Annotated in this window: 178 protein-coding genes and 1 pseudogene (2 of these 179 only partly in view); 127 read left to right on the top strand and 52 right to left on the bottom strand. The window is 56.8% G+C overall.

All coding sequences use genetic code 11. The features are described 5' to 3' along the window. Positions 1 to 46, top strand: partial view of an LLM class flavin-dependent oxidoreductase gene (locus KB449_RS08800; protein WP_282908017.1) — the 3' end only. It extends 1,289 nt beyond the left edge of the window; 46 of the gene's 1,335 nt are visible here — the last part of the coding sequence; its start codon lies off the left edge, out of view; the stop codon is at positions 44 to 46. An 80-nt stretch (positions 47 to 126) separates the two neighbouring features. Further along, positions 127 to 1,359, top strand: a complete 1,233-nt coding sequence (locus KB449_RS08805; RefSeq protein ID WP_282908018.1) for an MFS transporter — start codon at positions 127 to 129, stop codon at positions 1,357 to 1,359. 64 nt (positions 1,360 to 1,423) lie between these two features. On the opposite strand, the gene KB449_RS08810 is transcribed toward KB449_RS08805, so the two are convergent. From KB449_RS08810 to KB449_RS08835, 6 genes are all read right to left on the bottom strand, one after another. Beyond that, complete coding sequence (locus KB449_RS08810) at positions 1,424 to 2,251, bottom strand: carbohydrate ABC transporter permease (RefSeq protein ID WP_282908019.1); 828 nt, start codon at positions 2,249 to 2,251, stop codon at positions 1,424 to 1,426. A gap of 17 nt (positions 2,252 to 2,268) precedes the next feature. Then, a complete protein-coding gene (locus tag KB449_RS08815) occupies positions 2,269 to 3,150 on the bottom strand; it encodes a carbohydrate ABC transporter permease (RefSeq protein ID WP_282908020.1) in 882 nt (293 codons plus the stop codon). Between the two features lie 90 nt (positions 3,151 to 3,240). After that, positions 3,241 to 4,767, bottom strand: coding sequence for an ABC transporter substrate-binding protein (locus tag KB449_RS08820; RefSeq protein ID WP_282908021.1), 1,527 nt, complete (start codon positions 4,765 to 4,767; stop codon positions 3,241 to 3,243). Between the two features lie 158 nt (positions 4,768 to 4,925). Continuing rightward, positions 4,926 to 6,536, bottom strand: a complete 1,611-nt coding sequence (locus tag KB449_RS08825; protein ID WP_282908022.1) for a response regulator — start codon at positions 6,534 to 6,536, stop codon at positions 4,926 to 4,928. After that, entirely contained in the window at positions 6,511 to 8,334 is a 1,824-nt protein-coding gene (locus KB449_RS08830) for a cache domain-containing sensor histidine kinase (RefSeq protein WP_282908023.1), read from the bottom strand. Before KB449_RS08830 ends, KB449_RS08825 begins: the two co-directional genes overlap by 26 nt. A 64-nt stretch (positions 8,335 to 8,398) precedes the next feature. Beyond that, on the bottom strand, positions 8,399 to 11,746 hold the full coding sequence (locus KB449_RS08835; protein WP_282908024.1) for a glycosyl hydrolase: 3,348 nt from the start codon (positions 11,744 to 11,746) through the stop codon (positions 8,399 to 8,401). A gap of 140 nt (positions 11,747 to 11,886) precedes the next feature. On the opposite strand from KB449_RS08835, the gene KB449_RS08840 reads away from it, so the two are divergent. From KB449_RS08840 to KB449_RS08870, 7 genes are all read left to right on the top strand, one after another. Then, positions 11,887 to 12,879, top strand: a complete 993-nt coding sequence (locus KB449_RS08840) for a helix-turn-helix transcriptional regulator (RefSeq protein WP_282908025.1) — start codon at positions 11,887 to 11,889, stop codon at positions 12,877 to 12,879. 603 nt (positions 12,880 to 13,482) lie between these two features. Then, positions 13,483 to 14,526, top strand: coding sequence for an SPFH domain-containing protein (locus tag KB449_RS08845; RefSeq protein ID WP_282908026.1), 1,044 nt, complete (start codon positions 13,483 to 13,485; stop codon positions 14,524 to 14,526). Between the two features lie 3 nt (positions 14,527 to 14,529). Next, on the top strand, positions 14,530 to 15,480 hold the full coding sequence (locus KB449_RS08850) for a diacylglycerol kinase catalytic domain-containing protein (protein ID WP_282908027.1): 951 nt from the start codon (positions 14,530 to 14,532) through the stop codon (positions 15,478 to 15,480). A 76-nt stretch (positions 15,481 to 15,556) separates the two neighbouring features. Beyond that, positions 15,557 to 16,471 (top strand): Crp/Fnr family transcriptional regulator, encoded by a 915-nt coding sequence (locus KB449_RS08855; protein WP_282908028.1) that lies wholly within the window; start codon positions 15,557 to 15,559, stop codon positions 16,469 to 16,471. A gap of 166 nt (positions 16,472 to 16,637) precedes the next feature. Continuing rightward, complete coding sequence (locus KB449_RS08860) at positions 16,638 to 17,684, top strand: D-alanyl-D-alanine carboxypeptidase family protein (protein WP_282908029.1); 1,047 nt, start codon at positions 16,638 to 16,640, stop codon at positions 17,682 to 17,684. 40 nt (positions 17,685 to 17,724) lie between these two features. After that, entirely contained in the window at positions 17,725 to 18,423 is a 699-nt protein-coding gene (locus KB449_RS08865) for a response regulator transcription factor (protein WP_282908030.1), read from the top strand. Continuing rightward, on the top strand, positions 18,416 to 19,504 hold the full coding sequence (locus tag KB449_RS08870; protein ID WP_286672202.1) for a HAMP domain-containing sensor histidine kinase: 1,089 nt from the start codon (positions 18,416 to 18,418) through the stop codon (positions 19,502 to 19,504). The genes KB449_RS08865 and KB449_RS08870 overlap by 8 nt, the downstream gene beginning before the upstream one ends. A 77-nt stretch (positions 19,505 to 19,581) precedes the next feature. On the opposite strand, the gene KB449_RS08875 is transcribed toward KB449_RS08870, so the two are convergent. After that, positions 19,582 to 20,487 (bottom strand): TIGR03943 family putative permease subunit, encoded by a 906-nt coding sequence (locus KB449_RS08875; protein WP_282908031.1) that lies wholly within the window; start codon positions 20,485 to 20,487, stop codon positions 19,582 to 19,584. 21 nt (positions 20,488 to 20,508) lie between these two features. Next, the gene (locus KB449_RS08880; protein ID WP_282908032.1) at positions 20,509 to 21,552 is read right to left on the bottom strand and encodes a permease; all 1,044 of its coding nucleotides are present in this window, start codon (positions 21,550 to 21,552) and stop codon (positions 20,509 to 20,511) included. 257 nt (positions 21,553 to 21,809) lie between these two features. Between KB449_RS08880 and KB449_RS08885 the strand changes: the two genes are divergently transcribed. From KB449_RS08885 to KB449_RS08960, 16 genes are all read left to right on the top strand, one after another. Further along, positions 21,810 to 22,769, top strand: coding sequence for a metal ABC transporter substrate-binding protein (locus tag KB449_RS08885; protein WP_282908033.1), 960 nt, complete (start codon positions 21,810 to 21,812; stop codon positions 22,767 to 22,769). A gap of 469 nt (positions 22,770 to 23,238) precedes the next feature. Continuing rightward, positions 23,239 to 24,198, top strand: coding sequence for a metal ABC transporter solute-binding protein, Zn/Mn family (locus tag KB449_RS08890; RefSeq protein ID WP_282908034.1), 960 nt, complete (start codon positions 23,239 to 23,241; stop codon positions 24,196 to 24,198). A 1-nt stretch (position 24,199) separates the two neighbouring features. Continuing rightward, positions 24,200 to 24,937: a metal ABC transporter ATP-binding protein gene (locus KB449_RS08895; protein WP_282908035.1), complete on the top strand. Its 738-nt coding sequence runs from the start codon at positions 24,200 to 24,202 to the stop codon at positions 24,935 to 24,937. Further along, complete coding sequence (locus tag KB449_RS08900; RefSeq protein WP_282908036.1) at positions 24,934 to 25,857, top strand: metal ABC transporter permease; 924 nt, start codon at positions 24,934 to 24,936, stop codon at positions 25,855 to 25,857. The genes KB449_RS08895 and KB449_RS08900 overlap by 4 nt, the downstream gene beginning before the upstream one ends. Next, a complete protein-coding gene (locus KB449_RS08905) occupies positions 25,854 to 26,756 on the top strand; it encodes a metal ABC transporter permease (protein WP_282908037.1) in 903 nt (300 codons plus the stop codon). Before KB449_RS08900 ends, KB449_RS08905 begins: the two co-directional genes overlap by 4 nt. A 177-nt stretch (positions 26,757 to 26,933) precedes the next feature. Continuing rightward, a complete protein-coding gene (locus tag KB449_RS08910; protein ID WP_282908038.1) occupies positions 26,934 to 28,421 on the top strand; it encodes an FTR1 family iron permease in 1,488 nt (495 codons plus the stop codon). A 52-nt stretch (positions 28,422 to 28,473) separates the two neighbouring features. Then, entirely contained in the window at positions 28,474 to 29,673 is a 1,200-nt protein-coding gene (gene efeO, locus KB449_RS08915) for an iron uptake system protein EfeO (RefSeq protein WP_282908039.1), read from the top strand. 25 nt (positions 29,674 to 29,698) lie between these two features. Continuing rightward, positions 29,699 to 30,934 (top strand): iron uptake transporter deferrochelatase/peroxidase subunit, encoded by a 1,236-nt coding sequence (gene efeB, locus KB449_RS08920; protein ID WP_282908040.1) that lies wholly within the window; start codon positions 29,699 to 29,701, stop codon positions 30,932 to 30,934. Positions 30,935 to 31,368: 434 nt separating this feature from the next. Next, positions 31,369 to 32,274, top strand: a complete 906-nt coding sequence (locus KB449_RS08925) for a LysR family transcriptional regulator (protein WP_282908041.1) — start codon at positions 31,369 to 31,371, stop codon at positions 32,272 to 32,274. A gap of 190 nt (positions 32,275 to 32,464) precedes the next feature. After that, the gene (gene metE / locus KB449_RS08930) at positions 32,465 to 34,756 is read left to right on the top strand and encodes a 5-methyltetrahydropteroyltriglutamate--homocysteine S-methyltransferase (RefSeq protein WP_282908042.1); all 2,292 of its coding nucleotides are present in this window, start codon (positions 32,465 to 32,467) and stop codon (positions 34,754 to 34,756) included. A gap of 171 nt (positions 34,757 to 34,927) precedes the next feature. Next, positions 34,928 to 35,335 carry a fluoride efflux transporter CrcB gene (gene crcB, locus KB449_RS08935; RefSeq protein WP_434082492.1) on the top strand — a complete coding sequence of 136 codons (408 nt, stop codon included), beginning with the start codon at positions 34,928 to 34,930 and terminating at the stop codon, positions 35,333 to 35,335. Further along, positions 35,332 to 35,694: a fluoride efflux transporter FluC gene (locus KB449_RS08940; RefSeq protein WP_282908044.1), complete on the top strand. Its 363-nt coding sequence runs from the start codon at positions 35,332 to 35,334 to the stop codon at positions 35,692 to 35,694. Before crcB ends, KB449_RS08940 begins: the two co-directional genes overlap by 4 nt. Before the next feature lie 143 nt (positions 35,695 to 35,837). Then, a complete protein-coding gene (locus KB449_RS08945; protein ID WP_282908045.1) occupies positions 35,838 to 38,150 on the top strand; it encodes a hypothetical protein in 2,313 nt (770 codons plus the stop codon). Between the two features lie 269 nt (positions 38,151 to 38,419). Further along, a complete protein-coding gene (locus tag KB449_RS08950) occupies positions 38,420 to 40,771 on the top strand; it encodes a helix-turn-helix domain-containing protein (RefSeq protein ID WP_282908046.1) in 2,352 nt (783 codons plus the stop codon). Between the two features lie 304 nt (positions 40,772 to 41,075). Then, complete coding sequence (locus tag KB449_RS08955) at positions 41,076 to 42,434, top strand: IS4 family transposase (RefSeq protein WP_282906693.1); 1,359 nt, start codon at positions 41,076 to 41,078, stop codon at positions 42,432 to 42,434. Positions 42,435 to 42,537: 103 nt separating this feature from the next. Then, entirely contained in the window at positions 42,538 to 43,221 is a 684-nt protein-coding gene (locus KB449_RS08960) for a DNA-binding response regulator (protein ID WP_282908047.1), read from the top strand. Here the strand turns inward: KB449_RS08960 and KB449_RS08965 are convergent. The 5 genes from KB449_RS08965 to KB449_RS08985 all read right to left on the bottom strand — a co-directional run bounded on the left by KB449_RS08965 (position 43,185) and on the right by KB449_RS08985 (position 50,223). Then, the gene (locus KB449_RS08965) at positions 43,185 to 43,892 is read right to left on the bottom strand and encodes a hypothetical protein (protein ID WP_282908048.1); all 708 of its coding nucleotides are present in this window, start codon (positions 43,890 to 43,892) and stop codon (positions 43,185 to 43,187) included. The two genes, KB449_RS08960 and KB449_RS08965, sit on opposite strands and share 37 nt — an antisense overlap. 132 nt (positions 43,893 to 44,024) lie before the next feature. Beyond that, the gene (locus KB449_RS08970) at positions 44,025 to 45,602 is read right to left on the bottom strand and encodes an ABC transporter substrate-binding protein (protein ID WP_282908049.1); all 1,578 of its coding nucleotides are present in this window, start codon (positions 45,600 to 45,602) and stop codon (positions 44,025 to 44,027) included. A 130-nt stretch (positions 45,603 to 45,732) separates the two neighbouring features. Further along, a complete protein-coding gene (locus tag KB449_RS08975) occupies positions 45,733 to 46,611 on the bottom strand; it encodes a carbohydrate ABC transporter permease (RefSeq protein ID WP_282908050.1) in 879 nt (292 codons plus the stop codon). A gap of 18 nt (positions 46,612 to 46,629) precedes the next feature. Further along, a complete protein-coding gene (locus KB449_RS08980) occupies positions 46,630 to 47,622 on the bottom strand; it encodes an ABC transporter permease (protein WP_282908051.1) in 993 nt (330 codons plus the stop codon). A 270-nt stretch (positions 47,623 to 47,892) separates the two neighbouring features. Continuing rightward, positions 47,893 to 50,223, bottom strand: coding sequence for a helix-turn-helix domain-containing protein (locus KB449_RS08985; protein WP_282908052.1), 2,331 nt, complete (start codon positions 50,221 to 50,223; stop codon positions 47,893 to 47,895). Positions 50,224 to 50,536: 313 nt separating this feature from the next. Between KB449_RS08985 and KB449_RS08990 the strand changes: the two genes are divergently transcribed. The 4 genes from KB449_RS08990 (at position 50,537) to KB449_RS09005 (ending at position 59,370) form a co-directional block, all read left to right on the top strand. Further along, complete coding sequence (locus KB449_RS08990; protein WP_282908053.1) at positions 50,537 to 54,010, top strand: fibronectin type III domain-containing protein; 3,474 nt, start codon at positions 50,537 to 50,539, stop codon at positions 54,008 to 54,010. A 117-nt stretch (positions 54,011 to 54,127) separates the two neighbouring features. Further along, entirely contained in the window at positions 54,128 to 56,329 is a 2,202-nt protein-coding gene (locus tag KB449_RS08995) for a right-handed parallel beta-helix repeat-containing protein (protein ID WP_282908054.1), read from the top strand. Positions 56,330 to 56,574: 245 nt separating this feature from the next. After that, positions 56,575 to 59,022, top strand: a complete 2,448-nt coding sequence (gene nirB, locus KB449_RS09000; protein WP_282908055.1) for a nitrite reductase large subunit NirB — start codon at positions 56,575 to 56,577, stop codon at positions 59,020 to 59,022. 12 nt (positions 59,023 to 59,034) lie between these two features. Further along, complete coding sequence (locus KB449_RS09005; RefSeq protein WP_282908056.1) at positions 59,035 to 59,370, top strand: nitrite reductase (NAD(P)H) small subunit; 336 nt, start codon at positions 59,035 to 59,037, stop codon at positions 59,368 to 59,370. On the opposite strand, the gene KB449_RS09010 is transcribed toward KB449_RS09005, so the two are convergent. Then, the gene (locus KB449_RS09010) at positions 59,367 to 60,539 is read right to left on the bottom strand and encodes an oxalate decarboxylase family bicupin (protein ID WP_282908057.1); all 1,173 of its coding nucleotides are present in this window, start codon (positions 60,537 to 60,539) and stop codon (positions 59,367 to 59,369) included. The genes KB449_RS09005 and KB449_RS09010 overlap by 4 nt on opposite strands. Before the next feature lie 227 nt (positions 60,540 to 60,766). Here KB449_RS09010 and KB449_RS09015 point away from each other — a divergent pair, with 227 nt between their 5' ends. From KB449_RS09015 to KB449_RS09030, 4 genes are all read left to right on the top strand, one after another. Then, positions 60,767 to 64,120 (top strand): galactose-binding domain-containing protein, encoded by a 3,354-nt coding sequence (locus tag KB449_RS09015; protein WP_282908058.1) that lies wholly within the window; start codon positions 60,767 to 60,769, stop codon positions 64,118 to 64,120. A 140-nt stretch (positions 64,121 to 64,260) separates the two neighbouring features. Then, positions 64,261 to 65,277: a class II fructose-bisphosphatase gene (gene glpX / locus KB449_RS09020; protein WP_282908059.1), complete on the top strand. Its 1,017-nt coding sequence runs from the start codon at positions 64,261 to 64,263 to the stop codon at positions 65,275 to 65,277. 121 nt (positions 65,278 to 65,398) lie between these two features. Then, positions 65,399 to 66,046, top strand: coding sequence for a helix-turn-helix transcriptional regulator (locus KB449_RS09025; RefSeq protein ID WP_282912769.1), 648 nt, complete (start codon positions 65,399 to 65,401; stop codon positions 66,044 to 66,046). Positions 66,047 to 66,069: 23 nt separating this feature from the next. Beyond that, positions 66,070 to 66,876 carry a pyruvate, water dikinase regulatory protein gene (locus KB449_RS09030; protein WP_282908060.1) on the top strand — a complete coding sequence of 269 codons (807 nt, stop codon included), beginning with the start codon at positions 66,070 to 66,072 and terminating at the stop codon, positions 66,874 to 66,876. Between the two features lie 112 nt (positions 66,877 to 66,988). Here the strand turns inward: KB449_RS09030 and KB449_RS09035 are convergent, their stop codons facing one another. Next, positions 66,989 to 67,141, bottom strand: a complete 153-nt coding sequence (locus KB449_RS09035) for a DUF1540 domain-containing protein (RefSeq protein ID WP_282908061.1) — start codon at positions 67,139 to 67,141, stop codon at positions 66,989 to 66,991. 266 nt (positions 67,142 to 67,407) lie between these two features. Here KB449_RS09035 and KB449_RS09040 point away from each other — a divergent pair, with 266 nt between their 5' ends. The 4 genes from KB449_RS09040 (at position 67,408) to KB449_RS09055 (ending at position 69,954) form a co-directional block, all read left to right on the top strand. Continuing rightward, positions 67,408 to 67,854 (top strand): MarR family winged helix-turn-helix transcriptional regulator, encoded by a 447-nt coding sequence (locus KB449_RS09040; RefSeq protein WP_282908062.1) that lies wholly within the window; start codon positions 67,408 to 67,410, stop codon positions 67,852 to 67,854. 73 nt (positions 67,855 to 67,927) lie between these two features. Beyond that, positions 67,928 to 68,893 (top strand): ring-cleaving dioxygenase, encoded by a 966-nt coding sequence (locus KB449_RS09045; protein ID WP_282908063.1) that lies wholly within the window; start codon positions 67,928 to 67,930, stop codon positions 68,891 to 68,893. Positions 68,894 to 68,959: 66 nt separating this feature from the next. Next, a complete protein-coding gene (locus KB449_RS09050; protein ID WP_282912770.1) occupies positions 68,960 to 69,562 on the top strand; it encodes an alpha/beta hydrolase in 603 nt (200 codons plus the stop codon). Between the two features lie 41 nt (positions 69,563 to 69,603). Continuing rightward, on the top strand, positions 69,604 to 69,954 hold the full coding sequence (locus KB449_RS09055) for a VOC family protein (RefSeq protein ID WP_282908064.1): 351 nt from the start codon (positions 69,604 to 69,606) through the stop codon (positions 69,952 to 69,954). 600 nt (positions 69,955 to 70,554) lie between these two features. On the opposite strand, the gene KB449_RS09060 is transcribed toward KB449_RS09055, so the two are convergent. Then, positions 70,555 to 70,797: a hypothetical protein gene (locus KB449_RS09060; protein ID WP_090115718.1), complete on the bottom strand. Its 243-nt coding sequence runs from the start codon at positions 70,795 to 70,797 to the stop codon at positions 70,555 to 70,557. Between the two features lie 81 nt (positions 70,798 to 70,878). Then, entirely contained in the window at positions 70,879 to 71,451 is a 573-nt protein-coding gene (locus KB449_RS09065) for a xanthine phosphoribosyltransferase (protein WP_282912771.1), read from the bottom strand. Between the two features lie 148 nt (positions 71,452 to 71,599). Here KB449_RS09065 and KB449_RS09070 point away from each other — a divergent pair, with 148 nt between their 5' ends. Then, complete coding sequence (locus tag KB449_RS09070) at positions 71,600 to 72,526, top strand: divergent polysaccharide deacetylase family protein (RefSeq protein ID WP_434082493.1); 927 nt, start codon at positions 71,600 to 71,602, stop codon at positions 72,524 to 72,526. Here KB449_RS09070 and KB449_RS09075 read toward each other — a convergent pair. Both KB449_RS09075 and KB449_RS09080 read right to left on the bottom strand, forming a co-directional pair. Next, positions 72,433 to 73,239 carry an N-acetylmuramoyl-L-alanine amidase family protein gene (locus KB449_RS09075; protein ID WP_282908065.1) on the bottom strand — a complete coding sequence of 269 codons (807 nt, stop codon included), beginning with the start codon at positions 73,237 to 73,239 and terminating at the stop codon, positions 72,433 to 72,435. The two genes, KB449_RS09070 and KB449_RS09075, sit on opposite strands and share 94 nt — an antisense overlap. A 102-nt stretch (positions 73,240 to 73,341) precedes the next feature. Then, positions 73,342 to 74,571, bottom strand: coding sequence for a nitrate/nitrite transporter (locus KB449_RS09080; protein WP_282908066.1), 1,230 nt, complete (start codon positions 74,569 to 74,571; stop codon positions 73,342 to 73,344). Between the two features lie 444 nt (positions 74,572 to 75,015). On the opposite strand from KB449_RS09080, the gene KB449_RS09085 reads away from it, so the two are divergent. The 3 genes from KB449_RS09085 to KB449_RS09095 are packed head-to-tail and all read left to right on the top strand — an operon-like array spanning position 75,016 to position 79,550. Then, positions 75,016 to 77,109 carry an FAD-dependent oxidoreductase gene (locus KB449_RS09085; RefSeq protein ID WP_282908067.1) on the top strand — a complete coding sequence of 698 codons (2,094 nt, stop codon included), beginning with the start codon at positions 75,016 to 75,018 and terminating at the stop codon, positions 77,107 to 77,109. 53 nt (positions 77,110 to 77,162) lie between these two features. Further along, on the top strand, positions 77,163 to 79,289 hold the full coding sequence (nasC, locus tag KB449_RS09090; protein WP_434082494.1) for an assimilatory nitrate reductase catalytic subunit NasC: 2,127 nt from the start codon (positions 77,163 to 77,165) through the stop codon (positions 79,287 to 79,289). Between the two features lie 57 nt (positions 79,290 to 79,346). After that, on the top strand, positions 79,347 to 79,550 hold the full coding sequence (locus KB449_RS09095) for a YqzE family protein (protein WP_282908068.1): 204 nt from the start codon (positions 79,347 to 79,349) through the stop codon (positions 79,548 to 79,550). A gap of 36 nt (positions 79,551 to 79,586) precedes the next feature. On the opposite strand, the gene KB449_RS09100 is transcribed toward KB449_RS09095, so the two are convergent. From KB449_RS09100 to KB449_RS09110, 3 genes are all read right to left on the bottom strand, one after another. Beyond that, positions 79,587 to 80,492 (bottom strand): hypothetical protein, encoded by a 906-nt coding sequence (locus KB449_RS09100; RefSeq protein ID WP_282908069.1) that lies wholly within the window; start codon positions 80,490 to 80,492, stop codon positions 79,587 to 79,589. Between the two features lie 126 nt (positions 80,493 to 80,618). Further along, a complete protein-coding gene (locus KB449_RS09105) occupies positions 80,619 to 81,548 on the bottom strand; it encodes a YqhG family protein (protein ID WP_282908070.1) in 930 nt (309 codons plus the stop codon). A gap of 3 nt (positions 81,549 to 81,551) precedes the next feature. After that, positions 81,552 to 83,210, bottom strand: a complete 1,659-nt coding sequence (locus KB449_RS09110) for a DEAD/DEAH box helicase (protein WP_434082495.1) — start codon at positions 83,208 to 83,210, stop codon at positions 81,552 to 81,554. 436 nt (positions 83,211 to 83,646) lie between these two features. Between KB449_RS09110 and KB449_RS09115 the strand changes: the two genes are divergently transcribed. Together KB449_RS09115 and KB449_RS09120 are read left to right on the top strand one after the other, a co-directional pair. Then, positions 83,647 to 86,319: an adenosylcobalamin-dependent ribonucleoside-diphosphate reductase gene (locus KB449_RS09115; protein WP_282908071.1), complete on the top strand. Its 2,673-nt coding sequence runs from the start codon at positions 83,647 to 83,649 to the stop codon at positions 86,317 to 86,319. 741 nt (positions 86,320 to 87,060) lie between these two features. Next, complete coding sequence (locus KB449_RS09120) at positions 87,061 to 87,639, top strand: carbohydrate ABC transporter permease (RefSeq protein WP_282908072.1); 579 nt, start codon at positions 87,061 to 87,063, stop codon at positions 87,637 to 87,639. Between the two features lie 238 nt (positions 87,640 to 87,877). Here the strand turns inward: KB449_RS09120 and KB449_RS09125 are convergent, their stop codons facing one another. Continuing rightward, entirely contained in the window at positions 87,878 to 88,288 is a 411-nt protein-coding gene (locus KB449_RS09125; RefSeq protein WP_282912774.1) for a MerR family transcriptional regulator, read from the bottom strand. A gap of 192 nt (positions 88,289 to 88,480) precedes the next feature. Between KB449_RS09125 and KB449_RS09130 the strand changes: the two genes are divergently transcribed. The 3 genes from KB449_RS09130 to KB449_RS09140 all read left to right on the top strand — a co-directional run bounded on the left by KB449_RS09130 (position 88,481) and on the right by KB449_RS09140 (position 91,843). Further along, positions 88,481 to 89,602: an NADH-dependent flavin oxidoreductase gene (locus KB449_RS09130; RefSeq protein ID WP_282908073.1), complete on the top strand. Its 1,122-nt coding sequence runs from the start codon at positions 88,481 to 88,483 to the stop codon at positions 89,600 to 89,602. A 619-nt stretch (positions 89,603 to 90,221) separates the two neighbouring features. Beyond that, on the top strand, positions 90,222 to 91,187 hold the full coding sequence (locus KB449_RS09135; RefSeq protein ID WP_282908074.1) for a glycoside hydrolase family 3 protein: 966 nt from the start codon (positions 90,222 to 90,224) through the stop codon (positions 91,185 to 91,187). Next, positions 91,178 to 91,843 (top strand): glycoside hydrolase family 3 protein, encoded by a 666-nt coding sequence (locus KB449_RS09140; protein WP_282908075.1) that lies wholly within the window; start codon positions 91,178 to 91,180, stop codon positions 91,841 to 91,843. The genes KB449_RS09135 and KB449_RS09140 overlap by 10 nt, the downstream gene beginning before the upstream one ends. 179 nt (positions 91,844 to 92,022) lie before the next feature. Here KB449_RS09140 and KB449_RS09145 read toward each other — a convergent pair whose 3' ends face one another. After that, positions 92,023 to 92,613, bottom strand: coding sequence for a sugar phosphate isomerase/epimerase family protein (locus KB449_RS09145; RefSeq protein ID WP_282908076.1), 591 nt, complete (start codon positions 92,611 to 92,613; stop codon positions 92,023 to 92,025). Positions 92,614 to 93,262: 649 nt separating this feature from the next. On the opposite strand from KB449_RS09145, the gene KB449_RS09150 reads away from it, so the two are divergent. The 4 genes from KB449_RS09150 to KB449_RS09165 all read left to right on the top strand — a co-directional run bounded on the left by KB449_RS09150 (position 93,263) and on the right by KB449_RS09165 (position 97,539). Next, the gene (locus KB449_RS09150) at positions 93,263 to 94,642 is read left to right on the top strand and encodes an FAD-dependent oxidoreductase (protein ID WP_282908077.1); all 1,380 of its coding nucleotides are present in this window, start codon (positions 93,263 to 93,265) and stop codon (positions 94,640 to 94,642) included. Between the two features lie 351 nt (positions 94,643 to 94,993). Continuing rightward, a complete protein-coding gene (locus KB449_RS09155; RefSeq protein WP_282908078.1) occupies positions 94,994 to 96,244 on the top strand; it encodes an FAD-dependent oxidoreductase in 1,251 nt (416 codons plus the stop codon). 34 nt (positions 96,245 to 96,278) lie between these two features. Next, the gene (locus tag KB449_RS09160) at positions 96,279 to 96,521 is read left to right on the top strand and encodes a histidine phosphatase family protein (RefSeq protein WP_282908079.1); all 243 of its coding nucleotides are present in this window, start codon (positions 96,279 to 96,281) and stop codon (positions 96,519 to 96,521) included. 400 nt (positions 96,522 to 96,921) lie between these two features. Then, positions 96,922 to 97,539: an alpha/beta hydrolase family protein gene (locus KB449_RS09165; protein ID WP_282908080.1), complete on the top strand. Its 618-nt coding sequence runs from the start codon at positions 96,922 to 96,924 to the stop codon at positions 97,537 to 97,539. Between the two features lie 102 nt (positions 97,540 to 97,641). Here the strand turns inward: KB449_RS09165 and KB449_RS09170 are convergent, their stop codons facing one another. Genes KB449_RS09170 through KB449_RS09180 form a run of 3 tightly spaced genes read right to left on the bottom strand, consistent with a single transcriptional unit; the run spans position 97,642 to position 100,609 of the window. Further along, the gene (locus KB449_RS09170) at positions 97,642 to 98,448 is read right to left on the bottom strand and encodes a sugar phosphate isomerase/epimerase family protein (RefSeq protein WP_282908081.1); all 807 of its coding nucleotides are present in this window, start codon (positions 98,446 to 98,448) and stop codon (positions 97,642 to 97,644) included. After that, on the bottom strand, positions 98,445 to 99,569 hold the full coding sequence (locus KB449_RS09175) for a Gfo/Idh/MocA family protein (RefSeq protein ID WP_282908082.1): 1,125 nt from the start codon (positions 99,567 to 99,569) through the stop codon (positions 98,445 to 98,447). The genes KB449_RS09170 and KB449_RS09175 overlap by 4 nt, the downstream gene beginning before the upstream one ends. Then, positions 99,566 to 100,609: a DMT family transporter gene (locus KB449_RS09180; protein WP_282908083.1), complete on the bottom strand. Its 1,044-nt coding sequence runs from the start codon at positions 100,607 to 100,609 to the stop codon at positions 99,566 to 99,568. Before KB449_RS09180 ends, KB449_RS09175 begins: the two co-directional genes overlap by 4 nt. Before the next feature lie 186 nt (positions 100,610 to 100,795). On the opposite strand from KB449_RS09180, the gene KB449_RS09185 reads away from it, so the two are divergent. From KB449_RS09185 to KB449_RS09210, 6 genes are all read left to right on the top strand, one after another. Continuing rightward, positions 100,796 to 102,718 (top strand): heparinase II/III domain-containing protein, encoded by a 1,923-nt coding sequence (locus tag KB449_RS09185; RefSeq protein ID WP_282908084.1) that lies wholly within the window; start codon positions 100,796 to 100,798, stop codon positions 102,716 to 102,718. Between the two features lie 113 nt (positions 102,719 to 102,831). Continuing rightward, positions 102,832 to 103,743: an ABC transporter permease gene (locus tag KB449_RS09190; RefSeq protein WP_282908085.1), complete on the top strand. Its 912-nt coding sequence runs from the start codon at positions 102,832 to 102,834 to the stop codon at positions 103,741 to 103,743. A gap of 18 nt (positions 103,744 to 103,761) precedes the next feature. Then, a complete protein-coding gene (locus KB449_RS09195) occupies positions 103,762 to 104,640 on the top strand; it encodes a carbohydrate ABC transporter permease (protein ID WP_282908086.1) in 879 nt (292 codons plus the stop codon). A gap of 55 nt (positions 104,641 to 104,695) precedes the next feature. Further along, positions 104,696 to 106,348, top strand: coding sequence for a type 2 periplasmic-binding domain-containing protein (locus KB449_RS09200; protein WP_282908087.1), 1,653 nt, complete (start codon positions 104,696 to 104,698; stop codon positions 106,346 to 106,348). An 80-nt stretch (positions 106,349 to 106,428) separates the two neighbouring features. Beyond that, on the top strand, positions 106,429 to 108,654 hold the full coding sequence (locus tag KB449_RS09205; protein WP_282908088.1) for an AraC family transcriptional regulator: 2,226 nt from the start codon (positions 106,429 to 106,431) through the stop codon (positions 108,652 to 108,654). A 38-nt stretch (positions 108,655 to 108,692) separates the two neighbouring features. After that, on the top strand, positions 108,693 to 110,732 hold the full coding sequence (locus KB449_RS09210) for a M81 family metallopeptidase (RefSeq protein ID WP_282908089.1): 2,040 nt from the start codon (positions 108,693 to 108,695) through the stop codon (positions 110,730 to 110,732). A 30-nt stretch (positions 110,733 to 110,762) separates the two neighbouring features. Here the strand turns inward: KB449_RS09210 and KB449_RS09215 are convergent, their stop codons facing one another. Beyond that, positions 110,763 to 111,644, bottom strand: coding sequence for an AraC family transcriptional regulator (locus tag KB449_RS09215; protein ID WP_282908090.1), 882 nt, complete (start codon positions 111,642 to 111,644; stop codon positions 110,763 to 110,765). Between KB449_RS09215 and KB449_RS09220 the strand changes: the two genes are divergently transcribed. Beyond that, on the top strand, positions 111,601 to 113,511 hold the full coding sequence (locus KB449_RS09220) for a class I mannose-6-phosphate isomerase (protein ID WP_282908091.1): 1,911 nt from the start codon (positions 111,601 to 111,603) through the stop codon (positions 113,509 to 113,511). The two genes, KB449_RS09215 and KB449_RS09220, sit on opposite strands and share 44 nt — an antisense overlap. Continuing rightward, on the top strand, positions 113,504 to 114,424 hold the full coding sequence (locus KB449_RS09225) for an ROK family protein (RefSeq protein WP_282908092.1): 921 nt from the start codon (positions 113,504 to 113,506) through the stop codon (positions 114,422 to 114,424). The genes KB449_RS09220 and KB449_RS09225 overlap by 8 nt, the downstream gene beginning before the upstream one ends. 85 nt (positions 114,425 to 114,509) lie before the next feature. On the opposite strand, the gene KB449_RS09230 is transcribed toward KB449_RS09225, so the two are convergent. Next, positions 114,510 to 115,151 carry a GntR family transcriptional regulator gene (locus tag KB449_RS09230; protein ID WP_282908093.1) on the bottom strand — a complete coding sequence of 214 codons (642 nt, stop codon included), beginning with the start codon at positions 115,149 to 115,151 and terminating at the stop codon, positions 114,510 to 114,512. 1 nt (position 115,152) lies between these two features. Further along, entirely contained in the window at positions 115,153 to 115,968 is an 816-nt protein-coding gene (locus KB449_RS09235) for a sugar phosphate isomerase/epimerase family protein (protein ID WP_282908094.1), read from the bottom strand. A 143-nt stretch (positions 115,969 to 116,111) separates the two neighbouring features. On the opposite strand from KB449_RS09235, the gene KB449_RS09240 reads away from it, so the two are divergent. From KB449_RS09240 to KB449_RS09310, 15 genes are all read left to right on the top strand, one after another. Then, positions 116,112 to 116,996, top strand: a complete 885-nt coding sequence (locus tag KB449_RS09240) for a phosphogluconate dehydrogenase C-terminal domain-containing protein (RefSeq protein WP_282908095.1) — start codon at positions 116,112 to 116,114, stop codon at positions 116,994 to 116,996. Positions 116,997 to 117,000: 4 nt separating this feature from the next. Next, a complete protein-coding gene (locus tag KB449_RS09245) occupies positions 117,001 to 118,065 on the top strand; it encodes a Gfo/Idh/MocA family protein (protein WP_282908096.1) in 1,065 nt (354 codons plus the stop codon). Then, positions 118,055 to 118,270, top strand: coding sequence for a hypothetical protein (locus tag KB449_RS09250; RefSeq protein WP_282908097.1), 216 nt, complete (start codon positions 118,055 to 118,057; stop codon positions 118,268 to 118,270). The genes KB449_RS09245 and KB449_RS09250 overlap by 11 nt, the downstream gene beginning before the upstream one ends. A 19-nt stretch (positions 118,271 to 118,289) precedes the next feature. After that, the gene (locus KB449_RS09255; RefSeq protein WP_282908098.1) at positions 118,290 to 118,766 is read left to right on the top strand and encodes an amidohydrolase family protein; all 477 of its coding nucleotides are present in this window, start codon (positions 118,290 to 118,292) and stop codon (positions 118,764 to 118,766) included. 575 nt (positions 118,767 to 119,341) lie between these two features. Next, complete coding sequence (locus KB449_RS09260) at positions 119,342 to 121,528, top strand: ADP-ribosylglycohydrolase family protein (protein ID WP_282908099.1); 2,187 nt, start codon at positions 119,342 to 119,344, stop codon at positions 121,526 to 121,528. A gap of 173 nt (positions 121,529 to 121,701) precedes the next feature. After that, the gene (locus tag KB449_RS09265) at positions 121,702 to 124,044 is read left to right on the top strand and encodes an AraC family transcriptional regulator (protein ID WP_282908100.1); all 2,343 of its coding nucleotides are present in this window, start codon (positions 121,702 to 121,704) and stop codon (positions 124,042 to 124,044) included. Between the two features lie 259 nt (positions 124,045 to 124,303). Beyond that, positions 124,304 to 125,161 carry an ABC transporter permease gene (locus KB449_RS09270; protein WP_434082548.1) on the top strand — a complete coding sequence of 286 codons (858 nt, stop codon included), beginning with the start codon at positions 124,304 to 124,306 and terminating at the stop codon, positions 125,159 to 125,161. Positions 125,162 to 125,176: 15 nt separating this feature from the next. Then, positions 125,177 to 126,052 carry a carbohydrate ABC transporter permease gene (locus KB449_RS09275; protein WP_282908102.1) on the top strand — a complete coding sequence of 292 codons (876 nt, stop codon included), beginning with the start codon at positions 125,177 to 125,179 and terminating at the stop codon, positions 126,050 to 126,052. Between the two features lie 29 nt (positions 126,053 to 126,081). Further along, entirely contained in the window at positions 126,082 to 127,632 is a 1,551-nt protein-coding gene (locus KB449_RS09280; protein WP_282908103.1) for an extracellular solute-binding protein, read from the top strand. Between the two features lie 84 nt (positions 127,633 to 127,716). Then, on the top strand, positions 127,717 to 129,042 hold the full coding sequence (locus tag KB449_RS09285; protein ID WP_282908104.1) for a DUF1593 domain-containing protein: 1,326 nt from the start codon (positions 127,717 to 127,719) through the stop codon (positions 129,040 to 129,042). A gap of 179 nt (positions 129,043 to 129,221) precedes the next feature. After that, the gene (locus KB449_RS09290; RefSeq protein WP_282908105.1) at positions 129,222 to 131,591 is read left to right on the top strand and encodes a LamG-like jellyroll fold domain-containing protein; all 2,370 of its coding nucleotides are present in this window, start codon (positions 129,222 to 129,224) and stop codon (positions 131,589 to 131,591) included. A gap of 88 nt (positions 131,592 to 131,679) precedes the next feature. After that, positions 131,680 to 132,645, top strand: a complete 966-nt coding sequence (locus tag KB449_RS09295) for an acetylxylan esterase (RefSeq protein WP_282908106.1) — start codon at positions 131,680 to 131,682, stop codon at positions 132,643 to 132,645. Positions 132,646 to 132,759: 114 nt separating this feature from the next. Next, positions 132,760 to 133,737 (top strand): ABC transporter permease, encoded by a 978-nt coding sequence (locus KB449_RS09300; protein WP_282908107.1) that lies wholly within the window; start codon positions 132,760 to 132,762, stop codon positions 133,735 to 133,737. Between the two features lie 19 nt (positions 133,738 to 133,756). Then, positions 133,757 to 134,647 (top strand): carbohydrate ABC transporter permease, encoded by an 891-nt coding sequence (locus KB449_RS09305; RefSeq protein ID WP_282908108.1) that lies wholly within the window; start codon positions 133,757 to 133,759, stop codon positions 134,645 to 134,647. 68 nt (positions 134,648 to 134,715) lie between these two features. Then, positions 134,716 to 136,329 carry an extracellular solute-binding protein gene (locus tag KB449_RS09310; protein ID WP_282908109.1) on the top strand — a complete coding sequence of 538 codons (1,614 nt, stop codon included), beginning with the start codon at positions 134,716 to 134,718 and terminating at the stop codon, positions 136,327 to 136,329. Positions 136,330 to 136,391: 62 nt separating this feature from the next. On the opposite strand, the gene KB449_RS09315 is transcribed toward KB449_RS09310, so the two are convergent. Both KB449_RS09315 and KB449_RS09320 read right to left on the bottom strand, forming a co-directional pair. Next, positions 136,392 to 138,029 carry a response regulator transcription factor gene (locus tag KB449_RS09315; protein WP_282908110.1) on the bottom strand — a complete coding sequence of 546 codons (1,638 nt, stop codon included), beginning with the start codon at positions 138,027 to 138,029 and terminating at the stop codon, positions 136,392 to 136,394. After that, positions 138,007 to 139,752, bottom strand: a complete 1,746-nt coding sequence (locus tag KB449_RS09320; RefSeq protein ID WP_282908111.1) for a sensor histidine kinase — start codon at positions 139,750 to 139,752, stop codon at positions 138,007 to 138,009. Before KB449_RS09320 ends, KB449_RS09315 begins: the two co-directional genes overlap by 23 nt. 200 nt (positions 139,753 to 139,952) lie before the next feature. Between KB449_RS09320 and KB449_RS09325 the strand changes: the two genes are divergently transcribed. The 15 genes from KB449_RS09325 to KB449_RS09395 all read left to right on the top strand — a co-directional run bounded on the left by KB449_RS09325 (position 139,953) and on the right by KB449_RS09395 (position 160,298). Next, positions 139,953 to 141,293, top strand: a complete 1,341-nt coding sequence (locus KB449_RS09325; protein ID WP_282908112.1) for an ABC transporter substrate-binding protein — start codon at positions 139,953 to 139,955, stop codon at positions 141,291 to 141,293. Positions 141,294 to 142,567: 1,274 nt separating this feature from the next. Next, entirely contained in the window at positions 142,568 to 144,073 is a 1,506-nt protein-coding gene (locus KB449_RS36460) for an ABC transporter substrate-binding protein (protein WP_282908113.1), read from the top strand. Positions 144,074 to 144,150: 77 nt separating this feature from the next. Next, positions 144,151 to 145,059: an ABC transporter permease gene (locus KB449_RS09335; RefSeq protein ID WP_282908114.1), complete on the top strand. Its 909-nt coding sequence runs from the start codon at positions 144,151 to 144,153 to the stop codon at positions 145,057 to 145,059. Positions 145,060 to 145,076: 17 nt separating this feature from the next. Beyond that, complete coding sequence (locus KB449_RS09340) at positions 145,077 to 145,949, top strand: carbohydrate ABC transporter permease (RefSeq protein WP_282908115.1); 873 nt, start codon at positions 145,077 to 145,079, stop codon at positions 145,947 to 145,949. Positions 145,950 to 146,001: 52 nt separating this feature from the next. Beyond that, positions 146,002 to 146,940: an alpha/beta hydrolase gene (locus KB449_RS09345; RefSeq protein ID WP_434082496.1), complete on the top strand. Its 939-nt coding sequence runs from the start codon at positions 146,002 to 146,004 to the stop codon at positions 146,938 to 146,940. A gap of 43 nt (positions 146,941 to 146,983) precedes the next feature. Next, positions 146,984 to 148,456, top strand: a complete 1,473-nt coding sequence (locus tag KB449_RS09350; RefSeq protein ID WP_282908116.1) for a CE1 family esterase — start codon at positions 146,984 to 146,986, stop codon at positions 148,454 to 148,456. A 19-nt stretch (positions 148,457 to 148,475) separates the two neighbouring features. Next, entirely contained in the window at positions 148,476 to 149,711 is a 1,236-nt protein-coding gene (locus tag KB449_RS09355; RefSeq protein ID WP_282908117.1) for an MFS transporter, read from the top strand. Positions 149,712 to 149,727: 16 nt separating this feature from the next. After that, positions 149,728 to 150,561: an alpha/beta hydrolase gene (locus KB449_RS09360; RefSeq protein ID WP_282908118.1), complete on the top strand. Its 834-nt coding sequence runs from the start codon at positions 149,728 to 149,730 to the stop codon at positions 150,559 to 150,561. Positions 150,562 to 150,586: 25 nt separating this feature from the next. Next, on the top strand, positions 150,587 to 152,068 hold the full coding sequence (locus tag KB449_RS09365) for a CE1 family esterase (RefSeq protein ID WP_282908119.1): 1,482 nt from the start codon (positions 150,587 to 150,589) through the stop codon (positions 152,066 to 152,068). Positions 152,069 to 152,081: 13 nt separating this feature from the next. Then, positions 152,082 to 152,933, top strand: a complete 852-nt coding sequence (locus KB449_RS09370) for an alpha/beta hydrolase (protein WP_282908120.1) — start codon at positions 152,082 to 152,084, stop codon at positions 152,931 to 152,933. A 21-nt stretch (positions 152,934 to 152,954) separates the two neighbouring features. Next, positions 152,955 to 154,415, top strand: coding sequence for a sucrose phosphorylase (gtfA, locus tag KB449_RS09375; protein ID WP_282908121.1), 1,461 nt, complete (start codon positions 152,955 to 152,957; stop codon positions 154,413 to 154,415). Between the two features lie 13 nt (positions 154,416 to 154,428). After that, positions 154,429 to 155,274, top strand: a complete 846-nt coding sequence (locus KB449_RS09380; protein WP_282908122.1) for an alpha/beta hydrolase — start codon at positions 154,429 to 154,431, stop codon at positions 155,272 to 155,274. Positions 155,275 to 155,392: 118 nt separating this feature from the next. Continuing rightward, the gene (locus KB449_RS09385) at positions 155,393 to 156,919 is read left to right on the top strand and encodes an ABC transporter substrate-binding protein (protein ID WP_282908123.1); all 1,527 of its coding nucleotides are present in this window, start codon (positions 155,393 to 155,395) and stop codon (positions 156,917 to 156,919) included. 56 nt (positions 156,920 to 156,975) lie between these two features. Continuing rightward, positions 156,976 to 158,709: a sensor histidine kinase gene (locus KB449_RS09390; protein ID WP_282908124.1), complete on the top strand. Its 1,734-nt coding sequence runs from the start codon at positions 156,976 to 156,978 to the stop codon at positions 158,707 to 158,709. Between the two features lie 32 nt (positions 158,710 to 158,741). Then, positions 158,742 to 160,298, top strand: a complete 1,557-nt coding sequence (locus KB449_RS09395) for a response regulator (protein ID WP_282908125.1) — start codon at positions 158,742 to 158,744, stop codon at positions 160,296 to 160,298. A 2-nt stretch (positions 160,299 to 160,300) separates the two neighbouring features. On the opposite strand, the gene KB449_RS09400 is transcribed toward KB449_RS09395, so the two are convergent. The 10 genes from KB449_RS09400 to KB449_RS09445 all read right to left on the bottom strand — a co-directional run bounded on the left by KB449_RS09400 (position 160,301) and on the right by KB449_RS09445 (position 172,374). Continuing rightward, a complete protein-coding gene (locus tag KB449_RS09400) occupies positions 160,301 to 161,392 on the bottom strand; it encodes a GerAB/ArcD/ProY family transporter (protein WP_282908126.1) in 1,092 nt (363 codons plus the stop codon). 55 nt (positions 161,393 to 161,447) lie between these two features. After that, positions 161,448 to 161,681 (bottom strand): hypothetical protein, encoded by a 234-nt coding sequence (locus KB449_RS09405; protein ID WP_282908127.1) that lies wholly within the window; start codon positions 161,679 to 161,681, stop codon positions 161,448 to 161,450. Between the two features lie 5 nt (positions 161,682 to 161,686). Further along, positions 161,687 to 162,868 carry a Ger(x)C family spore germination protein gene (locus KB449_RS09410; RefSeq protein ID WP_282908128.1) on the bottom strand — a complete coding sequence of 394 codons (1,182 nt, stop codon included), beginning with the start codon at positions 162,866 to 162,868 and terminating at the stop codon, positions 161,687 to 161,689. Next, positions 162,865 to 164,385, bottom strand: coding sequence for a spore germination protein (locus tag KB449_RS09415; protein ID WP_282908129.1), 1,521 nt, complete (start codon positions 164,383 to 164,385; stop codon positions 162,865 to 162,867). Before KB449_RS09415 ends, KB449_RS09410 begins: the two co-directional genes overlap by 4 nt. Positions 164,386 to 165,015: 630 nt before the next feature. Beyond that, entirely contained in the window at positions 165,016 to 166,452 is a 1,437-nt protein-coding gene (locus KB449_RS09420) for an L-fucose/L-arabinose isomerase family protein (RefSeq protein ID WP_282908130.1), read from the bottom strand. 46 nt (positions 166,453 to 166,498) lie between these two features. Beyond that, positions 166,499 to 167,716, bottom strand: coding sequence for a carbohydrate kinase family protein (locus tag KB449_RS09425; protein WP_282908131.1), 1,218 nt, complete (start codon positions 167,714 to 167,716; stop codon positions 166,499 to 166,501). 27 nt (positions 167,717 to 167,743) lie between these two features. After that, positions 167,744 to 168,646, bottom strand: a complete 903-nt coding sequence (locus KB449_RS09430) for a sugar phosphate isomerase/epimerase family protein (RefSeq protein WP_282908132.1) — start codon at positions 168,644 to 168,646, stop codon at positions 167,744 to 167,746. Positions 168,647 to 168,798: 152 nt separating this feature from the next. Next, positions 168,799 to 169,836 (bottom strand): LacI family DNA-binding transcriptional regulator, encoded by a 1,038-nt coding sequence (locus KB449_RS09435; protein WP_282908133.1) that lies wholly within the window; start codon positions 169,834 to 169,836, stop codon positions 168,799 to 168,801. Positions 169,837 to 169,891: 55 nt separating this feature from the next. After that, on the bottom strand, positions 169,892 to 171,094 hold the full coding sequence (locus KB449_RS09440; protein WP_282908134.1) for an ATP-binding protein: 1,203 nt from the start codon (positions 171,092 to 171,094) through the stop codon (positions 169,892 to 169,894). Between the two features lie 215 nt (positions 171,095 to 171,309). Continuing rightward, the gene (locus tag KB449_RS09445; RefSeq protein ID WP_282908135.1) at positions 171,310 to 172,374 is read right to left on the bottom strand and encodes an LLM class flavin-dependent oxidoreductase; all 1,065 of its coding nucleotides are present in this window, start codon (positions 172,372 to 172,374) and stop codon (positions 171,310 to 171,312) included. A gap of 146 nt (positions 172,375 to 172,520) precedes the next feature. Here KB449_RS09445 and KB449_RS09450 point away from each other — a divergent pair, with 146 nt between their 5' ends. The 9 genes from KB449_RS09450 to KB449_RS09490 all read left to right on the top strand — a co-directional run bounded on the left by KB449_RS09450 (position 172,521) and on the right by KB449_RS09490 (position 183,074). After that, entirely contained in the window at positions 172,521 to 174,224 is a 1,704-nt protein-coding gene (locus KB449_RS09450; RefSeq protein ID WP_282908136.1) for a sensor histidine kinase, read from the top strand. After that, positions 174,221 to 175,894 carry a response regulator gene (locus KB449_RS09455; protein ID WP_282908137.1) on the top strand — a complete coding sequence of 558 codons (1,674 nt, stop codon included), beginning with the start codon at positions 174,221 to 174,223 and terminating at the stop codon, positions 175,892 to 175,894. Before KB449_RS09450 ends, KB449_RS09455 begins: the two co-directional genes overlap by 4 nt. 253 nt (positions 175,895 to 176,147) lie before the next feature. Continuing rightward, positions 176,148 to 177,506 carry an ABC transporter substrate-binding protein gene (locus tag KB449_RS09460; protein ID WP_282908138.1) on the top strand — a complete coding sequence of 453 codons (1,359 nt, stop codon included), beginning with the start codon at positions 176,148 to 176,150 and terminating at the stop codon, positions 177,504 to 177,506. A gap of 81 nt (positions 177,507 to 177,587) precedes the next feature. Beyond that, positions 177,588 to 178,460 (top strand): carbohydrate ABC transporter permease, encoded by an 873-nt coding sequence (locus KB449_RS09465; RefSeq protein WP_282908139.1) that lies wholly within the window; start codon positions 177,588 to 177,590, stop codon positions 178,458 to 178,460. 9 nt (positions 178,461 to 178,469) lie between these two features. Then, on the top strand, positions 178,470 to 179,297 hold the full coding sequence (locus KB449_RS09470) for a carbohydrate ABC transporter permease (protein WP_282908140.1): 828 nt from the start codon (positions 178,470 to 178,472) through the stop codon (positions 179,295 to 179,297). Beyond that, on the top strand, positions 179,297 to 180,256 hold the full coding sequence (locus tag KB449_RS09475; RefSeq protein ID WP_282908141.1) for a phosphoglycerate dehydrogenase: 960 nt from the start codon (positions 179,297 to 179,299) through the stop codon (positions 180,254 to 180,256). Before KB449_RS09470 ends, KB449_RS09475 begins: the two co-directional genes overlap by 1 nt. 41 nt (positions 180,257 to 180,297) lie before the next feature. Then, positions 180,298 to 181,191 carry a dihydrodipicolinate synthase family protein gene (locus tag KB449_RS09480; protein WP_282908142.1) on the top strand — a complete coding sequence of 298 codons (894 nt, stop codon included), beginning with the start codon at positions 180,298 to 180,300 and terminating at the stop codon, positions 181,189 to 181,191. 20 nt (positions 181,192 to 181,211) lie between these two features. Continuing rightward, on the top strand, positions 181,212 to 182,225 hold the full coding sequence (allD, locus tag KB449_RS09485; RefSeq protein ID WP_282908143.1) for an ureidoglycolate dehydrogenase: 1,014 nt from the start codon (positions 181,212 to 181,214) through the stop codon (positions 182,223 to 182,225). A gap of 459 nt (positions 182,226 to 182,684) precedes the next feature. Then, on the top strand, positions 182,685 to 183,074 hold the full coding sequence (locus tag KB449_RS09490) for a hypothetical protein (RefSeq protein ID WP_282908144.1): 390 nt from the start codon (positions 182,685 to 182,687) through the stop codon (positions 183,072 to 183,074). Positions 183,075 to 183,163: 89 nt separating this feature from the next. Here the strand turns inward: KB449_RS09490 and KB449_RS09495 are convergent, their stop codons facing one another. Beyond that, positions 183,164 to 184,579: an MFS transporter gene (locus KB449_RS09495; protein ID WP_282908145.1), complete on the bottom strand. Its 1,416-nt coding sequence runs from the start codon at positions 184,577 to 184,579 to the stop codon at positions 183,164 to 183,166. A gap of 144 nt (positions 184,580 to 184,723) precedes the next feature. On the opposite strand from KB449_RS09495, the gene KB449_RS09500 reads away from it, so the two are divergent. Further along, a complete protein-coding gene (locus KB449_RS09500) occupies positions 184,724 to 185,698 on the top strand; it encodes an AraC family transcriptional regulator (protein ID WP_282908146.1) in 975 nt (324 codons plus the stop codon). A 37-nt stretch (positions 185,699 to 185,735) separates the two neighbouring features. Here the strand turns inward: KB449_RS09500 and KB449_RS09505 are convergent, their stop codons facing one another. Next, positions 185,736 to 186,800, bottom strand: coding sequence for a LacI family DNA-binding transcriptional regulator (locus KB449_RS09505; RefSeq protein WP_434082549.1), 1,065 nt, complete (start codon positions 186,798 to 186,800; stop codon positions 185,736 to 185,738). Between the two features lie 256 nt (positions 186,801 to 187,056). Between KB449_RS09505 and KB449_RS09510 the strand changes: the two genes are divergently transcribed. The 13 genes from KB449_RS09510 (at position 187,057) to KB449_RS09570 (ending at position 208,152) form a co-directional block, all read left to right on the top strand. After that, complete coding sequence (locus KB449_RS09510) at positions 187,057 to 189,693, top strand: glycoside hydrolase family 78 protein (protein WP_282908148.1); 2,637 nt, start codon at positions 187,057 to 187,059, stop codon at positions 189,691 to 189,693. A gap of 110 nt (positions 189,694 to 189,803) precedes the next feature. Continuing rightward, positions 189,804 to 191,663, top strand: coding sequence for a cache domain-containing sensor histidine kinase (locus tag KB449_RS09515; protein WP_282908149.1), 1,860 nt, complete (start codon positions 189,804 to 189,806; stop codon positions 191,661 to 191,663). A gap of 84 nt (positions 191,664 to 191,747) precedes the next feature. Further along, a complete protein-coding gene (locus tag KB449_RS09520) occupies positions 191,748 to 193,118 on the top strand; it encodes an ABC transporter substrate-binding protein (RefSeq protein ID WP_282908150.1) in 1,371 nt (456 codons plus the stop codon). A 118-nt stretch (positions 193,119 to 193,236) separates the two neighbouring features. After that, positions 193,237 to 194,106, top strand: a complete 870-nt coding sequence (locus KB449_RS09525) for a carbohydrate ABC transporter permease (RefSeq protein WP_217594439.1) — start codon at positions 193,237 to 193,239, stop codon at positions 194,104 to 194,106. Then, complete coding sequence (locus tag KB449_RS09530) at positions 194,106 to 194,924, top strand: carbohydrate ABC transporter permease (protein WP_282908151.1); 819 nt, start codon at positions 194,106 to 194,108, stop codon at positions 194,922 to 194,924. The genes KB449_RS09525 and KB449_RS09530 overlap by 1 nt, the downstream gene beginning before the upstream one ends. A 91-nt stretch (positions 194,925 to 195,015) precedes the next feature. Next, positions 195,016 to 196,620: a response regulator transcription factor gene (locus tag KB449_RS09535; RefSeq protein ID WP_282908152.1), complete on the top strand. Its 1,605-nt coding sequence runs from the start codon at positions 195,016 to 195,018 to the stop codon at positions 196,618 to 196,620. 16 nt (positions 196,621 to 196,636) lie between these two features. Continuing rightward, a complete protein-coding gene (locus tag KB449_RS09540; RefSeq protein ID WP_282908153.1) occupies positions 196,637 to 198,364 on the top strand; it encodes a glycoside hydrolase family protein in 1,728 nt (575 codons plus the stop codon). Between the two features lie 16 nt (positions 198,365 to 198,380). Then, positions 198,381 to 199,064, top strand: a complete 684-nt coding sequence (locus KB449_RS09545) for an aspartate/glutamate racemase family protein (protein ID WP_282908154.1) — start codon at positions 198,381 to 198,383, stop codon at positions 199,062 to 199,064. Further along, entirely contained in the window at positions 199,061 to 200,383 is a 1,323-nt protein-coding gene (locus KB449_RS09550) for a ribulose-bisphosphate carboxylase large subunit family protein (RefSeq protein ID WP_282908155.1), read from the top strand. Before KB449_RS09545 ends, KB449_RS09550 begins: the two co-directional genes overlap by 4 nt. A gap of 6 nt (positions 200,384 to 200,389) precedes the next feature. Further along, entirely contained in the window at positions 200,390 to 201,889 is a 1,500-nt protein-coding gene (locus tag KB449_RS09555) for a four-carbon acid sugar kinase family protein (RefSeq protein WP_282908156.1), read from the top strand. 4 nt (positions 201,890 to 201,893) lie between these two features. Then, on the top strand, positions 201,894 to 205,142 hold the full coding sequence (locus KB449_RS09560; protein WP_282908157.1) for a glycoside hydrolase family 2 TIM barrel-domain containing protein: 3,249 nt from the start codon (positions 201,894 to 201,896) through the stop codon (positions 205,140 to 205,142). A gap of 249 nt (positions 205,143 to 205,391) precedes the next feature. After that, positions 205,392 to 206,408, top strand: coding sequence for an ABC transporter substrate-binding protein (locus KB449_RS09565; RefSeq protein WP_282908158.1), 1,017 nt, complete (start codon positions 205,392 to 205,394; stop codon positions 206,406 to 206,408). A 121-nt stretch (positions 206,409 to 206,529) separates the two neighbouring features. Further along, entirely contained in the window at positions 206,530 to 208,152 is a 1,623-nt protein-coding gene (locus tag KB449_RS09570; protein WP_282908159.1) for an AraC family transcriptional regulator, read from the top strand. Positions 208,153 to 208,168: 16 nt separating this feature from the next. Here the strand turns inward: KB449_RS09570 and KB449_RS09575 are convergent, their stop codons facing one another. Next, positions 208,169 to 209,041, bottom strand: coding sequence for a helix-turn-helix domain-containing protein (locus KB449_RS09575; protein WP_282908160.1), 873 nt, complete (start codon positions 209,039 to 209,041; stop codon positions 208,169 to 208,171). 144 nt (positions 209,042 to 209,185) lie between these two features. Here KB449_RS09575 and KB449_RS09580 point away from each other — a divergent pair, with 144 nt between their 5' ends. Genes KB449_RS09580 through KB449_RS09590 form a run of 3 tightly spaced genes read left to right on the top strand, consistent with a single transcriptional unit; the run spans position 209,186 to position 212,005 of the window. Further along, positions 209,186 to 210,016 carry an amidohydrolase family protein gene (locus tag KB449_RS09580; RefSeq protein ID WP_282908161.1) on the top strand — a complete coding sequence of 277 codons (831 nt, stop codon included), beginning with the start codon at positions 209,186 to 209,188 and terminating at the stop codon, positions 210,014 to 210,016. Positions 210,017 to 210,038: 22 nt separating this feature from the next. Next, positions 210,039 to 210,992 carry an aldo/keto reductase gene (locus KB449_RS09585; protein WP_282908162.1) on the top strand — a complete coding sequence of 318 codons (954 nt, stop codon included), beginning with the start codon at positions 210,039 to 210,041 and terminating at the stop codon, positions 210,990 to 210,992. Further along, entirely contained in the window at positions 210,989 to 212,005 is a 1,017-nt protein-coding gene (locus KB449_RS09590) for a zinc-binding alcohol dehydrogenase family protein (protein WP_282908163.1), read from the top strand. The genes KB449_RS09585 and KB449_RS09590 overlap by 4 nt, the downstream gene beginning before the upstream one ends. A gap of 89 nt (positions 212,006 to 212,094) precedes the next feature. Here KB449_RS09590 and KB449_RS09595 read toward each other — a convergent pair whose 3' ends face one another. Continuing rightward, positions 212,095 to 212,400, bottom strand: a complete 306-nt coding sequence (locus tag KB449_RS09595; protein ID WP_282908164.1) for a type II toxin-antitoxin system RelE/ParE family toxin — start codon at positions 212,398 to 212,400, stop codon at positions 212,095 to 212,097. Further along, positions 212,378 to 212,662 carry a type II toxin-antitoxin system Phd/YefM family antitoxin gene (locus KB449_RS09600; protein WP_282908165.1) on the bottom strand — a complete coding sequence of 95 codons (285 nt, stop codon included), beginning with the start codon at positions 212,660 to 212,662 and terminating at the stop codon, positions 212,378 to 212,380. The genes KB449_RS09595 and KB449_RS09600 overlap by 23 nt, the downstream gene beginning before the upstream one ends. An 87-nt stretch (positions 212,663 to 212,749) precedes the next feature. On the opposite strand from KB449_RS09600, the gene KB449_RS09605 reads away from it, so the two are divergent. Continuing rightward, positions 212,750 to 213,427, top strand: a complete 678-nt coding sequence (locus tag KB449_RS09605) for an HAD family hydrolase (protein ID WP_282908166.1) — start codon at positions 212,750 to 212,752, stop codon at positions 213,425 to 213,427. Next, on the top strand, positions 213,420 to 213,716 hold the full coding sequence (locus tag KB449_RS09610) for a DUF6881 domain-containing protein (RefSeq protein ID WP_282908167.1): 297 nt from the start codon (positions 213,420 to 213,422) through the stop codon (positions 213,714 to 213,716). The genes KB449_RS09605 and KB449_RS09610 overlap by 8 nt, the downstream gene beginning before the upstream one ends. Before the next feature lie 652 nt (positions 213,717 to 214,368). Here the strand turns inward: KB449_RS09610 and KB449_RS09615 are convergent. Beyond that, entirely contained in the window at positions 214,369 to 215,166 is a 798-nt protein-coding gene (locus KB449_RS09615; protein WP_282908168.1) for an AraC family transcriptional regulator, read from the bottom strand. Between the two features lie 126 nt (positions 215,167 to 215,292). On the opposite strand from KB449_RS09615, the gene KB449_RS09620 reads away from it, so the two are divergent. Beyond that, a complete protein-coding gene (locus tag KB449_RS09620; RefSeq protein WP_282908169.1) occupies positions 215,293 to 217,542 on the top strand; it encodes an FAD-dependent oxidoreductase in 2,250 nt (749 codons plus the stop codon). 161 nt (positions 217,543 to 217,703) lie between these two features. On the opposite strand, the gene KB449_RS09625 is transcribed toward KB449_RS09620, so the two are convergent. From KB449_RS09625 to KB449_RS09635, 3 genes are read right to left on the bottom strand one after another with little or no spacing between them, the layout of a single operon-like run. Further along, entirely contained in the window at positions 217,704 to 218,069 is a 366-nt protein-coding gene (locus KB449_RS09625; RefSeq protein WP_282908170.1) for a GntR family transcriptional regulator, read from the bottom strand. Beyond that, positions 218,069 to 218,722: an ABC-2 transporter permease gene (locus KB449_RS09630; protein WP_282908171.1), complete on the bottom strand. Its 654-nt coding sequence runs from the start codon at positions 218,720 to 218,722 to the stop codon at positions 218,069 to 218,071. Before KB449_RS09630 ends, KB449_RS09625 begins: the two co-directional genes overlap by 1 nt. Continuing rightward, entirely contained in the window at positions 218,715 to 219,569 is an 855-nt protein-coding gene (locus tag KB449_RS09635) for an ABC transporter ATP-binding protein (protein ID WP_282908172.1), read from the bottom strand. The genes KB449_RS09630 and KB449_RS09635 overlap by 8 nt, the downstream gene beginning before the upstream one ends. Positions 219,570 to 219,731: 162 nt before the next feature. On the opposite strand from KB449_RS09635, the pseudogene KB449_RS36700 reads away from it, so the two are divergent. Further along, positions 219,732 to 219,905: pseudogene (locus tag KB449_RS36700) on the top strand (beta-L-arabinofuranosidase domain-containing protein); the annotation flags it as partial. 93 nt (positions 219,906 to 219,998) lie between these two features. Further along, positions 219,999 to 221,642, top strand: coding sequence for a glycosyl hydrolase family 18 protein (locus tag KB449_RS09645; protein ID WP_282908174.1), 1,644 nt, complete (start codon positions 219,999 to 220,001; stop codon positions 221,640 to 221,642). Between the two features lie 111 nt (positions 221,643 to 221,753). Here the strand turns inward: KB449_RS09645 and KB449_RS09650 are convergent, their stop codons facing one another. Next, positions 221,754 to 222,683 carry a TRM11 family SAM-dependent methyltransferase gene (locus KB449_RS09650; RefSeq protein ID WP_282908175.1) on the bottom strand — a complete coding sequence of 310 codons (930 nt, stop codon included), beginning with the start codon at positions 222,681 to 222,683 and terminating at the stop codon, positions 221,754 to 221,756. A gap of 168 nt (positions 222,684 to 222,851) precedes the next feature. Between KB449_RS09650 and KB449_RS09655 the strand changes: the two genes are divergently transcribed. From KB449_RS09655 to KB449_RS09690, 8 genes are all read left to right on the top strand, one after another. Then, complete coding sequence (locus KB449_RS09655) at positions 222,852 to 223,148, top strand: hypothetical protein (protein WP_282908176.1); 297 nt, start codon at positions 222,852 to 222,854, stop codon at positions 223,146 to 223,148. Next, positions 223,149 to 223,658 carry a GNAT family N-acetyltransferase gene (locus tag KB449_RS09660; RefSeq protein WP_282908177.1) on the top strand — a complete coding sequence of 170 codons (510 nt, stop codon included), beginning with the start codon at positions 223,149 to 223,151 and terminating at the stop codon, positions 223,656 to 223,658. A gap of 170 nt (positions 223,659 to 223,828) precedes the next feature. After that, positions 223,829 to 224,422, top strand: coding sequence for a DUF5071 domain-containing protein (locus tag KB449_RS09665; RefSeq protein WP_282908178.1), 594 nt, complete (start codon positions 223,829 to 223,831; stop codon positions 224,420 to 224,422). Positions 224,423 to 224,583: 161 nt separating this feature from the next. Further along, positions 224,584 to 225,549 carry an alginate lyase family protein gene (locus KB449_RS09670; RefSeq protein ID WP_282908179.1) on the top strand — a complete coding sequence of 322 codons (966 nt, stop codon included), beginning with the start codon at positions 224,584 to 224,586 and terminating at the stop codon, positions 225,547 to 225,549. A gap of 481 nt (positions 225,550 to 226,030) precedes the next feature. Continuing rightward, positions 226,031 to 227,551 (top strand): malate:quinone oxidoreductase, encoded by a 1,521-nt coding sequence (locus tag KB449_RS09675; protein ID WP_282908180.1) that lies wholly within the window; start codon positions 226,031 to 226,033, stop codon positions 227,549 to 227,551. Positions 227,552 to 227,708: 157 nt separating this feature from the next. Further along, positions 227,709 to 229,610: a PAS domain S-box protein gene (locus KB449_RS09680; protein ID WP_282908181.1), complete on the top strand. Its 1,902-nt coding sequence runs from the start codon at positions 227,709 to 227,711 to the stop codon at positions 229,608 to 229,610. A 100-nt stretch (positions 229,611 to 229,710) separates the two neighbouring features. Further along, complete coding sequence (locus KB449_RS09685) at positions 229,711 to 230,490, top strand: YheC/YheD family protein (RefSeq protein ID WP_282908182.1); 780 nt, start codon at positions 229,711 to 229,713, stop codon at positions 230,488 to 230,490. Positions 230,491 to 230,663: 173 nt separating this feature from the next. Beyond that, positions 230,664 to 230,686 carry the 5' portion of an FAD-binding protein gene (locus KB449_RS09690; RefSeq protein WP_282908183.1) on the top strand. The gene runs 1,282 nt beyond the window's last position, so 23 of the gene's 1,305 nt are visible here — the first part of the coding sequence; its start codon is at positions 230,664 to 230,666; its stop codon lies beyond the right edge, outside the window.

Below are 230,686 nucleotides of genomic sequence, written 5' to 3' on the forward strand. Positions count from 1 at the left end.
CCGGGAAAACCGGTATGTGAAGGAGCGCGCCGGTATCGGAAGCTGACAAACGAAGGATAAGGCGCTGCGACACCGGCTCTCCAGCGGCGGCGTAAGGGAGAGCGATAACGAACAGGAGGCGTCGCATTGCCCGATTGGAAACGCAACATGTATCTGCTTTGGTGCGGCCTGTTTATCAACGGCATGGCGGCCACGCTATCCACGCCCTTTTACCCTTTGTTTCTGCGACAGGACCTTGGCGTAGCTCAACATGTCGAGACGTGGGCCGGCGCCGCGATCTCGATCAGCTTCCTGGTGAGCGGCTTATGCGCGCCGTTCTGGGGCTCGCTCTCGGATCGCTTCGGCAGCAAGCCGATGCTGATCCGTTCGGGAATCGGGCTTGGTCTCGCTTATTTCGCCAACATCTTCGTCTTAGATTTGATCTCGTTCCTGGCCGTTCGCGTCTTCCAAGGCGTGATGGCAGGCTTCTATCCGGCATCCATGACGCTGGTCGGGACCAATACGCCGGAGAAACATGTCGGCTACGCGCTTGGCGTCATGTCGACGTCCACAGCCGCAGGGAGCATCATCGGCCCGCTGGCAGGCGGCTTGATCAGTACATGGATCGGGTTGCGGGGATGCTTCATTCTCTCGGGCGTTCTCATGGTTCTGTCAGCCTTGATCGTCATCGGCGTTCGGGAGGCCAACCGACGGCGCGATACGGTCCGAACGACCATTCGGCAAGACTTGCGGCAGGCGGCGATGACGCCGATGCTGCTTCGTATTTACGGCATCATCGTTGTCGTCACGGTGTCAACCTACATGCTGGAGCCGCTGCTGTCACTCTATGTCGTCGAACTCGGCGCGGACGCAAGCGATGCCATGCTCAGCTCGGGGATCGCATTCTCCGCTGTAGGGCTGGCTACCGTATTGACCGGCGCTTTCTGGGGACGAATGGGCGGGCGCTGGGGTCTGGGGAAAACGCTAATCGTCGGCCTCGTAGGCGGCGGGATCGGCAGTCTGCTGCAACTGCTTGTTCCCGGCGTCGCGGCCTTCACCGGCTTGCGCTTTGGCTACGGTCTTTTTTATGCGGCCGTCTTCCCGTCGCTGAACGCGCTGATCGTGCGATTCGCCGACAGCGACTTCCGGGGTAGAGCCGTGAGCCTGAGCCAATCGGCGAACATGCTCGGCTTCGTGCTCGGCCCGCTGCTTGGCGGCATCGTGGGCAGCGCCTTTGGCATTTCGCTCGTCTTCGCGTTGACCGGGGGCGTCCTGCTTGGCGCGGCCTGGTTCATCCAGATTAGCCGATTCGATCGGGCCGTGGTTGCGCGAACGGGCAGGGCCGCAGGGAAGTCTGCGAATGCTGCCAATTCCACATAGCTTCTCAAAGAACGAGGCCGTCCCGAAAGTCATGAAAATGACAGGGGGCGGCCTCGGGCGCGTCTTACATCTTAATCGACCCGCTGGAGATGCCTTCGACGAAGTTGCGCATCAATAGCGAGAACAGCAGCAGCAGCGGGACGGCCGCGATCAGGTAGGCGGCCATCATGCCGCCGTAGTCGCTCAGGCCGTAGTTGCCGGCGGCGGCTTCGAACGCGACGAGCGCCATCGTGATCGTCTGGTGAGCGCGGTTTAGCAGCAGCGAAGGCAGCAGGTAGTCGTTCCACAGGCTGGTAATATTGATGATGGCGACCGTCGTGCAGATCGGGACGGACAGCGGCAGCACGATCGTCGAGAAGATGCGGATGTTGCCCGCGCCGTCGATGCGGGCCGCCTCGAAGATCTCGTCCGGCAGCTGCTCGAAAAACGTCTTGAGGACAAAAATGCTGAACGCCTGTCCACCGGCGATATACGGCAGGATAAGCGCCAGATAGCTGTCGCTTAGGCCCAGCTTTTTGATCTGCAAATAAAGCGGAATGAGCGTCAGAAAGCCCGGAATCAGCAGAAGCCCGAATACGAGCAGAAACAGCGTGTTTTTGAGCGGGAAGCGAAGCTTGGAAAACGAGTAGGCGCTCATGGCGGAAAAGGCGACGATGGCCACGACGCTGGCCGCGATGATGATGGACGTATGGTACAGTGACGGGCCGACTTTGTCCCAGGCCGCGCCGTAATTGCTCCATTGCAGCGCCTTCGGGAAGGACAGCGTGCTGGACGCGAATTCGAGCGGCGATTTGACGGAGTTTTCGAGAATGAAGTAAATGGGCAGCAGATTGAACACAAGCAGCAGCAACAGCAAAAGTTGCCCCGCTCCCGGGAGGCGGTGTACGCGCATCGGTGGACCTCCTGTCCTCAGGATTCGGATTTGACCAGCTTCATGTTGACCAGCGTCAACAGCAGGATGACGACAAACATGACCAGCGCGATCGACATGCCGTACCCGAACTCGCCGTTGACGGTAGAGACGTTGTACATATGCAAAATCGGCACGTAAGTGGAGTAGCCAGGCCCCCCGTTCGTCATGATGAGCGGAGGAACGATGTTTTGGAGGCTGCCGATCAGTGTCAGGATGATGATCAGCCGCAGCTGCGGGAAGGAGGAGGGGATGTCGATCCGCCATACGCGCTTCCAGCCCGTCGCGCCTTCCAGCTTGGCGGCCTCCAGCACTTCGGTGGAGATGTTCTGCAGGCCGGAGTAGAAGATAAGAAGATTAAACGCACTAATCCACGGGAAGCCCATCAGAATGATTGAATAAAGCGCGATATTGGGATCGCCGAGCCACAGCTGCTGCAGCGAGCCGAGACCGATCAGCTCCAGCAGTTGGTTGATGGCGCCCTCTCCCTGATACAAAAACCGCCATAGCAAAATGGTGACGATGCCGGGAATGACGATCGGCAAGACGAACAGCGTCCGATAAATGTACTGCGCGCGCTCGCGCTTCAACTGGAAGATCAGCTCCGCGACAAGAAAGGGCGGTACGACGGCCAGTACGATCGACAGGACGACCCAGATCAAAGCGTTGATCGTAGATTGCCGCAGCACCTCGTCGCTCATCAGGCGAACGAAGTTGTCCAGACCGATATAGCGCGGCGCATTGAAGCCGTCCCAATCGGTGAAGGCGCCGATCAGCGCCTGATAGACCGGATAATAGGTGAACCAGATCAAGAAAACAAACGTCGGCAGTATAAAGGCGTATCCGGTCAGCGCGGTTTTCAGCTTGGCTTTTCCGGTCATGCGGCATTCGTCCTTCCATGGCTTCGGGGGATTAAAAAAGGGAGCGCTGCGAAGCGGCGGCCCCCTTTTCCTGTAAAATCTCTCGACGCCTTAGTATTTTCCGAGATCGACGCTGTTTTTGGATTGATATTCCTTGATCGCCCCGTCCAGCTCTTTTTTCACGTCCGAGGTCGCTTTGGCGATGTCGATATTGCCGCTCAGGTAGAGGCCGAAAATTCGCTGCATGTTTTTGTTCAGGTTCGGCGATGAGCCGCCGACGCCGAGCGCCTTCAATTCATTGGACGCCTGATTGGCGAGCTCGGCCATGCTCTCAGCAGGCTTCGTATCCGGCCAGGTCGGTACGAAGGTGCCGTGTTCGTTGACGATGCGCTCGACGTTTTTCGGCGTGCCGACGAATTGCAGCAAGTCGATGACGGCGGCTTGCTTGCCGGCCTCCTTCATCGAGGCGTTGGCTTGCTTGGTCGCGACGGCGAATTGGAAGGCTGCGTTGGGACCGCCGACCGCGCCGGAGACGTCGGTGCCCGTCGTATACGGCGTGTCCGCCTGCGTCAGCACCGGGAAGTTGAAGGAGCCAAGCTCGAAGCTGACTTTGGCGTCTTTCGCGTTTTCCGGGAGCCAGCTGCCGTCGTAGAAAATCGCAGTTTTGCCGGCGAGGAAGTCGTTGCGGGCGTTGCTGCCGACGACGCCGGGTTCGGACGACAGATAGTCGGGCTTCCAGTTGTCGGTCAACGATTTGAACATCGGCCACCAGCCCATGAACCGCGGGTCGGACGTGTTCAGCATGCCCTTGGCGACGGCTACGCTCTGATCGAGCGAGGAGACGCCGGGACTTTGATCGAAGCCGGCGATCTGCTCGAATTCCTTGGCGTAGAAGTCCGACAGGAAGTGCCGCTGGAACCAGTCGTAGTCAGGCGCTTGCGACATTGCCGTAATGCCGGCGTCCTTCAGCTTCTTGGTTGTCTCGATCAGCTCCGACCAGCTGGCAGGCGGCTGGGAGATGCCCGCTTTCGCGAACAGGTCCTTGTTATAGAAAAACGCGGTCGCGACATAGTCGCCGTTGATGTTGTAGCTCTTGCCGTCCGGCGACTTCGTCTCGCTCACGACGGTGGCGTTCATCGCCTCGCCCCAGGTGGCTTTGCCGGGAATATACGGGTTCGGCTGGCTGAAGTAGGGGGTCAGGTCCTCCGCGATCCCCTTGGGGAACGTATTGTTCAATTCCGCCCATTGGCCCCAGAAGACGTCGAACATCTCGCCGGCGGCCGCTTTGACCCGCACGGTCTGCGTGTAGTCCTTGAATTCTTCGTCGACGAATTCGATCTTGATGCCGGGATGCGCGGCCTCGTATTCGCTGGCGACTTCCTGCAATGCCTTCTGCTGCTTCAAACCGGCGATATTTTTGGAGTTGGGCGTGTACACCTGGGCGTACATCGTGATCGTGCCCTTCCAGCCATTCGCAGCGCCGGACGCGCCACCGGCCGTGCCGCTGGCTGTGCCGCTGGATGCCGGCGCCGACGAAGCGGACTGCCCTTCTTCGGCGTTGTTGCCGCCGCAAGCGCTAAGCACGAGACCGAGCGCGATCAGGGCTGCGGAGCTTTTGGCGAGTTTGTTCGTTATCATGGCCATCCCCCTCGAGATCGTTATTTTGAAAGCGCACTCATTCCTGTATTCATCTTAGTTCAGGCCTTCGCGCGCGGGTAGTGGGGGAGATTTTACTTTCGGATGAATTTTTTTACCTTGGTGCGCTCAGAAGCTAGTTCACTTAGAAGCTAGTGCGCTTAGAAGCCGTGACGCCGCTTGTACTCGGTGGGGGAGTACGAGGTGTATTCCTTGAATACCCGGTAGAAATGCTTGAGGTCGGCGTAGCCGATCAGCTCGCTGATCTCCTGAAGACTGCGCTCGCTCTGCTCGATCAGCGTCTTGGCCCGCTCCATGCGGCACTCCTTGAGGAACACGACGAAATTCCGTCCCGTCTCGTATTTGAAACGGCGGCTGAAGTAACTGGCGTTCATCCCGAAGCGGTCGGCGACCGACTGCAGGCTGACGCCTTCGGCCAGCGATTCCGACACGTATTGCTGGACCCGCTGCAGCAGCGGGGCGTCCTGCCCGCTCTGCTCCTGAGCGATCGTCTGTGCGAGGAGGCGCAGCAGCGTGCCGATCATGCCCATCAGCGAATCGCGCGTCACCGCCGACTCCGCCGCCTGCAGACAGTCCTCCAGCGATCTGCCGCTGATGGCGGATAGATCCAGGTCCATCAGCCGCAACTGCGCGCCGAGCCGCAGCAAATAATGGGTCGTCATCCTGCGCAGCTCGACCGGCAGCATCAGGTCGGCGCCGGCGAGCCGTTCGAAAATCGCCAGCGCTTCTTCGCCGTTGCCGAGCAGCAGCTGCTCCAAGGACAGCTCGATCTGCTCCGCCGGGCCCGAAGACAAATTCATTTTTTTGTCGGCGCGCAGCTCCGGCAGCGACAGCAGCTGTCCGCCGCCGCAGACGAGCCGGTAGGTGACGGCGAGCGAGGCGTCCCGGTAGGCGTCGGAGGCAGCGGCGAAGGGATACAGCCCGCTCATGCCGACGGTCGCGGCGCGGCGGAAGCTCTGCTCGATCGCCTGCTTGAGCGCAGCGGCCCGGCCGCGGGCTTCCGGGGCGAACGCCGAATCGCCGGCCGTCCGGCTCATCAGGACGACGACCTGGCCGATATGATCCTGCAGCACGTAGCAGCGCGGGTCTTGGGCGCACCATTCCTCGACGAACTTGGTCAGCGCATAACGGAACAGCTCCTCGTCGGACGGGCGGAAGCGCTGCGGCTCGATCCAGTCGGGACTGACGGCCAGGACGATCAGATCGTGCCCGTCGCGGTCGTGCAGGGGCGGGTAACCGGCTTCGACGAGCAGCTGGGCAAGCTCCTGATCGTCCTGTCCGAAGAGGAAATGCCGGTAATACAGTTTTTCCGCCAGCGGCGCGGCTTTTTGGAGCGACTGCTGCAGCGCGTCCAGTCTGGCCCGCTCGCCGCGCTCGTGCTCGATCGCTTGCGCGACCTTGTCCAGCGTCCGCAGCAGCTCGCCGCGGTCGAGCGGCTTGGTGATGAACGCAGCGACGCCATGGTCGATCGCCTGCTTGGCGAGCTGGAACTCCTGATAGGCGGTCAGCAAGATCCGGTGGATCTGCGGCGACTCCGCCGCGATCCGTTCGCAGCATTCGATGCCGGTCAGCCCGGGCATCCGATAGTCGAGGATAACGAGATCGGGCTGGAGCCGGACGATCTCCCGCATGGCGGCCTCGCCATCCTCGGCTTCGGCGACAAGCTCCCACTGCGGCGCGAAGCGCTGCAAAATTTTGCGGATACCTTGACGAATCGCGGTTTCGTCATCCGCGATGATAATGCGATACATAACGTTCGACCTCGCTTTCATTTGCAATGAGGGGCAGCAGCAGCGTGACCTCCGTCCCTTGACCGGGCCGGCTGTCGATGTTCATGGCATAGGGAGGACCGAAATACAGCTGGATGCGGGCCGCTACGTTGACCAGTCCGATGCTGCCGCCGCCCTGCTGCGGCCTCAGCGTCTCCATGCCGATCAGCCGCCGCAGCTCCAGCAGCCTGTCGAGCGGCATGCCGAGCCCGTCGTCCGCGACGAGCACCTTGAGGGCGCCCGGCTCGGCTGTGATCGCGACGGTCAGCCTGCCCTTGCCCTGGTTCATCTCCAGTCCGTGGTAGAACGCGTTCTCGATCAGCGGCTGCACGAGCAACCGCGGTATATAATGCGACAGCAGCGCCTTCTCGAAGCGAACCGAGATGTCGAAGCGTCTGCCGTAGCGGTTTTCCTGGATCAAAAGGTAGTTCATCAAGTAATCCTTCTCTTCCTGCAGCGTGATGAAGTCGCTACCGGACTGGAGCGACGAGCGGACGAGCTTGCCGAGCGCGGTGATCATGTCGACGGTGTCGTCGGCTTCGTCGAGCTCCGCCCGCATCTTGATCGTCTCCAGCGTGTTGAACAAAAAATGCGGATTGATCTGCGACCTAAGCGCCTGCAGCTCGCTTTCCTTGCGGACGATCTCGGCCTGATACAGGTGGCGGATCGTCTCGTCCAGCCGCCGGCTCATGCGGATGAAGCTGCGGATCAGCTGTCCGAGCTCGTTGCGCGGGGGATTGTCGTATTCGATCTGGAAGTCTTCGCGCTCGACCCGCTTGATGAGCGAGATGAGCCGGTAGATGGGCTTGGTCATGCTATAGGAAATGCCTGTGGACACCGCCAAGGCGATCGCGATGCATACGATGCCGATCAGCAGCATGGAGTTGCGGACCGAGGCGATGCCGGATACGATGCGGGAGACGGGAACGTAGCCGACGACGGTCCAGCCCATCTTTCCTACGGGATGCTGCACGACGATCGTTTTTCGTTTGTCCAGATCGATGATCCGCGGACCGTCGCCGCCCGCTTGAAGACCTGCGACGGACGCCAGCAGTTCGGGATTCACCGGATCGTCGGCATATACGACCTGGCTGTCCGCGTCGAGTACGAAAAAAGATCCGTTTTTCTCGCTGTTGACCCGGCTCATGATGCGCTCGATATCCTCGATTGTAAAGTCGACCTGAAAATACCCTGCGGTGTTCAGTATGGTTGAGGTGTAATAGATTCTGCGAATGAGGGAGAAAACCTGGAGTGGCTCGCCGTTTTGAACGAGCTGGCTGGCTTCGGGCCGATGCAGGCTTAAGGTGGCCAATAGCGCATCGGAATTGTCGAAGGTTTTGTACCAGGGCATTTGCTCAATGGAAAGGCCGGGCAGCAGGTAGCTGAGACTGTAGATGCGTCTCGCGCCTTCGCCCGGCTTGCTGAAGTACGTAATATTTTCGATGCTGCCTCGCTGCGACTGCCAGAAGCTGAAGTTTTTTTCCAGCGTGAGCTTGATATCCGTGTCCGGCGCTTCCCCGGTTGCCGTCCCGGTTGTCAGCATGTCCTGCAGCTCGCGATTGTAATAGGGCATAAGCGTGAACTGCTCCAGCTCGCGGATGTACATCTCGATGTTGGACGAGGTGCTCACAGCGACCTGCTGCACGAAATCGCTTACCTTTTTTTCCATGGCCTCGCTGTACAGACGGTAGGCGCCCAGACCGAGCACGGACATGGGAAGCACGATAAAAATGACATACGTCAGCACCAACTTCTGCTTGAACGTCCATATTTTTTTCAAAGCGTTCCCGTCCTTCCGCGCGTCGGCCACCAAGGCGCCACGACTGCCTGGCGATAGTCGTATGTTAACGGGGGATCGTCCAAATTTCAATAGGCGCGAGCAATCCGTAAGACAACAGGTCATAGTCTTCCGCCGGCGGCGGCCCTTCGAGCGGCGAGCGCTTCCAGGCGCCCGGCCACGCTATATTGCGGGGCTTGGCGGCGTCGAAATGCGGTCCGAGCAGGTTGCGGAAGGTGCCGCTCAGCCGGCAGTCGAGTGTGTGGACGGTGCCCGGACGCACGAAGGAGGTAAGCTCCAGCTCGTCGCCGCGCTCGAGACCGAGCAGCCCGGCCTGCTCGCCGTCCACCGTTACGGAGATCACCGAGCCGTGCCAGGAGGGAACGGACAAAAAGACGCGTTCTGCCTCGTCCGGCAGGGTGAACGAATGGCGATAGCGCACGGCGTCCGAATAGAACGGGTAGCCCTGATCCCGCCAGTCGCCCAGACCTAGCGGTCTGTCGGTCGCCAGACGCCAGCCTCCGTCCGGATTCGGTGCGACCGTAAACTGTCCGAACAGATAAAGGGGTTCGAGCTCCATCCAGATCGAGAACGGGCGGCCCTCCAGCCGTATCGTGTTGCGCCCCGGCCGCAGCGTCCGCGTAATATCGGCGGCGCCCATGTGACGGTCCAGCCTTGAGGTGCCGGGGACGGCTTCGACCGGGATACCGTTGACGGCGATTCGGTAACAAGAAGGCCGCTCGAGTTCGAGCCTCACCGGTCCGATGTCGTCCGGGCTGTCCACGTGGAAATGATAGTCGGCCGTAATTCCGCTGCGCGCGTCGAAGGCGGCTTCGCGGTCCAGCAGCCGCCGCTTGAACTGGACGGCGTTGTCCCACGGATTGTTCTCGAAGCCGTGATGCTCGAAGGCGAAGCGGGCGGCGTGCACTGTGTGCAAGCCGACATATTGCTTGGTGCCGGCGTACAGGTCGCAGTGCAGGATCGGGAGCACATTGTCCCGCTCCGGCACGATCTCCGGCGCGGAGAGCGCGACTGGCCTTCGCTTCGATGCGGCCGTCCGGCGCGGGAGCGGCTGCGGGACGCCGGGCACTGCTTCGGGCGCTGTGTCGGCGACATCGAACCCTGCGCCGGCGGCAGCTTCCTCGTAGACGCGCAGCAGCAGCGAGCCCGACGCGTTCAGCGACAGCTCGAGCGTCAGGCAGCCGTCGTCGTCCGGCGACTGGCCCAGCGCCGTCGCCGAGCCGTCCAAAGGATTCCACAGCTCGGCGCGCCGTCCGCGCAGCGTCGCCGTGCCTTCGAAACGGGTGCTGCGGGAGTTGGCGATGAAGTACAAGGCCGAGCCGTCCCCCAGCTCGCGGCGCAGATGCGCGATTCCGCTCGGCGCGGCCGTCCCTTCTACCGCAAGACGAAGACGCGGCGCGGCGAAGGTCGACAGCAGCGCGAGCTGGCCGGCCGCATCCGCGGCCGGATGCCAGCCGGGAAGGTGCGCCAGCGCCGCCGCTTCCTCGCTGCGCGCGCCGTCCACCCGATCCGGCGCCCGATTCGCCGCGATCACGATGCCGCCGCCCTCCAGAAAGCGGCGCAGCAGCGCGACGGTCGAAGCCTTCATGTGCGTCATCGCCGCGGGAACGATGACGATCTCATAGCGACTTTGTCCGACGCGCAGGCTGGAAGCCTCGACGTCGGCATGTCCCTCCATGATGTATTCGTCGCACAGATCGTAATCCCATTGACGGTCGGACAGCGACTGCACGAGAGCCAGCATGTCGACGATGCCCTGCTGGTAGAGCGGATCGCCTTCGACCGCCTCGGCCGTCGCGACGAAGCTGGACGTCGTCGGATTGAACAGGGCGATCCGGTTGACCGTCCGGCCCTGGGAGAGCGCATACGACAGCCGGCCGAAGTAATCGTTCAGCTGCGCATACTCGTCCCACCACGGCTGGCGCCAATCGAACGATTGGGGATGGTCCCGTTTTCTCGCGCCGACGATCGTGCCGTAGGTCAGATGCTGGTTCAGGAAGTTGATGCCGTGCACGTACAGCCAGTCGCCGATCCGCTTGTAATCCTCGAACGACGAGTCCCAGCCGCCGGCGCCGTAGGCTTCGCACAGCACGCGCTCCCTGCCGAACTGATTGGCGGCGCTGTGCGCCTCGCGCACGGTGAGCATCGCCGCGGGATCGTTGTACGCGCCTTGCGCGCGCTGCGCCTCGTTCGGCGGCACGAACGGCAAAAAAGCGGAGCTGGCGCCGGGTTTGGCGGCGTCGGCACGAAGAAGCTTGGTCTCCAGCATGTCGATGGCCGGCCATTGCATGAATTCGTAGAGCGACATGACGGCCGGGGACGTGCGATGAAACGGATGGGGCCATTGATGCTCGATATAGTGGCCCGTGTAGGCGATGCCGTTCGCTTCGCACCACTGCGAGATCGGGCGCACCGAGTTGTTCACCCACAGCTCGCGGATCGTCTCGAAATAATCGAACCGGACCTTCGCCGCATCGACTGCGGGCGCCGTCTCGAAGGCGATCGCGGCGTCGCGGAACAGAAAGGGCAAATAATCGCGAAGGTCGTAGCCGTTGCGGCGCTCGAACTCGCCGGCGAACCAGAAGCTGAACGGCAGCGGGGAGCCGTGCTCGAACAGGTTGCCCGGCGAGATCTCCGGCTCGTCGGTGAACAAAGCGGGAATCTGCGTGCCGAACCGGTCTCCGAACCGCTCGCGGTACGCTTCATGCGTGACGGCGAGGAAACGCGCCGTCACCTCCGGCCGCAGCAGGTCCGCGTACGCGAAGCCGCCGAGCCAGTTGTTGGTCATCGGCGTTCCGAGCTCGAACACCCAGAAGCGGTCCCCGTGCTCCCGCCATTGCGTCATCGGCAGCAGCGTGACGTCGCGGACGATCTCCCAGGCCGGCTTTCGCCCCGGCGCCTCCCGCACCGCGAACGCTTTGATCGGATGACCGGGACGGTTCAGCATCGGCGAAGCGTTCGCCAGCTTGCGCGCGACTTCGTCCGGCCCGTATTCGTTGAACAGCACGGAGTTCGCGAGACAGTCCGGCAGCTCCGACGGGACATGCCCGCCCGCGAAGCCCGAGGGATACGAATTTTCATCGTAAATATACAGCTTCAGTCCGAGCTTGGACGCCTCCTCCAGCGCGTCGCCCCACCGTTCAAACCACGTCTGCGACAAATATTCGGTTATGAGGCCGGGACGGGGGTGGACGAAGGCGCCGCCGAAGCCGTGCGAGGCGAGCTCGCGCAGCTGGAAGCGGATAGAATCAGACTCCATGTCGTCGTTCCACACCCAGAGCGGGGCGGGGCGGTAGATGGCAGCAGGATCGGCGAAGCTTGACAGGTGTTTGTCGGCCGATGTGGCTGGCAAGGCAGAAGCGGCAGATGTGGCAGATGTGTCAGGTGAATGCATGCGGATGCAACCTCCTCGGCGTTGTTTCAGCCAGTTTATCCCCGCGGCGTGCCGGTTGTCTTTGCAGCCGCGCCGGGAATGAGGTGCACTTTTGACAGATGATGCTTTATAATACGCCCATAACAGGAGGTGCGCTGCGGATGCAAGCGACAACAGGAATACAGCCGATCGACCTGGCGGCGATCCGGCCGATCGTTCACTTCGCCGAGCGCGCCGTGCAGGAGCCGGCTTTCGTCTGGGGGCCGCGGGTCATTCCCGACTGCCAGTTGCTCTTCGTGTTGTTCGGCCGCGTAGAGCTGACGCTCGGCCGGCATCGCTATTCGCTGTCTGCAGGCGGCTGCGCCTTCTACGGCGGCGGCAGTCCGCACCGCATCGAGACGGCGGCGAACGAGCCGACGGGCTTTTACAGCATTCATTTCGATTGGGACGGCGGAGCGCCCGTCTCCGTGCATCCGGCGTCCGCGATACGCGTATGCAACGAGGCGGAGCGGGAGGCGCCGCCGGTCCCGTACCGGGTCGATACCGGCGGGGGCCGTCAGCTGCTCGCGCTGGCGCATGTGCTCCACGCGCCCGAGCTCGAGCCGCTGTTCCGGCCGATCGTCGACGAATACAGAGAGCAGCGCCCAGGCTGCGAGGCCGCAATGCGCGGCTATATGACCGCGCTGCTGGTCGCGCTCGTACGGCGGCAGCTGCAGGAGCGCCCCGATCCGTCCGCGCGCCGCATCGCGCCGGCGCTTGCGGCGATCGCCCGCGAGCCGGCGCGCAGCTGGTCGAGCCGGGAGCTGGCGCAGCTGTGCGGCTATCATCCGACGTACTTTGCCGAGATTTTCAGAGAGGCGACGGGACTCAGCCCCAAGGTATATACGATGCGGGAGCGGATCGCGCGCGCCAAACGGCTGCTGCTGACCGGGGAGCGGATCACCGAGATCGCGGAGTCGCTCGGCTACGGCGACGTGCATTATTTCTCGCGCAGCTTCCGCGAGGCGACGGGGATGTCGCCGTCGGCGTTCCGCCTGCGGCCGGAGCCCGAGCCTGAGCCGGAGCAGAACGGGCAGAACGGGCAGAACGGGCAGAACGGGCAGAACGGGCAGAACGGGCAGAACGGGCAGAACGGGCAGAACGGGCAGCCTTAGCCGAAGAAGGGTGAAAGCCCGGCCGTAGATCGAAAGACGGCGATAGAGCACACCCTCTATATGCTTGCGAATCAACCTTCAGGCGGTGATTCCTGAATAGGTTAGCGCGCTATCGGCGTGCCGGCATTGATCGGAAGGTTAGCGGGTCAAAAACCTACATCGGGACATGTTTTTCCCGCCGACTAGCTGCGCATTTGGAAATACCTGCAAAAGTGCAGGCAATTTCCAAGTACAACCCGGAAATCCGGCTGATGGAGGAAAATACCTGCACGCTCGCATCTTTTCTGTCCGATGGAGGCGACATGGGCAATAAAAGATGTATGTTTGCAGGCTTTGCGCACAAATGAACGATGGAGACGACGCTCGTTCCGTCCATCGGAGCGGCGATCGGTTGAATCGTGGACAGGTGTTTTTTGCTGACTGCAAGGAAACAGAAGAAAACGGAAGTAAAGGAAGGCTGGGAGCGGAAAAGCAGAAACCAGACCGCAAAATGGCGAACATTTGGATGTACAAACGGATAAATGGCGGTTGAGATACTTCGGAATTTTATATTATCATTTCGATAATATCAAAATGATAAATAAAGAAACGGAGGCATTCGCCATGTTTGGATTCCGATTCGTCAAGTTCCAGCCCAGCGAGTACGTAATGAAGGTGCGCAGCGGCAAGGTCGTCAAGGAAGGGCTGGGGCTTTCCTTTTACTATTACGCGCCTGCGACGACGGCCGTGGTCATGCCCGCTTCCTCGACCGAAGCGCCGTTTATGTTCGAGGAGATCACCCGCGATTTTCAGAGCGTGACGGTCCAGGGGCAGCTGACGTTCCGGATCGCGGATTTCCGCCAGACCTCGCGCATGCTGGACTATGCGTACAATTTACGCAAAAAGACGTATTTGTCCGACGATCCGGCCAAGCTCGGCCAACGCGTCATCGGCTTGGTCAAGGTGCTGACCAAGCGTCATCTCGAGCGAATGCCGCTGCGGGAAGCGATACAGTCCGGCGACAGGCTGGCCGCCGCGATTCGCGAGGAGCTGCAGGCAAGCCCGGAGCTGGCGAAGCTGGGCATCGAAGCGATGGGCGCGTCGATCCTGGCCGTGCTGCCGAACAAGGAGACGATGCGGGCGCTGGAGGCGCAGGCCAGAGAGGAAATTCTGCGGCGCGCAGACGAAGCGGTGTACGAGCGGCGCAACGCCTCGATCGAGCAGGAGCGGACTGTTCGCGAGAACGAGCTGAGCACGGAGATCGCCGTCGAAGCCAAAAAGAAGCAAATTCGCGAGAGCCAGCTGGCAGCGGAGCGTCTCGTCCAGCAGAAGCGAAACGAGATGCAGCAGGAGCAGCTGCAGTTTGACACGGCTTACGAGGAAGAACGCAAGACGCTGCTCGAACGCTCGGCCGGCAACAGGCAGTCGGAGGCGGATGCGAAGGCCTATGAGCTTACCGCCGTCATGCGGGCGCTTGGCGGCGCGGATAACCAGGTGCTGCAGTCGCTCACCCGCGCGGGCATGAATCCGGGCCAGCTGATCGCGATTGCCTTTCAGGATCTGGCCGGTCAGGCGGAAAAGATCGGGCAGTTAAATATAACGCCTGATCTGCTGCAAGGCTTGCTTCAAGGCGGCGAGGCAAAGACGGCAGGCAGAAAGGAGAGGTAACGGATGGACGACGCGAGAGCGATTCGGCTGGTGCTCGTCAAGCGGCGCACGCGCCTTGAGGAGCTGATCGCCAGGTACAATACGGTCCGTCAGGCGCAGTTCGTCATCGAGTCGATGGGCGAGGACTTTTCCGATTATCTGAACGAAGACGAGGTCTATCGCAGTGCGCTCGCACGGACCCGGCAGTCGCTGAGCGAACTCGGCATCGTTCAGCTGCTGGATCGGACCCACGTTCCCAATTATTTGTTCGGCCCGTCCGATACGGTCGTGGCGCTCGGGCAGGACGGACTGGTGGCGGCAACGCTGAAGTATTTGGACGGCCAGCGGCTCATCGGCGTCAATCCGGATCCGCGGCGCTGGGACGGCATTCTCCTTCCTTTCGCCGTGGACGACGTGCCGAAGATCGTAACGGAGACCGCCGCCGGTCGCCGCCGGGTGCGGGAGGTGACGCTGGCGAAGGCGGTGCTTAGCGACGGACAGACGCTATACGCCGTCAACGATTTTTACGTCGGACGCAGGACGCATGTATCGGCCCGCTACCGGATCGCCGCGGGCGGACAGGAGGAGCAGCAATCGTCGAGCGGCATCATCGTATCGACGGGCGTCGGCGCCACGGGATGGCTGAGGAGCGTGCTGGCAGGCGCGTCGGGCATCGCAATGCGAGCGGGAATGGCCGGCACCGGCCAGGCGCCTGCCGATGCCGATGCCCAGCGACTTGAATGGGAGAGCGACTGGCTTCGCTTCACGGTTCGGGAGCCGTTCCCGAGCCGGACGACCGGGACCGAGCTCGTATATGGCCGCATCGAGAGCAGTCAGACACTGGAAGTGGTGTCGCAGATGCCCGAGGACGGCGTCATCTTCAGCGACGGCGTCGAAGAGGATTATCTGGCGTTCCTGTCGGGACTTCGGGCATCGATCGGCGTGGCGGAGAAGAAGGGGCGGCTGGTCGTATAGGCCTATTTTTGAGCTAAACGTTCGTGCCTTGTTCACCGATAAATAGGCTATATGATGCGATAGAGGTGAGTCGGGCGTGGCGTTGTTTTTGGTCAATCATGTGCAGGCCGGCATGAAGGTCGGCATCGATATATTTTCGGACAGCGGGATCAAGCTGCTGGCGAAGGGCACGGCGATTACGGAGCAGCATATCCAGATGCTAAGGAGCCATAAGATTCGGGAGATCGACATCGACGGAGAGGCGCCCCGGGGCGAGCTCGTCGCGGACAAGGCCCGTCAGCTCGACCCCGCCCAGCAGGCCAAAGAGGAAAAAGCGAAGCTGCGCCAGCTGATGAAGCACATTCCGCTGTTCTCCAGCCTGGCCCCCGAGCATATCGCGCTGCTCGCCGACCGGATGGAGAAGCGGGAGCCGGATGCCCAGACGATCCTGTTCCGGGAGAACGATCCGGGAGATTCGTTTTTTATCGTGCTGTCGGGCACGGTCAAGATTTACAGGACGAGCCCGGAAGGCGACGAGAAAATTTTGGCCGTTTTTAACGCGGGAGACAGCTTCGGCGAGTTGTCGCTGATCGACGGCAAGCCGCGTTCCGCGACGGCGCAGACGCTCGACAACGCGGAGCTGGTCGTCATGTCCAGAGAGCACTTCCTGGATATGCTGAAAAGCCATTTCGATCTGAACCTCGTCATTATGGCCGAGATCGTCCAACGCATGCGCGATACCAACGACCAAGTATCCGACCTGATGTTCTTCGACGTACGGACGAGGGTCATCAAGAGCATGGTCAAGCTGGCCAACCGATTCGGAGAGCGGAGCGATCATACGATCGTCGTCCAGATGCCGCTCGACAGGCACGAGCTGTCCCAGATGGCGGGCGTAAAAATGAAGGAATTGAACGAGGTGCTTTACGATTTAGAGGACCGGCAGCTTGTCAAAATGTACGCGAGCTACTTTGAGCTGAATCTCATCAAGCTGCGCTCGCTGCTGCGTTGAAGATAATTCGGCCAAAAAAATGATCATACATACACGGACCGCGGCCGCGCGCAAAGGCTGCGGTTTTTCTTGCGGAGAGATTTAAGAAATATTTAATATCCGTCCCCCGGTTTGTTTAAAATGTTTGTCCTAAGCTGTAGTTCGGGAATAGAAGGGGGACGGAAAAATGAAATCGCGATTGATACTTCTGCTGCTCATCGCCGGATTCGCAGCCGCGGCCATCGAGCACAAGGCCGATCTCGTTCGCGCGGCGGACGCGATTCTGGGCCATCCGCCCAGGACGCATGCGGAGCCATCCGGCGCCGCGGCTGCCGGCACGATCCCGGATGCCGTCCCCGCCGGCGCTGCGGATTTCGGTGCCGGTCAGCCTGCCGCGGCAACGCCGAGCATGGAAGACACGGCTGCTAGCAAGGACCTGGTTCTCGCCGCCGACCACCTGCACAGCACGCATGCCATTCTCGTCCGCCTGGAAGACGGGCATGTGCTGTTGGACAAAAATATCGGGGAGCGCGTATATCCCGCTTCGCTCACGAAGATCATGACGGCGATTGTTGCCATCGAGCGCATTCCGGATCTGGCGAAGACCGCGAAGCTCGATCCGGACATGTTCGAGACGCTGCGCAAGCAGAACGCCTCGATGGCGGGCTTTCTTCCTGGCGAGCGGGTGAGCGCGATCGACCTGCTGTACGGTGCAATGCTCCCTTCGGGCGCGGACGGCAGCGTCGGGCTCGCGATGCGCGTCGCCGGATCGGAGGCGAAGTTCGCGGCGCTCATGAACGCCAAAGCCAAAGCGCTCGGCATGACTGGTACGCACTTCGTCAACGCGACGGGATTGCACGATCCCAAGCATTATACGACGGTCAAGGATCTTTCCGTATTGCTCGCTTATGCGCTGAAAAACGAGACGTTCCGCCAGGTGTTCACCGCTTCGCGCCACGCGACGGCGCCGACGGACCTGCATCCGGACGGCATCACGCTGCGCAGCTCGATGTTCAAGGAGCTCGGCGAGTCGGGCCTTGACGGCGCGGAGATTGTGGGCGGCAAGACCGGCTATACCGAGAAGGCCGGCTTATGTCTCGCAAGCCTGGGACGCCTGGACGGCAAAGAGTACATTCTTATCACGACCGGCGCCGTCGGAGACCGCAAAACGACGGCCGCATACGACATTGCAGATGCGGTCAGCGTCTATAACGAATTAGGCAACGCGCTTTAAGATCCGCTACAATGTAGGTTGTGAAGGAGCGCGATAATACATGAATCCCACTACCATTTTGATCGCGGATGACGAGAAAGAAATCGCGGATCTCATCTCGCTGCATCTGCAGAAGGAAGGCTACCGGATCCTGCTCGCGCACGACGGCCGAGAAGCGGTCCGGGCCATCGAGTCGCAGGCGATCGATCTCGCTGTCCTGGACATCATGATGCCCGAGCTCGACGGGTTCGAGGTCGTGAGACAGATTCGCGAACGGTATCGGCTGCCCGTTCTTTTCGTGAGCGCCAAGACGTCGGATTTCGACAAAATCTCGGGTCTCGTCATCGGGGCGGACGATTATATGACCAAGCCGTTTAACCCGATGGAGCTGGTCGCGCGCGTGCAGGCGCTGCTGCGGCGTTCTACGCGGCTTAATCAAACGAGAGCGGACGAGCCGCAAGCGATCGAATCGGGCGGACTCGCCATCGTGCCGGATCAGCGCCGCGTCACCATCTACGGCGAGCCGGTCGAGCTTACGCCCAAGGAATTCGATATTTTATGTTTGCTTGCGAGCCACCCGCGGAAGGTATTCGGCGTGGAGCAGATTTTCCAGCAGGTGTGGGGCGAAGCCTACTATGAGGTCGGCAACAATACGGTCATGGTCCACATCCGGACGCTGCGCAAGAAGCTGGGCGAGGACAAAAACAAAGACAAGTGGATCAAGACGATCTGGGGAGTGGGATATACGTTTAATGGTTAGCGGCATCAGCTTTCGGTCGAAAATGATCCTGCTGCTCGGACTCAGCATGCTGACGTCGGGCTTCATCACGTATCTCGCTTATCGGGCCTTGCAGTCTTATTATCGCCAGAATGCTTACTACGGCGATTCTTTGAACGCGTTCCGCAACATCATGCGCAGCATCGGCGACGTCAACGTGTTTTTGATTATTTTTATCCCGCTGTCCGTGCTGTTTTTCTTTTTGTACACCAAGCCCTACGCCACGTACTTCAACCGGATATCGAGCGGCATTCACCGATTGGCCGTCGGCGATTTCGACACGCCGGTCCGCATCTCCTCGCAGGACGAGTTCCAGACGATCGCGGAGGACATCAATATGGCCAGCGACAAGCTTCGCCAGGCGATCGCGCGCGGCGACTTCGCGGAGACGAGCAAGGATCAGCTGGTGCTCAATCTCGCGCACGATCTGCGTACGCCGCTCACTTCCGTGATCGGCTATTTGAACTATATTTTACAGGCGGAGGACCTGAGCGAAGAACAGATCCGGCATTTCACGGCGATCGCTTATACGAAGTCCCAACGGCTGGAAAAGCTCATCGACGAGCTGTTCGAGATCACGCGGATGAATTACGGCATGCTGCCGGTTAAGCGCGAGCCGATCAATCTCGGCGAGCTGCTCGTCCAACTGGGCGAGGAGCTGTTTCCGATCTTCGAGAAAAACGGACTGACGCTCCGCTCGGAAGTGATCACCGACCTGAACATTCAGGGAGACGGCGAGCTGCTCGCGCGCGTATTCGAAAATCTGCTCAGCAACGCCGCCCGCTACGGGGCCGACGGCCGCTACATCGACGTTCGCGGCGAATGGGACGACGGGGAGGCGGTCATTCGAGTCGACAATTACGGCGACCGCATACCCGAGGAGGAGCTGCCGCATCTGTTCGAGATGTTTTTCACCGGCGACCGCGCGCGCGTGCAGCGGGAGGGAGGCACGGGCATCGGGCTCTATATCGTCAAAAACATCGTTGAGCGGCATGGCGGCACGGTCCAGGCGGAGAGCGGGCCGGTGTTGACGCGGTTTACGGTGCGGCTGCCGGTGGCGTGAGCGGGAGGCGGCATCCCATTGGCTATTCGCGTGTTCATCGAAAATGCGTCGGCGTAGACGGTAGACGGTATACCCGTTTAAACGCCAAAATCCATATCCGGATACACGTACGGATCCTTCGCCGGTTCGATCTTGGTCGCCGCGTCCGCCTTGAGCAGCAGCACTTCGGCGCCGTCGATCGTCGTCTTGGCGAACGTGCCCGAGACGGTCATCCAATCGTCGTTCGCGTACTTCGCCGCATCCGTCGATTCGACGACGATGCCGTAAGGGATCGCGTCGGCCGCGCAGCACTGGATCGCGAACCTGCCGAGCACGAACTGTCCTTGTCCGATCGTATCGTCCCGGTAGACGAAGCCAGATACCTCCGCACGGCGCCCTACGAACGAATCGGGAAAAAAGTTAAGGGTCGTAAGCGTTTCGAGATAGCGCCAATCTTTGATCTCGATCTCTGGCTTGGCATAAAGCAGCTTTCCGTAATCCGCATACGGCTTGGTGAGCGAATCGTGCGGGAACAGCCGGTCCAGCTCGTTGGCGTCAGGCGGCGCGGAGGTTGCTGCTGAATCGGTTTTTATCGCGTGCGCCGCGGTCCCGCCGCTCAGATTCATGCCCTTCCGCGCGGCCATTGCGCTGCCGATCGTCGTGTCCGGCGTCAGAAAAAACAAGGCGAGCGGCAGCGCGAACAGGACGACGGCACGAAGCTGGCTCAGCCAGGGGCTTGCCGGCGCCGATGCATGGCCGCAGGCTTCTCCGCAGCCGGCGTCGCGCTGAACGTCCCATTCTTTGAGCGACTGATAGACGAGCGCTGCTGCGATCAGATATAGGGCGGCAGCTGCCAGCTTTGTGTATACGGCCATGCGCGGCGAGATGTAGAGACCCAGGTTGCCGACCGCGGACAGCCTTGCGACATAGAGCCCGATGCCCGCGAGTACGACGGCGCGCGCCAGATGACGGGCGATCATTTTCCGATTCGTTCGTTGAGTCATGAAGACATCCCCTTTTCGGTGTCAGCGTGCAGCGCTTTCCAGCAGCCACCCTGCGAGCAGCGACGCGGCGAGTACGACCGCCGTTACGAGCACGAGGAGACGCAGCACGAAGCGGGCTTTGAACGCGGACAACAGCATCAGCGTGTTTTTGAAGTCGACCATCGGACCGTAGACGAGGAAAGCGAGCAGCGCGCCGGCGGGAAAGACGCCGGAAAAGGAGGCTGCGACAAATGCGTCCGACGTCGAGCAAAGCGAGATTACGTAGGCGAAGCCCATCATGAACAGGTGCGAGCCGAAGGCGCCGCCGCCAAGCTCGATCAGCTCTCCGCGGCTGACGAAAGTTTGGATGACTGCGGTCAGGAACGCGCCGAGCATCAGAAATTTCCCCATTTCAAAAAATTCGTCGGCCGCATGCGAGCAATAGGAGAGTAAACGGGACGAGGGAGCGCGATGTGGCGCGTGATGGTTATGATCCGCGGCAGCGGCATGCAGACTCGGTGCATCCGGTTTTAATGGATTGGAGGACTTGCCGCGTGCGCGAGACAGCAGCAGGCCGACGGCGGCCGCCGCGGCGAAGCCGAGCACGGTCCGATACAGCGCCATCTCGGGCGCGGTCCGAAAGGCGCTATAGGTGGCGAGCACCGTGACCGGATTGACGATGGGCGCCGCCAGGATGTAAGTCATGCCGATATAGGCCGGCATGCCTTTGCGAAGCAGCCTGCGCACGACCGGAATCATCCCGCACTCGCACACGGGCAGCACGACGCCGAGCAGACCGGCGCATAGCACGCCGAGCAGGGGATTCCTCGGGATGAGACGGGCGAGCGCCGTTTCGGGGACGAACAAGTGCAGCACCGTCGAGACCAGGACTCCGAGCAGCACGAAGGGGAGAGCCTCCAGAAAAAGGCTGACGAACACCGTTTTGACCGATTGCCATTGATCCGCGCCGATGCCGGATAAGGAGTCCGGCCATGGCATTTGCCGCTCCGTTGCTATGAAATAGAGCAGCGCTAGCGTCAACGCCGCCGATAGTGTTAACGTCCATTTGTAAGCTGCATTCGCCATGCTTATCACCTCGTCCACCGAAATCGATCATACTTCCTGCTATCAACGTATGCGAATCTCTGTTGAAAAGAACGCATAATCCGCTAGTTTTCTAGACTAATAGATGGCGTCGTCGTTTCGTTTGGAATTTTTACTTGCGTTTGCTAAACGTAATAATTACAATATGGAGACGGCGTGATCCTCATACATAGCAAGTCGCATTTTTTTAATCGTGTTATCGTAATAATTACAAATAGACGAAACGAGGAATGACGAACATGAAAAAGAGCTTGAAAAAAACGCTCGCGATATCGGCGAGCTTGGCGCTGCTGCTGGCGGCTTGCGGTAAAAACGAGGAGAACGAAGCCAGCGGATCGGGTGTCAAGCTGAGCGTCGTGACGACCTTTTACCCGATGTACGAATTCAGCAGACAGGTCGCGGGCGATCTTGCGAACGTCGCCCTGCTGATCCCGGCCGGATCGGAGCCGCATGATTGGGAGCCCAGCGCGCAGGATATGGCAAAGGTGAAGGAAGCGGACGTGTTCGTTTACAACGGGATCGTCGAAGGCTGGGTCGATGCGGCGCTTACGAGCGCGTCGAACGACAAGCGTGTCGTCGTGCGGGCGAGCGAGGGGCTTACGACGCTGGAGGGAACGGCGGAGGAAGAAGAGGAAGAAGCGGGCGAGGAAGCGCACGACCACGCGCATGAGCATGCGGAGGATCCGCACGTCTGGCTGGATCCGGGATTGGCGCAGCGGGAGGTCGCGGCGATCGAAGCGGCGTTCGAGAAGGCGGATCCGGCGAACAAGGATACGTACAAAAAGAACGCCGACACTTACATCGCCCAGTTGAAGGCTCTGGACGAGGACTACAGGGCGGGGCTCAAGGATGTCAGGACAAAGTCGTTCGTGACGCAGCACGCGGCCTTCGGCTACTTGGCCCAAGCCTACGGCCTGCAGCAGGTGCCGATCGCCGGACTGTCGCCCGAGCAAGAGCCGTCACCCGGCAAGATGGCCGAGATCGTGCAATTCGCGAAGGCGCATCAGGTGAAGACGATTTTTTTCGAGACGCTGGTCGATCCCCAGGTCGCGAAGACGGTAGCGGACGAGATCGGCGCGAAGACGGACGTGCTGAACCCGCTGGAAGGCTTGACGGATGAGGAAAAGAAAGACGGGCTCGATTACATCGGCATCATGAAAAAGAACCTCGAGGCTTTGGTGAAGGCGTTAAATGCATAATTAGCGAAAAGCCGGTATACCGGCGGCGGCAAAACGGGACGAAGCAGAAGCGATTTCTGCTCGGTCCCGTTTTTTTGTTTTGGCGAGCCGATAACGGCGGTACCGGTTGCAGTGTTAAGGGCTTGCGTTGTTATCGGGTTCCGCTGTTAGTAGGTTGCGCTCATACGATAAGCTGTGCCGCGGACTCGTATGACTATCGACGGCGCATTTGCCCCCCCTTTTCCAACAGGGCCCTTCTGGACAAACCGCCCAAAAAAAGGATTGACAAATTGCCCATGGGTAATTATTTTGTATATAACAACAAAAGTTTCCCGTGGGAAACAAAATTGTTGTCGTACAAGTGTCTGTCGTACAAAAGTTTGCCGTACAAGTAATTGCTGTACAAGTAATTGCCGCATACGTATTTGACGTACAAGTTTGCGTCACAAGCTTTGCCGCAGGAGGAACGACCATTACGGGGAGGACCGCAATGCTGACCAAGAAGCTGAAGAGAGTTGCACTGATGATTTTGTTTTTAGCGATTTTAGCTGCGTTGAACACCGCTTGCGCGAACGGCGGGGAGCAGGCTGGAGAGGACGAACGGTCTGGCAAAATTCGAATCGTCACGACGATCGCGCAGATCGCGGAGCCGCTTGCCGTTATCGGCGGGGACCGGGTCGAGGTCGACAGTCTGATGGGACCGGGCGTGGATCCGCATCTGTACGCGGCGACTCAGGGCGACATCAAGAAGCTCCAGAGCGGCGATATCGTGTTTTACAGCGGCCTTCATCTCGAAGCGAACATGGTGAAGGTGTTCGAGCAGATTGGCAAAGAGCGGCCGGTGCTGGCGATCGGTGAGACGCTGCCGAAGGAGAGGCTGCTGAAGGATCCGAAGGGCGCAACCGACCCGCACATCTGGTTCGACATCGACCTGTGGAAGCAGGCGCTGGGGGCGGCGACGGAGGAGCTTAAGAAGTATTCGGAGGCGGACGCGACATACTTCGAGACCAATAAGACGGCATACTTCAAGCAACTCGACGAGCTGAAGGCGGAAGCGCTCGAAGAGCTGGGCCGCATTCCCGAGGAGCGGCGGGTGCTCGTCACTGCGCACGATGCATTCGGCTACTTCGGGCGCCTGCTCGGGCTGCAGGTCGTCGGCCTGCAGGGGCTCAGCACGGAAGACGAGATCGGACTGTCCGATATCGAGGACACGATCGACCTGTTGGTCGATCGCGGCGTACCGGCCGTATTCGTGGAGAGCAGCATCAATCCCGCGTCGATCGAAGCGGTCATTGAAGGGGCCAAGAAGCGGGGGCTTAACGTGCAGCTCGGCGGTCAACTGTATTCGGACGCGATGGGCGACGGGGGCACGGCGGAAGGCACCTACCTCGGTATGTACCGACACAACGTAAACACGATCGGCGAGGCGCTTGCCTCGAAGGAGGGTTGATATGACAACAGTGCTCAAGGTATCGGACCTGAACGCTTCGTATCGGAAAAATGCGGTGCTGGAACGCGTGACGTTCGAAATTAAGCCGGGTACGCTGACGGCGATCGTCGGACCGAACGGCGCCGGCAAGTCCACGCTGCTCAAGACGCTGCTGGATCAGCATCCGCGGCTTTCCGGCGACGTTGCTTTTTTCGGCACACCCTTCAGGAAGGTCAAGTCGCGTATCGGCTACGTGCCGCAGCGCGGCTCGGTGGACTGGGACTTCCCGACCGACGCGCTGGACGTGGTGACGATGGGCTTGTACGGCAAGATCGGATGGCTGAAGCGGCCCGGCCGGACGCACAAGGAGCAAGCGATGCGGGCGCTAACCGAGATGGGCATGGCGGATTATGCGGGCCGCCAGATCAGCCAGCTCTCCGGCGGACAGCAGCAGCGGGTGTTCCTGGCGCGGGCGCTCGCGCAGGACGCCGATCTCTATATGCTCGACGAACCGCTCGCGGGCGTCGACGCCGTGACGGAGCGCGTGATTATGGATACGCTGCAGCGGCTCAAGCGGCAGGGCAAGACGGTGATGGTCGTTCATCACGACCTGCAGACGGTGGAGGATTACTTTGACCGGGTGCTGCTGCTGAACCGGACGGTCGTCGCCCACGGCACGACGGCGGAAGCTTTTACCCGGGAGTCGCTCAGCGCGGCCTACGGCGGCATGCTTCGCTGGCTGGAGGGGAAATCCGGATGAACACGCTGCTCTCGCACAACGCGCAGTGGGTGCTCCTCAGCACGCTGATCCTCGGGATGGCGGCGGGCATCATCGGCAGCTTCGCGTATTGGAAACGGCAGAGCCTGATGAGCGACGCTTTGTCGCATGCCGCGCTGCCCGGCGTGATAGTCGGCTTCGTGCTGATCGGCACCAAAAACCTGCCCGTCATGATCGCAGGAGCCGCCGTCAGCGCGCTGCTCGGTGCGCTCCTGATCGATTGGATCCGTTCGTCGACCCGCATCAAGGAAGATGCCGCGATGGGCATCGTATTATCGGTCTTTTTCGGCCTTGGCATCATGCTGCTGACGTTCGTGAACCGAACTGCAGGCGGCAGCCAGAGCGGGCTCGACAGTTTTATCTTCGGTCAGGCCGCTTCCATGGTGTCGGACGACGTCAAGCTGATGGCGGGAACCGCGGCAGTCGTCCTGCTCGTCGCGCTGCTCGGGTACAAGGAGTGGAAGCTGTTCCTGTTCGATCCCGCCTACGCCGCGGGACTCGGATTGTCCGTGCGCTTGATGAACGGGATCTACCTGGCGGTTCTGGTGCTTGTCATCGTCGTCGGCATTCAGGCGGCGGGCGTCGTGTTGATGGCGGCCCTGTTGATCATCCCCGCAGTCAGCGCCCGTTACTGGACACACTCGTTTAAATGGACGGTCGGTCTCTCGGCAACGTTCGGAGGCGGCGCCGGCGCGGCGGGAACCTTGCTCAGCGCCATGGGCGCAGGCTGGCCGACGGGACCGTTTATCGTACTGGCGGCATCAGCGACGTTCGCGGTATCGTTGTTTTTCGGTGCGAGCAAGGGCTTGCTCGTCCTGTACATCGGACAGCGCGCGAGCAGGCGACGGCTGGCTTCCAAGGTCTCAAGTCCGATCGCGGCACGAGAGGGGGCGGGACGATGAGCTATTCCGGTTGGATTCTCCTGACCGCTTCCCTTGTCGGCGTGTCCTGCGGATTGATCGGCGTGCTGCTCATCCTGCGCCGCATGGCGATGATGGCCGACGCGATCAGCCATACCGTCCTCCTTGGCATCGTCGTAGCCTACATGGTCACGCGGCAGCTTAGCGGCGTGCACATGCTGATCGGCGCAGTGTGCGCCGGTTTGCTGACGGCCTTGCTGGTGCAATGGTTCCAGTCTCGCGGCGTACAGCAGGAGGCGTCGATCGGCATCGTGTTCACGACGTTGTTCGCGGTCGGCGTCGTGCTGATCGCCACGCAGGTCGGCAACGCGCATCTCGACGTCAAGCATACGCTGATGGGCGAGATTACCTTTATCCCTTGGGAAACGATGACGCTCCCGCTCGTCGGCGAAGTGCCCGAGGCGGTCGCGCTGCTCTCGCTTGTGCTGGCGGTCGCCCTTTCGGCGATAATTGCCTTTTATAAAGAGTGGAAAATAACGTCGTTCGACCCCGCGCTGGCCGCAAGTCTCGGCATTCCCGCCGTAGTGATGCACTATGCGTTCATGTCGCTCGTGTCGGTGACGACGGTCGCTTCCTTCGATGCGGTCGGCGCGATTATGGTCGTCGCGATGCTCATCACGCCGGCTTCCGCAGCCTACCTGTGGACCGACCGGTTATCCGTTATGCTGGCGCTGGGTGCCGCCTTCGGTGCCTTGTCCGCCTGGATCGGCTACGGAATCGCCACCTGGCTCGATACGTCGATCTCGGGCTCGATGGCGTTCGCGACAGGCCTTCTGTTCGCGGCGAGCTTCCTTGGCTCCCCGCGTTACGGCGCGTTATCCCGGCTACGGAGGGGGAGGGCTTCCAAGCGCGAGCCGATGGCGGCAGAAGGCGCGGATTGACCCCGTATGACAACGAAAAAATACCGCGGCTGCGGCGCGTCTGCAAGATGACGCCACGCAGCCGTTTTCATTCTACTAAAATGCATTGACACTCAAATTGAACGCTCCTATAATGCTTAATATTGAGAATCATTTTCAAATAGCTTGGAACCAGGCTTATGGAGGCGACCACATACATTGAAGCGGCATAGACGGCCTTCCGCATTGATCCTTTTCGCAAGGATCGTATTGCTTGCCATGCTCGGTTGGGCGATCGCGCCGTTCGCCCCCCTGTTCGCCGCGACCGATTCGACGCATGCCGCCGATGCGTCCTTGCAGGCCGAAGCGCTTGTCTCCCACCTGGATGCCGGCGATGCGGCCGCGGCCGCGCAGGATTTGGCTGCGATCAAAAAGTGGTGGGCGAAGGACAAGAACGACGTCAAACAGCGTTCGCTCGATCTCGCGCTGGAGATCGACAGCCAGATCGCAGCCCTGTCGCTCGCGATGCTAAGCGGAAAGATGGACGAGGCGTCGTCGCAGGCCGGCAATCTAAGGTTTTCCGTCATCAATCTGCAGGACGGCGCGTACGCGGACAACAGCGGAAAAAGCCAGATGACATTGTCGACCTACATTCTTAAGCTTCGCGAGGCGGGCAACCTGGCCAAGAAGCAGGAATGGGTGGAAGCGGGGCAGAGGGTCAAACAGCTTCAGCAGCAATGGCTCTCCGTCGAAGGCGACGTCGTGAGCCAATCGCAGCGCGTTTACAACGACACCGAACGCGATCTGGTCATGCTGGACGGCTACTTGAGCAATCCGGATCAAAGGGCGCTTGCCGCCCCCGTGATCGACCGGTTGATCGAAGGGCTGGCGCCGCTCGCCGACGCGAAGTATTCGTGGTGGGACGCGGCGCTTATCCCGATTCGCGAAGGGATGGAGGGGCTGCTCGTCGTCGGCGCGCTGCTTATGTACGCCAAGCGGGCGGGCTCCATGCCGGCGAGACGCTGGGTCGTCGGCGGCTCCGTCACCGGTCTCCTGGCCAGCATCGCCGCGGGGTTCGCGGTCGTGCTGCTGCTGTCCTCGAGCGCATTCGGGCACAACAATCTGCTCATCAACGGTTGGACGGGCGTATGCGCCAGCGTGATGCTGCTTTACGTCAGCTACTGGCTGCATCGCCATTCGGACACCAAGCGCTTTAACCGGCTGCTTGCCGAGCGGAGTACGCGCGCGCTATCCGGCGGGCATATGTTTTCGCTCGCGCTGCTCTCCTTTTTCGCGATCGTGCGGGAGGGACTCGAGACCGTCATTTTTCTGATCGGCATGTCCGGGAAAATGTCCGCAATGGAACTTGTCGCCGGCATCGCTGCCGGGTTTCTCGTTTTGACGGCGGTCGCGTTCGTCATCGTCAAGGCCGGATCGCGCTTGCCGATTCGTCCGTTTTTTCTCGGATCGAGCCTCATCGTGTTTTATCTCTGCTTCAAATTTATGGGGTCGGGCATTCACAGCCTGCAGATGGCCGGCGTGCTGCCGTCTACGGTGAACGAAACGCTGCCCGATTTTTCGACGCTCAGCCTGTATCCCTCTTGGTACAGCACCTTGCCGCAGCTCGTTTTCCTGGCATGCGGCTGCGCCGCGGTCGTTTGGTCCCTGCTGAAGAGCAAGCGCCGTCGCGAAGTTCCCGTTTCCTAAGCTTCAACAACCTAATTTTGCGCATAGCGCCAGATGACTGGAGATCGTTATAATGATGAAGAAAACGTCCATTGGTATTGTTACAATCGCAGGAATGCTGGCTTTATCCGCCTGCAACAGCGGATCGAACAACGACGGCGCATCCGCGTCCGCTTCGGCTCCGGCTTCGACGACGGCCGCATCTCCGGTCTCGGCCTCGGCAAGCGCCGGCGGATCCAGCGCGATTCAGACGGGTACGGCTCAAATGCTCGATCAAACGAAGCAGCTGCAGGACCTTATCGGGAAAAAAGACGCGGACGGCGTTAAAGGCCTCGGCAAGACGATTAACGAAACGTGGCTGTCGTTCGAAAATGCCGTACGTCAAACGTTCCCCCTTGAATATACGGACGTGGAAAAATACGAAATGCCGATCTTTTCCGCTTCGGCTTACGACAAGATCGATTTCGACGCGCTCAAGGCCAATGCCGACGGCCTGGTCGATGCGCTCACGAAGCTTCAGAACGCGAAGCCTTCGACGGCCAGCTCTTCCGAGCTGCTGATCGAAGCCGTTAAAAAGTATCAGCAATACGTCGTCGACCAGACGAACAAGCTGACCGATCAGACGCAAGTATTCGTCAACGCCGTCAAGGCGGGCGATATCGATAAATCCAAGGCCGAATACGTAAAGGCGCGCGTCTATTACGAGAGCATCGAGCCGATTGCCGAGAGCTTCGGCGACCTTGACCCCAAGATCGACGCCAGGTTGGCCGACGTGGACGATCCGAGCGCCTGGACCGGCTTCCACGAGATCGAGCAGGCGCTGTGGGTCGACAACTCGCTGGAAGGTCAGGATAAATTCGCGGACCAGCTGATGACCGACGTGAAGGCGCTGCAGGCCGAAGTTCATAAGCTTCAGCTCGAACCCAAGACGGTCGTCGCCGGCGCCATGGAACTGCTGAACGAGGCGGCTACCTCCAAGATTACCGGCGAGGAAGAACTTTATTCGCACATCGATCTCGTCGACCTCGCTTCTAACGTAGACGGCTCGAAGACGGTCTACCTGTCGATCATCCCGGCGCTCAACGAGAGCAACGTCGAATTGGCCGACAAGCTCGACCAGGCATTTCAGGATATGGAAAAGGCGCTGTCCGGCTTCATCAAGGACGGCCAGTATGTTGCCTATACCGAGTTGACGACGGATCAGATCCGCGATATCAGCGACCGCCTCAGCGCGCTGTCCGAACTGATGTCGCAAACCGCCGCCATCCTCTAAATTACGGAGGGAGCCCAGACTTATTATGGAACCGAACCGGACAGGCATGACGCGCAAAGATTTTCTGAAGCTGTCGGCCACCGTCGGTGCCGGAATCGCGATCGGTGCCTCCGGCATCGGCGCGATTCTCGGCATACCCAAGCCTCAAGCGGAAGGCTCGAAGGCTTCCGCCCATTCGGAAGAAGACATCATTCCGATGTACGCCGACCACCAGCCGGGCATTGTGACGCCGCAGCAGACGTATTTGTATTTGGCGGCGTTCGACATTACGACCGGCAGCAAAAAAGATTTGATCGCGATGCTGAAGGATTGGACCCGTTTTTGCGATCTGAGCGCGAAGGGCGGCACGATGAGCCTGGGCGACAATCCGCTCGTACCGCCGACGGATACGGGCGAGACGCTCGAGCTGCCGCCATCCAGATTAACGGTCACGCTCGGCTTTGGTCCATCGTTTTTCGTAAGAGACGGCGTCAATCGCTTCGGTGCTGCCGGCGCCATGCCGCTGCATCTTAAGGATATTCCGCGCATGGCGCGTGACAATATCGATCCGAGCATTTCCGGCGGGGATATTTGCCTGCAAATCTGTGCGGACGATCAGCAGGTCGCCTTTCACGCGGTGCGCAACCTGATCCGGCTGTCGACAGGCCGCGCCTCGCTCAAGTGGATGCAAGAAGGCTTTGCGAGCGGGACGCCGGGCAAGACGCCGCGCAATCTGTTCGGCTTCAAGGACGGCACGGCCAACCAGCTGCACGACTCCGCGCAAGGCTATGACGATGTCGTATGGGCGGGCAGCGACGAGCCGGCATGGATGCGCGGCGGTTCCTATCTGGCCTACCGCAAGATCCAGATGAAGCTGGAGAGCTGGGATCGCACGTCGCTCTCCGATCAGGAAGCGACGTTCGGCAGAAGCAAAGTATCCGGCGCGGCATTCGGCGCGAAGGGAGAATTCGATGCGGTGGAGGCGTCCAAGCTGCCAGAAAATTCGCATGTGCGATTGGCCAAGGAGACCAGGCAGCAGATTCACCGCCGCGCCTATTCCTACACGGACAAGGTAGATCCCCGGACAGGCAACGTCGATGCCGGACTGCTGTTCATCAGCTACCAGCGCAATCCCGACGTGCAATTTCTGCCGATGCTGCGTTCGATGCAGAACAGCGATGCCTTGAACGCGTATGTTTCCCATGTTGCCAGCGCGATGTTCGCCTGCCCTGCAGGCTTGCAGCCCGGCCTCTATTTCGGCCAGCGGGTTCTTGAGGGTTAAAGCTGTTATTGAGATGAAGCATAAACGGGAACAAACCTAATGGGACAAAGCGGGAGCATTCCTGCTTTGTCTTGTTTGCGTTAGAGGCTGTATTTAAGGGTCCGAAAATGAGACTTCGGCGCGGATCGAGGCGAAGAAGCGCTGTACAGCGTTACTTCGGGTGACTTGGGCCCGCTCAGGGCGAAGAAGCGCTGTACAGCGTCACTTCAGGTGACTTCGGCCCGATTGGGGCGAACTAAAGCTTTACAGCGACACCGAGTTAACGTAACCGAGTTGTGGAGACTCCTGATAGGGGCCGCATTCACGGAAATGCGCCGCTGTCCAGGTGAAGTCACACGGGTGAGCCGATTTTTCGCTGCGAGGACGCCGAAGGCGCGCGGCCTTGTGGTATGATGAAAGGCAAACCGCACCCCAGCAGGAAGGATAACGATGCCATGACGCTGCAACAACTGCGCTATGTCATCGAAGTCGCGAACCGCGGCTCGATGAACGAAGCGGCCAAGCGGCTTTTCATCTCCCAGCCCAGTCTCTCCAACGCCATCAAGGACCTGGAGGAAGAAATCCGTATCACCATTTTCGAACGCACGAACAAAGGGATCACGCTGTCGAAGGCCGGCGCCGAGTTTCTTGGCTATGCCCGTCAAGTCATCGAGCAGGCCGAGCTGCTGGAAAATCGCTATCTGGGCGCGAAGCCCGCGCCGCAGCATTTCTCCGTGTCTACGCAGCACTATGCGTTCGCTGTTAACGCCTTCGTCCAGCTTGTCCGCGAGCACGGTCAGGACGAATACGAGCTGGCGCTTCGGGAGACCAAGACGCACGAGATCATTCAGGACGTCAAAAGCCAGCGCAGCGAGATCGGCATTCTGTACATCAACGAGTTCAACGCCAAGGTCATCACGCGACTGCTGCGCGATGCGAACCTGAAGTTCACGAGCCTGTTTACCGCCAAGGCGCATATTTTCGTCAGCGTGAACAACCCCCTTGCGAGACATCCCGTCGTGACGATCGACCAGCTCGACGACTATCCGTATTTGCACTTCGAGCAGGGCGAGTACAATTCGTTCCATTTTTCCGAAGAAATTCTGAGCACGCTGTCGCACAAAAAAAGCATCAAGGTGAACGACCGGGCAACCTTGTTTAATTTGCTTATCGGGCTCAATGGCTACACGATCTCGACCGGCGTACTGAGCGCGGATTTGAACGGCAACGAGATCATTCCGGTTCCGCTCGCAAGCGAAGAGACGCTGCATGTCGGCTGGATCAGTCATCAAAATGCCGCGTTATCGAAGCTTGCGATGGCTTATGTCGAGGCGCTGCAGCAGGCGATCGCGGTCGAGTGAGCCCGCGTCTGCCGCACAGGGGCAAGACGCGGGCTTTGATATAGCCGGAGGCTATAGCCGGCAATAGTATTTTGAAGTTACGCTATATCCAGACGCCTGTGCTATCTTTCAATTAGCAGCCAAAGCTGGCGCCGAATCAACCGGCGCGGACGCTTTGCTTCATACTTGGAAGGCAGAGGAGAAGGCATATATGAAGAGCGGCAATCTGGGGTATCCCCGCATCGGGCAAGACCGCGAATGGAAAAAAGCGCTGGAAGCATACTGGGCCGGCAAGCTGGACGAGAGCACGCTGCACGCGACGTTGAAGGAAATCCGTCTGAATAACCTGAGGAAGCAGCGAGACCAAGGAATCGACGTCATCCCGGTCGGCGACTTTACGTACTACGACCATATTCTGGACACGTCGGCGATGTTCGGTATCGTGCCCGAGCGGTTCGGCTACGGGGGCGGCGAAGTCGACCTGCCGACCTACTACGCGGTAGCTCGCGGCAATCGCGATTCGGCGGCGAGCGAGATGACCAAGTGGTTCAACACGAACTACCACTACATCGTGCCGGAGCTTGGCGCAGGCGTCAACCCGCAGCTGACGGTCAACCGCCCGCTGGCGGCTTATCGCGAAGCGAAGGCGGAGCTGGGAATCGAAGGCCGTCCGGTCATCGTCGGACCTTACACGTACTTGAAGCTGTCCAAAGGTTATGCCGCGGGGGAGCTGGATGCCTGGATCGATCGTCTGCTGCCGCTGTATGCGCATGTGCTGCGCGAGCTCGAAGCCGAGGGCGTCGCTTGGGTACAGGTGGACGAGCCGATTCTGGCCACGAGCTTGACGGAGGACGACCTGTCCCGCGTAAGGCGCATCTATGAAACGTTAACCAGCGAAGCGCCGGGAATTTCCATCATGCTGCAAACGTACTTTGAGTCGGTTGACGCGTACGGGTTCGTCGTCACGCTGCCGGTCCACGGCATCGGGCTCGACTTTGTGCATGACGGCGGACGCAACCTCGCGGCGGTACGCGAGCAGGGCTTCCCGGCGGACAAGACGCTCGGAGCGGGTCTGATCGACGGCCGCGCCATCTGGAAGGCCGATCTGCGCAGCAAGTGGGAGACACTCGGCACGCTGCGCGGCGCTGTCGCTGCAGAACGGATCGTCGTGCAGCCGTCCTCCAGCCTGCTGCACGTGCCGGTCAGCGCGGCACGAGAGAACGCGCTGCCGGCGGAGCTGCAAGGCGCGCTTGCCTTTGCCGACGAGAAGCTCGCTGAGCTCGTCCTGCTCGCCAAGGCCGGACGCCAAGGCGTCGAAGCGATCGCGGTCGACCTGGAAGCGGCCGAACGCAGCCGTGACGCGCTGCAGCGCTCCGCCGCGCGTACGAACGAGCGCGTCCGCGCGCGCATGGCATCCCTGGCTTCGGAGCCGGCGGCGCGCGCGAGCGTCTTCGAATCCCGCCGCGCGGTACAGGATGCCAAATGGCAGCTGCCGCCGCTGCCGACGACGACGATCGGCAGCTTCCCGCAGACGCCGGAAGTACGCGGCGCGCGGCAGAAGTGGCGCAAGGGCGAGCTGTCGCCTGCGAGCTACGAATCCTTCATTCAAGCGCAGATCCGCGAGTGGATCGACATTCAGAACGAGATCGGGCTTGACGTGCTGGTGCATGGCGAGTTCGAACGTACCGACATGGTGGAGTTTTTCGGCGAGAAGCTTGCCGGGTTCGCCTTCACGGCGAAGGGCTGGGTGCAATCCTACGGTTCCCGCTGCGTGAAGCCGCCGGTTATCTACGGCGACGTAGAGCTGCCGAAGCCGATGACCGTCGCCGAGACCATCTATGCGCAGTCGCTGACGTCGAAGCCCGTGAAGGGCATGCTGACCGGCCCGATCACGATTCTCAACTGGTCGTTCGTGCGTGACGACAAGTCGCGCGAGGAAGTCGCTTACCAGATCGCGCTCGCGCTCCGCGACGAGGTCGAGGCGCTGGAGGCGGCAGGCATCGGCATGATTCAGGTCGACGAGCCGGCGCTCCGCGAAGGGCTGCCGCTGAAGCGCGAGCAATGGGCGCATTACCTGGACTGGGCGGTGCGCGCGTTCCGCTTGTCCACTTCGACGGTGAAGGACGAAACGCAGATTCACACGCATATGTGCTACAGCGAGTTCCACGACATTATCGAATCGATCAGCGCGCTGGACGCGGACGTCATCTCCATCGAGACGTCGCGCAGCCACGGCGAGTTGATCGGCATTTTCGAGGAGCATACCTACGACAAGGGCATCGGGCTCGGCGTCTACGATATTCACAGCCCTCGCGTGCCATCGTCGGACGAGATGACGCAAATGATCGACCGTGCGCTTCGCGTGCTCGATCCTGGCCTGTTCTGGATCAATCCGGACTGCGGACTCAAGACTCGCGGACGCAAGGAGACGGTCGAATCGCTGCGCAACATGGTAGAGGCGACAGAAGCCGCTCGCGAACGGTATGTGGTCAAGCAGGGATAAGGTTTGCACGACCTGTTAACACGAACTTATTTACACGATCTTCTTATTAGAAGAAAGACATTTGAGGGAGCGCTCTGCCGCTCTCTTTTTTTGCGCTGCGGCGGCATGCATTGACGGAACTCCTATCGGATGTCTAAGATGAATCTATTCGGTTTACGACGGAGGTTCGGAATGAAATACGCATGGGCGGTCGGTTTGGCCGGCAGCGTCGGCGCCTTGCTTCGATACGAGGCGGGACTGTGGACGCATTCCTGGTGGCATTTTGCGTTTCCGCTCGCTACGCTCGTTATCAATCTGACGGGATGTCTCGCGCTTGGCTGGTTTACGGCATGGGCGACGACGCGCCCGGGCCTGCCGGAATGGCTGCGGCTCGGGATCGGCACCGGCTTGATCGGCGCGTATACGACGTTTTCCACGTTCAGCGTGGAGACGCTGACGCTGCTCCGAGATGGACGTGCCGGAGCGGCGGCGCTCTACGTCGGCACGAGTCTGGTCGGCGGGCTGTTGTTTGCGTGGGTCGGCTTCAGGCTCGGAGAGAGACGTCCGGCAGCGAAAAACCGCGAGGTGGTGGGACCGTGACGTTCGGTCATGAGGGGCTGGTGGCGATCGGCGGATTTTTCGGCGCCTGCGCGAGATACGGCATCGGTTTATGGGGAAAAAAGAAATTCCAAGCAAGGCTGCCCGTCTCTACGATGCTTATTAATTTAACGGGATCGTTTCTGCTCGGCATCGTTGCGGCAGCCGGCGGCAGCGGGATCTCGCTGCTTGTCGGGACAGGTTTCATGGGTGCCTATACGACGTTTTCCACCTTTAACGCGGAAAATATTCAGCTTTGGCGAAGCAGAGCCTGGCGTACGCTTGCCATTTACGTAGCGGGAAGCTATATATTGGGCGTCGTGCTCGCCTGGGCCGGCTATGCGCTTGGCGGCCGTCTGTAGGCGCATTTGCGGCAGATGCGATATTGGCATTTTGTCGATTTTACAGCTATGCACAGCTATGCGCACTATTCATAGTTCAGTTTTAGCCAGCGCCATGCTTTAATGTTGCCGTTCTGACTTATCGACAGAGGAGCGGATCGTACATGGAGCTGCAAACGGCGCATGATAAAAATCAGCTTCGGCAGGCGGCCGCGGCGCTCGATAGCGCAGGAATTCGGGTTGCTTTCCTTTCCAACCAATTCGACGGTGCCATCCTCCAGGGCTTCAGCAGAGCCGACTGGCGGGGACCGGCCAACGAAATTGCAGGAACTACGCTGGACAGCGGCGTCGGCGGCGAATGGCTGATCCGGACGAGCGGAACCGCCCTGGCCGGCCCGTACGGCGGGTTCACGTTCGGGACGGACTGGCTCCATTGCGGCACGTCGCGGCAAACGGCTGCCGAGGTCCGCTTTGAAATCGCGGCATGGTCGCCGTCGGCGTATGTGCTCGTCCCCGGCGCCGTTTATGGCGGCAACCGCTTCGAGGCGCGCAAGCTGGCGTATGCACCTTGCTGGACGTCGATCGAGGAGCAGGGGCCGAATGCGCCGGCGCTCGTCACGGATATCCCGAGGCTTGCGGCGGACGACGGGCCGTCGTCGCTCCATCTGCTGACAGGCGATGCCGCGACGCCGGCCGTTGCCTATTACGATCCGGAACGCGGGAGAGGCTGTATCCTGCTTACGGAACAGCGCACCGTTTACGGCGAGACGTCCGTGCATATCGAGGAGTCGGCGGACCGCCGCTCGGCGGCGATTTCCTTTCGTGCGCCCGGGGTGCGCGAGGAGACGAAGTACGAGATGTGCACGACTGCGGCCGTATCCGGCGACAGAGGGGCCGATTATGCCAACGGCGACCGTCTCTCTATGAAGTTTCACGTTTTTCTGTTCGCTTGCGGCAGCGTGCGCCGTCTGTTCGCCGCGTTTGCTTCGGTGCGCGATTCGTTGACAGGCCGGCCGGAGCTGGTTGCCTCCCTCCCGTTCTCCGCTGCTTGGGCGATTCAGGAGGCCAAGTTCAACGCGATGAACTGGAACGGCCAGTACGGCTATTATGCAGTCGGTACCGTGGATGAAAAACACCAGGACTGGCAGCTCGGCTGGGTCGGAGGCGGTATGTCAAGCTATGCGCTGCTGCTCGAAGGGAGCGCGGCATCGCGGGAGCGTGCGCTGCGTACGCTCGATTTTATTTTCGGCGGACAGACGGCTGCCGGCTTTTTTCCCGGCGTCTTCTACCGCGGACGTTGGTACGGCGACGAATTCGGGAGCGATCCGAACCGGGAGGCGCCGGAGCGATGGCATATCGTGCGCAAAAGCGCGGACACGCTTTATTTCGCGGCCAAGCACATGCTGGCGCTGGAGGCGATCCCTTACGGCCGTGCGGCGAGCGTGGCGTGGCTGCAGGGGCTGCGGCGTCTGGCCGACGCTTTTGTCCGTTTATGGGATGGATACGGGCAGTTCGGACAGTGGGTGAACCACGACACAGGCGAGCTGCTGGTCGGCGGATCGGCGGGCGGCGCGATGGCCGTCGGCGGCCTTGCATGGTGCGGGAGCGTACTGAACGATGAGCGATATGTTTCCGTTGCGCGGGAAGCGGGCGAATATTATTACAGGGGATTCACGATGGCCGGCGTCACGACCGGCGGTCCGGGCGAGATTCTTCAATGTCCAGACAGCGAATCGGCCTTTGCGCTTCTCGAATCTTATATGGCGCTCTACGAAACGACCGGCGACCGGCTGTGGATCGGTAGAGCGGAGGAAGCGGCCGATCAATGCCTGTCCTGGTGCGTATCGTACGATTTCGTTTTTCCGGCGACGTCGACGTTTGGCAAGCTGGGCATGCGCACTGCCGGGTCGGTCATCGCGAACGCGCAGAACAAGCACAGCTCGCCCGGCATCTGCACGCTGTCGGGAGACGCATTATTCAAGCTGTTCCGCGCAACGGGCCGCCGGCGCTACATGGATCAGTTGACGGAGACAGTGCGCAATATGAACCAATACTTATCCCGCTCGGACCGGCCGGTCATGGGGTGGGACGGCAAGGACATGCCGCCCGGCTATATGAGCGAGCGCGTCAACATGAGCGATTGGGAAGGCGCGAACCTTGTAGGCGAAGCGCTGCCGCTCTCGTGCTGGTGCGAGACGTCGAACATGCTGACGTATGCCGAGGTGCCGGGCATCTACGTTCAGCGCGACAAGGGGCTCGTATGGGCGCCCGATCACGTGACGTGCGGATTAGAGACGACGGCGGACGGCGGCGCCGCGCTGCGCGTGACGAATCCGACGTCCTGGCCGGCTTCGGTGAAGCTTTTGTCGGAAACGTCCATAGAGGCGGCGCTGCCGCTGGGCGTTTGCGCGAGCGCCGTCTGGCCGCGCATTCGGCTTGCGCCGGGCGAGACGCGGGTCTTGCCGCTGACCGATTAGCGCGCGATTACCATCCGCTCGGTCGCAGGCAATCGGAATCCGCATGCTCGAACACCTCCTTCACTAACGCTTCATCTCGCAGCCGGCTTCCCGGCAGCCCCGGTCGCCGTAAGCGATCCGGGGCTATCTTTTTACCCGTCAAATCCGATTTATTACCGACGATTCCGCGCTGGAGCAGCAATTCGAACATTGTACAGTAGAGCGTCCTGCCGCCGTATGAGATGCTGTTATCGCTGACACGCACTCGTTTCCGGTGGGAGGATAACGTCATGAAGATGCTGCAAGCCTACAAATCCAAAAAGTACCTGACGCGTATGCTAATGTCGGTCAGCGTGCTGATGATCGCCGTGCTCGTCTTCGCCTCGCTGGCGCTGCAGTACAATGCCGAGCGGAGCTCGGTCCGCATGCAGCAGGATTCTTCCCGCAAGGTCATGAACCAGATCCAGTACAACGTCTCCTACATGACGGAGGCGCTCAACAATCTGGCCGTATCGCTTTTTATGGATCCGAATATTTCGCCTTTGTTTACATTGCCGAGCTACGACGAGATGACCGTCATCCGTTCGATGAACTCGCTCAAGCAGGCGTATTTGTCTTCGTCTTTTCTTCATTCGATCCTCGTCTACAATGGCTACGACGATCAAGTCTATCCGGTCGGACAGCTTAGCTTGAACAAGCCGGACGCCGCGATGGCGGATGGACTCGTATCCCTGCTGAAGCGCGAAGAAAAGCTGCCTCGCATGAAGCTGCTGCCCATGAATTTTAGCGGCAACGCGGAAAAAATCGATTTTTTCTCGATCGTCCTCTATCAGAATTTCGGCGCCGTTCGCAGCGGACGGGAGAGTGCGCTCGTGGTCAATATCAAGCCGGAATGGCTGTACGACAACCTGCAATCGGTAAACGTGTTCGACGATCCCGCGCGATCGGGCCTTTACATGCTTGACGCGTCAGGCGACGTGATCATGTCGGGCGGAGGCGCGGCGATGGCCGACATGAAGCGGTTGGACGAAGCGTTGGCGCGGCGGGCGTATGCCGGCATGGCGTCCTTCGGCTCCTTCACGGGCAAGCTCGGCGGCTCGACGAAACAGCTCGTCACCTATATGAGCATGAAGGACACGGATTGGAAAATCGTCAGCGTGCAGCCCTACAGCGTCGTTACAGGGAGCATCCGCGAGATGCGCGCGACTTCGGTGGTCGTCATCGCGGTCGTGCTGTTGTTGGGCGTTCTGCTGACCTTCCTCATCGCTCACAAGCTGTACCGGCCGATCGAGCGGATGTTCAGCCAGATCGGAATCAAACCGGGCGAAGCGCAAGGGAGCGATGCCGGCGCTCGGCAGGACGACGAGTTTTCGACGGTAGCGACCGTGTACAGCTCGATGCTGGAGAAGCTGCATTGGGCGTCGAGCGAGCAGGACAAGCAGAAGCGGATCGTGCGCAACTATCATCTTCGCACGCTGGTCGCCAACAGCCCGTCGCTGTCGCGCGAGGAATTTCAGGACAACATCGCCTTGAACGGTCTGGACATCGATCCGGCGGGTCCCTATCGTCTGGTAGTCGTCAAGGTGGACGGCTTCGCCGAATATGAACGGTCGACGACGCCCGGCCAGCGTGCGCTCCATACGTTTGCGGTCGGCAATATCGCCGAGGAGATTATGCGGCCCGGTCCTTATCGCTGCGAGATTGCGGACATGCGCGGCGACCACGTGGCGATGCTCGTAAGCCCCGCCGGCGAAGGCGCGGATACCGAGACGCTGACTCGGCTGCTGCGCCGCGTTCAGGAGGTTGTCGGCAGTTATTACAGACTGTCCTTGTCGCTGACGGTCAGCGGCAGTTGCGACAGCCACGTCGGCATCACCGAGCGTTATGGCGAGGCGATCCGGCTGTCCCGGTACAAGCTGTTGTTCGGCCATCGTGCCATTCTGACACCGGAGGCGGTCGGCGAGCGGACGAGGAAGACGGAGTACGACGCTCCCGCGGAAGCGGAAAAGAAGCTCGTCGAGAGCATCCGCGCCAACCGTCCCGAAGATAGCGCGAATGCTGCGGACGCGATCGTACAAGGGCTCGCATCCTGCCATTTTGACCATATCGTTCATGGCATCCTGCATCTTGTCGACCTGCTGAAATCCGCCGTTCGGGACCTCAACCGCAATCGTCTCGTCTCGCTGCCTATCGATCTGAGTTCGCTCAGCAAGGAGGCGCTTGAGAAGGAAACGATGGAGGAGGTGCGCGAGCTGATCGGCGCCGCCATCCGCGAGATCCACGATAAGCTGTCCCGCACGGACGCTGACAAGAATGCCGCCTTGACCGACGCCATCAAAGAAATGATCGAGATCAACTATAAAGACAGCAATCTGAGCCTTCAGGGCATCGCGGCGATGCTGCACCTGACGCCGGCTTATGTGGGGCGTATTTTTAAGACGAGCGAGTTCGTGTCGGTGGGGGAGTATATGAACGAAGTGCGTCTGCGGCATGCGCAGGCGTATCTGGAGACGAAGGGCTTCAGCATCAAGGAAGTCATGGAATTGGTCGGATACGTGAACGAGAGTACCTTCTTCAAGCTGTTCAAAAAGACGTTCGGCGTGACGCCGAAGGAGTATCGGTTAAAGAAGGTACTGGAGTAGGGGGGGGAGGGGGCAGACGGTTTGGCTTTTGGAGGCTTGCTCCCTGTCAAGCTGCACTAAGCCTGGTGAAGGCGGATCGCCTGCACCAGGAGAGGCGATTGGTGTAACTGGCCGATATTAATTTCTTGTAAAAAAATTTAATTATAAGTATCTCAACTTTCGCAGAGCAAAAATCATCTTAAGTGCAGGTCGTTGTAAGCTCGCGAGGCGATCAGGTATTGGGCTTGTAAATAGAAAAACACCGCTCCGTTTGATAAAGTGAGAGTGTCGAGCAATCACTTCAACCGAAGAGGTGTCTACCCTTATGATAGCCCAACCCTCCAATTTGAATCAACTGCCTAACGAACTAAAACCGACGTTTCAAGAATTGAAAGTCATGCAGCATTTACAGCAAGCTGGATTTCGCAAACGCTTTGGCTTTAGCTGCGCCCAATTGTTTCAACTCGTCTTCGTTCTGTTGTTTCATCAGAAAAACTGGTTTCGTCTGCTGGAGAGCCGCAAAGATGATTCCATGCCCGGCAAAGATGCGGTTTATCGCTTTCTCAATCATACCGGCCTTGCATGGCGCCGGTTTTTGACCTCGCTTAGTGTCGCCACCGTAAAGAAGGTGGACGCGCTGACGTCTGCGGATCGGGATGCCGTCTTCATCGTCGACGATTCGATGTTCGAACGCAATCGCAGCAAAGCCGTTGAGTTGCTCGCCCGGTTCAAAGATCATGCGACAGGTGCGTACTACAAAGGTTTCCGCATGCTAACGATGGGGTGGTCGGACGGCCACACGTTCTTACCCGTGGATTTTGCATTGCTCAGTTCAAGCAAGTCGGCGATCACCGGCATGAATGAGTCCGTCGACAAACGGTCGCACGGCTACAAGCGTCGGCAGGAAGCGCTTCTGTCGGCTCCGCAAGTCGTTGCGTCCATGCTGGACCGCGTCTTGGCGGCCGGAGCAACCGCCTCTTATGTCTTGATGGACAGTTGGTTCACGCATGCGCCGCTCATTCGCGAAATCGTCTCCCGTGGACTTGATGTGATTGGCATGGTCAAGAACGACAACAAACGATTCCTTATGCAAGGCCAGAAGTTGTCGCTTAAAGAGCTTTACTCAGTCGCCACGCCTGTAGCGAGCAAGAAACGCAGCATTCTCCGCTCGATCCGAACGGTGCTGGCTTGCGGCACGCCAGTGCATGTGGTATTCGTTCGCAACCGCTCGAAGAAGAATGATTGGCTCGCCGTTCTAACGACAGACCTAGCGCTCTGTGTAGAGGACGTCATCCGAATTTACGCGATCCGCTGGGACATCGAGGTCTTCTTCAAATGCACCAAGTCACTGCTACGTTTGCAAAAGGAATTCCAAGGCCGCTCTTATGATTTGCTGATCAGCCACACCACAATTGTCTTTTCGCGTTACCTGCTACTGGCTTGGCAGCATCGACAGAGTACAGATGCACGCACGTTCGGCGGTTTGTTTTATGTGCTGTGCGACGAAGTCGGCACGCTGGATTGGACAGTCGCCTTGCAACAACTGCTTGATCTGATCAGCGAAATCGCCACGAAAGCAGGAAAGAAGCTGGGGGCTTTGATTCAGCGTCAACTCCAGCAATGGATTGCCAGTTTGCCCAGTTACATCAGGGCTTGTTTGCCGATTTCATGCTGCGAAAGTTGAGTAAGTATGATTACATTACAAATATCGCTGCCTGAAGCACAGGCCGTTCTATCCGAATCAATTCGGAGGAGCGGCCTTTTCTATTTTCTAAGGAGGTTAATAAATGTCCGATATGTTGTTTCAAAAAGCTTACGATGAATGGATGTCTCGCGTTATTCGCCATAGTCAGGGTGAAAGGAAAAGAAGATTGATGGAGATGGATTCGTACAACGAGCAACTGTTGCTTAAAAATCTTTGGTGGCCGGCGCTTGGCAGCTTCGATCATCTTCATCCGGAGTGGGAAGTTTCAGACTTTAAGGACGGACAACGGTTTGTCGATTTCGCATACATGCCTTTCGGGCTGCATCGGGGTCTGATTTTGGAAGCTGATGCCTACGGGACGCATTTACGCGACGTGAGCCGATTCAGGTTCGGCGATAACCTTGAGAGGCAAAATCATTTGCTTATGGACGGCTGGCACATGCTTCGCTTCTCGAGAGACGATTTGTTGGAAAAGCCGAAGCGCTGTCAACAGACGTTGTTGGCGGCACTATCGGCGTGGGCGTACGGGGCGGGATCGGAAGCGCCACAGCTCACGTTGTATGAGAGAGCTATTCTTCATTGGATTGGAAGACATAACAGTGAAATTAAACCGGTAGAAATAATGGCTGCTTTGAAAATCGGTTTTACGCAAGCTAGCGTGAATCTGCAATCGCTGGAATCCAAAGGTTATTTAAGGTCAACGCGATCCGCGCAAGGGAAAGCGATGAGTTACTTGGTGCTGCCAAAAACGCAGCGGATTAACTGACATTTGCGCTTCGTCTCCTTGTCAGTAGCATGCGAATGGGGAATCAAGCCCGCGAGAAAGCTGATCGCCTTCTCAATAGAAGGCGATTGAGGATTCTGGGCTGCGAGCAAGCCGATCGCCTTCTCAATAGAAGGCGATTGAGAAGTTTGGGCTGCGATCAAGCCGATCGCCTTCTCAATAGAAGGCGATTGAGAAGTTTGGGCTGCGAGCAAGCCGATCGCCTTCTCAATAGAAGGCGACGGAGTATTTAGGGCAGTGAGCAACCTGATCGCCTTCTCAATAGAAGGCGATTGAGAAGTCTGGACTGCGAGCAAGCCGATCGCCTTCTCAATAGAAGGCGATTGAGAAGTCTGGGCTGCGAGCAAGCCGATCGCCTTCTCAATAGAAGGCGATTGAGAAGTCTGGGCTGCGAGCAAGCCGATCGCCTTCTCAATAGAAGGCGATTGAGAAGTTTGGGCTGCGAGCAAGCCGATCGCCTTCTCAATAGAAGGCGATGGAGTATTCTGGGCTACGAGCAAGCCGATCACCTTCTCAATAGAAGGCGATTGAGAAGTCTGGGCTGCGAGCAAGCCGATCGCCTTCTCAATAGAAGGCGATTGAGAAGTCTGGGCTGCGAGCAAGCCGATCGCTTTCTCAATAGAAGGCGATTGAGAAGTCTGGGCTGCGAGCAAGCCGATCGCCTTCTCAATAGAAGGCGATGGTGGACCTTGCTCGAGTCAAGCCGGACGCAAACAAGCGACCGTCCTCCTGGACGGCCGCTCGCGCGCTTCGGTTAGCGTGTTATCGTTCTCTGTCTCTTGTCGTTACCTCAGTCCCTTGTCCTTCAGGAAGGCGTCCCATTGCGCGGCGACTTCGGCTTCGTACTTCTCGAGGCCGGAGGCTTTGAGCTTGTTCTCGAACTCGGGCAGCATCTTGGCCGGATCGACGGCGCCGGTCTCGAGCGCGGTCGAATACTCGTTGCCTACCGCGTTCAGGTTGGCGCCTTCGGCTTTGATCTTTTCTTCGTTGATCGAGAAGCCGTTGCTGGCCGGCACGATGGCGCTGTCGTTCAGCTCGATCGTCTTTTCCCACGTGTCGGGGTCCATGCCTGGTTTCAGGTAGGCGTTGAACTGGTTGCCGAACACCCAGTCGCCGTTCGGCGCATAGCCGGAGCCCTCGATCGGCGCGATGAACTTGTCATCCGTCTTCGTGTAGTGCTTGCCCTCGATGCCGTTGCAGATGAGGTTATACAGATACTTGTCGGTGTTGAGCAGGTTGATCAGCATGAGCGCGCGCTCGGGATTTTTGGAGTTTTTGTTGATGACGTGCATGGCGCTCGCGATACCGGTAAAGTAGCTGTCCGAGATCGGGACGTAGACGACATCGTTGCCGCCGTTGATCGCTTTTTCGCCGATCTCGCCGCCTGGCTTGGACGTGAATTCGAGCGAAACGGCCACATTGCCTTTGCCCTTCAGATCGTTGATGTTCTGAAGCACGGGCGCGTCCTTATTGATATAGCCGGCTTGGTACCAGCTGTGGATCGTCTGATAGAAGTCTTTTTTCGCTTCGAGCGAATCGATCTTGCCGATCATGGCATAGGTCGTGTCGTCCTTCTTGTAGCCGACGGCTGCGCCGTCCGGCGCAACGGCATTCGGATCGACGAACAGGCCGTTGGAATTTTGCGCGAGACCGAGCGGAACGATGCCTTTTTCGTTGTCCTTAAGCGTCTTCAGGAACGGCTCGATATCTTTGTACGAGTGGATCGAGCCGACGTCGAGATTGTACTTGTCGACGAACCGTTTTTGAATGATCAGGCTCTTCTGCTTGGCCGCGATTTGATAGATCGGGAAGCCGTATACCTTGCCGTCGGCGGCTTTCATATCCGGCCAGAACTTATCGGGAATATTGGCACGCGCGTCCGGGGCATACTTGGCGATCATGTCGTCCGGCAGTTCAAGATAAGCCCCCTTTTCGATGTACGGCTGATAGTTCCCCAGCCAGCCCTTGGAGCTCCATGCGATATCGAACGCCTCGCCGGCTGCAAGCATGGCGTTTAACTTCGGCTCGTACTCGTCGAATGTCAGCGGTTTCAGATCGACGGTTGCGTTTATTTTTTCCTTCAGATATTTGTTGATCTCGTCGTTGACCAGCTTCTGGTCGGGACCCGGGTTGGCGGCGACGGGATAGATGAACGTGAGCTTGACCTCAGGAAGCTCCGCCGGGGTCGATTGGGCACTTGCCGACGAGCTTGCGGATGCGCTCGCGCTCGCCGTCGCGGAGCCGCTATCGCTTGCCGATGCGCTCGGGCCGGCCGTATTGGCGTTGTTGTTATTGCTGCAAGCCGCAAGCGCGGCCATCGAGAGAAGCAGCATATATTGCGGAATCCGTTTTCCTTTTTTCATCTCTGAACCCTCCGTTGAATGGACCCTTATTATTTAATACGCCGTGCTCCCGTGTCTGACCTGCTGCCGCCCCAAAAGCCGATCACCTCCCTTAAACGCAGCGGCAGTTCTTTATCGATTCTTGCCGGCTCTAGCCTTTGAGCGAGCCGACCGTAATGCCTTTGACGAAGTACTTCTGGAAAAAGGGAAATACGAGAAGCATTGGACCGCTCGCGACGATCGCCATCGCCATCCGGACGGACAGCGTCGGGAATTGCGCGAACTGCAGCTTGTCGGACACCTGCGCCATCGGCGAATTCGCGAGGAACTCGGCCTGCGATAAAATGCGGACGAGCAGCAGCTGCAGCGGAATATACTTGTCGTTGTCGATGAACAGCAGCGCGTTGTACCACTCGTTCCAATAGCCGAACGCGATAAACAGTCCAAGCGTCGCAAGCGCCGGCGTCGAGAGCGGGAGGATGATACGGAAGAAGATCCGGAATTCGCGCGCGCCGTCGATCTTGGCCGATTCGACGATTTCCGGCGAGATTTTGTCCAGGAAGCCCTTCATGATCATGATGTTGAACGGGCTCATGAGCGCGGGGATGATCAAGGCGGCGAGCGAATTTTTCAAATGCAGGTACTGTGTCATCAGAATGTAGAAAGGGATCAGGCCGCCGTTGAACAGCATCGTGAAGAACACGTAAAACGTAAGCGGTCGATTGTACCTGAAGTCGCGCCGCGAGATCGGGTAAGCCATGAGCGCCGTGAGCATCAGCGACAAAAACGTGCCGATGATCGTGATCATGATCGTGACGCCGTAGCCGCGCAGGATCGTGTCCGGCTTTTCGAAGACGATCCGGTAAGCTTCGCCGCTCCATACTCGGGGGATGAACTGGTACCCGTATTCGAACAGGCTGTCCTCCGAGGAGAGCGAGATCGAGACGACGAGAATGAACGGCGCTACGATCAACAGGCAGACGACGATAAAGAAAGCGTTGATGAACCAATTGTTCGATTTGAGCGTCATAGCGGATTCGCCTCCGGATTAGAAAAGCGCGTTGTCGCGGTCGATGCGGCGGACGATATAATTGGCGGACACGACGGTGACGAGGCCGACGAACGACTGCAGGAACCCAACGGCCGCCGCGGAATTGATGTCGCCGAGCTTCGTGAGCGCGCGGTATACGTAAGTGTCGATAATGTCCGTCGTCGGAAAGTTCGGCCCGACATTGTTCGGGATGAAGTAGTGAAGCCCGAAGTCGCCGCGGAAGATGTTGCCGAGTCCGAGAATGAACAGGATGATGACGAGCGGCTTGAGCAGCGGCAGCGTGATCCGGGCCATCATCTGGATGCGGGTCGCGCCGTCGAGCTTGGCGGCTTCGTAGTACTCCGTGCTGATGCCCGTCATGCCGGCGTAGTAGACGAGCGTCGAGAAGCCGACGCCTTTCCACAGCGCGATGAGCGGCAGGATGTACATCCACGGCGTCGTCTCCAAATACCAGTTGTGCTCGGGAAATCCGAGAAACGCCAGCACCTTGTTCGCGAACCCGTTCTCGAAGTCGAGGAACGCGTTGCCGATATAGCCGACAAGCACCATCGAGAGGAAAAACGGAAGGAACAATACCGTTTGATAGATTTTCATCAGCCGTCCGGAAAGCTCGTTCAGCAGCAGTGCCAGCAGCAGCGCCGCGATCGTCCCCGTAATGATGTAGGCGAAATTGTACAGTAGCGTATTGCGGATAATCCGGTACGCGTCTTCCGCCTTGAACAAAAATTCGAAATTGCGAAATCCTACCCACTCGCTTCCGAAAATGCCGCGGTCATATCTGAAGTTTTTGAACGCCAGAATGAGGCCGATCATCGGCAGGTACGCGATGACGAGCTTGAACAGAATGCCGGGCAGCGCGAGGATGAGAAGCTCCCGGTTTTTGCGCAGCAGCCGGATCTCGTTGCGAATCCAGCCGGTTTGTCTTGCCTTAGGATCGCCCGGGACGGGGGAATCCGCGGCGCTTAGCTTGACGGGTTGGGTCTTGGCCATAGGGATCACCTCCATCGTTGATATGACCCCATCATGCCATGCGCCGAATGCCGAATATACGATTCGATGTTCGAAAAACTGTTCCGGGGATGTGTATAAAATGCGAATTCATATGTTTTTTGGGAAAAGAAGCGGGATTGCGCGGGAGAGGTGGCGGCGAAAAAGCAAAAAAACGAAGCCGGGGAGGCTTCGTTCTACAGTATCGGCCGAATAAGAATGCGCCACATCGTAATTTTGCCGATCCTACTGCCTGCTGGTCGCCATCTTCATTCACGAGCTCAGCGATCGCTTGATTCGGTATTCCTTGGGCGTGCTCCCGAACTTGCCCTTGAACAGGCGGAAAAAATAGCTTTGGTTCGAGTAGCCGCATTGATCCATGATGTCCGCGATCGTATCGTCGGTCTGGAGCAGCAGCCTGCGCGCATGCGCGAGCCGCACCTCGTTCATATACTCTGTGACCGTCGTGCCGCATTGGTCCTTGAACAGCTTGCCTACGTAGGCGGAGGTCAGCTTGACGGTGGAAGCGATCGACTGCTGGCTGAGATTCGGATCCTGAAATTTCTGCTCGATGAGCGTCTTGATCGTACCGACGATCCATTCGTAGCGCTCCGCGCCGGGCGCGCGCTGCGTCTCGCAGATTTGAGCGCATGCGGACAGGAAGGACATGTAGATATCCTCGAGCGAACGATCGCCCTCCATGATCCTCGGGATTTGCTCGGGATCGATGGAGATGGAGACGAGTCTGTTGTTGATCATCTCGGCTGCCGTATTTTTGACGGCCCACGCGAGATCGGATACGGCGCGCAGCATGTCGTCGTACTGGAAATCAGTGAGCAGGGCGAACGCCTTTTCGAGCTCGCCGCCCGCGTTCGTCAACTGTCCCTTTTTCAGCGCTTCGGTCAATCTCCGCTCGATGTCCGGGGGCAGCGTCCGCCGCCCGCCGGAGAGATTGGCGCGCACGTCCTCGGGCAGGACGATCGACTTGTAGCCTTTGGCGAACATATACAAGCAAAGCTGGCAGGATTGGCGGTAAGCGGCGGAAAGCTGACTTAGCCTTGAGACGGGATCGCCGATCCCGCAGGTCAACGACAGTCCGTAATACCGCTCGATCGTATCTTGAATATCCCAAACGATCGGCCGCGCTGCCTCCATGCCGGCACCGACGCCTGGACCAGACAGAATGAGCACCGAGTGCCCGTCGTGCATGTCGACGGTTTCGCAGCGGTAATCGCCGCTTAATTGCTCCTGCGCAATATTGAGGATAGCGAAGGCGTGGAGCCTTCTCGCCGAGGACGTCGTCGCCCGCTCGTAGTCGGCGTGCCGGTCGATGCGAAAAACGCAGACGCAGTAGGGGCCGTCGCTAGCGAGCTGCAGACCGTGGCGTTCGATAAGCTGCGCCATGTCCGCTTCGGGGATACTGCCGCCGTCCGATAGAAACGTCCGCAAATAATGCTTTTCGACGATCTGCTCGGCGCTGATCTCCCGCAGTCTCTCCGACAGCCGAAGTACGTTGTCCCCCATGAGGTCGAGCTCGTTCGAGCCGCCGCCAGTCGCCCCGTCCTTGACGTGCGGCCGTATGCGGCGCAGCATCGCGTCGATCGGACCGTACAGCTTGAACGACAGCCAAAAGGATACGGCCGCCGCGATCAATAGAAAAGCGCCCGTCACAAGCAGCGCCTTTTCGCGCGATTCCCGGACCTCCTTCATGAGCGGCGCATAGGGCTGAATGTACAGGATCGTCCAGTCTCCGATCCCCCGCATGAAGGTGACGATGCTCTTGCCGTCGCCCGCGTTGCCGACGACGAATCCGGATGACGCATCCCGATCGGGATCGGTCCCGGCGACCAGCGCAGTGACGGCTTCAGGCTTGGGCGCGTACACGCCGGACGACTGCCCGTCCGACAGCAGATTGCCGTCCGGCGTACGGATAAAGATCGCGCCCTGCCCGCTGCCGGCCCCGTTCATTCTGCGCAGGCTGTCGAACACCCAATCCGGCTTGATATACAGGATCAGCGCGGATTCTTTGCCTTCGTAAGCACGAAGCGCATCCGTCACGATAAAGGCGAACGCATCGATATCGCCGCCTTCGCGTCCGAGGCTCACGGGAATGAGCCTTGACGTGGGCAGCGGTAAGGGCGAGCGGAGCAGCCAATCCAGCATTTTTCGCTTCGTCTCGCCGCCGTCCACGAGAAATTCGCTCGAGGAGCCGTACAGCTCGCCGCTGCCGGCATTGTAAACCGCCATCGAATGCAGGAAGGAGGAGCTCTCCATCAGCTTTTCCATCTCGTTGTACCCGCGAATATAGTCCATCTGCGGAAGCGGCTCGGAATACATAAGCGGAATCAGAAAGTTGTCGCCGTAAGCAAAGGTCGACAGCCGGACGATGATCTCGTTCATATAAGACAGGTTGTATTGAATCTGCGTCAATACCTTCAGGTTGGAATCCTCCTGCACGCTTCGGACGGATCGCTCTAACACGTAGGAATTGACGGCGGACAGGCCTGTCAGGACGAGCGCCATGGCGATCATGATCGAGAACAAGACGCGTTGAAAATATCGCCTGGACTTATAAAACCCGAATCCGAACCCCAAACCTCTCATCGCTTCGCGCTCCTTCCCGCCGCTGGCCTGATTTCTCTATTTTTAAATGGAAACGCTTTGAATTGCAACCGGCTGCATCAAAGAATTTCGCATGTCGATTGTCCGGGCGGAATGGAGGAATTGATGGAATTCATAGCCGCCTCGGCTTGCTTTTCCAACTTTGTACAGTTTCTCGGCGGATCGCGCCGTGGCACGATGGAGTCACGGAGGAGGTGAGTGCGGCGCCGTCGAATATAAAGCCCGCAGCGCGGGCTAGCGTCACGGAGCGAAGCGGAGCCATGCCATCCTAATTTGAAAAGAGGGATTCGTGAAGATGTCCAAGAGGAAAGGTTTGTCGGCCATATTCAATCGTAAAGCCGCCGGCGTGTTCTGCGCATTAACGATCCTGGCGCCGGTCGTTCCGGCACCTGCCGCATTTGCCGCCACGTTTAATGTAACCGCTTACGGTGCGAACGGAGCAGACACCGCAGACGATCTGACGGCGATTCAAAATGCGATAAACGCCGCGGCGAGCGGCGACACGGTTTACGTCCCATCCGGTACCTACTATTTATCAGGCAGTCTTCAAGGGAAGACGGGGATCAAACTGCTCGGCCAGGGCCGGGACACGACGATCCTCAAGTACAACGGTACCGGCACCGGCGCCATGGTCTCGCTCAACAATACGAGCAACGTAGAGATCGGCGCGCTGACGCTCGACGCCAACAACAGCACGACGCTTGACGCCGGCATCTGGAGCGAGCCGGGGAGCGGGCACAACATACACGACAACCGAATTAAAAATCTGGCCAAGACGAGCGGCTTCGCGCCATTCGGTATCCTGATGTCGGCTTCTCCGAACGTGACGATCAAGAACAACGACTTCGTCAACATGGGGACGGGCTCGATGTGGGGCGCCGCGATGCGGGTCGGCTGGGGCTCCAATGCGCCGCTCATCGAAGGCAATACGATCGCGAACACGGGGCGCGGCGGCATCTTCGTCAACGACGGCGTCGACGGCGCGGTCATCCGCAGCAACGTCATCACCGGTTCGGGCATCTTCAACGAAGGCCTCGGCATCGAGCTGCACACGAACGTCAACCATTCGATCGTGGAAGACAACCAGGTCGACCACTGGCTGTCCGTCGTCCGCTCGGAGTACAACGCGATCCGGCGCAACACCGTGCATACGACCGACAATACGGTCAAGGGCATCGGCCTCGAGATCATGTCCAACCACTCCGTGACGTCCGACAACCTGGTCGACGGCGGTCAGCAGGTCGGCATGCAGCAGTCGCCGGGCACCGGCTACCAGCTGTGGAACTACAACACGATCAAAAACATCGTCATGTGGGGCATGCAGCTGCAGGGCGAGGGCACGGGCGAGACGGAGCAATTCCAATACTTCTATAAAAACACGATCAAGGACGGACCGATCGGCAACCCCGCTGCCGCCTATCCCGGCTACGACGGCAATGCGGTCCGCATCCACGGCAACTCGAAGAACATCACCTTCGACAGCAATACGATCACGAACAACGGCCGCAAGGCGATCGAGATTACGACCGCCGCGGGCACCGACCGAATCAGCTTCGTGAACAACATCATCACGAACAACGGCGGCCCCTCAATCGACCAATATCCGTCGTCCGCGTCGGATCTCGAATGGGGTAACAACACGGTCACCGGCAACGGTACCAACACGCAGCTGACGAGCCGCGGCTACGCAGGCGACGCCAAGCCGACCGCGAACTTCACGGCGCCGACGAGCGTGCAGCTCGGGCAGCCGGTGACGTTCACCAACACGTCGTCCGATAACGGCTCGATCGCCGAGAACCTGTGGGACTTCGGCGAAGGCGTGCCGGTCACGACGGTCAGCCCGACCTATACGTACCAGAAGGCGGGCAACTACCGCGTGTCGCTGGTCGTCTGGGACAACACGGGCCGCGCCAACATCAAGGAGCAGACGATCAACGTCTTTTCGGGACCGCCAGACACAACTGCGCCTAGCGCGCCGTCCGGCCTGACCGCGCCTTCCAAATCCAACGTCACGGTCAACCTGTCCTGGGCCGCTTCTACGGACAATGTCGGCGTCATCGGCTACGACGTCTACCGGAACGGCACGCTGCTGGGCTCCACCACGGGCGCGACGACGTACAACGTAACGGGGCTCACGCCTAGCACGGCGTACACGTTTACGGTCAAGGCAAGAGATGCGGCGGGCAACGTATCCGCCGCCAGCAACGCGCTGTCCGTGACGACGGACGCCGGCGACACGCAGGCCCCGACGGCCCCGACCGGCTTGACGTCGACGGCGAAGACCGATACGAGCATCACGCTGACGTGGAACGCGTCGACGGACAACATGGGCGTCACCGGCTACAACGTCTACAACGGCTCGACCCAGATCGGCTCCACGACCGGCGCGGTGTCGATCACGCTGACGGGCCTCAGCCCGAGTACGACGTATACGCTGACCGTCAAGGCCAAGGACGCCTCCAACAATATCTCGGCGGCGAGCAACGCGATTACGGTCACGACGAATCCGCTCGCGAACTGGGTGAACTGTGCGGGCGAAAATAACCCCTGCAACTTCACCGGCACGAAGGAAGTTCGCTATGGCGCGAACGGCAATTACGTCTATGGCACCTACACGAACACCGTCATGTGCTCAAACAACGGCTTTGGTGTAGACCCTGCGCCGGGCTACTATAAGACGTGCGACGTGAACATGGCCAGCGGCGGCACGACCGATACGCAGGCGCCTACGGCGCCGACCGGACTGACATCGCCGTCGAAGACCGCGAACTCCGTAAATTTGTCGTGGACGGCTTCCACGGACAACGTCGGCGTGACGGGCTACAACATTTACAACGGCAGCACGCTGGCCGGCACGACGACCGGCGCCACGACTTACGCCGTGACAGGACTTTCGGCCAGCACGGCCTACAGCTTCACGGTCAAGGCGAAGGACGCCGCGGGCAATCTGTCGGCTGCCAGCAACACGCTGTCGGTGACGACGAACGCCCCGGCCGGCGACACGCAAGCGCCGACGGCGCCGACGGGACTGACGTCGCCGTCAAAAACGGCAAGCAGCGTAAGTCTCTCGTGGACGGCATCGACGGACAATGTCGGCGTAACGGGCTACGACGTGTATAACGGCAGCACGCTCGCAGGCTCTACGACGGGCGCGACGACCTACACCGTGACGGGGCTGTCGGCCAGCACGACATACAGCTTCACGGTGAAGGCCAAGGACGCGGCGGGCAACCTGTCGGCTGCCAGCAGCGCGCTGTCTGTCACGACCAACGCTTCGGGCGGCACGACGCCGACGGGCACAATCGTCCGCGAGTACTGGACCGGCATCACGGGTCCGACCGTCGCCAGCATCCCGGTGTCGACGACGCCGACGGGCACGGCGGTTCTGACCAGCTTCAAGGGTCCGACGAACTGGGGCGACAACTACGGCGACCGGATTCGCGGCTATATCGTGCCGACCGTGACCGGCACGTACCAATTCGCCATCGCGGGGGACAACAACAGCCAGCTTTATCTAAGTACGGACAGCACCGCAGGCAACAAAGTCATGATCGGCGAAGTCGTCGATTGGACCAATGAAGAAGAATGGGGCCGCAACGCATCCACGCAGCAATCCGGCTCCATCACGCTCACGGCGGGACAACGATACTACGTGGAAGTGCTGCACAAGGAAGAAGGCGGCGGCGACCATCTCGCGGTCGGCTGGAAGACGCCGGGCGCGAGCGCCTTCGTCGTCATCGACGGCGCGTATTTGGCGCCGCTTCAATAATCGAATCGGACTGTCCTGACGGAGGCAGCCGGCAAGCGGAGTATGACGGGCCGCCTGCCGGCTGCCTTAGGACGGCGAAGGGGCATGACGGCATGCGCCGGGGAGGAGACGACCGAGATGGACGATTGGAAAAAGGGAGTCGCGGGCGGCGGGAGCGACAGCTTGATTCGGGAGGTTGAGGAGCTTGACGGGAGCGTCGCGGAGATTTACGTCGACGCCTGCGACGAGGCCGGCTGCGCAGAGGAGTCGGCGGACGGCAGTCCCGCGCGTCCGTACCCGACGATACGCGCCGCGCAAGCGGCGGCACGCGCGCTGGCGGGCACCGGATACGAAGGGCGGATCGACGTCCGAATCCGCGCGGGGACCTATGCGCTGTCCGAGCCGCTGCGGCTTGGCAGCGCAGATACGGGCGGCGGCCGCTGCCAGGTCGCGTACCGCTGCGACGACGAAAGCGACGGCGCCGAACCGCCCATTCTCAGCGGAGGCGTCGCGATTGCGGACTGGGAGCCGTGGCAGAACGGCATCTGGCGCGCAAAGGTGCCCCAGGGCGTTCGCCCGCGCACGCTGTACGCGGACGGCGCGCGCATCGACAAGGCGAGGCTGCCGGCCGTCGGTTACTACGAGACGGAGCCCGCAAGCGAACGCGACGGCATCTGCGTCGGCGTGCTCCCTGCTGGCGACGCGGCCGCTTTCGAACAGGCCGCGACGGTATGCGCAGGCATGCAGGCGTTCGTTTGGCCTGGAGAGGGCGAGTGGAACTGGTTCTCCGAGACGATCCCCGTCCGCAAGGCGGATGCGGAGAAGCGCCGGATCGACTTTGCGCGCCCGGCTACCTGGGGCATAGGCGGCGGGTCTCGCTATTACTTGCAAGGCTCGCTTGCATTCCTGCGCGAGCCGGGACAATTTCATTTCGACGAGGCTTCCCGCGTGCTTTACTACCGTCCCGTTACGGGAACGCCGCTCGAGCAGCGCGTGATCGCACCTGCGCTGCATCGCGTTGTCGAGATCGTCGGGGACGGCGAGCGCCAACCGGTCTCGGGCATCGCCCTACGCGGGCTGGAGCTGGCATTCACCGACTTTTACGACGATTACCGGATCGTCCCGGACGAAGAGGCGGCCAACACAGAGCCCGACGGCCAGCGCAACGGACTTGTGTACATCAGAGACGCCGACAGCGTCGCGATCGACGGCTGTCGGCTTCGCTTTTCCGGCTCGTCGGGCGTACTTCTCGATCGCTGCGCCTTGAATGTCAAGCTCACGCGCAACGTCGTCGAGCACGTGGGCCATCACGGCATCTACGCGGTCGGCTATGCGCCTGGGGAAGGCGCATTCCGCGATTCCGACGCCGCGAATTTGAATAAAGGACATCTGATCGCGGACAACGAGATTCTGCACGGCGGAGAGCTGGTCGGACACGGCGCGGGCATCCAGCTGTATCAATGCGGCGACTGCGACATCGCGCACAACCGGATCGCCCACATGCCGAGGTACGGCATCTCGATGAAGGGCGTCCGGCAGGGGGCGATGCCAAAGACGCTGTGGGGCATTCCGGTGACATGGGACAATCACTGGGATTTCCTTTTCGCGCGAAATAATCGTATCCGGCACAACGATATTTCGGACGTGATGACCGACAGCCAGGACGGCGGCATGATCGAGTCATGGGGCGTCGGTCTCGGCAATTTGATTCGCGGCAACAGGCTGCATCACAGCGGCATCCGTTTTTCGTTCGGCTTCGGCATTTATCTCGACGACGCTTCCGACGGCTTTACGGTCACGCACAACGTGCTTGATCATCTGTACAGCGCGGATACGGGCAAATTGTGGATGGCCATTTTCGCGAAGGGCATCGGCAACGTAATCGCGAACAACCTGATCGTCGACAATCCGGCAGCCGTGAATGCGATCGGCACGCAGGAGATGGTCGGTGAAGCGAATCGGGAGCTCGCGATCGAGCGCAACATCGTATCGAATGCCGGACGGATGTATGGCTTCGTCAATTGGCGCCCGGAGCGTCTTGCGCGCGCAGACCGCAATTTGTATTGGAACGGCGGAGCGCCTCGGCTCATCTCCGGCGAGCTGCCGGAACCGGCGGTGCCGCTGGGCGAAAATCCGGCCTGGGGCTTCGACTACGATTGGGAGACATGGCTCTCGGTCTCCGAAGGCCGCTTCGAGGCGAATTCGGTCGTCGCCGATCCGTTATTCGCCTCGGGCGAGGAGGGCGGCTACCGGCTGCGGCCGGATTCGCCCGCCTACGGCTTGGGCTGGGAAGACATCGACTGGTCGTTGATCGGGCCCAGGCGCCGGCAGCACGATTGAAATGCACGCATGAGAAACAGATCGCCAATGGAACGCTCAAACGCCGCCGGAACCTCTCCGGCGGTTTTTGAGTGCCGGGCTTGTGCGGCGTTATAGAACGGCTCGTCAATGATTTTCGTCACATCGCGATTTTCCGAGGGGGTATAAGATGAGAGCAGGAAAAACGCCAATTGCCCAGCCGATCGGCAGCGAGCGCAGTCGCGATCGTCGCCGTCCAAGCTGACGCAGCGAAAGGAAGTCAGGCCATGCAGCAACATAGCGATCGTCAGCGCCTCATCGTCGTCGGCAACGGAATGGCAGGCATCAATACGGTCGAACAGATCCTTAAACTGGCTCCCGAAGCCTACAGGATTACGGTATTCGGCAGCGAGCCCTATCCGAATTACAACCGCATCCAGCTCTCATACGTGCTCGAGAAAAGCAAGTCGATAGACGAGATTATATTGAACAGCCGGGAGTGGTATGCGGAAAACGATATCGAGCTCCACACCGGAACGACGGTGACGCACATCGATACGGCGGCGAAAACGGTGAAGACGGCGGACGGCGCCGACACGCCGTACGACAAGCTCATTCTCGCGACCGGCTCCAGGCCGTTCATGCTGCCCGTTCCGGGTGCGGACAAGCAAGGAATCGTCGGCTTCCGGGACATCGCGGACTGCGAGACGATGCTCGAGGCGGCGGGCAAGTACCGCAAGGCGGCGGTTATCGGCGGCGGGCTGCTCGGCCTTGAAGCGGCCAAAGGCCTGCTGAAGCTCGGCATGGACGTCACGGTCGTGCACTTGCTCGGCGAGCTGATGGAACGCCAGCTCGATCCTACGGCTTCGCATTTGCTGCAGCAGGAGCTCGAGCTGCAGGGGCTCAAGTTCGCGATGGGCCAAAAAACGGAGGAATTCCTCGGCGGGGAGCGCGTGAGCGGAATCAGGTTCGGTGACGGCTCGACGCTCGAAGCGGAGTTCGTCGTCATGGCGGTCGGCATCCGGCCGAACGTCGAGCTGGCCCGCGCGAGCGGTATAGAGACGAACCGCGGCATCGTCGTGGACGACCTGCTGCGGACGTCCGCCGAAGGCGTCTACGCGGTAGGCGAGTGCAACGAGCACCGCGGCGTCAGCTACGGACTGGTCGCGCCGCTGTTCGAGCAGGGCGCCGTGCTGGCGAAGCACTTGTGCGGCGTCGATACCGCGCCGTATGCCGGATCGGTCGTATCGACCCAGCTGAAAATCTCGGGCGTCGAGGTGTTCTCGGCAGGCGAATTCATGGACGCATCCGACCTTACGGTCGTTCGCATGCACGACGAATGGCGACGGATTTACAAGAAGGTGCTGATCCGCGGAGGCGTCATCGTCGGCGGCGTGCTGGTCGGCGACAGCAGCCAGTCGGCGCGGCTGCAGCAGTGGATCCGCACGGGCGCGGTCATGAACGACGAATACCACGCGATCGTCATGGGGGCGGCCGCGGTGTCGGCCGGCTCAGGCGTCGCGGAGCTCGCCGACGAGGAGATCGTCTGCGGCTGCAACGGCGTCACGAAAAAAATGATCGTCGAGGCAATCCGCGAGCGGGAGCTGACGACGGTAGACGAGATCAAGCTCACCACGGGCGCGACGCGTTCTTGCGGCGGCTGCAAGCCGGTCGTCGAGCAGATTCTGAAGCTGACGCTTGGAGACAAGTACGACTCGGCGGCAGCCAAGCAGGCGGGGATCTGCGACTGTACGCCGCTCAGCCGGGACGAGGTCGTCACTGCGATCAAGGAGAAGGGACTTATCACGTCCAAGGAAGTACGTTATGCCCTTGACTGGCACAACAAGGAGGGCTGCTCCAAGTGCCGCCCGGCGCTGAACTATTACCTGGGCATGATCTGGCCGCAGGAGCACGCGGACGAGAAGGACTCGCGGTTCGTCAACGAACGGATGCACGGCAACATTCAAAAGGACGGTACGTTCGGCGTCGTGCCGCGGATGTACGGCGGCGTCACGACGCCCGAGGATCTGCGGCTGATCGCGGACGTCGCGGTGAAGTACAACGTCAAGCTCGTCAAGGTGACGGGCGGCCAGCGGCTCGACCTGCTCGGCGTGAAGCGCGAGGATCTGCCCGCCATATGGTCGGATCTCGGCATGCCCTCGGGCTACGCGTACGCCAAGGCGCTGCGCACAGTCAAGACCTGCGTCGGCTCGCAGTTCTGCCGATTCGGCACGAAGGATTCGATGGGCATGGGCATCGTCTTGGAGAAAAAGTACGAGCGGCTCGACATGCCGGCCAAGTTCAAAATGGCGGTCAATGGCTGCCCGCGCAACTGCGCCGAATCGTCGACGAAGGATATCGGCATCGTAGGCAACGAAGGCGCCTGGGAGATCTATGTCGGCGGCAACGGCGGCATCAAGGCCCGGCTGGCCGAGCTGCTCTGCAAGGTGAAGACCGACGAAGAGCTGATCGAGATCATATCGGCGTTCATGCAGTATTACAGGGAAACGGGCAAATATCTGGAGCGTACGTCGGATTGGATCGAGCGGGTCGGCCTGGAGAAGGTCAAGGCGGTCATTGTCGAAGACGCAGCTGGACGCAAAGCGCTGGCGGACCGGATGGAAGCGGCGCTCGAACAGGTAAGGGAGCCCTGGCAGGAAATTCTCGACAATCCCAACCTCCGCGAGCGGTTGTTCGGAGAGATTCGCATTCCGGCCGGCGGGCCGAAGGAATAGGAGGGCGCGGGAATGACAAGAGAACAACTGGAGGCGGCTGGATATCGTCTTGTCGGGAACGTCGAGCAGTTTCCGGCGCGTATCGGCAAGCTCGTGCGGCTCGGCGAGTCGGAGATCGCCGTATTCAAGACGACGAATGGCGAACTATTCGCGCTGGAAAATCGGAGCCCCGGTCCTCGCGGCGGCACGATCGTCGACGGCATCGTGTCCGGCGGCGTGCTGTACGATCCGATCTGCGACTGGCGGATCGGCCTGGCGGACGGCGCCGTGCAGGCGCCGGACTGCGGGCAGGTCGCCGTCTACCCCGTCCGTCTCGTAGACGGTGACGTTTATATCGGCCGTCCTTAAGGATATTTGACGACCGGCCACTTCACCTTGCGCAGCGCGTTCAGCAGCTCGGGCGACGCATTCAGGTTCGCCTGAACCAAATCCCTTGGCGTGAGCGCCATCCATTGATTGAGCGAGACGTCGGCGAACCGGTCGCTGCGGAACATCTCGAGGAACCACAGTGTCTCGCTGCCCGTATTTTGCACATAATGGCCGAACGCGAAGGGGACATAGCCCACGTCCCCCGCCCTGACGTCGAACGTCCGGGCGGTGCCGTTGCCGCCGAAGACGGTCATCCGGCCCTGGCCCGAGAGATAGTACTGCCATTCGTCGTCGTTCGGATGCCAGTGCAGCTCCCGCATCGCGCCGGGCTCGATCTCGACGAGCGCGGCCGCAAACGTCTTGGATACCGGGAAGTTGGAGGAATCGACGATGCGCACGCTGCCTCCCGGAGTCCGCAGCGGCTCCTGGGCAAGCAGCTTGTGCTTGAAGGAGAGCGGGACGGCGCCATACGGCGACTCGACGGCTTCCGATGCGAGCGGTCCGGGCACGCGATCCTCGAAAATATACACCTGACTGTCCGGCCGGCCGTCGAACGCGGATTCGGGCACGCCGAAATTCGCCGCCAGCACGTCCTTGGGCGTGTGCGCGAACCAGTCCGAGATCGACAGCGTGTTAAGGTCGGAGAAGCTGCCGTCGTCGAAGACGAGCAGGAATTCGCAGCCTTCCGCGAGCGCCTGGATCGAATGCGGCAGGCCGGCAGGGAAGAACCACAGATCTCCCTTTTCAACGTCGGCAATGAAGTTGCGCCCCTGCGCGTCGACCGACGTGATGCGGGCGCAGCCCCAGATCATGTACGCCCATTCGGATTGCTGATGCCAGTGCAGCTCGCGCACGCCGCCGGGTACGAGGCTCATGTTGACGCCGGCCAGCGTCGTCGCAATCGGCAGATCCCGCACGGTGATCTCCCGGGACCAGCCGCCATGGTTCAACTGCATATGCGTATCCGAAAACGAGAACTTCATGTTGGGCAGCAAACCGGCGTCCGTAGCGGGCGGCACGAGCATATCCGGATTCTCCAGATCTCTCAGCACGTCGCGGGGGCCGAAGTCGGGACCGCCCGCGCCGTCCTTGCGGACAGGCTGGGGCGCTTTAATGGGGCCGGACTGTCGGCGGGGGACGTTTTCCATCGTCGTCAGCTCCTTCATTTTAATGCCGGGATACCGTTCTGCTTCATATGTATGAACGCCGGCTTGGGCCGTATGTGCGGGCCCGAGTGTCCAATCGCGCGATTCAAATATCACAATCGGCGATCGTCGCCGCAGTGGAGGAAAGTGCAGATCTTGCACTTTCCTTTCTTCGTTTTCCTGATATGTTCTGGGTGTAATCCAAATTCGGTTCAAGAGGAGGCAGTATGATGTCTGTTCGATCAAATTGGGTTCGCACGCTCAGCCTGGCCGGTGTGCTTGCGCTAGCGGCAGGGTTCTTACCACCGCCCGGCGCGAATGCTACGCCTACGACGTATTATGTGTCCGCTTCTTCGGGAAGTCTGACAGGTACGGGGAGTTCGGCCAGCAAGTTCAAGACGATCAGCCAGTGCGCGACGGTCATGACGGGGGGCGACACGTGCGTCATCGAGTCGGGCACGTACCGGGAGACGGTCACGCCGACGAATACGGGGACCTCCGGCGCGCCGATCCGGTTCGAGGCGGCTGCCGGCGCGACCGTCGTCGTGAGCGGCACCGAGCCGATCAGCGGCTGGAGCGTGTACAGCGGCAATATCTACTCCGCGAATTTCACCGGGAGTCTGCCGGGCAATGAAAATCAACTGTTCATTAAAAACGGCGCGACCGTCACGCCGCTTTGGGAGGCGCGGTGGCCGAACATTGGCGCCTACAGCTTGCCCGAATTGAAGAACGGCGTAGCCGTTGCCGACGCCGGCGCGCAAAATACGATTACCGACGCTGCGCTGATCTCGACCGGCGTGAACTGGAACGGCGCGAAAGTCTGGGTTCGCGGAGGCAGCGCCTACGTGGGGATGACGAGTCAGCTTACGAGCTACAATGCCAGCACGGGCGCCTTTACTTATTCATCGATAACCGGCGACTTTGACGCGCTTTACCCGAAGACTGGCAGTACTTATTTCCTCAGCGGCAAATTGGAAGCCTTGGACGCGCCCGGCGAATGGTACGTGGACGCGGCTGCCCAGAAGGTGTACTTGTGGGCGCCCGGCGGCGGCGCGCCCGCAAACGTCGAGATCAAGAAGCGCAAGACCGCTTTCAATTTGAACGGAAAAAATTACATCCAACTCGCCGGCATCCAGACATTCGCTGCCAACATTACGATGAACGGCTCGAATAATAACGTCATCGACGGCGTCAAGTCGGAATACGTCTACTTTTCGAACTACTCCCAAAGCACGACGAATGCCGACCAGCTGAACGGCGGCATCTCCATCGTCGGCAACGACAATGTGGTCCAAAACAGCACGATCGCCTATTCTTCCGGCGCGCTCGTCAACATCAACGGCAACAACAACCGGATCGTGAACAACTCGATCCATGACGGCGCCTACATGGCTTCCTACGATCCGCTGCTCAAGCTGTCCAGCGGCACGGGCAATATGATCAGCCGCAACGAAATGAAAAATTCCGGCCGGTACATTATCTACTGGGACGTCGGAGTCGGCGAAATATCCTACAACGACATTTCGAACGGCATGTGGCTGTCCCGGGACGGGGCGCTGATCTATGCCTGGGGCACCGATCTCGGCAACAGCAATATCCACCACAACTTGATTCACGACAGCGTCCACGACACCGTACCGGACGATACGCGGGTCGGTCTCTATTTCGACAACTTTACCGAAAACGTCGTCGCGCATCACAACGTCATCTACAACAACGACGTGGGCATCCAGATGAACACGCCGGGCAACTACAAGCTGATCTACAACAATACGGTCGTTAACAACCCGGTCGGCAGCGTCGCTTACTGGGGCGATTCGACCAACGCTTACAAAGAAGAACTATACGGCACCCGCGTGTTCAACAATATTTTCACCAATAAAGTGTCCCTGCCGGCAGACGTGGTCCGAGGCTTCAACACGATCACGGACGAAGGCATTAACTTCTGGAACCCTTCAAGCGGGAATTTCCGGCTGAATGCCAATTCGACCGCCGTTGATATGGGATCGTTCATCCCGGGCATTACGGACGGCAGCATCGGCGCCGCGCCGGATGCCGGCGCTTACGAGTACGGGGGAACGGACTGGACGGCCGGAACTTCCGGCACGGCGCCGGCATCGTACGTGCCGATCGTGACGCCGTATATGAACCTCGTCTCCAACAGCGGCTTCGAGAAGAATCTGCAAGGCTGGACGCCTTGGACGACATCGCCGTCTACGGCCACCGTAACGGAAGGTAACGTGAACGCTTTTGCCAATTCGGACTTCCGCAAGCGCGGCGTACGGACGCGTCTGAAGCTGGGAGCCGGCGGCGGCGTCGAGCAGCTGGTGACGGGGCTTGCGCCGAATACCAAGTATAAGTTCGTTGCTTGGGTTTATACGGACACGGGCGGCCAGGCCATTAACGTAGGCGTGCTGAACTACGGCGGCGCCGCGATCGACGTCTCTCAAAGCACGGCCAATCAATACGTGCGCAAGGAAGTCGAGTTTACGACCGGCGCGACCGACACCTCCGCCAGAGTGCGCATCTGGAGAGCGGCCGGCGCGGCCGGCACGGCTTATGCGGACGATGCAGGCCTGTTCGCGATGACGGATTACGATCCGGGCGTCTATAAGAACCAAGCGTCCGGCAAGACGGCGATTACGGCGAGCGGCGCCCTAAGCTTCCCCGAACGGCTGACGGACGGTTCCACGACGGCTTACTCCAACATGGATAATACCGGACCGCAATGGGTCAAGATCGACCTGGGCCGAAGCTACGAGCTGGATAAGATCAACTTGCTGCATTATTACACCCCGACGGACGTACGGACCTACCATGACGTCATCGTGCAGCTGTCCAACGATTCGACCTTCGCGACCAAGACGACCGTCTTCAACAACGACGCCAACAACTCGGCAGCCCAAGGAACGGGGACCGACGCCGAGTACGCGGAGACGGCGGCAGGCAAAGACATCGTTTTTGCAAAGACGAACGCCAGGTATATCCGGTTGTGGACGAACGGCAATACGAAGTACGACACGCAGCACTACACGGAAGTTCAGGCATGGGGCGTACCCGCAGTCACGCCGACTTCGCCGCTGCAGGGCCGCAAAAACGTGGCTTCTAACTTAAGCGTCAACCGTATCACCTTCAGCAAAGCTGTAGGAAGACCGGAATGGATCACGGACGGCGACAAAAGCGGCCCTTCCGCGAATCAGGACGGTCCTGTAGGCGGGCCTGCCAGCCCGCAATGGATCCAGCTCGACCTGGGACAGAAATACAGGCTCGATCAGGTAAAGGTATGGCATTTTATACCCTTTGACAGAATTTACTACGACGTCATTATTCAGTTGTCCAACGATCCCGCCTTCCCGGCATCCGCAACGACGACAGTCTTTAACAACGATGCCGACAATACGGCCGGACAAGGCGCGGGTACGGATGCGTTGTACGCGGATAATGCGACCGGAAAAACGGTTAACTTTCCGTTGACTACCGCCAGATACGTCCGTTTGTGGGCGAACGGGAACCAGAATAACCCGTCGCAGCATTACGCGGAAGTCGAGGTTTACGGATCGCCGGATTACGGCATGGGAACTTAAATAACCAATACTATTAAGAAGAAAAGTGCAGGTTTCTGCACTTTTCTTTATTTTTTCTCATTATTTATGTTGCACTATTTCTTAATTAGAGTATATTATATATAAAAAATACACACTATTAGAAGTCGGAGGCTGGATACATGGAGAGAGAGCTGGCGCTTGAGATCGTACGGGTAACGGAGCTGGCCGCGCTGGCGTCCGCGCCGTGGATGGGCAGAGGGGACAAGCATCACGCAGACGGCGCGGCCACGTCCGCCATGCGCGCGATGTTCGATTCGGTATCGGTGAGAGGGACGGTCGTTATAGGCGAAGGGGAGATGGACGAAGCCCCGATGCTCTATATAGGCGAAGCCGTCGGCAGCGCGCAGGGACCCGAAGTGGACGTTGCGGTCGATCCGCTCGAGGGCACCGAGATCGTGGCCCGCGGACTGAACAACGCGATGTCCGTCATTGCGGTTGCCGGCAAGGGCAGTCTGCTGCACGCGCCGGACATGTACATGGAGAAGCTGGCGGTCGGCCCCGAGCTCGCGGGCAAGGTGAGCTTGTCGGATCCGCTGGAGAAGACGCTGTTTACGGCGGCCGAGCATCTTGGCAAGCCCGTCCGGGAGCTTACGGTCATGCTGCTTGACCGCGACCGGCATGCGCATATCGTGCGGACGCTGCGCGAAGTTGGGGTACGCATTAAATTTCTGTCCGACGGGGACGTTGCCGGCGCGCTTGCGCCGTCGTTTCCCGAAGCGGGCATCGATCTGTACGTCGGCTCGGGCGGCGCGCCGGAGGGCGTGCTGGCCGCGGCCGCGCTGCGCTGCCTGGGAGGCGAGATTCAAGGCCGCCTCATGCCGGCGGACAGCCGCGAGTACGACCGCTGTCTCGAGATGGGACTGGCGGACCCGGAGAAGGTGCTGACGATGGACGACATGGTCGGCACCGGCGACGTCATCTTTGCCGCGACCGGCGTCACGCCGGGAGAATTCATGGGCGGCGTGCGGTACTTGCCGGGAGACCGCGCGGAGACGCATTCGATCGTGATGCGGGCCAAGACGCGGACGATCCGGCATATCCGCTCGCTCCATCATCTGCCCAGCAAGCCGCTGCTGCTCGATCTGGCCTCGCGCACCTCGGAAGCGACTCTTTCGCCCAATATTGCGGCCTATTAATCAATCCTGTACACTATTCATAGCTTCACTCCGAAAAAAGGTCCTGACGGAGTCCGGCGGGGGCGAAGTCCCCTCAAGGAGAAGCTCTCGCAATAGTTAGGACAGCCGGGAGGGAGCACCAATCGAACTGACCCCAAGACAGCTAGCCATAATCGAGCGCGTGCGCGGCCATGCCCCGATCACGGGGGATCAGATCGCCGAATCGCTCGGCATCAGCCGTCCGACCATTCGGTCGGACTTATCCGTGCTGGTCATGCTCGGGCTGATCGACGCCAAGCCGAAGGTCGGTTACTTTCCCGGACGCCAGCTGTCGGCGGACGGCAGAGCCCGGGACCGGCTCGTCGCGCTGAAGGTGAAGGACATGATGAGCAGGCCGGTCGTCATACAAGAGACGGCCAGCGTGAACGACGCCGTTATCTCGCTGTTCGTTGAGAATACCGGCATTCTGTCGGTGACGGATGACGAAGGCTATCTCGCCGGGCTGGTCACCATCAAGGATTTGCTCAAGGTGACGCTGGGCAACCCCAATGCGGCTTCGATCCCGGTGAGCATGGTGATGACCCGCTTCCCGAGGATTGTCACGGTGACGCCGGAGGACTCGCTCTGGGACGCCGCGAAGAAGCTGCTGCACCATCAGATCGGCGGGATGCCGGTCGTGCAGCCGGCAGGCGGCGACGCAGGCGGTCGACGGACGCTGCTTGAGGTCGTAGGCCGCGTATCCAAGACGACGATGACGCAGGCGCTGGTCGATCTGACCGAGATTACATAGAAGGCAAGGATGGGGGAGAAAAGATGGCTGACCACGCGGAGCATACGATATTCGTGTGCTCGGATGCACTCGGGGATACGGCCGAAGCGGTCGCGCGGGCGACGCTGCGCCAGTTCGCGACGGATAAGGCGGTCATAAGGCGCTTCGGACATATCAAGACCGAGGACGAGGTAAAGTCCATATTGAAGGAAGCGGTCGGCGGGCGCGTGCTTATCGCCTATACGCTGGTGCAGCCGGAGCTGCGGGACACGATGCGCGAGGAAGCGCTCAGGCTCGGCGTTCGCGCCGTCGACGTCATGGGACCGATGATGCAGGCGTTCATCGACACGTTTAACGACGCGCCCAAGTATCAGCCCGGATTGCTGCACGAGATGGACGAATCTTACTTTCGCAAGATCGAGGCGATCGAGTTCGCCGTCAAATACGACGACGGCAAGGACCCGCGCGGCCTGCTCAAGGCGCAGGTCGTGCTCGTCGGCGTGTCGCGGACGTCCAAGACGCCGCTTAGCATCTACCTGGCGCACAAAGGCATCCGGACGGCCAACTATCCGCTCACGATCGAGGTCAAGCCGCCGGAGGAGCTGTTCATGAGGGGGAAGGACCGTCTCTTGGTCGGATTGACGATGGATCCCGAGAGACTCACGCGCATACGTTCGGAGCGGCTCAAGGCGCTCGGCTTGCCGAGTCAAGCGCACTATGCGTCGCCGGACCGGATTCGACAGGAGATCGAGTTCGCGGGAAGGATCATGGATCGTCTTCAATGCCCGGTCATCGACGTGACGGAGCGTGCGATCGAAGAGACGGCGGGATTGATTCTGGAGATGCTGTGAGCGTTTTTGACAAAAGTTCTAATTAAGCTTGATAATCATTATCAGCCCTGTTATAATTCAAAAAGAAAAGAAGGAACCGGCGAAGTTCCTTCTCATCTAACGTATCATAGACTCATTTCACTTCAAACGTACCGCAGTCCGTCTCTTCGGACTTGGAAGGCTCCTTGCGGCTGTGCATCGTGACGAAGATGCTTTCCGCTCTGCAATGGTTCTCTTCCGCCCAGAAGCGGCAGGAATTGACTTCGCAGCGAACGTCCTTTGCCATGTTGTTCACCTCGCTCTCGCGGGCCGAGCATCGAATATCGAGGATGTCAAGTTGGCGCTTGACGCAGCCTCTGCCTCTTCCCGATCGGGTTGGGGTTATTCGATTTTCAGCGGTATTTATTCTTTTATATACTACCAGATATGCTTGTCTGAATCAATGTATGCCCCATTTAAAGCGAATATGTCGGGTTGACAAGGCTCGATCGGCATGATATCTTTAATTTAAGATAAATGATATTGAGATAATAAGAACTGGAGTGATTGACCGTGTCGGATCCTAACGTATCGGATAACCATATATCGCTGAAGCTGTTCGTCGTACTGTCGAAGGCGTACCGAAGCCTTATGGACCAAGCGATGCGGGATATGCGCGAGCAAGGCCTCAGCCCCTCGGAATTCGGCATCATGGAGGTGCTGTACGCCAAGGGGAGGACGCCGATCCAGCAGATCGCCGGCAAGATGCTGCTGACAAGCGGCACGATGACCTACAATATCGACAAGCTCGAAGACAAGGAGCTGATCCGCCGGGTGCTCAGCCGGGAGGACCGCAGGGTCGTGTTCGCGGAGCTGACCGAAAAAGGGACGGCGATGTTCGACGACATTTTCCCCAAGCATGCGAGCAAAATTCAGAGCATGATGGGTGTTCTGACCGGTGAAGAGCAGCAGGAAGCGATCCGCCTGCTCAAGCTGCTTGGCAAGGGCGGGGCAGACTAGCCTTGCTCGCTCGAACGGAATGACCGAACCGCGCCGTCATTGAATATTAAATTTAACTCGGGGGTTGAAGACGATGGAACTCAAGCTCAAAGGCATTCATCATGTATCGGCGATCACGGGCACGGCTGCGGGCAATGTCGACTTTTATACGAAGACGCTCGGAATGCGGCTGGTCAAAAAGACGGTGAATCAGGACGACACGTCCGTGTATCACCTGTTCTACGGGGACGAACGAGGGAATCCGGGCACGGAGCTGACGTTTTTCGAGTTTCCTACCGCTTGGCGGAGCCGGCCGGGGACGAGCAGCATTTCCGCGACTTCATTGCGCGTCCCGGGCGACGCGGCGCTAACCTATTGGCAGCATCGGTTTACGCAATTCGAGGTCGATCACGATGAGATCGTGGAGCGCGGCGGGCGCCTGACGCTGGCCTTCCGCGATCCTGAAGGCCAGCGGCTCATTCTCGTATCCGACGAAAACGATACCGGCGTGGCCGGGGGCAAGCCGTGGGACAAGAGCGACGTGCCGGCGGAATTCGGCATCGTCGGACTCGGGCCGGTGCAGCTTACGGTGCTCCGCGCGGATCGTACCGAACGGGTATTGACCGAGCTGATGGGCTATAGAAGGAAAGGGCAATATGCTTCTGAAGTTGCGGGCCAGCCGGATATCGTCGTATTCGAGACCGGAGAGGGCGGCAGCGGCTCGGAGATCCATCTCGAGGAGCGCGACGATCTGAAGCAGGAACGTCAAGGCATCGGTGCGGTGCATCATGTGGCCTTTCGCGTAGCGGACGAGGAGGAACTGCGCGCGTGGATCGGGAAGATTACGTCGTCGGGCCTCGTCAACTCGGGTTTTGTCGACCGCTTTTATTTCAAGTCGCTTTACTTCAGAGAGCCGAACGGCATTTTGTTCGAGCTGGCGACCGACGGTCCCGGCTTCGACACGGATGAGCCGCTGGACCGGCTTGGCGAACGGCTCGCCCTGCCGCCGTTCTTGGAACCGAAACGCGAGCGCATTGAGGCTGGATTAAAGCCGATCTAAACGCGCGAACCTGCACAAATAAAAACGCGAACCAGTACGAATAAAAAGGAGGAGAATTCCATGTCCATGATCCATATTTTTGAACCGGGCACAAACCCGAATGCGCCTACGCTGCTGTTGCTTCACGGAACGGGAGGATCCGAGCGCGATCTGGTCGGCGTCGGCCGCATGCTGAACCCCGAGGCCGCGCTGTTGGGCGTCAGAGGCAACGTATCCGAGCGCGGTATGGCCCGCTTTTTCCGGCGCATCGCCGAAGGGGTGTTCGACGAGGAAGATCTGATCGCGCGGACGGCCGAGCTGAACGCCTTCGTCGACGAGAGCGCGGACAAGTACGGCTTCGACAGGCATAACGTCATAGCCGTAGGTTACTCCAACGGCGCCAACATCGCGGCAAGCCTGCTGTATCATCACCAGAATGCGCTGAAGGGGGCCGTGCTGTTCCATCCGATGGTGCCGCGCAGAGGCATCGCGCTGCCCGATCTGTCGGGCGTGCCGGTGTTCATCGGCGCCGGCCGCAACGATCCGCTCTGCACGATGGCTGAGAGCGAGGAGCTTGCAGCGACGCTTGGAACCGCCGGCGCGACGGTCGAGACGCACTGGGAGAACGGCGGACATCAGCTGTCGCGGACCGAGGTCGAGGCGGCTGCAGCATGGCTGCGCGGGATTTAAAGAACACGGACCGAGAGGCCGGTTCGGACAGGAGGCGGAACATGAAGGTCAAGCGAATCGTAGCGAATATTAAGGCGGAAGAAGTGTCGGCCGCCAAGCGGTTTTACGAGCAGGCGCTTGGACTGGATGTCCTGATGGATCACGGCTGGATCGCCACGTACGGCACGGATGCAGAGATGAAGGTCCAGGTCAGCGTCGCGACGGAAGGAGGATCCGGGACGCCCGTCCCGGATCTGTCCGTCGAGGTCGACGACGTGGACGAGGCGCTCGCGCGTATGGAGCGCGCGGGATTCGCCGTCGAATACGGGCCGGCCGACGAGCCTTGGGGCGTGCGGCGCTTTTACGTGCGCGATCCGTTCGGCAGGCTCGTCAATGTGCTGGCGCATATCTGACATAAGCCGCCTGCCGGAGCCGGCATCCGTTCTCTAGTACGCACCGAGCAGTTATCGCGAACGGATTGTAACGCCCCTATTGTCGGCTGGTCGGATCTTGGCGCAAACGTAGCAGGCTGAAGCTCCCTGAAGTTCGTATATGGCTCCCATAAGTAGAGCTGAACCTTCAACCGCTTAGCAAAGAACATGGCTTATTAGCCGGCGTTAGCGCCAATTTGCACTTATCGCCACAGTCTGGCGAGAAGGGGAGTTGGCGTTAATGCCTTTTTGCGCTTATCGGCATAGAGTTGCACGGTTTTTCCGTGTAACTCGCACCCGGAAGGTGGTTCTTGCGAGAGATGCGCGGTTTTTTCGTTTAACTCGCAACCGGTAGGCGGTTCTTGCGAGAGATGCACGATTTTTCCGTGTAACTCCGCACCCGGCCGAAGTTCTGCAGGAGTGGCAGTCCGCGAACCCCTCGCAACGTGGCTTTAACGCGCTAGCAACAGATGCCCGGTCCGCCGGAGGGTGTACTCCGACTTGGTTTACATACAAACCCAAAAAGAGGGACGCAAGCAGATGGCTCTGCTTCGTCCCTCTTGGCATTTCTGGCCGTCCGAATCAGCGGCGGCGCGGCGCGCCGGCGGAACGGGTGGCGCCGCGGAAGCCGCCTTCGAAGTCGTCGGAGTATACGTCCTTCGTCGTACATACGGTGACGTGATGGTAGACGGGGACGCAGTGATGGCGCCGGACGACCTCGACGGTCTGCACGACCTCCACATGTTGCGGATGGTAGTAGTCCTCATATACTGTTTGCGGCGGATCGTATACGGTCTTGCTAACGCATTTTGGGCAATCCGACATATCTGCCAACTCCTTCGCTTGAGATGGTACAGTATACGGGTCGGTCGCCCTGTTGGCCTGTTCATCCGCCTAGCGGGCGATTTATTCCTCGAATTCGATGCCTGCCTCGGATAGGCGAGCGATGCGGGCGAGCGATTCGACGCGGTAGCCGGCGTCAAGCAGCAGCTGACGTCCGGGCTGAAACGCCTTTTCGATAACGATGCCGATGCCGGCCACGGATGCGCCCGCCTTCAGCACGATGCCGGCCATCGCCTGGGCGGCTTGTCCGTTCGCAAGGAAGTCGTCGATGATAAGCACCACGTCGGTCGGCGAGAGGAACTGCCTGGAGACGGAAACCTCGCTCTCTTCCTGCTTCGTGAAGGAAAACGAGCGCTCGGTCCACAGATCGTCCTTTAGCGTCAGCGATTTGCGTTTTTTGGCGAAAATAAGCGGCACACGGAGGTCGAGCGCGGTCATAAGCGCGGGCGCGATGCCGGAGGATTCGAGCGTGAGCACCTTGGTAACGCCGGCGCCCCTGAATAAAGAGGCGAAGGTCTCGCCGATATCGGCCATCAGAACGGGGTCGACCTGATGATTAAGGAAAGTGTCGACCTTGAGTACGTCAGAGCCGAGCACGCGGCCTTCCTGGCGGATTTTTGTTTTTAGCTTTTCGATGACTGGCAGCCCCTTTTGTGCGGATAATTCCCCATTATAACGGATGTCGTCCGACTTTTCTTGTCCTTGTGCGCATAATGGCTGTAATTTCCACGCAAAATGAGACAGCCGAGCGTACGCACGGGATGAAGAAAGGCGGGGGATGCGGATGAAAAAAGGATGGCGATGGAAGAGGCGTCTGCTGAAAAGAGGGGGCATTCGGCTGGCGATCGTAATAGCGGCGATATTGCTGGCCCTTAGCGCGCGGACGGCGCTGACGGCGGCGGAGGCGATAGCGCCGGCTGAGCAAAGCGTACCTGCGGAGCGAGTGGTCGCGGTCGTCATCGACGACTTCGGCAACCGGATGAAAGGAACGGCCGAGATGCTGCGGCTGCCGATTCCGATTACGGCGGCGGTCATGCCGTTTCTGCCGACCTCGCAGGCGGACGCTGAAGCGGCGCATGCCGCGGGACGCGAGGTGATCGTGCATTTGCCGATGGAGCCGGTCAAAGGCAAACCGAGCTGGCTCGGGCCGAGAGCAATATTGACCGCGTTGTCCGACGAGGAGATCCGTCTGCGCACCGAGGCTGCGATTGCCGACGTACCGCACGCGGTCGGCATGAACAATCACATGGGTTCGCGTGCGACGGCCGACGAGCGCGTCATGCGCATCGTGCTGCAGGTATGCAAGGAGCATGGCTTGTTTTTCCTGGACAGCCGCACTTCGTATAAATCCGTCGTGCCGAAGCTGGCGCGCGAGATGGGCGTACCTCTGCTTCAGAACGATCTGTTCCTTGACGACGTATATACGGACAGGCATGTAGCGGGTCAGATGCTGCTGCTCAAGGCGCGCGTGCAAAAGCATGATCGCACCGTCGTGATCGGCCACGTGGGCCCGCCGGGACTTATTACGTCGGGGCAGCTCGCGGCAGCCGTGCCGGGTCTGCGCCAAGCCTCGGTCCGGTTCGTCAAGCTGTCGGAGCTTTTAGCTCCGCCTGCGCCTTATTCGCTGCCCGGAGCGGAACTGCCGGGCTCGATCTCCTTGGAATCCGGGCTTGGCTCGAAAACGCCGGCGGTAAGTCCTACGAGGCGATAAGCTGCGATGCCGTCGGCGATCGCGGTTGCGATCGCCGTCTGGCCTGCGGGCGACGTGAGCATGTTCAAATCGCTTGGGTTGCTTAGAAAGCCGGTCTCGACGATGACGCTCGGGGGACCGGCTTTTTTTAGTACGTAAAATTGATCGCCGGCGAGCGGCGGTACATTCGTTTTCTGCTGCTTGTTCAGCCGATCCTGGATAAGCGAGGCGAGCAGCGCGCTGCCGGCATCGAGCCGGTGAAGCACAACCGGCCCGCGTACTGATTTTCGCTTGGACCAATTCACGTGAACGCTGATAAATACGCCTGCGCCGATATCGCGGGCAAGTCCCTTGCGTTGAGACAGGTCGCGCTGGTGACGGGAGGAACGAAGCCAGCGGTTGTCGTCGCTGAGCGCGTAGTCGCCCGTGCGGTTCAGCACTGCGTGCATGCCCCGGCTCTTCAGGATGAGGTAGAGCTTGCGAGAGATGGCCAGGTTGATGTCCTTCTCCAGGATGTCGCCGACGTGCGTGCCGCCGTCGATGCCGCCGTGTCCGGCATCGATCAGCACGTCCGCTGCCGGGAGGGTGTGCCTGGCCGTCGGACTGCTCGCGAACGGCAGCGCGAGGCCCGCGTCCGCAGTTTCCGCGCTGGCGGAGGGGAGCGGAAGCGGGCCGTGAGCTGCCAGGAGGCATACTAAAGCTGCGCAGAAGCGGCGTTTGTAAATGGTTAGCATTCGATTGTCCGTCTCCTTCCGGCCCGGGGCGAAGATTCTGCCGTTAGCGTGGCTCGGGAAGGGCGTTCTCATTCATAGGCTTGGCGGTGGCGAGGCAGAGATTCAGGCTTCGGCCTCCAGCTTGGCCCTGCCGTCCGGACGCAGCCACGTGCGTCTCCAGACGCCTTGCACGACCGACAGCGCAACGAGTGCGGCGAGCGCGATGCACGCCATCGTAATAAAGCCGGGCGTATAGGAGCCGGTCTTGCCGTACAGGCTGCCGAGCAGCAGCGGCAGCAAGTAGCCGCCGAAGCCGCCGGCAGCCCCGACGATGCCGGTCAGCAGACCGATATCGGCGCCGAAGCGCTGCGGGATCAGCTGGAACACCGCGCCGTTGCCTGTTCCGAGGCTCATCATCGCGAGGAACAGGAGCGGGATGACGACGGCCAGCGGCGGCAGCGAAGAGATGGTGAGGAATAGAAGGCCGGCCGCGGCGTATAAAACGATCAGCATGCGGATGCCGCCGATTTTGTCGGACAAATAACCGCCCACCGGGCGGAAGAAGCTCCCGGCGATGACGCAGATCGTCGTGAAGTCTGCCGCGCGGACGGCCGACAAGCCGTATTGGGCGTTAAAAAATATCGTCAGGTAATTAGTCAGGCCGACGAAGCCGCCGAACGTAACGCCGTACATGAGGCAAAACAGCCAGGTATCGCGTTTTTTAAGCACGCTCGCGTATTGGGACAGCTTTTTCGGCGCTGGTTGCGTCGGACTTTCTTTGGCAAAAACGGTGAAGATAATGAAAACGATGCCGATCGGGATGAGCGCAAGTCCGAATACGGTCTCCCAGCCGCCGAAGTGCGTGGCCAGTCGGTTGGCGAACAGCGTCGAAAATACCGTGCCGCTGTTGCCGGCGCCCGCGATTCCCATCGCCAGGCCTTGATATTGAGGCGGATACCACCTGCTGGCGAGCGGCAGCGCGGCGGCGAACGAAGCGCCTGCGAATCCGAGCAGAAGCGCTACGATATATAGATGATTCAGCGAATCCACGAACTGCCATCCCCACACGAGCGGCACCATCGTCGCAAGCAGCCCGAATTGCCCAGTTCGCTTGGGGCCGATGTAGTCGGTCAAAAAACCGAAGACGAGCCGGAGCAAGGAGCCGCCGAGGACGGGGAGCGCCACCAGGTTCGCCTTTTGAATCGCCGTCATCGGATAATCGTTCATCATGATAACCGCGAGCGGCCCGATCAATACCCAGACCATGAAGCTCATATCGAAATACAAGAATGCGCTAAATAATGTTGGCTTATGCCCGCTATTCCAAAATCCTTTGTCTCTTACGATTTCCATTGGAATCCGCCTCCCATGATATACAAGATTACATATGGATAGGGCATGTTCACCTGCCATGGCGGGTGTCGAAAAAACGAAAAGACGCACCTTGACCATGGCGAAAGTGACACCCCAGTGCGCGGTACATCATTGTACCGGGCGATCGGATGCTTTCGGTCACGTCATTGTGAGCCAATTTGGATTATACAGGGGTCGTAAAAGCCATGTCAATATATATAACATAATAATAAACTCTGCTGCTATCCGTGCAACAATTAGAGAATATATCTAAAATTAAGTAATGATTATTGACATGGATTGTTTCTCGTCCTATGCTGAATAAAGAATCCGCGGCACAACGACGTGCCCGAAACCGGCGACGAAGCCCGCCCCAATGGAGGGGACGGGTTTTTTATGTTCTTATTCAGGCATTTGCCGCGGCGCAGGAAGGGGGGAGTATGCATGGCGAAGCCCAAGCTCGTATTGGTCGGCAACGGCATGGCCGGCATTCGTTGTCTCGAAGAGATCCTCGAATTGGCGCCCGACGCCTTCGAAGTGACCGTGATCGGCAAGGAGCCGACGCCGAATTACAATCGCATTCAGCTCTCCAAGGTGCTGCAGGGCGGTACTTCGCTTCAGGACATTATCTTGAACGATTGGTCCTGGTATGCGGAGCGAGGCATCCGGCTGCTAACGGGTGAATCTGTCGTGCGCGTCCGCGCGGACGAACGTAAGGTGGAAACTGCTTCCGGGCTAAGCGTCGCTTATGACAAGCTTATCCTTGCAACGGGCTCGTCGGCTTTCGTGCCGCCGCTTCCCGGTGCCGGCAAGCCAGGCGTAACGGCCTTTCGGACGATCGAAGATTGCCGTCAAATCATGGAAGCTGCGGCCAATTTCAGCAAGGCGGCCGTACTCGGTGGCGGCCTGCTCGGTCTGGAGGCGGCGCGGGGCCTTCTTAACTTGGGCATGGAGGTGGAAGTCGTCCATAACTCGCCCTTTCTGATGAATCGACAGCTCGACCGGATGTCCGCCGAACTGCTGCGTGCCGCGCTGGAAGAGCAGGGCATGCGGTTCAGGCTCGGCAAGACGACGACGCGGATATTCGGACGCAAACGCGCGGAAGGGCTTCTGTTCGCGGACGGCACGAAGCTCGAAGCCGACTTGATCGTATTGTCGGTCGGCATCAGCCCGAACGTCGCGTTCGCTAAGGCGAGCGGCATCGAGACCAATCGTGCCGTCGTCGTCAACGATTATATGGAGACAAACGTGCCGGACGTTTACGCGGTCGGGGAATGCGCCGAGCACAGAGGGATTGCGTACGGGCTCGTTGCGCCGCTTTACGAACAGGGCAAAGTGCTTGCGCGCGTCGTCTGCGGACGCGAGACGGAGCCTTATGTCGGCAGCATGCCCTACGCGCAATTAAAGGTGTCGGGCATTAACGTATTTTCGGCGGGCGTGGTGCAAGGCGGAGACGAGAGTACGGTGCTTCAGGCGTACGACGCGTTGCGGGGGATGTATAAGCGGATTACGGCTGAGAATGGGCGCATATCGGGTGTCGTCCTCTACGGGGATACGGACGAAGGACAGACGCTGCTCGGCCATTTGAAGCGGCGCGCCAAGGTCGAGGTGCTGGCGCGAACGCTGTCAAGCGGTGCGACGCCAGGGAGCGCGGGCGACGAGGCTGCGACAGCTATGGCGGATGCCGACACGGTATGCGGCTGCAACGGGGTATGCAAAGGCGCGATCGTCCGCGCGGTGACGGAGGAGGGCGCGGACACGATCGAGCTCGTCCGGGAGCGGACGAAGGCTTCGAGCTCGTGCGGCGGGTGCAGCGGCATGGTCGCGTCGATCCTTCGCGCGGCGCTGGCCGGCGCCGCATCGTCCGCGACGCCGGATCCGGCACTGTGCGATTGTACGCCGCTCGGCCACCGCGCGGTTAGGCTCGCGCTTGAGAAGATGGGATTGCGGACGACAGCGGCCGCGATGGCCACGCTGGATTGGCGGACGAAGGACGGTTGCATCGTTTGCAGAGGCGCGCTTCGATATTATACCGGCGAGTCGGGCGCGACTGCCCATAACGCCCGGTTGATCTTGCACGTCGGCGCAGTGCCCGGTAGCGGCGGTTTAGAAGAAAATCAGGCTGCTGGTATGGCCGATCGCTTGAGCCAAAGGCTTGCCGATGCCGCGCTTCCCAGGACGGTGCAAGCTGCTGTCGCAGGCCTGGCCGCAGAGCCGATCGGCATCCTCGTTCGCGATATCGGCCTGGTCCGCGCGCCGGCCGGATGGGAGCTGTACGCAGGCGGTTATGCGGAGCGTCCGGTCAAGCAGGCGCAGCTCATCGCCGTAGAGCCTTCGGCGGATACAGCGCTGGAAATGGCCGAAGCGCTGCTGCGGTGGTACCGGGCGGAGGCGGATTATGGCGAGCCGGTCTGGCGATGGCTGGAGCGTACGGGGTTGTACGCCGCGCGCGAGCGCCTGCTTGACGCCGAGGCCCGCGAGGCGATGCTGGTGGAGGGCGTCGCCGCAAGCGATGGCCGAGCCGCGATCGGCATATGAAAAGCGGCGTCGGGTATCGCACGACCGCTATTGCGCTTAAGGAGGAATCGCCTATGCAAGCCATGCAGGCAAGCTTCGATACCCAATGCCCGTTCTGCAGCGTCCAGTGCAAGATGCGGGTCATCGAAGAGAAACATACGGACCGACGTTCGACTTTCAAAATCGAAGGACTGCCCAACGCAGCTTCCGAGGGGCGGCTCTGCGTCAAAGGCATCAACGCTTATCAGCACGCGCTGAGCCGGGATCGTCTGCAAAAGCCGCTGCTCAAGACGGACGGCGCATTTCGCGAGATCTCCTGGGAAGCGGCGCTGGACGTTATCGCGGACCGCTTTTTAGCCATCCAATCGGAGCATGGCGCGGATGCCGTCGGTCTCTACGGCGGCGGTTCGCTGACCAATGAGTCCGCCTACCTGCTGGGCAAGTTCGCGCGCGTGGCGCTGAAGACGAGGTATGTGGATTATAACGGCCGATTCTGCATGTCTGCTGCCGCTTCGGCGGGCGTCAAGACGTTCGGCCTTGACCGGGGGCTGACCAATCCGCTGTCGGAGGTGATGAAGACGGAATGCATCGTGCTGGCAGGCACGAACATCGCGGAATGTCAGCCGACGCTGATGCCGTACTTCACGAAGGCTAAAGAGAACGGCGCGTGTGTTATCGTCATCGATCCGCGGACGACGAAGACGGCCGAGCTGGCCGACATTCATCTGAAGGTGAAGCCCGGCACGGACCTAGCGCTCGCGAACGGCCTCCTAAAGGTAATCGTCGAAGAAAATATGACGGACCCTTCGTTCATCGCGTCGCGCACGAACGGCTTCGAAGAGGTGCTGACCTATGTGTCGTCGCTTGCGCTGTCCGACATCTGGGCGTTGACCGGCATCGACGAGGCGGACATCCGGCGTGCGGCCCGCGCATTCGGGCGGGCGGCCACCGGCATGATCTTTACCGCTCGCGGCGTCGAGCAGCACCGCGACGGCCATATGGCCGTCCGGGCGTTCCTGAACCTGATCCTTGCCACCGGCAAGATCGGCAAGCCCGGCTGCGGCTATGGCGCCGTAACCGGTCAGGGCAACGGCCAGGGAGGAAGGGAGCACGGGCAAAAGGCCGATCAGCTCCCCGGCTATCGACTCATCGAGAACGCCGAGGATCGCGCTTACGTGGCAAGCGTATGGGGCGTAGCTCCTGACGATTTGCCGGGAAAAGGCGTTTCCGCTTATGAAATGATGGAGCTCGTCCACAAGCGGGACATTCGCGCGCTGCTGGTCATGTCCTCGAATCCCGTCGTCTCGAACCCGAATGCGGGGTTTGTCGAGGAAGGTTTGCGTCGTCTCGATTTCCTGGTCGTGGCTGACCTGTTTCTGTCGGAAACGGCGCTGATGGCCGATCTGGTGCTGCCCGCGACAGCGTTCCTTGAAAACGAGGGGACTTTGACCAATCTCGAGGGCCGCGTGCTGCTGCGCGGGGGCGATCGCCCCGCGCCTGGGGAAGCACGCCACGACTGGCGTATCCTTTCCGATCTTGCGGCGAGGCTGGGCAAGAAGGCATACTTCCCGTATTCGAACGCGGAGGAGATTTTCGAAGAGCTGCGCGTTGCGAGCAAGGGCGGAGCGTCCGATTATTTCGGCATCACATATGCGCGGCTCAAGCGGGAGGAGGGCGTATACTGGCCGTGTCCCGATCCCGATGGCCCTGGTTCGGCACGGTTGTTCGAGCGAAAGTTTGCCCACCCGGACGGCAAAGCGTCCTTCGCGAAGGCGGTCCATGAAGTGCCGGGCGAGTCTGCGGATGAAGAATACCCGCTCGTAATGACCAACGGCAGAATGCTGTCCCACTATTTGACCGGGGTCCAGACGCGGCGCAGCCCGACGCTGCTCGCCAGAGAGCTCGAAAACGTGATGGAGATTCATCCGCGTACCGCCGAGCGCTATCGGATTGGCGACGGCGAGCTCGTACGAGTCGCATCGCGCAGGGGGAGCATGATCGTACGCAGCCGGCTGACGGCCGATATCCGGGAGGATACCGTGTTCGTCCCGATGCATTGGGGCGGCGTGCAAAACGTAAACAATGCGACCAATCCTCTGCTCGATCCCTTTTGCAAAATGCCGGATTTCAAAACTTCCGCCGTACGGGTTAGAGCGCTGAACGCGGCCGATCTGGCGGCCCTTCGCGCCACCGAGGGATAAATGAATCCTTATGCGGGCAAACTGACCTCATCAAGCATCGCGAGGGAGGAAAGCCCGATGAGCGATACGACGGATTACCTGAAGTATGTCGCGGAGCGGTCGGTTGCCTATCTGAACCAGCCGGCGGACGAACGCCGCGAACGGCGCAAAAAAAAGCGCGAGCCCTGGCAGATTCGCTGGTTCGGTCAGTTGCTGCCGCTCGGCATTCGGATCTGGTGGGCCAACCGCAAAAAAGAAGAAGAGCCAGCTGCCCGCGTCTGACGACCGGGTGAAGCGGGCTCTTTTGCGTCCGGAAAATTAGCGATAAAAAAGGCCTTTGTTGATCTTGGTTAAGGAATCGAGCGGAATGAATCGTTGACCGTTCATATCGAGCGCGACATCGAGCCGGCCGCTCTGCCAGCGCTGATAGCCGACGACGGACAAGGCGTAGAGCATCTTGTCGCCGAGCGGCTCGGCGACGTAGACGAGTCGGTCCTTTGCCTTGACGCGGGCGATCAGCCGATCCTGCTGAGGCGCGAAGGGCTTGTCGCCGAGCAGCCAGGACAACCGCTCGTAGGGATCGAACGTCTCGGCGGATGTCAGCAAACGGATTTCGCGGGGTTTATCCGCAACTGCGCCAGCGTCGGCGGGCAAGTACGGTTCGTTTGCCGCGGCCGACAGCCACTGCACCTCGTTGCTGATCGGCAGCAGCTCCGCGGATTTGGCGTCCAGCCAGATCGTCTCCTTCTCGAGCCGGACCTCCCAGGCCGCCGCGAGGGGATGAATATAGTGCTTGACCGCGCGAAAAGCGTTCGAGCTCGCAGCCGGGATATAGCTGCCGGCGGCGAGAGCGAGGCGTAGCGTCGTCGTATCGAACAGCGGCTTGGGGCCGAGGCCGTATTCGCCAAGCCTGCAGCTGCCGTCTTCAGCGGCGTAGACAACGGCATAGCCGAGCGGCATTCCCTTCGGCCCGACGACGGTCGCAAGCCAGCCGTGCGTGCCGGGACCGAGCGCCTCGATGCGCGGCGAACCGGTTTTCCAGGCTGTGAAGCCCGGCTGGCCCGACAGCTGCGAGACGATGGCCGCGGCGCATCGGGCGGGGGCGTTCGTATCCGCGGATACGGGCGCCGCGGCTGAGCGGGCGGAGGCAAGGACGCTTAAGAAGGACAGCAGCAGGAGGAGAAACAACGGCCTGCCGGCGGCGGACCGATTCGCATTTCGCATCGTATCACCTTTAGGAGTTGGATTGTTCGGGCTTGTCCATTCATTGTAACGGAGCCGCGCCGCCGAAGGTGCCGGATGCTGTCCGGCGGCGCATCGGGAAGGGCTTCTATTTTTGTCGCAACGGGGCTAATGAATGCCCGGCAGGTGGAACAGGCCGCAGTTCATGACGGATAACGTCACTCTCGGCCGGTACTGCCAGTCGATCTCGGACTCCCGCTGGGCGAGGCGCTGCGTCAGCGTTTCCTTTTCCTCGTCGGTCATCGCCCTGCCGATCATCGGATCGTAATAAGAGCGGATCCGGCGCAGCTCGTCCTGTCTGCGCTCCTCGGCCTCGGCAGCCCAGGTGAAATCGCCCGACCTCAGCTTGCGCTCGAGCGCCTGCTCGAGCTGGGTCATTGCCTTTTTGAGCGACAGCCCGTTAGGCAGCAGGTGAACGTTAGATGGAAGCTTCGGCGTCAGCTTACGTCCGCGAAGTCCTTCCAGGAACCGCTCGTCGATATAGCCGGTGGCCAGGGAGATGCCCCAGCCGTACATTTCCTCGCGCTTCATGTCGCATTCGTAGTCCACCTTGAAGTTGACACCGAGCCATGCCGTGTAGGGATTGGAGCCGAGCCTGTCGGCCCTGCCCCTCGGCGGCTCCTCGAACATGGCGACGCAGCGTCCGCCGTCGCGAACCGCACCGAAGATCTGCGCGAGCCGTCCCGATCCGAAGTACAGGTCCTCGCGCAGCACGCGCACAGGTGCGACGTTGAAGCCAAGCGGAGAAAGGCCGGCGGCGGTCGAACCCTGAGGTTGGGCAGCCTCCGTATCAGCTTCGGCCTCATCAGCCTCATCAGCTTCGTCTTCGTCGCGTCCGAACTGCCAGGCAAAAGTCAGCGTCTCCGGCGGCGTCCCCGTACGCTCAACAAAGCCCCAATAGTAGGGGCGGTTCGTCAGCTTTTTGTCCGCCTCCGGCGACAGCCTGACGGTCACGCTGCCCTTCGCCTTTTCGATAATGTCGCAGCCCGTCGCGTCGAGATAGGACATCACGAATTTTTCCACCTGTTTGGCATTCACCCGCTAGACCTCCTTCTCTACCTGCGCCTTGGTACGGAGCAGCGAGTCGCCGAGCCCGTCGATGCGGCTGCGCAGCTCGCCTTCGTCTTTGGCGTCCAGCATCATTTTGGCGAGGCGCTTCTCGAGCGATTCCTCGCGCTCCATGCGCTCTACGATCTCGTCGAGCTCGCCGATAACCGTCTCGAACATATTGATCTTCTCATGCAGCAGGTGAACGATATGCTCCTCGATCGTTCCATACGTACAGAGATTGTAAATCTTCACGTCCTCGGTCTGACCGAGCCGGTGCACCCGGCCGATTCGCTGCTCGACGCGCATCGGATTCCACGGCAGATCGAAGTTAATGATATGGTGGCAGAATTGCAGATTGATCCCTTCGCCGCCGGCTTCGGTCGCTACCATGACCTGCGCGCGTCTGCGGAAGAGGTCCATCATCCAGTCCTTTTTCCCCCGGTTCATCCCGCCGCGATAAGGGACGGCGTTCAGACCGTGCTCCTGGAAAAAGCGGAGGAGATACTCCTGCGTCTGGCGATACTCGGTGAATACGATGACCTTGTCGCCGATCTCATTGATCAGCTTTATCGTGGCTTCGGCTTTCGTATTCGCCTTGACCTGCCGGATGAACTCGACGAGCTCCCAAATTTTCGGACGGCGAGGGGAATCTTCCGGCGTTTTTTTGAAAAGGTTGATGAGCGTCAGGAACACCGCATCCCGGCTGGAGCAAACCTCGCGCTGTAGCGTGACGAGCGAGAGCATGCTGGACATGTCGACGCCCTCCACGGTCGCATTCTCGCGGACGTAACGGGTGACGGCCTCGTAGAGCGCCTGCTCCTCGGGGGAGAGCCGGAGCGGGACGTTGGCGACGAAACGCTTCGTGAACTCCACGCCGCCGTCGGTGCGCCGGTTGCGGATCATGACCTGTCCGAGCGCTGCCTGCAGCTTGTCTTCGTTTTTGGCGACCCGCTTGCCGGCAACGTAGTTTGCGGAGAAATCGCCTTCGCCCCCCAACTGGCCCGGCTTGAGCAGCGTGATGAGATTGTACAGCTCGTTCATATCGTTCTGTACGGGCGTCGCCGTCAACAGCAGGCAGTACTTTTTGCGGATATCGCTGACGAATTGGTAGTTGCCGGTTTTCTTGTTTTTCAGCTTGTGCGCCTCGTCGATGACGAGCATGTCGTACTCGGTATCGAGCAGCAGCTCGCGATGCGGGTCGCGCTTGGCCGTGTCGATCGAAGCGACGACGACCTCGTTGTTCCAGTGATACGCCTTCTTCTGCGCGATGGCGGGGATGCCGAACTTGGCGTTCAGCTCGCGGACCCATTGCAGCACGAGAGAGGCCGGTACGAGAATGAGCGTCCGTTTCACAAGCCCCCGCACCATATACTCCTTCAGGATCAGCCCGGCTTCGATCGTCTTGCCTAGTCCGACCTCGTCCGCGAGAATCGCTCTTCCCCGCATTTCGTGCAGAACGCGCCGCGCCGTCTCCTCCTGATGCGGAAGGGGCGTAAGGCCGGGGAGCACCCGCATGCATTGCAGTTCATGAAAATCCGTCACGAGCTGCGCTTCCTCGGCTTCCCACGACATCTTGTACAGCGACCAGTCGTCCCAAGGACCGCCCCGGTCGGCTCTTCGTTCGAGCTCGTCAAAGGCGGTGCGGTCCACGTGCAGGTCGACGAGCGGATGCAGCTTGCGGACGCTGCGCGCTGCATCCTCCTTCGAAGGGGCTGTATTCGTAGCCGGTGCGCCGGCTTGCGCGGCGCCTTGCTGTGCTGCAGCCTTGGGCGTGCCATCGGCAGGCGCGAACGAAGGCGCGATGCCGGCGGCTGTTTTGACTTCGGCCTCGGAGCCGTGCGGTAGATGGAATGGGGGGCGCAGACGCTTCTCCTCCTCTTGGGTCTATTCTTCTAGTATGAGCAAGCGCGGCGATTTCATAACCTCAAGACGTCGCGAATCGGGCGCGTTCGGCAGCTTGTGACGGGTGTCCGAATTTTTTGGGCCCATTGTCGCAATTCATGGAAGGGCCACTCGAATATCTATATTTTGTAGCGTATAATGGGTAAAGTCGCAATATATTGTGTCCTATAAGGAGAGTGGCGAAGTGAGCGTCCAATTGGAAAACGACGGGGCGAACAAGGCGGCAGGCCGTCGTCTTGAAGGCTTAAGCGAAAAAATTTTCCTCGACCGGTATGCGTGGAAAAACGCGGATACGAACGCGGTCAAGGTCGGCGACACGGTGCTGGCGCTGACGAAGGACGATCCGAAGTTTCCGGCCAAGGAGGTCGGAGAAGTTATTGCGCGTGACGGCAAACGAGTGACGGTGCGGACGCGTGGCGGCGATCTAGTCGAGACGTCGCCGGAGAAGCTGACGCTGACGATCGAACAGTCGCCGGAGGAAATGTGGGACCGGCTGGCCGGCGCGATGGCTTCGGTCGAAGCGCCGGAGCGCCAGGAGATCTGGCGCGACCGCTTCCGCTGGCTGCTCGACGACTGGAAGCTCGTGCCGGGCGGCCGCATCGCCGCGGGAGCAGGTGCCAGCGACGAGCTGACGCTTTTCAACTGCTACGTGATCCCGTCGCCCAAGGACAGCCGAGGCGGCATTATGGAGACGCTGACCGAGATGACCGAGATCATGTCGCGCGGCGGCGGCGTGGGCATCAATCTGTCGTCGCTGCGTCCGCGCCGGTCGATCGTGCGCGGGGTCAACGGCTCGTCGAGCGGCGCCGTGTCCTGGGGCGGTCTGTTCAGCTACACGACGGGACTGATCGAGCAGGGCGGCAGCCGACGCGGCGCGCTTATGCTGATGATGAACGACTGGCACCCGGACATCGTCGACTTCATCACGGTCAAGCAGACGATGGGGCAGGTAACGAATGCGAATCTGTCCGTATGCGTGAGCAACGGCTTCATGAAGGCGGTCAAAGAGGACCTGGATTGGGAGCTTGTATTCCCCGATACGTCCGATGCCGAATACGACGCACTGTGGGACGGGGATCTGGACAAGTGGAAGTCGCTTGGCAAGCAGGTCATTCCGTACCGCACCGTCCGGGCTCGCGAGGTGTGGCGCACGATCATCGAGTCCGCCTGGAAATCGGCCGAGCCGGGCGTCGTGTTTATGGAATACTACAATCAGATGTCGAACAGCTGGTATTTTAATCCTATTATTTGTACAAATCCGTGCGGAGAACAGGGACTTCCGGCATGGGGGGTCTGCAACCTGTCGGCGGTCAATCTTTCCCGTTTCTACGACGAAGCGAAGCACGACGTTGCCTGGGATGAGCTGAGCCGGGTCGTCCGATATTCGACGCGCTTCCTGGACAATGTCATCGACAAGACGCCCTACCACTTCGCGGAAAACGAGGCGAACCAGAAGCTCGAGCGGCGCGTCGGGCTAGGCACGATGGGCCTCGCAGAGTTGATGATCAGGCTAGAGATCCGTTACGGCAGCCCGGAGAGCCTGGTTTTTCTCGACAAGCTGTACGGGTTTATGGCCAAGGAGGCATATCTGGCTTCTACGGAGATCGCCGCGGAGAAAGGTTCGTTCCCGGCGTTCGACGCGGAGCCGTTCCTGCAAAGCGGCTTCATGAAAAACATCGTCGAGACGTATCCGGAAGTCGGGGCGGCGGTACGCGAGCGCGGTATGCGCAACGTTACCGTGCTGACGCAGGCGCCGACGGGCTCGACGGGCACGATGGTCGGCACGTCGACGGGCATTGAGCCGTACTTCGCGTTCGAGTTCTACAGGCAGAGCCGGCTGGGCTACGACAAACAACTCGTGCCGATCGCGCAGGAGTGGCAGGACGCGAATCCGGGCGAGCAACTGCCGGCATGGTTCGTGACCGCGATGGACCTGTCCGCGAAGGATCATATCCGCGCGCAGGCCGCAATCCAGCGCTGGGTGGACAGCTCGATCTCCAAGACGGCGAATTGCCCGGCTGACTTCACGGTCGAGGAGACGGCCGAGCTGTACGAGCTTGCCTTCGAGCTTGGATGCAAAGGCGTCACCATCTACCGCGACGGCAGCCGCGACGTTCAAGTGCTAAGCACGACGAAGGACGAGAAGAAGGAAGAGAAGCAGCAGGACAACGAGGATGAGGCCGCTCCGATCGCCGAAGCGGTAGCTGCGGTAGAGGCCGTATTGCCTGCGGCAGCCGCTTCAACGTCAGCCGTTCCTGCGGCTTCGGCCGTGCCTGTCGTATCGGCCGCGCCCGACAAAGCCTACAAAAGCCGTCCGAAAATTTTGCGCGGCGCGACGTATAAGTTCAACACCCCGTTCGGCATGGCTTATATCACGGTCAACGACCTCGACGGCACGCCGGGCGAGATCTTCCTGAACGTGGGCAAGGCCGGCTCCGACGTATTCGCGATGGCCGAAGCGCTCGGCCGCGTCTGCTCGCTGTTCCTGCGGTACGGCGACCACGGCGACAAGGTGCAGCTGCTCGTCAAGCACCTCAAGGGCATCGGCGGCTCCGGTGCGGTGGGCTTTGGGCCGAATCGCGTCGAATCGATCGCCGACGCAGTAGCCAAGGCGCTCGAGCTGCATGCGGGCATTCTCGCAGAAGAAGCGGCTGCCTCCGAGGCGTTGGATGCCGGCGCAGGCGGCAGCGCCGTTGGTTCGATCGCCGCGACCGCCATCCCGGCGCCGCCGACTTACGGCTACGGCAAGTCCAGTCACACCTCGACGGACCTGTGCCCGTCCTGCGGTTCGGCTTCGCTGATCAACGTCGAGGGGTGCAAGACGTGTACGAACTGCGGATATAGCAAATGCAATTAAAAATGGGTGCTGCACGGGTTCGCCGCTCGGACTGGTGTGAAATTCCACATTTCGCCGGATTTGTTCCATAATTCGGTTGACACTTTATTTCATAATCTTTTGGAATGAATATTTATGCATTTTATTCACAAAAAGCGACCACTCCATGGTTATTACCGGGAATGGTCGCTTTTGTGATAATTTGATGCAAGCGATTTACAACGTACAGTTAAATTTTGTGGCCGTGTTTTGTTTCTGGCGCTAACGACAAGAACATTTAAAATTATTCTTCCAGACTACAAGTAAACAACTATAATTGGGAGAAAAGGCCTGCGACATTTTTTATCAGACGGCACGGGGAGATTTGGAAATGTCTCAAGAACTAATTATTTTCAAGAAAGATACAGACGCCGTTGGCACTAATCGGGGGGTGTTTATCAATATTTAAAAACCTTGTTATGAAGTTGAAGACGATATAAAACAAATTGATCAACAAGGAATGTCGATTAATTGGACACTAATTAAATGTTATACATCAGTATTTAATTTAAATCATCAAGATATTAAAATCCATATATAACTTCTTTGTACTTCACTTAAGCAATACGGGTTATCGAGGAAGATTTTGTTTTGAAACTAACTCAAAAGTTTCTCGTGAAGATAAACTTTTAAAAGAATGGGTTAAAATCTCAGCCATTAAATGAAAACCATATGGAACTCACTTCAAGGTTGGTAGTCTTTATTTAGAAATCCTTGTAACAAATGGTTTCTGAAGCTGGTGAAGTAAAACTAAAAGAGATTGCAACAAAAATCACGACTATTGAAAAGGCAAAACCTAAGAAGGCAACAACCAAAGCAAAGTATCATTCACTAATCATTCCCTCTATCAAACTGCTGAAGTCCCTGCATATTTCGGGCGAGTTTATCGGACTGATTCTATTTTTGACGGCGCTCTACTTGCCACTTACCATCTTCATCATGAGCGGGTTCGTCCGGACGCTGCCAAGGGAACTCGACGAAGCGGCCACAATCGACGGCGCCAGCGGATTTTACACATTCAACCGGGTCATCTTCCCGCTGCTCAAGCCTTCGATCGCCACGGTGACGATTTTCGTCTCCATCTATGCCTGGAATGACTTCGCGAATACGTTGTACATCATCAGCGACAGCAATAAGTGGACCTTGCCGTTCTCCGTGTACAACTTCGTATCTCAATACGGGACGGAGTGGCAGTTCGTCTTTGCCGATCTGTTGTCGGTCATGCTCCCAATTCTGATTGTTTATCTGTTCTTGCAGCGATACATCATTGAAGGCATGATGGCGGGATCGGTTAAGGGCTAAGAATCGGAAGCACCAAACTTACAAACGCAAATTGAGAGCTTAAAGTGTTCAGTGAAATAAACGTATTAGACTGAAAAGGTTGATCCAGCGCCGATAATAGTTGTTGGAATTCTTTATATATGTAAAAATAAGTATTAGTCTGGCTTGAATATAAAAACAGCGGTAGCTTTGGACTGAAAAAAAGTCCTAGACTACCGCTGTTTTATTAAACTAACGTTTTCCTCTAGCTTAACACTCATCAATTCGCGTCGCTATTTTCCAAACCGTGGCATTTAAAATTATGGTTTGGGTTTTTTCTGACCTCGTCTTTCTGAAGATCATACATGGCTATCTTATAATTTAATTCTTCCAAGTATTTTAATTCATCTTCAATTTTCTTTTGCACTTCTATTTTATGCTTCACTAGCATCTCTTGTCTTTGCGAGAAGGTTAAATTTCCTTTACCATAAAGATCTTTATATTCTTTTATCTGAGCAAGTGACATTCCTGTTTCTCTAAGACAACGAATAAAAGAAATCCAATCCAAATGTCCTTCACTGTAAACCCTTCGCCCTATTTCATCACGCGATACATTTGGCAGAATCCCTTGCTCTTCATAAAACCGAAGTGTCTTTGCCGTGATATTAAAGTTTTCCACCACATGTTTCATTGAGTACAACAATTTACTCACCTCTAACTACAGCTACTGTAACTAAGAGAATAGCACAATCGTTTAAAATACTCCATTAAATCGTATCTATACTTTTTAAAATTTACATTTGACTTGCCCTAGGGTCAACATACTAAACTTGTGAAACAGAAGGCGATTTAACAAAACAATATGAATTGAGAGGTTATTACAGTGAATCAAAAATACAGTAAGTATTTTAAATCTTTCACATTTAAAAGCGGAGTAACGATCAAGAATAGAGTCGTTATGTCACCCATGACAACATGGTCTAGTAATGATGACCTTACCATTTCGGATGAAGAAGTACGCTACTACGAGCAAAGAGTAAATGGCGTAGGGCTTGTCATTACAGGCTGCACGCAAGTTTTGCCTAATGGACAAGGTTTTACGAATGAATTTGCTGGATACAGCGACGATTTTATTCCGAGTTTGCGAAAACTAGCCGACGCAGCTAAAAGTGGTGGTGCCCCTGCGATCCTGCAGATTTTCCATGCAGGCGATAAATCCTTGCCTGGGCTGGATAAAGTTAGCGCCAGCGTATATCTACCTGAGCCTACTGCTTTTGGTCCAAGCGCAGAAACAAGAGCGCTATCCCATGAGGAAATCCTATCTACAATACGTGCTTTTGGTGATACAACAAGAAGAGCGATCGAAGCTGGATTTGATGGCGTCGAAATTCATGGCGCTCATGGCTTCTTGATCCAAAATTTCTGGTCTCCAGCAACCAATCAACGAACAGACCAATGGGGTGGAACCCTTGAGAATCGCCTGCGTTTCCCATTGGCGATTATTGAAGAAATCAAATCGGTCATTGAAAAACATGCGACAAAGCCATTTATGCTAGGGTATCGTTTGTCGCCTGAAGAATCCTCCAAAGCAGACGGATTGCGGATGAGGGACACCTATAAATTAATCGATTTCCTTGTCGAACAAAATCTAGACTATATCCACGCTTCGTTAGATCATGTGGCTTCCAAGCCTGTAGATAGCCAAGATGAGAAGACAAGGCTTGAATTGATTCTTGAAAGAGCAAGCGGCAAGGTACCTGTATTGGCGGCTGGTTCTATCCTGACACCTGATGACGCTGCAAAAGTTATGGAATTAGGATTACCGTTATTCGCCATTGGACATGCATTAATTATGAACCCGGATTGGGTTGAAAAAGTGGAAAATGGATGTGAAGCCGAAATCGAAACCGAACTGGATACTTCGAAACTCGACCAACTTCATATTCCAGGCAAACTTTGGGACATGATTCAAGTGGCAACAGGTTGGTTTAATATCAAGAAATAAAAAAGTTGCCCTCTTTAGGGCAGCTTTTTTCATTGCAACTATCCTCCCGGCAACTTAACGCCTGCCCGCAGTCTAATACTTTATTTACGTAGTCTAATACTTTATTTTTCAGTCTAATACTTTATTTTATCAGAACATAAAGGCAGCCGAGCAAACAAACACCGGCTGCCTTTTTATGGAGAAAGAGGATAGTAAACGAATTTTCAAAAAGTCCGAATATTGCATGTCCGAGGTTAAGTATTTCCGTTCTCCGTGACCGTTTGGCCCTATAACAAGAGTTCTGAAATCGCTTTTAAGGAAAAGCGAGGCAGCAACCGCATTCCAAAACAGATCAAAGGGAGAGGAAGTCAATTGTCTAAGCCGGGCACAAGGATAAAGAAATTCGGTCTCCGGACCGTATCGCTGACGCTCGCCGCAGCTTTATCCGTTTCCGCGTTCGCGACGGCTGTGCAAGCGGACCAACCGCAAGAGGGACTAAGCGTAATTAACGCCGTAACATTCAAAACGCAGGCAGGGGGCGTCTATGACGGAATGCCGCTTTTCGACGGCAACCCCGATCACCTGAACGCCTTCGTCGATACGTACTTCGATTATATCGGGCTTGAAGGCGCTTCCTTGTATGCGACGGGCGTTCGCGACAATTATACCTTCGTCATGGAAGACAATCCGCGCAAAGGAAAAACGGTACCGGGGGGCATCGCGGCAGCGGACAACCCTTTATGGCGTTTCTACCGACTTCGCTTCGTTGCTCGGCCTGGGGCAAACATGGAACAAAGACCTGGCCGCGCAGGTCGGACAGGTGATGGGCAGCGAGAAAATCAGCCAACTGAACGTGAAGCAAGGCACGTCGAACATTCACTACGGCAGCGGCGCGTCCAAGCCGATCGCCTTCACCGCGATTACGGATATGCGGGTCAATCCGCTTAACTGCCGGTTCGCCGAAGGCTACGGCGAAGACACGCATCTGACCGCAACCATGGTGGACAGCATGTCGGCAGGTCTGGCGGGCACGAACCAAAGCGTCAGCCAAGACGGCTTCTGGCAGCGCGCGATCGTCGGCACCCGGCACTATTCGTTGTACAATGCGGAGTGGTTCCGCCAATCCGCCAGCTACAACGCCAGCGCGAGAGCGATTTACGAATATCATGCGCCGTCGGTGTTCAAGGCGTTCGCCTCGGGCTCCATGGCCGGCGCGATGACCGCGTTCGGGCGCACGAACGGCGTCCCGAACATCATTTCCCCTTATCTGGCGCTGGGCAACGAGCGTGCCCGGTTCGGCATGTATTCTTCGCCCGATTTTAACGCCGAAAATCATATGTATACGAGCGGCAACTCGGGCAACGGCTACGATACGCAGTACACGCTAGACCGCAAGCATGCGCTGGCGCTGATGGTGCTGGCGGATTCCGAGTCGACGCGCGCGTCCGGCACGGACAAGACCGATGTCGTCACGCTGACCAATGCCGTCAAGGAAGGGCTGTATGGCATCACGCTGGCGGATGTCCAGAAGGCGGTCAGGCCGCTCATTAACCAGCTCGTTCGGATCGGCGTATTTACGAGACGGATGCCAGCGGCGTGCCTTTGAAATATCCGTTCGCGAACCAGGCCAAGGATGTCGCCTCGACGCTCACGGATTACAACACGCCGGCGCATCAAGAGGTGGCCATGCAGGAGGCGCGCGAGACGGTCGTCCTGCTGAAAAACGTGGACGGCACGCTGCCGCTGTCCAAAACCAAAAAGGCGGCGATCGCGGGGCTGTACGCAGATACGCGGATCGTGGCGCAAAACGGCTTGAATACGCCGAACATCGCCGTCGCCAGCAAGTCGCCTTTGTACAGCATCTTGAAGAACGCGCTGACGGATGCGCAGCTGTTCGAGGTGGCGGACTGGGGACAGAACGCGACGGGCTTGCAGTCCAAGGCGAACGGGCTTTGGGTAACCTCGCCGACCGCGAACAGCTCGAGCGTAGCCAACACCAATACCTCCGTGCTTTATCTTACCGATTCGGACTGGTCTAACCTGACGTCCAAAGCAAGAAGCAGCACCATTTCGCCGAAGCTTCGCTTCGAATCGAATAACGACAACACGGTTTCCATCGTGGCCAACGGCCTTGCTTTCCAAACAGGCATCTTTAATGGCCGCTTCCTGACGACCGGCTCGGACGGAACGATCGCGATCGCGCCTGCTGTTATCGGCAACGCGGCAACCTTCAACGATCGCAATGATGCGGTTTTCCATTAACGCGGCCACAGTCTCGCTTATTGCCGAGGCTTCGGTTTCCTGCTCCGCCTCAATGACGATCTCTTGCGTATCGCGGTCCAGCCGACAATTCGTGATGCCTTCCACACTGTACATCAGCTTTATTAACAGAGAGTCGGCCTGCTTGGCATTCAATTGTTCGCGTGTCGGATAGGTGAGGATCATGGGCGAGCTCCTTCAATCCCGTATTGGTTGTTATTAGGCGCAGCCGACAGGGTTTGCCGACGGAGCCACATCATCTCGGCCTGTAAATATTGGCTCGGGCGCTCCCCGAACCATTCGAGCGAGAGGGGGTGAGGAACGCCGTCTCGCTCCAAGCAATCGAATAAGCCGCCATAATTGATAACGCCGCGGGCCAGCGACGCGGTCCCCCGCATATCGCCTGAGGGCGAGTAGACGTTTTCTGGTTTGTAAATGTCCAGTCGTCCGATATCCGAGATATTCTTAAGGTGGTAGTTAACCGTCCATACCTTCAGCAGCCGATAGGCCTCCAAAGGTGGACAGCCGGCTTCCCACAGATGAAGGAAGTCCAGATTGATCTTAATGTGGGCATGAGCCTTCTCCCGCATGAGCTTGACCGCTGATTCAAGCGTGTCCGCGAGTGTGCGGGGTGCGTCTCGATCGCGATCAGAAGTCGATGCTCGGCTGCGCGATCGCCTAGAAGGCGGAGCGCGGAGATCGTATCCTCCCAGTCCTGTCGGCTCGCCGCTGCGCTGGGGATCCTGCCCGCAAACAAGCGGATTTGCCCTCAACGAAAGGCGCGAGCCGCGGCAACCAATTCGTCGAATCTACCTAGGGCTCCGTTCGGTTACAGCACACAAACGCTTGAATTCACCATTGTTCCTGCTTGGCGAAAGTTATGGAACAATTAGAAATGCTCTCGTAGCGGACGCGTTATTTTTGAACGATAGCGCCGAAGGCGGTTGAAGCTGCTTTGTTCATTTAACGGGGATCATTAATCTGTTAGTTCCGCAACGTGCAGATTCGCTGTGGGTTAATCGAGTTAACATTAAGCTTAGGGGACAAGTCCCTTAAGCTTATTTGCCTTAAACGAAAATTACTTTGCGATAAAGTTGTTTTCTTGCAGAGCCAAACGCGAGAAATGGAATTCTTGCAAGCGCTTCTCGTTATTCGTCCGCGGCTCGACCGTTTCCACTCCCTGCTTCACTTTATTTAGGTGTTGGAACTGGCATTTTGGGAACGAAGATGTCGCTTTAATGATTATAGCCGTGAACACCATCTAAGATGAGTATAGACCGTAATCGCTTCCGCTCTTAAAATGAAGCCGTTATTGAGGATTAAGTCTCCGACTTACGACAGGGGAGGAGGCTCGCGAACGATTCGACTTAAAAACGGCGCGATCAAATTTGTAAAAGACAGAGGCGGAGGCTGGGGATCATCATGAACGAAGCGAAATATGAAGTGGCGGTAATCGGCGGCGGTCCAGCAGGCGTTGCGGCGGCGATTGCCGCCGCCCGTTCCGGGGCGCGAACCGTGCTGATCGAGCCGGCCTCCTATCTCGGGGGAGCGGGTACCGGGAGTCTCGTCGGTCCGTGGATGACGAACTTCTTTCGGGACGATCCGGTTATTCGAGGGATTTTTCAAGAAGTAGTCGATGAGTTGGTTGCATGCGAAGGATCGCCGGGAACGCTCAAATGCCTTTACGATAAACCAGGTTCCACACAGGGCACAGGCGGCTACATTACGCCGTTCGATACTGAAATTCTGAAATACGTGTTGAACAAACTGGTGCTGGAATCGGGCGCTACGCTGCTGCTCAATACGTATGTCGATCGGGTTGATTCCGCTGCGGGACGCATAACGTCCATCGGGCTGCGAACGAAGTCCGCCAGTACGTCGGTTTATGCCGATCAATTTGTCGATGCGACAGGTGATGGCGATATTGCCGCCGCGGCGGGCGCATCGTACGGGCAGGGAAGGAGCGAGGACGGGCTAACGCAGCCCGTATCCGCCTTGTTCAAAATGAGCTATGTCGATCTCGACGCTTTCATCGACTACACGCTCGATCACCGCGACGAATTCGTTTGGATCACGTATCCGATGCTCCCGGAATGTCTGCCCGCGCATTTCGCCAAACGGATGGTCGCTTTAAGCGGCTTCAATCGGGCCGTTGCAGAAGCGAAGTCGCGAAACGAGCTTAACCTCGGTAGGGAAAGGCTGACGCTGTTTTCGGATTACCGGGATGGCGACGTCATCTTTAACGCCACTCGCGTCAATCGGATCGACGGCACGAATAACGCCGAACTGATCAAAGCCGATCTCGATTTGCGCGAACAAGTGATGTCGCTTGTAACGTTCGCGCGCCGCTATTTGCCGGGGTTCGCCAAAGCTTCGTTATCGGCCGCCGCGGGACGCGTTGGCGTCCGAGAAACGAGGCGTATCGTGGGGGACTATGTGCTGACGCAGGACGACGTGCTGCTCGGAGCGCAATTTTTCGATCGGATTGCCAAAGGCTGCTTCCCGATCGACATCCACAGCCCGAGCGATCAAACGAATGTGTGGACTGAGCTGGCAGGCGCCTACGACATCCCGTACCGGTGTCTGACGCCGGCGGGACTTGATAATGTGCTCACGGCGGGCCGCTGCCTGTCGGCGACGCATGAGGCGCTGGCTTCCGTCCGGGTGCAGTCGCATTGCATGGCTACCGGCCAAGCGGCCGGATTGGCCGCCGCGCTGGCCGCCATGCAAAAGAGAACGACGCGCGGCATCGACATCGCCGAGCTCCAACAGCTTCTCCGGTCGCAGAGCGCCGTTATTTGACCTTTCCGCGATTCGACGGCTTCATAATATGACTAGTTTCTTCTTCCATGCAAAGCAAAGTTATCGCCGGCAACGAGCAGGTGCTGCTGCAAACTTAGTCTGTGACGGCGGCGTGACGTTGTCCGGTCCAAGTTGACCATGCAAGTTTGGATCAGACCATCGTTGCCTGGAAGAAAAAAGAGGCGTAAACGTCATCGCCGAATACGAGGCCGCCTATTTGAAGCCGTGACCGAGGCAAAGCCTCCGACTTACAACAGGGGAGGTGGCTAGCGAGCGTTTCGACTGAGACGGCTAGGGCAATTAAGGGACGAGCAGCGGGAGTAATATCAATGTTAAAGGGAGGGCTACTATATGCAAGGTCGAGTTCAGTTTAGCAGGGACGTGCCTGTCTACGCAAAAGCAGACGTGGTCGTAATCGGCGGCGGTCCTGCCGGCACCGCTGCGGCGGTAAGCGCGGCGCGAAGCGGCAAAAAGGTTCATCTAATCGAGAAGTCCGCGCAGCTCGGCGGTATGGGCACGCTGGGTAACGTGAGCGTGTTCATGCCGATCGGGAATGTCACCGGTTTCTATAGGGAGATCATCGCGGACATGCTGGAGCAGTATCTGCCTCCGCAGCACGATAGCTCTATTATTCCGCAGTATTCGCCCTTCCTGCTGCGCCACTACTTGAACGAGAAGATGCGAAAGGAAGGCGTGGACGTTTTCTACCATTCCGATTTTGTCGGATCCGTCGTAGACGGCGGTAGGCTGAAGGCCGTCGTCGCATCCACTAGGGAAGGATTGCAGGCCTTTGAGGCGCAGCAATTTATCGACTGTACGGGCGACGCGCGCGTCGCCATCGATGCCGGCGTCTCTTATTCCTCGGGACGGGAATCGGACGGCTTGACGCAGCCGATGACGTTGATGTTCACGATGCAGGACACCGGAAAGTCCGTCGTTCCGATTCTGCCGGAGGGCTGCCCCCTATACAACGACGTCGATGATCTTCCGCAGGGCAGGCGATTGTATTGGGAGCAGAACGGCGACGGCACGCTGCTAGTCAATATGACGCGCGTAAAAGGAAATGGAGCGAAAATATCCGATGTGAACCGAGCCGAGCCTGAAGCGCTTCGCCAGGTGTTCGGCGTCGTGCACTACCTTCAACGAAACGGCTTCGGCACCTATATTTTATCTCATGTCGCAGGTCAGACCGGCGTCAGGGAGACCAATCAAATTCGAGGACTGTATACGTTATCGGAAAAAGACATCTCGGATGGGCGTCGATTCGAAGACGTAGTTGCCCAGACGAATTACGAAATAGACATCCATAGCCCGGATGGCGGCAAGGCGACGGACGAGCGTCCCGTATCAGGCTACGATATCCCTTATCGCAGTATGGTGTCCGCAGAAATTGCCAATCTCCTGGTGGCGGGCCGTGCCATATCCGCGACGCATGTCGCGATGTCTTCGATGCGCGTGCAACCGACATGTTACGCGCTGGGGCAAGCTGCCGGCGTCGCTGCTTCTCTTGCAATCGACCATCAATGCGGACTCCGCGACGTACCGATCGCCGAGCTTCATGCCTGGCTTCAGTTGCAGCACGTATCGTATATTAAACCATGACGACGGCCGATGATTGCAGAAACGAGGGAACGACTTGATTGTATACGTAATTCGGCACGGCGAGTCTCTTGCGAACATTAAACAATCGACAGAAGCGGACTGCAGTCTCTCACCGCGGGGAGAACGACAAGCCATCCGGGTTCGGGACTTTTTCGATCGAAATCGACTCGACACGGTATTCAGCAGTCCGTTGCGGCGAACGATCCAGACATCGCTATCGCTGGCGCGCAGCAAGCAGCTGCCCGTCATGCTCGTGCCGGAAATGACCGAATATTAATCGAGAATGGCCAGCTTATCGCGACCACGCCTGGCTTTCGTGTCACTCGCTTCAATCCTCCTATGAGGAGATCCTTTTTCCGGAGCGCCTTCGCACGCAACAGAATTGGTGGCCGAGATGGCCCGAAGAACGCAGCGAAGTGAGCAGGAGAGTCGAGTCTTTTTACAAGAGGGAATTGGTTCCTCATTTTGGAATAGATACGCGAATCGTCGTATTCGGTTACTGGCTACGACAACGGACTTAAATCGGCTGGTTTGTCCTCATCTACAACATCCTCCCCATACCGATACGACCAATGCGGTTATTTATGAATTTCGAATGGAATCCGATGGTTCATGTTTAACTTATTCCATTCATAGCGATCATCTGGCAGGCTTCTAGCTCGTGAGAATGATAAAAAATGAATCCTGGCCAAGGTTTTGTTGCCGTATCCTTCGACCCTGTTGCTCACGGTGAACGTAGAAATGGAAGCAAAGAGCAATTTCAGACTAAGTTGCGAGAAAATAAACGTCGTTATTTCTGGCTGATTATGGCTCACTTTGCTGAAGAGTATCCCCGAATCGTGGATTGGGCGCTCGGCGGGTTCGGCATACATGGAAACGTTCTCGCAGGCGGTGTCTCAATGGGAGGAGATATTTCGGTCGTCGCTGCTGGTATTGATAGACGTATTCAAGCAGTCGCGGCCTGTATTTCGACGCCTGATTGGCTCAGACCCGGGACCGATGAAAAGCCTAGTAGCCCTGATGTGTATGCAATAAATTGTTATTTACGGTGTAATCCGATCACAAATTTGCCCTCGTATGAACATGTCCCCGCAATTTGCTACCTTAACGGGAGCGAAGACGCTCATGTTCCGCCGGACAGAGCGCGGAGATTCCGGCGGGCGTTAGAGGAAGTCTATGCTTCATCTCCAGCACGTTTCGAGATTATCGAATATATAGGAACGGGCCATCGAATGACGGAGCAAATGCTTGATGATGCGGTGCGATGGTTTCAAAGGTGGGGCTATAACCGGTGAGATAAAAGGCGTCTGAATGGAGGCGTGCAGCGGAAAAGAGACCGGGCTTCACTGTTATTAATGACGGTGTGAAGCCCGACCCCTTTCATATCGCCACGTCTGCTACAATTTTACAGCTTCTTGCTCGTACCGAAGCATGGATTGAAGTTCACGTGGCAGGTGGAGCTGAGGCGGCTCCCAATCGAGCCATTCCCCGCTCAAATAGCCTTGATACCGATTTTGTATTAAAATCTTTACCGCTGGCCGATGATCGATCTCCCCTTCGCCGAGCGGAAGAAAGACGAGCCGGTCAAGTTCGAGCAAGCCGTCATGGAAGTGAACATGCTTCAGCCAGGGCGAGAGAAGCCGATAGGCTTCCTCCATCGGAGTGCCGCCACCTCTCAGCGTGTGCATGAGATCCCAGACGACGCCGACTGACGGATGGTCTACCGCTTCCATGACGGTTCTCATCTCGGCAGGGTCGGACCAGTCGTCGTGCGTCTCGACCGCAAGCGTCACACCGGCGGCTTCAGCCAGGGGCGCAAGCTCGCGGAGCGCGGCAACGATCTGCAGGCGAGAAGCCTCGCGGCTGCGGCCGGCAGTAATTTCACCGCAGAATACGCGCAGCAGCGGTACGGCAAGTCTTTGCGCAAGCTGGATATAATCCCGCGTCAAAGCGATATTTTCGGCGACGGTATCGGGGTTGGCGTAGCGGCAGGATACGCTCAAGACCTGCAGTACGACGCCGCCGTCCGCAAATGCCTGCTTCACGTCTGCGCAAGCTTCGGCCGTCAGTGAAACCTCGATGCCGTGGCCATGACCGAACCCGCAGCGCGCTTCGAAGCCGTCGTAATTATAATCGCGAGCCATCCGCAGCACCTCGGCCAGACTGGCTTCCGGGCAAGAAAAAGATACGAAGGCATATTTCACTGCGCCGCGCCTCCTTTGCTTGTCGCCCTATCCCCCACGGACAACAATTGAACGGGCTTATCGGACTTGGCGGACAAATAGATCGCATCCATCATTCGTTGCAGCTTTAGCGCTTCCACCAGTCCAGTCATCGGGGGACGTCCTTCTATAATAGCCCGCGTAAAATCGAATAAGGCGCCTTTATCGACCCACGAAGAGTCCTCATTGCCTTCCCATATCGTTCGCGTTTCTACGCCCGTTTCCGGATGGAGAATGGAAGCGACGATTTTTTTCTCTGAAGGCCAAGTCATATGAAGCGTCAGGCTGGCCTTGCTGCCGACGATCTGCCATGATCGCTCCTGCGGCGCTGCCATGAATTCGCCGCGCTCATAAGTGAGGGAGATTCGATCCCTACATTGAATATAAGCGGCACCGTACGTTTCCGTATCCGCATCGGGCGGAAAATAGTCGGCGATCGGCTCCCCGAGTCCCCACATGCGGGCCAACGCCCATTCGGGCTCAAGCTGCCATCCCGTTAGGCCCAGCAAATAATCCAAATCGTAAATCCCCCAGTTAGAGACAATGCCGCCGCCATTCACCTCGCTGTGGACGCGCCAGTATGGCTGCGGCGTCGACGGACGTCCCGGCGAAGGGTCCGTAACGCGGCACCGGATGACGCGAATGTCGCCGAGATGGTCCTCCGCGATCCACGCGGCCGCCGCCTTGGCGTGCGCGAGATGACGGAACCGCGAGGAGCAAAAGGCGACGGTGCGGGGGCCGAAGGCTTGCCGCGCTTTTTCTGCCGCGTCGCTGATGCGCAGAATATCAGCTGAGCTCATGGCGAGGGGCTTTTCCAGCAGCACATGCTTGCCGGCTTCCAGCGCCTGCAGCGCAAGTTCTGTGCGGACATTCGTCGGGACAGCCAGCACGACGGCATCGATCATGCGGTCTGCCAGCAGGGCTGCGGCATCGTCGTACGTGCGGCCGATCCCGAAGTGTTCGGCTGCCTGCCGCGCCGCAGCAGGATAAGCGTCGGCGATGGCAATGACCGCGACCCAGGGCGCCTCAAGCGCCGATTTAATATGAAGTTTCCCGATTACGCCGCACCCGATAATGCCAATTTTTACGATTTCCGTGGTCATGTCGGATCCCTCCCAATTGTTTGCGCGGACATTTTCCGCGAAGCATGATTCCAGAACAAACCACCGATGATGGCGCACATGCCGAGCGCTACGTTCAAGGTCAGCGCCTCCGCGAGCCAGACGGCGGACAGCAGGACACCGACAGCCGGCTGCAAAAAAATAAACGGCATGACGCGATCCATCGGCAGGCGCGCCAGCGCTAACGTGTAGAGCAAATAAGCAAGTCCCGTCGTCGCCGCTCCCAAATAAACGATCGCCGTCCACTGCCCGGGCGTGTCGAATGCATGCAGGCCCATGCTTTTTTCCGTGATCGCAAGCAGCGCCCACAGGAACAAAAGACCGGCGGACATGCCGTGCGTGTTGAGCTGCAGCGGGGGCAGATCGCCGCCGTACCGTTTGGTCAACACGGTATAGGCGGAAAAAGAGAACATGGCGAGCACGGCGAGCACATCGCCCGCCAGGCTCGCGCCCGATCCCGACGCCTGCGGCGCAGCCATGATGGTCACGCCGCCCAAGCACAACAGCGTCGGCCAAAGGCTGCCGCGGGCAGCCTGCCTATCGCCGGTCAGCCGGGCGATCAGCATCGTAGAGACGGGCGCTAGCGACAGGATCAGGACGATGTGACTCGCCAGCGTCGTTCGCGCCGCCGCAAAAAAGAGCCAGATCATAAGGCCGTAGCCGAGAATGCCGGCGATCCAGACCGGGAGCCATCTTTGGAATAGCGAGGTGGCAACCGCGGAGAAGGAGTCGGCGTCATGCAGTCCGCGGACGCCGGCTCGCCGGCGGGCTCCTCGCTTGGCGGGCGGCCCGGCCAGGGCGGCCAGCCGTACGAGCCCCAGAAATACGAGGCCGAGCGCAAGCCGCCATATCGACAGCGTTAGCGGCGAGCCCGCTTCTCCCAAATAGCGGCCTACGGAGGCGGCCGAGCCCCATAACAGCACGACCGCCAGGATGCAGGCATAGCCCCAAGCGTTCGATTTTTTGATTGCAGGTTCACTCCCTCGTCTACGAAATCGGGAAGGCGCTTCCGAACCCAGCATAGCAGACGCCTATCGTTCTTCTTTTTTGCAAAAATAACGCTCTGTTGCGTATTGCGGCCGATTTTCAAAAGCTCGCTATAAATCCGGTATGATCGCAATTGTTTGATATATCGTTCGGCCGTCGCTTCTTCTTATAATTCAGTGGCGCAGGCATTGCCGAGTTGCTTAAAAAGGGGGAGCGCCCATATGTCCATGTACAGCTTCAACACGATACGCCGCGAGCTCGCACGGGACCGGCCGAGCCCGCTTTCGTTTCCGTTCGGCATCCCCGTCCGCGAGGGCAGCCTGCTGCCGTACGTGGAGGCGCGCGCTTACCTCGGTCCGCTGGTCGAGGAGATCCGCGCGCACGCTCAGCTGGCGATCGATACGCCGATTCCGCCGCTTACGTTTTCTCAATTTATAACGTTTGAGCAGACCGGCCTTCGGCAGGCGTACGAGACCCCGTATTTCGAACGAAGAGGCAGGCTCCTGGCGCTCACGCTCGATATGCTGCTGGACGGGGCGAAAGACCGAAGCGTAGAAGCTTTGGAGAATCTGGCGTGGGACATTTGCGGCGAATATACCTGGTGCTTGCCCGCCTGTCTGCCCGCCGGGGTCGAGGCGGCGACGACCGCGCGCATACCGCCCGAATGCCAGGTCGATCTGTTCGCGGCGGAGACGGCGCATGCGCTGGCCGAACTGCTGTACCTGGTCGGCGACCGGCTCCAGCCATGGATCGGCTGCCGTATTCGCAGCGAGATCGAACGCCGCGTGTTCCGTCCGATGTTCCACGATCCGGTTCCCTTCGACTGGGAGTCTCGCCAGGATAACTGGTCGGCCGTATGCGGCGGCGCCGTCGGGATGACGGCATTGCTTCTGGAGCGCGATAAGGAGCGGCTGGCGGGCATGATCGACCGGGTCCTTCGCAGCCTGACCTGTTTTCTGGAGAGTTACGGGGAGGACGGCGGCTGCCCGGAGGGGATCGGCTACTGGTTTTACGGATTCGGCTACTACGCGTACTTCGCCGACATGCTGGCCCTGTACACGGATGGCGGCCTGGATCTGCTGGCAGGCGACAAAGCGAGGGCCATCGCCGCGTTTCCAGCCGCATTCGCTCTATCGGAGAGCCGGGCTCTGAACTACTCCGACGCCGGATTGATCACTTGGCATACCGGCTTGCTGAGTCGGCTGGCGGAACGTCTGGGGACGCCTGTCCCCGAAGTAAAGATGGTGCCGCCACTTAATGCCGACGGCAGCTACCGGTGGGCGCATGTGACGCGCAATTTGCTCTGGACAGACATGGGGTTGTTTGAACGGCCTCTGCCGGATGGGGGCGTCTTTTTCCGGGATATGGAGGTGGCGGTGGACCGGCGTCATTCGGAAGGGGAGATGTTCGCCTTCTCGGCCAAAGGCGGCCATAACGGCGAATCGCACAACCACAACGATCTGGGTCACTTTATCCTGCATGTCGGCGGCGAAAATCTGCTGGCGGATCCTGGCGCCGGATTGTATACGCGCGAGTACTTCGGTCCGGAACGCTACAGTCTGCTGCACAATTCGTCCGAAGGCCATTCCGTGCCTCTCGTGGACGGTCAACCGCAGCTCGCGGGCAAGGCGCACGCTGCCGAGCTGTTATTCTGCGAATGGGAAGAGGATCGGCTTCGGATCGGCTGGGAGCTTGCCAAAGCTTACGACAATTCGAAGCTATCGAGCTTCCGGCGCGAATTCGTCTGGCATTGGCAGACAGGCAACGCAAGCGTTCCAAGCGAGTCGAACGAGACGTACGAGACGAGCGAAGCTTGCGATTCGGACCCATCTGCCGTATTGGAGCTGACCGATCGCTTCGATTGCCGGCAGACGCCTGTCCAGGTCCTACAGCAATTCGTCAGCCTGCATCGGCCGAGGCTGGAGAACGGCCATTTTGTGTGGCGCGGAAAAAAAGGCGAGGTGACGCTGCACTATGACTCCGAAGCTTTCATCGCCGAGGTCCTCGCCGATAAGGTGCAGGATTTCGCGGGACGCGAACAAATCGTATACCGGCTTCGACTCCGGGCGACTTCGGCTTCGCTTCGGATAAATCATGTCTTTCGCTTCGAGTGCAGCGCCGGAACCGGGCAAATATCGAGTTAAAATCGGCCCAAAATAAGAAAGCGGTATCATCGCAATTTTTTGTCGGTTGTGCGAAAACCGCGCTGCGACTACATTGAGACCACAGAAGCAAGAGACGGAAAGGAAGGGTGGGCATGAATAAGCGTTCGTTGTTCAAAAATTATTTGACTCATAAATACTTTTTCGTCATGCTGCTTCCAGTGCTCGTTTATTACGCGATTTTCCATTATGCCCCAATGTACGGCGTGCTGATCGCGTTCCAGGATTATCAGTTTTTGAAAGGCGTATGGGGCAGTCCGTGGGTGGGGCTGGACAATTTCCGGGACCTGTTTGGCGGGCTGTACTTCGGCCAGGTGCTGCGCAATACGCTGCTCATCAATTTCTACAAGCTGATTTTCGGGTTTACGGCGCCTATTTTGCTGGCGGTCCTTATTAATGAAGTTTCGGTCAAATGGTTTAAAAAATCGGTCCAGACGATCAGCTATTTGCCGCATTTTCTGTCCTGGGTCGTGCTGGCCGGCATGGTCATCGAGTTTTTATCTCCGAGCCGCGGACCGATCAACATGCTGCTTACCTGGCTCGGCGCGGACGCCGTTTTCTTCATGAGCGAGCCGGGCTGGTTCCGAAGCATACTCGTCAGCACGGACATTTGGCGGAATATCGGGTTCTCCTCCATTATTTATCTGGCTGCGATCGCCGGCATCAATCCGGAGATGTACGAGGCTTCGGAGGTGGACGGCATCAGCCGGATTCAGAAAATCTGGTACGTGACGATTCCGTCCATCGCGCCGGTCATCGTCATTATGCTCATTTTGAATTCGGGCTCGATCATCAACGATGATTTCGAACAGGTATTCAATCTGCTCAACGCCAAGGTCATGGACGTCGGCGAAGTGTTATCCACCTATACGTACACCGAGGGCTTGCTCAAGATGAACTATAGCTATGCCGCCGCCGTGGGCTTGTTCAAAAACGTGGTTGCGCTCGTGCTCGTCCTGTCGGCTAACTACATCGCCAGCAGATTCTCGGACGACACCATTTTCTAGCCAAGGAGGCATGCGGGAATGAGACATAGACGTACGACGTCAGACACCGTGTTTTTGGTTTTCGTATATGCGTTCCTCGGGGCGTTGTCGCTCGCGTCTTTGCTGCCGCTTATGCAAGCGATTACGATCTCGCTGAGTCCGCCCGAGGTCGTCAACAGCTACGGGTTTCACCTGATTCCGACCCGGTTCGATTTCGCAGGCTTTGAACGGGTCATTCATTACGATACGATCTGGACCGCATACGGCAATACGATCGTCCGCACGCTGCTCGGCACGGCGATCACGCTGGTCATGACGTTTCTCGGCGCTTATCCGCTCTCCAAGCGGACGCTTCCGAACCGCAAGCTTTGGACGGGAATCGTCGTACTGACGATGTTTTTCTCGGGGGGCATGATACCGGCGTATCTGCTGATCAAGAACATCGGCATCATGAACTCGATCTGGGCGCTGGTGTTGCCCGGCGCGGTTAGCGCATTTATGCTGCTGATCGTCCGGAACTTCATCATGGCGCTTCCCGAGAGCCTGGAGGAATCGGCGAAGATCGACGGCGCCAACGATATCGTCATCTTGTTCCGCATCGTGCTGCCGCTGTCTCTGCCGATCATCGCGACGGTCGGGCTCTATGCCGGCGTCGGACACTGGAACGCCTGGTTCGACAGCATGATCTACATTCAGGACGAGCGCAAGCAGGTGCTGCAGATGATTTTACGCAAAATTTTGCTGGAGGGTCAGGATGTGTCCGCAGAATCCGGCTCGGGGGTGCATGCGCAAGCGGTGAACTCCGAGACGGTCAAAATGGCCGCGCTGGTCGTGTCCGTCCTGCCGATTCTGTTCGTGTATCCGTTTCTGCAAAAGTACTTCGTAAAAGGCACGCTGATGGGCTCCGTCAAAGGTTAACGCTTGACCCCAAAGGTCAGGTTAACATACATTCATTTCTATGGAGGGTTGCGGCATGAGACAAACGACCAGAAGGATTGCCGGAATGACGCTGGCGGTCGCGATGAGCGCGGGCTTGCTCGCAGGATGCAGCAAAGGCAATGAAGAACAGACAGGGCAGGGGGCCAGCGCCAGTACGGGCGCCAGTCAAGGCGCATCCTCGGCAAGCACGCAGCCGATCGCGCTCGAATGGCTGGGCTACGATTCTTATGGCCAGCCGGATCCGAACTCGAGCGTCGTAAAGATGGTAGAGAAAAAGTTCAACGCCAAATTTGACTTCTGGTATGTCGATTCGCAAAAATGGGAGGATAACCTGAATGTGCGCCTCGCGTCGGGCGAGATGCCGGACGTGTTGAAGATCACGAACCGGCAGAACCTGCCCAAATACGTGTCGCAAGGCATTATTTCGCCCATTCCGATGGAAACGCTAGAAAAATTCGCGCCGACCTATGTTAAATTTTTGAACGAGAATTATCCCGAGACATGGGATGGCGTCAAGTACCAAGGCAATATCTACGCGATCCCCATGACGAATTTGAACGGATCCTATCCGACGGTCGTCATCTGGCGCAAGGATTGGCTCGACAAGGTGGGGATCACTAAAGTTCCCGAGACGATCGACGAATACGAGCAGGCGTTCGCGAAGTTCCGCAACGACGACCCGGATCAGGATGGCAAGAAGGACACGTACGGCCTGTCGGACTTTGCCCTGCCGAATATTTTGGGCGCATACGGCTATCCGGGCATCAGTGACTTCAAGGGCGCGGCCAAAGGAGACGCCAGCAAATCGATTCAGTTCACGATGAAGGACGACAACGTCGTCATCGCGGCGATTCAGCCAGAAATGAAGGAAGCGCTTGCAACGCTGCAGAAATGGTATAAGGCCGGACTGATTGATCCCGAGTTCGTGACATCCGAGAATACGACGGGCTATTGGGCGGATTCTCAGGCGTTCTATAACAGCAAAATCGGCATTACGGGAATGTCCATGTTCTATCACTGGCGCAACGAGCTCAATCCGGACATCCCGGACGATGCCGGCGGCGGTCAATACAAGGCGTTCAAGGAATCCGTCCCGAGCGGGGAAGCCGTCTTCGGCGTCCCGGCCGTCGGACCGAACGGCGCCGCGGGCACGCCGATGTGGGATACGGCCAGCCACCCGATCGCGATCACGACGCAGGCCATGAAGGACCCGCAAAAGCTCGAGCTGCTGCTGAAGATGATCGAAGCCGCCTGCACCGACTACGAGTACTATCTGACGCTGACCAACGGCCAAAAAGACGTGGATTGGAAGCTGGATGAGGACAAGTTCATCAACCTGACGGCTTCCGATACGCTGGCCGAAGCCAACGTGAAGGGCAAAAACGTGCTGAACGCCAAAGTGTCCTACGATCCGTTCATCAAGAAGCGCGATGCGTTCGACTACCAATTCGCCGACAAATACGCGAAGATCGCTGGCTACAGCGCCGTTTACGTTCCTAACGTAGAAGCGTACGGCAAATACTCCAACACGCTCAATAAGCTGACGGTAGACGCATACTTCAAGATCATTACCGGCGGAGCGGACGTCGATGCGTTCGACAAATACGTGGCCGACTTCCGCGCCAACGGCGGCGACGAGCTGGAAAAAGAAGCGAACGAAGCTTACAAAACGATGGTAGGAAAATAAGCACCCGGCAGTCAACAGGGGGAGGACGGCAGGCACGCTCATGCCGTCCTTCCGCATCGTTAGAGGAGGAGAAGCAGGGGATGAACAGGACGGAACGCAATGATAGCCGGATTTTTCAGCGCCTGCTGATTTTTAATTTAATTGCCGTGCTTGTCATTTCCCTTGTGCCCCTGTTCGTTTTTTTTCAATATTTTCTAAAAACGTACAATGAGGAAGTTCAAAGCCTGAACATGCAGACCGTCCGACAGTTTCAAAACGAAATCGACGAGCAGGTCGTCAAGGTTGCCGTAAACTTTCCGAATCTCTACTTGTCCGAGCTCGACAGCAACGACGCGCTCGTCTATCCGCTGACGCACGATATCAGCCGCGACGCCTCCGCGATCCTGAAGGTCGTGAGGCACATCGGCGATATCAAGAACAACACGCCGTATATCCATTCGATCGACCTGTACTATCCGCAAGGCAATTTGCTGTTCATGGGGGAACGGGTATGCATGCTGAACGAGTCGGCTTGCGACCTGGGCGGCAGAGAGGCGTGGTTCGACTCCTTTCAGCAGTCGGACGTGAACATCGGCTGGATTCCCGCAAGGGCGGCCGGACGCTACGATCCGGGCTTGATTGCAAGCTATGTGCGAAGCATTCCCTTTTTCGGCGCCAAGGAAGCCCGGCAGGGCATCATCGCCGTCAATATCGATCTGGCGGAATTGAACAACCGGCTGTCCGCCCTGAAGCCCCATGCGGAAGGCGCGCTGCTGGTCGTCGACAAAGTCGGCGACGTCATCGCCCATAACTACGGCAGCATGCCGGTGCCCGATTTGCTCGCGCTGCCTTCGATCTCCAAGCTGATGAACGCGGACGGTACGGGGAGGTTCGACGCCAATATCGACGGTCAGGAGAGCGTCGTTTCGTTTTCAGCCTCGCGCTACAATGACTGGCGCTACGTATCGATCGCATCCGTAGACAGCGTATATTTGAAGACGAATCGTCTCAAAGTGTGGATGCTGGCCGTAGGCGGCGCGTTTCTCGCTGCCAACGTACTGATATCCGTCTGGTTAACCATGCGCGCGCACAAGCCGATCTCCAGTCAAATGCAGACGCTGAAGCTAAGTCTTGCCAGGCATATGCCGATCGTTCGCCATAACTACATGGTCGGGCTGCTGTTCGGGTCCGCTCAATCTGCAGGTCGAGGCGGAGACATCGGATCGATTCTGGGGATCGGGCACGAGGGGCGCCGGATAGCAAGCTTCGCGCTGCGCGTGAAACGGCAGCCGAATGCCGATCCGCAAGAGGCGATGGCCGGCGATTTTCACATGATCGAGCAGCTGGAGCAAGCTGGCGGCGTGGCGGACGTCCGTGCGATTCGCGACGAGCAGGCGCAAATTTTAGGTTTTATCAGCTTTCCGGAGTCAATGCCGGACGCAGAAGTCGCAACGCGAATGCGAAGCTGGCTGAACGAAACGAATGAATCTTATTTACTCTGTCTGGGCGGCTGCTATCCTTCCGATGACGTCGCGATCGCACGATCGTTCGCCGAGGCGGACGAGGCGCTCGACTATGCGTTTTTATACCCGCATGCCGAAGTGCTGCGGTATGACGAGCTCCGGCTCGGGGATTTAAAGGAGCCGGTCGGCCAGCCAAGAGCGTTGGAGGAACTGCCGGCTTCGATACGCGCGGGCGATCTCAAGCGAACGCAGCAGCTGCTCGGCGAACTGTTCGCGGATATCCGCGGCGGCGAATTTACGATTCGCTACTGCCGCAATTTGATGCTGGATATCGTGCTCTACGTCGACAAGACGATGCAGCAGCTCGGTTTTTCCGCGGCGGAGATGGCGGGCGGCGATCTGCGGGAGCTGTATCAAGGCGTCGTGGATGCCGACCGGTTCGAGGGCTGGATGACCCGGCTGTCGGAGACGCTTGTAGCCGCAGTCAACGACCGCAAGCAGCATTTCGACCACGAGTTTGCCGAGAAAATCGTATCCTTCGTGAAGGGCAGCATCTCCCACCAGCTGTCGCTCGCTTTTGTGGCCGAGCATGTCGGCGTCAGTCCGACGTATTTGAGCAAGATCTTCAAGTCGATTACAGGCAGCAACTTCAACGAATACGTCACCGAGCTGAGGCTGGAGCGGGCCGAGGCGCTGCTTCGCGACAAAAAACTGTCTGTTCAGGAAATCTCGTACCGCGTCGGCTACCAGTCGACGCATCATTTTATTCGTTTGTTCAAGGAAAAGCACGCGATGACGCCCAAGCAGTATCAAAAGGCGCTGATCGGCGACGATTCCGCTGCGGACGAAGAAGAGCAGCCTTAAAAGTATCAACTAACAGGCGTCAATCAAGGAGGATTCGCATGAGAATTTTAACGGGCACGCTGATGCACGAGACCAATACGTTTAATCCGCAGTCGACCGTGTTGGCGGACTTTCGCCCGCTTCTGGGCGATGCGCTGTTCACGCATGACTTTTGGCGAGGCAACGCCGAGTCGACGGGCGGGATCGTCGAGACGCTGCAGGCCGAAGGCGTGGAGGTGCTGCCATCGGTTCATGCGGTGGCCATGGTGTCGGGCACGGTAACGGATGAAGCTTATGCGGAGATTAGGTCTTCGATTCTCGAAGCCATCCGCGCGGCCGGTCCGCTCGACGGCATTTGCTTCTGCCTGCACGGCTCGATGCGCACCGCATCGATCGCCGATCCGGAGGGCGACCTGATGAGCGCGATCCGCGGCATCGTCGGACCGCGGCTGCCGATCGTCGTCACGCTCGATATGCACGCGAAGGTGACCGACGCGCTGATCCGCAGCGTCAATGCCTTTGCCGTGTTCAGAACCGCGCCGCATACGGACCGTTACGATACGGGCGTCCGCGCGGCCGAGCTTCTGCTGCGCATCATCCGGCGCAAGCTTGACGTCGTGACGGTAGCGGCGAAAATTCCGTTTCTCGTCTGCGGCGAAAATTCGATGACGGATGTCGAGCCGATGCGGGAGCTGATCGCGGCCGTCTACGAGACGTCGCGTCAAAAGCATGTGCTGAACGCGGATTATACGCTAGGCTTCCCGTGGGCGGATACGCCGCATCACGGCGCTTGCGCGCTCATATCCGGCGAGACCGTCCATAGGGATGCGCTCATAGACGATGCGCTGAGCCTGGCAAGCCGCATGTGGGAGAAGCGCGAGCAGTTCGTGTTCTCGGAGCGCGCGTATCCGCTGGATGAGGCGCTGGACGAGGCGCTGCGCGAACGCGAGGGGCTCGCCATCGTGTCGGATACGGGCGACAATCCTACTGCCGGCGCGGCGGGCGATCTGACGATCGTGCTCGAACGGCTGCTCGCACGCGGGATCAGCGGGACGCTGGTCGCGGTGATCGCCGATCCTGCATCTTACGAGGTTTGCCTGGCGGCGGGAGCAGGAGCGGAAGTCGAGCTGGCGCTCGGCAAACGGACCACCGACAGCGACGAACCGTTTCACGCGCGCGCCATCGTGCTGTCGGTCCATGCCGGGCTCGATCGTGCGGGTCACAGCAAGGAGATCAGCGACGCCGCGGTCGTGCGGATCGGCGAGGTGGACGTCATCGTCGCGAAGCGGCGCATCGCCGTCTACGATCCGGCTTATTTGACGCAGCTCGGACTAGACATTTCGCAGTATCGGCTCATCGTCGTCAAGAGCGGCTACTTGAGTCCGCAATACCGCAGTCTCGGCACGAAGACGCTTTTTGCGCTGACGCCCGGGCATTCGAGCATCGTGCTGCGCGCGCTCCGATTTTCAAAGGCGCCGGATCCGCTGTATCCGAGGGAGCTGGACACTGTCTGGCGCGCGGACGAAGAAAGGAAGCGCATGGCTGCGGAAGCGGAGCTTCTGCCTATGAGGGGGATCATTTCGGATCACGCGCACGAGCCGATCTTCGCGATCCCGTTCAGCCCGGCCGGTTATGAGAAATACGGCGCGCACGTGACGCGGCGGAGGCTGTCGCAACTTCGTCATCTGTATGGCGATCCCGTTGCCGTCGATCAAATATTGGCACGAGAGGACCCGGTCGTCTACGAGGTATACGAGATGCCTTATCCGTACCGGGAGACCGACTTGCTCATCAATATCACGGTTCTGTATCCGGGGCGCGTCGGCGGCGAGCCGTACATGACGAAAGGCCACTTCCATGCGGAGCCGGATACGGCCGAGGCCGTTATCGGCCTTGAAGGCGATGGTGAAATGCTACTTCAACGCAGAGATGGCGAACTGCGTAAGGTACCTGTGAGCGAAGGAACGATCAGCTACGCCGGAGGCGGCTGGGCGCATCGCGTCGTTAATACGGGCTCGCGTCCGCTTGTGTTCTTTGCGGTGAGCGGCGCGAATATCGTTCACGACTATGAGACGGCGGAGCGGTTGAATTTCAGTTAAGGCGGCTGGACGGTGCCATACGGTTACCCGTCAGGTTCTTCGGCTGATCCGGTACTGCAGCGGCGTGACGCCGACATGTTTTTTAAACAGCTTGGCGAAATAAGGGACGTTCGTGAGGCCGATGCGCCTGGCGACATCCCGCACTGGCAGGGACGTCGCCGCAAGCAGCAGGCAGGCCTCGCGCAGCCTCCGCGCCTTCAAGTAATCGGTCAGCGTCGTACCCGTTTCCAGATGGAACAGCCGGGAGAGATGGGCGGGGGAGACAAATAGCGCCTCGGCCATACGGCTTAGATCGAACGCCTCCTGAAAGTGGGATTCGATCCATTGCATTGATTTTTCCGCATAACGAAGGTTTCGCAGAGGCGCATCCGGCCCCGAGACCTGCCCCCCTGCCGCTGTATATAGACGGCGAAGGAGCTGCAGGAGGCCGACGAACAACAGCGTCCACTCCTCCGTTTGCCGCTCCGATTGATCTCCCGCTTGACGCATGGCGGCTGCACCATGCGCCAGAAGCAACTCGGCTTCCGCTGCATGCTCGCCGAGCGCGATGTGCTGGATGACCAGGTCGCCTTGCCACAGCTGGCGGAAAAAACGATTTAAAGACGGAAAGCTTGCCAGCTGTGCATCCATGACGGCCGGATCGACCACAAGAACGGTGCGGACGTATGCCGTCTCCGCATTCATATGGATGCGGTGCAGCTGGTAAGGCTGAAACAGCAGTAAGGAGCCTTCCGCCACCTGAACGAGCTGGTCCCCGACGATCGCCTGGCCGCTTCCCTGATGCACGTATAGCAGCTCCATGCCTTGATGGGCATGGAAATAAAAATAGTCGGGGTGCCGGCTGAGATAATTCAGGCTGTAGTGGTTTTTGAGCTCGATCGTTTCGATCAGGCTGGCGCTTGGCGAGGACATGGCGGCGGGCTCCTTTGCTGGCTATCGGATACAGGTATCATATCACAGGGTGAAGATGAAAGAAGTCGAGGTGAGCGAATTGTTCAACAAGCGGCCGGTCAATCCGGCGCGTCACATACAGGTCCATATGATTCGCGGTTATGAGGAGCTTCTCCGTGAAGTCGTAAAGCCGTTCGACAGGGCAGGCGGACAACGAACCCTGATCGTTGACGGCACGCATGGCGCGGACTTTGACGGCTTTGTCGGAGCACTGGCGGCTTATCTGTCAGACCGTTCTATTAAATTTACGATCTATCCGACGACCAAATACATGAAAAGCGGCGCACAGTTGCAACAATGGTTCGCTGGTGACATCTCTGACAATCGCTCCTTCGGAAAAATGACGACGGGAAGCATCGGGGACTATTTCGAGCCGGAAGCGCGGGAAACACTCCGCAGCGAGCTTCGGCGCCGGTCGCCGCAAGAGGAGGAACGCCGGAACCGCTGGACGGTGATTCTCGGCCCGGGCGCTGCCTGGCTATCCGGGGACTCCGATTTTCGCCTGTTTTTAGACATAACAAGAGAAAACCAGCAGATTCTGCATCAGAAGGGCCTGCAAAACTTCGGATTCAATGACAACATGGACACGTTGGAAAAATACAAGATTGCCTTTTTTGTCGAGTGGCCGATTCTCGAAACGTATCGCAAGCGCGTAGTCGGAAAGTTTGATTTTTACGTGGACATGAATGCGGAACAAACGCCTGTCGCGGTCACTGCCGACGATTTGAGCGGGCTCATTCGTGCCGTCGCTGCCGGCCCGATGCGGGTCAAGCCGTTTTTTGCTCCCGGCGTGTGGGGCGGGCAGTACCTCAAGAAGCTGGCTGATCTGCCGGACGATTGGGTCAACTGCGCATGGAGCTTCGAGCCGATCGCTCCCGAGAACTCCATATTGATCGGATGCGAGGGTGGGGAAATCGAGGTGCCGTTCACGCTTGTCATGAACGTAGCGTACCGCGACATCCTCGGCGAGCGCGTCAGCGGACTGTTCGGCGATTACTTCCCGATTCGCTTCGACTATTTGGATACGATCGGCGGGACGAACTTGTCCGTCCAGGTACATCCGAAGCAAGCGTACATTCGGGAGCGGTTCAACTACATCCTGGAGCAGCAAGAATCCTATTATATTATGGAGAAAAAGCAAGGCTCCAAGGTGTACCTCGGATTGACCGAGACGGCGGCCGAGGATTCATTTCTGCCAGCGGTCGAGGCTGCGCAAGCGACCGGCACGCCGATCGAATTTACCGACTATGTGCAGGAATGGGACTGTGAAAAAGGGGACTTGTTTCTGATCCCGACCGGTACGGTCCACTGTTCGGGCAGCGACAACCTCGTGCTGGAAATCTCGGCAACCACCTGGTGGTTCACTTTCAAAATATACGACTACGTTCGCAAAGGTCTGGACGGCAACCCCCGGCCGATCAACATCGATCATGCCGCCGCCAATATCGATTGGTACAAGAAGCGGGACTGGGTGGAGCGGGAGCTGATCGCTAGGCCGGTAGAGACCGGGCGGCAGGGAGAGAGCGTGGAGTACGAGCTGGGCAGCCGGGAGGATCTGCTTTTCTACGTCAATCGCCTTCATCTAACCTCCGTGTGGGAGGACGATACGCGCGGCGAAGTGCTGCTGCTGAACCTGGTCGAGGGCCAGCGCGTACGGATCGAGCCGCTCGCCGTGCCGGAAGCAGCGGTCGAGTTCGCCTATGCGGAATCCTATATTTTGCCTGCGGCGGTCGGCGCTTTCCGCATTCACAATCTTGGCGACGTGCCGGCTAAGTTGATCAAGGCAGGCGTGTCCCCGCAATGGAATCAGGCGGTCATCGATGGATGAGTACATTTTGGCATTTGATGTAGGAGGCACGTACATCAAATCTGCGGCGTTAACCTCTTCCGGCCGGATTCACGAACAGACGGTGGCGGTTTACCCTGCCCAGTCCGGATTAGCCAAACGGGAGCTGCTGGATTATTTGGCTTCGCTCGCGATCGCGCAAGCCGGAAGGCTTTGCGGTCAAGCCGTATTGCGAGGGATCGGTTATGCGTTCCCTGGACCGTTCGATTATGAACGCGGGATCAGCTATATACGGGGATTGGAAAAATACGAGAGCTTGTATGGCGTCAACTTGCGGCAGGAGATCACAAGCCGATTGCTAGCGTCGGCCGATCCGACGCTGACGATGTCTCCTGCGTTTCGCATCGCGTTTGCAAATGACGCCAGTTTGTTTGCGCTTGGAGAGTGGATGAGAGGAAAGGCAAGGGGATACGCCCGAGCCGTATGCATCACGATCGGCACCGGAATCGGGTCCGCCTTTTTGGACCAAGGCCGGCTGGTCGTCGATTCAGCGAATGTGCCGCCTGACGGCTGGATTTATCGTTTGCCGTATCGCGACAGAACGGTGGATGCTTATATCTCCGAGCGCGGCATCTTGCGCTTGGCTGAGTCGCGCGGCTTCGTTAAAGACGGCTTGCAGGTGAAATGGCTAGCTGCGATGGCGCACGAAGAGGATCAGGACGCAATCATCGTCTTTCAGCAATTTGGTCGTTATCTCGGCGAAGTCTTAAACCAGTATGTGTCGCCATATCAACCTGATGCAGTGGTCCTGGGAGGCCAGATTGCTAAAAGCAGCGAGCTGTTCATGTCCGCTCTGCTTGATGAGCTGCAAAACAAAGATATGGATGTTGTCTCAACGGAAGATACTTCGACTAGTACTTATGTTGGGGCAGCCCGTTTGCTCGAAATGTATTAGCTTCATGCGCAAAGACCTCTTCCGAAGCCAGAGGATTCGGAAAAGGTACCTTAAGCTTTCTCCAGCACCTCCAATTCCATCAAGCTTATCTAATCAAGATGCGCTTGCCGTATTCAAGATGCTCTTCCATGCAGGAGCCTGCGAATGAAGCGTCTCCGTCCCGGATGGCAGAAAATATTCGGAGATGATCCTGATAAGAAACCTGGATACGGTTTCGGTCCTTGCGCAGCACACTGAGACCAGTCGCAAATAACTTATCTTGCAACTGATTCATAGCCATCGTAATCTCCTTATTGCCATACACTTCGGCCAACTTGGCATGAAAGCTTGAATCAGCTTCGGTAAATCGTTCATAATCGGCTTCGTTCATGAACGTCTCTTGTTCTGCGAGATTGGCTTCGAACCATGCGAGATCAACGGAGGCCCATTCCATTTGGGCCAATTTCCTGGCGACGAAGCCTTCAATTGCAATCCGATAATCGAACAGATCAAGTGCCCGATTTAGCGAGAATTCCGCGACGGTCAACCCTTTGTTCGGGACATAATTGGCGAGTCCCTCTGCATCGAGTCGCTCGTACGCTGCGCGGATGGGCGTGCGGCTCATTGACAGCATCTCAACAAGAAGGCGCTCTGTAAGCACGTCGCCCGGTTTAAAGCGGCCGCTCAGGATAAGTTTCCGCAGCTCTAGGTAGGCTTTTTCTTTTAACGTCAATGGTTGATCTTTCATCTTATCCTCCAATTGCATTGAACATCGGTTTTAAGAAGCCAAGGCTTCTCTCCATCCACTTTTGTTCCAGACTGACTGTGCTTTCGACCGTACCTTGATAAGGTGTCCACAGCTCCAATATTGCGTTGGCATGGTCCTTTCGCTGGCGACGAACTTCATCAAGCAAATTCGGTATATTCAATTTTCCCAGGCCAGCGGAAGTTCCAGTAATGACGAATCCCATCTGGTGTTCGACACGCTTTATTTCGAAATCTTTAAGATGCAGATTGAGCAAGTAAGGCATCAAATTGCCGATCACCTCCCTGGGGCTGTCCAGCGCACTGAAAGAATTTACCGTATCTAGACAACAGCCGACAAGCGGATCCGCGATCTCTTCGAACAGTCGTGCGAGCTGTTTCGTCGTGTGCAGGCCATGATTCTCGATGGAAAGCTGTACACCGGCTTTCTTGAAAAGTGGAAGAACTTGACGAATCTGCCGGACAGCATTGGCTGGGTCTGAGTCGATGATCAGTGTTCTCAACAGACGAGCGTCCAGCAACTGCGCGATGTGCAGATATCGAAGTAGATGAGCCGGATCCGTCCCCCGAGTGCCAATTTCCAGTTCTACGTTAAGCGATTGAGCGGTCATTTTTAACCTCAGCAATTCGCCTTCAGACATGAGGTGAAGCGGCAGGTTGTCGGCAATTTGCACTAGTTGGATCCCATGCCGATAAGCCTCAAGTAAAAGACCTTGCGCGGTCAATGGAGAGGATGGCATATCATAACCTGTAACGCCTACTCTCCATGTTAATGTATAGGAACTAATTCCTAGCTTCAAGGCAGAAACCTCCTTTTTGAGAAAAATATTTAGCATACAGATATTGTATATAAAAATATTGATATTGTATACAATGTCGTGGCGTGATAAAGTGAGGACGTTACTTAGTACAGAATATGGACATATGGGAGGTATTTATAAAAATGGATAAAAGGGATCTACTCATGAAAATGGAAAATATCGCTTTAATCGGCGCGGGTGGGAAGATGGGTTGCCGAATTTCGGACAATCTTAGGAAAGGGGTCAGAAAGGTCAACTATGTGGAGACTGGTCTGCGCGGCATTGAGCGACTGGCGGAGCGCGGCATCGTGCCAACGCCTCAGCAGGAGGCGCTGCAAGATGCGGACATCGTGATTTTGGCCGTACCGGACACGGCAATCGGTGACGTGGCCGCAGGAGTAGTGCCTGCCATGAAGCCTGGTGCGCTGCTGATTCTATTAGATCCTGCAGCGGCTTATATAGGGAAGCTGCCTAATCGGAAGGATGTCGCGTATTTCGTCGCCCACCCCTGCCATCCGCCAGTGTTCAATGACGAGACAACGCCTGAGGCAAGGCGGGACTTTTTCGGCGGTGTAGCGGCCAAGCAGGCGATCGTATGCGCGCTGATGCAGGGAAGGGAAGAGGATTACGTTAGAGGAGAGTTGGCTGCGAAGGAGATGTATGCGCCTGTCATGCGCTCTCATCGCATTACAGTCGAGCAGATGGCGATGCTTGAGCCGACGATGGCAGAGACGATAAGTTCTATGATGGTAACGGTCCTCGGCGAAGCGATGGAAGAGGCAGTGAAGCGCGGCGTGCCTTATGAGGCGGCGAAAGACTTTATGCTCGGTCATATCAACATTCAGCTCGGCATCGTGTTCGAGAAGGTTAACCCGTTTTCCGACGCCTGTCTCGTCGCGATTGAATATGGGCGAAAAGCGATCATTAAAGAAGGTTGGAGAGAGCTCTATAATCCCGACAAAGTATACGAGCAGATCGACGCGATGCTGCACCCCGAGAAATTGCAACTTCTGAAATTCGGAGAGTGACGACATGAAGAACTGGAGAATAGGACTGATTGGAACGGGTTGGTGGTCGGATAAGCATCTGCAGGCATGGAGCCGCATTCCGAATGCGGAGATTGCGGCGCTATGTAACCGAAGCCCAGAAAAGCTGGCTGCGAAGGCCGAAGCCTATCGCGTGCCAGCCAGTCGCTTGTATCGTACTGTGGACGAAATGCTGGAACGAGCGGACATTGACGTTGTCGATATCGTAACCGGCCCTGAGACGCATCTGGAAATGGTCAAGAAGGCGACGGCGGCGGGCAAGCACATCTTATGCCAAAAGCCGTTCGCTCCGACGCTTGCTGAAGCGGAGGAGATGGTTCGGCTTGCCGATAAAGCGGGCGTCCGTCTCATGGTGACGGAGAATTGGCGCTGGCTGCAGCCTTTTCAATTGATCAAAAGTTTCATCGACAACGAGGAACTTGGCCTGCTGCGGACAGCTCGATATTACCACACGGACTTTTATACGCCACGTATGACGCCGGACGCGGAGCTGCCGCAACCGTTTTTTCGCAGCATGCCAAAGCTGTTGTTCTATGAGATGGGCGTGCATTGGTTCGATACCTGGCGATTTCTGTTCGGTACGCCTGACAGGCTGTACGCGGAGACTGCCCGGATCAGCCCGTTCATATCCGGTGAGGACTCTGGTATCGTCGTGCTCGGATACGACAATTTCTATGGCTACTTGGATGCCAGTTGGGCGACGCGGCAGCAACTTGACCGCGAGCTGGGCGTACGTGTTGGCCCTGTGCATCTCGAGCGACTCGTCATTGAAGGAGACCGCGGTACTCTAAAACTGCATACATCGGGCAAAATTACCATAGTCAGCGAGGATGGCAGCAAGGAGCGCGTCGTCGCAGAGCGAACGGAGCTTGACCAGGATGAGAGCCACTTTCGTCTTCAATCGCATTTCATCAATTGTCTGAACACAGGACATCCGTTCCAGACGAGCGGTGCGCACAACTTAATTACGCTGCGGCTCGCTTTCGGTGTTTATGAGAGCGCATCGAGACATGAGGCGGTTTTGATCGGAGGAAGAAAACATGATCATTGACGCACATGCCCATCTTGGGTGGGATTACGTATTCGACGAGGACTTTACATTGCAGGAGCAGTTAGACAAGCATGCCAAATTCGGCATCGAAGCGACGATTCTGCAGCCTGCCTCCTGTCACGACATAGAAGCTGTGAAAGAACAGCACGATCGTTGCAGCAACCTATCCGGGACCAAATCCGCACTTGAAGGATGCCGAATATGAAGCTGAGGTGAGGCGATGCGTGGAATCGCTTGGTTTTGTCGGCATCAAACTGCATACATTCGCTCACGCAGTTCACCCGGCCGGACGCGACGGACGTAAAGTGTTCGAACTGGCACGGAAGCTCGGCGTGCCGGTGATGGTCCATACAGGAGCGGGCATTCCGTTCGCAAACCCAACCAACCTCATCAATGTCGCGCAAGACTATCCGGAGGTCAACATCGTAATGGCGCATTGCGGGATGATGATTCTGGCGGGCGAGACAGCTACAGCCATGCGGTTGGCAAGCAATCTATATGCGGATATCACGTGGACAGCCGGGTTCAACATGCGGCATTGGTGCGAGGAGTTCGGAGCCGAGCGTTTTTTATTCGGCACCGATCATGCCGATAACGCAGGGACTGAGATCGCCAAGGTGCGTACCTGCGGCATTGGTTTAGACGAACAAGCGTGGATTTTCGGGAAAAGCGTTGAAGAATTGTATAAACTGGGCCTTTGAAGATGGGAAAAGCTTGGATTGAAATATCGTTGAATAATTTGGAGCGCTATGCTCATAAACCCGTAATTCGATTTTTAACGGCTCGGAAGATATCCATGTCCCACCGAACAATGCTCGGAAGTTCCGCGATGCACTTATGTATGTGTATACTGGCTGCCCGATCGGTTACTGATCGTCGAATACATGGGGATTGCAATCGCGTGACCGAACGTATGCTGCAGGATGCTCTTCATTGGTTCTTCGAACTGACGTCGTCAGAGCAGATGCGTCGGAGTTGGCAAAATCGTAACGGAATTTGAAAGGATGTTTATATTCTCGAAGGGCTTCACTTCGGCGGGTTTAAATGACCAACCGAATTCCGCTAGTCTCCCCGGCAGGCACTCCACCTCCACGATAATATACTAAAGTTTAATTATTTTAGGAAATTTACAACGGTATTGCGGAGTTCTGCCACCTACCCTCCAAATGAATGCAGATCTAAACTAGAATTGCTCGATATATGCGCTCCTTCCGACTATCAAAAATAGTGGGAGCATAGAATTCGAATTAAAGTTTTTAAGGAGGTTAAGCTTTCTATGACAGAAGGAGCCAGAAGAGATAAATTCAGTTTGCCTGATGACTACCCCGAGCGCGTATATGCGGGATGGCTGGGTAAAGTAATCGGCGTGAGACATGGAGGCAATATCGAGCAATGGACGCAGGAGCGCATCGAAAGGGCATTCGGCGAGATCACGGAATATGTTCACCACTTCAAAAACTTTGCCGCGGATGACGATACGAACGGCCCTTTGTTTTTCCTGCGCGCTTTGGAGGATTACACGCATACGAGAGAGATTACGCCAGAGCAAATGGGACTAGCCTGGTTGAATTACGCGCCTGAAGGTCACGGTTTTTTCTGGTGGGGCGGCTACGGAAAATCGACCGAGCATACGGCTTACGTGAACTTGCGAAACGGAATTATGGCGCCGGAATCGGGCTCGATCCGACGGAACGGGGCGACGGTCGCCGAGCAGATCGGCGGACAGATCTTTAGCGAGACATGGGGCCTGATCGCACCCGGACAGCCGGTGTTAGCAGCGGAATATGCATGCAAAATGGCCAGCGTATCGCATGACGGAGAGGGTAAATACGGCGGTATGTTCGTTGCGGCGTGCGTAGCTGCGGCTTTTATTGAAGTAGAGATTGAGGAAATTATCGAAGCCGGGCTGTCGGTTATCCCCGCAAGCTCCCGCTATGCGGAGATGACGCGCGACGTGATGCGGATCTATCGGGAGAGGCCTGCGGACTGGAGGCAGGGGTTCGCCTATGTGCACGAGAACTACGGTTACGACAAATATCCAGGCGTCTGCCATATCATTCCCAACGCCGCCGTCGTTGTTTTGTCGCTATTATACGGCGAAGGAGATTTCTCGAGATCGATCAACATCTGCAACATGTGCGGATGGGATACCGACTGCAACGTAGCGAACGTTGGCACGATTCTCGGCGTCAAGAACGGCCTTCAAGGTATGGATGCAGCGTGGAGAAAGCCAATCAATGATTTTTTATGCTGCTCGAGCGTCATCGGTTCGCTAAACATCCTGGATTTGCCCTGGTGTGCCTCTTATATCGCCAGATTTGGCTATCTGCTATCGGAACAGCCGGTGCCGGAAGCATGGCGCTTTATATTGGACACAGACCGCATCCGATGCCACTTCGAATATCCGGGTTCCACGCATGCTTTTAAGACCGAAGCGGATCATGGCGTCGAAGCGTCCATCCTAAACGTTGCGGACAAAGCGTATTCGGGAACCAGGTCGCTGCGGATCATGTTCGATAAAGTGAATAGCGGCTGCGGTTACCGTACGTATCTTCAAACCTATTACGGTCCCGAGGATTTTAACGACAGCCGTTACGATCCTGCCTTTTCTCCTATTTTGTATCCAGGCCAGACGGTTGCCTGCAAGGCGATGGTCCCGTCCGGCACGCCGGACCCTATGCTGGCTCGGCTTTATGTCCATGATTGCAACAGCGGACATACCTATTACGGACCAAAGACGATGCTGCTACCGAATCAATGGGAGTCGTTGGAATTTCGGGTTCCGCAGTTGCACGGAGCCTGCCTGGACCGGGCAGGCGTCGAATGGATTCCGTTGCAAGCCAGGTATGCAAGCATGATCGCCTACTTGGACGATTTTGAGATTGGCGGCGCACCTGACTATACGCTCGATTTCAGCAAGGAGCGCATTGAGCGGTGGAACGGGGTTCACCAGGAGGTCAGCCAGCTGACCTATTTGAGAGGTATTTGGACGCTGGAGGAAGGGGAGCTGAGCGCGAGCTACGCCGGCGAGCCTGCCGAAGCATACACAGGGCAGCTTCACTGGAGCGATCTGGACATCGAGGCGGAATTGGTTCCGAAGCTTGGGCATGCGCACATGATCAACTTCAGGGTGCAGGGCGCGATTCGTTCCTATGCATTCGGACTCGGCGGCAGCGGTGCCAAGGCGGTTCTTCTCAAAAACGACAACGGGTATCGCGAGCTGGCGTCCTGGCCCTATGCATGGCGGCATGGCGACAGTTATAAACTTGTCGTAAAAATGCGGGGGAATCATTTTGCCATGCATATAAACGACGACCTCGTGCTGGAATTTACCGACGACGATCGGCCATACGGCAAAGGTATGGTCGGCTTCTCTTCCCATGAAAACAGCCATACCCATTACAAGTATTTAACCGTGCACGGCGCGGGCGACCGGATTTTAAACGGCGAGGCTTGCGAATGATATTTTAAGTCATTCGGCTCGATCCGAATCGGGATCGCGGCGGATTTTTCAGGCAGAGTCCGCTGCTTAGCGGGCTCTGCCTGTATTTAAAAGCACAGTATAGATAATTGCCCCCTCAGCATTGCAATGTTCGATCCCACGTCTTCTATTCAATCGTAAAGGACGGAATCGAAATGAAAGCGATTTCCCGTAACTATTGGGTCAAACTGCTCGTATTGGGCTTGTTGATCGGATCCATCCCGGTCATCCTCGTCGGCGTGTTTTCGTACTACCGTGCATCGGGCATGATCGTCAAGCAGGCGAACGAGGCGAATGCCCGACTGCTGATTCAGACGCAGCTGCGAATCGAGCAGAACTTGCTTGGCATCGATAATACGGTTACGCAATTTGTAAATTCGCCATACCTGAATAACGCGTTGCATCAAGACTTCACGGCATCCGACTTCGTTCAGATCGAAGAGCTTTCGAGCTCCCTGCATCGGTTGCAGTCGTTCCAATTCGGGATGCAAGACGTTCATTTGGCTAACTTGCAATATGGCTGGGTCATCAGCAATCGGGGATTCAGAAAGATGGCGGACTGGCAGGATGCCCGATTATGGGCGTCCTACTTGAACGGTCGGGATGCCTCGTTATGGCTCAGCTATCAGGATCTGTCGGTGTCCGGCGCTGCTGTTCAAGACGACGGTACTGCATCCGACTCGATATTTTTGTTGAAGAATCTTCCGATCAACGCCGCTAAGCCGACCGGATTTTTGCTGGCCAGCGTACCGGGCTATGAATGGAGAAAGTATCTGGGGGAGACCGATTCCGAAGAGCATGGAAGCTCCGCGATATTCGACGTCCGCTTTCAACCCCTGACTTCGATAGGGGAAGCGGCTTCCGAGCGGGCGTTCGTGCGAGTTGTCGAAGAGAAAATCCGTCCGCTCATACAGGGCGGGAAGTTAGAAGGCAGCGTCAAAGCCATCGTGGACGGAAAAAACGCGCTCGTCTCCTACAGGCGGGCATCCTATAACGACTGGACCTATGTGTCCGTCACGCCGTTGCGCGAGCTGCTGCGGGACTCCAATTCGATCGGACTGTTTACGCTCCTCGTGTGCGCTGGCAATCTTCTGCTTGCCTTCGCCTTATCCTTCTTGGGCTCCCAACGATTATATAGGCCGATTCGGGCATTATACGAAGCCGTAACGAATGAAAGCAAGGTATCGACGTCGACGTCCACGAACGGCGACACCGGCGACGAAATCCAGCAAATCGGCGAGCGGCTCAATCGCATGAGGCAATCCCAAACGGAGATGGCGGAGAAGATCGAAGGACAATCGCGATATCTCAGGGAATATTTCGCGGCGAAGCTCCTCCAAAGCCCGATCTCTAAACAAGAAATCAAAGAGAAAAAAATGCAATACGGCCTGCCCGATCAATGGCGGCTCATGAGCGTGATGGCCGTGGAGATCATGACGTTCGAGGGCACCGGCTACAGGGAAGAGGATCGGGACCTGCTGATGTTCGCGATTAACAACATCGCGGGAGAACTGCTATCCGCTTCGGAGAGGCTGGATCCGGTGCTCGTATACCCGTACCAGGCTACGGTGCTTGGTTCGCCATTGGAAGACCAGGCCGTCTGGAAGTCTGCGGTCGTCAAACTGGCTGAGATGCTTCAGTCCACCGTATTGCGCGTGCTGCGGCTGCACACCCGTATTGGGATCAGCCGCGCCTTCGGCGATTGGAACGACGCCTACATCGCAATGGGAGAAGCCGCGAACGCCTTGAAGGCGCAAAACGGTTTCGACGAACCCGCGGTGCTATTAATAGAGGATTTGCAGCCGAATCGCAACCGGGTATCTGCGTTGATGCACGAACAGTCGGGCGAACGGTTGCTAGACGCGATTTTGCTTAGGGATCGGCTTAAAGCCTTGAAAATATTAAACGCGATCTTCGCGGAACTCAATACGGAGAATTATGGGGAAGAAGAGATTCGATTCACGCTGCTTCGGCTCATGACGGTCGTCATCGGCGGACTCCAGGATCAGACCGAATCGCTACAAGCGATCTGGAACGGAGATTCGACCTCTTTGCTGGAGCAGTTCCTGAAGCTGCGCACGCTCCAGGATTACCGGCATTGGTTCGAGAACGGATTGGCGCTACCCGCGATCGCGCTTCTCGAAACGGGAAGGGACAGCCGGTTTAAGTCGATCTCGCAGAAGATCAAGGACATGATTCATTACGACTTTGCCGCAGATTTGACTCTTGAAGTTTGTGCCTCCCGGTTGAATTATCATCCAAGCTATATCAGGCAAGTTTTCCGAAAGGAGACCGGCATGAATTTTAGCGACTACCTGTCTTTGTACAGAATGGAGGTCGCGAAGAAATGGCTTACGCAGACGGACATGAAAATCAATGAAATCGCGGAACGGTTGAGATACAACAATGCCCAAAACTTCATCCGTTATTTTCGCAAATTGGAAGGTACGACGCCCGGGCAATACCGGGAAGCACATCGTCAAAACGAACGCCCGTAGGCCAGAATAGCGCGAAATGATTATCAGGTTATGCCATTTTGATTATCAGTGTCTTCCGCAGTCCCCCTCAGCCAACTGGCTCAGGAATGATTATTTACGGTAATGTTGAATCCGCTCTACGCTGAACGTATTCCGCAAGATGCAAGGGGGGATTCGGGTGAATGGGCTGCAACATCAATTTAAACAAGGAGGTATTCAGCGCAAACGACGGAGCGGAAGCGTCGGGCGTTATCTAGCAAAAAACTACAGGCTTTATTTAATGCTTTTGCCTGGCGTCGCCTTCTTTATCGTTTTTAAATACGTCCCGATGTGGGGCGTGCTCATTTCCTTTCAAAACTATCAGCCGTTTCTGGGTTTCGGAGGGAGCGATTGGGTCGGCCTCAAGCACTTCGACCGGTTTTTCTCGGAGCCTGCGTTTTGGACGCTGTTCCGCAATACCTTTTTGCTAGCCGTGTACAACCTCATTTTCTTTTTCCCGCTGCCCATCGTCCTGGCCTTGATGTTGAATGAGATCCGCCTTCAAGCTTACAAGCGCGTCATCCAGACGATCATCTACATCCCTCATTTCGTGTCCTGGGTTGTCGTCGTCGGCATCGCCTACTTGTTTTTTACGACGGAGGGCGGTCTGGTCAATGAATGGCTGGCCTCGGTGGGATTGGAGAAAATCAGCTTTCTGCTCAGCGCGGACTGGTTCCGCACCTTCATTACCGGTCAGGTGATCTGGAAGGACACGGGTTGGGGAACGATCATCTTTCTGGCGGCGTTAGCCGGCGTGGATCCCCAGCTGTACGAGGCCGCGAAAATGGATGGCGCGAACCGCCTGCGCCAGCTCTGGCATATTACGCTGCCGGCCGTCCGCAGCACGATCGTGATTTTGCTGATTTTGAGGCTGGGCCATTTTCTCGATACGGGCTTCGAGCAGATTTTTTTGAACATGAACGCAATGAACAGGGAAGTCGCGGAGGTCTTCGACACCTACGTGTATTCCGTCGGCATTCAATCGGGCCAATTCAGCTACAGCACGGCCGTCGGATTGTTCAAATCCGTCGTAGGGCTGGTGCTGGTCGTGGCAGCCAACAGACTGGCCAAGCGCTTCGGCGAAGAAGGCGTTTATTGAGAGGTGAGTACGATGATGAGAACATCGATTTCCGGCCGCGTATTCGACCTCTTTATCGTGGCATTTTCGGGCCTGTTCGGGCTGATTTGTTTCGTGCCGTTCCTGTATGTCGTCGCAGCTTCCTTTACCGCGCCTGAGGAGTTGCTTAGGAAGGGGTTCGTGCTGTTCCCCCACTCCTTCTCGCTTGACGGGTACCGGTATATCTTCTCTACGCCTACGATTACGCGCAGCCTAGTCGTGACGATTGCTCTGGCCGCAATCGGCACCTTGATCAACTTGCTCTTTACGGTATTAATGGCGTATCCGCTGGCGCGATCGGATCTCTTTGGCAGACGTCCGTTGATGTTAATGATCGTATTTACGCTCATTTTCAGCGGCGGCATGATCCCGAACTATCTCGTGGTCAAGTCGCTGCATCTGCTGGATAGCTACTGGTCGCTCGTATTGCCGGGCTTGATCAATGCTTTCAATTTGATCGTCCTTAAAAACTTTTTTCAGCAGCTGCCGGATGGCTTGGAAGAATCGGCCCGTATCGACGGGTGTACGGATTTCGGCGTCCTGTTCCGCATCGTACTGCCTTTATCGGGTTCGGCTCTGGCTACTTTCGGATTGTTCTATGCCGTGGGACATTGGAACACGTTTTTTAACGCCATTCTGTATTTAAACGACGCCGACAAATGGCCGATTCAGGTATGGCTGAGGCAGATCATCATCTTGTCTCAGGCGGGGATCGGAGACGCAAGTTCCTTCGACGATTCGTTTGTCGTTCCTCCGCCCGCCATTATCAAGATGGCCGTGATCGTCATCTCCACCGTCCCGATTTTGCTGATCTATCCCTTTTTGCAGAAGCACTTCGCAAAAGGCGTGCTGCTGGGATCGGTCAAAGGATAAGCATTCAAACCAATGGGAGGTCTTTGTCCATGTTAAAAAGAAAACGCTTGCTTATGCCCGCGCTTGCGCTCACGCTCCTGACGACAACGCTGACTGCCTGCGGCGGCAACGACAATGAAACTGGCAGTTCGGGGTCGGCCCCTGCGAGCGCCGGCAGTACGTCCAGCAACGCGACGAAAGCGAATCCAGGCAGCGAGGGCAAACCGCTGTCCCTCTCCATGATGAACATCTTCTACAGCACCGAGCCGCCCAAGCAGGACAATGAGATCCTGAAGAAGATCGAGGAATACACGAATACCGATCTGGATATCACCTGGGTGCCCTCGACGGCGTACGAAGACAAGCTTAACGTAACGGTCGCGTCCGGCCAGCTCCCGCAAACGTTGCTCGTAACGAATAATAAACTGACCTCGATCGTCAATTCCATTCGTTCGGGCATGTTCTGGGAGGTCGGGCCTTACCTTAAGGACTACCCCAACTTGTCTCAGATGAACGAGAAGGTGCTGGACAATATCTCGATCGACGGAAAAGTCTACGGTATCTATAGGTACCGTGCGCTCGCCCGTTATGGCGTCATTATCCGCAAAGACTGGCTGGATCGTCTCGGACTAAAAGAACCGACGACGGTCGACGAGCTTTACAAGGTCGCAAAAGCCTTTACGCAAAACGATCCGGACGGCAACGGAAAAAACGATACGTACGGCGTAGCCGAGGAAAAGAGCATCGGCATTTTGAACCAATTCGCGCTCTATCTCGGGGCGCCGAACAACTGGGGAGAAAAGGACGGCAAGCTGCAGCCTGCCTTTATGTATCCGGAATACAAACAAGCGCTTCAGCTCGTGAAGAAAATGTACGATGAGAAGCTCATTACGCAGGATTTTGCGGTTGCCAACCGGGCTGACCAGATCAACCAGCAAAAGGCAGGCATCTACTTCTCCGTCATTGACGACGCCGCCTACAAGCACGAGGATCTCTACAAGTTGAATTCATCGGCAAACATCGATATTTTGCAGCCAATCACGGGTCCTCTCGGCACTCGCGTACTGGCGACGACCGGCTACAACGGCACTTTTATGTTCCCTAAGACGAGCGTCAAATCCGAGGAAGAGTTAAAACGGATTTTAGGCTTCTTCGATAAATTGGCCGACGAACCGATGCAAAATTTGCTGGGCTGGGGAATCGAAGGCAAGCATTATACGCTGTCAAACGACAAGCCGGTCCGGACGGAAGAGCAGACGCAGCTGGATTCTTCGGAGATCAATCCGCTTCGGCAGCTCGTCTGGGATGACGGAGCGAAAAAAATGAGCGGCGAAAATCCGCCTATCGTACAAAAGTTCAGCGATCTCTTGAAGGCGAACGAACAATACGCCATTACCGACCAAGCGAATCCGTATCTGTCCGATACGCAGACGGAAAAGGGCAGCGAGCTCGTTAAAATCATCGATGAGGCGAAAACGAAGTATATTATGGGCGCCATCGACGACAAGGGCTGGGACAGCGCCGTTCAGAATTGGCTGAACGGCGGGGGACAGAAAATCATCGAAGAATATACGGCCGCCTACCAGAGCAGCAAGAAATAAACAAACGCGGAGGATCCGATGCCTATCCGGTATCGGATCCTGATTCTCAACTTTCATCTATAAGTCGAATGGAGAGCGCAACCGATGGTTACAAGAACGAGAGTGATGGTACTGACCGATATCAGTAGCTTGCATAGGGGATGGAAGGAACCAGACGATACGCAGTCCCTGGTGCGCTTGCTGCTGTACGCGAACGACCTGGAGCTCGAAGGTCTCGTCGCTACCTATTCCAAGCATTGGGATGGCGAAGTCAAGGCCGATTATATAGAAAAAATCGTAAAGGCATACGGCGAGGTGCGAGCCAACCTGCAGCTGCACGATAACCGTTACCCGGATGAAGCCGATTTGCTTGGAATGATCAAAGCGGGGAATCCGTGCGACGGTCCAGATAACGTAGGTGACGGTCATCGGACCGAAGGATCCGATTGGATCGAGGCGGCCATTTGCAAAGAGGACGACCGTCCGCTGTGGGTGACGGTCTGGGGCGGCACGACGGATTTGGCCCAAGCGCTATGGCAAGCGGAAACGCGACTGGGAGCTGATCGATTCCGCGAACGACTGGGTCAATTGCGCGTGTATTCGGTCGTCGACCAATATGCGATGGGGTCTTGGGTCCGGGACCGTTATCCCGAGCTTTTCTATATTCGGAGCCGTCAAGGTATTCGGGGCATGTACAAAGGAGGCGACGCTTCGCTCGTCAGCGACGAATGGCTGCGCAGGTACGTAACGGAAGGACATGGTGCGCTGGGCGCAGCTTACCCGCATTATGACGGTGGCGATATTTATTCCAGAACCGTTAAAGGGATCAAGGAAGGCGATTCGCCTTCGTTCTTATACCTGCTTCCAAACGGGCTCGGCGATTCGGAGCGACCCGAATGGGGGAGTTGGGGAGGGCGATTCATCCGAGATCTTGGGCCAAAGTCCGGAGAGGTCAATCGTCACTATGTCGACGCCGAGGAATTCGCGGGCGAAGGCATTCACCCGGACGAAGTGTATTGGTCGTCGGTTTACCGGTGGAGAGACGCCTTTCAACGCTCTTTTCAGGCACGCATGGATTGGTGCGTCCTTCCTTCGGAGAGGGGGGGCCGCGAGCCGATCTGCCTCATTTCGGGTCCGCGCGAACGGACGGTACTCTCCGGCGCCTCCGTCGAATTGGACGGATCGGCATCCTATGACCCCCGGAATCGCAGTTTGAGCTATTGTTGGCAGGTATACGAGGAAGCTGGCACCTACCGCGGAACGACGACGGATCTGGTAGGCGATCGTTCTTCGCTCGTTCGTCTGCGCGCGCCCAATGTTAGCGAGCCTGTCACCATTCACTTGATTTTGGCCGTCACGAACGACGGTGATCCGCCGCTCACTTCCTATGGGCGCGTGGTGCTGACCGTTCGTCCCGAGGCAGCCTTATGAAAATCACGTGCTCAATCAAAGAATTCACGTCTATGCTAGACCGGGCGGCGGTCTTTTAAATGACGGAGAGGAGGTGAAGCCGAAGTCGGCAAGCTGTTCAATCGCAAGAGTTCGACATTTTGCATTCACTTGCAAGCGTTTTCCAAATTTCAGTCAAACGTAAATTAGGAGGATGCATGATGAAAAGGATTCGCAAATGGTCGGTTGGTTCGCTAACAGCGGTACTCTTGTTATCCTTCGCCCTTACGGCTTCGGCCTATTCGCACCCGGGCGGACTGGTGACGTCCGACGAGCTCGCTGCCGTGAAGACGCAGGTGGATGCGAACGTCTCTCCGTGGAAGGAAGCGTACGACCGGATGATGACGGACGCCAACGCGGCGCTGACCCAGAGCAGCCACGCGATCGCCGTCCTTAACATTCCCGGCTATTATGCCGATCCGACGGGACATGACGCGGCCAAGCTCCGCCTGGAGATCGATGCCCAATCGGCATATGCGGCGGCGGTCGCTTACCGGTTTACAGGCAATACGACGTATGCCGACAAGGCGAAGGAGCTGCTTAACGGCTGGTCTTACACGAATACCGGCGTCAGCGGCACGGACGGGCGGCTGGTCTCGGCGTATGTAGGCGTAGGTCTTGTAAATGCCGCCGATATGATCAAGGATTATTCGGGCTGGAGCGCGGCGGACAAGACGCAATTCGGCAGCTGGCTTACGAACGTGATGATTCCGACCTGGGCTTCGATCACTTCCGCCAACAACTGGAAGGACTGGAGCTTGTACGCACAGATCGCGTCGTACCAGTTCCTGGACGATCCGGCGGGCATGGCGACTAAAGTGACCCAGCTCAAAAGCTGGATCGATACTTCCATCGCGTCGGATGGCTTCCTCCCGGCCGAGACGACCCGCGGCACCAACTCGCTGTGGTACCACTACTTCGCGTTAAGCCCGATGACGTCGGCCGCGGAGATCGTGAAGAACGCCACCGGCGAGGATCTGTACAACTGGGTGTCGCCAGGCGGCAAGAGCATCAAGCTCGCGCTCGACAAGCTATTTTACTACGTCGACGGACATGTGTCGGAATGGCCGACGGCTTACGGCGGACCGAACCAATCCTTTTCCAACGCGAGAAATTTGTACGAGGCGATGGCGGACGTTTATCAGGACGAGGATTATGAGGCATACGTGAAGGACGCCCGGCCGCTGGTCGGAAGAATCAATTCTGCGAGCGGCTATTATCACAACCACGCCTGGGTGTATCCAACTCTGCTCAGAACGTCGTTCCTGGAAGTGGCCGAACCAGGCCTGGTGGGGTCTTGGAGCTTCGACGAAACATCGGGGACGACGGCTGCGGACAGCTCGGGCAACGGTCTCGGCGGCACCTTGACCGGAGGACCGGTCTGGACGACGGGCCATACGAACGGCGCGCTCGGTTTCGACGGTACCGACGATTATGTTAACCTGGGGAATCCGGCCGACCTGCGGATGACGGGCGCGATGACGCTGGCCGCATGGGTTTATGTCGATACATTTACGCATGCGGGACGAATCATCTCGAAGCAAGGATCTTCCACGAACAGAGGCTGGAGCCTGAACGTGGAGACGGACGGCAAAGCGTCCTTCCAGATCGCTTCAAACAGCTCGACGGTGCAGCTCGTCAACAGCGCCGCCGCCATTCCGTCTGGGCAGTGGGTGCATCTGGCGGGCGTCTATGAACCGGGAACCGCGCTCCGGCTCTACGTCAACGGCGCACTCAGCAATTCCAATACGACATCGATCGCCGCGTCCCAGTACAACAACAATCTGAACGTCAACATTGGCCGTCGTCCGAGCGGCGACCTGTATTTCGACGGCATGCTCGACGAGGTGCAGGCCTACAACAAGTCGCTCACGGCGAGCGAGGTATCGGCGCTTGCCGCTGCGAACGTACCCGACTTGGTCGGATACTGGAACTTGGACGAGACGTCGGGAACGACGGCCGCCGACAGCTCCGGCAACGGCCTCAGCGGCATACTGACGAACGGCCCAGCGTGGACGACGGGGCATACGAACGGTGCTTTGAGCTTCGACGGCACCAACGATTACGTCAGCCTTGGCAATCCGTCTTCCTTGCAACTGACAGGCGCGATGACGCTGTCCGCTTGGGTATATGTCGATTCCTTCACGAATGCGGGACGGATTATCGCTAAGCAAGGTACGGCCAGTAACAGAGGCTGGACGCTGAACGTAGAATCGGACGGCAAAGCATCATTCCAGATCGCCACGAACAGCACGACGGTGCAGCTCGTTAACAGCGTCGCCGCGATTCCGTCCGGGCAGTGGGTCCATTTGGCGGGCGTCTACGAGCCGGGCACCGCGCTCCGTATCTACGTGAATGGGACGCTTAGCAACGCCAACACGACGTCGATCGCAGCGTCGCAATACAACAACTCGCTGAACGTCAATATCGGCCGTCGGCCGAGCGGCGACCTGTACTTCGACGGTAGCATCGATGAGGTTCGCGTGTACGGCAGAGCGTTGTCCGCCGTCGAGATTTCAGCTGTCATGTAACCGGAAGCCATTGTAGCAAGGCTGGGAAGAGCTCGCTTAGCAGCGGGCTTTTCCTTTATTACCAAGCAAGCGTAGGGGAGGAATCGTTTTGGGTTACCTGCAGCAAGCGACAGAAGAATTGTACCGGTATATGCCCTCGCTCACGAAGAGGGACGACTTCGACGACTTCTGGCGAGAGACGATCGACGAAGCAAAGAAGGTTCCGCTGGCGGCGAAGCGCACACGCGTAGATTATCCAATCCGGAGAGCGAACATTTACGAGATTCAATACGACGGCTTGGACGGCACGCCGATTCACGGCTGGATGCTCGTTCCCGATGTTGGGGTCGGGGGGCCGTTACCGTGCCTGATCCGTTATCACGGGTTCAACGGCAGCCGCAGCGAGCCGTCGGCCTTTATGCATTGGGTCCTGATGGGCTTCGTCGTGATATCCGTCGATTGTCGCGACCAAGGTGGTCGCACGGGCAACCATGCGTCGTATTCGAGCGGATTCTCGATGAACGTCGCCAGCAAAGGCGTACACAACCGTTATGAGTATTATTATCGCTACGTGTATATGGACTGTTTGAAGGCGATCGACTTTGCCTGCGAGCAGACGGAGGTGGACCGCTCTCGGATCGTCGTCGAAGGCGGCAGCCAAGGCGGCGGACTCGCGATGGCGGTCGCAGCGCTGGACGACAGACCGGTGCTGGCGCTGGCCGACGTACCCAGCAACAGCAATCTAACGAAGCGGGTCGAAGGTCAGCACGGGGCGTTCGCGAGCGTGGCCGAATACATCAAGAAGCATCCGAGCGAGCTGGATCTCGTCCTGGACAATCTAAGCTACTTCGACACAATGAACATGGCGGACCGTATCGCTTGCCGTGTGTACGCGTCCGTCGCAATGAAGGACGATACTTGCCCGCCGCAGATGTACTTTGCTACGTACAACCGGATCGCCGGAGAGAAGGACATCGCCATCTATCCGTTCAACGGCCATGAGGGAGGCGGTCCGGTACATACCGAGAAGAAAATCGCGTACGTGCACCGATGGTTCGGAGATTGGTTCGCATGATGTGAAAAATACGGTATATGGTCATAGTTCTCATGCCTGTTTAACCTAACTGGTAGCGATTACAATGAAAACAAGAACAGGCAGAAAGCAATAGCAAGGAGGATGTGGATAAGTATGGAAACCATAAGTGCCGGGGCAGCAGGGACCCAGACCAAAGAGATCCGTACGCGGCACCGACGCAAAGGACTGCTTTACGATTTAAGAAAAAACCGAATCATGTGGCTGATGGTTTTTCCCGTTCTCGTCTATTTTCTCATTAATTCTTATCTTCCGATGGTCGGCGTATACTTCGCGTTTACGAAGTTCGATTTTAATTCCGGCTTGTTCGGCAGTCCGTTCGTCGGTTTCGAAAATTTCAGAATGCTCATCAAGCTGGGCGCCCTTGAGAAAATTACGATCAATACGGTCGCGTATAACCTTGTTTTTATCGGCTTGGGCAATGCTTTCGCGGTAACGGCCGCTATTTTACTAAACGAAATCGCGGGCAAGTTTTTCAAACGAATTACGCAAACGGTCATGTTTTTGCCTTATTTCGTTTCATTCGTCCTCTTGGGCTCGATGGCGTACAGCTTTTTCAACTACGACAGCGGCTTCGTCAATACGGTTCTCCAGTGGTTCGGCATGGAGCGGCAGGATATATACAATACGCCGGCTTACTGGCCATTCATTATTACCTTCTTCTATATTTGGAAAAACCTCGGTTACAGCACGATTATTTACTTGGCGACCGTCGTCAACATCAATCAAGATTATTACGAAGCCGCCGAATTGGACGGCGCCTCCGCGTGGCAGAAAATCTGGTCGATCACCCTTCCTTTGCTGAAGCCGACCTTCATCATTCTCCTCCTGTTTGCCGTCGGACACATCATGAAAGGCCAATTCGATCTGTTCTACCAGCTCGTCGGCGCGAACGGCATGCTGTTCAATGCCACCGACATTATCGACACCTACGTTTATCGTTCGCTGAAGGTGACCTTCGATATGGGTCTTGCGAATGCGGCAGGATTGTATCAATCCTTTTTCGGCTTCGTGCTGATCATGATCGTCAACTTCATTATTAAAAAAATCAATCGCGATTACGCCCTGTTCTGAGGGAGAGAGGAGAATAGTCATGGGAAGCAGCGCCTTATCCGCCAGATCCTCTATTAAATGGACGGCTTACATCTTTATTACGGTTGCGTCGATTCTATGCCTGGTGCCGTTTCTGCTCGTGCTCTCGGGATCGCTGACCGCCAACGATTCGATCGTGAGCGAGGGCTACAATCTCCTTCCGGGCGATTGGTCGCTGGAGGGCTATCGTACGATTTTCCATAACCCGGACAAAGTACTGCGGGCTTACGGCGTGACGGGACTCACGACGCTGACGGGGACGCTCCTCGGTATGTTTATGATCACGATGACCGGATACGTGCTGCAGCGCAAGGATTTCAAATATCGCAACGCCGTTTCTTTCTTCATTTACTTTACGACGCTCTTCGGTGGCGGCCTCGTCCCATGGTATATTCTGGTCACCAAGTATCTTCGTTTGACCGATTCGCTGTGGGCGCTTATTTTGCCGGGATTGCTTTCGCCGTTTCTGATCATTCTGATGCGCAGCTTCATGAGCAGCATGATTCCGGATGAGGTGATCGAGTCCGCCAAGATCGACGGCGCCGGCGATTTTCTGATTTACTGGCGAATTACGCTGCCGATCTCGCTGCCGGGCCTGGCCACCATCGGACTTTTCCTCACGCTGCATTATTGGAACGACTGGTACCTCTCCTCGCTGTTCATTAACAATCCCGATAAATATCAGTTGCAGTATTACTTGTACAACGTCATCAACAATGCGAAAGCCATTCAGGATCTGGCGATCAGCGGCGTCACGCTGAACGCGAATCTGCCGATGGAGACGACGAAGATGGCGATGTCGATCATCGCGGTCGGTCCGATCCTGTTCCTGTACCCGTTCGTTCAACGCTATTTCGTCAAAGGCTTGACGATCGGGGCCGTCAAAGGTTAGACCCTGCCGACTCGCGAGCGGCAGGCTGACATAGATACTTATACGACTCATAGGAGGGTTCCTAAGAAATGGCGGTACCGAAAAAATGGTGGGGTCTAGGACTATCAGCGAGCTTGCTGGCAGCCATACTGTCCGGGTGCAGCAGCGGATCGAACAACGGCAACAATGGTGATGCGCAGGCGACGGCTTCCGCGTCGTCAACGGAGAGCGCTTCGCCGAGCGCGAGCGGCGCCGCGGCAACCGCCTCGCCGGCTTCGGCGCTAGATACGTCTAAGAAGGTCGAGCTTCAATTCTATATGGTTGGCGATGCTCCGGCCGACCTGAAAGAGATCGAGTCCAAGATCAATGAGATGGCGCTGCAGGATCTGAACGCCACGGTCAAATTTAACTTCACGACCTGGTCGGATTGGAGCCAGAAGTACAAGCTCCTGCTGGCGAGCGGCCAGCCGATCGACTTGATTTTCACGGCAGACTGGACGCAGTATCAAACCTATGCGAACAAGGGCGCTTTCCTCCCGCTGGACGACTTGCTGCCGAAGTCGGCGCCGGAACTGCATGGCTTTGTGCCAAAGGAAATGTGGGACGCCGTCAAGGTCGGAGGCAAGATCTATACGGTTCCTTCAACCTACGAGGAGTATGTGACGGACGGCATCGTATATCGGGAAGATCTGCGCAAGAAGTACAACCTTCCGGTTCCCGACTCGCTTGAGCACCTTGAGAATTACCTCGACGGCATCAAGAAAAACGAACCTGGCATGACACCGATCGCGGACAAGGGCAACCTTCATGTGGAAGCGTACCAGCTCCATCCCGATCTGAAAAATATGGCCTACAAGGTCGGATCGACGCCTTATGGTCTGAACATTCCTTATGACGATCCGCACAACGTGACTTCCTACTGGGGCTCGCAGGCGCATCTCGATATGCTGAAAATTTTTAAGGGATGGACCGATAAAGGCTACCTGCCGCGAAACCAGCTGAACGACGCAACAAGAGGGCCGGACCTTTTCGCATCCGGCAAAGCCGCCGTCGTGCTCTCCGCGCAAAATCCGACGGCATACGGGCAGCTGTTGTCCAAGATGGCAGGCACGGGAATGGAGATCGCTTATTTCCCGTATCCGATGTATAAGGGATACTCGACGCCAGTCCACCCGATTCACAACGGCTTCGCCATCCCGACAAGCAGCGCGAATCCCGAGCGGGCGCTGGCGTTCTACGAGAAGCTTGTGCTCGACAAACGATATAACTTACTGACGGAATACGGCGTGGAAGGCAAGCACTATGAAGTGTCGGCCGATGGGCATTATCAGGCGGTCGGCGATGCCGGCGCAAGCGGCTTCCCGCGCGAAGGCATGAACGGTTGGGCATGGCGCAATCCCGAGTACATGTTGTTTGATACGAGCTACGATGTCGTAGGTGGCATCTTCAAACAGCTCGAGACGATCTCGAAGCCGGACTTCCTGACGGGACTGGCCGAGGATTATACGCCATATCAGGCGGAGAGAGCCGCGCTCGAACAAGTCCAGCAGGAGTACCTGGCGCCGCTTGAAGCGGGCGTCGTCAAAGATGTGGAGGCCGGACTTAAGACTTTCATGGAGAAGGCCAAGGCAGCAGGGCTCGACAAAGTGCAGGATGGCTACAAGCAGCAGTTGGACAGCTATTTAACCGAGATCGGCCGTTGATCGCCCGACTCACCAGGTAAGGAAAAACGGCTCCCGCCGCGAATGCGGGGGAGCCGTTTTTGTTATAGCTGGGTCCGCTCCATGTTTTTCTGATATTGCGAAGGAGTCAGTCCCGTCCACTTTTTAAACATCTGGGTGAAGTAGCGTTCGTCCTGATAGCCGACGAGCGATGCAACGGCGAAGATGCGGAGCGGCTCGGCAGCGAGCAGCTTCTTGGCCGCTTCGATCCGATATTGGTGCAAATAATCGAGGAAGTTGATGCCCAGCTCCTGCTTGAACAACGTGCTCAAATAATTGGTCGATACGTAAGCTTCCTTGGCAAGGCCCTCCAGGGTAAGGTTCTCGCTGTATCTGGACTCGATCATCGAGAGGACGCTCGCAATCGTCCGATGAAGCGGGCGGCGCGCCTGTAGCTGCCTGGCCAAACTTTGAACGATCTCTGTCATGAGCTGGGACAGCTGCTCGTAGGAATCGACCCTGCTGGATTGATGGAGCCATAGAGCGAAAGGGCTTCGCCAGTCTGGAGAATCCGCCGGAGAAAGCGCGATCCGGTCGCGAAGGCTCGTCAGGAAGGCGGCGGTGCCGCCCTGGATGGCAATGCGGTCTCCTTGCCCGAGACGGCGCACGGCTTCCAGCCATTCGTCCTTGGTATCCAGCACGTCGGCCATCTTGTCCTCCTGGAGCAAATTGAGCATGCGCGTCTCTAGCCGGGAGATGTCCTGCTGAAGACGCAGCTCTTCCGAATCCGAACTCTGGCTTTCGCCCGATTGAACTTCGGCGAGGAACACTTTGCCGTCGTTCTCCAGCATGCGGGATTCGAGCCGTTCGTAAGCCTGTTCGTACGAAATGCGCAGGTCATCGAGAGAATCGACCGGATCTCCGGCGCTGATGCTGACGGACAGTTTGAGGAGCTCGCGGATACGATCCATAAGATGGCTCAGCGCCAGCCGAAGCTTGTCCGCTTCGAGCTTGGGCGGCTGCGCGACCCATACGATATCGTTGCCGTGCTGCAGCGCCTCGCTCTTCCCTTCACAGAAGGCACCGAGCAGTTCGGAAGCGATATTGAGCGCGGCATAGCGGAGAAGCTCAACTTCGCCCTCCGCATATTGAAGCCGTCGAACGTCCGCTCCGTGAATGCGGATGAGGCCGACATGAAAGGCGCCTCCTGCAAAAGGCAATTGCAAGGAGCCGGCCAACGATTCGCGATTCTCTCCCGGCATGCGGGGATGCTCGATCCATTGCCGGAGCGTCTGCGATCTCAGCAGGGGGACGCTGCGATGAACGGCCGATTGCAGGCTTTGCGTCAGTGCACGGTCCTTGCGAATCTCCGCTAGCTTGGTCACCGCTCTTAGCATGACTTGTTCGATCTCGGCCGGCCGGCTGGGCTTCAGGATGTATTCAGTGACTTGAAGCCGCATCGCTTCGCGGGCGTAATCAAAGTCGTTATAGCCGGAGATGACGACGACGACGGCGTCGCTGCCGCTGCCCCGCAGCTCGCGGATGAATTCGAGCCCGTCCATGCCGGGCATGCGGATGTCGGTCAGCACCAGATCCGGGTGGTGCTGACGCGCGGCGGCCAGCGCCTCGCGTCCGTCTCCAGCGGCTTGGCAGACTTCAATGCCCAGCCGATCCCAACGGACGGCGTGAATTAATCCTTTGCGTATGCGCAATTCGTCCTCAACCAGAAGCAGCTTCAACATGTTCGTACACCTCTTTGTCCGGAATGACGATATGAATTCGCGTGCCTGCGCCAGGCTTGCTTTCTATTTCGATACGGGCAGCATCTCCATAATATAGCTGCAAGCGGTGCATGCAATTCCAGATGGCATAGCCGCGCCTTGGCTTGTCCGCCCGATCCGGCCGATCGTCGTGCGGAGCGGCAAGCAGCATATCCAGTCGTTCCGGGGGAATGCCGACGCCGTTGTCAGTCAAGGCAATGACCAGGCCATCCGAGGTGCCGGTCACCGAGATGTGAAGGAATCCGTCCTGGTTGAGCGGCTCGATCCCGTGAATGATCGCATTCTCGACGAAGGGCTGAATCATGAGCTTTGGCACGAGGCGATCGCTGACGATCGGTTCGGCCTCGATCTCAAAATGGAGCCTGTTCACAAAGCGCAGCTGCTGCAAATGAAGATAGTGCCGCACGAGCTGCAATTCCTTGTGCAGCGGGATAATGTCCCTGCCGTCGTTCAGGCTAAGGCGGAACACTTGGGCGAGCGTATGGGTCATATCCGCAATCTTGGGCTGGTGTACCCGCTCCGCCTCCCAGCAGATGGTGTCGAGCATGTTGTACAGGAAATGGGGATTGATCTGCGATTGAAGCATGCGGAGCTCCGCTTCTTGACGGGCCAAGCGGAATTTGTAGACGTCGTCGATCAATTGCCTGATCCGGGACACCATCAAGTTGTAGGTGCGGGCAAGCAAGCCGATCTCGTCTTGCCCGGTGACGGGAACGTTCTGGGTGAAGTCGCCGGTCTGCAGCTTGCGCATTGACAACAGCAGACGATTAATGGGTTTGGTGACGAAGGAGGCTGTCAACCAGGTCAGGATGAGCAACAGGAGGATGCAGGCTGCGATTACCGACAAGGTGACGGACCGGATATGGCTGATTTGGGACAGGACGGAGGCTTTCGAGTGGAAAATATATATTTGCCAGCCCGTCTGCGAAGAGGCGGCGCGGGAGTAAAGCCAGCGGGACGCGTCCACCGCAGGCGTGTCGTCTGGTGAAGTGCCGTTCTTCATAAAAGGTAACTCAGCAAGGCGGCCTCCTAGCCATTGTCCGCTAGAGGAAGATAGTACGACGCCTTGATCGCTCACGATGACGGTCTCCATGTCCGCCGCGGATTGCTCGCTCAGATAGGCTTGGCGAAGATCCTTCTCGTTGAATCCGATCACGACGACGGCGAGCGGCAGTTGATTGTTGAGATCCTTGAGCGCCCGGCTGAATATCACTTTTCGTTCGTTGTCTCCGTAGAACAGGCGGTTGCTCTCCGTCTCGATGTCCCAGACGAACTTCTCCCGGTCGACCATCGGCGTCCGGTAATACGGCGTCCGCTTGAACTGCTCGGGAGGAAGCAAGGAATGGCTCCCGCTATTAGTGAATTCGATCTGCCGTCCTTCAAGCGGATAGATGGCCATCGACATGGAGAAGTCTTGGGTAATGATCATGCTGTCGATGTCGTGAAAGGCCGTTTGCCTCAAGAGGTATAGATCGGTATAGGTCGGCGTGGACAGCAGGAACCCGCGCAGCGCATTTGACAGATACATCGTGCCGAACATATTGTTGAAATCCTTGGCCACGTAGTCCAAGGTGGAGGTCGTCGCTTCGGCGACGTGCGTCTGCTGTTGCCGGATCTTATTCAACAACTGGTCCGAGGCGACCGAATACGAATAGGCGCCGATGCTACCCACAGCGACGATCATAATCGGCATCAACCAGAAAAACAATTTCATCCGAAGGGACAGTTTGCGGTATAAGCGGAGGAACCTCGAGGGGACATGCACGCACCTTTTCTCTCCTTCATCGTGCAGAATCGAGATGTTTGTGAAATAATACAATTATAGCATTTTCAATGAAAATTAAGGGGCCACTTTAAATTATACAACTTGAAAGGAAGAATTGGATGAAGCGCTCTTGGGTTCGCACCGCGGCGCTTTTCGGCTGCGCGTTTCTGTCTGCCTGCTCGGGAAGCGCGATCGACCGGGGGCAGTCAGGCAGCATACCGGAAAGGAAAGAAATCGTCTTTTACAGCAACCGAACGGATCGTACCATCGGCTTGGGAAAGGCGGAACAGACGCTGATCGACCGATATATGAAGGAGAATCCCCAAATTCAGATAACGGTGCGTACGATCGCGCCGAATTCGCAGTATCAGAGCAAGATTAAGCTTCTTCAGGCTGCCCATCGCTTGCCCGATCTGTTCGTCTCTTCGAGCGACTCTACCTTCCTGGATCCGCTCGTCCGGAGCGGGGACGTTCAGGCGCTGGGTCCCGAGGTGTTGGACGGATTCGGCTTCCCGGATGATTCGCTCGCGGCATTTACGAGAGGGGATAGGCTGTACGGCGTTCCGCGAACCCGCAGCTTCCTAGCTTTGTACTATAACCGGGATCTATTCAAAAAGTACGGCGCCAAAGTCCCACGTACGGAAGAGGAACTGCTGTCAGCCGGCAAATTGTTTGAAGCGAAAGGACTCGTGCCGATCGCTGCGGACGGTAGGGGAGCCGACACGTTTAAGCGATTATTCAACACGATGATCGAGCGCGTCAGCGGCACGAACAAGACGTTGGCTGAAGCCAACGAAGGCAGCATCGCCTTTACCGACTCCCAGATTCAGACGGCTGCTGAGCATCTACAGAGATGGGTGAAAGAGGGGCTGTTCGGCGACGATTTTCTAAATCAGGATTACGGCTCGGCGCGGACGCTCTTCGGCCAAGGCAAGGCTGCGATGTACCTACAGGGCAACTGGGAAGCAGACATTGACGGCGATGAAAATTTCGATCCTGGCATTCGGTCTTCCATCGGCATCGTTAATATTCCGTCCTTGAGTGGAGGACAAGGCAAAGCCGAGGATATATACAGCTGGTACGGCGAGGGGATCTTAGTCTTTAAAGACTCGCCTGTCAAGGAAGAAGCGCTCGTCTTCCTCAAATGGATGTTCCGGCAGGACAACTGGGCGGCGCTGACCGCGGACGACGGTCTCAGCCTTCCGATTCAGCCAGCCGCGGAGAGCGACAGCCAAGCGGCCGAAGGGATTCGATCCGATCTGACAAGGATCCAGATGGAGGCGATCGCCGGAGCGCCGCCGGTCTGGACGCCGAACCAGTCGAACGAACTAGAGGCCGCTCGCAACGTTCTCGTAGAGCAATTCGTGTCCTTAAGACTCACGCCCCAGCAGTTCGTCAATGAACTGGACCGCCTAGGGTGGGATATTACGACGATTCGCCGACTAAGCCAAATTTCATGAAGACGTCATGGCGGAAGAGTATTACGGGGAGCAAAATATCGGGGGTGCCTCTGCTAGAGTCGATTTACATAACCGGGCAGTCGCAGCCTCTTTCTCAACGCCGGGGTGGCTTAGCCTGGGGGCGAAGTGGTTTCAGCGCTCGCGAGGCACAAACCATTTGCAGCTAGTGCAAGTTCCGTACGACAGTTGGGCTTAGATTATTTATACATTATATCAACGAGCTACCTTTGAGGGATGTTGCAACTGGCATAATGCTCATAATAGTTTCGGTACGCTTTAGAGTCGACTAAATGGTCGGCTTTTTTGATGCGGTTAGTACCGAATGATGCTCAATTTTCTTTCATATCAGACCCCCGCACAGCGCACGTTACATGATGCAAGACTGGGCACTCATCTTTTATTGCTTAAACAGCTTGGTAGTAGATTTCCGGAAAGATATATTTATGAACCATTTTCAAGTGAAACTCCTGAATCGTTCAAAACATTTCGTGCCTATATTAAGAGTATTGAAAAGAACTTCCTTTATCAGAACAATCAAAACTATATGATCCTCAATTCAGTGAGAAAATATATTATGCGACTAGAGGGTACCCTCGATATTTAAATCATTTTCTGTACCATGCTTTAAAAGTTGCGTTACGAAGTGGTAAAGATAAAATTGTTGAAAATGATTTGTTCATCGGATTTTCTAAACTTAAATTTGATGATAAGCCTAAGGTTATAAATCCCTTTCACGGTAAAACATTTAATTTAAACGCTGCTTTACAAGCAGAAAAGTAACTTTATTAAATGATTTGTGCGTATGCTGTGGAAAATTACAATAAATGATTTGCAGTTTCGAGCACTCCTTTCGGAGTGCTTTTTCATTGTGTTCATAAAAAAGCAGAAGTTAGAAGCGTCCGGACAAGGGATCTGTCCATAAAGGAAATCGTTAGCCATTATCTTGAATGTGGGAGTAATGCATGCGCTGTATTTTTATTAATTTTCCGGATTTCCTTCGAAGAAAATTATACGTCCTGCTCTTTTGTGAGAGCAGGATTTTTTTATGAAAGAAGGAGTGAAGCTCATTCACGATGCGAATAACGCGCAATATCTGAAATTCAAAAGTTCGATATCCGAATATTGAAAGCAAAGCATACCCGCTATGGTGTTCAATGGAGTTATCTAATAGGGATGCCATTGAAGGGGGTGAGTGGGGGGAATACTACAGAAAAGCAAAGATGGTTGCAAACACAGAAATCCATTCCAGGATCAACGCCAAAGGGGAGTTTAACGTGATCAAAAGGCTTCTATTTGTTTCGATCGCTTTCATTTTGGTTCTTGCGGTTCTCGCAGGCTGCAGCGGGAATAAACCAAACGAGAATTCGTCATCGGGCAATAAATCCTCTTCCGGAGAGCCTTATACGGTTAATTTTGCGTATCATGCGCCGAAGGAAGGCAATCAGCAAGAAGTGAATAAACTGATTAACGAACTGACCATGAAAGATTTAAATATGAAAGTCAATTTAATTCCGCTTAGCTGGGATACGTACAATTCAAAATTGCCCATGATGCTTGCGTCCGGCGAACCGATTGACATTTCGTTTGCTTTTTCGTTCAGCATGCCCAACTTTCTTGACGGCGGGTACATCGTAGATGCTTCAAAATACGAAGAATACACGAAAGACATCTACGGAGTGTTGGGCGATGACGTGAAGGCGGGTTATATTGGCGACATGTTGGTCGGATTTCCGATGATGAACTCGCGGGCGACCCCTTCCGGGATCTTCGTGAGGAAAGATATATTCGAAGCGCTCGGATACAAGGAGTCGGACTTTAACGTAACGACGGACGATTACAGCAGCTTCGACAAGATCACGGAAATGTTCGCCAAGGTAAAGGAAAAATACCCCGACATTACGCCTTTTGACGGATTTCGGACCTTCGGTTTGAATTTTATCTCTTATATTGACGGTTTGGGCGATCAATTCGGCGTCCTGGATAACTATGGCCAGTCTACGACCTTTAAGAACTGGTACGAATCCGAACAGTTTCTGCAATTCGCCAAGTTGAACAGGAAATGGTTTACGGAAGGATATTCCTCTAAAGACATTGCGGTGGACAAAGAGTTGGGACAAGCGAAAATGAAAGCGGGAAAAACGTTCGCGATTTTTGCTTCCTATGGTCCTAACGTGCTTACGGAAATGAAATCGCAAACGGGTTATGACGTTGTGATGATCCCGGTTTCCAAGAAAATGAAAGCCACGGTGGCTGTCAGCGGCGCTATGAACGTCGTTTTGAGTACGTCCAAAGACAAGGCGAAAGCCTTCCAATTCCTGAACTGGGCGTACACGAATGCTGAATTCAACGATCTTCTCAACTGGGGCGTTCCGGGCAAAGACTGGGTCGTAAACGAAAATGGACAAGCGGATTACCCGCCAGGACAAACAGCGCAGACGGTTAATTACCACTCCGACTACGGGTTTATTTATCCGAACCAGTATTTGATGACGCCATGGGCGGGCAGTCCGAAGGATATTTGGGATAGGCTTAAGAACTTTGACCAAGATGCGATTATTTCAAAAGCCTTCGGTTTAAATTTCGATTCCGCGCCGGTTTCGGCAGAGCTATCCCAGTTGAATTCCGTACTCGCGAAATACGAAAACGCCATCAATTTCGGCGCGGTTGACCCGGAAGAAAACATCAAGAAGCTTAACGACGAATTGTACGGTGCCGGCTTGCAAAAAGTGATCGATGAAAAACAAAGGCAGCTGGATGCCTGGTTGGCTAAGCAAAAATAAACACATGACAAGATTCGGAGGCTGTTTTTCGCGGGTTGAATACAGCCTCCGACTCAACTGGGGGATCGCGACCGACGATGACGAAAAAACTCGCAAACCTAAAAGAGTTCATCCCGCTTTATCTGATGATGATACCCTGCGCGGTTTACCTTATCATCAACAACTATATTCCGATGGTCGGGATCGTGTCCGCTTTCAAGAAATTTCGCATCACGGATGGCATCCTGGGCAGTCCATGGGTCGGACTTAAAAATTTCGAGTACTTGTTCCGGTCCCATGATTTAGCCATTATCATTCGGAACACGCTCCTATATAATGCCTCGTTTATTATCGTGAATACAATCGTGGGTCTTTTTCTTGCCATCTTAATATCCGAGATCAAAAACGAAAAAATGAAGAAGCTGTATCAAAGCTCCATTCTGTTGCCGTTCACGCTCTCTATGGTCATCGTCAGCTATATTGTCTTCGCGTTTTTAAGCCAAAAGAACGGCATGCTCAATAACAGCATTTTCAAAAACAATCCCGTCGAATGGTACAGCGATCCGTCGTGGTGGCCACTGATCCTGATCCTTGTCCAATGCTGGAAAACAGTGGGGTACGGCGCTTTGATTTATATTGCGGGCATCGCTACGATCGATCGTTCATTATACGAAGCGGCAGCCATCGACGGCGCGGGAAAATGGACGCAGATCAAACATATCACGCTGCCGGCGTTGCTTCCTTCGATCATCACTATGTTTCTCTTAAGCGTCAGCAGAATCGGGTATTCGGACTTCGGTCTATTCTACTTAATTCCTCAGGGTTCAGGGACGCTGTTCAACGTAACCTCAACGATCGATACGTATGTCTATAGCACGATGATGGCACCAGGCGGAATCGGACGCTCCGCTGCCACGGGCTTAATGCAAGCGCTCGTCGGATTTATTCTGATTGTTCTAGCGAATGCCCTTGTACGCAAGCTGAGCTCGAAAGACGCAATTTTTTAATGGGGGGCAACGTCTGAATGATTGAGAATAAATCGTATCAGATCACCTTTAATGTCATTTACCTATTTATCGCTTTGATCATGATATTGCCGTTGGTTTTGCTATTCATATCCTCCATAACGGATGACAATGCGCTGCTTGCCAATGGTTATTCGTTCTTTCCATCCAAATTCAGTCTCGAGGCGTATGGATATATGGTGACGAATTCTTCTACCATCTTGCGAGCATACGGCGTTACGATTGTCGTCACCGTGCTGGGAACCGTTATCGGTCTTGTGATTACGGCTCTGATGAGTTTCTCTCTGTCGATTCGGAATTTGCCCGGAAACCGCGTGATCAGCTTCTTTGTCTTTTTCACCATGCTGTTTAATGGCGGGTTAGTGCCGACGTACATTATGTGGACGAGTTTGGGAGTCGTCAATACGATATGGGCGTATGTGTTCCCTTTCTTGTTGACGAATGCCTTCAATATCGTTTTGATCCGTTCTTATTTTGTCTCAAGCATTCCGAATGAATTATATGAATCCGCAAAAATCGACGGTGCCGGATATTTCAGAATTTTCTGGAAGATGGCAATTCCCCTTGGAAAACCGATATTAGCCACGATCGGCCTCTTCTCTTGCCTGCTCTATTGGAATGATTGGTTAAACGGCCTCTACTTCATTACCGACCCTGGTCAGTATAGCATCCAAGCGTTATTGAACAGAATGAGCCAGAACATTCAATCCGTCATCAACTCTACTTCATCGAGTACGAGTGTCATGAATCTGCCGCAGGCTTCTATTCGGATGGCGATCGCCTTCATTGCCATTTTACCGATCCTCGTTATGTATCCGTTCATTCAAAAGTATTTTGCAAACGGAATAATGAAAGGCGCAGTGAAAGGGTAATTTCAGTCGCCTTTGCCCATCATGCGCGAGATCAAAGAAGGGAATGGTAAAAGTGAAAAATGTCGATCATATTCATCCCGATCTTAGAAAAATCATGGATTCTCTGCCTGTCGTAGATTTGAAAAACACGCGAACGCTGCCCGAGGACTTTGTTCTACCGGTGCAAGTCAAATCCCCGCTTGTGAAGACGACGAATCGAATGATTCAAGGCAAGGATACGGAATTGCTAATCAAGATTTACGAACCCGTGAAGAAGCCGGAAACGTCCCTGCCCGCTTTCTTGTGGATTCATGGCGGAGGCTACTTGATGGGACATCCGGACCTGGATGATAGCTTATGCGAACAGTTTGTTCTAAGAGCCAACTGCGTAGTGGGTTCTATCGATTACAGACTTGCACCGGATCACGCTTATCCGGCCGCTATAGAGGATTGCTATGCCGGCTTGACGTGGATGGCTGAGCACGCGGACGAATTGCAAATCGATCCGGCAAGACTGGCCATCGGGGGGGCCAGCGCGGGAGGGGGGCTAACTGCTGCACTCGCCATCCTAGCCCGTGATCGAGGGGGCCCGAATATCGTATTCCAGATGCCGTTGTACCCGATGATCGACGATCGAAACCGAACACCCTCCAGCCATGAGATTAATCAGAACAATTTTCCGAAAGCCTGGAACCGGGAAATGAACCAGCTTGCTTGGAGCATGTATCTCGGTTCCGCCGCGGACGGCGATGTCCCATCCTATGCGGCTGCGGCGCGCGAAACAGATCTGTCAGGGCTCCCGCCGGCTTATACCTGCATAGGCGATCTGGATCTGTTCAGAGACGAAACGATTGATTATGTGGCTCGATTGGCTCAGGCGGACGTTCCAGTTGAATTTCATCTCTATCCGGGATGCTTCCATGGATTTGATGTTATTTTTAACGACGCGGAAATCAGCAATCGAGCAAGGAATGAATACATCGATGCGCTGTATCGTGCGCTCAACCCCTGAAATTAAGAAGGTAACAGGCCTCAGAGAGAGAGGAAAGTGGAGCATGAAGGGGAAGATTGCGATCGTGCCCGGAACACCGAATGAAGGAAACCGGGAGTATCTGCCTGAAGCGATCAAAGACTCGGATATGGTGGTCAACGAGAACGGAAACAATTCGCAGGTATATCCGTCCAGATTGGCGGAATATACCGGCGTTGTTACGGACGGTCTCCAAGATACATGGTACGAATACGTTCCGGCAACCTATGACGGAACTCGCAAGGTTCCTCTCGTAATCTCGATGCACGGCGGATTGATGACCGGATGGGGGCAGGCGATTTATTCCTCCTGGACGCTTGTGGCGGATCGGGAAGGATTGATCGTTGTATTTCCGAATGCCCACGAAAGGCGAATATGGATGCTCGAAGTAGAAAAGAAAACGTTCGAGCTTCTCGGGAAGCCCAGCCCCGGCGGATTTTACTTGCATAAACCGCCGGAGCGGCCGGAGGAAAATCATGATTTGAATCTCGTGCTTGCATTGATCGAGAAGATGAAACAAAAGTACAACATCGATGAATCCAGAATTTTTATGCAGGGCATGTCCATGGGTGAAATTATGACGAACCAGTTCGCTCGATATTACGGTCTGCTGGCAGGGCATGCGGGTTCGGCTGGTATCACCTGGCCGGAAGTGATTTTTAACGAGCATGGCGACGTCATCAATCGCGCGGGGCCGCTTCCAGTTTGGCAGTCCCGCGTAGAGCATGAAAGCATCCCGCTGCATGAAGAGGAGACTGCGGAATTCGTTAAGAAAAATCGGGCGTACTGGAAAAGAATCAACGGAATTCGCGAATTACCGGAAATCAAAATCGTGGGCGAAGACAACTTTGCATTTTATAAGGGCGAGCATGGGGATTTGGTATTCCGGGACGTGAAAAATCGGGATCATGGGCAAACCTTCGATGACGCTGAACTCGTATGGGATTATCTATTCTCGGGTATTCGGCGCGGAGAGAACGGCGAAATTGTGAATTCCGAACCCTTATGTCCTCGGAAAGGGGACGCTTATGCGATCGCCCTGGCAGCGGGCAGCGCAAAGGCGTATGTAAACAATCGGTTAGTCACGATGAACGGACCTGTCATGAAGCATCAGAAGCTGAAGTATCACGGGCTGAACGGCGGTTCGATCATAAGAGGGGAGTACTTCCTGGTGCCCGTTTCATTCCTTGCGGCAGTATTCGATGCGACTAATGCCTCTGAGGATGAAGGGCTTTCCGCAGTAATGGAGCTGAAAGACGGAAGAACGCTGCAATTCGCCCGGGGCAGTATCGGTTGTGTCGTGGATGACCGCGTCCACGCCATGTATTGCGAAGCGGTGTATAAAGATGGCGAGTTATATGTGCCGATCGAGTGGATTTGCAAGAGGCTGTTCAACAACCACGCTTCAACTTGCGAAGACGTGCTCTATATTACCGATCACGATGCCGAGCTTTCCTTGAATATGGCCCATCTTATCCGTGATGAAATCCTTGCATAAGTCGGGTGGTGAGGCATAGATGAACGAATTAAGCGGCACGGGTAACGGCGATACCGGCCAAGCGTTGCATACGGTCTGGAATAAGGCGTTTCTCAAGGTGTTTATCATGAATGTCTTTCTTATGATGGGACTGTTCATGACAAATACCCTTGTTCCAACTTATGTTGAACATTTAGGCGCAACCGCCGCCGTTGTTGGCGTAGTTACAAGTATGTTCGCCGTTACCGCTCTCGCGGCTAGACCGGTCGTTGGGCCGGCAACCAGTTATTTCAGGAACAATCGAATAATAGCGGTGGCCGTCGTCATCACGATAGCAGCATTCATATGCTATGGAATGGCGGATAGCGTTGAGATGGTCATCATGGGGAGACTGCTCCATGGGGTCGGCATGGGCTTCTTCGCGCCCGTAACCATGGCCCTTGCCAGCGATGCCTTGCCAAGCCAGAAGCTTGCTTCCGGAATCGGCATCTTTTCATTAGGCCAGGCCATTGCTACGGCAATTGGTCCAGCCTTTGGACTTGAATTGGTACATCGATACGGTTACAGATCAACTTTCTTCATCGGAGCACTCATCATGCTCATCGTGCTCGTGCTTTCAATGCGACTGAAATCCGACGCGCCGGAAAGAAAGGAAGGCTTCAGAATCAAGTTTTCTGACATTATAGACCGGGAAGTGATGCTCCCCGCGATGATGATGCTGTTCTTATCAAGCGCTTATTCTTGCATTAACGCTTTTATCTTACTTTTCGGGGGAGCTGCGGGAGTTAAGGAAATAGGTTTTTTCTTTACATCCTATGCGGCTTGTCTGTTCTTATCCAGACCCGTCAGCGGTAAGCTGGCGGATAAATACGGTGTGGATAAAACCTTGATTCCAGGAATGATCGTCTTCGCGGTGTCTTTCATCTTGATTAGCTTCTCCCGTACGCTCCCTATGTTTTTAGCGGCGGGTGCCGTGTCGGCATTCGGATACGGGATTTGTCAGCCCGCCGTTCAAACGCTTTGCATGCAGTTGGTTTCCAAGGAGCGAAGAGGCGTGGCGGGCAATACGGCATTCATCGGCGTCGATACCGGTTATTTAATCGCCCCCTCTTTGGCAGGGATGATCGTAACCTTCGTGCATGGCCAAGGCGGAGACGAGATAGCGGGATATGCCGTTATGTTTCGGGTCATGACGATCCCGATCCTATTCGCGCTCATCCTCTTTCTATGGAAGAGGAGAACGATTCTATTAAAAGTCAAAAATCTCAAAAGATAGATCAGGAGGAAGACGGATGTCCATTGCAACCCTGAATTTCGAAAGCATGTATTTAAAATCAAATCATCAGATCAGTATTATTTTACCCGACAAGCCGCGCGATCTCTCCCCGAAAAGCTATTATGAAAGCGGTAAGAAATACAAAGTATTATGGCTTCTTCATGGCACGTACGGCGATCATACGGATTGGCTTCGAAGAACGAATATTGAATTGTATGCATGTGAGAAAAACCTTATTGTCGTTATGCCAAGCGCTCTTAACAGCAATTATTCCAATTGGGATCAATGTATGATGGGCTTCGGCATGTATGACTATCTGACCGAAGAACTCATGCCGTTAATTTACAATTGGTTTCCGGCATCGGATAAGCGCGAAGACAACTTTATCGCGGGCCTTTCGATGGGCGGGCGGGGAACGATTAAGTTTGCGGCCAATCATCCGGACAAATTTGCCGCTGCAGCCGTACTTTCTGCCGCACCCACGAATTTTCAAAATTTGACGGAAGAGGATTTGCATAAGGACGATATGTTTTCTCGTCGTATGTTAGGGATGGTACAGAACGCCGGTGGGCTGGAAAGCTTTAAGAACTCTTCCGAGAACGTATGGGATATACTGAGCGCCCTTGCCGGGTCCGGCCGCTTGCCAAAACTCCTGTTTGCCTGCGGTACCGCTGATACGATGATCTACGAGAACTTGCTTCTCTTCAAGAAGCATGCCGAGGAAATCGGACTAGACGCAGAATTTTGGACATTAGACGGTTATGAACATGAATGGCGGTTTTGGGACTTAGCGATTCAGCATGCGTTGCAATTTTTCGGTCTGGAAGATACAGGGGCAAGCCCATACTAACGCCATGACGAAAGGATCTGATGATATGCAACGGAAAATCGTTATTCTTCCCGGCACGCCGAATGACGACAATCGCGAGTATCTTCCGAAAGCAATCAAGGGTTCGGATATGGTCGTGAATGAGAATGGAAACAACTCGCAGGTTTATCCGGCGAGACTGTCCGAATTTAGGGATGTTGTGGTGGGCGGCATTGAAGATACCTGGTATGAATACGTTCCGGCTTCTTATGATGGCTCCAAGGAAGTACCCTTGGTCGTATCCATGCATGGCGGATTAATGTCAGGTTGGGGGCAAGCCGTCTATACCTCTTGGTCGCTGGTTGCGGAGCGCGAAGGGTTTATTGTCCTCTTCCCCGACGCGGGCAAGCGTCGATTTTGGATCGTAGAGATGGAGAAGGAAAAAATCGAAGAAGCGCTTGCCTTTAAGGTAGACGGGCATTCTATTCAATTGCCTCCGGACAATCCGGACGATAACCACGACATGAATATGGTGCTTGAACTGATCGATCGGATGAAACAAAAATATAAGATTGATGCGAGCAGGGTTTTCATCCAAGGCATGTCTATGGGGAATTTAATGACGAGCCAGATGGCGCGTTACCATGGGGGAGTCTTCGCTGGCAAAGCGGGATCCGGAGGGCCGTCGAGCCCGGGCGTACTATTCGATAAAAACGATGCAATCATCAATCGAGCAGGCCCTCTCGCCGTGTGGCAGAGTCGGCTGGAGCACGACCAGGTTCCACCCCATTTCCAAGGGGATACCGACGATGTCGTCAAACGAAACAGGGAGTACTGGAAGCGAATCAACGGGTGCCTCGATTTGCCGGAAATCAAGATCGTCGGCGAAGACAACTTAGCGTTTTACAAGGGAGAGCATGCGGATGTGGTGTTCCGGGATGTAAAAAATCGGGACCATGGGCAAACCTTCGATGATGCTGAGCTTGTATGGGATTATTTGTTCTCGGGCATACGGCGCGGGGATAACGGAGAGATCGTACATTCCGATCCCATATGCCCGAGGCAAGGAGATGCCTATGCGATCGCTCTGGCGGAAGGCAGCGACAGGGCGTACGTCCATAATCGATTAGTCACGATGAGCGGCCCAGCGGTGAAGCGTCAAAAACTGAAATACCATGGTCTTAGCGGCGACGTTATCGTAAGGGGCGAATACTTCTTGGTGCCGATTACGTTCCTTGCCTCTATATTCGATGCGGCTTACATTCCCAGCAGCGAAGGGCTCTCCGCCGAATTGGAATTGAAGGACGGAAGAACGCTGCAATTCGCCCGAGGCAGTATCGGTTGTGTCGTGGATAACCGCGTCCATTCGATGTATTGCGAAGCGGTATATAAGAACGGCGAATTATACGTGCCGATCGAGTGGATTTGCAAGAGGCTGTTCAACAATCACACCTCAATTTGTGAAGACGTGATTTATCTAACCGACCACGATGCCGAGCTTTCCTTGAATATGGCCCATCTCATCCGAGACGAAATCTTAAAATCATAAGGCGGGGATTATCATGGCAGTTCTGAAAATGAACTTTTTATCCGCTGCGTTAAAAATGCAAACCAATATTACGGTTGTTCTGCCGACTTATAGTTTTGCCGATAGCATGCAAGGCGTTGAGGCAGCCTACGTGCCCGGTATGAAGTACCAAGTCATGTATTTGCTTCATGGCGGTTGCGGAGATGACAGTGATTATGTGAACTTTACAAATATTGTCCGCTACGCCGATACGTATAAATTGGCCGTTGTCATGCCAAGCGCCAATAACTCATCCTATACGGATTACGAGGGCATCGATTTCTATACCTATATATCCGAAGAACTGCCGAAAGTATGCGAAGCCTTGTTCCCGATCTCAACAAAACGAGCGGATACGTTTATCGCGGGTTTGTCGATGGGGTCGCACGGCGCAATGAAGATCGCAATGAATCATCCCGAGCGCTATGCAGCCGTTCTGTTAATGTCCGGGGCCTCTTATCGCCCCGGGGTGCCAAGTGTCGTGAAGACGGTGAACGGCGAGTATCATTTCGATGTCGATCTTACGCCTTCATTCAAATTCGGCGTTCAAGATAAAATCAACGATCCGGAATCGATCAAGGACACCGTGAATGACGTATATGCGATCGCGAAGAAAAACGTCGAGGAAGGAAAGAAGCTTCCGAAGCTGTTTTTCCGAGTCGGAGACAGCGATCATGCCCTTTACCGCGCGACGCTAGCGGAGAAGGACCTTCGGGAATGGGGTTATGAAACGAAGATGGAAGTCGTTCCAGGCATGGGGCATGAATGGGATCTGTGGGATGAATCCCTCCGTATCGCCATTCGCGATTGGCTGCCTTTGCGACATCAGGTCATCTATCCAGAATAGGAGCAAGGTGAGGGGAAACCGATGAAGAAGATTACAAATCAAGTGATGTTGATTACCTACGCAGACAGCATGGGGGAAAATCTGAAAGCATTATACGACCTATTAGATAACCATTTCGACGGAGTCGTAGGCGGGGTTCACATCCTTCCATTCTATCCCTCCTCGGGGGACAGGGGGTTTGCGGTGATTAACTACGATGAAGTAGATCCCGCATTCGGAAGTTGGGAAGACATCCGGAGGTTCTCGGAGAAGTATTATCTCATGGCCGACTTTATGATCAATCACGCATCGATCAGAAGCGAGGAATTCAAGAATTACATGAAAAACGGGGATACTTCGCCTTATCGCGATATGTTCATTCACTGGGATCGATTTTGGCCTAACGGCGAGCCTACCGAGAAGGATATGGAAACGCTTTATCGCCGTAAGCTGAACGGCCCTTACAAAGAATTTATACGGGATGACGGAAAGGTCGTAAAGATTTGGAATACGTTCTTCGAGGAACAGGTGGATATCGATCCATGGGCACCGGCTACGCAAGCGTATTATGAACGCAATTTGGGACGCATCGCCGAGTATGTGCCGCTCATTCGATTCGATGCTTTTGCGTATGCTTCCAAGAAGCCGGGGACGAGTTGTTTCTTCGTCGAACCGGAGGTCTGGGATGTCCTGGACATCGGGATGGAGCCGATTCGAGAGCGCGGCACGGAGATGCTGCCGGAGATTCACGAGAACTATACGATTCAGCTAAAAATGGCGGAGAAGGGGCATTGGGTATACGATTTTGCGCTGCCGATGCTCATGCTTCACGGGCTGATGACCGGACGTACGGACCGATTGATTCACTGGATGAAAATCTGTCCCCGCAAACAGTTCACCACATTGGATACCCATGATGGCATCGGCGTTGTCGACGTGGCAGGCTTATTGAACGATGACGAAATCGATCTTGTCAGGGATCGGATTAACCGGAAAACCGAAGGGTTTCAGCAATATTACAACATGCCGCCAGGTATTATAAAACAATCGGGTGCCAAGGCAAGGCAGTACCAGCTCATGAGCTCTTATTATTCTGCGCTCAATGAAGACGATGACGCATACCTGCTAGCCCGAATCGTCCAGCTGTATGCTCCCGGAATTCCTCAAGTTTACTATGTAGGGCTATTGGCCGGAGAGAATGATGTCGAATCCCTGAAACGGACCGGCGAGCCGCGGAGCGTAAACCGTCATAATTATAGCCGGGAAGAAATTGAAGAACGCTTGAAGCTTCCGATGCTGCAACGATTAATGGAGATCATGCGTTTTAGGAACGCCTATCCGGCTTTTAACGGCGAGATCGAAATCGATGAACGGGCGGACAACGGAAAATTGATCGTCACATGGCGCGAAAACGAACATTGGACAACGCTTAACGCTTGTTTTAACAGCAAACGATATCAAATCACCTATGCGCTGGAAGACGGAACGGAAGCCGTACTGTAAAGAGGAGGCAGCAATGGCGATTCTGCGTTATAACTTTCGTTCTGAAATTTTAGGCATAAATACGAATATTACCGTCTGTTATCCAGCAGGTCTCTTAACGACTGGTTTGGGCTACCGGCATCCCGTGTTCAAAGACAACAAGCTGGCTTATGAACCGGGTATGAAGTTCCAGACCGTATATGTGCTGCATGGCGGCGGAGAGGATGACACGATTCCTTACCGATATACAAGGCTGGAGCAATACGCAGAGAAAAACATGGCGATGCTGGTTTCCCCTTCCGTAAACGACAGTCTGTACATGAATACTACTTATGGATTTAAATACTTCGATTACGTTACGCAGGAGCTTCCCGTCGTGGTGCAGTCGTTATTCGCTTCCGCCTTCGGCCGAGAGAATAATTTTGTGGTCGGAATGGCCATGGGCGGGAACGGTGCCCTTGCTTTAGGATTGATGCGACCGGATCTTTATGAAGCTGTCGTGGATTTGTCCGGCGGGATCGGCGTGACGCTGGACCGGGAGGAATATATACGGAGCCTGCACTGGCATTTCCCGAAGGTTCGCGAAACGTTGCTCGGTGAACGCGAGTTTGTCGAATCGGAACATGATTTGAGAGGGTTCGCGGAGAAGAATATTTCCGATGGCGTGAAGGTTCCCAAAATTTTTATCGGCGTCGGCGCAGAGGACTTCATTCGCGACCGAGTCCATGAAGATTACGCCATCCTGAAAAACTTGGGCTATGATGTTTATTACGAGGAAGCCGAAGGAATGAAGCATGACTTCGATATGTGGGATTTTTACTTGAATAAGGCGCTGAGCGATTGGTTGCCTCTCAAGCGAATGCCGATCTACCCCAGGTAATTTGCCTGGGGCTTTTCCTTTAGCGGGTGTCAACTATTCCCATTGCCTAGAACTTATGTGGAATGCAAAATAACAATAAACGGGCAATCGATCGTTGACATCGCAGGGGGTAAAACCGATGAAACTGGCAAGGAGCGTATTGCTGTTACTAATCCTGCTGCCACTTCTCAGCGTCAGCTGTACGTTCAGCAACGATAAAGCGAACAGGACCTCTAGCGAAGGGTCAGAACCAAAGGAAGAGGGCCTGCAAAGTTTAGAGCCATATGAACTTGTTATGGCATTCCCGACCTTTTCAAATCCTAAAGACATGCAGCTGGTAGAAGATGAATTAAATAAGATCACGAGAAAGAAAATCAATACGTCGGTCAAATTTCTAACGAATACCGCAACCGCTTATGTGCAACGAATGCCCTTGCTGCTTGCGGGAAATGAAAAATTGGATATTCTGGTCAGCGGTTTCGGACAATATTACGCGCAAGTGGGGAAGGGCCAGCTTCATCCTTTAAACAGGCTTTTAAACGATTATGGTCAAGGGGTGAAGCAAGCTGTCATCAGTCAAAGTCCTCTCTATTTAGAAGCGACGTACGTGAACGGAGAGAGCTATGGGGTACCGAGTATCCGGGATTTGGCTACCGATTACGGCTTCATTATGCGCAAGGACTTGGCTGAGAAGTATGATATCGATGTAGCTGCCATGAAGAACTTAGACGACGTTGAAGCTGTGCTAAAAATATTGAGGGAAAAAGAGCCGAAGTTGACGTTGGCGAAATCTTCCGATACGACCATCGGCTTATATTTCGAGAGAATTTGGGATAACTTGGGGGACAACTTGGGTGTCGTTATGTTCAACGACGAGAATTTAAAGGTTGTAAACGGTTTTGAGTCGGAGGAATACAAGGAAATCGTAACAAGGCTCCACCATTGGTATAAAGCAGGTTTTATTTCGAGGGACGCCGCTGTTTCGACGATCGGGGGTGCTGCGGAAGTGAAAGCAGGCACGGCCTACGGTTATTTGGCCCAAATGAAGCCCGGATACGAGGCGCAAGAATCAAAAGCATCGGGTTATGAAATGGTGGCAGTTCGGCTTATGCCTCCAACAAGTTCGACCGGGAATATTACGGGTCTTGTATGGAGCATTGCCGATCAATCCGAAAATCCAGAGCGGGCCATGATGTTCTTGAATCTCATGTATTCAGACCCGGAAGTCATAAACTTGCTAAGCTGGGGGATCGAAGGCAAGCATTACGTCAAGGTAGAAGGAAAGGATCACGTCATTGATTTTCCGAAGGGAGTTAACGTCATAAATTCCGGTTTCCAGCTGAATATGGGGTGGATGTTTGGCAATCCGCTGCTTTCTTATGTCTGGAACGGGGAAGATCCGCTCATTTGGAAGAAACTGTCCAACTTCAACAGAAGCGCAAGGACATCTCCGGTGATGGGATTCAGCTTTAATCCCGACCCAGTGAAGGCTCAGATTTTAGCCGCAACGGACGTACTGAATCAGTACAGAATTGCTTTCGAAACCGGGGTGGTCAGCCCGAATAAACTTCCCGAGTTCAATGCCGCTTTGAAAGCATCGGGATTAAATGTCATTATCGCCGAAAAGCAAAAGCAACTCGACGAGTGGAGAGCGCGCTTCCATTAATGGGTCGTTCGCTCAGGGGGATCTATCCAGAGTTGGAGTTGGAAGGAGAACGACGCATGAACGCGACCAAGAATAAACCTTTCATTAACTCCATTCGTTTCAAACTTATCGCTGGATTGCTGGTTATCGTGCTCCCCATTATCGCGTATCTCATTTACAACAATGTGTATTCTATTAAGGTGGTAAGGAACCAGGTTGCCGAATCAAGCAGCAATACGGTGGGCTTATATATGGATATCGTCGATCAAACACTTGATTCTGTAGACGCCTACTTACTGAGGTTCATTATCGAGGAAAACGGTTTGCTGCCTTTGGAATCAGCGGTTTCAAAGGATCCCGATACGTATCAGCTAGAAAGAATTCGCGTTTTTCAGAAAATGAGCAAAGATATGTACTACTATCAAATGATCGATTTCAATTTCATCTACTCCTCGGTTAAGGATGAGTTGATTTTGGTGCAGAACCAGCAGGCTTATCGAACGGAAGCACCCGACTGGCGCGGCGTCAATTTTTCGTTGTCCGAATTCATACATTCCCACCTCTCAAAAGCGGAGTTCGAGAAGCGATGGTTCGATATGAAGATTGGCGACGACTATTATCTCATGCGCATGATCAGGTCAGGTAAGCTGTATGTCGGAATGGGAATCAACGTGGAACATTTGCTCGGACCGATGCACTTATTAAACTTCGGGGAAAACGTTACGGCGTTGTTCACCGATGCGAGCAATGAACCGTTGCAAGATGCGCGTGCTTTTACGCAACAAGACATTGATTTTGCATTTCAAAACGATAAATATAAGCTGACCGGGGACAGCAACCGTTACCTCCTCGTCGGGAAAGCCTCTTCCAAAGGACCGTTCAACCTGGTGGCGTTGGTGCCGGATGATGTGATTCTCGAGCAGCTTCCTTACTTGCTTCGAATTACTTACTTGATTGCCGGCGCTTTTATTGTCATTGTCGTGATTGCGCTGTTGGCATTGCGAAAAATCGTGCTACTCCCCATTTTTCGAATCCTATTCGCGATGCGCAAGGTTAAGGAAGGATCTTTAAATGCCAGGGTACCTTCTTCAAGCTCATCCAATGAGTTCGAGACGATGAACGAGACGTTCAATGACATGGTGTCCGAAATCCAACAACTCAAGATCGACATTTATGAGGAACAGCTGGCTAAACAGAAGGCGGAACTGAAGCAGCTCCAGTTGCAAATCAATCCTCACTTTTTCTTGAATTCGCTTAACATCGTTTATTATTTGGCGAAGGAGAGAAAATACTCGCTCATTCAAGAGCTGTCTTTATCGCTCATTCAATATTTCCGGTTTATGTTTCGATCGGGAACAGACTACGTTTCTTTAGGGGACGAAATTAAACATACGGAGAATTATTTGCGGATCCAAACCTTCCGTTTTCCTGAAAGCTTGACTTATAGAACGGATATTCAGGAACGAGTGCTCTCGGTTTCTTTGCCACCGCTCGTGATCCAGACTTTTGTCGAAAACTCCGTCAAGTATGCGATCGATACGGATCGGGAAACACACATTCAAATATTAGCGTGGCAATCCTCAACGGAGGAGATGTGCATACGAATTAAAGATACAGGGAACGGATTCCCGGAACATATCCTTCAAACGCTGCAGGAAAATAGGATTCCTGCCTCCGATACAGGCGAGCAAATCGGGATATGGAACGTGAAACGAAGACTGGAATTGTTATATAACGGCGAAGCAGACGTTCGCTTCTACAATGACGAGGGAGCAGTCGTTGAAATCGCCCTGCCCTTGAAATGCTTTTAAGGTCTAGAGATATGATTTGGGGAGGTTAAAGCATGTTTCGGTTGTTGATCGTGGACGATGAAGTCATTATCGCGAACGGCATCAAGTCCAGCATCGATTGGAGGGCGCTCGGCTTTACGAAGGTCGAGACCGCGTTTAATATGCGTCAAGCGATAGAGGCTTTCGCCTCACACCCATTCGACGTCATGATCTGCGATATCGAGATGCCGCAGGGTACAGGCTTTGACTTATTCGCCTGGGTACGCGAAAACCACCCGAATACCGAGTGTATTTTTCTTACCTGTCACGCGGAATTCGAATTCGCCAAAAGAGCGATACAAATGGGCAGCCTGGATTACCTCTTAAAGCCTGTTCTTGAGGAGGAGTTAAAGAGGACGATTGAAACGGCGCTCATGAAAATCCGGCGGGAACGGGACAAAACCGTAAAGCTGCTCGAACATTTTTGGCTGGAGATTCTGCATCAGGAAATCCCCGCGCGCGCTGATTTGATATTAGAGCAAGCGAAACGGCTTCAACTTGGCTATACAGAAGAGACTTTACTCCTCACCGTTCTGATTCATCTGGAATATTGGGACAAAAAACTTGATGAGCGTGATGAACGCATCTTGCTGTATGCGCTGCGAAATGCACTAGACGAGCTTATATTGAAATATTTCGAGGGTTCTCATTCGGTTCATTTAAACGAGGGTACTTTTATGATCATTCTTCCGGTGGAAGGCTCAGTTGAAGATCATTTCATTCAGGAAATGAAGGGCCGTTGCGAATCTTATGTAGAAGCCTGCAATGCCTATTTCTACAGCCATCTTTCCTGTTATATCGGAAAAACGGTTCCTGTAGAAAGAGTTGCATCTATGTATGATATGCTCTCCGAATTCCAAAAAAGTCAGGTGAATGCTGCAGATCGGGTATTGCTATTAAACAAGCAACCCCAGAGGGAGTGCGACGTCACTCTTCCCAATATGCGGGTTTGGTTTGAGATGCTTCGAAGGCAGGAGAAAACTAGGCTTTTAGATGAGATAAGCTCGCATCTTGACGCTTGGAAAAGCATTGATCATTTAGAAGCGAAACGACTTCAACTATTTTATCAAAGCTTTCTTCAAATGGTGCTTCAAACCCTAAAGGAAATCAGCTTGAGAGCAGAAGAAATGATGCAGGAATACCTGGAATTGAACAGGGCGATGATCGCAACGCGATCGATCAGGGACATGCAAAATTGGGCGTTCGAGGTTGTTGAAACCGCAATATCCAGCATGAAGGCGCTGGCAGCGAACGAGACGATAGTGGAAAAGATCCAACGATATATCGAACTGCACTTAGATGAGGAACTGTCCAGGCAGCATATTGCGGACTTTGTCGGGTTCAATCCGGATTATGTCGTGAAACTCTTTAAGAAGGAAATAGGTCTGTCGATCTCTGACTATATTTTAGACAGAAGGTTGTCGCGGGCAAAGGAATTGCTGCTTAAGTCGGATATGACAATCAGTGACGTAGCTTTGTCTGTCGGATATCCGAATTTCTCCTATTTTTCAACGCTGTTTCGCAAGGAAACTTCAATGACTCCGCAGGAATTTCGTAAGCAGCAAAACTAATTTCAATCGGGTCTCCGCAACATTGTCGCCGCGACTACAAGCAACATCGGCACCACATAACAAAGGTTATCGAGCAGCGGCCAGACGACGTTAACCATCTCGTTGAGCGAGGATTCCTTCGTGTAGGTAGTGATGGACAATAGCAGGCATACGAATGCGACCGGCAAGGTAAACAACCGCTCATCGCGGAGGTTCAGCCATTCGACGACGGTGCGGACGAGGATAAACAGCAGAATCGAAGCTTTAAAGTAAAAGCCGACGATCAGGGAGAAGCCGATGACCGACTCGATTCGTTCGATAAATTCGCGAATGAAGATCAGCCGGGCGAGTTGGAACAATGAGTACTTGAGGTCACCGGTTAACGGGCCGAGGACCAGAAGGCTGCCGAGGATGGAAACGAGGAGAAGGACACCGTTCACGGTTAAGGCGACATAAAGATGCCTGCTTAACCTGCGGGATTCCTCTCGCCGGACATGCTGCAGGATAAAAGCGAAAACGATCAGTTCGGAATAAGGAAAGCCATAAGCGATATAGGCGGATTGCAGCAAGGGGCCGATGCCGTGGGGCAGGATCGGGAGCAGAAATCCGGGCTGAAACAAATTCGATACGAGAATAAGCACGAGGAAGATAAAAACAATCATCAGCGCGAGCAGCAAAGCCGACATGCGCGCGATGACGACGATTCCGGCTCTTGCGGTTAGGGCGATCATAAGGAACATAAGCGCGTGGACGACGCTCGTCGGCGTTTCCTTCAGCATCGTGCTTTTGAAAAACAACCCGATCTCGCTGACAATGCCGGCTACGTTCCAGAACATAACGATAATGACGGGAAGCATAACGATATTTGCAGGCAACTGGCCGAAGAGGTGCCGACAGTTGGCGAGCAACGACAAGTCCGGACGCTTGCGGTAGAGGTACAAAATGCAATACAGATAGACGGCTCCCATGCTCCAGGCCAACACTAATGACAGCCAAGCCCCGGCGCCGGCTGAATGGGCAAGCGGAGCGGGAATAAGAACGATGGATGAGCCGGTCATGAAAAACAGAAACAAGGTGGCCATTTGAGCGGAACTGATATTCGACGGTTGACTCATGGCTGTGTCAAATCCTCCTTCGCAATGCTGGTCTCGGGTCCATCGGAACCGAATATTAAGACATCGAATGAACCAGTTTTCCGGCCGGGCCTTTGAGCAAATCGAACAAAGTGTCCAGATTGGGCCACGTCAACCTTTGAGTCACGTAAACGACGCCTAAATATACAGCCACGGCCAGCAATGAGCCGTATGCAGCGATCTCGCGGCGTCTGGCACGGCGCAGCTGCGCGAGATCGGCGGATACGACGGCGATGGCGAGCACTGCGAAGTACGCGAATTTATCCAACATTTTTTCTAATCCTCCTCTTGACTGAATGGCGTCCCGATGTCCATCCCCGTGCCGACGATTTCCGTCTCGACATCAAAGCGGAATCTGCATTTCGCGAAGCTTTTATCCCAGGACGATTCCATTTGACGCCACTTCTTCGGGTGTCGGCTGGCGATTCGATTGCCGATCCCGAGCGCGTCCGATTCATATTGCTGAAGAATAGACACGGTATGCTGAAGCTGCTCCTCCACCATATCGCTGACTTGTTCCTCGAATCTTTTCGTTTCTTTCGGGGAATCGAGCTTGGAGCATTGCAGCTCCCCCGCCGTGCCGCGGATTCGAATCTTCATCCCGACATGAACCCTTCCGACTTCGTCGAAGGAAACCTTCATTTTGTTGGAGAAAGACAACACTTCAAGCGACTCGGCAGTACCGATTTGCGGCGAACCGGCACCTTGGCATGGGATGGTCAGAATACCGATTCGATACCGATTGTCGAGCATCATGAACGTTGCGGTTTCCTTGCTGTCCAATATGCCTGCAAGCTTGCCTTTTTTCAGAATGGCGAGTCCCGAGAGAATCGCTTTCTTATCGGTTTCGTCCTGGTGGAGAAACGGAATAATGGCGACCCTGGCCGGACTTTTCAGGTGAATCGCCAGATCGTAGAGCGGTATGCCGGACGTTTTCGCCGAATAATGAGCGCCTTCCGTCTCCATACGCTTGAATTGTTGGCCAATCGTTTCTTCGATCAACGGCTTGATCTCGAGGAACCGGCCCGCGTCGCTCTGGGCGACTATCGGAAGGACGGTGCCGCGGGGCTCGTGATCTCTGGAGAAGAAGTCCAGAATCTCTCCCGCATCGTGAGATTTCAGCAGCCTTTCTCCGAGCAAAATGACGCGCATATGATCCCATTTCGCCTTGCGTCCCAACTTCATCGGAATTTCGCGAACCGCTTCGAAAAGCGACTCTCCCTTCGTTTGGATCGTTAGTCCGCGTTTCTCGGAGGGTTTGGAAGATCCGCCTGTAGATTGGGCGTTGGTCGGATTATAAAATAAAGTTTCAAGCGCAAACTTTCCGTCTGGCGTCGCATCGATCGCCACGCCTTGGACATAACCGTATTCGTCCATCTCCTTGTTGTCCCAGCAGCCGGATAAGCCGAGCGCAACAGACAGAATCGCGGCCAGTTTGCAAAAGAGCTTGAGGTTCATGGCCGCTGTCCATCCGCGGATCGTTTTTGGGAGGATTGCCTTGCATGGCGTCTCGATGGAACGAATAGCGCGTCTCGCAGCCTTCGCGCATTCAAAGGCGCGATCGGTGACAGGTACGGCTCTCCGAGCGAACGGAGACAGTTCAGATGGAGGTAAATCAAAAGAAAGCCGACCATAATGCCGAGACCTCCGAACGAAGCGGCCAGGAACATGAGCGGGAATCTTAATATCCGAAGCGCGATCGCCATATTGTATTGAGGCAACGCAAACGATGCGATGCCCGTCAGTGCGACGACGATAACCATCACTGGGGAAGCGATCTGCGACTGAATCGCGGCTTGTCCGATAACCAACGCGCCTACGATACTGACCGCGGAGCCGATGGGACGGGGAAGCCGAATACCGGCTTCTCTGAGCAGCTCAAAGAAAAATTCCATGAGCAGCGCTTCGACCATAGCCGGGAAGGGAATGCCTTCGCGCGTATTTAAAATGGCCAGAAGCAGTACGGTCGGTATAAGCTCGGAATGAAAGGTCGTGAGCGCGATGTACGTGCTCGGCAGAATCAGGGCAATGATAAAAGCGCTCAACCGCAGAAAGCGGATGAGTGTCGAGTAGACGATTCCATAATAATAATCCTCGCTCGCCACGAAGAATTCCATAAAATTCGCGGGGCTGATCAAGACGGATGGACTCCCGTTTATAAGCGCGACGATCTTTCCTTCCAACAAGGCGGCGACGGCCGTGTCGGGTCGTTCCGTATAGCGCACTTGGGGAAACGGGGATAAACGTTTGTTGTTAATCCAGCTTTCTAAATAAGACACATCGAGGATTTCCTCCGTATCGATGCCTTCCAAGCGGGCGCGAAATTCGTCCAGCGTAGCCGGCTTTACGGCATGATCCAAATATCCGTAGGCGACTCGCCTGCGGCTGTTCTCGCCAGTATCGAAAAAATGAAACTTTAGACGGCTCGTTTTCAGCAAGTTCCGGATGACTCCGATATTGCTGTCGAGATCTTCAATCGTACTGGCGTGCGGACCCTGAACATTCGGCTCGGTGATCGGCTCGGACACTTGGCGTTTGACGATATCGAGCGCCTGAAAACCCAGCGCACGGTTCCATCCATCGATAAGCACGACGATGCAGCCGTCCAGCATTTTCGACACGACCTGATCGACAGTATCGATCAGCTCGGCAGCAGGCTCGGAGGTGCCGTGATTCTCGAAGAAGTCTACGATTTGTTCCAAATGGACGGACTCGGCCGGTCCGATGCGTGTGGTCGTCAGATTTTGCAACGCGTCCTTGAAGTCGTTATGTCGGCGATGATTAACCAGCGTATCCAGGAAGATGGAACAAGCTCCGTTTTCGAGGCCGGTCCCGAATTGCCAGGGGAGCACTTTTAAGTCTCCGCAATTCGCGAAGAGCCGATGAACGATTGCCAGATTGTCGCTGATCCGACGGGACACTGCCAATTCGTCAAGCTTTTCGGCAAGAGGAGGCGGGGGAAGCTGACTGGGCATGGAAGCGCTCCTTCGCGATTGGTGAGGGTTTCCATTTGTATTCCCCGCAGCCGGTTTGCTTATGCAAACGATCGAATTCAAGAACTGGGCGCATTATCCCGCGTTCTGGTCCAATCTGATCCGATATTTAAAATAAAAGCGGCTGCCGTTGAACGGATTTTGATTTGAGGTTCTGGATTTGCGTCGAATCTGGATGCCGCCTTCCGAAAACAACAAATAGCCATTCTTCTGCCAATGAGAAGAATGGCTGTTTTCATGTCCGGATGTATTGCGGATCGAAATACCTGCAATTGTGCATGTGTTTTGAGCCGACTCGTTACATGGGATGAAATACATGCAAATGTACAGGTAAATTCAACACACAAGCCTAAAATCGGGCAGATGGAGGAAAATAAATGCCTATTCGCATCTTTTATTCTCAAACGGGTCGAGACCGATGAAATTAGATGTAAATTTGCAGGTATTAGCCTCCGCAGCTCCTTGCCCGACGCGAGACGGGCGCGAAGCGGGCGTGAGGCGTGCGCGAAGCATTGCGAAAGGCGGTCAACCTCGGCAAAAGATCGTGGCGTGTGTGCGGTCTGCGATCTGCGATCTTCCTTGGCAGTTTCGGACAATGACGGAGCATTCCGATTAGTAAGGACTTTCCGCCTCATGCCGGTATGTTTGCCAGCCCATATATTTGCCGAACGCTTCCTCAAGGGAATCCGCTACCGAAGACATGCTGGAGGAGACATGGTGCTCGAAGCCGCTCTCGCATATATAACGAAGCAGCTTCTGGAACTTCGGCACCTGAACGACGCCGTACCCGCCGAACGTCAGCAGCGGGTCGCGCGTGAACAGTCCTTCGCCCGTATAAGCCGCGATGCCGCCGTTCAGATCGTCCGTCGTAATGCCGCAGTACGTGAAGGGACTCGCTTTAATGCGCCCCTGGATGGTACCGAGCGTATTTTCCCTGCCCACGGTGCCGGATAAAATTTCGTGATAGTCCATATGAATCTCTTCGAATACTTCCTTCGGCAGGTTGCTGCAGTGGAATACGACGCCTTTGTCCGGATCTTCGCCATAATTGTTGTTCCAGTCCAGCAGCGCGCTCGGCCTGCCCGACGCCTGCTGAAGCGCATACATGCCGACTAGGCCGGTGATGTCGACCTCGCATGCGCTGGGGATCAAGCTGCTGCTCAGCATGCTCATGATCGTGCAGGGCACGATGCCGAAATACTCCTCCATGGACGTCCAGCATTGCAGCGCTGTGCCCGCAAGGTCGTTTTCGTTCATCCATTCCTCGACGACTACGCCGAGAGACGCCATGCGGACGAGATTCTCCTGCGGAAATCCCTTTACGTCGACATACGCCGCGATTTCCTCCAGCTTGCGCTTGACTGCGGAATCGCTTTCTTTGCGTTTATTCGCGCGGCCGAATACTTCGGACAGATCCAGCGTCTCGATCGTGATGCCGGAGCGTTCGAGCAGCTTCTCGCTATAGCGGACCGTGTTGAACGAGGCCGGCCGGGCGCCGATCGAGCCCAGACGGGCATTGCGGAGCGAGCGGACGACGCGACACGTCCCGGCGAAGCGGCGCAGATCCTTGCGGAAGCTCTCGCTGGACGGATCGACGGTGTGCAGCGTGGTCAGTGAGAAGGGAATTCCGTATTGCTTGAGATTGTTGCAGACGGACATTTTCCCGCAGAAGCTGTCGCGCCGGTCTTTGATGCTCATACGGGTCATGTCGTCATTGAAGGCGTGGACGAGTACGGGCACGTTCAGGCCTGAGTATCGAATCGTATTCGCGATGGCCTTCTCGTCGCCGAAGTTGGGCAGCGTGACGAGGATGCCGTCGATATGATCGCGGTTGGCTTTAAATAAATTTCCGCAGGCTTTGGCATCGTCCAGCGTCATGACCGCGCCGTATTTCGTATCCGCGACATCCAAAATGACCGCATCGATGCCTTCTTCCTCCAGCACGCGGAGAATTTGCGTACGTCCCGATTCGCACAGATGGTCGGGAAAAAAGCCCCGATTGCCAACGATAACGCCAAGCTTTGTCCGTTTGATCGTTTTTTGCGCCATAGATCGTCCCTCCGATGGTTAAGTCCCCTGAATAGGTTGCTTTGCTTTAAGCGTTGCTACGGCGATCTTCCGGTCCCGTCCAAATCCCTGCTTGTTCTTCCCAGCGCCAGTCCGCCAGCGGTCTGCCGACGGGGAGCCGCTCCCAATCCGAACGGATTCTTGCCTGCACCTGATCCCACGGAACGATCCCGCTCGTCGCTCCCAGCTGCTCCACGCTGCAGGCGCCGACCGCGACCGCGCTCGTCATCGTATCCTCGGGTCCAAGCTCCAAGAGGAGGCCTTGAATAAAACCGGCAATCGTGCAGTCGCCGGCGCCCGTCGTTCCCGCAACGTTCGTACGGAAGCAGGGAGCCCACAGCTCTCTGTCGCTCCATGCCGCAACCGTTGAAGCCGGCAGACGGCCGGCAAGTACGGGCGACAACTGCGCGGCCGTGCGCATATACAAGCCCGAGGCGCCGAGCTTGAGCACGACGATGCTGCAGCCCATGGCAAGCAGGCTTGCGGCAAGAGCTTGGATCGTCTCCGCGGAGACCGATTCGCAGAGCTCATCCCCGGACAGCGCCGTTCGCTCATAAAGGTCGCGATCGACCATCATCAGCATTTCTTCGAGGCTTGGCATGAACACGTCGACGCAAGGGAGCGCCTTCGCTAACAGTCCGGCCCAATCCGCCGCATAAGCCGCCGTTCCTTTGCCGGGCATGGCCATGTCGAGCGAGACGGTCATCCCTTTCTCCCGGGCGGTCTGCAAGAGGCCGGTCAGCCGCTCGCCGCCGTCGTCGTACATGCCCTTCATCAGCGGCGGGTAGCCGAAGTGGAAGTGGCGCGCCGCACTGCACTTGTCCCAGGCGATATCCCGCGCCGAGAACGTATCGTTGGTGCCGGGACAATGAATAAAAGTGCGGTCCGTTCCGGGCGGATTGACCACCAGCGTGTACGAGCTGGTTTCTCCAACCGCTTGGGCGATCCCCTCGGTCAGGGCGGGATGAACATCGCCGAGCAGTTTAAGCGTCAAGCTTCCGAAGAAATCGTCGCTGACCTTCCCGGCAAGCCGTACGCGCGTGCCCAGCCGATGCAGCGCTATCCCCGTGTTCGATACGGCGCCGCCGGTGCTAAACTCCGCTTCGCCGACCTCGATCAGCGAGCCGGGCGTCATCCGGCCGCTATCCGAATCGCCGGGGAGGAACCTTGGGATAATGTCGACCGAGATATGTCCGCATACGAGCACATCCGCCGTTTCTGACGTCCCATTGCCGTTTGCCGTCATGGTTTAATCTCCTTCGGCGCCTTCTGTTTACTGCTTGACGTATGGCCGCCAATAAGCAACCGATTCCCGATGGTCGGGGATGATGCTGAACTCCGAAGACCAGGCTTCGCGATGATAAATTTCGAAAATAAGCTCCGCTTCAGTAGCGCCGGATGCCTCGAGCGCTTCGATGACTTTGTCCGCATGGATAATGCCGATGTCGTTGTAAGCCTTTGTGAACGGCCAATGCCGGCTGTGTCCGACTTCGGTCTGCTGCAGGTGAATGATGGGGGAGACGCTGCCGAGCTCGCGGATCCAGCGGTAAGGATCGCGGTCGCTCGGATGCGGCGCGTGACCCGGGTCCAGACAAAGCTTGAAGGGGATGCCTGCGCCGTCGTTCAGCCTGGCGAGCAGCTCCCGCGTCTCTTCGACGGTATTGGCGTACTCGCGGGGAATGGACATCGGCTCGAAGATCATGCATGTCATTCCCAGCTCTTTGCAAAACCAGCTGAGCTCCTGCCAGTACTTGATGCCTTCGGCCGTCCGTTCCTCCCGGACCGCAGGACTGTCATAATCGGAGAACGTAAGAATGCCGGGATGGCCGCCCGTCATCTTGGCGCCCATTCTGGCGGAGATGACCGCGAACTTTTTGAACCAGGCCAGCCAGGCTTCCCGCTGTTTGACGTCGGGATGCATGAAGTGATTCACCCGGGTGAACGAGCTGAGAAAGCTGCTGGTGATCGACAAGCCGTATTTATCCGCGTTTTCGATAATTTGCTCGGTCTGCTCCTCGACGATGTCGTCGGGCAGATAGACGTTAAGCAGGTCGGCGACGAACTGGACGTATTTGAGACCCATTTCTTCTGCGACGATGCGGGTCCAAACGTGCGGCTCAGGGTATTTGTTGTTCGCGAAGCCCATATTGATGCCAAGCTTCAAATCGAGCGTCATTCGGGGGAGCTCCTCTCATAAATTAACATGAACGTTAACATTAACGATAATGTAAACAATAAAACAGATTGCAATCGCTGTCAATGAAAAAAAGTCGGCTCGCAGGAAGGACACTGCGAAGCCGACGCTTCAACATTTGACAGGAAAGACTGCTACAACAACGATCTTGTGCTTTCCCGGACGACAAGCCGCGTATCGACGACTTCATGATAGCGTTTGCCGGAATTTTGCTTGTGCATTTTTTTCAGCAGGATCTCAAACGCTTTTCTGGAGGTTTTTCCTTTCGCATTGCTGACGCTCGTGAGCGGGAAGGGAACGAACAGCCTGGATTGAATGTTGTCGAAGCCGACGACGCTGATCTGATCCGGCACGCGGATATGATGCTTGTTCAATACGTAAATGGACTCCCAGGCCATCATATCGTTAAAAGCGAAAAGCGCGGTATAGGCGAGCCGGGATTTGATGACTTCGCTTAGCTCGTTTTTGACGCCGCCGGTCAGATGGGGTACTTCGCGGATCAGCTCCGGATTTACGGCGAAGCCCGATTCAGCCATCGCCCTTTTGTAGCCGGCCAATCGCTCGCGCGAGCTCGATATCGAATGATGCGCATTCAGGAACAGGATGTCGCGATGTCCGAGCTCAAGCAGGTGCATGGTAGCCAGGTAGCCGCCCTTCTCGTCGTCGCTTACGACATAGTCCATCGTATCGTCTTCCAAATGCCGTCCCAACAGAACGAACGGGGTACCCGTGCGTTCCAGAAACGCCAGATTATTTTCGCTCCCCTGAGAGGGGCAGATGATGATGCCGTCCACGTTTTTGGACAACGCGGACTGGATCGCCTTGCGTTCGACCTCCTGATCCTCGTACGCGTTCAAAATAAAAGTGGTATAATCCTGCATTCTCGCGGCTCGCTCGATCTCCTTGACGGCGATGGAAAAATGCGGATTCGATACGTCCGCGACGATCACGGCGATCGTCTTCGTGGTGCCGGAACGAAGCGAGCTGGCCATGACATTGCCGATATAACCGAGCTCCTCGGCTTTTTGACGGATCAGCTTGATGGTGGCGGCAGAGATATCCCCTTTATTTTTAAGCGCGCGAGACACCGTATTGATCGTAAACCCGGTTTGCTCGGCAATGTCCTTTAAAGTTGTGGCTTTGGCCGGAGGGCGTTCTTGTTCGTCGCTCATCTCATCATTCCTTATCGCGCCTGTCGGCAAATCGGTATCAAGCATAATGTACCATTCATTTTTCGGAATATAAATGGTTGGCAGGGAGGTGAAGATGAAAGGTCGTACCCTGGCCTAATTTACTTGTGACGTTAATCGATCCTCCGTGCTGATGAATCGTTGTAAATACTTGCGTTAATCCCATGCCCGTACCGTCGTTTTTCGTCGAAAAAAAGGGCGTACCTAACATTTTCATTTGTTCTTCCGGAATCCCGACGCCCGAATCTTTAAACTTGAGATGAATGAATCCGTCTTTGTAAAAATGCTCAATCGTAAGTTCTCCTTTTCCTTCAATTGATTCCAGCGCATTTTTTATTAAATTAAAAAACGCTTTAAACAACAAATTTTTCTTGCCGCTGATTTGCTTGTCCTGATCAAGGAAAATTTTGGTTACCTTAATGTTATACAATTTTTCTTGAAACAAAAATATTAAGGAATCCAACTCCGGACATAAATGGATGGAAACGCTTGGTTCATCGTCCAAATCCGGTTTTGCGACTTGCAATAAATTGTTGAGCGTTTTAATGGCATTATCCAGCTCTTCTACGATAATATCGAAATAGGAGTGGCTGACCTGCTTTTGCAAAAGTTGAACAAACCCCTTAACGGTCGTCAAGGGGTTTCGAACCTCATGCGCAATCCCGGCCGCCATTTGCCCGATTGCGGATAATTTCTCGGCAGCGGATAAGCGTTTTTCCGCGGCTTTCCGCGTCGTGCTGTCCAGCACCCTAAGTTGAATAAGGGTCTCATGGCCCATAACGTAAGGCGCAGCCGCGATAACGACATCAATGAATTCGCCGTCTTTCCGAATCATTTTTTGTTCGACAAGCTCAACGGGCGCGCTGTTGCTGCCACTAATATTGGAAAACTGCTCGATAAAAACGCCATGATCATCCGGATGCAAAAAATGCCGAATATCGACTCCAATAATTTCATCGGGGTAGGACAATCCTAGGAAATTGAATCCGGTTTGATTCACGTAGAGGACTTTCCAATGTTGAAGCACAAATATAGCTTCGAGTGAATACTTAACCAATTGATCGTAATCCAATTCTGCTTTCCCAAGCATTTTAGTCAAGATACTGCCCTCCCGTCTATCGAATAAAATATTGCGGCGCAGCAATTCATTTCTAATTTGCTTCACAAATTCAATGTCAAGACTTGATTCCAATGCGGTGGTATAAGCTGTAAGCAATTCTTGATCGGTAATGCTGTGCATGGTAGGCCTCCGCCATTTTCAAAATGATGATTGGTGAATAAGGGATAAAAAAGGATATCCGCGCTATGTATGATCTTTACTATTATTATCCTTTTCTTCTCTAACAACTGTCAAACTATTTGGTGCGACATTCGAATGAACGCATAAAGACGAAGACCGGGCAGTAATCGCCCGGTCTCCGACTGTGTTTACGCTTAGTTTTGAGCGCTAGTCGATCATTTTTGCGCGGCTTGGCGGGCCAGCTCCTTGTGAACGATCGGCGCCACCTTCGTGCCGAGCAGCTCGATCGTGCGAAGCAGCTCACGATGGGGCAGCGTGCTGACGTCCACGTGCAGCAGGAAGCGCGTCAGGCCCAGATTCTGTCGCAGCAGTACGATCTTCTCGGCGACGTACTCCGGATCGCCGACGTAGAGCGCGCCGCGCAGGCTGCGGGCGGCGTCGAACGAATCGCGTGTGTACGGCGGCCAGCCGCGTTCGCGCCCGATGGTGTTCATTTGGGCCGCGGTCGAAGGATAGAACAAATCGGCGGCCTTCTCGGTCGTATCCGAAATGAAGCCGTGCGAATGCGTCGAGATCTGCAGCTTGCTCACGTCGTGACCGGCCTTTGCGGCCGCCTCTTTATAGAGGGTTACGAGCGGCGCAAAGCGCTCGGGCATGCCGCCGATAATGGCGAACACGACCGGAAGCCCAAGCGTACCGGCGCGAACCGCGGACTCCGGATTGCCGCCGGTGCCGATCCATACGGGCAGCGGCTCCTGGACGGCGCGCGGATAGACGCCGAGATTTTTGATCGCGGGACGATGGCCGCCGCGCCAGCTGACCTTCTCCGAATCGCGAATCGCGAGCAGAAGCTCCAGCTTTTCATCGAACAGGCTGTCGTAGTGGTCCAGGTTGTACCCGAATAACGGGAACGATTCGATAAACGAGCCGCGGCCGGCCATAATCTCCGCCCGCCCGTTCGACAGGCCGTCCAAGGTCGAAAACGCTTGATAGACGCGCACCGGATCGTCGGAGGACAAGACGGTTACAGCGCTCGAAAGCCGGATCCGCTTGGTCGTCGCCGCTGCGGCGGCCAGAATGACGGCCGGCGCGGAGCTCGCGTAGTCGGCCCGATGATGCTCGCCGATCGCATAGACGTCGAGGCCGACCTGCTCGGACAGATTGATCTCTTCGACCGCTTGCCGAAGCCGCTCGGCATGCGTGACGCCGCCCGCACGCGGGGCCGCCTCGAGAAACGTGCTGATTCCTATTTCCATTTGAGAAGTCGTTAGATCGGACATGGTGGATCGCTCCCTTCCAGATAAGTTTATTATACTATAAATATTACTGTAACTCAACATTCGTAAGTAATAGACGCATATTGCTAGCGATCTCCCGATTTGTTTTAATTAAGTTCATCTTCAAACTGCGCTGGAGGCCGGGTATGATGAAACTCACTACGTTCGGAAAAGTCATCGGGCTTATTCTTTGTTTGCTGATCCCGATCATTGTGCTGTACGGCTATTCCTACCGGGTCAGCATCGATACGGTGCGGGGGACGATCGAGGACCAGAACAGCAGCCGGCTGGGCTTTTTCGTCAATCAGATGGATATGATGGTCGATCAGCTGGTGAAGCATTCCGTAACGACAAGCCGGGACTACAGCATTCGGGAGTATCTGGAGGGCAGGTCCAGGGACGACCTCCGCGTACAGCTGCAGCGGCAATCCCGGATCGTCGACATGCTCAATATGCAGACAAGCACGAGCGCATGGAGCAACCAGATCATTTTTTATTTGAAGGACTCCAAGGAAACGATCTCCACCGATTATTCGGCCAAATACAACGAAGCGCTCATCGATGGGCGGAAGCTTGGCGAGTGGTCGCACGAGAATATGCTGACCTTCGGCATCAAGGAAAATCTGTTTACCCGCCTCCAGGAGACCGATCACCCGAATGTGCTGGTCGAGGTCCGGTTCAACGACGTGAATCTGAAAAACATGCTGGTCTCGCTCAAGCAGCAGGCGGCGCGCGAGCCGTTTCTGTATTTTCCCGGCGAAGATCCGATCATGGGCTTCAACGCCGACTTCGCCGCCGTGAAGCAGACGGCCGCCGAGCTGGACAGGCAGACGCTTGCGGGAAGCGGGAGCTTCAACGTCAAGCTGAACGGCGGCAAATATATCGTACACTATGTCCGCTCGGCGTCGCTCGGCTGGTACTTGGTGGACATGGTGCCGCTCGGGACATATTTTGCCCCGATCAACATGAGCCGCAACCTGGTATACGCTTCCATCGCGCTGCTCATGACGTTAAGCGTGCTGGCCGCGCTGCTGCTGTACCGCAACGTACAGCGGCCGATCAGCCTGCTGCTGCGGGGCGTCCGGCATATGCGGGACGGCGATTTCTCGTTCCGGCTGTCCAAGCGGCCGGGCAACGAGTTCGACTTTCTGTTCCTCGGCTTCAACGAGATGGCCAAGCAAATTCAGGAGCTGATCGACAAGGTTTACAAGGAGACGCTGCGTTCCAAAGAAGCTACGCTCAAGCAGCTTCAGTCGCAGATCAACCCGCACTTTTTGTACAACTGCCTTTTTTACATTAAAAATATGGCCAATCTGGGAGAGAAGCAGGCCGTTGTCGACATGGCGCTTAATCTGGGCGAATATTACCGGTATACGACCCGGCAGGAGCAGGAGACGACGACGCTTCAGGAGGAGCTCAAGCTGATTCGCAACTATTTGAACATCCAGTCGATGCGGCTCCAGCGCTTCCACTTCGAGATCGAAATTCCGGAGGCCATGCTCTCCTTGCGTATCCCGAGGCTGCTGCTGCAGCCCTTGGTCGAGAACGCGGTCATACACGGCGTCGAGAACAGCGTCCAGTTCGGACTGATCGTCGTCCGAGGCGAGCAGGACAACGGCGTCATTCGCGTTGCCGTGGACGATAATGGACCGGGCGTCTCCGAGGAGAAGCTGGCAGCGCTGCAGGCAAGATTGGCCGTTCCGATGGACGAGCATACCGGAACAGGCCTGTGGAACATCCATCAGCGGCTGATCTATATGTATGGCGGCCGCTCGGGACTTGCGTTCGCCAAGTCGCCGCTCGGCGGCTTCCGGGCGGAATTGATCTGGGAAGAGAAGGAGGGCGCGCTATGAGCGAGCGGGAAGAGCTTCAACTGCTGCTCGTCGATGACGAGGCGAGCGTCGTGGACAGTCTGGCGGAGACGCTGCCCTGGCCGAGCATCGGCATTGCAAACGTATTTAAAGCGTATTCCGGACAGGAAGCATTGGAAATTTTAAATACAAATTCGGTCGACGTCATCATTTCCGATATCCGGATGCCGGGCATGGACGGCCTGGAGCTGCTCGCGCAGGTGAAGCGCAGGTGGAAGAAGATCAAATTTATTTTGCTGTCCGGCCATGCGGAGTTTACTTATGCCCAGCAGGCGATGGCGCACGAAACGTTCGATTATTTGCTTAAGCCCGCCAGCGACGAAGAAATACTCGGCAAGGTGGAACTGGCGGTGGAGACGCTGCGCCGCGAGCGGGACGAATACCGCATGCAGGAGCGGGTCGCCAAGGCGTTTCAGGAGAGCTTGCCGAAGCTGAGGGGAGAGCTCTTAAGCGAGCTGCTGCAGGGCTTCAAGTATTCTCCCGAGCGGCTGGATAAGCGGATGGAATCGTTAAAAATCGGTTTGCGGCCTGGCGCGCCATTCTCGTTGATGCTGGTTCGCGTAGAGGGACAGCTTCTGGAAATGGACTTTTACAGTCTGTCCCTGATGGAGTACGCGATCGTCAATATGGCCGAGGAATGGTTCGAAGACCGGTTCAGGCTCTGGTCCTGCAAAAGCGTGCACGGGTATCTTGCGTTCGTCGTCACCGCGACGCCCGAAGCGGCCGGGGAGCTGACGATGGAAGCGTTGGAGCAGGAGCTTCGGAACAAGGCATCCCAGCTGCAGCTGAGCGTCGACCATTATTTGCACGGAACGGTATCCGTATTGATCGGCAAGCAGGGGGAGTTTCCGCGAGACGTCAAGCGCTTGTACGAAGACCTACTGCTGGCGCTGCGCAGACAAATCGGCAGCCAGACGGGCCTGTTCGTGCAGGCGGCGGACGAGATCGAGCAGCAGCCGGTCCATTCGCTGCAGCGGCTGTACGAGCCGCCGTTGCTGCTTCATTTGCTGGAATCGGGGAACTGGGAGCTGACCGAAGAAAAGCTGACCGGCATCTGGAGCGAGCTGAACCAGCGGTGGGCGCATTCGCCGGAGCATCTGACGGAAGTTTTTTTCTCCGTATACGCTTCGTTTGCTTCGTTCGCCCACAAGAACGGCAAACCGCTCGGCGATATGATCGGACCGTCGCTGTCCGATGTCGCGGGGCTGCTGCCAAGCCGGACGGCGGCGTCCCTGCAGAGCTGGATGCTCGACTCGTTCCGGATGATCCGTCAGAGCATGGTGAACGAAGAGCGTGACGATCGCGAGGTCGCTGTGGGCAAGATCAAGAGCTTCGTGCAGAAGCATCTGGTGGAGGACGTCTCGCTGCAAGCGCTGGCCGATCATATGTACATGCACCCGGTACACGTGTCGCGGCTATTCAAGCTCCAGACGGGCGAGAACCTGAGCGATTATGTGCTCCGGCTGAAAATGGAGCTGGCAGCCTCGCTGCTTGCGAACCCGGCGATGAAGAGCTATGAGATATCGCTGCGGCTCGGTTATCAAAATCCGAATTATTTTAACAAGGTGTTTAAGAAATACTACTCGTTGACGCCGCAGGAATATCGTCAGAAGCTGGGGTCATCGGTCGAGGACGACAGAACGCGCCTTTGAAAGGCGCGTTTTTTATTCGAAAGGCGGCAATAGCAACAAATGTCAGCTAAACATGCCGGATCTGCGCCGCACGGCTCGATAGCGGAACGAATTTCCGTAATGCCCGCCGCCCGGCCTAGCATCCTGTTAATTTTGTATCATCGGCGTTAAATAGTTGCCATTTTAACCGATGCGCGATCGTTTTATGATGATGGTGTAGCCGGACAGGACAGCCGGTCACGCGCAGAACTCTACTCAACTTGGAGGTTCGTCAATGAAAAAGACTTGGTGGAATAAAGTAGCGGCCGTCACTCTGCTCTCCGCGCTTCTCGCCGGTTGCGGCAATAACGGCGGCGATAGCGCCAGCAATAGCGGCACAAGCGATGCTGCGGGCTCGTCCGGCGCTGCGGCGCCTGCCGGCGAGAAGGGCAAGCTCACCTTCTGGATGAAAAAGCAGCTGTTCGAGGATCAAAACAATCTGATCGTCGAGCGAGCCAAGCAATTCGGCAAAGAGAATAACGTCGACGTCAATGTCGAAGTCATCGCATACGAGGATTTCTATCCGAAGTGGACCGCGGCGATCGAGTCGAAAAGCGTGCCAGACGTCTCCTTCTTCGGCTATCAGGAGGTCGGCCAATTTTACGGACAAGGCGTGCTTGAGGATGTAAGCGATCTCGTCGGCGATCTCGAAAGCAAAAACGGCGAAATTCGTCCGAACGTAAAGAAGGCGGTCACCTTCGGCGGCAAACAGTACGGCGTACCGTTCTGGACCGAATCGCAGGTGCTCTACTACCGCAAGGATCTGCTGCAAGCGGCCGGCTACACGGCGCCGCCGGCCACGTGGGACGAATTCAGAGACATGGCCAAAAAGCTGACCGATCCGGGCAAAGGCTTGTACGGCGCCGGTATCGGCTACGGCAAAGGAAACTCCGACGCGGAATTCCTGACGCGCGGCATCATCTGGGCGCACGGCGGCTCGGTCGATACGCAGGACGGTAAAACCGTCATCGCCGACTCTCCTGAGACGGTCCAGGCGGCATCGTTTATCCGCGACATCTTCCTGACCGACAAGAGCACGCCGCCGAGCGCGATCGGATGGGACGACAGCGGCAACAACAAGGCTTATTTGAGCGGACAGGCGGCCATGATCTTCAACACCGGAAGCGTGCTGGCGACGATCAAGAAGGACAATTCTGACCTTTACGAAAAAACGGGCATCGCGCCATATCCGGCCGGTCCGAAAGGCACGTTTATCCCGGGCATCAGCAACAACCTCGGCATTTTCAAGGATTCGAAGAACAAGGAACTGGCCAAGCGGTTCATCGCTTACATTCTCGCGCCGGACTGGTACAAGACGTGGATCGAGACGGGCGCGCCGCTGACGGGACCGATCTACACCGCGCTCACGAAGGAGGCGGTATGGCAGGAAGAGAAAAACAAGGCGTTTGTCGACTCGGTCGAAGGCTTCAACTTCCTCGGCTATCCGGGCGAATACAACCCGAAGGCCGGCGAAGTGTTCAACCTGCGGGTCGTCAACGATACGTTCCAGAAGCTGCTGCTCGAATCCAGCTATACGCCGGAGGCCGCAATCAAGGATCTGCAGGCGAAGGTGCAGGAGATATACAACAAGTAAGCTAGACAACTTGGAGTAAAGGGGGAGGGATGACGGTCCGTCCGTTCATCCCTTCATTACGAATGTAAGGCGGGATTCCATTTGAAAATACGATTGGACAACAAGCTCGCATACCTGCTGATGAGTCCCGTGCTGGTTTATCTGCTGGCAATTATGCTGCTGCCGTTCGGTTGGGCGCTTTACTTGAGCTTCACCGACAAGACGGTCGGCATGCCCGCCCATTTTATCGGCCTCGGAAATTACGTCGATCTGCTCAAGGATCCGACGTTCTGGAAAACCGTCAAAAACACGATTATTTTCACCGCGGTCGCGGTCGTGCTGAAGTCGGCTTTCGGCATGGTTATGGCGCTCGTGCTGAACGAAAAGATCATTTTCCGTAACTTGTTTCGGGTGCTGCTGTTCCTGCCCTGGACGATCCCGACCATCGTTTCCGTATTCACCTGGCAATGGATCTACTCCGACGTCGGCGGGGTGCTGAACTACCTGCTGCTGAAAATCAATGCGATCGGCCGCCCGATCGGCTGGCTGGCCAAGCCCGACCTCGCCATGATGTCCGTCATCATCGTCAACGTCTGGCGCGGTATTCCGTTCATGGGCATCGCGATCCTGGCCGGCCTGCAGTCGGTCTCCAAGGAAATGTATGAGGCGGCCATGCTGGACGGCGCCGGCGCGGTCAAGCGCTTCTTCTATATGACGCTCCCTTCGGTGAAGGAAGTCACGATCCTGGCGGCCGTCATGACGACGATCTGGACGCTGAACGACTTCGAGATCATCTGGCTGCTGACGCGCGGCGGTCCGGACAACGGAACGCAGGTACTGTCCACGCTTAGCTATACGATCGGATTTTTGAATATGAGTCTGGGCAAAGCGATCGCCATCGCCATTATGACGATGCCGCCGTTGATCATGCTGATCAACTATGTGACCAAGCGCTCGCTCGCCTCGGCGGATTAGGTGATTCCTATGGAAAACAGATCGTTAACCAAACAAGTCGTCGTTTACGTCACCCTGGCCTTCATGCTTGTATGCGCTCTATTTCCGCTTTACTGGATGTTCAACACTTCGTTTAAGTCGCAAGGCGAGATCTACAATCTGACGCCGAATTTCTGGCCGAAGGACTTCACGTGGGCGGGCTACGACAAGCTGTTCGAAAAAGGCTTCCTGAAAAACGTCAAAAACAGCCTCGTTGTCTCCCTGGTCGTCTCCGTGTTCTCGATCGGCGTGAGCATGCTGGCCGCTTACGCGATATCGAAACTGAAGTTCAGCGGACGCGGCGTCGTCTCCAAAGGCATTCTGTACGCTTATCTCATGCCGCGGTCCGTCCTGTTCATTCCGCTCTATATGCTGGTGTCCGCCCTCGGCGTGAGCAATTCGATCTGGGGACTGATGCTGATCTATCCGACGATCACGATTCCCTATGCGACGTGGATGCTCATCTCGTACTTCAAGTCGATTCCGCTCGAGATCGAGGAAGCGGCGATGATCGACGGATGCAGCCGGGCGCGCACGCTGCGGAGCGTCGTGCTCCCGCTTGCGGCGCCGGGGCTCGCGGCGACCTTCATCTTCTCCTTCACGCTTTGCTGGAGCGAATATCTCTATGCTCTCGTCGTGGTGACCAAGGGTACGGACAAGACGATCACGCTCGGCCTGGCCGATATGATCGTGGGCGATGTGTTCGCCTGGGCGCCGCTGATGGGCGGCTCGATCATCGCCTCGATCCCGGTTGTCATCATGTACCTTTTCACATCCAAATACATGGTTAGCGGCATGACCGTAGGAGGCGTCAAGTAATGGCGGCAAAAAAAGTGCTCGTAACGGCGACGAACTATGCCGCGCTCTGCGCGGAGGCCAAGCGGCTGCTGGAGGAAGCGGGCTGCGAGATCGTCGAGAACAAGCTCGGACGTCCGCATACGTACGAAGAGCTGATCCCGCTCGTCGGCGACATCGACGCCGTCGTGGCGGGCGTGGATACGTGGGACGAAGCCGTATTCAAGCATGCGCCGAAGCTGAAGGCCATCGCGCGCTTCGGCGTCGGCGTGGATAATATCGATCTGGCGCAGGCCAAGGCGTACGGCATCCAAGTGACCAACGTGCCCGGCGGCAACGCCAACGCCGTCGCGGAGCTGACGGTCGGCCTGATCCTGTCGATGATGCGCAACATCCCCGCGCTCCAGGAATCCGCCAAGCGTGCTTATTGGGACCGCCGTGTCGGCGTTGAGCTGGCGGGCAGAACCGTCGGTCTGCTGGGCTTCGGCAACATCGCGCAGATGGTTGCGAGGAAGCTGCAGGGGTTCGATGTCAAGTTGATTGCTTACGATAAATTCCCGAACGCGGCCAAAGCGGAGGCGCTTGGGGTGGATCTGGTCGGCTCGGACGAGGTGCTGCGGCAGAGCGACGTCGTCAGCATGCACCTGCCCAGTCTCAAGGAGACGCATCATATGATGAGCGACGCGCAGTTCGGCATGATGAAGGAGAGCGCCTACTTCGTTAATACGGCGCGCGGCGCGCTTGTCGACGAGCAAGCGCTGTACCGGGCGCTGCAGGGCGGGCGCATCGCCGGCGCCGCGATCGACGTCTATGAGCGCGAGCCGGTCGCTGCCGACAATCCGCTGCTGCGGCTGGACAACCTGCTCGCAACGCCGCATACGGCCGCCGAGACGGCGGAGACGTACCGGCGCGTCGGCTTGGCGACGGCGCAGGCGCTGTTGGACGTGTTCGCTGGCCGGGAACCCGCGAATTTGCTCAGATAGCTGATCTCGAATCCTAAACTATAATCCGCTGGAGGTTCCCCATGAAACGTTTATATGGCGTTACGACCGCGATGGTCACCCCGTTCGACCGGGACGGCAATGTGAATCTGGAGAAGGTCGCGCAGCTGACTGAATTTTTGATCTCGAAGGGCGTTCATTGCCTCTTCCCGCTCGGCACGACCGGCGAGATGATCCGGCTGAGCGTGCCGGAGCGCAAGGCGATCGCGGAGACGGTCGTCAAGACGGCGGCGGGCCGCGTCACCGTGTTCATTCACGCGGGTACTGCGACGCTGGGCGATACGATCGCGCTCGCCCGGCATGCGCACGAGATCGGCGCGGACGGCATCGGCGTCGTCACGCCGCTGTTCCTCGGCGCAAACGACAGAGAGATGGAAGAATACTACGTCGCCGTATCCTCCAGCATTCCGGACGACTTCCCGATGTACCTTTACAACATTCCGCAGTGCGCATCGAACGATCTGAAGACCGACGTCGCGCAGCGCGTGGCGGACCGCTGCAAAAACGTCGTCGGTGTGAAATACAGCTACCCCGACATGCTGCGGACGAACGAATACCTGGCGATCAACGGCGGTAGCTTCTCCGTTATGCAGGGAGCGGACCGCCTGCTGCTGCCCGCGCTCGCGATGGGCTGCGATGGCGTTATTTCCGGCGTGTCCTGCGTCTATCCAGAACCGTTCGTAGCGGTATACAACGCGTATCAGGAAAAGAATCTGGAAAAAGCGCGCGCGCTGCAGCGGATCGCGATCCGATACTGCGAGGCGCTGAAGAGCGGCAGCAACATGTCTTATTTCAAAGAAGCGCTGAAGCTGAGAGGCATAGACGTCGGATTCATGCGCGCGCCGCAGCTGGATCTCCCTGCCGGGGAAGTGCAGGAGCTGCAGCGCCAGTTGAGCGAACTGCCGCAATTCGGTTAAGGCGAAGGAGATGGCGGCCAATGACTGACGTTGTCGTAGCCTGCGATGAGCTGATGCGGCTTTGCTCGGAAAAACTGCAGGCTGCCGGCGTGCCAGCCGAACAGGCGGACACCGTAGCGGAGGTGCTGGTGCACGCGGATGCGCGCGGCGTCCGTTCGCACGGCGTCCTGCGTACGGAGCACTACGCACGGCGCGTTCGGGAAGGCGGCCTCAATACGAATCCTCGGTTCTCCATCCGGGATACCGGTCCCGTCACCGCCATATTCGACGGGGACGACGGCTTCGGCCATGTCGTCTCCAAGGCGGCCATGGATCATGCCATTGAGTTGGCAAGGAAGAACGGTGTCGGCATGATCGGCGTCGTGAACAGCAGCCACTGCGGGGCGTTGTCCTACTTCGTAAATCAGGCGGCACAGGCGGGCCTCATCGGTATGGCGATGACGCATACGGACAAGGGCGTCGTTCCCTTCGGCGGGGCCGAATCCTTCTTCGGTACGAATCCGATCGCCTACGGTTTCCCGGCCAGAAGCCACAGCCCGATCATTCTGGATATGGCGACGAGCAAGGTCGCTTTCGGCAAAGTGTTCCACGCGCGCGAAGCCGGCATCGACATTCCTGGCGACTGGGGCGTGGACGCGTCCGGCAACTCGACGTCGAATCCGCATGACGTCACGGCGCTGCTGCCGTTCGGCGGCCCGAAGGGCTACGGTCTGGCCATGGTCGTCGACATTATGTCGGGCATTATGGTGGGGGCTGCATTTGGACCGCATATTATGGAAATGTACGGGTCTTACGACCGAAAACGCAAGCTCGGACACTTTTATTGCGTCATTAATCCTGCGATGTTCGGCGACCCGGATTTCTTTTTGGACAACATGGACCGCATGATCGACGAGCTCCATCAGTCGAAGCCCGCGGAAGGGTTCGGACAAGTGTTGGTTCCCGGGGAGCCCGAGCAATTGCGTGAAGCGAAGAGCATGAAGGACGGCGTGGCTGTGACGGAGACGATATATAGATACTTAACGGGAAAATAGTTCTTTGAAGAGCGTCTGAGAAAACTGCGAACCCGTCATGTGACGCTGTACAGAGCTACTTTACCCTGGAGAAACCTGCTAACCCGTCATGTGGCGTTGTACAGAGCTATTTTGCCTTGGAGAAACCTGCTAACCCGTCAAGTGACGCTGTACAGAGCTCCATTACCTTGGTAAGACCGATTTGCTCCTCGAACCTCAAAGACCGGGCTTAACCGCCCGGTCTTTTCTCTTTTATCCCGTACCGCAGCTGTATAGGGTAACAACCAGTCCCGCAGCTCGGTTGAACGGCCCGGTTGAACGGCCCTAACCGCTTCACGCTCCCGGCAGACAGGAGCTGGATGAATGTGGAACAACGCCGAAATTTGGGGTATGTTTATATAAATATGATCTTCCGGAGTCCATCAACGTTTGAGAGACTCGGAGGCACACATTAACCTTTGAGGAGGCAAGCAGGCAAAGATGACTCCATCGGTGAACCTGGGCTTGAATGGCGCCAACGACGTGACTTACACCATTACGACGCAGGGGGCGACGTATCCTAACGAAGCGATAGAGGCTTCGGTCATCGTCGACATCGTAACTGGATTTGAAACTGACCTCGATGATTTTATCGTGCTTGAGCCGAGCGCTCCGGTCGGCGAAAGTGTCTACATGCAGGCGGTGCCTTCTCCGGAGGCCGGCGAAGGGTTTACGGTCGAACTGCGCTTGGAGCATGCCGACGGAGCCTTCCGTCATTACAGCTATTCGACGACGGATAAGAACGAAGTCATTCGGATGTGCCTCGATTATTGGGGCATGCAGAAGCTGCCCGATTTGAAGGTATGGGAGGACATAACCGATCAATTTTGAACAGCACCAACCGTACCGCGGTCAAGTACGAATTCGTAGTTGAAGGAACGGCACGGTTGGCTTGTTCGACGAAATTCGGTCTTTAAGTCTTAACGCCGGCGAGCAGCGAGACGCTTCGGTTTTTGGGCCCATGTACGCACAGACATCAGCAGGAGAAGCGACGCCGCCAGGGCGGATGCCTGGAAGACGGCGGAACCGAGCAAAGTATGCGAGACCGCATGCGCGAATGGCTGCCCGGAGACTTGCCCGGCTTGAATCGATGCGTTAAAAACGGTGACGAGAATCGCGAGGCCCAGCGAGGCGCCGCTCTGATGCGCTACGTTGATCAGACCCGAAGCCGCGCCGGAATCGCGAGCGTCGACGTTCGAAAGCCCAAGCGCGGTGAGCGGCTGGAACATCAAGCCGGAACCGATGCCCATAATCGCCATCAGGAAAAACATTTGCGGGAAATACGCCGTTTGCGCGGCGATCGTCCGGCTCATCAACAGCGTCCCGATGACCGCCAGCAGCAGGCCGACGATCAACAATTTGCGGTTGCCGTAACGGCGAACGAGGCTTTGCATCACGAACATCATGCCGAATTGCGCCGCGGTAAACGGAAGAAAGGCTAAACCCGCTTCAAGAGAACCGAAGCCAAGCGCATTTTGCAAATACTGCGGGATAAAGAAAAAGAGCGAAAAGTTGCCACCAACCAGCAGAAACCGACCCAGATAAGCCCCGGAGCGCTGACGGCTCGCGAACAACCGCAGCGGCACGATCGGCTCGACCGCACGCTTTTCGACAAGCACGAAGACGGTCAGCGACACGATCCCGATGCCGAGCCAGATCCATGTCTCCGTCGACCCCCAGCCTTGACCCGCGGCCTGGACAAAGCCGTAAACTAGCCCGGTCATGCCGACGACGGACGTCAGCGCGCCCCAAAGATCAAACCGGCCGGTCCTCGTCTCCGATTCCGACACGTAACGCCACACCAGGTACATTAAAACGATGCCGATGGGAACATTGATAAACATCCCGACGCGCCACGATATAAAATCGGTAAAAAATCCGCCGAGCAAGAGACCGACGCCGCCGCCCGCGCCGGCTACCGCGCTGTACATCGCGATCGCCCTCGACCGCTCCTTTTCCTCCGTAAACGTGGCCGACAGCAGGGCCAGCGCAGCTGGCGTGGCCAGCGCGGCCGCAAAGCCTTGAAACGCCCTGGAAACAAGCAACACTTCGGCAGTCGGCGCCAGACCGGCGAGCAGGGACGTCAGCGTAAATAGCCCGATCCCCGCGCCGAGCATCCTTCTGCGGCCCAGCAGGTCTCCGGCCCGGGCGCCGAGCAGCAGAAAACCGCCGAAGGCTAAAATGTAGCTGTTCTGAACCCACGTCAAACTGACGGTCGACATATGAAGTGAGCGGCCGATCTCCGGAATAGACGTCACCATGACGGAGGCGTCCAGCACGACAAGCAGCTGGCACGCGATAATGATCGTTAAAATGATGCCTTTCGATTGCAGCATGCAGGCAAGTTCCTTTCCCCGATAGAATGTGTGTCTCTGATCCGTATTATGAATCGAATCGGCGGCGGGAAGTAGACCTTTCCTGCTTGAAAATTGCCTAAAGCTGCAATATGATACTTGAAAGAGTGAAGGAGGTCGAGCGATATGCCGGAGTCGGGATCGGATGCGGGCGGGACGCACGATAAGCCGTTATCCATTCATAAGAAGGCGTTGGACCAGCTACTGGCCTTAACCAATCGGTTTTCGTTGGCAGAAGGACGTACGTCGACCGTCGTACCGTACTTCTCTATCGTGAAGCGCAGCCGGGAAACGGAGTGCATCCCGGGCGTTTTGACGCCTTCTTTTTGTCTGATCCTTCAAGGCGGGAAGAAGCTGTATCTGGGACAGGAAGTGTACCGTTATGGAGCGGGCGATTATCTGGCGTCGCTGATCGACATCCCTGCCTCCGCGCAAGTCGTGGGGGCGACGGAGCGCTCGCCGTATATCGGGCTGCGCATCGACTTTACGACGCAGGAGATCGCTTCCGTGGTGATGGAGGCGGGGATCGACGCGGAATCCTGGGAGAAAGGCTTGAGCAAGGGCGCTTTTGTCGGGAAGTCGGATGCGGAGCTGCTGGACATCTTTTCGCGGCTGCTGAAGCTGCTCGACAAGCCGAACGACGCTCGTTTTCTGTCCGAGCTGCTTAAGCGGGAAATGATTTTTCATTTGCTGTCGGGCGATAACGGCCATATGTTTTTTCAGAAGGTGCTGTTCGATCAACGGGCGGACGGCGTCGGCAAGGCGATCCAGTGGATCAAGGAAAACTACGCGCGTTCGTTCACCGTCGAGGAGCTCGCCAAATCGTGCAACATGAGCGTCTCCGGACTGCATCACAAGTTCAAGGCGATCACGACGATCGGCCCGCTGCAATATCAGAAGCAGCTTCGCCTTCAGGAGGCGCGGCGCCTGATGCTGAGCGGGCCGGTGGGCGCGACGACGGCCGCGCTGGCCGTCGGCTACGAGAGTCCGTCGCAGTTCAATCGGGAATATCGCAGGCTGTTCGGCCTGCCGCCGCTGCAGGATATCAAGGCGATGCGCAAGTCGGCCGTCCCATGGACCGGAGCCGCTGCGGTAGATTAAAGAAAGCATCGTGCGGGGGCGATCGAATTTAAAACGGTTAGACCGAGGGAGGTGCTGCGCTCGATCTGCGCTCGATCAAGGCGGTAGCGACGGAGATGTTCATGCCGCCTTCGGACGGCGACTCGTCAAGCGAGGTCGCTAGCCGGACGGCGCTGCGTACCATCTTTTCTTTGTCTACGCGAACGGTCGTCAGCTCCGGCGATACGATGACCGCTTCGGCGATATCGTCGAAGCCGATGACGGATACGTCTTCGGGAACCCGGATGCCAAGCTCCGCAAGCGACTTCATGACGCCGATCGCGATAAAATCGCTCTCGCAGAATATGGCCGTCGGCAGCGGCTTTCCGTCGTTCCGCAACTTTGCGATTTTGTTCTGAAATGCGGCTTGCGCCGCGGGCAGCATCGGGTCGACGGAATATTCATGGTCGGCCGCCACGACGACCGACCATTCCCGCATCGCATCGTCGAAGCCCCTCCGGCGCGCGTCGAAGTTAGGGATCCGGACGTCCGACGCGGCGTAGCCGATCGTCCGATGTCCGGATCGGCACAGCCAAGCCCCGGCCTGATATCCCCCCAGCACGTTGTTCGTGTAGACGAACGGGATGGAAAGCGTCTCGAAGCAAGTGTCCAGGACGATCAGCTTCGGCAGCCGCTCCGCGATGCGGGTTAACGTCTCTTTATCCAAGTTAGTGCCAAGTAAAATAACGCCGCGATCCGCGTGCATCTCGGCAATGGCCCGGAGATCGTCTTCAAAGCGCGCCATATCGATGGCCGAGATGAGCAGCGAAAAGCCGCCGGCGCGCGAACCTTGCTCGAGAAAATGAATGAGCTCGCGAAAAAAAGGCTGCCGGTCATACTGGGAAGTGACGATGCCGGCATTCGCAATGACCAAAAACAGCAGCGATGGCGCCGCGTCTTCCACAGGCGCATTCGCAACCGTCGCCGCTTCCTGCGCGGGTGCGCTCCTTCGGGGCGTATAACCCGCTTTTTTTGCGATGCTCAAAATGCGCGTTCGCGTCTCTTCCCCGATCCCCGGTTTGCCGCTGAACGCTAGGGAGACGGCAGCTTTGGAAACGCCCGCCAGCCTCGCGATATCCTCCATCTTCACGAACATTGCTCCTCGAGATTTGTTAAGTTTAGTTTAAGTGGTTTAGGCGATGGTGACAAGTTTATTGTTATAAGTTTAGTTTCGTTTAGAAAAATTCAGTTAAATGGCTATATATTAGCGCTTTCAGTTTCGTATTGACGCTAAAAACGTATAGTGATACGATAAATTACAATAAACAAACTAAATAGTATACTTAACAAAGTATTTTGAGCTTAACAAAACTAAACTTGAACGACTGGGAGGAATGAATGTGCAGTGGCAAGCGATAGACGGAAGAACGGAGTACATGATCAACCCGCTGGGCCTTGACGAGACGGCGCCCCGCTTTTTCTGGAAGCTGCAATCGGATGAACGCCACGCATCGCAATCCGCCTACCGCATTTTAGTTGCCTCCTCGCTGGAAGCGCTCGCTAGAGATGAGGGAGATATGTGGGATAGCGGCGAGGTCGCTTCGGACCGGACGACGCATGTCATTTACGAGGGCAAGCCGCTCCAATCGGAAGGCCGATACCATTGGAAGGTCCGTTCCTGGAACCGCGAGGCCATTGCTTCGGATTGGAGCGAAGCGTTTTTCTGGACGATGGGCCTTCTTCATCGCGACGAATGGAAAGGATCCTGGATCGGCGCCAAGGCGCAGCCGAACGTAGCGCTTCAACCGTCGCCTTACGTTCGCAAGCCATTCCGGACGAACGGCGCAATCAGCCGGGCGACGGTGTACGCGACTGCGCTCGGTCTGTACGAGCTGCATATCAACGGCCGCCGGATCGGCGATCTGTTCGCGCCGGGTTTTACCGATTACGACAAGCGCGTGCAGACGCAAGCCTACGACGTAACGCCGTGGCTAAATGAAGGGGCGAACGTCGTCGGCGCCGTGCTCGGCGATGGCTGGTACGCGGGAACCGTCGGTTTTCTCGGCAACCACGTGTATGGGGAACGTCCTTTTTTCCTCCTCCAACTCAATATCGAATACGAGGACGGCAGCCGCGAATCCGTCGAGACCGATGCCGGCTGGCGCACCGCCAGAGGACCGATCGTCTACTCCGACATGATCAAAGGGGAGACTTATGACGCCAGGCTGGAGCTGACGGGTTGGAATCAACCGGGCTACGACGATTCGGGCTGGGAACGTCCGGACGTTCGCGCGGGCTACAACGGCCTGCTGACCGCTTCGATCGAGCCGCCGGTCCGCGTGACGCAGGAAATGAAGCCGATCTCGATTCGCAAGACTGAGAAGGGCACTTATATATACGATATGGGGCAAAACATGGTCGGGTGGACAGAACTGCGTGTTCGCGGCGCACGGGGGACCCAAGTGACCCTGAGCCATGCCGAGATGCTGAACCCCGACGGCTCGCTCTATTTGGATAATCTGCGGGTCGCCGTTCAGCAGGAACATTACATTTTGAAGGGCGAAGGCGAAGAACGGTACGAACCGCACTTCACGTTCCACGGCTTCCGCTACGTCGAACTGATCGGCTATCCGGGCGAGCCCGGACTGGATACGATCGTCGGCAAAGTCGTTCATTCCGACACGCGTCCGACGGGAAGCCTGCGGACGTCCGATTCGATGGTCAACCAATTGATATCGAACATCTCCTGGGGACAGCGGGGCAACTTCCTCTCGGTGCCGACCGACTGCCCGCAGCGGGACGAACGGCTGGGATGGACCGGCGACGCCCAGATTTTCGCACGGACGGCTTCTTACAATATGGATGTATCGCGGTTTTTCACGAAATATATGTGGGATATGATCGATTGCCAGCAGCCGTCGGGCGCGTTCACCGACGTGGCGCCGGACGCGGGCTGGATCCGCCACAAGATGTGGAATACGAGACTCAACTGGTTCGCGCCGGACAATGCGGGCTGGGGCGACGCCGGCGTCGTCATTCCATGGACGCTGTACCTGATGTACGGGGATACGCGCATTCTGGAAACGCACTACGAAGCGATGGTGCGCTGGGTCGCGTATTTGCGGACGAACAGCAAAGGGCTGATCCGTCCCGACTACGCGAACTACGGCGACTGGCTGTCGATCGAAGCGGACACGCCGAACGAGGTGCTGGCAACGGCCTACTTCGCATACAGCGCCAAGCTGCTGAGCCGGATCGCCGGCGCGCTCGGCCGACGCGACGACGAAGAGACGTACGCGAGCCTGCATCAGGCCATCGCTCACGCGTTCCGCCGTGCATTCGTCTCGGAGGACGGCCGCATTCACGGCGAGACACAGACGGTGTACGTGCTCGCCCTGCAGTTCGAGCTGCTCACCGAAGGGCTAAGGGAGCTGGCGATCGGCCATCTCGCCGACAATATCGCTGCCCGCGGCGGCCGGCTATCCACCGGCTTCCTGGGCGTCGGCTACCTGCTGCCCGCGCTGACGGACAACGGAAGGCTGGATGTCGCATACGGCCTGCTGACGCAGGAAGAGTTCCCGTCCTGGATGTACTCGATCAAGCACGGCGCGACGACGATCTGGGAACGCTGGGACGGCTGGACCGAGCATGGCGGCTTCCAGACGCCGTCGATGAACTCCTTTAACCATTACTCGCTCGGCTCGGTGGGCGAATGGATGTACCGCTATATGGGCGGCATCGAGGCCGACCCTTCGGCCCCGGGCTTCCGCCGCGCAATTATTAAGCCCCGCCCGGGCGGGCGGATTACGTCGGTCGAAGCTTCCTACGAGTCACTATACGGCACCTACGAATCGGCCTGGACGCTGGAGGCGGACGGCGTTTTCAAGCTGCGCGTCACGGTGCCGGCGAACGCGAGCGCCATCGTCCATGTTCCGGGCAGCGGCATCGTCGCGGACGGTCGACCGGCCGAGGCAGGCGAGTCGAGCTTCGAGCTCGGATCGGGCGCGTACGCGTTCGAGAGCCGATTGGGAGAGTAAAGCGATGCCAGTCGTTCCCTGTCTTCGAACCTCTTGAAGGCGGGTCGAAGGGAATGGTATAAAGAGAAGACATTCAAGAGCAGTCGAGTTCGAGAGAGGGAGAAGATTTTATGGGAACGAACGCCGGTCGATGGATCATCGGGAGGGTTCGGGCCTGGTTCTCCCAGATCCGAACGACGCTGCTCTTTAGCTATTTTATCGTCATCCTGCTGTGCATCGCGCTCGTCGGCACGGCTTCCTTTTATATTTCCTATCAGACGATGGCCGATCGGATCGAATCCGCGGGCTCCCAGATCGTCGGACAGATCGAGAACAACATCGACAACGACTTCCACAGCAAACGCAATCTGCTGCTTGCCCCCTATTACGACCAGCAGTATATCGACGGCATCAACGCTTACGCCGAAATGAGCGAGCAGCAGAAATTTCTGTTCCGCCAAAATCTCGTGAACCTTTATTTGAAGAGCTTCAACGCCACGCCGATCCGCGGCTTCAGCCGTTTTCAGATTTATTACAGCAACGGCGAGCTGCTGGGCGCTTCCGACGACTTCAAGCCTCCCGCCGAAGCGAAAATCCGCAATGCCGACTGGTTCCTGCGCACGATCGCGGCCGACGGCGGCGTGTACTTTATGGGACGCGGCGAAGGCGACGGCAGCATCGACGCGGACAACACCTCGTATGCGTCGTCTATTCTGATCCGGGACTTTTCCAATCCCGAGCGATTCATCGTCGTTCGCGTCGAATACAACGACGAGTTGTTCCGCACGATCGGACAGAGCGACGATCTGTCGGCCGGCAGCCGAATCGTCGTCTTCGATCAGAACGACGAGACGGTATATACTTCCGGCACCTTGCCAGGCCCTGCGCCGGCAACCGAACTCGTCGCGCGGGCGACCGGTTCGAAGGGCAAGTTCTGGTTCAACAGCGATAGAGGAGACATGCTCGCCTCCTATACCCGATCGAACTATACGAACTGGAAGATTGTGCTCGTCATGCCGCGAAGCGAAATTTTCGGTCCGCTCGACCGCATCAAGACGACCGTGCTTTATACGGCACTGGTCGCATTCGCATTTACCTTCTTGTTGTCCGTCTTGTTCGGAAGAGTCATCACGAAGCCGATTCTCCATTTGTACAAGACAGTTAACAGGCTGAAGAGAGGAGACTTCTCCGAGCGCGTAGCGGTCGGACCGAACAACGAGATCGGTCGGATCGCCGCGAACTTCAACGCCATGCAGGACGAGCTGCAGACGCTGATCGAGACGAAGTACGTCAACCAGATCAAGCTGCAGGAGGTAGAGCTCAAGATGCTCTACTCGCAGATTAATCCCCATTTTCTATACAATACGCTCGACAGCATTCGCGCCATGGCGGACTACTACAAGGTCGGCGAGATCGGCGAGGTCGCGCAGGCACTCGCGGACATGTTCCGCTACAACACGAGGAACCGCGATGAGATCGTGACGCTCCAGGAAGAGCTCGAGCAGATCGACGCCTATATGAAAATACAAGGCATCCGCTTCGACGATAAAATCGTCTACGAGCAGGATATCGAGGAGTCGCTTTACGGTTTTCCCGTGCTCAAAATGACGCTGCAGCCGCTCGTCGAAAACGCCGTCTTCCACGGCATCGAGCGCAAGCGCGGGAAGGGAACGATCCGGATCTCGGCCCGCAGGGAGCCGGACGGCGTCCACCTAGCCGTCACGGACGATGGCGTCGGCATCTCCGAGACGCGCCTCGGCGAGCTCCGGGCGAAGCTGAACTGGCAGCTGCACCGCGAGGAGTGGCCCGATTCGGCTGCCGAAGGCGGCATCGGCGTGCGCAACGTCTATACGCGGTACGCGATCCGCTTCGGAGAACGCATGTCATTTCGAATCGACAGCCGCAAGGGCGTCGGAACCCGCATCACGCTTGTGCTCCCGATCGACAACGATTTTGCGCTTCCGCAGATAAGGTCGGAATATTCAACATAAACGGTCGATTTCGTGAATGGGAGCAGGGAAAGCGCTTCCCTATAATCGAGTTGTAAGCGATTACGAATTGAAGGGGTTGCTCGAATGAGAAAATCGAGAGCATTAGCATCGGTCATGGTCCTGGCAGTAAGCGCGGCGGCGCTGGCCGCTTGCGGCGGCGGCAACGGCAACAATAATGCAGGCGGCGCATCGTCCCCGGCAGCAAGCGGCGCATCGTCCCCGGCAGCAAGCGGCACGTCCGGCGCCAAGCCGGCCAAAGACCCGGTCACGCTGACTTTTGTGATCTCGAATACGGAAGACACGACGGCGTTCACGAAGATCTTCGATGCCTATCAGCAGAAGACGGGCAACAAGGTCGAGCTGCAGGCGCTGCCGGGCGGCGACTACGACAATCTGATCAAGACGCGGTTTTCCACGCAAGACTTCCCGGATCTGTTCCTCATGCAGCCGGGGACGAAGCAGTACGTGAAGCTGCGCGCGGACGAGACGCTGCACGAATGGTCGAACGAGGCCGGCGTGTGGGACAACGTCATCGATTCCATCAAGCAGGCGCAGGTACAGGACGACAAGATTTACGGCGTTCCGTACGGATCGACGGGCATGATGGGCGTGTTCTACAACAAGGACGTCTTCGCGAAAGCGGGCGTCAACCCGCCGAAGAACTACGCGGACCTCGTCGAGATCGCGAAGAAGATTAAGACAGCCGGCGTGACGCCGTTCTACGAGGGCGTCAAGGATGCATGGCCGCCTCAAATCTTCTATTTCACGGGCTGGGTGACGCAGGTTGATCCGGCGATCGGCGACGAAGGCGTGGCGAAGCTTAATTCGAACGAATTGAAGCTGGCCGACATCGCGGAGCTGAAGGATCTGTTCGCGAAGCAGAAAGAGTTGAAGGCGCTCGGCCTGTACCAAGACAACGTCATGTCGGGCACGTACGACGAGCTGCAAAACGAGTTCGGCGAAGGCAAGGTCGGGATGACGTTCATGCTGGACGGCGTCATCGCCCAGCTCGAGAAGAAGTTCGGCAAGGACTTTGTCGCGAAGAGCGTCGGCTTCTTCCCGTTCCCTTCCGCGACCGACACGGGCACGGCGATGATCACGCCGCCGAACCAGCTGATGGTGCCGGACAAGGCGAAGCACGCGGCGGAGGCGATCGAGCTCGTGAAGTTCATGCTCCAGCCGGAAAACGTCGACCTGTTCTACGCGAACAAGCCGGGAATCCCGATTTTCAAGGGAGCCACCAGCGAGCTTTATCCGGTACAGGAGGACGTCAAGAAATACATCGACGAAGGCAAGTCCAAAGTCAACATCCAGAATCGCCTGACGCCGTCCTTCGTGGACTTCTCCAAGACGCTGCAAAACTTCTTCCTCGACGGCAACATCGACAAGGCGATCAAGGAATTCAGCGACAACTACCAGAAAGACGGCAAAGCGAAGGTGCTCCCGGGCTTCTAAGTTTCAAGTCGTCGTAGCGGCAATAACGGCGCGCGGGGGACGGACGTCCCCCCGCCTCCGGCTGAACAAGCCGGGGACGACCGCCCAGGCGGCCGCCGGGAGCCAAGGAGGAGACCTTATGGAGAGACGAAAATACCCGCTTTATTTTTCCTTCCCCGCTTTGTCCGTATTTCTTCTGTTCTTCATTGCGCCGACCTTGATCGGCGTCTACTACAGCTTCACCGACTGGAACGTCAACGCCGACTCGATTTCGTTTATCGGATTCGACAATTACAAGGCGCTGTTCGGGGAACCGAGACTCGGGAAAGCCTTGTCCAATACACTCATCTTCGCCGCCGCGGTCACGCTGCTCCAGAATGCGGTCGGCCTCGGGCTCGCGCTGCTCATGAACGAAGCGATCCGCATGCGCAACCTGTTCCGCACGATTTTTTTTATGCCGTACGTCATCGCCCCGATCGTCATCGGCTACGTGTTCCGCGCGATCTACCATCCGGAGCACGGCATCGTGAACGAGGCGCTTGGCTGGATCGGGCTCGGCTCGCTGGGCCAGGATTGGCTGAACGATCCGAAGTGGGCGCTTTTCTCCATCATCGCCACGGACATCTGGCGCGTAGCCGGGTTCGCGATGGTCGTTTACCTGGCGGGCTTGCAGTTCATTCCGAAGGATCTGACCGAAAGCGCTTCGATCGACGGAGCCAGCTACTGGCGCAGGTTCCGGCACATTGTTTTCCCGCTGCTGGCCGCCTCGTTCACGGTTAACGTCCTCTTGTCCGTCATCGGCTCGATGAAGGTGTTCGAGATGGTCATGGTGCTGACCGACGGCGGGCCCGGGTATACGACCGAAGTGTTCTACACCTACATCCGCAGCACGTTCAGCATGGGGCAAATGGGGTATTCGACGGCGATCAACCTGGTGCTGTTCGTCCTCGTGACGGTCGTCGGCGTACCGGTGCTGATGGCCCTGAAGAAGCGGGAGGTGGAGATGTAATGGAGCATCCGGGCCGCAAAACGTTGGTCAGCGCCATTGTCTTCCTCGGCGCGCTGGTCATTCTGGTGCCGTTCTACATGATCCTCGTCAATTCCTTTAAGGGGATACGGGAATCCGCCCTGTTCGGGATGGGGCTACCGTCGAGTTGGAACTTCGATAACTACAAGGAAGTTTTCGACAAAGGCAACATTCTGAGAGGCTTCAAAAACAGCTTCCTCATCTCGGGCCTTGTCGTCGTCTGCGTGACGCTGTTCGCTTCGATGGCGGCGTTCGTCATTCAGCGCAGGGACGACCGGTTCATGAGATCGACGTATCTCCTCTTCATCCTGGGGCTGATCGTCCCCGTATCGATCGTGCCGACGATTCGGCTGATGGGCGAGCTGCACATCCGAGGCACCTATTTCAGCCTCATTATGTATTACACGGCCGTTTTGCTGCCGTTCGCGGTGTTTCTGCTCGTCGGCTTCATGAAGCAGATTCCGCGGGAGCTGGACGAAGCGGCGCTGCTGGAGGGCTGCGGATATTTCCGCTTGTACTGGCGAATTATCCTGCCGCTGCTCGTCACCGTGCTCATCACCGTTACGATCGTCGTCATGGTCTCGGTATGGAACGATTTCTTCGGTCCGTTCTATCTCATGACGGACAGCACCAAATGGACGATCGTCCTGCAGATCTTTAACTTCGTCTCGCTGTACAACACGAACTGGGGCATCGTATTCGCCTTCATGGTCATCGTCATCGCCCCGATTCTGCTCGTGTACTTGCTGCTTCAGCGCTACATCATCGACGGTTTGACGGCGGGCTCGGTCAAGGGCTGAACGATCATTAGGTCCATAGCGGATGGATCATTGTGAAAAAGAAACGGATGGCCGGCAGCACGATACATCGACGAGAGGGGGGCTTGACGACATGCGCAAAGTTCTCGTGGTCGACGACGAGAAGTGGATTCGGCGCGGACTCATTCAGCTCATCCCGTGGGAACGCTTCGGACTTGAACTGGCGGGAGAAGCGGCGGACGGCCAGGACGCCTACGAGCTCGCGCTCGAGGTGAAGCCAGCCCTGATGTTCCTCGACATGCGGATGCCGGGGCTCGACGGCAAGCAGCTGCTCGGGAAATTGCACGCCGAATTGCCGGAGCTGCTGACGATTGTCATCAGCGGCTACTCCGACTTTGAATATACGCAGGAAGCGATCCGCCACCGGGCTTTCGATTATTTGCTGAAGCCGGTGAAGAAGGAGGAGCTCGCTTCCGTGCTGGAGAAGGCGCTCGCCGAGATCGGGCGTCGGGAGGCGCAGCGGACGGCGGAGGCCGCAGGCGGCGACGACAAGGAAGGCGGATGGCTTGGCGAAGCGCTGACGAGGCGCGCGGGCGGCGATACGGCGGAAGGACAGCCGGCGATGCCGCCGCACGGATGGGCGGAAGGGGAGTGCGTCGTGTTCGTCGCCCAAGCGGATGCTTACCGCGAGGAGCGGCCGGACGCGGCGAAGGTGGCGGACGAGGCGCGCGGGCGGCTCGAGCTGGCGCGGGCTTTTCATCTCGGCGGCGACTGGACGTTCGCGCTGACGCCGGGCGCGGACGGACGCGCCGAGATCGTCGGCGCGATCGGCGCGCGGCGTTCGTTCGGCGGAGAGCTGGGCCGCGTGCTGGCGGAGATCCGGGGCTTTCTGAGCGAAGCCGCCTGCGCGACGTTCAGCTTGGGAGCGGCGAGCTCGTCAAGCCTGCGTCCTCTGCATTTGCAGGACGCTTGCCGGACCGCTCGGGAGGCGCTCGGCGGCCGGAAGCTCGGCGATTCGGGAACGGTAAGGCTCGCCGGCGAGCGCGGGGCTGAAGCCCCGGCGACGCCATCGTATCCGCACGAAGCGGAAAAAGCTTTTCTTCTCGCACTTCAGATGGGAGGCGGCGAGACGGCAATCGAGCTTTTCGGACAGGTGTTCGATCGCATCGCGCCGGCCGACGCGACGGTCGAGGGGATGCAGCGCAACGCCGTGCTCCTCGTTCACTCCATCGAGAAGCAGCTGCAATTCTCCGGCTCCAGCCTCGAGCGCGTCAGCGGCCGCACGCCGCTCTCCTACTCCGAGATGCTGCGTCAGCGCAACGACCGCGACTCGGCAAGCAAGCTTTTCGAGCGGGAGATCATCCCCGCCATCCTGTCGAGCGGCAGCCAGGCGGGGAGCAAGCAGGGCGAACGTCTCGTCAGGGAGATTCAGAAGCTTGTCGAAGCCCACTTCGATCAGCCGCTGTCGCTTCAGCAAATCGCCGAGACGCGCTTCGTCAATGCGGATTACTTGAGCCGGTTATTCAAGAAAACGATCGGCCATACGTTTGTCGACTACCTGACGGATTACCGGATTCACAAATCGATCGAGCTGATGAAGATTCCCGCTTACAAAAATTATGAAATCGCGAAGATGGTCGGCTACGAGGACTACCGGTACTTCAGCCAGATTTTCAAAAAGAAAACCGGCAAAACGATCGGCGAGTACCGGGGCCAGGCCGAATGCGCGAGCAAATAAAAGGAGCGAACCTGCGATGACAAGACGACTGATACCCGATACGCTGACGCTGGAGGAGAGAGCCGGGCACGCGCTGAACGCGATGGCCGGCATGGCCGATCCGGATTACGGCGGCATTCCGTTTTTCGCGGCGAACCTCATGAACGATCCGGCCAACCTGACGCACGGAGACTGGGACTTCGGATCCTCTCACGGCCGCATGATCGACGGCATGATTCTGGCGCGGCATATGTCCGGCGAGACGTTCGGCGCGGAGACCGAGCAGCGCTACCGCGACAACTTCATGACCTTCTTCAAAGACGACGGACTCAGCTATCGGCAGGAAAATCCGAACTTCGGCTGGGAGCCGAACGCCAACCTGATCGACCAGCGGGCGGTGATCCTGTCGCTGACGACCTGGTACATGGCGACGGGAGACGCCAAGGTGAGGGAGGCGGCCGACCGCCACGTCGCCGCGCTGAAGCGGATCGCGATCAAGGAGCGAGAGGTCTGGTATTATCCGGCATCGGAATACAAGGAGGGCGGCTGGCCGTCCGCGAACGCGATGCTGCTGCGCCTCGCGCCCGATCCTGCGGCGTTCTGCGGCCGGCTCGTGATGCCGCTGCTCAAGTACCACGAGCTGACGGGGAGCCAGGACGCCCTCGAGCTGTGCCAGTTCTTCGTCGCGCTTATCGTAGAGCGCAGCGGGGTGTTCAACAAGGACGGCAGCTTCAACGACGCGCTCGCTTACCGAAGCGGCCACTTCCACACCCGCCTCGGTACGCTCGACGCGATCGCGAGATTCGGCGCCTTCACCGGGGACGCTTCGCTGATCGCGTTCGCGGAGAAGAGCTACGCCTGGGCGCTGACCCAATGCACCGCCTTCGGCTGGACGCCGGGCGATATGAAGGAGCAGGCCTACGAGCACGAGACTTGCTCGCTTGTCGACCTGATCGCCACCGGCATTACGCTCGCGAAGAGCGGCTATACGAAGTATTGGGGCGTCGTGGAGCGCTACATCCGCAATCACCTGACCGAGTCCCAGCTGCTCGATCTCGACTGGGTGAAGGAGACGGACGATCGTACGGGGAATGTCGCCGGACGGATCAGCTACACGAACGTGGCCGCCAGCACGCGCGGCGCGTTCGCCGGATATTCGGCGCCTAACGACTTCTGCTGCGACGTGAACCACGGGCGCGGACACACAAACGATCTGCAAATCTGCTGCCTGGGCTCGGGAACGCGCGGCCTTTATATGGGCTGGAGCAATACGGTGACTTCCGACAAGGATGGCAAGGTGAGCGTCAACTTCCTGCTTAACCGCGGTTCGGCCTGGCTGGACGTCGAGTCGTATTTGCCTCACGAGGGCAAGGTCGTGCTTCGCGTGAACAAGGATCTGCCGTCGCTGCAGGTTCGGATTCCGGAGTGGGCGGGCTTCGCCAAAGTGCGCATCGTCCGGGAGCGGGACGGATCGGTATCCGAAGGACGGGGCTCGGAGCCGAGCCGCTGGCTGAAGGAAGTGTTCCTGCAGCTGAACGAGGCGTTCGCGGGGGAAACGATTACGATCACGTTCCCGCTATCCGAGCGCACGACGGTGGAGACGGCGATAGGTCAGACGTTCGCGACCGAATGGCGCGGAGACGACGTCGTCGGCATTACGCCGCGGGGCACGAAGCATCCGTTCTATTCGGGACGCAAGGTGTACGACGCGGCGCCGATGCGCGAGGGCGAGCTGCGTAGGCTCGATCACGAATTCGTATGGTGAGGGAGGGGATCTGACGATGAAGACGGTCGTTGCCGTATATACGGGCCAAGGCTTGGCCGACCCGCTGAAGAAGGTATTCCAGGAGCTGCTGCCGGACGTCCGGCTGGTCAATATTATCGACGACAGCCTGATCGGCGACGTCGTCAAGGCGGGGCATGTACCGCCAGGCGTCGCCAGAAGGCTCGTGCAATATTATCACAATGGCGAAGAGCTGGGCGCGGACGTCATCCTGAACACCTGCTCGTCCGTCGGGGAAGTGGCGGACGACGCACGCAAGCTGATCGGCGTGCCGATCGTCAAGATCGACGAGGCGATGGCGGCTAAGGCGGCCGCGAGCTATGAGCGGATCGCGGTGCTGGCGACGCTGCCGTCGACGCTCGAGCCGACGATGCGGCTGATCGAGAAGGAGGCAGCGGCGGCGGGGCGCGCCGTCACCTTGGTGAACGGCCTGGCCGCTGGCGCGTTCGAGGCGTTAAACGGCGGCAGTCCGGAGGATCACGACCGGCTCATTCTGGAGACGGCGCAGCGGGTTGCCGGCGATGCGGACGCGATCGTCCTCGCCCAGGGCTCGATGGCCCGCATGGAGCGGATGCTGGCCGAAGCGACGGGCAAGCCGGTGCTGTCGAGTCCGCGTCTCGGCGTCGAGCAAGTGCGCGAGACGCTGGAACGGCTCGTTCGCGGGGAGGAGGCCGCCCGATGAGCGGGGCTTTGAAAGGACAGTCGTCGGATGCTCCTAAGGTGGAGGCTCCGGCTGCGGCCGCTGGCACGGAACGCGTATTCGCCGAGTACTTCGTCGAGACGCCATGGACGCTCGCACGCGCGGCGGAGGTCATCGCGGGCGAGCAATCGACCGGGACCTTCACCGCCGTGCCGGGGGAGACGGCATCGCTGAAGGAGCGTCACGGCGCGCGGATCGAGCAGATTGTGCCGCTGGCGGAGGCTTCGGCACCGCTGCTTCCCGGAGCCAAGCCGCCTGCCGGCCATGACGGACGCTACCGGCGCGGCAAGATCACCGTTTCGTATCCGATCGTCAACTTCGGTCCGTCGATTCCGAACCTGATGAGCGCGATCGCGGGCAATCTGTTCGAGCTGCAGGAGCTGTCGGGCTTGCGTCTGCTCGATATCGAGCTGCCCGACGCCTTCGCCCGGCGGTATCCGGGGCCGAAGTTCGGTCTCTCCGGCACCCGCAGGCTGACCGGCGTTTACGGGCGGCCCATCCTCGGCTCGATCGTCAAGCCGAGCGTCGGCTTGTCGGCTAAGGAACTCGGCGGCCTCGTCTACGAGCTGGCCGTCGCCGGACTCGATTTTATCAAGGACGACGAGCTGAACGCCAACCCGCCTTATCTCCCTCTGGAACAGAAGGTCCGGGCGGTCATGGACGCGATCGAGCGGGCAGCGGACGCGACTAGCAAGAAGACGATGTACGCGTTTAACATTACCGGAGACATCGACGAGATGCGCCGTCATCACGACACCGTCGTCGAAGCGGGCGGCAACTGCGTCATGGCGAGCGTCATGAGCATCGGCTTCGCGGGGCTCGCGCACCTGAACGGCTACAGCGAGGTGCCGATCCACGCGCACCGCAATCAATGGGGCATGCTTACTCGCAGTCCGGGGCTCGGCATGGAATTCACGGCCTTCCAGAAGCTGTGCCGGCTGGCCGGTGCGGATCATCTGCACGTGAACGGGCTGAACAGCAAGTTCTATGAGAGCAACGAATCCGTCGCGCGCTCGATTGGGGCTTGCGCGAGGCCGTTGTTCGGCGGCTACGAGACCGTGCCGGTCGTCTCTTCGGCGCAGTGGGCGGGCTCGGCGCCGCCGACGTTCGAAGCGATCCGCAGCGTGGACGTGATGCATCTCGCGGGCGGCGGCATGCTCGCCCATCCGGACGGCCCCGCCGCCGGCTTCGCGAGCATGCGCCAAGGCTGGGAAGCGGCCGCGGCGGGTATCGCGCTCGATACGTACGCACAGACCCATGCCGAGCTGGCCCGCGCGATCGAGAAATACGGAAAGGGCTGAGACAGCATGCGTATATCGGATCGTAGCGACGAAGAAGGGGGCCGCGCCAAGCGGCCTCTGATCGGTTATTACGGAGACGACTTCACCGGATCGACGGACGTGCTCGAGGCGCTTTTCCGGCAGGGGCTGCGGACGATGCTGTTTCTGGATCCGCCGGATACAGGGGCGGAGCCGGGCACGGGGAGGAGCGAGCTGCTCGCCGGGCTCGACGCGTTCGGCATCGCCGGCGTCGGCCGCTCGCTCTCGCCGGAAGAGATGGCGCGCGAGCTGCCGCCGATCTTCGAGCGCTTGAAGGAGGCCGGTCCGACCGTCGTTCATTATAAAATTTGCTCCACGTTCGATTCGTCGCCGGAAACGGGAAGCATCGGCAAGGCTGCGGAGCTCGGACGCGCCGCATTCGGCGGGCGCTTCGTTCCGGTGCTTGCCGGCGTGCCCTATCTCGGACGTTATACGGTATTCGGCCATCACTTCGCGGCGGCGCCAGGCGCGGGGGTCTTTCGACTGGACCGTCACCCGACAATGTCGCGGCATCCGGTCACGCCGATGGACGAGTCCGACCTGCGCCTTCATCTGGCGAGACAGACCTCGCTCAAGACTTCCTTGCTGGATATCGTCGCGCTGGACGGCGACGCAGCCGATGCGGGCGAACGGCTTGAGGGGGTCCTCTCCGAAGAGAGCCCCGACCTCTTGCTGTTCGACGTACTCGACGAGAGGCGGCTGGCCGTTGCAGGGGCGTTAATCTGGCAAGAGGCGCTGCAACAGGAGTGCCCGCTGTTCGTGATCGGCTCCTCGGGCGTGGAGTATGCGCTTGGGGCGGCTTGGCGAGCGTCTGGCACGCGATCGAACGCGGGCAACAAGGAGCGGCCGGTCGAAAACGCGCAACGATCCGATAGCGACGCGGTCGGGCGCAATGCGGGAGCATCCGTCGCCGGCGCCGCGAAGCCGGTCGATCGCCTGCTCGTCGTGTCGGGCAGCTGCTCGCCCGCGACCGCGAGGCAGATCGCCGCAGCCGAAGAGGACGGCTTCGCGTCCATCCGCATACCGGCGCTTGAGCTGATCCGTCCCGAGCTTGCGGAGGGAGCGCGTGCGCGGCTGCTATCGAAGGCGAAGGCGCTGCTGGACGAGGGCCGCAGCGTGATCTTGTATTCGGCAGGCGGACCGGACGATCCGGGTATCGGCGAGCTGCGGCAGGCGTTGACGGAGCAGGGGCGGCGCCCGGAGGACAGCAGCCGGCTGCTCGGCGCGGAGCTCGGCGGGCTCGCCCGCACGCTTGCCGTCGAGAATGGCCTTGCGCGCATTCTCGTCGCGGGCGGCGATACGTCAGGCTACGTCGCACGGGCGCTCGGCATTTACGCGCTCGAGTGCCGCCAGACGCTGGCGCCGGGCGTGCCGCTGTGCCGCGCGTACGCGGACGATGCGCGGCTCGACGGGCTCGAGCTTGTACTCAAAGGCGGGCAGGTCGGGGGAGAACGGTTTTTTGAACGCGTAAGGAGAGGCGGCGCATGAACCGATGAACGAGCCTACGATCTCGCTAAACAAAGAACGCTTTGGCGAAAAAGATGCCGGATCGTCAAGTCTGCCTGCCCTCGACGTCCCGCCCGACTGGGCGAACCTTGCGGTGCTGGAGCGAAATGCCGAGCCGCCAAGGGCCGATCTGATTCCTTACGGCGGGACGAGCGACGCGCTCGCAGGTGAACGGGAGCGTTCCCCTTACTTCCGGCTGCTGAACGGGATATGGCGCTTCCGCTATGTCGAATCGCCGTCCGCTGTCCCGACCGGCTGCGAGCTCGCCGGCTTCGCGGACGAGAGCTGGAACTTGGTGCCGGTTCCGTCGAACTGGCAGATGCACGGATACGGCATTCCGCATTACTCGAGCTGCCCGTATCCCTTTCCGATCGATCCCCCGCATGTGCCGGCGAACAACCCGGTCGGCTGCTACCGCACCGCATTCGTCGTTCCCGAAGCTTGGGAGGGGCGAAATGTGAGGCTGTTGTTCGAAGGCGTAGATTCGGCATTCCACGTCTGGGTGAACGGAAGCTTCGCGGGTTATGGGCAAGGAAGCCACAATACGTCGGAGTTCGACGTAACGGATACGCTCCGTCCCGGCGTGAACGAGCTTGCGGTCCGCGTTTATCAATGGTCGGACGGCAGCTACCTGGAGAGCCAGGACAAGTGGCGGCTGAGCGGCATTTTTCGGGACGTCTACCTCCTGTCGCTGCCGTCCGTGACGGTGCTGGACGCCTTCGTCAACACGAGCTGGCTGCCGGACGGAGAGACGGCGGAGCTGGATGTCACGCTGCAAATCTCGAATCTGTCGCGCGAAAAGGCCGGCGGCGGCCGGATCGAAGCGTTCCTGGCGGACCCGGAGGGAAATGTCGCATTGGATCAGGCGTGGACGCTCTCGCCGTCCCTGCTCCCGGGGGAAGCCCGCGAGCTTCGGCTGCGCAAGCCGGTCGCCTCCGCGAAGCCCTGGTCGGCCGAAACGCCGAACCTGTACGTCTTGTTGTTGAAAATCATCGACGAAGACGGCCGCGTCGCGGAGGTTAAACGGATCGCGGTCGGCTTCCGGGACATCCGGATCGAAGCGGGTCGTCTGCTCGTCAACGGGCGGCCGATCGTCGTCAAAGGCGTCAACCGCAACGAATTCGACGCCCGCCTCGGTTACGTGACGACCAAAGAATCGATGCTTGAGGACGTCCTGCTCATGAAGCGGCATCATATTAACGCGGTCCGGCTGTCCCACTATCCGAACGATCCGAGATGGCTGGACCTGTGCGACCGTTACGGCCTGTACGTCATCGACGAGGCGGACCTGGAGACGCACGGTTTTTATTTTGTCGGCGACGAAGGTTATCTGGCCCGGCAGCCGGCCTGGAAAGAGGCGTTCGTGCAGCGGGCGCGACGGCTGGTCGAGCGAGACAAAAACCACCCGTCGGTCATCGTCTGGTCGCTCGGCAACGAGTCGGGCTATGGCCCGAACCATGACGCGATGGCGGAATGGGTCAGACAGCGGGACGGGACGCGGCCGATTCACTACGAACGCGCTTACGACGCGCCGGTCGTCGATATCGTCAGCAGCATGTACCCGGCCGTCGGGTCGATTGTCGAGGAGGGGCTCAAGGACGATCCGAGGCCTTACCTGATGTGCGAATTCGGCCATGCGATGGGCAATTCGACCGGCAACTTGAAGGAATATTGGGACGCGATCTACGCGCATCCGCGCCTGCTCGGCGGGTTGATCTGGGAATGGGCGGACATGGCGATCGAGGTTGAAGAGGCGTCGGCTAGCGCGAATAGGGGAAGCGGCGCCAAGTCGGATGTCGGGCAGCCGGACGTTCCGCCTTCGGACGAGACGCATGAAACGGGCGGCAAATTCTATTTGTACGGCGGGGATTTCGGCGACGAGCCGCACAGCGGATCGTTTTGCCTGGACGGGCTGCTTTTCCCGGACCGCACGCCCAAAGCGTCTTTGCTGGAATACAAGAAGGCGATCGAGCCCGTCAAAGTCGTTACTTGGAACAAAGATACGGGAGAGCTCGTTTTGGAAAACAGGTATGACTTCTTGACGCTGTCGCATTTGAAAGGCGAATGGACGCTCTATCGAGAAGGAGCGTCGCTGAAGGGCGGGCAGCTGCCTCTGCTCCGGACGCCGCCCGGCGGGCGGGAGACGCTCCGTCTCCTTTCGAAGTCGGAGCTGCCGGCCGCGCCCGGCGAGTACGGGCTGCGCATTCGTTTTTCGCTGCGCGAAGGCACGCCTTGGGCGGCAAGCGGCTTCGAGATTGCTTGGTCGGACTTGCCTATGGGCATCGTGAGCGCCGCTATATCCGACGCCGCTGCGCCGGATGCCGCTGCGCCGATCCCGTCGCCGGAGCTGCTGATCGTGGACGAGGAAGAGACCTCCGCACGTCTCGCCATCGTTCGGTGCGAGGCCGATGCGTTCGTATTCGATCTGACGCGAGGGAAGCTCGCGAGCTGGAAAAAAAGCGGAAGGGAGCTGCTGCTCTCCGGACCTTCCGTGAATCTGTGGCGCGCGCAGGTGGACAATGACGTGCACCTGGCGAAGGAGTGGCTTGGGGCAGGTTACGATCGACTGACGCACGATCTTCGTCATGCCGGGATCGAGCGGCTGGACGGGATTGGCGCGATTCGTTTCCGTACCGAGTTCGCTTTGGGCGCGAGGGGCCAGGGAACCGCCTTTCTGGCAAGCCTTGACTATACGGTGAACGGCGCGGGCGAGCTGTTCATCGAAGCGAAGCTCGAGGCGCTGCGGTCCGATTTGCCGTCTCTTCCCCGCTTCGGCCTGGAGCTGCGCCTGCCTCGCGAGCTCGATCGGCTGACCTGGTTCGGACGGGGACCGCACGAATGCTACGCGGACAGGAAGGAGAGCGGCAAGCTCGGCGTCTATGCCGGCTCGGTGTCAGAGCAGCACGTGCCCTACATCAAGCCGCAGGAAAACGGGAATAAGGCGGACATACGCTGGGTCCGCTGCGAGGACGCCGACGGGTTCGGCCTCCAGGCCGTTGCGGGCGGCGCGCCCATGAACTTCAGCGCGCACCATTACGCGACCTCGGATCTCGCGAGCGCGAAGCACAGGCATGAGCTGACGCCGCTTCGGGAGACGATTCTTAAGCTGGATGCCGCGCAGAGCGGACTCGGCAACCATAGCTGCGGCTACGCCCCGACGCTGGAGAGATATTTGCTGCCCGCGTCGGAACGCAGACTTTTTTCGGTCGTCTTGTCCGCAAAGGAAGGCCAATAATTCGAGCCGTCCTGGATGGACCTTACATCCGGGACTTTTTCTCTTGCGATGCGGCGTTGCAAGACGTAAAGGCGCTGATGAAGACCTCAGCCGGTTAGGGATTCGCGGATCGTCTAGAGTTCCAAACGTCCCATATGTATAAAAAAACGCGATAAAAAGTGCATTGTTTCCGTCCCAAGGCTGCGCTACCCTAGGTTTAATCACTGAGAATGAATATCAGTGATAATGAAACCGGGGGAGAAGAGCGTTATGGCTAAGTGGATCAAAAAATCGGCGACCACGATGGTTGTAGTGGTGGGTTTAGGCTTGCTCGCGGCTTGCGGCTCCGACAAGAACAATGAGAGCGGGGCATCGGCGCAGGCAGCGTCTTCAGCTTCCTCGTCGGCAAACGCGCAGGCATCGACGGGAGCGGGGACGACCGCGGATGCGCAAACGCGGACCGTCAGGGACGAGTTCGGCGAGGTCACCGTGCCGGCGCATCCGAAGCGGATCGCGGCCATCTATCTGGAGGACTACTTGAAGGCGTTGGGCATCGCGCCGGTCGTCCAATGGTACAACCCGAACTGGGGCAAACAGGATTATTTGAACCTGGATGTGCCGTTGTTCGACAACTCCGGCAGCATCGAGGCGCTGTTGGCGCAAAGTCCCGATCTGATCATTCTAGACGGCGCCATCGATCGCGCGGCTTACGATCAATATTCCAAAGTGGCGCCGACATTCCGGTTGCCGGAGAGCGTTTTGCAGGATTCCGGGCAGATTCTGAAGACGATTGCCGATGTCATCGGCATTCCCGAGAAGGCCGAGAGCGTGGCCGCAGCATACGAAGCCAAAGTGGCGGATGCGAAGGCGAAGCTGGCGCAAGCCGTTGGCAAAGAGACGGTGGCGGTTATCCGCGTCAATGTCGGCGATCGGACGATCGCGCTGTTCGGGGCCAAAAACCGGTATGCGGGCAGCATTTTGTTTGACGATCTGGGTCTCACCCCCCATCCGATGGTCGAAAAAATGACCGAATTCCAGGAGATCTTATCCGAAGAGGCGTTTTCGATGCTGGATGCGGATCACATCATCGTCATTCCGTCCAACGGAGACTGGAAGACCGCGGAAAACCAAGACGCTTTTACGTTATTGGACAGTCCGATGTGGAAGTCCGTACCGGCATTCAAAAACGGTCACGTGTACAAGGTTGACCGCAGCTACTGGCAGAGCGGGGCCATCACGGCCAACGGAATGAAAATCGACGATCTCCTGAAGCTGATGGTCAAGTAACGAGGCGTTCGCCTGCTCGCATACGGAAAGCTTTTCAATTTTAGGATTGAAGAGCTTTCTTTTTTTATATAAACTAAACTCACTGATGAATGAGAATGATTATCATCGCGTGGAGGGCATCATGGCAAACAACGGGCAAAGCGATGTCGGGGATAGCGGGACAGCGAGAGAGACGACCCTTTTCCGAATGGTAAAATGCGAATCGTTCACGGTCGAAGCGGGACAAGGGATGGCGATGTCGTCCGGCGACTATATGATTCTGTTGGTAGCAGGCGGCAGCGGAGCCGCGTTGCTGGAAAACAGACAAGCGATGCTTGAGCTGGGCACCGTCTTGTTGCTGCATCCGCATGCCATCTGCAGGCTCGAAGCCGGAGCGGGGGGCGCTTCCGGCTATCGCATCGACTTCGAGGCGGCGGGAAGGCAGGTGCGGCTCGGCGACAAGACCGGCGTGACGGCACTCGACGAATGGCTCGCTTCATGGACGCATCCGCTTGGAGACGCTGCGGCCGGCTTGCTGCCGGAAGCGGAGCATCTGCATCGATGCGAAGCCGAGCAGGACGAGCTCGATCGATTGGACCGGCAGGTACGTTTCCAGCGTCTGCTGCTATCGCTGCTGAGGAGCAGCCGCGGCGCTGCGATCTGCGAGCGGACGGCGAGGCAAGCCGTGGCCCGGTCGGTCGCGTACGTAAGAGACCACTATTCGGAGCCGCTGACGATTGGGCGGCTTGCGGACATGGCCGCAACGAATCGCTGGCGTTATACGCAGCTCTTCAAAGAAGAGACGGGGCAGCTCCCGATCGATTTTCTGAATACGGTCCGAATCGACAAAGCGCAGCAAATGCTGCTGCTGACCGATAATAAGCTTAAAGAGATCGCGAATGCGGTCGGATACAGCAACGAATATTATTTCAACCGCAAATTCAAACAAAAAATCGGCGTCACGCCTGGACAATATCGCAATCGCAACAGCGGGACGACGCGCATTTTCGCTCCCTTTCTGGAGGATTATTTGGTCGCGCTGGGCGTGACGCCGATTTTGCAATGCATGCATCGACCGTGGGGCAGGCAGGATTACCTGGGTCTTTACGGAGTGCCCGATTTCGATATCGCATCTGACGACTGGACGGTTCTCTCCGGCCATCAGCCCGAGTTTATCCTCTTGGACGACGGCTATCGTAGATGGGGAATGGAGCGGTACAGCCGCATTTCGCCCGTATTCAAAATTCCCTTCAACGGCGAAGATTGGAGATTTATGCTGAGATCGATCGGCAATGTGCTCGGCAGGCAGCGGCAAGCGTCGGAGGCGACGGAGCGGCTCGAACATCAAATCGCGGACGCGAGACAGCGGCTGGAGCGCTCGGCGGCCGGACAGTCCGTTGCCGTACTGAGAATCTCGGGCCGCTCGGTCGCGCTGTACGGAGGCAGCGCATGCGGTTATACGGGACCGCTGCTTTACCGCGGCCTCGGGCTCTCCGAACCGGCCATCGTGCGCAATATGGCGCCGGGCGTCCGCAGAATCGAGTTGTCTTGGGAGCAACTGGAGGAGCTGGATGCCGACCACTTGTTCGTCACTTTTGAAGGCGAAGACGGCGGGCGAGAGCTGCTCCATTCCGGTATATGGAAAAGCCTGCGGGCTGTGAGGGCAAATCAGGTGTACGAAGTCGATTTTATGGCGTGGATGAACTACGGCGTGCTCTCTCACGGCCGCAAGATTAACGATGTACTCCAGGTCATGGGCGGTTAACGGCGCTATCGCGCGATTATTCCGGCGACGGCCGGCGCCGATAGGCGGCAGGCGTACCGCCTGCGATGCGCTTGAACAGCCTGTGGAAGTGAGGCAGGCTCTCGAAGCCGCATTCGGCGGCGATCCGGGCGACGCCGTGATCCGTCGCAAGCAGCATCTCCTTGGCTTTGACGATGCGCTTCGCGGCGATAAAGCCGGTGACGTTCATGCCGGTCATCTGCTTGAACAACCGGCTGAAGTGCGCGGGACTGACCGACGCCCGCTTGCTCAGCTCGCTGAGCCCGATATCGTCGGCATAATGCGCGTCGATAAAAAGCAGCGCATCGCGCATCCAGCGCGGTCCGATCGCCGGCGCCTGCGTGGTCTGGCCGCGTCCTTCCGTTCCCAGCTCCCGATCGACGGATAGCAGAATACGCTGCAACAGCAAGGATACGGCATGCCGCGCCCCCATTTTCGAAGTCCGCAGTTCTTCGTCGATCTCTAGCAGGACTTGCTCGAATCCCGCCGTCAGCGCCGGGCTGCATAGCAATCGGTACATGCGATTCTGCTTGCTCCAATCGAAGCACTGCAAATAGGAAAAAGGCTCGCCGAGCGGCCGTACCTGTACAAGCGAAGGGTTGAAAAAGAGTGCAGTGGACGTGACCGGATCTTCCGCGTCGGGAAAGGCACGATGGATCGTATTGCCAGGGATAAGGAACAGGCTGCCGGCGTACATGTCGTAAAAGGTGCGGTCGATAAAAAAGGTTCCTTTGCCGCCGTGAACGTACACCATCTCGTACCAATCGTGCAGATGGTCGGGCAGCTCGCGCTGCTTCGTCTTGGTGTCTCTATATACGAACGAAAAAGGAAATTCCGGCGCGGCATGAAGGGGCTTGAAAATAGGCTTCATAGGTTGACACCTGCGATCGGCGGTTTCTTTTCAAAATATCAAAAAAGGATATGAAATTGCAAGCTGAAGCAATTTCATAATTGAAGTATGATGCTAGAATAATTAGAGAACGGTTACAACACCTCGTCAAAAGGGAGTTGCGGTATGAGAATCGATGCGCATCAGCACTACTGGAAGATCGATCGAGGCGATTATGGCTGGATCACGCCGGATATCCCGGTTTTGTATAGAGACTTTTTACCGCTCGATTTGAAGCCCCATCTGGACGCGCATCAGCTGGACGGGGCGATCGTCGTACAAGCGGCGCCGACGCCCGAGGAGACGGAATTCCTCTTGTCGCTGGCCGGGCAGGACGAGTCGATCAAGGGCGTCGTCGGTTTTCTCGATCTGACGGACGATCGGCATGCCGACCACTACGAAAAATTCGCCCGGCATCCGAAGTTCGTCGGCTTCCGCATCATGATCCAGGACATGCCAGACGCCGGCGTCATTCTTGCTCCGTCGTACGTCGAGGCGCTGCGTACTTACGCGGAACAAGGCGCAGCCGTCGACCTGCTCGTGAAGTCCGATCAGCTCGAGCCGCTGCTTGAGCTCGTGAAGCAGGTGCCGGGCCTGCGCGGCGTGATCGACCATATCGCCAAACCCCGTATCGCTGGGGGCTTGATGGAGCCTTGGGATCGCCAGATCGCGCAGCTGGCTTCGCATTCGAACCTGTACTGCAAGCTGTCGGGCATGGTCACCGAAGCGGATCACGAGAAATGGAAGGCCGAACAATTTGTCCCTTACGTGCGCCATGTGCTGGACTGCTTCGGGCCGGACCGGGTCATGTTCGGCAGCGATTGGCCAGTCTGCTTGCTGGCGGCCGGGTATGACGAGGTGGTCGACGTTTTGGAGCGTGCGCTGCCGGACGCGTGGGGAGCGGCGGAGTTGGAGAAGCTGTACGGTTTAAATGCCAAGACATTTTATCGGCTGTGATGGAAAGAGGTGAATTCGCGCTATGAAATATCGTCAATTGGGGAAAACGGGCCTCGACGTCTCCGTATTAAGCTTTGGCGCTTCCTCGCTCGGCTCCGTATTCCGGCAAACCGACGAAGGAGAGAGCGTCCGGACGGTGCACGCGGCGATCGATGCCGGGATCAATTATATCGACGTCTCGCCTTATTACGGATTGACCAAGGCGGAGACTGTGCTGGGCAAGGCGCTGAAGGGAATTCCGCGCGACAAGTACGTGCTGTCGACGAAGGCGGGGCGATACGGAGCGGCCGAGTTCGACTTTTCGTTTGACCGGATCGTCGCTAGCGTGGACGAGAGCCTTGCGCGGCTGAACGTGGACGAGATCGATATTTTGTATTTGCACGATATCGAGTTCGTGCCGGCCGACATCATCATGAACGATGCGATTCCGGCGCTGCAGCAGCTGAAGGAATCCGGCAAGATCCGTTTCGGCGGGATCTGCGGACTTCCGCTCGCTTTGTTCGAGGCGTTTATCCTCCGAGTCGAAGTTGACAGCATCATCTCGTATTGCCATTATTCCCTGAATGACACGAGTTTGCTCGGTTTGCTGCCATTGCTTGAAGCGAGCGGCACGGGACTCGTCAACGCTTCGCCGCTGTCCATGGGTTTGCTCGGGACGCGAGGCACGCCGGACTGGCATCCGGCTTCGCCGCAGACAAAAGCTGTATGTCTCGAAGCGGCGCGCTATTGTGAGTCGCAAGGTGCGGATATCGCCAAGCTGGCGATCCAATATTCCACGTCGAACGAACGGATTCCGACGACGCTGGTGAGCACGGCCAATCCTGCCAATATTCAGAAAAACGCTGCTTGGACGGAGGAGCCGATCGACGAAGGTCTTCTGGCCGAGGTGCTCGAGATTTTGCAGCCGGTGCACAATCGGACATGGGTTAGCGGTCGTGAGGAGTATAACGTCGGGATCGGAGGCGACGAAGCATGAGAGGCATCGTCTGCGCTGAAGTCGAGCGTTTTTCGCTGGTGGAAGATCTGCCTGAACCGGCGTTAGCGCCGGGCTTCGCCATCATCGCATTGAAGAGAATCGGCATTTGCGGAACCGATCTGCACGCCTACAAAGGCCGACAGCCGTTTTTCGCCTACCCTCGCATTCTGGGGCATGAGCTGGCGGGCGTCATCGAAGAGATCGGTCCGAACGACGAAGGGCTGCGGGTCGGCGATCGCGTCAGCGTTATCCCGTATATGCACTGTGGGACCTGCATCGCCTGCCGCGGCGGCAAGACGAACTGCTGCACGGATATGAAGGTGCTCGGCGTCCATATCGACGGCGGCATGCGGGAACGAATCGCCGTGCCGGTCTCGCATTTGATCGCGGCGAACGATCTGACGCTCGACCAGACCGCGACGCTGGAGCCGTTCGCCATCGGCGCGCATGCGGTGCGCCGGTCGGGGCTCGCGGCGGGCGAAACCTCGCTCGTCATCGGCGGCGGTCCGATCGGGCTTGGCGTCATGGCGTTCGCGAAGGCGCGCGGCGCCAAGGTCATCGCCATGGACGTCAACGAAGACCGGCTTGCGTACTGCCGGGAGTGGGCCGGGGCGGATGCGACGGTCAATGCGCTTCGCGATCCGCTCGCTGCGCTGTTGGCCGCCGGCGGAGGTGAGCTGCCGAGCGTCGTCTTCGACGCTACGGGCAATGCGCAGTCGATGACCGCCGCATTCGGCTACACGGCGCATGGAGGCAGACTGATTTACGTCGGACTCGTCAGCGCCGACATCACATTCCACGACCCCGAGTTCCACAAGCGCGAACTGACGCTGCTGGCCAGCCGCAACGCGACAAGAGAGGACTTCGAGCGCGTGCTGGAGGTGATCCGCGCCGGGAACATTGACGTAAACCGCTATATCACACACCGCGCAGACTTCAACGACATGATCGGCCAGTTCGAGGATTGGTTGAAGCCCGAGACGAAAGTGATCAAGGCGATGGTCGAGCTATGATGGAATCTTTATGAACTAAAAAAGATTGGCAGGCGATTAAGTCCTGCCAATCTTTTTTGCTTATTGAGATGGATCGAGTCGTATAATCTTTACAAAAGAAAGTCAAATTTCCTTTTTGCATGGAGTATTCTTCTAATTTCGACGAAATCAGGTTGAACGACATAAAAAACAAGGTAACTTTGAATAGCCAACATTCGATAATTCAGCAGTTGTAGCCTTAAATCGTTAGGAACGGAACCGCGCAGCGGAAAATAAGCAAGCAGGGAGATGGCTTCATCGAATTGTTGCAGAAGATTTAACGCTGCTGGCGGATTGTCCAAGGAGATGTATTCCATGACTTCCGTAATATCCTGTTCCGCCAAAGGAAGATATTTAATCGGAAGCTTTTTCTCCATGGAGACGGCTCCTTAGTTTGTTCATCAGATCCGCGTGTTCAATTTTTGGAGTAGAAGGATCCGAGCTTTCTTTTTCGGCAGCAGCGAGCTTCTGATACAATTCAATGATCGCTTGCTGCTTTTCATAAAAAGCATGACTCATCACTACCAAATCCTCATGGCCATTTTTGGTTATGAAGACGGGTTCGCCTTCCGTGTGACAGATTTCAGAGATGTAATTAAAGTTGTTCCTCAGATCCGATATCGGTTTGATGACCGGCAATTTCCTCACCTCGTCTAAAAGGGTGCATGTATGGATCATTTTATCATAATTATGATATTTTAAACATCGACCTAGACGGAGGAAATCATGAAAAACATTCAAGCCATTATTTTTGACCTGGATAATACGCTGTTAGATCGAACGCTTACTTTTCGGAACTTCATCTCCTCATTAGTAACTACATACTTTTCGCATGTTTCAAATTCGATTTCCATAGCGTCACGAATCATCGATTTAGACCAGGATGGATATAAAGATAAACATTTATTGTTTGCGGAATTGCTGGATGAGCTGCCGTGGTTAACGAAACCTGAACATCATGAATTATTGGAATTCTATAACGTGAATTATGTAAAAAACGCCTTACTTATGGAACATGCGGCAGAGATCATGCGTTATGTCAGCCGGAAGTACAAGATGGGTCTTATTACAAATGGAAAAACGATTATTCAATACGGAAAGATCGATCGATTAGGAATTCGGGATTTATTCGATTTTATCCTCGTTTCCGAGGAAGCTGGCGTTAAAAAACCGGACAATCGAATATTTGAAATGGCAATGAATAAACTGGGGCTCAGTCCTGAGCAATGCTTGTATATTGGCGACCCTCCCAAGAACGACATTGAAGGTGCAGGGCTAGCTGGGATGAAAACCATCTGGTTTGAAGTGAATCAACCGTGGAGAGCGGAGATTTCGATTAAACCCGATTATAGGATTAAACATTTAAGAGAATTAGAGGCTGTACTAAAAAGGGGAGATGATTAATCTGTTTATCAAGGTGATTTGGTTTCACCAGGATATCGAATCTCCTGTACTTCTTTATTCAGAGTTAGATCAAAGTAAGTTTGAAAAACGGAAAGTTGAACTATTTAGAAACGGCAAATTTGGAATAGCAGATACCGAAATAGAATTTAACTCAATGCTTGGGATCTGTGAAGTCCCTTCTTTAGCAGAGATTAATACGAACCCGGAATTCTTTGGATTTGAAATCAATAAAGACGAGTTTGAATGTGTGTGGAAGGAAGCGTTGCTTAAATGTCATTTAGAGGATTAAGATTTAAGACCGAACAGGGAGACAATATTCAAACCGCTAGCCTTTTTTCAACTTTGGTTGCTTCCAAATATCAATGGTTCATCGATAATTTAGACACGTGAATGCCGTTTTCGGTGAATTTATTGCTTTCGAAAAGGACTATGAACCTATCTCTTGCGAACCTGAGATCAACGATTGGGATGATTTCGTAAAAAGTCCGGCTCGAATAGTTGTGCTTATCTCCGACTGTTATTAAATTTCGTTTTATATCGAGTCAAGGGTATACGCCCGAGTTGATCGATGAAACAGATCCAAGATACAAATTTAAGGTCTGGTAATTTGTAAGGGGGAAGCGTTTGAAAAATCTGGCGACAAAGCTGATCATCTCAAGCATCTTTATTACTGTTTTAAGCGGCTTAGAAAAGATCTTGCTCTTCATGTCTTTTCAAGAGCAAAACACGAAGAGCCTCCGTCAAAGCCGGATAACGGCTGCGACAGAGGTCTATTGCTCATGACTTAACAATTGTTCGTAGTTAAGAGGTTTAACCGCACAACTGAGCTCGCTGCCAACGTTTTGCCCGGAGTTACGCGGGTTTTCCGCGCAACTACGTTCTCAGCCGACGTTTTACCCGGAGTTACGCGGTGTTTCCGCGCAACAGCGTGCCCGCGCAGGTCAGACGCGATGCAGCCGCCGATGCGCCGACGGCGTGATCCCGAGCTTGGCGCTGAATACGCGGCTGAGGTAAAATCCGTTCTCGTAGCCGCATTGCTGCGCGATCCAGTCGAGCGGCTGCGTCGTCTCCTCCAGCAGCCGACAGGCACGCCCCAGCCGCAGGCCGGTCACGAACTCGGTAGGGGTCGTCCGATATGCCGCGCGGAAGCGGCGGGTCAACTGCACCGGGCTGATGCCGAGCACATCCGAGAGCGCGCGCATTGCGAGCGGCTCAAAGGCGCGCTCGAGCAGCCATCTGCGCGCTTCCTCCATATCGGGCGCAGGCGTGTCCGCCGCCGAACGCGCGGCCGATTCGGCGCGGCTCCGCTCGATTTCCATTAACCGCCACAGATCCTCCATCATATGTTTCATCCGGCCGAGCGCAGGCTCCTGCCGAATGGCGCCTCCGATTTCCTTCATATACCGATAGGTCGACATAAGTCTCTCCCCGTCGTGGACCGTCCACTTTCCTCCTAGCGCTGCCGATTGTTCGGGGTCCGCTGCAAGCGCCCAATCGAATTTGATGAAGTGGAACGTCAGCGGCGACAGCGCGCGCCGATGAAACACGGTGCCGGGCGGACAGACGACGATGTCGCCGAACCCGGCTTCTCCCGCCTGCGCGCCGATCCGATATTCGAACCGGCCGCGCTCGACAGCGAACATCGTCCATGCCGGATCCGTATCTTGCGCCAGCTGAAATTGCATTTTTTTAAACCAGTACATATAGGCCACCGGACGCAACATCCAATCGATTCTCATGGGGAAGCTCCGTTCATCTGTGAAATATCGGATATGGTTATCGTAATAGGATGCATGTTATTTGGCAAGCGGGAGAATTAAGATGAAACAGAGGATAAACAAATGTTTCGGAGGAGAGGTCGGCAAATGCGGAGCGAAACGGTAAAAACCGATATCACCGTAGTCGGGGGCGGGTTGGCGGGGGTGAACGCGGCGATCGCGGCTGCGAGGCTTGGGCGAACCGTGGCGCTCGTCAACAACCGTCCGGTGCTCGGCGGCAATTCCAGCAGCGAGGTGCGCGTCTGGGTTTGCGGGGCGACCGCGCACGGCACCCAGCGCTATGCGAGAGAGACCGGCATCATGGGCGAGCTGTTCGTCGAAAATCAATACCGCAACAAGGACGGCAATCCTTACTTCTGGGATATGGTCGTGCTGGAGGCGGTACGCGCGGAACCGAACATCCAGCTGTTCCTGAATACGGACGTGCACGAGGTTGAAGCGGACGGTGAAGCGCAAGATCGGACGATCCGCGCGACAATCGGGTGGATGATGGGTTCGGAGCGGCGCATCCGCTTCGAGAGCGAGGTTTATCTCGACTGCACCGGCGACGGGCTGGTCGGCTTCCTGGCCGGCGCCCAATATCGGCTGGGACGCGAGGCTAGAGAGGAATTCGGCGAAGAATGGGCGCCGGACGTCGCCGACGACATCACGCTCGGCAGCACGCTTCTCTTTTATACGAAGGACGCCGGGCATCCGGTCAAGTATACGCCGCCGCGGATGGCGATCGACGTGACGAAGACGACGATTCCCGAACGGCGCATCATTCGGAGCGGCGATAACGGCTGCGCGTACTGGTGGATCGAATGGGGCGGCGAGCGCGACACCGTCCACGACAACGAGCGGATTCGCGACGAGCTGTGGTCGGTCATCTATGGGATTTGGGATTATATTAAAAATTCCGGCAAGTTCGACGCGGACAACATGACGCTGGAGTGGGTCGGCTCGCTGCCCGGCAAGCGCGAATACAGACGCTTCGTCGGCGATTACGTGCTGAACCAGAACGACATCCTGGCGCAGCGGGAATTCGACGACCGCGTCGCGTTCGGCGGCTGGTCGATCGACCTGCACCCGCCGCAAGGCGTGTACGCGACCGAGTCGGGCTCAAAGCATCTATTTTCGGATGGGATTTACCACATACCGTTCCGTTCGCTCTATTCGGCGAACGTGAACAACATGCTGATGGCCGGCCGCGACATCAGCGCGTCCCACGTCGCGTTCGGCACGACGCGCGTCATGGCGACGTGCGCCGTTATCGGCGAAGCCGCCGGCACCGGCGCGGCGCTGTGCGCTGCCATAGGCATCACGCCGCGCGAGCTTCACCGCAGTCATCTGCGCGAGCTCCAGCAGACACTGCTGCGCCAGGATGCTTCGATCATCGGGCTGCGCAGCGACGACGAGAACGACCTGGCCCGGCGTGCAAGCCTCTCGGCTTCCAGCGAGCGCAGCCGCTTTGGGATCGAGCAGCCGGCGTATGCCATCCCGCTCGCGAACGATATCGGCATCACCGTGCCGGTCGATCCGGCGCTGGACGGCATAGAACTGCTCGTGGACGCCACGGCGGACACGACGCTTGTCGTCGAGCTCTGGGACACCGGCCGACCGGAAAACTACGTGCCGTATGCCAAGCTCGCGGAGGCATCGGTCGCCTTGTCCGCCGGCAGCCTGCAGTGGGCGAAGCTTGGCTTAAGCTGGGTGCCGGAGACGGCGTGCAACGCGTTCCTCGTCGTCAAGGCGAACGAAGCGCTCGAGCTGCATTTCGCGGACCGGCCGAGCTCGGGCGTACTCGCTTATCGAAGGAGCGATCCGGCAAGCGTCTCGCGGCCGAACGAAGAACGTCAGCAGGGGCAGCCGCTTGTCGAGTGGAGCAAGCACGAATTCGACCATGCCGCGCCATGCCTTCGTTTGACTGCGCCTACCGAAGCCTTCGCCGCCGGCAAAGCGAGCGACGGATATCTCCGTCCTTATGGCGGGCCGCATTTGTGGTCGTCCGAGCGGATGGCGGATGCCCGCCCGGAATGGCTGGAGCTTACATGGAGCGAGCCGGAGTCGATCCGCGAAGTTCATCTCGTTTTTAACGACGACGTGAACGACGATCTGATTAATCTGCACCACCATGTCACGCCGTACGAGGCGATGCCGTCGCTCGTTAAGGACTACCGCGTCGAGGCGCGAGAAGGCGACGCATGGGTGACTGTCGCCGAAGGAAGCGGCAACTACAAGCGCAAATGCGTCCATCGATTCGATGATGCCATCGGCACTGAACGGCTGCGCATCGTCGTCGAAGCGACCAACGGCAGTGCATACGCGGAAATCGTCGAAGTGCGAGTGTACGCCTAATTCGGCTCCTTTACAACGCGGGAATATCGCCAAGTTCATTCAAAGATGCGGTTTTGCTTCATGAAACGAAGCGGAACCGCGTCTTTGCCGTTTCTTTAGTTCGCAAGCAGTCATTCCATATTGCTTGTTCTGTCATGAAATTTTCCTCGCATGATATCTAATCAATAAATCTCCTTCAAAATCGCGATCGCATCCTCCAAGGTCAGACCGAACGACTTGTAATACGAGGCGTCGATCGCCATTTGCTTCGATACCGTCTCATGGCGCATTAGCAGCATCTCCTCGGGCGTGAATTCGGCCACGAAACAACCTTTGCCCGTGATAGTATGGATCAATCGGCTGCGTTCGAGCTCTTCCCACGCTTTTTTGACGGTGATGACGCTGATCTGCAGCTCCAGCGCAGCTTGGCGAATCGGAGGCAAACAGTAGCCGCTCGGCAGCTCGCCTTTTAAGATCTGGGCGCTGATTTGTTCGAACAGCTGCTGATAAATCGGTTTTTCGGAAGTGCTCGAGATCGCTACGTTCATTATAGCTCCACTTTCAAGAAATGTCGGACCGACAGTCGATAAGCAACCGCCGTGAAGACGGCGAATATCGCGACCCCCGAGACCAGAATGAGCGATTGCTCCGCAAGATGGCCGGTTCCGATATCGTTAATAACGGCGGATACATCGGCATTCGCGATTCCCAGCCATTGCGCGCCTCCTGCAAATAGCATGGCGGCCGTAATCGATACGATCGCGGGGTTGCCGTATTTGTACGCCGTTTTATAGTATAAAGGCAAAAACAACAGATTAAAAATCGCCAGCATCACCAGGCATAATCCCAAGAAACCGATTGTGGGAGCGTAGAAGTAATAGATGAAGTCCGGATACAAGTAGCGATTAATAACGCCGAAAATGACCGCAAATCCAATATGCAGCACCTCCAGGCAGACGATGACGAGTACCCGGGATTTGACCATGTCTCTTTTGGTGACGGGCATCATCGAGGAAAGCATCAAGTCGTTGTGCGTGCGAAAGCCGCCAAACATATTGGGAATCGTAATCCAGCAAAAGTACAATAGCACGAGGAAGTAAATCCAGCCCGGTACGAGCATGAGGGCGCCTGTCAGCACAGGCATGGCGAAATACAAAGGATTCACGCCCAATTTAAAGTCCTTCAACCATAAATTATACATACGACTCCTCCTTTTTCGCGGAGTAAACCATGATTTCCTCGAGACTTGGCGTGGCAGCCCGGATACCGAACGCCGGATTGAGGTCCACCGCGCGGATCAGTCCCGTGAAGCCGAAGGAATTGACCTTATAAGATATAAGCTTTTCTTTCACCTGGTCCAGCTCGCTCTCTTTGCCGCTCAGCAAACGGTAGGAGGCCATAAAGTCCTCTTTGTCGGCGCTTTTGATAATTTGACCGTTTTCGATAAACGTAATGTAATCCGCGCACTTCTCCAGATCCGACGTAATATGCGTGGAAAAAAGAATGCTGATCTCGCCGCCTGTAACGAGCGACCGGAAAATATCGAGCAGGTCATCCCTTGCGACCGGATCGAGGCCGCTAGTCGGCTCGTCGAGTATAAGCAGCTTGGCGCCGTGGGACAGGGCAATAGCCAGATTGTATTTGACCCTCATCCCCGTCGACAGTTCGGCGATTTTTTTATTTTCGTCCAGTTTGAACCTTTTTAAGTAGCTGTAATAGGCATCGTCGTCCCAATGTTTATAAAATCTTTTAATGACGCCGGTCAATTTGCCGATCTTGCTCCGCGTATAAAAATCGATGCCGCCGAACGCGCACCCGATTTCCTGCTTCAGCTCAAGCTCGTGCTCCGCCATGCGTTTGCCCAAAATTCGCACGTCGCCGCTGTCCAATTGAATCATATTCATGATCGACTTGATGGTCGTCGTTTTCCCTGCGCCGTTGGCGCCGATAAATCCCATGATATAGCCCTTTTCAAGCTGAAACGAGACGTTTTTTAACTGGAAATGGCCATAATTTTTGTTTAAGTTTTGAATGTCCAACGCAAGCATGACGTGCCTCCTTTTCATATTGTGCATATCGTATATGCACAATATAACATCGCTGCGGCCTCCGGTCAATTTATGGTTGTCGGACCGATTCGGCAATAATACTGGCGGAACAGCAAAGGAGTCATGCCGGTCTGGCGCTTGAAGCAGGTGGAAAAGGAGGGCCTGATCGGCCAAGCTCGGCAGGATGACGGCTACCTGAACACCTACTTTACGGTTCAGGAGCCGGGTCAGGTCTGGTCGAACCTGTAAGAAGCCCACGAGCTCAACTGCTCGGGCCACCTGAACGAAGCAGCCGCTGCATATTACGAGGCTGCCGGCAAGCGCAAGCTGCTCGAGCAGTGCCTGCCATTATTTGAGGATAGGTATCTATTCTTCGATTGATTACGATAGAGTGCGAGAGTCTATCCAAGATCGGAGAGCGTGATATTGATGGTGTCAAAATGGTCCGCCGCAGCGCGCAAGGCGTCAGCGGTCGCGGCGCTCGCCGGGGTACTGGGCGGATGGGCGAGCGTAGCCTGGATAACGCCGTCGGCCGCTGCCGCCTCCGGTACTGCGCTTCCTTTCGACGATGTGCGCGATAATTACGCCGCCCAGGCGATATCGAACATGGCGGCCCTACATATCGTGACCGGCACGGCGGCGCGTTTGTTTGAGCCCGACAAGCCGGTTACCCGCGCGGAATTCATGACGATGCTGGACCGGCTGCTGGGCATCGAGCCTGTCGAAAGCGCGATCGCCTCTTTTTCGGACGTTCCGAGGACGGCGTGGTTTTACCGGTGGGTGCAGCCTGCAATTCAATTAGGATGGGCAAAGGGAACGTCGGTCTCGTCGTTTGAGCCGAATCGTACCGTTACGCGCGAGGAAGCGGCGGTTTTGATCGCGCGCGCCTTGAAGCAGCCGCTTGACGCGAATGTGGCCTCGTCCGTACGGATTTACCGGGACCAGGCGCTAATCCGGCGTTGGACGCTGCCCGCGATAGATCGTATGCGGCAGCTCGGAATCATGAGCGGGAACGAGGATGGCCGCTTTCGGCCCGACTCTCCGATGACAAGGCAGGAAGCGGCCGTGCTGCTCGATCGGATCTGGACATACCCAGGCTGGTCGGCGGAGATACAGGCTGCGCCGAACAACCCTATCCAGCTCGGCTGGCAATACGGGCAGTCGACCGCCCAATACGAAAAAGAGGTTCTTGCCTCCGGCATCAATACGTTGTCGCCGCGTGCCTTTTTCCTCGACAAGAACGGATCCGTCTCGGACTACACGGATGCTTCGCTGATCGCTTGGGCGCATGCCAAAGGCAAGCGGGTATGGGCGATGGTCGGCAATCGCTCCGATCAGGCCGCCACGCATGCGATGCTGTCGGACGCCGGACGGCGAAGCGCATTCGCTATGCAATTGGTCAGTCTGGTCCGACAGTATGGCATTGACGGGCTCAACATCGACTTCGAGAACATGGCGCCCGAAGACAACAAGACGTTTACCGCCTTCATAACCGAATTAAATGAAGCGCTGGACCGGATTTCTGCCGTTCTGTCTGTGGACGTCTCGCCCGACCTCGGCACGGATTGGACGGAAGTGTTCGATTATGCGGCGTTGGGGAAGGCAGCGGATCATATCGTGCTGATGGGGTACGACGAGCATTGGGGAGGCGGCGCCGCAGGTTCGGTGTCATCGCTGCCTTGGCTTAACCAAAGCTTGACGACGCTGCTGAAGCAAGTGCCCGCCGCGCGGGTCATACTGGCGCTGCCGCTGTTCAACCGGGACTGGCATACGGAAGCCGGCGCGACCGGGTCCGAAGAGATCAGCCTGGTTCAGCAGAACGAACGGGTGACGGTCATGCGCGCCAAGGTGAAATGGGAAGAGACGACCGGCCAGTATTATGCCGCCTACGGGACTGCGTCGTCGTTGCATCGGATCTGGCTGGAGGACGGGCGTTCGCTGTCGCTCAAGCTCGGACTCGGCCAGGCATATGGTTTAGCAGGCTACGCCTTTTGGTATATGGGCGGGGAGAGCAAGGACGTCTGGACGAGCATGGCCAACGCCAGGCGGTTTGCATCGTATTTGTTCGATTGAATCGGCTGAAGATGTCGCAGCTTGCGCATGAAGATGTAAGGATCAGTTCTATGAAATAGAACGCAAAGAGGACGATGCGGGAGATACCCCTGCTTCATCCTCTTTTTCTTGCTATTCGCATAGTATGACATACCTGCAAAATGCTCCTTTTTTGACGAAGCCGCGATCTCTGATCGAGAACCCTGCCGCAGTCAGCATGTCGTCGATCGGTTCTATGGAGACGATAACGACACGGCCGGCGATCCGGCGGGCGTGCCGGAGGATGGACTGCTGCTCCCCGGCGGTGATCTTGGAGACATGATTGTACGGCAAGTCCACCACCGCAGCATCGTAGCTTTTGTATACTTCGGCGATCGGACCGAGGACAACCTCGCCCTGCAGCCCGAAATGCGCGATATTTTCACGCGCGCCGCCTGCCAAAAGCGGGTTAATCTCGCGGCCGACCATATCGATACCCATGGACAGCGCCTCCACGAGAACGGTTCCGATGCCGCAGCAGGGATCGACGGCTTTAATGCCGTCAGGACGCGGAACCGCGATATTTGCCACCGCTCGCGCGATCCGCGTAGGAAGCGCCATGGAGTATTGGCGGGGTTTTTCCATATGGTCCAGCCATACGGACCGGTTTTTCGCATGAGAGCCGAAATACCAGCGTCCGCCGAGCGTCGCGATGCCGAACACTGTATCCGGCTGACGCATATCCGCTCTGCCTTTGACCCGCATGCCGACTTGCCGCTCGATCTCCCGTTGATCCTCGTAGGTCATTTTCCCATCCGCCGGCAGATCGTTCGTTTTGACGAACAATACTTTAAAAGACGCTTGGGTCGCGGGCATCTCCGCCACTTGATTCGCGATGTCCTCGATGCTGTCGCCTTCATAAAGGACCTCAAGCCTTTCCTTTATAAAGGGGCTTCGAGAAGGATCGACTTGGACAGGGCTTATAAAAATAGGCCGATCGGGGTCAATCCCGAATAATGAACGCAGCTCCAATCGGCATAGCGAATGCTCGTCTTCGTGCGCGGCATAGGTATAGATGTACATGAGGGATGATTCTGACAGTGACAAAGCCCAACCGCCCGCCTTTACCTATGAATTTCGTATAGCCGTTAAGTCCGTCTAGTCCGTTCAGCCCATTATACATGAGATGCAGGATATCAGGCGTTCCGTGTGGAATAAGATGGGAAACCTGTGCAACAAAGGAGAATAATTGTGGATGCCATCGATGCCATACTGCTATCGCAATTTAAAGAACTCACGAAAGAGGAGCAGCTGAAGATTACGTCCGGTTTATCCATACATTTCCGCGAGACGATCGAATTTTCCGAAGCCGGCTTGTCGAAGCGCAGCGCGGATGAAAAAGAAATCTGCAAAAATGTACTAAACGGCTTTATCCTCACCAAGCGGCATCAGGCGGATATTCGAGAAATGCACGAACGGCTGAAGGATACGGACTTGCCTCAAAAAGTCTCGTTTGGCCGGCTTAACGGCGATAACGGAGGGGCTTAGATGGACGTATCCGATGTGTCATTGACAAGAGCGAGTATCCATGAGGCATCAATCATACATGAAATGCAAGTCAAAGCATTCTTGCCCTTGCTTCAGAAGTATCAAGATTACGATACGAGCCCTGCTAACGAACCGGTCGAACGGATCGTCAGCCGATTAAACCAACCGATTACAGATTACTATTTCATCATGATGTCTTCCATTTCCGTCGGGGCCGTTCGAATCGTAAGACTGCAAAATAACGCGTTCCGGGTGAGCCCTATATTTATATTGCCCGAATACCAAGGTCTCGGCATCGCCCAAAAGGTATTTGAACTGCTTGAGCGTCAATATGAAGCGGCCAGAAGATGGGAACTGGACACCATCCTTCAAGAGCGAGGCAACTGCTACCTTTATGAAAAATTGGGCTATAGGAGAACTGGAAAAAGCGAAGTGATTAACGACAAGATGACGATCGTATTTTACGAGAAGCCGATGTCTGACTGCGCTGAACAATGGGATATCCTATGATCGACAACAAGACAGCAATATGGTTTATTGCAGGTTTGTTGGGCGCTTTTCTAGCGGCAGCCGCTTTGCTGATCGGCCACATCAAAGTCGTGAATCGGATGATAGAGTTTAGATTACGCGGTAGGCTTTAAAAAAGAGAGAAAAAACTAAAGTTGCGGGGACGAGGATGTATGAAAGATTTAAACCTTTTCTTGTCTCGCTTAGCATGGGATACTCCACCGGAACAACTTCTGGAGGCTAAAGAACAACTAAAGAAGCTCAGCGATCGTGTTTTTAAGTACTTGGTGCAGCCTGGTGGTAAAATGCATTGGGACCATGCTGCAGAACTCATCGTTGAAATCGGATATCCGAGAGTCGCGCCTATACTCTCTGATCTTTTGGAATGGTTAAAAGACTTAAATTGGCCAGGGGCGCGCCTTATTTCGGATCTACTGGTTTCGATTAAAGAGCCTTTAACTCCTTTCGTCAAAGACGCATTGCAATCTGGCGATCAAATATGGAATTACTGGATCATCAATCAAGTGTTAAAACGATGGCCGATTGAAGTAGTTACGTTACTAAGTGAACCCCTGATTGCGTTGGCATTTGATTTCGATGAGGAAGAAGCTCATTTAGCTGCACTTCAATTACTCGTTAATCTTAAATTGATGCCCACTGAAATCGCTTTGGGCCTAATTGATATGAAAATAGAAGACTTTAGAAACGAAGACATAATGAAAGATTTACTTGCGCTAAGAGCAAACGTTGCCGGATGGACGACATAAAAATAATACGACAACGATTCCACGTAATATAAAGTTTGTCCCACGTTCTTCTTTTGATTGAAATAAAGGATATGCCCGCGTTAACTGGGTGTATGTTAATCTGTGAATTTCATCGATAAGATAAAAAAATAGAATCAGGCATGAAAGGAAGACTGATCGTCATGGCGGAATATCCCGAGCTAGCGCTTGAGGCACTGCTTCGCGAAGCGCAAGCCAGTCTCCGGACGACGTGCAGCGCGGTCCCCGCCTGGTCGATTCCCGGCTTTTATTACGATCGCGAGGGCCATCTGAACGGCAAGCGGTTGATGGAGCCCGATGCCCAGGCCGTTTATACGACCGCGCTTGCGTATCGCATGACGGGGGAGGCGATCTACGCGTCCAAAGCGGTGGAGATTCTCGACGGCTGGGCGACCGTAAACCGGGAGATCGGCGGACATGACGGTCCGCTGGTGTCGGCCTATGTAGGCGTCGCCTTCATCCGCGCGGCCCTGTGGCTTGAACCGTTCGACGGGTGGAGTCGGGAGGCGCGGAACCGGTTCGAAGGTTGGATGACGAACGTGTGTCTTCCCGCGTGGGAGGCCATTGAAGGGCGCAACAACTGGTGGGACTGGAGCTTGTACGCGCGTCTTGCGCTTCATCGGTTGACGGGCGACGAGCCGGCGTTCGCGCTAGCGACCCAAGCGCTGAAGGCGCATATCGACCATGCGATCGCGGAGAACGGTTTCCTGCCGGAGGAAGCGGCCAGAGGCGCCAACGCCATGTGGTACCATTACTTCGCCCTGGCGCCGATGACGGCTGCGGCGAAGCTTGTGCTGGATGCGACAGGCGAGGATTTGTTTCGATGGACGTCTCCGGGGGGCAAGAGCATCAAACGCGCCCTCGATACGTTCCTTCGCTACGCGGACGGTCGTTCAGACGAATGGCCCTTCGGCGAGACGCAGAACATCCCGGCTCCGCTCGGCGCGGATACTTGGCCGGTGGATCTTTTCGAGGCGATGGCGCTAATTTATCAGGACGAAGCTTACGCGCGTTTCGCTGCACCGCATCGGCCGGTTACGGGACACCGCAACGCGAGCAGCGGCTACTTTCAGTCGTATGCATGGAATTACCCTACGCTTATTATTTGACTAATATAAAGTTGGTTCTACGGAGGCTCTCATCGCCCTCGATCGCCGCGCCTCCGTCGCCACCGTGCACATATCTTGTGCATCTCCGCGCCTATCACGACCCAGCACTACGCCCCGGCCGCCACCAAGCACATTTCTTGTGCATCTGGGCGCCTATCGCCACCCAGCACTACGCCCCGGCCGCCACCGTGCACATTTCTTGTGCATCTCCGCGCCTATCGCCACCCAGCTCCACGTCCCGGCCGCCATCGTGCACATTTCTTGTTCATCTCCGCGCCTATCACCACCCAGTACCAGGCTTCCGCCGCCACCGTGCACCTTTCGATGTACGCCATGTGAACGAGCGCAAAGAAATAACTTATATCGATCATCTCTATAGTAAACATTTATTAAAGTCGGATGGTAATAGTGTTAAAATAGATAAGGTTAATTCGGACCCGGACAATTTCGCGCAAATTTTAAGATATAAGGATGGTCACAAATGAGTAACGGACAAACAAGTTCAGACGTAATCTTGATCGGCGCGGGCATCATGAGCGCGACGCTTGGCGCGATGCTGAAGGAACTGGCGCCGAGCTGGAAAATTACCGTGCTCGAGAAGCTCGCGAGCGCGGGCGAGGAGAGCTCCAACGAATGGAATAACGCCGGAACGGGACATGCGGCGCTGTGCGAGCTCAACTATACCGTCGAAAAGCCTGACGGCTCGATCGATATCAGCAAGGCGATCAGCATCAACGAGCAATTCCAGGACTCCATGCAGTTCTGGTCGTACCTTGTCGAGAGCAAGCTGATCCGTAATCCGAACGATTTTATTATGCCCCTTCCGCATATGAGCCTTGTGCACGGGCAAAAAGACGTGTCGTTTTTGAAAAAACGGTATGAGGCGTTGTCCGTCAATCCGCTGTTCCATGGCATGGAATTCACCGAGGACCACGCCAAGCTGAAGGAATGGATCCCGCTGATCATGAAAAACCGGAGCGGAAGCGAGCCGATCGCGGCCACCAAGGTCGACGCCGGCACGGACGTCAACTTCGGCGCTTTGACGCGCATGCTGTTCGAACACCTCAAGAAAAACAATGTCGACATCAAATACAAGCACAAAGTGGACGACATCAGCCGCACGCGCGACGGCGCCTGGGAGCTGAAGGTACGCGCAGACAACGGCCGCGTCGAACGGCACGCCGCGAAGTTCGTCTTCATCGGCGGCGGCGGAGGCAGCCTCCACTTGCTGCAAAAGACCGGCATACCCGAGGGCAAGCATATCGGAGGCTTCCCGGTCAGCGGTCTGTTCATGTCCTGCACCAATCCGGAAGTCATCGCCAAGCATCATGCCAAGGTCTACGGCAAGGCCAAGGTAGGCGCGCCTCCGATGTCGGTTCCGCATCTCGATACCCGTTTCATCGACAACAAAAAGTCGCTGCTGTTCGGACCCTTTGCCGGCTTCTCGCCGAAGTTCCTGAAGACGGGCTCCATGCTCGATCTGATTACTTCGGTCAAGCCGCACAATCTCGTCACGATGATGGCTGCCGGCGCCAAGAACATGTCGCTCACCAAGTACCTGATCCAGCAGGTGATGCTGTCCAAAGAACAGCGCATGGAGGAGCTCCGCGAGTTCGTACCGGACGCGAAGAGCGAGGATTGGGAATTGGTCGTAGCCGGACAGCGCGTGCAGGTCATCAAGGATACGGCCGCAGGCGGCAAAGGAACGCTGCAATTCGGCACCGAAGTCGTGACGGCGGCCGACGGCTCCGTCGCCGCCCTGCTCGGCGCATCGCCGGGCGCTTCGACCGCCGTATCGGTCATGCTGAACGTCATCAAAAGATGCTTCCCGCAGCAAATCCAAGCCTGGGAGCCGAAGCTTAAAGAAATGATCCCGTCGTACGGCGCTTCTTTGCTTAAAAATCCGGAACTGCTCCGCGAGATTCAAGCATCGACCGCGCATACGCTCGGTTTAAGCGCCGGCAAGGCGTATCAAAAAGCGGCAAGTCAACCCGTATCCTAGCATTCCCCGTTTTAACCGCAGCGAGCGTCAGGGACATCTTCTCCTGGCGCCGCTGCTTTTTTTAGTTTCAAACGATTTCAAAACGGGTAAATGAATCGAAAAAAACGAGGCCAGCATGCAATCTTGGGCGGCTAAACGAAAATTTTGGAGGTAACCCATGCATCGCGTCAACCTGGACCAGAACTCCTTTAACGGGCAAGTTTTTCAATTCGCTTCCTTCGGCGTCGCTTTGACCGATCCGAAAGGGCTTTTCCTGACCGTAAATCCCGCTATGGAGCGGATATTCGGATATAGCAAGGAAGAGTTCGAAGGGCAGCTGTTCGGCTGCTTCTCGCATCCCGACGATCCTGTCGGTTCTATTGATGAGCTGAAGGCGTTGATGGGGGACACCGAGTCGGAGTGGCAAATGGAAAAACGTTTTATCAAAAAAGACGGTTCGACGATCTGGACGATGATGTCCGTACGTCTGTTCCGCAGCGACGAAGGAACGCCGCTTTATTATATTGTGCAAATCATCGACATTTCAAAGCAAAAAATATCCGAGATCCAGCTGCAGGAGTCCGTCGAACGCTACACGTCGCTCAAGAAGTACAATCACGATGCCGTTATCTCCTTCGACCTTGAAGGCCGGGTGATCAACGGAAACGCAGTCGCCGAAAAGCTGACGGGTTATTGCATCGAATCGGAGCTGATCGGCATGGAGCTTGCCAATATTATCGGTCAGCCCAATGTTGATCGAATATTGGCGAATGCGCTGCAGGATACGACTGTCGAGCAAGGCATCGATACGCTAGTCACCAAGGACGGCGAAATCGTCGAAGTCATCACGAGCATTGCCCCCATTTTCGTAGGCAATCGCAATATCGGCTTTTATCTCATCTGCAAGGACATCTCCGAGCAAAAACAGCTGGTGCTGGCCAAAGAAATGGCGGAGGCCACCAACCGGGCGAAAAGCGAATTTCTGGCGATGATGAGCCACGAAATCCGCACGCCGATGAACGGCGTCATCGGCATGACCGATCTGCTGCTCGATACGGAGCTGGACGAGGAAAGGCAGGGCTATGTCGAGATTATCCGCAACAGCGGGGAGGCGCTTCTCGCCATCATCAACGATATCCTGGATTTGTCGAAGATCGAGGCGGGGAGAAGCGAGCTGCAAGAAACGTCCTTCGACCTCCGGAAATGCATCAAGGACAGCTTGTCCGTCGTATCCGCAAAGGCGGACGAAAAAAATCTCGAGCTGTCGTATGCGATCCATCACGACGTCCCCGATTATATCTATGGCGATGCGGATCGCTTGAAGCAAGTGCTGCTCAACCTGCTCGGCAACGCCGTGAAGTTCACGCCAAGCGGCAAAGTGTCGGTAGCCGTCAAAAAGATCAAAGCTAAAATACCGCTGCTGTCATTTACCGTAACGGACACGGGGATCGGTATTCCGCCGGATCGGCTGGAGGAGATTTTCGAACCGTTTTCGCAGATCGACAGCTTTATGCTGCGCAAGCACGAAGGGACGGGTCTCGGTCTTTCCATCAGCCGGCGTATCGTCGAACTGATGGGCGGAGAGATCCGTGCGGAGAGCGACGGCAAAGACGGTTCGACCTTTCAGTTCTCCATCGAACTGCACGAACGGACAGCCGAAGAGCTGCCGCCCGAGACGGGGGAGCTGCGAGACGCGGTCATGACCTCGGCGAGAATACTCGTCGGCGAAGATAATCCGATCAATACGCTCGTACTGAAAAAAATGCTGGAAAAAATGGGCCATTGCGTAACGGTGGCCGCGAACGGAAAAGAAGTGATCGAAGCGGCGCTTCAGGAACCTTTCGATTGTATTTTTATGGATATTCACATGCCCGTTATCAACGGCTTGGACGCCGCGCGCTCGATCAGGGAGCGTCTGGCGCCCGGCTCATGTCCGCGAATCGTCGCGGTCACCGCGAACGCGCTTAAAGGCGACCGGGAAAAATGTTTGGCTGCCGGCATGGACGATTACGTGAGCAAGCCCGTAAAACGCGAGGTGATCTCGCAAATATTGGGACAGTACATGAGCAGAGCGGTTTAGGATTTACGTGAAAAGAACCCCGTCATGCGCATAGACTGAGCGTTCTCTCATCGCATATAAGTAGATGGAGACTTGAAGTCAACCAGAACGGGGGACGGCCATGTACGGCAACAACAAGCTCGGCAAATACAGGCTGCTGCGCAAGGATCGGACGGCGGCCGCGCATTTGCCGCCGACCGCGGTCGCCAGCCTGAAGTCGATTCAAGCGATGCTGGGGCGTTATTCGTCCGTCTACCTGAAACCGAGTCACGGCACCGGCGGCTTCGGCATCTTCAAGTTGTCGAGATCCAAGGGCCGGTACCTGCTCAAACACGGCACGCACAGTCGCGCGTACGCGAAGCTCGAACACGCTTATGGCGCATTTGCCAAGGCAAAGGCGAACAAAACGTATTTGGTCCAAATGGGAATCCCGTTGCTCAGCTACAAGCGCCGGCCCTTCGATCTTCGCGTCATGGTGCAGCGCAATCCGAAGGGGGCTTGGGAGGCGACCGGCATCGTCGGGCGGGTCGCCAGGCCGAATAAGATCGTGACCAATTATCATAACGGAGGCAAGCCGATGCCGGTCGACGTGCTGCTCTCGCAGTCGATTCCCCCGGCGGGGCGTGCCCGCTACAAGCGGCGCCTCATGGGGCTCGGGCTTCGGGTCAGCCGCCATTTGAACCGCCGTTTTCCTCAATTCCGTGCGTACGGCATCGATATCGGAATCGACCGGTCGCTGAAACCCTGGATTATCGAGGTGAATTCGCGTCCCGACAAATCCATTTTTAACGCGCTGTCCGACAAGCGGATGTATCGAAAAATAATGGCGTACGGCCGGATGCCCAAAGCGGGAGCGGCTCGAGCGAGAAAAGCGCGTCGCGTCTTCTCCAAGCGAGCTTAGCGAGAGCCGGCATCGTCAGTTTCCGGCGAAGGCCATCAACCGAAGACGCAGGTTGCGGATAATCCGTGCCTGCGTCTTTTTCGCGTTATTATCTATCCGCGCGGGCGCAGCGCAATCGTGTTATGTTTAGTATGGAAGGCACAGCACTTCTTCATGAAAGGGTGGAAGGACGATTGAGAGAAAACGCGCGAAAGCA

The sequence above is a fragment of the Cohnella hashimotonis genome, from assembly GCF_030014955.1.
GTDB lineage: Bacteria > Bacillota > Bacilli > Paenibacillales > Paenibacillaceae > Cohnella > Cohnella hashimotonis.

Bases quoted from the DNA above. Each gene is read 5' to 3' on its own strand.
- KB449_RS08810 (WP_282908019.1), bottom strand. From the start codon at position 2,251: ATGCGCGTACACCGCCTCCCGGGAGCGGGGCAACTTTTGCTGTTGCTG.
- KB449_RS08815 (WP_282908020.1), bottom strand. From the start codon at position 3,150: ATGACCGGAAAAGCCAAGCTGAAAACCGCGCTGACCGGATACGCCTTT.
- KB449_RS08820 (WP_282908021.1), bottom strand. From the start codon at position 4,767: ATGATAACGAACAAACTCGCCAAAAGCTCCGCAGCCCTGATCGCGCTC.
- KB449_RS08825 (WP_282908022.1), bottom strand. From the start codon at position 6,536: ATGTATCGCATTATCATCGCGGATGACGAAACCGCGATTCGTCAAGGT.
- KB449_RS08835 (WP_282908024.1), bottom strand. From the start codon at position 11,746: ATGCATTCACCTGACACATCTGCCACATCTGCCGCTTCTGCCTTGCCA.
- KB449_RS08840 (WP_282908025.1), top strand. From the start codon at position 11,887: ATGCAAGCGACAACAGGAATACAGCCGATCGACCTGGCGGCGATCCGG.
- KB449_RS08845 (WP_282908026.1), top strand. From the start codon at position 13,483: ATGTTTGGATTCCGATTCGTCAAGTTCCAGCCCAGCGAGTACGTAATG.
- KB449_RS08850 (WP_282908027.1), top strand. From the start codon at position 14,530: ATGGACGACGCGAGAGCGATTCGGCTGGTGCTCGTCAAGCGGCGCACG.
- KB449_RS08860 (WP_282908029.1), top strand. From the start codon at position 16,638: ATGAAATCGCGATTGATACTTCTGCTGCTCATCGCCGGATTCGCAGCC.
- KB449_RS08865 (WP_282908030.1), top strand. From the start codon at position 17,725: ATGAATCCCACTACCATTTTGATCGCGGATGACGAGAAAGAAATCGCG.
- KB449_RS08870 (WP_286672202.1), top strand. From the start codon at position 18,416: ATGGTTAGCGGCATCAGCTTTCGGTCGAAAATGATCCTGCTGCTCGGA.
- KB449_RS08875 (WP_282908031.1), bottom strand. From the start codon at position 20,487: ATGACTCAACGAACGAATCGGAAAATGATCGCCCGTCATCTGGCGCGC.
- KB449_RS08880 (WP_282908032.1), bottom strand. From the start codon at position 21,552: ATGGCGAATGCAGCTTACAAATGGACGTTAACACTATCGGCGGCGTTG.
- KB449_RS08885 (WP_282908033.1), top strand. From the start codon at position 21,810: ATGAAAAAGAGCTTGAAAAAAACGCTCGCGATATCGGCGAGCTTGGCG.
- KB449_RS08890 (WP_282908034.1), top strand. From the start codon at position 23,239: ATGCTGACCAAGAAGCTGAAGAGAGTTGCACTGATGATTTTGTTTTTA.
- KB449_RS08895 (WP_282908035.1), top strand. From the start codon at position 24,200: ATGACAACAGTGCTCAAGGTATCGGACCTGAACGCTTCGTATCGGAAA.
- KB449_RS08900 (WP_282908036.1), top strand. From the start codon at position 24,934: ATGAACACGCTGCTCTCGCACAACGCGCAGTGGGTGCTCCTCAGCACG.
- KB449_RS08905 (WP_282908037.1), top strand. From the start codon at position 25,854: ATGAGCTATTCCGGTTGGATTCTCCTGACCGCTTCCCTTGTCGGCGTG.
- efeO (WP_282908039.1), top strand. From the start codon at position 28,474: ATGATGAAGAAAACGTCCATTGGTATTGTTACAATCGCAGGAATGCTG.
- efeB (WP_282908040.1), top strand. From the start codon at position 29,699: ATGGAACCGAACCGGACAGGCATGACGCGCAAAGATTTTCTGAAGCTG.
- KB449_RS08925 (WP_282908041.1), top strand. From the start codon at position 31,369: ATGACGCTGCAACAACTGCGCTATGTCATCGAAGTCGCGAACCGCGGC.
- metE (WP_282908042.1), top strand. From the start codon at position 32,465: ATGAAGAGCGGCAATCTGGGGTATCCCCGCATCGGGCAAGACCGCGAA.
- crcB (WP_434082492.1), top strand. From the start codon at position 34,928: ATGAAATACGCATGGGCGGTCGGTTTGGCCGGCAGCGTCGGCGCCTTG.
- KB449_RS08945 (WP_282908045.1), top strand. From the start codon at position 35,838: ATGGAGCTGCAAACGGCGCATGATAAAAATCAGCTTCGGCAGGCGGCC.
- KB449_RS08950 (WP_282908046.1), top strand. From the start codon at position 38,420: ATGAAGATGCTGCAAGCCTACAAATCCAAAAAGTACCTGACGCGTATG.
- KB449_RS08955 (WP_282906693.1), top strand. From the start codon at position 41,076: ATGATAGCCCAACCCTCCAATTTGAATCAACTGCCTAACGAACTAAAA.
- KB449_RS08960 (WP_282908047.1), top strand. From the start codon at position 42,538: ATGTCCGATATGTTGTTTCAAAAAGCTTACGATGAATGGATGTCTCGC.
- KB449_RS08970 (WP_282908049.1), bottom strand. From the start codon at position 45,602: ATGAAAAAAGGAAAACGGATTCCGCAATATATGCTGCTTCTCTCGATG.
- KB449_RS08975 (WP_282908050.1), bottom strand. From the start codon at position 46,611: ATGACGCTCAAATCGAACAATTGGTTCATCAACGCTTTCTTTATCGTC.
- KB449_RS08980 (WP_282908051.1), bottom strand. From the start codon at position 47,622: ATGGCCAAGACCCAACCCGTCAAGCTAAGCGCCGCGGATTCCCCCGTC.
- KB449_RS08985 (WP_282908052.1), bottom strand. From the start codon at position 50,223: ATGAGAGGTTTGGGGTTCGGATTCGGGTTTTATAAGTCCAGGCGATAT.
- KB449_RS08990 (WP_282908053.1), top strand. From the start codon at position 50,537: ATGTCCAAGAGGAAAGGTTTGTCGGCCATATTCAATCGTAAAGCCGCC.
- KB449_RS08995 (WP_282908054.1), top strand. From the start codon at position 54,128: ATGGACGATTGGAAAAAGGGAGTCGCGGGCGGCGGGAGCGACAGCTTG.
- nirB (WP_282908055.1), top strand. From the start codon at position 56,575: ATGCAGCAACATAGCGATCGTCAGCGCCTCATCGTCGTCGGCAACGGA.
- KB449_RS09005 (WP_282908056.1), top strand. From the start codon at position 59,035: ATGACAAGAGAACAACTGGAGGCGGCTGGATATCGTCTTGTCGGGAAC.
- KB449_RS09010 (WP_282908057.1), bottom strand. From the start codon at position 60,539: ATGGAAAACGTCCCCCGCCGACAGTCCGGCCCCATTAAAGCGCCCCAG.
- KB449_RS09015 (WP_282908058.1), top strand. From the start codon at position 60,767: ATGTCTGTTCGATCAAATTGGGTTCGCACGCTCAGCCTGGCCGGTGTG.
- glpX (WP_282908059.1), top strand. From the start codon at position 64,261: ATGGAGAGAGAGCTGGCGCTTGAGATCGTACGGGTAACGGAGCTGGCC.
- KB449_RS09030 (WP_282908060.1), top strand. From the start codon at position 66,070: ATGGCTGACCACGCGGAGCATACGATATTCGTGTGCTCGGATGCACTC.
- KB449_RS09035 (WP_282908061.1), bottom strand. From the start codon at position 67,141: ATGGCAAAGGACGTTCGCTGCGAAGTCAATTCCTGCCGCTTCTGGGCG.
- KB449_RS09045 (WP_282908063.1), top strand. From the start codon at position 67,928: ATGGAACTCAAGCTCAAAGGCATTCATCATGTATCGGCGATCACGGGC.
- KB449_RS09050 (WP_282912770.1), top strand. From the start codon at position 68,960: ATGATCCATATTTTTGAACCGGGCACAAACCCGAATGCGCCTACGCTG.
- KB449_RS09055 (WP_282908064.1), top strand. From the start codon at position 69,604: ATGAAGGTCAAGCGAATCGTAGCGAATATTAAGGCGGAAGAAGTGTCG.
- KB449_RS09060 (WP_090115718.1), bottom strand. From the start codon at position 70,797: ATGTCGGATTGCCCAAAATGCGTTAGCAAGACCGTATACGATCCGCCG.
- KB449_RS09070 (WP_434082493.1), top strand. From the start codon at position 71,600: ATGAAAAAAGGATGGCGATGGAAGAGGCGTCTGCTGAAAAGAGGGGGC.
- KB449_RS09075 (WP_282908065.1), bottom strand. From the start codon at position 73,239: ATGCTAACCATTTACAAACGCCGCTTCTGCGCAGCTTTAGTATGCCTC.
- KB449_RS09080 (WP_282908066.1), bottom strand. From the start codon at position 74,571: ATGGAAATCGTAAGAGACAAAGGATTTTGGAATAGCGGGCATAAGCCA.
- KB449_RS09085 (WP_282908067.1), top strand. From the start codon at position 75,016: ATGGCGAAGCCCAAGCTCGTATTGGTCGGCAACGGCATGGCCGGCATT.
- nasC (WP_434082494.1), top strand. From the start codon at position 77,163: ATGCAAGCCATGCAGGCAAGCTTCGATACCCAATGCCCGTTCTGCAGC.
- KB449_RS09095 (WP_282908068.1), top strand. From the start codon at position 79,347: ATGAGCGATACGACGGATTACCTGAAGTATGTCGCGGAGCGGTCGGTT.
- KB449_RS09100 (WP_282908069.1), bottom strand. From the start codon at position 80,492: ATGCGAAATGCGAATCGGTCCGCCGCCGGCAGGCCGTTGTTTCTCCTC.
- KB449_RS09120 (WP_282908072.1), top strand. From the start codon at position 87,061: ATGGTTTCTGAAGCTGGTGAAGTAAAACTAAAAGAGATTGCAACAAAA.
- KB449_RS09125 (WP_282912774.1), bottom strand. From the start codon at position 88,288: ATGAAACATGTGGTGGAAAACTTTAATATCACGGCAAAGACACTTCGG.
- KB449_RS09135 (WP_282908074.1), top strand. From the start codon at position 90,222: ATGCGACGGGCGTTCGCGACAATTATACCTTCGTCATGGAAGACAATC.
- KB449_RS09150 (WP_282908077.1), top strand. From the start codon at position 93,263: ATGAACGAAGCGAAATATGAAGTGGCGGTAATCGGCGGCGGTCCAGCA.
- KB449_RS09155 (WP_282908078.1), top strand. From the start codon at position 94,994: ATGCAAGGTCGAGTTCAGTTTAGCAGGGACGTGCCTGTCTACGCAAAA.
- KB449_RS09165 (WP_282908080.1), top strand. From the start codon at position 96,922: ATGAATCCTGGCCAAGGTTTTGTTGCCGTATCCTTCGACCCTGTTGCT.
- KB449_RS09175 (WP_282908082.1), bottom strand. From the start codon at position 99,569: ATGACCACGGAAATCGTAAAAATTGGCATTATCGGGTGCGGCGTAATC.
- KB449_RS09180 (WP_282908083.1), bottom strand. From the start codon at position 100,609: ATGCTGGGTTCGGAAGCGCCTTCCCGATTTCGTAGACGAGGGAGTGAA.
- KB449_RS09185 (WP_282908084.1), top strand. From the start codon at position 100,796: ATGTCCATGTACAGCTTCAACACGATACGCCGCGAGCTCGCACGGGAC.
- KB449_RS09190 (WP_282908085.1), top strand. From the start codon at position 102,832: ATGAATAAGCGTTCGTTGTTCAAAAATTATTTGACTCATAAATACTTT.
- KB449_RS09195 (WP_282908086.1), top strand. From the start codon at position 103,762: ATGAGACATAGACGTACGACGTCAGACACCGTGTTTTTGGTTTTCGTA.
- KB449_RS09200 (WP_282908087.1), top strand. From the start codon at position 104,696: ATGAGACAAACGACCAGAAGGATTGCCGGAATGACGCTGGCGGTCGCG.
- KB449_RS09205 (WP_282908088.1), top strand. From the start codon at position 106,429: ATGAACAGGACGGAACGCAATGATAGCCGGATTTTTCAGCGCCTGCTG.
- KB449_RS09210 (WP_282908089.1), top strand. From the start codon at position 108,693: ATGAGAATTTTAACGGGCACGCTGATGCACGAGACCAATACGTTTAAT.
- KB449_RS09215 (WP_282908090.1), bottom strand. From the start codon at position 111,644: ATGTCCTCGCCAAGCGCCAGCCTGATCGAAACGATCGAGCTCAAAAAC.
- KB449_RS09225 (WP_282908092.1), top strand. From the start codon at position 113,504: ATGGATGAGTACATTTTGGCATTTGATGTAGGAGGCACGTACATCAAA.
- KB449_RS09230 (WP_282908093.1), bottom strand. From the start codon at position 115,151: ATGAAAGATCAACCATTGACGTTAAAAGAAAAAGCCTACCTAGAGCTG.
- KB449_RS09240 (WP_282908095.1), top strand. From the start codon at position 116,112: ATGGATAAAAGGGATCTACTCATGAAAATGGAAAATATCGCTTTAATC.
- KB449_RS09245 (WP_282908096.1), top strand. From the start codon at position 117,001: ATGAAGAACTGGAGAATAGGACTGATTGGAACGGGTTGGTGGTCGGAT.
- KB449_RS09250 (WP_282908097.1), top strand. From the start codon at position 118,055: ATGATCATTGACGCACATGCCCATCTTGGGTGGGATTACGTATTCGAC.
- KB449_RS09260 (WP_282908099.1), top strand. From the start codon at position 119,342: ATGACAGAAGGAGCCAGAAGAGATAAATTCAGTTTGCCTGATGACTAC.
- KB449_RS09265 (WP_282908100.1), top strand. From the start codon at position 121,702: ATGAAAGCGATTTCCCGTAACTATTGGGTCAAACTGCTCGTATTGGGC.
- KB449_RS09270 (WP_434082548.1), top strand. From the start codon at position 124,304: ATGCTTTTGCCTGGCGTCGCCTTCTTTATCGTTTTTAAATACGTCCCG.
- KB449_RS09275 (WP_282908102.1), top strand. From the start codon at position 125,177: ATGAGAACATCGATTTCCGGCCGCGTATTCGACCTCTTTATCGTGGCA.
- KB449_RS09280 (WP_282908103.1), top strand. From the start codon at position 126,082: ATGTTAAAAAGAAAACGCTTGCTTATGCCCGCGCTTGCGCTCACGCTC.
- KB449_RS09285 (WP_282908104.1), top strand. From the start codon at position 127,717: ATGGTTACAAGAACGAGAGTGATGGTACTGACCGATATCAGTAGCTTG.
- KB449_RS09290 (WP_282908105.1), top strand. From the start codon at position 129,222: ATGAAAAGGATTCGCAAATGGTCGGTTGGTTCGCTAACAGCGGTACTC.
- KB449_RS09300 (WP_282908107.1), top strand. From the start codon at position 132,760: ATGGAAACCATAAGTGCCGGGGCAGCAGGGACCCAGACCAAAGAGATC.
- KB449_RS09305 (WP_282908108.1), top strand. From the start codon at position 133,757: ATGGGAAGCAGCGCCTTATCCGCCAGATCCTCTATTAAATGGACGGCT.
- KB449_RS09310 (WP_282908109.1), top strand. From the start codon at position 134,716: ATGGCGGTACCGAAAAAATGGTGGGGTCTAGGACTATCAGCGAGCTTG.
- KB449_RS09315 (WP_282908110.1), bottom strand. From the start codon at position 138,029: ATGTTGAAGCTGCTTCTGGTTGAGGACGAATTGCGCATACGCAAAGGA.
- KB449_RS09320 (WP_282908111.1), bottom strand. From the start codon at position 139,752: ATGATCGTCGCTGTGGGTAGCATCGGCGCCTATTCGTATTCGGTCGCC.
- KB449_RS09325 (WP_282908112.1), top strand. From the start codon at position 139,953: ATGAAGCGCTCTTGGGTTCGCACCGCGGCGCTTTTCGGCTGCGCGTTT.
- KB449_RS09335 (WP_282908114.1), top strand. From the start codon at position 144,151: ATGACGAAAAAACTCGCAAACCTAAAAGAGTTCATCCCGCTTTATCTG.
- KB449_RS09340 (WP_282908115.1), top strand. From the start codon at position 145,077: ATGATTGAGAATAAATCGTATCAGATCACCTTTAATGTCATTTACCTA.
- KB449_RS09350 (WP_282908116.1), top strand. From the start codon at position 146,984: ATGAAGGGGAAGATTGCGATCGTGCCCGGAACACCGAATGAAGGAAAC.
- KB449_RS09355 (WP_282908117.1), top strand. From the start codon at position 148,476: ATGAACGAATTAAGCGGCACGGGTAACGGCGATACCGGCCAAGCGTTG.
- KB449_RS09360 (WP_282908118.1), top strand. From the start codon at position 149,728: ATGTCCATTGCAACCCTGAATTTCGAAAGCATGTATTTAAAATCAAAT.
- KB449_RS09365 (WP_282908119.1), top strand. From the start codon at position 150,587: ATGCAACGGAAAATCGTTATTCTTCCCGGCACGCCGAATGACGACAAT.
- KB449_RS09370 (WP_282908120.1), top strand. From the start codon at position 152,082: ATGGCAGTTCTGAAAATGAACTTTTTATCCGCTGCGTTAAAAATGCAA.
- gtfA (WP_282908121.1), top strand. From the start codon at position 152,955: ATGAAGAAGATTACAAATCAAGTGATGTTGATTACCTACGCAGACAGC.
- KB449_RS09380 (WP_282908122.1), top strand. From the start codon at position 154,429: ATGGCGATTCTGCGTTATAACTTTCGTTCTGAAATTTTAGGCATAAAT.
- KB449_RS09385 (WP_282908123.1), top strand. From the start codon at position 155,393: ATGAAACTGGCAAGGAGCGTATTGCTGTTACTAATCCTGCTGCCACTT.
- KB449_RS09390 (WP_282908124.1), top strand. From the start codon at position 156,976: ATGAACGCGACCAAGAATAAACCTTTCATTAACTCCATTCGTTTCAAA.
- KB449_RS09395 (WP_282908125.1), top strand. From the start codon at position 158,742: ATGTTTCGGTTGTTGATCGTGGACGATGAAGTCATTATCGCGAACGGC.
- KB449_RS09400 (WP_282908126.1), bottom strand. From the start codon at position 161,392: ATGAGTCAACCGTCGAATATCAGTTCCGCTCAAATGGCCACCTTGTTT.
- KB449_RS09405 (WP_282908127.1), bottom strand. From the start codon at position 161,681: ATGTTGGATAAATTCGCGTACTTCGCAGTGCTCGCCATCGCCGTCGTA.
- KB449_RS09410 (WP_282908128.1), bottom strand. From the start codon at position 162,868: ATGAACCTCAAGCTCTTTTGCAAACTGGCCGCGATTCTGTCTGTTGCG.
- KB449_RS09415 (WP_282908129.1), bottom strand. From the start codon at position 164,385: ATGCCCAGTCAGCTTCCCCCGCCTCCTCTTGCCGAAAAGCTTGACGAA.
- KB449_RS09420 (WP_282908130.1), bottom strand. From the start codon at position 166,452: ATGGCGCAAAAAACGATCAAACGGACAAAGCTTGGCGTTATCGTTGGC.
- KB449_RS09425 (WP_282908131.1), bottom strand. From the start codon at position 167,716: ATGACGGCAAACGGCAATGGGACGTCAGAAACGGCGGATGTGCTCGTA.
- KB449_RS09430 (WP_282908132.1), bottom strand. From the start codon at position 168,646: ATGACGCTCGATTTGAAGCTTGGCATCAATATGGGCTTCGCGAACAAC.
- KB449_RS09435 (WP_282908133.1), bottom strand. From the start codon at position 169,836: ATGAGCGACGAACAAGAACGCCCTCCGGCCAAAGCCACAACTTTAAAG.
- KB449_RS09440 (WP_282908134.1), bottom strand. From the start codon at position 171,094: ATGCACAGCATTACCGATCAAGAATTGCTTACAGCTTATACCACCGCA.
- KB449_RS09445 (WP_282908135.1), bottom strand. From the start codon at position 172,374: ATGTCCGATCTAACGACTTCTCAAATGGAAATAGGAATCAGCACGTTT.
- KB449_RS09450 (WP_282908136.1), top strand. From the start codon at position 172,521: ATGAAACTCACTACGTTCGGAAAAGTCATCGGGCTTATTCTTTGTTTG.
- KB449_RS09455 (WP_282908137.1), top strand. From the start codon at position 174,221: ATGAGCGAGCGGGAAGAGCTTCAACTGCTGCTCGTCGATGACGAGGCG.
- KB449_RS09460 (WP_282908138.1), top strand. From the start codon at position 176,148: ATGAAAAAGACTTGGTGGAATAAAGTAGCGGCCGTCACTCTGCTCTCC.
- KB449_RS09470 (WP_282908140.1), top strand. From the start codon at position 178,470: ATGGAAAACAGATCGTTAACCAAACAAGTCGTCGTTTACGTCACCCTG.
- KB449_RS09475 (WP_282908141.1), top strand. From the start codon at position 179,297: ATGGCGGCAAAAAAAGTGCTCGTAACGGCGACGAACTATGCCGCGCTC.
- KB449_RS09480 (WP_282908142.1), top strand. From the start codon at position 180,298: ATGAAACGTTTATATGGCGTTACGACCGCGATGGTCACCCCGTTCGAC.
- allD (WP_282908143.1), top strand. From the start codon at position 181,212: ATGACTGACGTTGTCGTAGCCTGCGATGAGCTGATGCGGCTTTGCTCG.
- KB449_RS09490 (WP_282908144.1), top strand. From the start codon at position 182,685: ATGACTCCATCGGTGAACCTGGGCTTGAATGGCGCCAACGACGTGACT.
- KB449_RS09495 (WP_282908145.1), bottom strand. From the start codon at position 184,579: ATGCTGCAATCGAAAGGCATCATTTTAACGATCATTATCGCGTGCCAG.
- KB449_RS09500 (WP_282908146.1), top strand. From the start codon at position 184,724: ATGCCGGAGTCGGGATCGGATGCGGGCGGGACGCACGATAAGCCGTTA.
- KB449_RS09505 (WP_434082549.1), bottom strand. From the start codon at position 186,800: ATGGAGGATATCGCGAGGCTGGCGGGCGTTTCCAAAGCTGCCGTCTCC.
- KB449_RS09515 (WP_282908149.1), top strand. From the start codon at position 189,804: ATGGGAACGAACGCCGGTCGATGGATCATCGGGAGGGTTCGGGCCTGG.
- KB449_RS09520 (WP_282908150.1), top strand. From the start codon at position 191,748: ATGAGAAAATCGAGAGCATTAGCATCGGTCATGGTCCTGGCAGTAAGC.
- KB449_RS09525 (WP_217594439.1), top strand. From the start codon at position 193,237: ATGGAGAGACGAAAATACCCGCTTTATTTTTCCTTCCCCGCTTTGTCC.
- KB449_RS09530 (WP_282908151.1), top strand. From the start codon at position 194,106: ATGGAGCATCCGGGCCGCAAAACGTTGGTCAGCGCCATTGTCTTCCTC.
- KB449_RS09535 (WP_282908152.1), top strand. From the start codon at position 195,016: ATGCGCAAAGTTCTCGTGGTCGACGACGAGAAGTGGATTCGGCGCGGA.
- KB449_RS09540 (WP_282908153.1), top strand. From the start codon at position 196,637: ATGACAAGACGACTGATACCCGATACGCTGACGCTGGAGGAGAGAGCC.
- KB449_RS09545 (WP_282908154.1), top strand. From the start codon at position 198,381: ATGAAGACGGTCGTTGCCGTATATACGGGCCAAGGCTTGGCCGACCCG.
- KB449_RS09550 (WP_282908155.1), top strand. From the start codon at position 199,061: ATGAGCGGGGCTTTGAAAGGACAGTCGTCGGATGCTCCTAAGGTGGAG.
- KB449_RS09555 (WP_282908156.1), top strand. From the start codon at position 200,390: ATGCGTATATCGGATCGTAGCGACGAAGAAGGGGGCCGCGCCAAGCGG.
- KB449_RS09560 (WP_282908157.1), top strand. From the start codon at position 201,894: ATGAACGAGCCTACGATCTCGCTAAACAAAGAACGCTTTGGCGAAAAA.
- KB449_RS09565 (WP_282908158.1), top strand. From the start codon at position 205,392: ATGGCTAAGTGGATCAAAAAATCGGCGACCACGATGGTTGTAGTGGTG.
- KB449_RS09570 (WP_282908159.1), top strand. From the start codon at position 206,530: ATGGCAAACAACGGGCAAAGCGATGTCGGGGATAGCGGGACAGCGAGA.
- KB449_RS09575 (WP_282908160.1), bottom strand. From the start codon at position 209,041: ATGAAGCCTATTTTCAAGCCCCTTCATGCCGCGCCGGAATTTCCTTTT.
- KB449_RS09580 (WP_282908161.1), top strand. From the start codon at position 209,186: ATGAGAATCGATGCGCATCAGCACTACTGGAAGATCGATCGAGGCGAT.
- KB449_RS09585 (WP_282908162.1), top strand. From the start codon at position 210,039: ATGAAATATCGTCAATTGGGGAAAACGGGCCTCGACGTCTCCGTATTA.
- KB449_RS09590 (WP_282908163.1), top strand. From the start codon at position 210,989: ATGAGAGGCATCGTCTGCGCTGAAGTCGAGCGTTTTTCGCTGGTGGAA.
- KB449_RS09595 (WP_282908164.1), bottom strand. From the start codon at position 212,400: ATGGAGAAAAAGCTTCCGATTAAATATCTTCCTTTGGCGGAACAGGAT.
- KB449_RS09605 (WP_282908166.1), top strand. From the start codon at position 212,750: ATGAAAAACATTCAAGCCATTATTTTTGACCTGGATAATACGCTGTTA.
- KB449_RS09610 (WP_282908167.1), top strand. From the start codon at position 213,420: ATGATTAATCTGTTTATCAAGGTGATTTGGTTTCACCAGGATATCGAA.
- KB449_RS09615 (WP_282908168.1), bottom strand. From the start codon at position 215,166: ATGAGAATCGATTGGATGTTGCGTCCGGTGGCCTATATGTACTGGTTT.
- KB449_RS09620 (WP_282908169.1), top strand. From the start codon at position 215,293: ATGCGGAGCGAAACGGTAAAAACCGATATCACCGTAGTCGGGGGCGGG.
- KB449_RS09625 (WP_282908170.1), bottom strand. From the start codon at position 218,069: ATGAACGTAGCGATCTCGAGCACTTCCGAAAAACCGATTTATCAGCAG.
- KB449_RS09630 (WP_282908171.1), bottom strand. From the start codon at position 218,722: ATGTATAATTTATGGTTGAAGGACTTTAAATTGGGCGTGAATCCTTTG.
- KB449_RS09635 (WP_282908172.1), bottom strand. From the start codon at position 219,569: ATGCTTGCGTTGGACATTCAAAACTTAAACAAAAATTATGGCCATTTC.
- KB449_RS09645 (WP_282908174.1), top strand. From the start codon at position 219,999: ATGGTGTCAAAATGGTCCGCCGCAGCGCGCAAGGCGTCAGCGGTCGCG.
- KB449_RS09650 (WP_282908175.1), bottom strand. From the start codon at position 222,683: ATGTACATCTATACCTATGCCGCGCACGAAGACGAGCATTCGCTATGC.
- KB449_RS09660 (WP_282908177.1), top strand. From the start codon at position 223,149: ATGGACGTATCCGATGTGTCATTGACAAGAGCGAGTATCCATGAGGCA.
- KB449_RS09665 (WP_282908178.1), top strand. From the start codon at position 223,829: ATGAAAGATTTAAACCTTTTCTTGTCTCGCTTAGCATGGGATACTCCA.
- KB449_RS09670 (WP_282908179.1), top strand. From the start codon at position 224,584: ATGGCGGAATATCCCGAGCTAGCGCTTGAGGCACTGCTTCGCGAAGCG.
- KB449_RS09675 (WP_282908180.1), top strand. From the start codon at position 226,031: ATGAGTAACGGACAAACAAGTTCAGACGTAATCTTGATCGGCGCGGGC.
- KB449_RS09680 (WP_282908181.1), top strand. From the start codon at position 227,709: ATGCATCGCGTCAACCTGGACCAGAACTCCTTTAACGGGCAAGTTTTT.
- KB449_RS09685 (WP_282908182.1), top strand. From the start codon at position 229,711: ATGTACGGCAACAACAAGCTCGGCAAATACAGGCTGCTGCGCAAGGAT.